This window comes from Alistipes sp. Marseille-P2263, from assembly GCF_018101075.1.
Lineage (GTDB): Bacteria > Bacteroidota > Bacteroidia > Bacteroidales > Rikenellaceae > Alistipes > Alistipes dispar.
In genome coordinates, this window is the sequence record NZ_JAGQEJ010000001.1 from 173,015 (window position 1) to 403,700 (window position 230,686).

Genomic DNA, 230,686 nt, shown 5'->3' on the forward strand with positions numbered 1-230,686 from the left:
GGGCATCCGAACCGGCGACCAGCGGGGAGGGCTACGACCTTACCAATCTGCGTCTGCCGGGCGTGCAGGAGGAACTCGTCGAAGAACTCGCCCGGACGGGCAAACCGATGATAGTCGTGCTCGTGACGGGCAAACCGTTCGAACTGGCCCGCATCCGGGAACTGGCGGATGCCGTGCTCGTGCAGTGGTATGCCGGCGAGGAGGCCGGAGCCTCCGTCGCAGGAATACTTTTCGGGAAAACGAACCCTTCGGGCAGGCTCCCCGTCTCGTTTCCGCAGAGCGCCGGACACCTGCCGTGCTACTACAATCACCTGCCCACGGACAAAGGCTACTACAACAAGAAAGGCTCCCCCGACAGTCCGGGGCGCGATTACGTCTTCTCGGACCCCGAACCGCTCTATCCGTTCGGATACGGATCGAGCTATACGCGGTTCGAATATTCCGGAATGGAGACTGTTTCCCGGGAGCTCACCGCGACCGACACCCTGAAGGTGAACGTCCGCGTGAAAAACACGGGCAGCCGGACGGGCCGCGAAGTCGTGCAACTGTATGTCCGGGATCCGATAAGTTCCGTTGTGACCCCCGTCAGACAACTCCAGGCATTCGACAAGGTGGAGCTGGCCCCGGGCGAAGAGCGGCAGGTTCGTTTCTCGATACCCGTCCAACAGCTCGCCCTGTACGATGCCGGCATGCGGAGGGTCGTCGAACCGGGCGATTTCGAGTTGCAGGTCGGGGCCTCCTCCCGGGACATCCGGCTCCGCGACACGGTAACCGTGGCCGGTCGCACAGACATCCCGGCCCCCAAGGCGACCGGTGCGGAAGCAGGCGCCGTCCGGGAGCCGGGAGCGGAGGTCGAGATTTCTGGAACGGTGCGCAACGTGCAGGCGGCGGTCATGCCGAACGTCAGGGTCTGCGCCGCATCGGCCCCCGCACGTGCCGTCGTGACAGACAGACACGGAAGATACGTCCTCCGCATCCGGACCAACGACCGGGCCGTCTTCGAACTGGAAGGCTACGAACGCCGGGAGATAGACGTCACGGAGGGCGGCAGCCTCGACATCGAGTTGGAACCGATCATGAACTGACCCAAAACCAGTAAGACAGGCTATGAAACCGTACCTTTCTTCGTTGTTATTGTCCGCAGGGCTCTCCCTGTCGCTCGTCTCGTGCGACAGCGGGACCGCCCGGAAAATCTCATCGTTCGACGAACTGCCCGACCCCACGGCCGACACGCTCTCCGACTGGTCGGACGTTCCCCGAGGGCTCCACGCCTCGTTCGTGAGCACGGACGCCGTTTTCAGACGTTCGGTCGCCCCGGACGCAGCGCCCGCGACATCCGCCCGGCTGGAGGGATGGCGCGGCGAACGGGTGTCCGCCCAACTGCTGCTCTGGACCGCCTCCGGTGCGGAAGGCGTAGAGGTCGAGGTGGAGCCGTTCCGATCGGACGGGCACACGCTTCCCGAAGACGCCGCCCGCGCCCGATTCGTCCGCTATGTCCTGAGCGACGAGTTCGGCAACAAATGCGGCTATCACGATCCGGCGATCTACCCGCCGCACCTGGTTCCGGACATGCTCGACGACATCGAGGTTTTCGACATAAAGGCCCGAAGCGTCCGTCCGGTGTGGATAACGGTATCCATCCCGGCCGACGCCCCCGCCGGAGAGTACGCTTCGACGGTAAAAGTGTATGCAAAAGGGCGGCAGCTCCGAACATTCGACATCGGACTCACGGTCATCGGCCGGGAACTCCCGCCCCCTGCCGAATGGAACTACTACCTCGACCTCTGGCAGCATCCTGCGGCCGTCGCCCGCGTCGAAGGGCTCGACCTGTGGAGCGACGCCCACTTCGAGGCCCTTGTCCCGTACATGCGGCTGCTGGCCGACGCCGGCCAAAAGGTCGTCACCACGACGCTGAACAAGGACCCGTGGAACAACCAGTGCTTCGACGCCTATGCCGACATGATCGTCTGGACAAAGAATGCAGACGGATCGTGGAGCTACGACTACACGGTCTTCGACCGGTGGGTCGAACTGATGACGGGTCTGGGAATCGACCGTACCATCAACTGCTACTCGATGCTGCCGTGGAACAACGAACTCCACTACCGGGACGGTTCCACGGGCCGTTTCGTCGATGTGACGGCCGATCCGGGCACTCCGGCCTTCGAAGCGCTGTGGGAGCCGTTCCTCACCGACTTCACCGGACACCTCCGCGAAAAGGGGTGGCTCGGACGGACGAATATCGCCATGGACGAACGTTCGCCGGAGGAGATGACCGATGCGCTCGGCCTCCTGCGGAAGACGGCGCCCGAACTGGGGATCGCCATGGCCGACAACAAGAACAGCTACCTGAACTATCCTTTCATAAACAGCATGTGCGTCAAAGTCCGCGACCGGGTTCCGCCGCAGCATATCGCCGAGCGACGCGCCCAAGGCTTCATAACGACCTACTATGTCTGCTGTTCGGACCGCTTCCCCAACATGTTCACCTTCTCCGCCCCCGCCGAAGCGGTCTATGCCGGATGGTATATGGCCGCCTGCGGTTACGACGGATTTCTGCGCTGGGCCTACAATTCGTGGGTCGGGGAGCCGCTGACCGACTCGCGTTTCAGGACCTTCCCCGCCGGCGATACATACATCATTTACCCCGGGGCCCGCTCTTCGGTCCGGTTCGAACGGCTGGTCGAAGGAATACAGGATGCCGAGAAGATTTCGATTCTGAAAAAGGAGTTCGCGGCCAAAGGAACGCCGGAGGCCGCGTCACGGCTCGAACGGCTCGAAACGCTGCTCTCCGGATTCGCCACCATCACTCCGGAAAAGGGATGGCCCGACAGACTATCCCGGGCCAAACGGAAACTCAACGAACTGTCTCGATGACACCGACGGAACAAGCCACTCGCAACGAGCGGCTTGTTTTCGGCGTGAATAAGCGGTCCTGACGGATTTCATCGCATCGGAGTCCTGCCGGAAAACCACGATGCCGGGAAAGGCGGCCGAAAAACAGGCCGAACAGCGGCAGAAGAACCGAAAAGTACGACGTGAAGTCCGGCGGAAAGACAACCGGGAAAGGCAGACGGATGACCGGAACGGAAGCGCAGAAACGGCATGCCGACCGTAAGCAGGACGAGCGGCGGAAAAGACTGACGAACCGTAGCCGAAAGACAATCACGAAAGAAGTTCGATACGGACAACCGGGCCGGGCGGGCGGAGGGACCGGACTATCGCCGGAATCCGGAAAACCTTTTCCCCGCCGCGAAAGGCGGCAGGGAAAAGGTTAGAAAAGAGGTCCGGACGGACCGAGAGGGGCTGTTACGGCAGCGTCTCCTCGTCCTTGACGGGACGGATATATCCGTCATCCAAATCCTCTCCCCGGGAAGGAATCGCACCCAGGGTCAGGTCCCGAGGATTCATGCGGAAACCTCCGCCCTTGCCCAATTCGCTTATTCCTTTCCGGCTGAAATCGGTGATGGTCATATAATACAAATCCAAGTGCATGTTTGTCGGCACAAGATTGTCGCTCTTATCTTCCGCCCGCTTCACCCATGCCTCCTCCGGCAGACGGGTGGCCATGATAAGCAATTCGCGAAAATTGGGTATCCTGTAACCTCTCTGTACGACAGTCTGCGCCGTCTGATAATAAGTCCAGTTTTGGGAGTTCCAACTTCCGAAAAGACGATCTCCGGAATAATCCGGCTTCGGAGAGATACCGTCATTATTCGCAGCCGTCACCCGAAAGTATTTGTAAGGACGGTTCTGCGGCGACAGGTCGTCATGGGTTCCCAAAGAGGGTCCCGCTTCGTAACTGTTGCGACGCGCCTTCTGGCTCAGATTGGAACAATCGACCAGATACGTGCCGTCGTCCTCCGCAGCCGTCACTTTGGGAATCAGGGGGCTCGGCTCCTTTTCGGGATTCTCCAGGTCGATGCCGAGATTACGCACGCAACGGTAGGCGAACTGTCCGTCCATATAACCGGAAGAGGAGCTGTAACTGCCCAGAGCCGCACACTCCTCGGACCAAAGTATCCACGGTCCCCCGTCGTTCGCGTTGTACGAGCTGGAGGTGTAGTGCCAGCGCGTCATGTTGCCGCGATCGGCGGGGTTCTCCGGATAAAGGCGCGAATCTTCGTCCAGCGCAGATTCGCCGATATAGAGATCGACCAACTGGTCCTTGGCGGCCAGATACCACCGGATTTCATTCGCATCCACTTCGTTGTCCCCGTCCAGATCCCGATTGCGGATCAGCACGGCGTGCAGCGCATCGCGGTAAGGATCCTTCAGGTTGTAACGTTCGTCGGGATCGTTGATATTCACATCCAGCACCGCCGTCCAATAGAGCTTCTCATCGCCGCCCAGCAGACAGTCGATGGTGTTCTTGCGGCCGTTGCTCGCGGACGTACCGCGCCCGACATCGCCCGGCGCCCAACGGTAACCGCCGTTCATCATCGTCTCCACGCCCCATGCGGTAGGCAGCTCCTCGGCGCTCTTCTCTCCGAGGTCGGTGTTGTACACCGTGCGGATGGAGTGCTGGCGGAAGGTCTGCACGGCCTCCATCACGCTGGAGTTGCCGTCCGGGCTGTACCGCGAATTATCGCCGTTGACGAAATACATCTGCCGGTCCTCCGCCTCGACGTAAGTCCGCCACTGGTCCAGCATGTTCTCTCCGGTCACCGGATGCGTGACATACACGTATTCGTCCACGAAGGCCGTGACCGCCACAGTGCCCTCAGTCTTATTCTCCGTGTAATACTCCTCTCTGAGCCTCTTCAGCAGTCCGTGAATGTCGTACATACGGGCATCGGGATAAAAGCCGCCCTCGCCGCTGGTATAGTAAGGCGACGACTGGCCGCCGTTCCCGTCGTAAAACTCGTAATTCTGGTCGCCGGGATACTTCACGTAACGGTCCGGCTCCGTCACCCCGTAGTCCCCGTTTATGGCGAACTTCACCCATTTGTAGTCGTAGATGCCGCTTTCTTCCGGGGCGGGAACGGCGGACGCCAGGAAATCGTCGTCGTCACCGAACAGACCGACACCGTATATGCCCTGGCTGAAAGGGGTCTGCACGCCCCACGTCAGCTTCGGCACGAGGCTGCGGTCGATAAGGATGAGCTGACGGTCGTAATGGGCGTCCAGCTCATAGACGTCGGCCGAACTGAAGATCACGTCGCCCTCGTAACCGGGACGCTCCTCCTTTCGGTCGGTCACCTCCACCACGATCTTATCGACACCCTTCAGCGTGACGTTGTATGTGTAGTGGGTGTTGCGCAGCGTGCGGTAATCGTTGGGATCGCCGTCGGCATAGCCCAGATGGACGGTGAACGTCACGTCGGCATTGACCGTATGGCCGGAGGGATACGCCTCCGACGACGGGATTCTGTAGGAGAGCGTGCCCGTCATCTCCACGTAGGCGGCATAGTCGGCGGCGTATTCGAATGCGCCGTTCTCCTCGGACTGTCCGGGCTTGTCGGGAAATGTTCCCTCTATTTTCTCGCACTTCTCGCGCAGGGCGTAGGCATCCTCCGGACCGAGGGCCGCCGCATCAATGGACTTCTTGGGCGCATGACGGCTTTCGGGCATGTAGAAAGTGAAGCCTCCTTCCTCGAAAAGATAGTTTCCGTCGCGCTTGTCCCACTCGAAGGCGGTCGGCCGGGTATCGAAATAATACGACTCTCCGACATCGGGAGACTCCTCGTCGCCTCCGTCGTCGTCGGGCAGCAGGGGCGACCGGACGGGGACGTTCACCACCCGCCAACTGCGCGGACGGAAATCGAAATCCGTCCACGTATCCCGAAGCGGCTCGGTCTTCACGTTGAACGTCACCTTGGCATCCATCCGTCTGGGGCTGAGAATACAATCGACCTCCACCTCTTCGGTGAGGTTGTCGGGAATCGTTATGGAGGTCTGCGTCTTGTCGGGGTTGCCGTCGCTGTCCTTCCGGTAACCGTACCCTGTCATGAAGAACTGGGTAGAATGTTCCACGGTACGGTTGCTCAGCGGCGCCCGGAAAGCCTCCAACTGACCGAACGTCCGGATTTCATTCATCTGCGCCGGCGTCACATCGTAATCGGTGTGCACGGCGGAAGTGGTGAGGTTGGCGATGCAGACCACCCGGGCGTCATTGAGCGAAGTGGTCGTTATCGTAACGGTTCCCGATTGATTCCAGGGTTCCGTCGATTGATCGAAGAAAAGACCGCCTTCGTCATGACGGTTTCCGTCTTTGTCGAAGATCAGGACATAGAGGTTGTACACGCGACCCTCGTTCGCCGCATTCTGTGCGGCGCGGGTCTCCACGCGGTTGTCCTCGGTGCGGAAATTCAGATTGACGGTCACCGGCACGCCTTCGCGCACGGTGTCGCGGCTGCCGTCCGCGAAAAGGTCGTCGTCGGTGCACGAGACCGCGGCGGCCGCCACGGCGGCGGACAGCAGCGCCGGGGCGAATCGTTTCAATAGCGTTGGCATACTATACGGCATATTTTCGGAACAAAACACGATCAACTGAACGGAGGAACGGTAATATCTCCAGGCTCCGCCCAATCCTCCACCCGGAAATCCAGCACAAGGTTGGCGTCGGTGTGCAGCACGGCACGGATACGGACCTGCGTGTTGCGGGCGATGGAATTGCGGGAGGCTCCTCCGCCGATGAACGCCTTCAGCGGATACAAAGCGTTGGGCGTGCGGAATCCGATGGTGTAGGGCGAATCTTCCGACTCATCCTTCCACGCATAGGAGGGATAGATATAGAGCACGAGCGTGCGCGACTCCCCTCCGCCGATGACGATATTCAGCCGCTCGGCCTCGTTTTCCTGACTGCCATACGACCGACCGCTATACTCGGCATCGCCGGGCACGTCGAGGTTTCCGTCCTGGAAAAGATAGAACCGGTCGGCCATGAACGCGCCGAAAGACATCTCGTTCACGGTGATCGGCCGCGTAAGCTCGTTCACCATCTCGATCTTCAGTTTGGCGACGGCGCGGACCAGCGCGATCTCCACCGCATTCGTTCCGGTCCCGACGGTCAGGTCGCGGTCGTACGCGCTCATGGGCAGGGCGGCGCCTGGCTCAGCGGTCATCTCGGAATAGCGTTTGGGGAAAATTTCGCGTCCCGGGTCCTTCACGAGGAGCTTTTTGAAAGCAATGCCTTCATCGTCCGGAACATCCACCAGACTGGGTTCGCCGAGATAGTCTTCGTTGGCTATGACATAAAGCTGCGCACTGCCCGCGGGCAGGCCCTCCACCGTGAAGGCATAGCCGTCGGCCACGGCGGCCCCGGTCAGGTCGTCGCCGGAAAAAAGCCGGTTGTACAACTCCTCGTTCTCCGGCGAGAGCAGCACGATACGCAGTTGTTCGATGCGGTTCTCCAATGCGGCATAATCCTCCTCGGAGACGTCGGCACGCGTCGCGGGAACCGCCACATGCAGGGCGAGCGAAGCTCCGCCCGTCCCGGCGGGCGACGTGCCCGCCGCATCGCCGGTGCATGCGGCCGCCGCCACGGCGAGCGCACCGGCCGCCCACGGACGGAACATGCGGCGCAAGAAATTCATATTCGGGAATCGGTTCATATCGCCATGAATTGATTACGGTCAGCAGTGCCGGCCGGGGTGCTCGGTTTCCAGTCCACTTCGGCATCCTCCTCGATCCACGGCCGTATCGTCACGGTCAGCACGAGCGTACCGGTGCGCAGATCGAGGGTGTAGGCATAGCTCTGTCCGGCCTGCCACTGCGTGACGGAGGAAGTGCGCAGCGAGGCGGAAACGGTGTGCGAGGTCGCTTCCGGCTCGCCTGCCAACCTGTAAACCAGCGTCAGTTCCGGCGCGCCGGTCTCCTCCAGCGTCTGGGGAGGAACGAGCACGTCGCCCAGTAGATCGGCCACGTCGGAGGCCCCGACGGACAGGTCGGATACGGCGAAAATGCCGTCGTCCGCCACGGTCCTTTCGCGAAGGGTCCACGTCGCCGTCTCCTCCGTCCGCACAAAGTCGCCCGCATAGCCTGCGCCGTTCACCTTGAAGGAGACGATTTCGACCTCCCGGCCCTGCGTCCGGACCCTGAAGGCGAGGCGCGCCAGCTCGTGAGCGAACTTCAGCGAGACCGAAGAGGGTCCTTCGGCCGCATCATACGTCACCGTCCGCCGGGCCGTCATCAGGTCCACGGCCCCTTCGCCCGTCTGCCGCGCATCGAATCCGGAAACCGTCAGCCGCACACCGTTCTCACCGGGCACGCACGAAACGGCCCCGGCCGCCGCCTCCAATGCCTCACGATCGGGGAAAAGCGCATGGAAGGCATAGGTCCGGCCGTCGGCCCAATACTCCGTATGCTCATAGGTCCACGCCGAGCCGTCGCCGGTGTACACTCTCTCGGCGTCGAATACCGGAACCGGCGCGTCCTGCGCGTCCTGCGCCGAACGGCACCAGGCCCATACGGAAAAGGCGTCGCCGGCAGCGAATCCGTTCACGGCGGCACGGGTTTCGGGAGCGCCGCGGAAGCCGATGGCGTCGCGGTCCCCGCCGCCGGGACCTCCCGGAAGCGTGTCGGAACATGCGGCGAGCGACACGGCCGCGACCGGCACGCACAACGTCTTGAGGATGTTCGTTCTTCGTATCATAGTACCTCGTGTTTATAAATTCCGCCCGGGGGAATGTGTCCGGCGGAGAAGTGCGGAAAAGCCGTCTTCCGCGTTTGGACCCGGGAGGGGGACATTCAACCCCGCCCGGGTGGTCGTCGCGTCTCAGCCGCCGCGCAAAGCCGGGGCAGACGGAGCGGAGAGAGGGTTATGCACCGGGAACTACTTCGATTTCTTCGTCCATGTCATCTTCGCCGCCATTACCCCACTCGGAATCTACGTCGATCCCATCGAACTGGATGGGTTTCAAACCGAACGTGGAACCGGAGATCGTCAGCTTGTAGTTGTAGGCATAGCCCGGCTTCCACTCAGTTACCACATCCTTCGGAATAACAACCTCCTTTACGACCGGACTGCCCGCACCGGTTCCGAGATCGGGACCCGTACCCTGGCTGTTGGTCACCTGAACGGTGAATGTCAGTTTCATCTGAGAGTCACTCAGCCCTGTGGGGAGTAAGAAATTCTCGAACTCATAAGATTCTCCATATATACTCGTATTCATTACGTCGTCCGGTTTGTTCTCATAATCGGCCGTACCCGTTTGACCGCTCCATGCAGACGGCTGTATTTTATCACTCCCCTGCGCCATGGTTCCGGACGTCGTCAGCGAACCCGTATCCTTGACATTCGACAATTTGATATTCGTGATTTTCAAGGTCACGGCATTGCGCCATCCGTTGATGAAAGTGAACTTCACTTTCGACAGGGCATGATAGAATTTGAAACCGACAGGCTCCATTTGCACCGGTTCTGCCGAAACAAGATATCCCTGCGATTTGCCCTCCGCTACGACGAGGTCGGTCTCGCCGTCGGCGGTGAAAGTCCCGCCGTCTTTCATCTTCAGGTTATTGTCTGCATAATCAATATCGAACAGATCACCCTCCTGCAATTTGGCGGGGGCATAGGCGACAAACTTGTACGTCTTGCCCTCCAACCAATAGTTGATGGGGCTATATTCCCACGAACTCTTGTTCCATGTTATGTGGGACCCGGTCTCACTCGTTCCGTCGAACACGGGGACATAAGTCTGACCATCCTCATATCCGCCCAATACGATGAACCCTGCGCCCTCGTCCTGCAGAGCAGACAAATCGGTGTCTTTGGCTGCGGCCCGGGTGGTGTTGCCCACATACGGGTCGAAGCCGATGGCCCGCGTCTGCGGGATGTCGATTACCTCGTTCTGCGCACAGCCGGCCAGAGCCGCGACCGCCGCTGCAAGTAAAAACATTCTGGTTTTCATTGTGATTAACAGTTAATAGTGAAACATTGAGTAAATTTGTCTTTTCCGTTCGTACCGGGGACGAGCGTCACAAAGGGATCTCGACGTCCTCGTAGTCGCCCCAGCCGTCCACGTCGGGATCGAATGCCGAGCCGCCCTCCGCGGCGTCCTCGTCGGAAATCCGGATGCCGTCCACCTCGATCACACCGCCGCGGGGCTGCCGCTCCATCTGCGAAGTGATATCGAAATCGAAGGTCACCAGCTTGCCGTTGTTCAGCATGACCTCGAGATTCAGCCCGTAGCGACGGCCGCCCTCCTCCGCCTTGGTCGGCTCGTAATGGCTGTCGGGGAAGGAGGGTACGCCGAACGACAGCACGCAGGCTTCCGCACCGTCGGCCGTCAGCGTACAGTCGTAAAGCAGCGTCGCCGCCTCGTCGCCCGTGCGGCCGTCCTGCAGATAGACGCTCTCGGCCATGCCCGCCAAAGCGCCGCGCGCCAGAGCGATATGCTGCCGGCCGTATTCCACCCTGTAACGCACGAGGTAGGTGTACACCAACGGCTGCATCTTCACCGGAAGCTCCTCCCAGCCCAGATGCATCTCGGCCCCGTAACGCTCCACGAAATGCCCGTAGAGCATGTCGGGAGTGTTCACCGTCCGCTCCTCCGCGTGGTGTTCGCTGTACGAGCCGCGGGTCCGCGTGCGGGTCGTGGCGCTGGCCGACGGCAGCGACGCCATGTCGTTGAAGACGATGAACTCCGTGTCGTCGTTGTAGAACAGCAGCGAGTAGCTGCCCTCTTTCAGACTGACCTTGCCGCCCCCGGCGGACAGGTGGAACTCGTCGCTCACGGCGGTTCGACTCTCCGGATCGCCGTACACCACCATGGCGATGCCCTCCGCCGCATCGGGTCGCAGATCGTCGTAGGCGCGGCCATAGGCTGCGGCATTCCACCCCGCGAGCCATCCCAGGCCGTAGTCGCGCTCCCACTCCCGCTCCCACACGGCGGTCACCAGCGCACGGCAGCCCGGCGAATGGGCGTCGTGGTCGTAGCACAAATCCTTGCGGCAGCCCGCGGCGGAAACCGCAAGACCCAACAGAGCGAGCCCCACGCCCGCATAGCGGAATTTCGCATTCATCGCACGCCTCCTTTCTTTCCGTCGGTATTCCACAAACGCCACACGAGGGCGAATTTCAGCTTCAGCGGGCCGAAGTAGTTCATGCGGCTCGTCTGCTGGTAAACGTAATGCCCGTCGATGGGGAGATACTCCTCGTATTCGCTGTGCATGTAACCGATGCCGATGCCGGCCTCGAAGGAGAGGCTCCGGCCGACGGGAAACATGTAGCCGTAGCTGAGCCCCACCGTCTCCGCTTCGCCCCGATAGCCCCGGGCTCCGTTCTCCAGATCGTACCACGAGAATCCGCCGAACACTCCGACGTAATGCCCGTGCCAGGGTTTCCGGGTCCCGAACCAGTAGCGGCCTTCGGGACTGACGGTCGCGAGCTGGTAATACCGGTGTCGGCCGTCGTTCTTCCACCAGGCGACGTCGCCCTCCAGATTGACCGACCAGCGGTCGTCGATACGGTATTCCACCTCCAGCGAGGGCATCAGCACCGCATCGTATAGCAGATTGGTCTTGACGGCGAGGCGGTGCAGCGGTTCGCGCTCCGCAACCGTCGTCTCCTTCCGGACTGCCGGATCGGTCCGGGAGGTCTCCATCTCGGACGAAGGGCTTTCCGCCGCACCGGACCGCGACGCATCCGACGGTCCCCCGGGCGAGGAGGTATCCGGTATCTCCCGCGACGGCACGGCCGCCGCTTCGGACCGCGACGCGCACCCGGTCCCGGCCGCCGGATCGGCCTCCCGTCCGTCCGCACACGCGGCAGCCGTCGGAACGGCGGCGGAAAGGGACTCCGCCGGAACGTCCGGCCCGGACTCCAGCCGGATCACGGCGGAAAAACCGGTGCGCAGCCCGGGAAAGAAATGTTCGGCCATATAATTATAAGGTACGCCGCCCCGCAGATCCATCAGACGCTTCTTGCGGCCGTCCACGATGCGGCCCGCCCCGTCGAAAATCCACAACGGGGTATTGTCGAGAATGTCGAGCACCTCGTCGCGGCAGTGCATGTCCGACGACGCCACCATCCCGCGGAGCAACTCCCAGGCGACACCCTCGCCGCGCGCCCGTATCAGTTCGCCGGGAATCCCGGCACGGCGCGCGATGTAGGACGCGAGCGAATCGGCACGCCGCCGGGAGAGCGTTTCGTTCAGACGGTCCGTCCCGTCCGGCGAGGCGTAGGAACGGATTTCGACGCCCTCGAGCCGGCCGGTTTCGTACACTTCGCGGACGCAACCGATGAAGCGTTCCAGTTCGCTTCCGTTCTCCCGGAAACGGATATCCACTTCACGGTGTCCCCGCCGGTAATAGATTCTCGCCGAGTCGGCGGCCGTCTGTCCATGCAGTTCCCCGGCCGCAAATGCTCCGAACAAACCAGCCAGCAGCAGTTTCCTCAGGGACGAACCAGATAATATAAACCTCATTATCAAGCAATAAACAATTAAGCCACAACACATAACACATCCGACCGACATAAAAAAGAGACCGGATATCGGTATTTATCGTTGGTTAAAATCCGTATCGGTTTAAAATCCAGATATAAAGCCTCAAAACCGGTATCCGACGAAAATATATGTAATTGACACTAAAAATTTTATATTCCGGGAGACGGGCGTATTTTCTTTTTTTGTATCTTTACCGCAGAAAACCAACGATTTAACCAACGATTTTTTAGCAAAATTCCGGAGCCGCCGGGCGAATTATTCAAAACGGCCCCCTTTTCCCCGTTTTTCCGCTTCCGAAACGGTTCCGCACGGCTCATGTCGCTCCCCTCCCGGAAGGCGGAATCCGCCCGGTCGCACCTGGACGGATATGTAACCGACACTGCACCAAACGGATAAAACACGAAAAAACGCCGTTCCTTCCCGAATTCGGATTCGGAAAGAAACGGCGCATCCGTCTCGTGAACGGTCTTATGCCCGAAAGAAAAACCGGTATGCCCGGCGCCGGAAACGGAAGGTCAGATCAGGTCGGCCGGATAGACCACCCCCAACTGCCGGCGTACCTCGTCGATGATCCCGATGGTGGCCAGCGAATTTTCGTAACTATTGACGGACGACTCCCGGCGGCCCTGTTCGACGAGGTCCAGGAACTCGGCCACTTCGTAGTAATACTCGTCCCGCTCCGTCGGACGGGACAGGTCCTGCGGTTCCGCAGGACGCTCCAGTCCGGAGGCCGCAGCCGGCCGCGGCTGCCACACGACACGGCCGATGCGGTTGATGCGGTCCAGCGTCAGATTACCTGCCTCGCCCTGAATCTCGGTCGGCAGCGAGGAGTTGGCGATCTTGGAGTAGAGCACCGTGGCGTTCATCTCCCCGTAATCGAAATCGACCGTACCCTGCGCATCGACACCGCTGCTCAGCAGGATGCCCGACGCCGAAATCCGCCGCGGGCGGCCGAACAGCACCACCATCGGATAGATCGTATAGATACCTATATCCATCATGGCGCCGTTGGAAAGCTCCGGACGGAAGGCATTCAGCACGATTCCCTCCTTGAACTTGTCGTAACGCGAAGAGTATTGGCAGAAGGCGGAGAAATAACGCCGGAGCGTCCCGGCCTTCGGCAGCGCCTCGCGCAAGGCCATGAAATTGGGCGTCAGCGTCGTCTTCACGGCCTCCATCAGCGCCACGCCGTTCCGGCGCGACGCCTCGATCATCGCCCGCACCTCCCGGGCATTGGAGGCCATCGGCTTTTCGCACAGCACGTGTTTGCCGCGCTCCATGCAGCAGACGGCCTGCGCGGCGTGCATGCAGTTCGGCGTGGCGATATAGACCGCGTCGATCGCATCGCTCGCAGCCATCTCCTCCAATGAAACGAACGTGCGGGCGATCCCGTGCCGGGCCGCGAACTCCGCAGCGCGCTCCCGGGTGCGGGAACAGACCGCCGCCAACTCGAAACGGGGGTCCTGACGGGCCCCGGCAATCACCCAGTCGGTCACGAAATTGGTCCCGACGACTCCGAAACGGATTTTTCGCATCGTATCTCTGTTTTTTATCATTCCGCCCGGATTTTCCGGCCGGCCGCCCTCCGGGCCGGTGCGGCCAGAGGCCTCCGGCCGCACCGGCGTTCTTCCGGACGAGAATCGGCCGCTCAAAATTAGCAAGATATTCCGAATGATCCAACTCCCCGGCATCCCGGACTTCCCGCAGCGCTCCGGATTCACTCCGGAGACCCGGGACGCCGGAGGGCGGCGGATTGCCCTGCGTCGGGACGCCGGAAGCGTTTCAGGCCGCACTACCCTGACGCAGATTCCGATCTGCACGGGAACCGCCCTCCCGCAACTCCGGCAGGGAACGAGACGAAAGCCGGAGGCCGTCCGAATTTTCGGACCGTTATACAATGCGCATCCGGCGCCGGAGTGCGGGCGCCGGGCGAAGGGATAAAAAAACCGACGGAAATATTTGCAGTTTTCGGGAAATGTGGTATCTTTGCACTCGCAATACCGAAAAACGGTGCGTTAGTTCAGCCGGTTAGAATACGTGCCTGTCACGCACGGGGTCAGGGGTTCGAGTCCCCTACGCACCGCAGACGAAGAAACGAGATGGTTACCACAACCGTCTCATTTTCTTTTGTTTATGCCCTATCGCACGATGCGTCAAAGCGTTAGAAATCCGTTTCAGGTTACATATGGCTTACGCGAAACCGCCCCGAATCCGTTCCTGCGGACACTTCGGGACGCCCGAACGTAACCCATTCGTAACCGGCGCAACGCAATCGCGTAACCTTGCCTCGGCTTGTCTTCGCGGCGACCTTCATTGACTTTACCTATTTGTCAATCAAATAGTTGTGTTGGATTATTTTTGTCACACCAATAAGTAAAGTATCGTTATGAAGAAAGACACGAACCAGCGGTTGCACGAAAACGCCGCGAGACCGTCCCGAAGGTTACGGGCACAGAAAAGTACCTTCGCCGTAATTTTTATCATTCAGAAAGGCAAGATTCGCGAGGACGGCACCGTCCCTATCGTGGCGCGCATCACCGTCAACGGCGAAATGGTGCATTTCGCTACGAGGATGTACATCCACCCCGACCGCTGGCTGCCGAAAGATTACCGCACGGCGGGCAAGACCAAAGAGGAGAAACAGATCAACGAGATGCTCGAAGAGTTGCGCGTACTGATACGGCGCAAATACGACGAGATGCTTCGGCGCGAAGAGGTCATCACGGCCGGCAAACTCAAAAACGCCATCACGGGACTCGACCGGAACGCCACTACGTTATTGCAGGTTTGCGACCGTTTCATCGAGGATTATACCGACCTGCTCAAAACCGAGCAATGTTGCCGCGAAACGTACCTGCGTTACAAACTGACCCGCAACCGACTTGCTGAGTTCATGCAGGCGCGCTACCGCTTGCCCGACATGGCGGTCAAGGAGCTGCATCCCCGCTTCGCTACCGATTTCGACCGGTGGCTGCGCATAAACTATCGGCTGACGAATAATTCGACGATGAAGTTGATGCGGCAGCTGAAGACCATGTTGCATGTAGGCTATTTGAACGGCTGGTCGAAGAACGATCCGCTGGCGGGCTACAAACTCCATTTCGAGAAAGTGGATAGAGGCTATCTGACCGACGAAGAACTGGACCGCCTCGCGAACAAGGTATTCGCCATGAAACGGCTCGAAGTTATCCGCGATCTCTTTCTGTTCAGCTGCTATACCGGCTTGGCCTATATCGACCTCAAACATCTATCCGCCGATATGCTCCGCCGATGGCCCGACGGCAATCTCTGGATCGACACCAAACGGCAGAAGACCGATGTCCCCGTGCATGTGCGCCTGCTCGACGTTCCCATACGATTGATCGAGAAATACGGCGGTACGACCGAAGGCGGCTTGCTTTTCCCCGTCCCGTCGAATCAGAAGGTCAACTCCTACCTGAAAGAGATTGCAAGCGTGTGCGGCATCGACAAGGATTTGACATTCCACATGGCCCGCCACACCTTCGCTACGACCGTGACGCTGGCCAACGGAGTACCGATCGAAACCGTATCGAAGATGCTCGGACATACGAATATTCAGACGACGCAGATTTATGCGCGGGTCATCGACACGAAGATCAACAACGACATGGAGGTCCTCGCCGGCAAGCTGAACGCCAAGGCGATGATTCGCCCTACAACGGCTGCGGTCGGTTTATAAACGGATTCTTATGGAATTGCAAATCATACAGAACAAGATTCACGAGGTACGCGGCGTGCGGGTGATGCTGGACAAAGACCTCGCGGAGTTGTACGGCGTCGAAACCAAGGCTCTCAACCGTGCCGTCAAACGAAATATCGAGCGCTTCCCGGAGCGGTTCATGTTTCAGCTGACCAAAGAGGAGGCTTTAAGGTGCCGAATTGGCACCTTAAACGATATGCCGCTCGAACGAGGCAAACACCTGAAATATCTTCCCTATGCCTTTACGGAGCAAGGCGTTTCGATGTTGTCTGCCGTATTGCGAAGCCCGACGGCGATTCAGGTCAGCATCTCGATTATGGATGCGTTCGTCGCCATGCGCAACTGCATCCTGACCCGAACCGCCGAATCGGTCGAGATCGCACGACTCCGGGAACGGGTTCTCGAACTCGAACAAGCGACCGAAGAGATATTGGGCGGAGTCAACGATCTTTCGGAAGATGTGCGCAAGGATATCGAAACGATTTACGAAGCGATCGGAGCATTATCGGTCGAACTGCCGAAACGGAATGCAGCCCGAAGACCGATCGGATTTCGGGTTACCCCTGAAAAGGAACAGTAGCGCAACGGAGACAAAGTATCTCTTCCGTACTCGCCGCCCCGTCTACCTTTACGCCAAAGGTGAGACGAGGTGGCGATTTTTGGTCTGAAATATTACGCTGAACTTCGCTCGAAGTACAAGGGCATCTTGTGGCGCGTGGAGATTTCGGAGCGGGGGTACACCGGTCCGTCGGAGGAGATGACCTTCGACGGCGGTACGCCGTTGCAGATCACGTGGGAGAAGCGGGACGACGAGTTCTACGTGCCGGTCAAGGCTTCGGAGGCGACCATCAATATCCTCTGCAAGGAGAATTTCCATTATCTGGCTCTGTTCACCTCCGATCCTCGTTATTTTCGCGTCTCGATCTTCCGCAATCGGCAACTCTATTGGCGGGGCTACGTCACCTCCGACCTCTACTCCGAGAACTTCACGGCTCCGCCCTATACCGTCACGATCAAGGCCGTGGACGGCTTCAACCTCTTGTTGAGCATTCCGTTCCGCGACCTCGTACATATCGGCATCGCGGGCAGACGGTCGCTGTGGGAACTCCTCTCCTCCTGCATCGACCTGTTGGAGTTGGACCTCGATACGGCGGACTGGATGGACCTGTATGCCGAAGGGATGGACGAGAACGCCTCTCCGCTCCGTCAAACCTATATCGACCTCGAACGGCTCTACTACGTCTACGAGGAGCCTACCTATCGCGACATCCTCGAACTGTGCCTGCGTCCGTTCGCCGGACAAATCTTCCAGTCGAACGGCGCCCTGCATATCCGCCGCGCCGTGTCGCTCTATCGAACTGCCCGTCCCGTGAACTTCTATCGCATCGGCACGGAGCATCCCGTCGGGCGGATCGTTACGGGCAGCGGACTGCGGCTCGTGATCCACACCGGTGCGCAGGTCGTCGCGTCGGCTGCCCGCGAGCGCATCGACGGTATGTGGACGGGCGATCTGCACATCGAGGGAAGTTCGACGCTCGACATCGTCCCTGCGCTGCGCAAGGTCTCGGTCGATGTAAAGAACAAGAGCCTCGACAACCTGATCGCCCGCATCGGGTTCTACGATCCCGACGCTTGGACGGATCCGCACGGCTTCGTCTCCGTGAAAAGCGGGGAGGAACTCTATTTCAGCGGCGAGGATGCCTATCGGGGTGCGGAGGTCGTAACTCGCGGCTTTCCCGTCGAGCAGTGCAATTTCCCGCTCGTATGGGAGTTCGGGTTGCAGACCTACCATCGGGAGTGGGGACTGGGCGTTTACCGCCCGAACGAGAGCGTCGATGTCGCGGTGCATTACGGTGTCCGTATCGTCGGCGAAAAGGCGACATACAGCTTGACCGAGAGCGGCTCGTGGGTGCAGTCCTCCGACAGGGAGATCGCGAGTACGGTCAAGACCGGCAACGAGCAGAATATGAAGATCGAGATCGACGGCATCCCCTGCGACGGCGAGTGGCAATTCTTCATCCGGCAGACGCTCATCGGCAAGATCACGACCTATACCGACCGCTTCGGCAACCCGGGCGGCCGCACCTCGGGCTATCAGGAGAGCGCCTCATTCCGCAAGATGACGCTCTCGATCGACGCGGGCGACAGCTACGACAAGGGATTGCGCTACGAATCGCTCGTCGATCCCGCGAACAACATCGATATGTCTGTAACGTTGCCTTTGAGCGATATTCCCGCCATTCCGAACGACCGGCTGCTCTATGCGCTCTACTACCTCGATGTCGGCGGCAATCCCACGCGCATCTGGCATACGAAAGGTCGGAACGATTACGACACGCTCGTCGGACATATCGTGCAGGGAGCATTGCGGTATAAGCAGCTGCCGAGCCGGCGCATCACGGGCGAGATCTTCACGGGACAGCATATCGATATGAATACAGTGGTTCGGGACGACAAGTTCCTGAACGCCGCTTATTACCTGAACTCCATCGAACTGAATGCCCTCGACGACTCCTACAACAGCGAACTCACGGAGATGCCGCATCTGCTCACGGCGGAGAAGCCGCCGGAGGGCGACGATTGCATAACGGTCGTGGCGCTGCCCTTCACGGTCGGCAAGGCGATCCCTGCCTGAACCGCCTGCTGCTCCAGTCCGCCGATAAAAAGACGGTCTATGCCTTCGACACCGCTACGCGGCAGGTGCGGGAGATCTACCGCAGCACGACATCCTTCGAGATGTACGAGGCGGACGAGGGGTTCGTCGCAGTGGACGGGAAAGAGGTGCGCTATCTCGACTATCGCGGTACGATCCGAAATATATACACCCCGCCGGAGGAGTACCGCAACGTCGCGACCTATCTGGACGGGTATATCCATATCCTGAAATCCTACCGGCAGTATATCGGTCCGCGCGGCGGCAATGCCGGCGGACGCAGCGCCACCACGGTGGAGGACGAGGACCCGAACTACCGCACCTATCGCTACCTCTCGCGCCCGGAGTGCAAATACGTTTCGCCCAACGCCTCGACCGGCTATCGCGGACGGGGATATGCCTACGAGGGTACGCCGATGTCGGGTGCGATCCTCGCCCTGCGGCGCACGGAAAATACGATCGTCGTGAACACATCGCATGGCGCCTATCTGCACGACAAACGGTTTCATCAGCCCTGCAAGATGCTGCAATTCGCTGCGGGCGAGCAGGTCGTCACCGTCTCCGACAACTATATCGGCATCAACGCCGACGATATGTTGTGGTTCTACCGGCGGGATTCGATTACCGAGCGGACGCTGCTCCGGCGGTTGGGACGCTGGGCGGATCACGCCGACCATACGATGAGCGAGGTCGTACACTCCTACGACAACGGCATCTTCATCCGGAACTTCCGCGACGACACGACGACCGACGTTCGGAACGCCGCCGGCTGGGGCGAGAACATCATGGGGTTGTTCTTCATCTACGGCGACCTCTATATCGTGCGCGAACGGGCGATTTACAAATTCATTCCTGAATAAGTGCGAAACTATGGAAACACTATCCATCATTCTGAACTTCATTCTCGCCAGCGGTCTGGCGGGAACGATCCTCTTTTTCAACGCGAAGAAGCGCAAGGAGAACGCGGCCGCCGACTCCGCCGAATTAGCAAACACGGAGAAGGTCGTGGCGATCCAGTCCGAGCAGATCACGCGGCTGGACGGGCGTGTGGAGAAACTCGAAGAGAAGGTCGGCAAACTCGAAATCATCATCGAGCACAAGGACGTGGAGATCGACCGCAGCCGCATCGTCATCCGGCAGGCCTACAAGTGCGAAACGCCGCCCGAACATTGCCCGGTCTTGCTCAAAAGAGCCGAGTTGGAACGCAAGCGCAAAGAGAACGACGAGAATAACCGAAAATCATAAAGCAATGAGCAGAGGATTAAACAATCGTAATCCCGGCAATATCCGCCGATCGACAACGAAGTATCTGGGCGAAGTTGCGCCCTCGCGCGATGCCGTATTCAAGCAATTCGAGACGATGGCATGGGGTTACCGCGCGATGTTCGTGCTGCTGGACTCCTATCGTCGCAACGGCTACCGAACCATTAGACAGATGATCTCGCGCTACGCTCCGCCCATCGAGAACCATACCGAAAACTATATCCGTTGCGTGGCCGAATGGTCGGGCATCGGCGCCGACGAACCGTTGGATACGCAGGCGGGCAAGACGATGATCCCTATCGTGGCGGCTATGTCGCGCGTGGAAAACGGCCGGCCGGCGGTATTATCGGACGTCGAGGCAGGCTGGACGCTCTATCTGCAACACAAACCCTAAACAGCCATGTCCCGGAGAATCGCCGATTTGCTTATAAAGATCGGAGCTGACTCGCATGAGTTCCAGCAGAAGGCGCAGCAGGTCGAGAAAGGGCTCGGCTCGCTCCAAAAGAAGCTGACCTCCGTCGGCAGGTCGCTCTCGCTGAAGCTCACCGCACCCCTTGCTGCCTTGGGCGGCGTATCGCTGCACCTGGCCGACGTGCAGGCCAAAGCCGAGGCGAAGGTGCAGCAGGCGCTCAAGGTTACGAATCAGGCCGTCGGTTATAACTTCCGACAGTTGGCCGACTACGCTTCGGAGTTGCAGGGCAAAACGATTTTCGGCGACGAAACGATTCTCGACAAATCCACCGCCCGTCTGTTGGCTTTTACCAATATCACGGGCGAGAACTTCAAACGCACGCAGGCGTTGGCATTGGACCTCGCCACAGCGTTGGAGATGGATTTGGGTTCGGCGTCGTTGCAGTTGGGCAAGGCGCTCTCCGATCCCGCGACGAAACTCTCGTCGCTGTCGCGTGCCGGCATCACCTTTTCCAAGGAGCAGACGAAGGTAATCAAGAAACTCGCCGAGACGGGCGACATAGCCAAAGCGCAGGCGATGATCCTCGACGAGTTGGAGCGCAAGTTCGGCGGGCAGGCCGAAGCCGCCGCACGGACGGGACTCGGAGCCGTGCAGCAGCTCAAGAATGCGTGGGGCGACTTCCTCGAACGGATCGGTGCGGCCATCATGCCTTTCGCGACGAAGATAGCGAGTGCGCTCTCGACGGTCGTACAGATGTTGCAATCGATGTCGCCGGCGATGATGCAGACGATCGTCGTCGTGGCGGGGCTGGTCGCAGCGGTCGGTCCCCTTTCGCTCGGAATCGGCGCCGTGATCAAGGTACTGCCGATGCTGGCGGCAGGATTTACGGCATTGCTGTCGCCCGTCGGATTGATTATGGCGGCGGTCCTTGCGCTCGGTGCGGCATTCGCCTACGCCCGCATCCAAAAGCAGAAGATGATCGACGAGATGGCCGAGACCGAATCGCTCGACGAGCTCGAACGCAAGTTGCAGGAGAATATCGCCGAGCAGAAAGAGATCATCGCCACGACGACCAAGACGCGGATGGTTCCGAATTTCGGTGGATTGGTCGCCGGATTTACCTTGCAGAAAGTCCCCGACGAATCGAAACTCGCACCCCTGCGCAAGGAGTACGATCTGCTGACGGCAGCGATCGAAAAGAAACGCGAAACGGAGAAGAAGGCGGCCGAGGCGCAGGCCGAACTGGACAAGGTAACGGACGAGGCTCGCAAGCAAACCGAGGAGTTGATGAAGTCCATCGCCGGAACCAACGCGCAGACGGAGCAGAGCACGGGCATCATCGGTAAATTGCAGGCGCGGATCGAGGCCCTCGAAAAGAAGAAACTGCTGCCCGAATCGACTGTCGAAGATATCGCCGCGGCGAACGCCGAGATCGAGAAGCTACAAAAAGAGCTGGAGCGCATCAGGAATATCAAGCCCGAAGACCTGAAGCCCGTCGTCAAGATGGACGGTATTCTGCCCGCGGGCTTCGAGTTGGAACTGCCGGCGCCGAAACTCGAAATGGGCGATCTGAAACCCGTAACATCGCAATATGCGCAGCAGATGCAGGCGATATTCGGTGCGGTGCGCGAAGGGCTTTACGGCTGGGCGGACGACAATAGCGCATACTTGCAGGAGCACGTCGCCGATACAGTCTCGATGGTCGAGAATTACACGACGGCACTGACGGCAAAAGGCTGGTCGTTCTCGGCGGCATTGGAGCATGTCCACGCCACGATTGCGGAGGTGATGACGCGCTTCGATCAGCAGGTGTCGAAGTTTATGGCCGACAGCATCGTCGCAGCAGCGGAGGCTATCGGGCAGATCATCGCCGGCGATTTGGGATTCGGAGGGCTGATGAAAGCGATCCTGACGCAGTTCGCCAATTTTCTGAAAAATATCGGCTCGCAACTCATCGAGTTCGGCGTGATGATCATTGCCTTCAAGTCGGCGTTGAAATCCGTCCTCGCCAATCCGTGGGCGGCGATCGCCATCGGTGCAGCGATGGTCGCGGCAGCGGCCGTGATGACGGCACTCATCAATAAGAATGCGGAGAAGAGCGTGCCGGCATTGGCCAACGGCGGTCTGGCATACGGTCCTACCTATGCGATGGTCGGCGACAACCCCAATGCCGGCACGGATCCCGAGGTCATCGCACCGCTGTCGAAGTTGCAGGCGATGCTCCCGACGGGCGGCAGTATGCAGAACCTACGAATAACCCTCGGCGGTCAATTGACTGCCAAGGGCCGGGATTTGGTGTATGTTCTCGGAAAAGAGAACTTCAAGTCAGAGGTGTTGGGTGGGTAATCTCTAAATTAGGTCTATCTGAATAGGATTAAATCGATATAATACAGATTTGTTTATAGAATCTTTCGGATATGAGTATTTCTTTTGCAAATATTCCTTATAAGCCGTGAAATAAGACTCTTCACATCTCGGATCAAACGATATTTCTTCTATAAAATCAATTGGATCTATATCATATTGCTTAATATTATTACCTCCAGATGAAGAAACTGCTTCCATATAAATAAGCCTCAGTTCTTGCTCATGGCTGAAATTATTACGCTTAAAAAATAATGATTCTTTACCTATTTTGTCAATATCAGATAGCGATATGGGGGTATTCGCTTCAATCCATGTTATTAGATCTTTTTTAGTTTTATAACTTACTGCTCCCATAGTTGTTGTTGCCATACAACTATCATCTGTATAGGCAGAATTATATAATTTAGATAGGGTCGTTTTTATTCTCACACTTTGTTTGTCAGGTGAATAAATTCTCCATAATGCGTCTGAATCTTTAAAGAAACTCCAACACTGACCAAAAATTCGAGATGCGACCTCATCGGCAGATACAAATCCTTTGGATGATTTAAAATTACTTTTGAAAAAGAAATTTTCATAAGGATCTTCCCATAAATTAATTTTAACAAGAGTGTTTGTGCGTGTTTGCAACATCTGCTCAAGCCTACTCATAGGCATAATACGATAAATAGCCGTATCATCTTTTTTATCAGACAAATAAACTTTATTTCTTTCTTTGTATTCAGGATAGGTTAGCATAGGTGATTATATTTTTTATAAAGATATATAATTCTCTTTATTTTTAAACAAAAAAGAACATATTTTTGTCCTATTTATTTCCGAACGCAATCCAACATTTTGAGTTCGTCGTATTGCTGCTGGAGTTTCCGACGGATCATTTCGTTCAGGACATCGAGGTGTTCGCCGACAAGGACGGCGTCCGCTTCGGTCAAGCCGTATCGTCGTATCGATTCCGGAGTCAAACGGAGCGGAGCGTTGCGGCGCAATCCCATTTCGCAATGGTGATAAAGGAACGATTCGTAAATACGTTCGATGTATTCAGCGGTCAATTCTTCCACGGTTTCGATATGCACCTCGTGGAAGATAACGACGAGCGGATCGTCGAGTGCAACCGCATCGCCCCTACCGAAAAACTCCCGCAAAGACAAATATTCGCCGTCTGCATTTTTTATCGAAAATGACAGGACCGATGCGTGTTCCCACAGCGCATAAATAGGATGATGCGAGCGTTCCAACGCTGCAAGAAACGACCGCAATATCCGTGCGGTCAACGGTCGCACGACACGGCGATCCGGTATTCGATTCGTTGCTTTCATAATCATCGAAATGGCAGATAGGATCGCGTCTGTCCGCCGGGCAAAAAAGAACGTGGGCCTACTGCCGCTTATACTGGAGAGGTACTGGTATACCCACAAAGGATAAGCACATATAGCCCACGCCGTAAAGCAGGGATATGACCATATCCCGAACCTTACGGCGAGAGCCGTTCGATGCGAGAATACGGTGTGCTCAACCCTTTGTTAAAAATTACCAGTTTTCTCCAGAGTCAAGTCGGATAATATGTCACACTCCGGCTGTGCGGAATGCAACTACAAAGATAAGGCATTCTTCGGAATTAGGGACTTTGTATCCCGAAAAAGGTTCGGCGAAGCGTTATTTTCACGTCGTTATGGACGAAGTTCGCATCAAAGACCTCGCGAGCGCTTCGGGACAGTTGGCGGAGTTCGACGCATTCGAGTTCATCGTCGACGTCCCGACAGCCGCCGCATCGATGAAGGTTTCCGGCAAGGAGATCAAGGGTGTGATGGCTCCGAAGAGGCATACGCACGCCGTCTCCGACATCACGGGGCTGTCCGGCGAACTCGACAAGAAGTTGGACAAGAAAGGCGGTACGATCTCGGGCGACTTGTCGGTTATGGGTGATACGTACCTGCGACGGCTTCATTTGGAGGAGTTCCTGGAAGTTCCCGAATACCGCTACAACCGCATCGAAACGGTCGTCGGCGACAAATGGTCCGCTCCGGGCGGCGGCATCGTCGAACTCGTCTCGCCGGAAAACCGGACGTTGGTCGTCAAGTTGGAGGAGGGCGAAACAAGCACCCTACGCGAGAACGACCTCTGTATGGGTATCTTCCTGAACTCCGCAATGGACGCATCGAGCAGCAATACCGTCGATTCGGATGACTCGTTCGGCAACCGCACCTATGCCGGTTTCACGACCTGCTACTTCCGGCTTACCGAGTGCCTCGACCGCGACACTTACGCCGAATGGCGGTACGAACTGCGCGAGGGTTACCCCTACCATCCGCAGGCGGCGATGCAGTTCGTGGCATTCGGCAATACGACCGACAAGGAGCGCCGGACCTCCCGCTACGAAACCCGCACCTACTTACGCTTCCTCACGGGTATGGACGACTGGACGATCCGCACGGAGAATATCGCGGCGCAGTTCGGCGACTTGTCGAATCTCAAGGCGCACGGTCTGGATATGAGCGGTTATTCGGCCTACCTGAAGAACATTTACCTCACGGGGTTCCTCTCGGACAAGTCGGGCGACTCATGGTTCGACTCCGCGACGGGCGATATGCAGCTTTTCAATCGTTCGACAGGTTATGGCATAAGTTTCCGCAACGGCATCCTGCGCTTCGGTCGCATCGACCCCGCGAAACCCGATGCCGGAACGGATTTCGACGAGTTGATGCAGACGATCTCTTCGACGCTGGAGACGCTCGGCCGTATCAACTCCGACGAATATGTTTCGCCCGTCGAGAAATCGTTCCTGAAAGAGCGCTTGCAGGATATCCGAACCGAATACGAGCAACTCCGCGCCAATGCCCTGCGGCTGCTCTCTGTGTTTCGTTATCGCAGCACGAATGGGAAATTTCTTATGGTGCACGGTAAGCGGCGCGCCGTCCGGTTGCTCGCCGACGAGTGGACGCCCTACGAAGATGCCTATCAACGAGCCGTCGCCGCTATCGGGAAATATACGCAGCCGGAACCGGAGTTCATTCCGATCGGGGATGATTTCGCCGACATAGAGGCTTACTATACGGCCCGCCGGACGATCGGAGCGCTCTTGGACGAAGCGGCGAAAAGCGACAACAGCGATCTGGAGTATCTGCGCGAGAACTTTCAGGATATCTCGACGGAGATCGAAGCCGGAAGCGGAGTGGTGCTGTCGGGGTTCGTCGGCGTAAAAGACGATACGGACAAGAAGGTCGTGGCGGGTATGGCGGGCTGCGCATTGAAAGGCGCTCCGGCGTCGAAACACGGCAAATTGATGTTCTTCGCTGGTGCTGACGGCATCGAGAATGCCGCGACGGCTGCCACACGCATCTACGAAGACGGACACGTCGAAATGGCGAGCGGCATCTTCAGCGGATATTCGAAGGTACAGTTCAAATACTTCACGGACGAAGGTACGGACTACAACGCCTCGACCCGCAAATATACGCTAAACCGCAACTTCAACCTGATCGCCAACGGCGCGGATTTCGGCAGTTACATCGTTTGGCTGAACCTGCCCGTATCGTCCGAGTATATCGGCAGCGTGGTGAACCTCTACGATTGTCCGATCCGCACCCGTTCCTCGCCCAGTCTGGTACTTGCGGCGGACGACACGCAGTCGGGCATCGTGACGACACTGAAGAAAGATGCCTACGGGATGGGCTATCTGCCGGTTCCTCGTATCGAAACCTACGGAGGACTGCTGCAACTGTTGGCTGTGCCGTCGCCCTATTCCTCCGCAAAATGCATGTGGCACGTAACTTATCAGATGATGTCCGAATTCAGGATTTACGAAGAATAAAATTATGGCAATAGAACAAACAGAGTCGATTATAAGACGGCCTGCAACCGGATCGGATACCGATACGATCACGCTCTCGCAACTTCCGAAGGTAACAACCTTGGCTACGACCGACCTTATCGAAATCGACCGCAACGGTACGGGGGCTGCCGTGACTTATGCGACGTTGGTCGATGCGATGACCGCCGCGCTCGGACTGACCGGTATCGAGGAGGCGCTGAACCATATTATCGGATAGCGTATGGCAGACTTTACTTCACTCGTTTTGCGGCTCGATGCACTGCGGCAGCACCTTGCCGGGACGCTCCGCGACAAAGGCGTGGCGACAACCGACGAAGAGACGTTGGCATCGCTCGTCGATAAAGTCGCATTGGTGGACAGCACCAGCGGAATGAATCAGATCCGCAATGGTTACCAGCTCTTTCGGGGCAATACGACGATGTCGGTATTTCCGGAACTCGACACGGCGTCGTTCGATTCGATGTATCAGATGTGCTACGGCTGTACGGCGCTGGAGCGCGTGCCGACGCTCGACACCTCGAACGTCGCGAATATGATGTATGCCTTCTACGGTTGTACGAACTTGCAGGAGATCGGCGGACTGGACACCTCGCGCATTACCTCCGCCTCGGAGTTGTTCCACGGCTGCAAGAGCCTGCGCATAATCGGCGGAAGACTCGATTTCAGCAAGGTAACATCGAAGATAGACACGACGTTCATCTCCTGCTCCGCACTCGAAACGGTAATCATCGACGGCCCCGTCGATGTAGACATCGCCGTGAACGGTTGTCCGAAACTCACGGTCGAAAGTTTGGTATTCCTGTTGAACGCGCTATCCGATACCGGTAATGGCAAGACCTGCAATATCGGAGCGAAGAACCTTGCGAAACTGAATGCTATCCAAAAAGCGATCGCGACAGACAAAGGGTGGACGCTGACATAATTATGGTTCGAGTTTGAGGGTAATCACCCCGTCTTTAGCCTCTTTTTGGAAATCTTCAGCAAATTGCAACCATTTTTCCCAATGTTCTTTTAGAATGGCTTTACGTTGGGTGTCCGTCATTTTGGATTCGTTCATAAACGTGGTATAACATATATACAAGGCTTCGACTTTATCCTTATGGCTATCTCCATCTTCGCTTTCTATTCCATCGACTGCCGAATAAGAAAAACAGATCCCATCTCTAACACGAAAGGCGTATTGTCCCTTTTCGCCATACTTCTCGTGATTACGGTTGATTCCCTCGTTCTGTTTGAGAGGCATTGCAATTGTATTCCTTGATAGATATCTTGCGGCTATTTCATTTGCTGTTAGCGAGTCGTCTTTCAAAAAGCGTTCATTGTAACGTTGTATAAAATGGCTCGTATAAGCATGAATTTGTCTGATGGCCATCATTTCGCCATCTGGGGTATGTTTATAACCACCGGCACCCTATTTGACAATGAATCGATGTTTCCCATTATGAACGATGGTAAACGATCCTATTTCAGGATTTTCTATTCTTGCCCTACTTTCAGCATAAAAGTAAATGACGTATTTATTATTGGTTGAAGGGATCGTATAATCGTAAAGTTCCCATGCCGGAAACCTCATCGTTTTTTTGAAGGACTTGATCGCTTTCGGCAAAAGATAGTCTATCTTAATATCGACCTTTTTCTTATCTGCTGCGAGATGATCGTACATCTCTTTATAAGTCATTGTCGGAAGAATCATTATTTGTTATTTTACAAAATTCATTCAATTGTTATCGCTACCTTAATCACTCCGTCGCGGCGGTTTTCGAAGAGGTCGTATGCCTCAGCGATGCGGCCGAGCGGATAGCGGTGCGTGATGAGCGGCGTGGTGTCGATCTCGCCCGCCTCGATCAGCCGGAGTATCTCGGCGCAGTCGCAGCCGTCCACGCCACCCATCTTGAAGGTGAGGTTTTTGCCGTACATGTCGGGCAGCGGCAACACCTGCGGCCGGTCGTAGAGCGCAACAATGACAACCGTCGCGTTGGGGCGGGCGCACTCCCACGCCAGGCGGAACGTATCCTCGGCTCCGGCCACCTCCAGCACGACGTCGGCGCCGCCGTGATCGCTGTTCGCAAGAACCGCCTCGCGACACGCCTCCGGTGCGATAGTCAGCACCTTGGGATAGTGCTCCCGCACGAATCGCCGCCGTTCGGACGACTGTTCGCAGACGATGATTCGCTTCGGATGTTTCAACCTCGCGCAAAGCAGCGTGCAGATACCCGTCGGTCCGGCACCGATAATCAGGACCGTGTCGTCGGGCGCAATCTCCGAAATCTTCGCCGCCCAATAGCCCGTGGCCAGAATATCGCCGACGAACAATGCCTGCTCATCGCTCACCGTATCGGGAATGCGGTTCAACCCTTGATCGGCATGCGGCACGCGGACATACTCCGCCTGCCCGCCGTCGATGCGGCAGCCTAAGGCCCAACCTCCGTCGGGATCGGTGCAGTTGTTCACGTAGCCGCGCTTGCAGAAGAAGCATTCGCCGCAGAAGGTCTCGACGTTGACCGTCACGCGGTCGCCGGCCTTTACGCTACGCACCTCCGACCCGACCTCCTCGACGATGCCGACCATCTCGTGTCCGACGGTGATACCCTCGACGGCGCGCGGCACGCTGCCGTGCTTGATATGCAGGTCGCTGGTGCAGATGCTCGCGAGCGTCACGCGCACGATGGCGTCGCGAGAGTCCTGTAAGGTAGGTTTCGGCTTGTCGAGCAGCCCGAACCGGCCGTGTTCGATATAGGTATAGGCTTTCATGAAATTTTTTTACAAATTTAACTTTTCCCGAACAAAATAATATATGATTTATAGATAAATAGTATCTTTATAGAACCAAATATAACTATTGCCACTATGAAAGATCTATCTATCACATATGCACAGGATGTAGACAACAATCTTATTTCAGTAAAAAATGCTTGTAAGGGACAGCGGTATTTTTGCATCGAATGTGGAGAAGAGTTGATGCTTAAGGTTAGCAAAATTCCGCCGGGACAGAAATATTATCGCAGGTCTCATTTTTCCCACCGGAAAGATAGTAATTGTCATCCGGAGACAGTACTTCATAATCAGTTCAAAAGAATGGCCGCTGCTTTTTTGGAGCGCAAAATAGAAACCGGTCAATCATTCGATATTTCATGGGGATGTGACGAATGCGACGAGATACATCAATATAATTTATTAACCGGCGTCGCATCCGTAAAGGTCGAATATCGATTGCCTGATTGCCAGCCGGATATCGCTTTGCTTACGGCAGATAATATGGTAAAAGCCGTTATCGAAATCGTTGTAAAGCACAAGCCGGAAGATTATGCCGTGAAATACTATAAAGATAACGAGATAATTCTTATTCAGATTGATCTGCAATCTTTTGATGATATAGATCATTTGGAAGAGCGGCTCCAGCATCCGACAAAAGTTGCATTCTGTCTGTCTCCCGTTTGTGAGATATGCGGCAAACGCAAGAATACGGCGCGTATGCGGATCGTCGATACCCATTGTTGGAAATGCGGAAATAAGATGAAAATGGCACTTATCGATGGATGCGCATATTCCTATCTTGGCCCGACTGATTTTAATAAAAACGAGTTGCGATTAGCCGCCAAGCATGGTGTAACCATCAAAGAGCGATATAGTCAAACCGTGGAAGATTCCTACTTGGCAAATGTTTGTAACACCTGCAATGCGTTTATAGGAGACTTTTACCTACACGAATATGTAGAATCTCCATATACACCCATAGACCTCGGATATAAATGTTTCCACTGTATAGAGGATGCGAAATATCGCAAGGCGGAAGAGGATCACGAAAAAGAGCAAAAACGGGGAAAGGAACGAATCGCGCGGGAGATGAAGATAAGGGAGTTGAGAGAACGCAACGAAATAAAACCATGTCCAGAGTGCGGTGGAATTTTGGAAATCAAAAACGGACCATATGATGCGTTTTACGGATGTTGCAATTATCCGCAATGTACGTATACCGAAAAAATCGATTGATAAAGATTGCCGGAGCCGCACATGATGCGGCTCCGGCTGCAATAAACAACTGATGGAGCACAATAGATTTCCTATCGAAAGAGATGCGTGCAACCCTGCTCCGGGGTTAGGACGGATGCTCCCCGCTGCTCGAACGGGGAGCATCCGTGCGTCGGTCTATTCCTCTTCGCCTTCGAACCACTCGCGGAAGTAGTCGTAGAAGCGCTCTTTGGTCCTATCCGCCATGCGATCGAAATTCGTCAGGACGAACTTGCGACCTTCGGTATTCCACTCGGCCGGGGTCTCGATAGCCCGGAAATTTACCGGTTCGACGATTACGCCTTCGTACTCTTCCATCAATTCGCGAGCTTTGCGAGCCATATCGCGCACCTCGTCCGTCGCCTGCGCCCAATTCGTGGCATTCTTCGGGAATCTCTCTAAAAATCGTTCGATGTTCGTTCTCATAATTCGCTCTTTTTTAGTTGTTTATCGTACTGCAAACATAACATCGTTATTCGGAACACGCAAGTTGTTCGGCGACTATTATCATATTTATTTTCAACAGATTAGATATTACAAAAAGATGGCGGAACCGAGCATTATCATTGCAGGCGATTATTCCGCTTTCTCGATAATTACGAACCGATCGACTTCGGGAATGACTGCCAAGCCTCCCCACGTGCCGTGCAGTTGTCCGAGCGAGTCGATGAACTCGATCGTACCCTCCTTGCCGTCGTAACGGCTGTCCTCGTCGCGAAGATGGATAATGCGAATCTTGTCGCCTACCGTTGCATTTGCATTCATCGTTTTCATCTCTTTATGTGTTTCCCGGTTTCGGGTCTTAACCCCGCCGAGGAAGATTTCTCGGCGGGGTCGTCTCTCGTTTCGTCAATCAGCCGTCTCTTCCGATTCCCAACGCTCAGCGAGCAATGTGAGGATCCGGTTGTTGATGTCGTGATTCGCATTCGATAATTCGCCGTAGCGGTTACCGGCACGTCTGTTCTCGTCGGCAAGGCGTTGCATCTCCTTACGGTTCTTTTCGAATTCGACCTCCAACCGGTCGAGTTCGGCATCGATTTCCGTTCTTTTTCGATTCGCTGTATTCATAATCGAATCGTTTAATAGATTGTAGTTCAATTGTTTATTGCACTGCAAACATAACATCATCTTTCGGAACATGCAAGCCATTTTGCAATTATTATCTCATTTAAGTTCAGATGATTACTCTCCTTTCTGTTGCCTAAAAAATGTCGGGAACGGCATCGTTTCGATGAAACATCGTCTCACGATAAAAGAATCCCGGAGCCATGTCATACGGCAAGACCCCGGGCACAATAAACGACTGAATGGATAACCGAGAAGCGGACGACCGCTTACAACACTTTGCAGACTTCTGCCAACGCCTCCCGCTCCTCGGCATCGAGCATACAGACGAAATCGTCGTTGCTATAATAGCTGCCGTCTTCATTCTGTACCTCGAAGCAGCGATCATCGGCCGATTGGAGCACCGAACGCAGGGCATTGTACTGGGTTATCGTGATACCGGTAATCGTATAGGTTCCGGCTTGAGTGTAATCGACTTTCATACCTATTCGTTTTATCCGCACCCCGTCGCAAGGCGGGGTGCGGCGTTCGACTTAGTCAATCGGGAATACCTCTTGCCATCCGACTCTCGATACGGTGCGGGACCGATCTGTCCGTCGAATGATATAAGGAATATTGCTACGGTCCTTTACGTCGTCCACGAATTCATAAACTATGCAGTCGCCTTGCAGCCGGAAGCGCTGACCCGCCGAAAGTTTATCGATCCGAGTAGCCGGCTTCAGATATTCGGATAGGCGTCCCGTGTTGCAGATCTTCTTCCAACGGATCTCATTCGACTGCGGGTCTATCTCGACCTCGACGATCAATTCGTCGCCATACTTGTCTTCGGTTTTCAACCATACTTTGATCGACCCGTCGGCAGGCTCTATACTCTTCACCGTTACCTCCGAGAATTCGTAATCGCTCTGCTGCTGCATGTAGGTCATCGCAATCTGTTTTGCTTGTTCTCGTGTCATTTTTTTGGGGTTTTAATTGTTTATTATTCAGTTGTTTATCGTACTGCAAACATAACATCGTTATTCGGAACACGCAAGTTAATTCGGGTTTATTATCGCGTTTATATTCAGGCATTTAGAATAGCATTGGAGTATTTTCGAGAAGCTCCATTCTGCGCTCGACCTCCTCGAAAGTCTGCCCGTATTTGAAACCTTCGGATGACTTATTTTCGACCTTCGAGAGTAGTTGCAGTTCGCGCCACAATTCAGGATGACGGCGGCGCAGGTCGGCGAAAACCGGAATGCGGCAATTCGGGCAGAACCAACAACCGCCACGATGCGAGGTTCGGTAGAGAGGTGACAGCAGATCGTACTCTTCGCATTTGCGTCGGGCGTCCGCCTCGGTATACCCGTACTTGGCGAGCAGACTCGTTTTGCGGATATACCCTTTATCCTGCATCCGCGCGAGGCGTCTCGGTTCGTCGGCCGCGATGCCGACGTACTGCACGACGCCACGCTCTCGGTAACGGGCGTAATAGCGATGTATGGGCTGGATTTTGAGATCGCGGTTGGCGCTGCACTTGCCGCCGATGAGCCAGCCGCGCAGCATACCCTTGTGCGCACCGCTCCCAATGACCGTATGGAATAACGCAAGATAGTCTTTCTCCGAACGGACGACATCGACTCGAACGCCCAATGCGGCAAGATGCGGAATCGCCGTCGAGTAGATCCACTCGATGTGTTCGGGAATCTCACCGCTGATGTTGCGCCGGTGGTCGAACATCACCTCCGAGAAGACGGCGGCATCGAGCGGCTCGCCATGCTCGAGGGCAAGAAGGATCGTAGCGATCGAATCCTTGCCGAACGAACACGAAGCGATATAGGCGGGGTTATCGTAAGCGAATGTACCCACGTCGGTATCAGTAATTCGTCGTAATCCACTCTTCCTGCCGGCGGCGGGAGACCTTCGAGGCGGTGATGGTGCGGTCGAGCCGATGAATCGTCCAGCCATGTTCGGCGGCGAGGCGTTCGATCTTCTCATGCGGGAACATCGTCAGCATGAACTTGCCCTTGATTGTCGCGAGTGTGTTGAGCAACCTCGAAAAATCCTCCTCGTCGAACGTGCCGTTGTAGTGTCCGCAATCGCTGCCGACATAGGGAGGATCGACGAAGTGGAACGCTTCGGGACAGTCGTAGCGGCGGATGACATTGATGCCGTCTTCGCACTCGACCGTAACGCGGCCGAGGCGGCTGCACAACTCCTCTGTGAAGGCTTCTTTCGCATTGCGGAGTTTCAGCGTCGTCGTGCCGCTGCGGTCGTAGCCGAACGTTCCGTCGATCATCGAGGCGAAGCCCAACTTCGTGCATACCCACACCGCCCAAGCCCGCTCAACGGGCGTAAAAAACGACGGATGCTCGTTGATATGCCGAGCGTGCGCGTGTATCTCGCGGCTGTGGAGCGTCGCGTCGATCATCGCCTTGAGTGCCGCATACTGCGTCTGCGCCACGCGGTAGAAGTTCACCAATTCGGTGTTCGTGTCGTTGATGACCTCGCACGGCGCGGGCGGCTTGGCGAACAGTACGGCGCAGCCGCCGCAGAAGGCTTCCGTGTAAAGCGTATGTTCGGGAATCAGCGGCAGGATATGCTTCAGGAGCATCTGCTTGCCGCCATAGTATGAAATCGGAGTTTTCAATCTGGCCATAAGGGTTCGGTTATCGGAGTTTTAAGAATAAGAGCAGCAGAAGCGTCAGAACGACGAGCGCTGTCGCCCATTTGAGCCACGCGGCACCGGAGGAGGGTTGTTCGTCGATCTGCTCCTGCACGTCGTTGCGGGCTGCCGTGTTGATGCGGCTATGCGAAATACTGTCGGTAAGGATCGTGCGGTCGTTCTGCATCGACACCTCGGTATAGACGACGTGTTTGACCGGCTGTCGGGAAACACTCGTCGCCGGAATCTTCGGAGGCGGAAGAACGGCGCGGAGCGTGTCGGTCGGATTCGGGAGCCGGTCGTCGCTCGGTTCCGGATATTCCGCCGGCGGATAAAACTCCACAACGGTCCGGCAGAGCGTTCCGATCTGCCGCTCGAACTCCTGCCGGAACAGCGTCGTAAAAGTCGAGTCGGTGATAGCGAGCGTTTCGTGCCGCTCGGATCGCGTGCTTCGAAGCGGAGAGCAGCCATTGGCGGCGATCGTCAGGATAATCAGGGTTATTTTCGGATACATCGTTTCATTGCTTCGATTCGTTCCATGCGTTCCTGCATGGTCGGTTCTTGCTTTGCGGGAACCGGCGGCTCCTCCCACGGCAGCGGGAACATCTCGGTCATCGGGCGGCGGTCTTTGCGGTCGAGTCGGATGCAGGTCGCAACCCATACCGCCCACCGTTCGCGTTCCCACGCCTGCCGCTGCCTGTCGCCCTCGCACTTCGCCCAGCCGAGCCACACATAGATGAACTCTGCGGGCGTCAGCCGTTCGAAGGCTTCGGGCGCCAGTCCCATCTGCCCGACGGCGATGGCGAACCATCGCTCGTAGGTTACCGCTTGCGGCTCCCCGTCGTCGGGCGTTTCCCGTTTTTTGAGAGGTCACCCAACTTATCCGTCAGCGGCGCGATGCTCTCGACGAAGAGTTCCGAGACGGCGAGAATGAGCGACGGCTCCTCGTCGAAGATGTCCCACACCTCGTCTTCGGTGTAGCGACAGTCGCTGCCGGCACGCCGTGCACCCTCGTTGAGTCCCGTGGCGGTCAGCGCGACGATGCTGTCCAACGATCCGAGGGCATCGGTCGAAGCGACCGTTTGCCCGAACTCCGCACCGCGCTGCTTGACGAACTCGTCGATGGCGCGCAATCCGAAATGGATCGGACGCGGAGAGCCTTGAATGATGATCTCTTTCATAGCGGTCAGGATTCAGGTTTCTTTACCGGCGTCAGGTTGCCGCTACCGGTAAGCGAATAACTGTAAGAGGCGTTGTCGCCCGCAGGCGTCGAGAGCGAAAAGGTCGTGATGTAGGCTTTGCCTGTGTACATCTTCGCGAGTCCCGTGAGCGGCGACTTGATGACCACCTCGACGAGTTTTTTCCGAAGTACCAGGTCGAGGACCTCCTCGGCGGTATGGCTGTTCTCGATCGAATCGTCGACGACCACCAGTCCGTCGCCGTCCACCGACCACGATACATCGCCCGGCCACTTCTCCTTGCCGTCGGTATCCTTCGTGCGCAGCTCCTTCATCTCCAAGTCCACCTTCAGCGTGTGCGTCGTGGCGTGAAGCGTCGTCTTATCGTCCACCAAGAGGATGATGTCCTCGCCTTGGACGACCTGTTTGTTTCCGTAAGTTTCAGGCATAAAAAATGTCAATGTATGATTTACTATGCAAACCTACACTCGGATATCTCGATTTCGGGAAAACATTGTCCCAACTGGTGTTTGCAAGAAATACTGCTCACACAACCTGCTATTTTCTGCTCGAAACAGTTGGTTTGCGAGCAGAATCCACATATTCTTGCGAGCAGAACAACTGTACGGTTTCGCTTCTTCAGACGATGCGGAACGAAAGCGTCGCACCATGCAAATCGTAATCGGCGTAATACTCTGTCGAGGATGATTTGAAGCGACATCGTTTGCCGTCGAACTCTGCGCCCTCCAAGGCAGCGATCACGCGATGCTTGAGACGTTCCGCGCCGGAGAACCTGTTGTCGTAAACCGCGACCTCGAATATCGTCCGATAGCCGGCGATGCCGTGCAGCGTCCTTACGAGCGTCTCCTCCGGAACGGAGAAGGCAGCGAAAGGCGCAGGCGTCCGGGCATCGACCGCCCCGGCTTGGATCCTATCCGCCAATTCGGGAATCTCACGCTCCAAAAGCGCGATCAGCTGTTTCTTGAAATCCATCATTTCGATACCGGTGCGAAGTTTTTATTCACGAACTTTTCGACTGCAGCAGCCAACTCGTCGCCGAAGATCGCCACCGTGCGTTCGGAGTTCTCCGTGTAAGCCTGCTCCAAATAAGGCGTCGGCCGGATACCCTTTACGCTGCGGACGAAGACCTTTTTGCCCTGCGCATCGTCGAATACTAACAGCTTGCCCTTTTTCGAGGTGCGAGGATCGGCAGTCCCCTCGTGGATGAACTTGCCGTAGTATTCGTTCACGGCGCCTTTCTTCTTCGTGCGTTCGAAGACCGGCTTCACGGCGATGGCCACCTCCGACTTCGAAGCGTTGCGGTCCTTGTAACGAACCGTGCGCAGCTGCTTCTTCAGTTTGCCCGTGCGGACGGGAACTTTGCTCCGTGCCGATTGCAACATCGGCTTGGCCGAGGCGCGCAGAGCCGCAAGCAGCATCCGCTTCTGCATCGTGTTCGGCAGTTCGTCCAGAATCCGCTTGGCTGCGGCATAACCGTCAACTTCGATCGTCAGCATCGCTCTTCCGGCATTTGAGGTGCAGGCGCCAGCGGCGTCCCTCCTCGTGGATCGAAGTTATCTTCCGCAGATACCCCTCGTCGCGAACGACCATATCGGGACGCAGGCCGGGTTGCCAACGAATCGTATAGACCGTTTCGTTCTCGTGGACGATGCGGCCGGCGTAGAGGTTCTCCCGACCGCCGTTCTCGGTACGCTGGGCGTAGCAGACGGCGACGTGCCGGAGCGATTTCGTGAGGTCGTTGTACTCGTCCCGCTCCTCGGTGTATTCGAGGATTTCGATTCGCGTGTCAAACATCGCCGTAAGGGGTTACCCGCCACGGAAGCAGGAGTTTTTCGGCCGTGAGCGACAGCTCCGAGACGGAGCGTCCGACGAGGTTGTCCGATTCGTTGTCGTAGAGCGTACCCAAGATCAGCAGAATAGCCGCCTTGATTGCCGGAGGTATATTATCGCGATCGTAGCCGACGACAGCCGTAACCGTTGCGGTTTGTCCATTGTACTGCTGTTCGGCAATCAACATCGGGTCGTAGTCGTCCTTCAAAAGCGTGTAATCGGATTCGGGAATGATGGTTCGAGAGACAGAGAGCCGCTCGATGCACGTCGTAGGGACGGGCAGACGGACGATGGGAGCATCGGAAGGGATCGATACGTCGAACCGTACCCTCTTCTCCCGGATGATCCGTCCCGTCATATCCTCCGCCACGGCAACGGCCATGTCGAGTTTCGCAGCAATCAAAGTATCGTCATGAGTGGCGCTGCCTACCCGCAGGTGCTGCTTGGCGAGTTCCAGCGCGATCGGCGGCTCCCGCATCTCGATTACTGTCATACCTTATGCCGATTTATGCACCAACTTGTGGACGGGGTGCGTGCCGGCGTCCAGCAGGATGCCGTCCACGCGGGCGAAGCCGAACAGCCCGATCGAAAGGTACTCGGCGAGCAACTCGTTCAGGCGGATCACGCGGAATGACTTGACCATACGGATCTTGAACTTCGAGAAGTCGCCGAACAGCACCGAAGTCTTGCCCGCTGCGGCATCGTCGAGGTCGTCGTTCAGGATATACGCCTTGCCGAACAAGGTCGGCGGCGTGCCGTCCTTTGCCCCCTCCTGCCAGATGTAGCGTCCCGTCGTATCCTTGATCTTGACGAGCGAGTAGAGCGTATTGCGGTTGAACATGAACCGCCCGTGCCGGGCATAGGAGGAATCCACGCCCTTGATAAGCTCGATCAATGCGTCGAGCGAGATGCCGTTGCCCGAAGGGCTGACGGCACAGGCGTGCGCCCACTCGACGATGCCCTTGGGTTTGCCCTTGCCGTCGCCGCGCGTGAGGTCGTAGTTGATGCCCCGCCCGAACGACTCTGCCAACAGACCCGAAAGCAGCGATTCGAGGTCGAATGCCGAGTCCTGCAATAGTTCCAACGACACGGGGACGATGGGCGTGCGATAGGTGTAGGCTTTGAGCGTTTCGGAGCCGAACGACGGTGCGGACTTGGTCGACTGTTGGTACTCGGCAACGACCGTAGCCTTCGCATCGGTATCGTTCACCGTCGGCATAATCAGGTCGCCGCCCTTGCTCGTGGTGAGAATGGAACCCGCCTCGAACATCCCGCCGTAGGCTTTCAGCGCGACCTCGATGCTGTCGGCAAGCGACGAAGGAACGACCACGCCGCCCGACAAACCCGTGATGCCGGCGCGCTGCTCGAAAAGAGTCCGATGTTCGGGCGAAATATCCGCAGCCCCGCGCAGCAGGTAGTCGCGGAAAGCGGTGCGATACTCCTCGGCACGGCATTCGTCGGGCTGCTCGCCGGAAGTTTGACGAATATACTCCTGCTCGGCCTGCCGACGTTCGATGTCGACATAGCGCTCCTCGGCTTCGACGGCGCGGTCGGCCTGCTCGTACTCCGCAAGCAGCGTATTCCACCGCTCCTGCTCCTCGGAGGTCATCTCGCGCCCGTCGGTCGCGGTACGCAACTCGTCGATCTTTGCGAACACGGCAGCGCGGCTCTCTTTAAGGGTTTTCAGTTTGCTCATAAATCTCGTTATCGATTCGTTCGGGAGCAAACTTAATCCACGTATCAGCCGTAATAGGGAAACTTTGTCGCAGTTCGGAAAACCGATTTTCGATGCCGAAAATAAAAAAGGCAACAATTTTGCAAACAAATTCGTTTACATTGCGTATATTTGCAACGAGAATCATGAAGAGCAGAATCGACATACTGAAAGGCATCCATCCGGGAAAGCTCATCGATCGGGATTTGAAAAAACGCAATCTCAGTCAGCGATCGTTCGCAGCGTCCATCGGAGAACACAGCCAAACGCTCAATGCCATCATTACGGGACGTCGCAATCTGACAGTCGAGATGGCACTGAAAATCGAACAGGCATTCGGATACGATGAAGGATTCCTGTTGACGCTTCAGGCGTTTTATGAAATCGCCGAGTATAAGATTCGCATGAAGAGCCGGTCGATCGACGGCGTACCGGCTATTCGCCGGTCGCTCTTTTGGGATGCCGACTTCGATTCGATAGATTGGGGACGATACAAAGATGCCGTAATCGCACGCGTTGCGGAGCGCGGCAACGATGCCGAAAAAGCGGAAATCGCAAGATTCTACGGGATGCCGTTATCGGCGCTCGATACCGTCCGGCCGAGCAATGCTTACCGCATAAATACGACGCAACGATATGACCAGCGAAAATAAACTGCATTACGAAACGGTAACGCCGCTTCTGAAGGAGACGCTCGGCATGCTGATGGCGGACAAGCTGTTCGCCCCGTTCCGACTGGTCGGAGGCACGAACTTGAGTTTGCGCTACGGGCATCGCAAATCGGTCGATATCGACCTGTTCACCGATGCCGAATATCGAAGTCTCGATTTTCGAGCATTCGAACGGTTTTTGCGTTCGCATTTTCCATACTACGATTGCAGCGATACGACCTCCATCGTAGGCTTCGGACGAGGATATTATATCGGACGATCGGAGGGGGACGCAGTCAAACTCGACTTGATGTACACCGACCCGTTTCTCGAAACGGCGGAAGTTCTCGATGGGATCCGCATGGCGAGCGTTCGGGATATCATCGCCATGAAGATGAATGTCGTCTCGCGCGGCGGTCGCAAAAAGGATTTCTGGGACCTGCACATGCTTCTCAATGAATATCCGCTTGCCGAGATGTGCGCGCTGCATGCCCGCAGACACGAATGGGAGCACGACACAGAAGAGTTGCTGGATAAATTTACGGATTTCGCACTTGCAGATGCCGACCTCGATCCGGTATGTCTGCGAGGTCTTGATTGGGACGAAATCAAACTCGACTTGATAGAAACCGCAGAAGAGTTTGCGAGAAATCGATAATCATTTCTTCAACTTCAACATATCCGTCAATCGCTCTCTCGACCGACTTGCAGCAACAGCACGGTCATTTCGTTCCGGCTGCGGTGCGTGTTCGCGCAGATACTCGGCTTTCCGCTCTTCGAGATGCCGCACCGAGGCTTCGGTTTCGGGATAGGCGGGAAATACCACGAGCGACACATCCACCACACGCGAGAACCGGAGTATCGTCCGCTCGTCCATCGCGAGACCGTTCTTTTCGTCGGCATACTGCCACTCGTCCTGCTCGACGCCGAAGCGGAACGAACATTTCGAGACGTCGCCCCGGCGTACCAGTTCCAGCATATCGCTCCCTAAAGTCGTATTCGGAGCCTCGAACGCGAAGCGCAGACCTACGTCGTCTACCTCCAATCGCAGCGTACCGCTCGTCGTGCGTGCGAGAATCGAATCGGTGTTGTGGTTGAAACACATGATGACGTCAGACAGGTCGCACCCGTCGAACGCGCCCCGCGCGATCTTCTCCCGGAACCACCCCATAATAAGGTCGCTCCAACTCTCGAACTTCGCGGCATAGCCGACGATCGTCCGGCTGACGGTTCCCTCCTCGCGGCTCTCGATATGCAGATCGCCGACAAGGCTCCGGATCTCTATTTCATTATTCGGTTCCATTCGTTTCAGGTTTTACGGCAGTCGTTACCGGCTGCATGTTCATTTGTACGAAATATTCGTCGCCGCCATCGTAGGAGTTCATATCTTCGAGGGAGCGGATCTCGTTGGCAGACATCGCGCCGACGATATTCATATTCTTGTAGTATTCCGAGCGGGTCTTGGCATCGCCGCGCAGCAGTCCGTTCAGACCGAAGAGGAAGTAATACTCCCCGAACTCGTCCTCGCGTAGCAGTTTGCGGTTGAACTCCTCCTCGATGCGGACGAGGTACGGCATCAGGCAATACTGCACGAACTCCATACCCTGATGCTCGATGTTGTTGTTCGTGGCACGCTCCAAGTCGGCGATCATATGCGGAGGAATTCCGTAGATGGTGGCGATCTCGGTCTTTTGGAACTTGCGCGTGGCGATGAACTGCGCATCTTCAGGAGGAATGGAGATGCGTTCGTAGGTCATACCGCCCTCCAACAGCAGCGGGACGTGAGCGTTGTGCAAACCGACCGATTGGGCGATGAGGTCTTTCTTGAGCCGCTGGTAGGCTTCGGGCTTGAGCGTCGAGGGATATTTGAAGACGCCCGACATATTGCCGCCCTGATCGAAGAAGCGTTTACCGTAGAGTTGCGCAGAGACGGAGAGTGCGAGGTTGTCGCGATGGACGGCGATCGGACTTTTGCCCTTATAGCCATTGGTCGAGAGTCCGCGCAAGTGGATGACGTCTTCGTTCGGGAGCAGTTCGCCCGTGTCCGATCGGTAGAAGAGTTCGTCGTTGTCGGTAAGGAGCGGCTCGATACGGGCAGGATGGATGAACTTCAGCCGAACGGGACGATAGCGTTTGTCCCGAAAAATGCGGACATAGCCGTTGCCCCACAGAGCGCATGAGACCATCAGATGGTGCATCAGGTCGAAACGTGTGGAATAGGAGTTGGGAGCCTGCACGAGTCGGTGGCAAAGATGGTCGTACTGTCGCTCTCGACCGCGAGCAGTACGGCGATAGAGATGCAAAGGAAGCGTTCCGACCGTTTCGGAGAGTATTCGCACGCAAGCCCAAACCGCCGTGAGGTTCAATGCGCCCTCCTCAGTGATATACGGCTGACGCGTAGCATCGGCGACCGTGTCGGCGGTAATGACTTTATTCACCGCAGCCTCGAACTCGGCCGATGAAATATCGCGCCGCTCGCCTCTATGCAAAAATGGGAACCACTTCATCAAACTTGCTTTGCGGCAAACTTAATGAAGTGGAAAGAATATTAAATGGATATTGTCCCTACTATAATTGTATTCTGGTCTTGGATCTCAATAAAATCATATTAGGTCTTTTATTAATCATTAAAGGCAAACTATTAAGATTTACACTAATAGCTTGCGTAAGGTCATCTTGAGTATAACCTAAATCATCGTAAAAAACATCTATTATTTTTTTTAATAATTTAGGATCAGGGAAATCAACAATTATGCGTTCGCATTTTCTTTCCCCATTCATACTCATTTGTACCATCAAAGATTGGTATTTCTGTGCAGAAATAATTTGATCTTGGTATGCCTTTCGAATAATCGCCTGTTTCGATGCTCTCCAATATGCCTTCAACATATCCAAATGGTTGTATGATAAATATTGAGAGACATCTTTACGAAAATCCTTATAAGGCATTAAAAATTCGCCTGCAAAAACATTCGCTTCATTCTCCAAATCTCTATCTTCAGATATTGCAATGAAAGGAATATGCATGACAATATGTCCTAATTCGTGAGCAATGGTAAATCGCTTACGATCATTGGACATATTTCCGTTTAAGAAAATTATTTTTGCCCCATTCTGAGTTTGGGCAGACATTCCTGAAAATTTTACCATATCAGTATTTATTTCAATAATGATAATACCATTTTTTTCAAGAATATCCGAAATATCTGTTATTGGTCCATCCGGAATGCCCAATATAAAACGAACTCTTCGAGCAATATCTTCAACTCGCTGGGTTGTCTTGTTTGTATTCGTTTTTGCAAATTCATTCTCAACATCCAACTCTGGGATGGTATATTCTGGGATATCAATAGACTCCAACAAGTTGTCTACAACAAACATAGTTGTTTTAAAAATAGCCTCCAGTTGAGACATCTTTTTGACAGAAGCCGTAATGAGTTTTCGGTAATATACATTGCTAAATGGTGGGAATGTATATTCTTCATAAAAGAACGAAACGGGAAAATTGAGGGCAGAGGCTATTTTCTCAATAATTTCCTCCGTAACCCCAATAATCCCTTTTTCCATTTTTGAGAGATTTCCTTGAGATAGTTTAGGTATAGACGCAGATAATTGCATCTGAGTCATTCCTCGCACTTCTCGTGCGATAGTGATCATTTTGTTATTAACATTCATATATCATTTAAGCTCTCACAAATTGTCCGCATCAAATAGCCTCTACTGTCACCTTCTTTCGAGCATTGGCTTTTGGCTTGGCAAAAACCTCCTTAGAATCATTATATGTTTGCGTCAATGAAATAGTCTGTTCCGCTGTAGAGTTTTGGATGTACAAAATATCACTGAAAGAACAACTCCACACGCATTGTCCTGCATCATATAACATTAAGGTTACACTTGTATGACCATATTGATGATCATGACCGATATGCAAAATTGGGCAACCTTTGAATGGTAGGTTCTGTTGATATACCTCATTTTGAGCTTGTCGAGTACGTCTGGGAGGCAATTTGCCCCTATTCGTTTTCACAATGTGAAATTGAGCGAATCCCGGTACATAAAGCATAAATTTACCACTCGAAACTTCTCTGAAATATTCGGGGTAGATTTCAGCACATTTCTGGGCTATCTTTTCATTTACTCGAACAGGTCGGCTATTCCGCCTTCTTGCGTGAGGTGGAAGAATCCCCAATTCGTCATTAGTTTCAGAATAAGCATCCCCAATCATTTGAGGAAGCAAATAAAGTTCTTTACTTACGAATCGAGTCATCGACTCATAGATTTTTTGTTCCTCGGAATTTGTAGAATCCGAAAATAAACTTACTTTTGTAAAGTTTTTCATTAGAAAAACGTATTTATATGTTTTTACATTGCCCACGACTCGCACTCGTGGGTTTCTTTTGCAAAGGTAAGTAAATTTTTGTTCTCTACATAATTTTTTACATATTTTTTAATAGAAAGTTAATCGCACTCCGTTTTCATATTGATAACCAATGTAATATATCAACGTATATTTCTCGTTCTATTCAACACCCTCCTGAATGAACTGAATTCGGAGTATCTGCGCTTGCCGGTGATGGTGATGTAGAAATCCTCCAACCGCTCGTAAGCCTCCAACTGCGTCGGATAGAGGTCACGCATACGGAGATATAGTTCCGCGAAGCCCTCGAACGAGAGGAAATGCCGCACTTCGGGTTCGAGCGGATTCATCGCCGACAGTTCCGCTTCGACTTTCTCGCGCTCGGCGGCGATGACCGGCGAGTGATAACGCTTGTATTGTTTTCGGTTCATTTTTCTGCTGCTCATAATCGTATCGTGTTATAAAGTCAATAATCCTCTGTTTTCATACGGGTTGCTCTCGTCGTCGGCCTGTGCGGTCATCCACTCCCCGAGTGCCATAATCGCCGCGACGATGCCGTCGATCTTCTGCGTCGATTTCTCCTTGTCGGGTTTGATGTTGCCCGCAGGATCGGTCTTGACGAGCGTCGACGCGAGCATCCACCGCAGCACGGGATTGCCGAAGTGTTCGATCTTCCCGGTCAGCACCAGTTTCTCGAACTCCTTGGTCGGTGCCGACATCGAGCCGTAGCCCTGTCCGAAGGGGTTGCACTCCATCCCCTCGTTCTGCAAGTCGATGATCGTCTGCGAAGCGTTCCAACGGTCGTAGGCCGATGTCCGTAGGTCGTAGTCGGCTACGATACGCAGGATATCCGCCTTGACGAAGTCATAATCGATGACATTGCCCGGCGTAACGGTTACATAACCCTCTGCCACCCACTTGTCGTAGTTGATATTCTCCTTGCGGACCTTTTCCAGCATCTTCTCTTCGGGAATCCAAAAGTGCGGCAGCAACTGGAAACGGTCGTTCTCGTGGAAGAGCAGCACGTAAGCCGTGATGTCCGACACGTTCGAGAGATCCAATCCGCCCCAGCAGGCGCAGCTTTTCAGATCGGCAGAGTCGGTCGTACCGATGCACTTTTGCCAAACGTCGTCGAGTATCCATGTCCGTTCGGCATCGACCCACAGATCGACGTTCTTCGTCATTACGTTGCGGACGGCTTCGGGACGGTTCTTGGCGTCTTTCACTTGGTCGGCGAGGTAGTCGGCGCTCAAACTCACGCCGAGGTTGGGATTGGCCTTGATCCACATTTTCGGGTCGTCCCACTCCGATTTATCGTCGAGCGTGTAGATGATGCCGAACAATGAATCGTCCTCGTTCACGCCGCGCAGCACTTTGATGACGTTCTCCCGATAGGCATAGCAGACTCCCGACTTGTCGAAGCCCGCCGTCGTGATGATGAACATCAGCGGTTGCCGCCGTGCACCGAAAGCCGACTTGATGACGTCGAACATTCCGCTGTCCTTGTGGGCGTGAAACTCGTCAATGATGCCGCAACTCGGGTTCAGACCGTCGTGCGTGCCGTAATCGGACGAGAGAGGCTTCATCGTACCGCCTTTGAGTTCATAGACGATCGAGTTGCGATATGGCGTAAGGTAGTTTTTCAGGTCGGTCGCCTTGACGATCTCCACAGCATCCGAGAAGCATATCTTCGCCTGATCCTTGACCGTCGCGGCCGAATAAACCTCCGGGCGGCTCTCGCCGTCGGCGAAGAGCATATACAACCCGATGCCGGCAGACAGTGCGGTTTTGCCGTTCTTGCGGGCGATCTCGATATAAGCGTATCGGAACCGGCGCGTGCCGTCGGCATTCTTCCACCCGAAGATATTCCACAGCACGAACTGCTGCCACGGCTCCAGCCGGAACCGCTGGCCCGCCCACTCGCCTTTGGTATGTTTGAGTTTTTCGATGAAGTGGATAGCTCGCATTGCGGCTTTTTTATCGAAGTAGCGACCCATGTCGAGCGCACGGTCGAGATCGGCGTAGTAACGCTCGACGGCGAGGCGGACATACTCGCAGACGAGAATCTCGCCGGAGCGCACCTGCTCGGCATAAAGTTCGGCGGGATTTTTCTTGACAGCAGCCATATTGCGATAATCTACTTTATCTCCTCGAACTCCGCGAAGTCGTCTTTCGCGGTATTATCCGAAAGCAAAGTCGCTACGCGGCTGCGACTGGCAGGCGTCAACCCGAACTCGGCAGCCAGCGCTTTGGCATTGACGAGCGCCGCTTCCGCGACCTTGCGCTTGGGGTTGACGACCGTCGCCGTACCGTGTTTCATCATTACTTCGATGGTGTATCCCTCCTTTTCGGTTTCGCGCATCATATCGTGGTACAGCCCCATCTCGCGAGCGTAGGCGACGACCAAGTCTACGCCGACGACGTCCAACAGGCATTTGTGGATCAACTCCGTCGCCACGACCTCGAACACCTTCTTCGCCGTACCTTTCAGTCCGGAGCGCGGCAACGCCGCCACGGCGGTTCCGGCAGAAACAGCACCGCCGGTCATCCGGCACGGCTGGTCCGTACCCCGTAAGGATTTCAATTCATCAGGTATTTTCTTGCGACCTTTCATAAATAATTTTAACTTTGTAACGCCAATCGAAAAGCGGCAAAAGATAGTCTCGAAAGACTTTAAATCTCAAAAACTGATAATTATGGAAATTTTGTATTTCATTCTTATCACTTTTGCAAGCTGAGTATTGTGGCAGCTCTTTGATGCCGCGAAAGCTCAGTTCAAAGAGCGATTAAAAAAACATTAATGTTTTGCCGCCTTCGGGCGGTTTTCTTTTTCCTCTAATTCTGCACGCGCGTACAGAAGACTTGGGGCGCGATTGCTTTTCGCAGGGTCCGAAGGATTTTCGACCCCTCCCCGTCTTCGGTCGGGAGCGTACCTCGATCACGTAACTCTTTGATGTTCATGTATTGGATTCCAAAGAGTTGCGGAAATCGCCAAAGTTTTGCGTGTCAAATAGTTGGCGTAATTCATTAATTCACTGTACTTCAATCATCGGTGCGGTTTGCCGCCGCTGTTCAATATCGCATCGCCTATGGTCATCGACGGCGAGTGATGGAGCAGTCGTCGCTGCTGCGCCATTTCGATATAGATGCGCGTGGTCTTCGTATCGGAGTGTCCCATCATATCCTTGATCGTCTCGATATCTATGCCCTGTTCGACCATCAGCGCCCCGAACGTGTGCCGCAGCGAATGCGCCGAGATCTTCGGATGCGAGATGCCGATACGGGCAAGGCGTTGTTTGATGATCCGCCCGATCGTCTGCCGCACGAGCCGGTTGTCGCATTGCGCCTTGTGGGATACGAAGAGCGGAGTGTCGCTGTCGAAGTCCCTGCCGGCGATATACTCCTCCAGCCACGCGACCGTGTCGGGATGCAGCACGACGATCTCGTTCTTGTCCGTGCGTCCCTTGCGCTGAATGCGGAGGATCGGTTGCCCCTCGCGCTCGGCGAAGTCGCCGATGTCGATACGCTCCGCCTCGCAGGTGCGAAGCCCGTTGAAGAGCATCAGCGAAATCATCAGTCGGTCGCGGCGCCCGATGGCGGTCGAGGGATCGATGCTGTCCAACAGCCGGAACGCCTGCTCCGCCGTCAGCGGCAGTTTGCTGTACTCCGTATGGCGTTTGCTGCTGCGGATCCCGGCAGCGATATTGCCGTAGTAGCCCTGTCGCTCGCAGAAGTCGTAAAACAGCTTGAGGATCGTAACGAGGCTGTTCACGGTATAGACGCTCTTACCTTCGGCTTGCAGTTGCTGTTTGTACTCCAAAACGTGCCGACGCTCCGGTGAACGGGTATCGACATCGTGCGCCGACAGCCATCGGAACCACAGCGCGATTTTGCGTCGGTAGTCCCGTTTGGTGGCGGGGAGTATGTCGCACTCCGAAATCCATTCGGAGATGATTTCATTCAGGTTAAGGGTCGTTCGCATTTCGGTTCGTGCCTACTCGAAAAAGGGATGGAACGGGTGCCGACATTGCCCTTGGACTGATTGCAAACCACGCATCCGTTCCATCCGGTTCCGATTAAATCATAGGCATTCGTTTTAGAGGTTCGACATCGTGTTATCTTCGCTCCCGAGCGCTCTTACGGTTGTGGCAGGAGTTGCAGAGGGATTGCAGGTTCTGCAAGTCGAGCGGCGCCCCGCCCCGATTGATCGGGACGATGTGGTCGACCATCTGCGCCGGAGTATGCCGGTCGTGTTTCAGGCACTCCTCGCACAGCGGTTGCTGCTCCAACTTGACGAGGCGCAGTTTCCGCCATGCGGCGGATCGGTAGAACTCCGTGTTGGCGTGGCGGCGTCCCGACTGCGGCTTATGCTCCGGCAGCCACGGACGGCGGACAGTACGTTTGAGGTGCGGCATCGTCAGAAGATGATTTCGGGGTTCAACGGCAGGTCATGATCCTCGGTCTCGAAACCGACGATGCGAATGATCTTCGCATCGGGATAGCGTTCGCGTAGTTCGCGAGCGGAGATGCCGTACTTGGCGAAGTCGGCGGTATAGGCTGCCGGACCGTGCTGTTCTGTATTGCGGCGGAGGTTTTCGATTTCGACCTCCGTCCACTTTTCCATCTCGCCGTTATGGGTCACATACTTGCGGCGGCCGTCTTCCAAATGATGAATGATTCGTTGCAGTTTCATATCGTGTACTGTTTTTCGATTGTCAGCGCAGACTCTCGCCCTCGAACTTCACCGGACGGCACAAGCGCGTCAATCGGTCGAAAGTCCGCTCTCCGTAACGGCGAAGCAGCTGTTCGCGGGTCAGGTTCGTCGAGATGAATAACGGCCGCAGATAGCGTTCGGCAGCGTTGATGACGCGGTTGAAACCCTCGTACTTCTCGCCGTAGTCGTTCACGAGCGGCTCTACGCCCAACTCGTCGATAATAGGATAAGCCGTGCGGGTCAGGTAGTCGAGGTTCGTCGTATGCACATCGTATCCGGCTGTCCGCAGAGCGAGGTCGTAAGGCTTGGAGAGTTCGTCGGCGTGAATGGCTACCGTCATCCGCTCCTTCATCGCCAGCAGCACGGGAACGACGCCCGTAAGGATGATGCTCTTGCCGCGTCCGCAATCGCCGTAGAGTAGCAGTCCGCGCCCTTCGGTAGAGGTCATCCAGTCGATGATCCCGGCATACTCGGTCAGGTGGCGGTAGCGCACGATCGAAGTATCGACCCGCCGGAAGATTTCACAGAACAGGCCCTCGCAATAATCCCTGTCGCCCCACGAGAGGTCGTGCGGCGAACGAACGACGAGGCGTTTGTCTGCGACCATGCGGTCGATAAGCGATGCGATGCGATTCATGCGGTGTGTCGTTTTTGTAGTGTGAAAATAGGTTCGTCGGTATTTGCGCAAAGAGGTCATTGTCCCACATTTCATCTGCGGTCGAGTTTTTCCAACAATCGCCGGATCCGTTCGTCGGTCGCAGGATGGATGATCTGCCCGGGATGCTGTCCTCGCGCAGGCTGTGCCGGTTGCAACGAGAACAGTCCCGCCCAGTTGTTGGCGATGCTGCGGTCAATGATGGCAGCGGCAACCGCCGGGTCCTCGTCCGAAAGGCTGCGCAGCAGCGACAGACATTTCCTCGCTCCCGACTCGCTGCGATAACTCTCGCGACGAATACGCTTGTACTCCAACCATACGGTCATCGGCTCCCGCCACGCTGGTTCGAGCATCGAGAGGAACTGCGCATGGTTCAGACGCGGCATTTCTCTCTTTTTCGCGCAACTTTTTCTCTCTTCGCCCGCCGAACGCCCTTTTTCTTTTTTGCTTGTTTTTTCTTTTTCAGAAGAATCCCTGTTCAGTCTATGTACGGTTGCAGACAGCGTCGCACCTTGCAACGCTTCGGACGGATTCGTGTCGGATTGCGTTGCAGTCAGCGTAGTGCGTTGCGACGCAAACAGCCGCTCGAACGAATGCAGCCGATAAAGCGCGCTCCGATTGCCGCCCCGTTCCTCCACGGAGATAATACCTCTATCCGCCAAAACCTTACGCATCCGCCAGACGGTCGATCGGTCGAGTTTCGTGCGGCTCTGCAATACGGAGAACGATACTGCGAATTCGTCGCGCCAGCCGCAGCGGTTAGCCGTGAACATCAAGGCATACCACAATACGATAGCATTGGACGGCAGCTGTTCGGTTTCGAGCCACTCGTTGAAGAGTTTTATCTCCGTGAGGTAGTTCATTGTCGTCCGAATCTGCCCAATACCCGTTGCAATTCGCTTCGGCGCGGCTCCGCCGGTCGTGCGACCAGCCCCATATGCACGAGCAGGTCGATTTTAGGGATCCGAATCCCTCCGTTTGCATGGACCTTTCGGATGCCGTATCGGCGGCAATCCCGATCCAGTTGCCGCAGCGACTTGCCGATCATATCGGCAGCCTCCTGACGGGTCATCAGAATCGTTTCGGCCGACTTGTCGTCCATTGTCTTCAATTCTTCGACCCGCTGTTGCAGCGAGAAGATGCATCCCTGCATATCTTCGATGATAGCGTCTAATTTCATAATCTTTCTGTTTCGATTTCCGTGGACAAAGTTCCGAATAGTCGAAAAATAAAATGCGGGCAGTACCCGCATTACTACCCGCAAGAATATTTCTATTCGTCTGCTATTCAGCATGTCTATTTTGCGCTCTTTTCGATCAGAGCATCGATCAGCCGTTCCAAAAAATCCGTACTCTTCGTCTTGCGGTTCAACACCTCCTCGCGGATTTTATAGGCATTCGGCAAGGAAACATTGAGCGTCTTTTCGGCGAATGCCACCAACACCGAAAACGGAGCGTATTTACCCACGGCATTCAAAATCGGACCGAGATACTCCAAAGCGGAGAGCAGCTCTACCAAATCCCGCTTCGTGAACTCCGAACTCCAAAACAAATCCGGAATATCGTTTTTACGGGGCGGCTGGAACAACGACGGATGCACGACCCGTTCATTCAAAAGACTCAACTCCGATTCGACGATTCGTTTGGCTGCTACGATATAACGGGAGGCAGATACCTCGCCAACATTCGATTTAACCCGTGTCCACGAAGGATACAACATTTCCAGTCGTACTTGCGTATGTGTCAAAATCCGAAAAAGCAGTTTATAATCGGTCGTATTGTCGCAAACTTCGATGACCGTGCGGAGAAAATCGTCGTAGGCCAATTCCAATTCTTCTCGACGACAAGGACAAGATGCGGATAACAGGTTCATGAACGATGTGTCGTTCAGCGGATTCATGAAAGACAATTATCCTATTCGGAATTTAAATACGATCCTCTGTCAGATTATTGCTCTTCAGCCACAGGTCAAGCAGATCGGCCAGCTGTTCGTTGTTGAGATCCTGCATCAGAAAGTGGGTATTGCCGTAAATGCCGATTTTGGGCAGTTCGACCAACGTTGCATTACCTCCGTGGCGATTCACGGTCTCCACGAACTTGCGAGCCATTTGCAGGCGTACGCGCCAATTTTCGTCGCCGAGGTTCTCGGATGGTGTTTCGGGAATATAGTCGCCGAAATACAGAATGACAGGAATCTGCGTGAGCCGCTCGAACTGCTCCATCGGAACGGGCGTTCCGGCTGCGCCTCCCGTCAGTCCGTCGATACGTTCCGGCACTTTGCCCTCGGGAAACACGAAACCGCCCGGTTCATACGCAACGACAGCCTTGACCTCAGGGTTCTGCATGGCAGCTATCCAACCCGGAAATCCGCCGGCCGAATGGGTAACGAGGATATGGTCGCCGATACGGTCGGCTAATGCGCCGAGAGCGGAAACATCTTGTCTATGGTCGCTCAGATCGGGTGTCATTTCACGGAAAAACTGCGAAAGCGATACAGAATCTTTCGGGAACTGCACACCCTGGTTGTAGTTCGGCCAGATGCCGATACGCCAGATATCAAACCAGAACATCTCGTCGGCCACGGGTTTAACCGTTGCGGTTGCCGATGTTCTGCCTGCGCGTCCTCGCCCCGGCAGATCCATGACATAGTTGCTCCACCCGCGGCGCAGCATCAAGGTGGCGAATCCGTCGCGGCCGTCGGGTGTCATCTGCCAGCAGACGCCCGAACCGCCGTAGCCGTGTACATAGACCAGCGGTAGCCGATGAGTGTCGGCGGGTATCTGAAAATCCACGAAGGCATGGTCGGCACGGTAGCTTTGACCGGTCTCTTCCTGCTCCGCCCAACCGACGAATTTGCTGTTGTCGTACACACCCTCTCGCTGTATGGCCCGGCCGCCCACCGAGAAATGTCCTTGTTTGGCAATCGTTATATTTTGCGCCCCGGCTATAACTGTAACGGACAGCAGCAATGCCGATATAATCATCTTCTTCATCTCTTTTCTGTCAGTTGATTCAACACTCCTCGCAACGGATCCGAATAGGTTTTACCGAGGTTTGTCTCCATGATGTTCAATAATGCCGAAAGCTGTTCGGCAGTGATGCCCAGATGCAGGCAGATTGCCATGTGTCCGGATGCCATCGGCTCCACACCACCGACGCCAGCAAGAACGGATACCGTTGCAAGTTCCCGCTCCCGATAGGTCAGTAGGTCGCGCTCGAAAATATCCGCAAAAAGATGTTCTTTCAAAAAACGTTCGATGGTGGGTGCAAACACGGCGTATCCTGCTTTTGGGGCATCAGCCGATATGCCCGATATTTCGGCAAGAACGTCACGTCCGCGTTCGTAACGGCTGCGGCTGCCATCGATAGCCGTTGCTTCCCGACCTACTGGATCGTCAAAGCCTTTCGCTTTGCGCTCATTCACCACCTGCATAAAGGTTTGGATAGCCCGCAGGCTGCGCGGAAATCCGCAATAGGCGTAGGAGTGAACCAGCACCTCGTTTATTTCGTTGATGGTCATCCCGGCCTCCAATGCTCCGACGAGTGCCGGTTCCAAATGTTCCAAATCGCCTTTGCCGGTATAGGATGCCACCGCTACAATGGCTCGTTCACGAGCCGTCAGCACCTTGTTTGCTTCGGCATAACGGCTTTCCGCTTCGGTCGTGGCTTCATGGTACTGCTCATCGCTTACCGGAGAGAGCCATACCGCCGCATTGTTCTGCGGATTGGTGGTAATGGCGATATGCGCAAACCAACTGTCCGATGCTGCTCCATGCCAATGCTCCACATCGGGAGCGATTTCCACAATGTCGCCCGGAAACAACCGGTGGGCAGGCTGCCCTTTCTCCTGATAGTAGCCTATGCCTGCGGTAGCAATCAGTAACTGCCCGCCCTTGTGTGAATGCCAACTGTTGCGACAACCCGGAGCGAACGTAACGTTGAACATCGGAACGTTCAGTTCCCGATGTTCGCTCAACGGTGCGAGCCAAACTTCACCCGTAAAATTGGGATTGGGAGATATCTTCTCACCCAGCGGATAAGGCTGGCGGAATGCTTCTGCAGTCTGGGCATGTATGCCGGAAACCGACAATACGGATAACATAGCCATAAAAAATAAATTCCTGATTTTCATCGTATATAATTTATTTGATTATTCACCCAACGTTCGCGTAAAGGCAAGCACGGAGAGCTGCCATCGGCCGTTTTCCATGACATAGACTTCCGTCACGATAAAAGGGAAACGGACGGCATTGCCTCCGACCTCGGAGTTCAGATGAATACGGCTGTAAACCGTTGCCGTACCTGCGGCGAACTTGACCTGTACGTCATGTATCTCGGCTTTCTTGTACCAGATGGCTCCCGAACGAATCGTGTTCAGTTCCTGCTCCTTGCCCCAATAACCGCCCATGTGGACGAATTGTGCGCTCTCGTGAAACAGCTCTGCCAGTTTGTCGGCGTTCTTTTCCGACATCCAGTTCCATTTGCTGTTCGACAGTTCGACGATGGCTTGTTCTTCGGGTGTAAATGTTTTTGCGTTCTCCTGCGCCTTTGCTCCGACCGATAAAGTCAGAAAAAGCAATACCGTAATAACCAATGATTTCATATCGCTCTGATTTTTAATTGTTACCTTGCAAAGGTAGCGGGACGGCAGAGAAACGGCGATACAAAAAAATCGGTAAAAACTGCGATTTTTACCGATTATACAAGAATTGATAGATGATTATTTCCGGTAATCCGTCGGATTAAGCCCGAGGTTCTGTTGCACGTAACGGCTGAAATAGGCGGGTGACGAGAAACCGAACATATCGGAAATCTGGACGAACGTCAGCGACTTGTCCCGCAACAGCCGCGAAATATCGAGAATCGTGTAACGGTTAATCCAATAGTTGGCGGCATATCCGCTGACCTTTTTCGACACCTCCGACAGATATTTAGACGTGACGCACAAACAATCGGCGTAATAGGAAACCTCCCGGTGTTCACGATAGGTTCCCTCTTCTAGCATTTTCAGGAAACGGTTCATGATGGAGGCGTTCTGCGTCGAAATATCGCTCTGACCGTAGAGGGTGGCGTGAAAGTCGAAGAAATCGAGGATAGCTGCCTGCATGGAGTTGATGAGCGTTTCCTGATAAAAACGGTGTTCCTTATTCCGGATGCGCAGTTCCAACAAATCGAAATCCCGGCGGCAGACGATTTGCTGCTCCGGCGTAAGGTGCATCACGGGATTGAGGAACAGAGCCAGCGACCCTTTCATACCGTAATTGCTTTGCGGCGTGCACAACTCGATAAAGCCGGGCGTGGCATAAATTATCTTGCATCGGAAGTCATCCGAAGGCTCGACCTTCTCGACCATTTTCCGTTTGCGGATAATTGACAAATCCCCGGCGTGCAACTCAAAGTCCCGCTCGTTAAAACGGTAACGGCACGTTCCGCCCAAGCAGAGCAAATGAGCCAGATATTCCTTCTCGGAATCCGTTCTCACAACGCCCAACTTGTCAGCGACGATGATATCTTTGGGGTATTCCATGCCGTAACCGCTTGATTTCCGCTTGTAAAATTACAAATAAATTCACAATCAATGTCAATGCGATTGTGAGTTTTACTGTTTTTAACGATATTTTGGCTGTTTATCGTATAACCTGAATCGTTCTCAGCCAATTTTCCACTCCATTTGTATTTCTTCCGGTTGTTCCGAATCCTTGCAGATGGAGGGAATTGGGAGTGAGTTCTATGATTTTGGCAAGTGTTTCCTCCCGATAGGTCGAAGCATAGGTACAGAACGGTACGACCGTCTTCCCCTTGAAGTCGTAGTTTTCCGTAAAGGTGTTGATAATCATCGGGGCAGTCCACCACCATACGGGACAGCCGATGAAAATAGTATCGTACTCATCCCAGTTTTCGATCTTGTTTTTGATGGCCGGACGGGCATCCGATTCTTTTTCCTCTTTTGCCACTTCCGTGCAGGGCTTGTACTCGGTGGGGTACGGTTTTTCAGGTTCGATGCGGAAGAGCGTGCCGCCTGTCAGCGAGGCGATATGTTCTGCCACGTGCTGCGTGTTACCTCCCCAACTAAAGTAAGCGATAAGGATTTTCTTTCCGGATTGCTCCTTTACGGAATCTGTTTGTGCGCTCGCTGTCATACAGCATAGCAAGACGGCAAGCAAAGTTATCAGTCTTATTTTCATATCTTTCATCGTTAATTATTAGCCATTATTTCAGTCATCCAACTGTCAAAACTGACCATCCACGCTTCATGCGTATATCCGAAACCGTGCGGCATACCCTCGTATTCGTGTTCTTCCACTTCTACACCCGCTTCACGCACGGCATCGGCACACGCTTGGAACTGCCGGTAAAACGGATCGCGTGTACCGTAGGCGAAGAATGTAGGCGGAATCTTCGATGCACGGAATTTCTCCACATCGGTAGATGCTACACTTAACCGTCCATAGAAAGCGTAAATCATTCCGATGGTACAGACATTGGCAGATACCTCGTCGAGCGCATCGGGACGATAGTCGGAGGCGAGTACCGTACCGTTCACCTGTTCGTCGAAATTGAGCGCCTCGTCGCCGCAAAGAATACCTCCGGCAGAGAACCCCACCGAAGCGATGTCATTAGGACTTATCCCATAGTCGGCAGCGTGACGGCGGACGAAGCGGACGGCACGCGCCAGATCGAGACTTCCTTCCTCCATCCGATAGGGCTGCACGCGGTAATTCACCACAAAAGCCTGATAACCGTGCCGGGCGAACCACTGTGCGACCGGCGTTCCTTCCATACGGTCGCTGCGGAACTGAAACGCACCGCCGGCACAGACGAGAACAGCACCTTTTATAGTCATGCCATCGGCTGCCGGAAAGTAGTTCATATAAGGGCGGAACGACGGCGGATCTTGGTAAGAGCCTTGACTGCCCGTGTAGTTCGTTACTTTCGCCATATTGCCCTCCGGCCACAGATAGATGGTCGAAGCCAACGGATTCTGCTCGTCATCCCCATCGGCAGGAGGCGTATCGTCATCCGAACCGGCAAGCGTCGTAAATTGGCGGGACTGACCGTAAACCGTTCCGGCCGAAGTCGTGGCATACGCCCTGACATAATAAGTCGTACTCGCCGAAAGTCCCGTGACGTAACAAGCGAACGAGTTTGCATCGCCGGCTCCGGTATTATGACTATCGGACATAGTAGGATTGTCGGTCGTTGCCCAGCAGATACCGAACTCCGTGACTGTTTCCGTTTCGCCGATTACACGACCGCCCGAAAGGGCATTATCGGAAGTAATGGCCGTTACTTCTGCTGTTTCGACGCGGATACCGCTATTCGGTTCCGCACCGTCGCTATCGGTGCAGCCTGTGGCAGACGCACCGATGAAGAGCGATAAAGTAAGCGATATAATCATCTGTCTCATATCCTATTCTTTTACCGGACGCACCGAATAGCCCATATAACGGCGGCTGTTGCGGGTGGGCTGTTGGTTGCCCTCGTAGAAGTAGAAATAATAGGCGTAGCGGGCATCGTTGCCGGGATAGAGTGTACCGCTCCAGTAGCACCCGCGCTGTCCGACCTGATTCGAGACGGTTTCGCCGTCGCGCGATGCAGCAGCCGGGAAGAATATCGAATTGCCGTTGGTAGCGGTTGCACGCCGTTCACTTCGGTCCATTCCCACGTGCAGTTATCGACCAGTTCCTGAAATTCGGCCTGCGAGGGCAGCCGCCATCCGTCGCCCCATTGTGCACGGGCGATGTCGTACTCCGTACCGCAGATATCCGCGGGCGGCGTCGCGCTCGGATAGTCATCGAGTTCGGTCGTCTGCTTCTCTCCGGTCGGGTCAGCCCAACCGTAGCGGCCGCCGAACTCTTCGGGCGCTGATGCCCCGACATTCCAAGAAGCCCATTTCACGCTCAGCCCCAAATCGACGGGTTCCGCTGCGGCAGGTGCTACCGCTTCTTGCTCGAAACGTGCCTGTAACACGACGTTTCTCGCCGGCATGACGAATGAGTAAACGGGTTCCGTTGCAACAGCCTCCTCGTTTTCGTACCAGCCGGCAAAAAGATACCCTTCGGCCGCCGTAGCTGTTACGGTCACTTCCTCGCCCTCCGGGCAGGTGTTCTTGTTCGCTGCGGCAGTTCCGCCTTCGGTGGCCGATACCGTTACCGTATAGGTCGGCTGCGGGTCGGGGGCATTTCCGCCACTGTCCGAACAGGAGAAAGCAAAGCCGGCGAACAGTGCAATCGCCAGACTCTTAATAATTCCATGTCTCATATTCAATCGATTTTATAAGTTATTCCCGAAAAATTCCGTCAGTTTCTTAACTGCCATATCCACATACTCCGGCACATAATAGGTCTTGATATGCGTCGCACCGGGAATCAGGAACAGCTCCTTGTCCTGCGTGCCCGTGGCACGGCTGTAACACAGTTCCGTCATATAGAACGTGTCGGCGATGCTTCCGGCTATCATCAGAAGCGGTTGGTTAATAAGATACATTCCTTCGCTGGCATCGAATGCCATTAAGTCAACGAGGCTGCTCTTGGTGTAGCGGAACGTCGAGTTGGGATGTGCATGGCTTTGCAGGTAATAGCCGTAGCCGTCGCGGTAGAGGTCGAACGGCAGTGCGGCCGCCTGTTCGGGAGTCACGCCGCTCATATCGCCGACATACTCGATATCGCCGCCCTCGGCCTCTTTCTGACGGGCGGCGCAGGCATCGGCCAGACGCTCCTGCACACTGCCCGTCTGCGAATCGAGAAATCCGTTGCGGCGCACCAATCCCGTGTTGAACATACTCAACGTGGCAACCGCCTTGAACCGTTTGTCGGTCTGTGCGGCAGCCAGCGTGTAACCACCACCTCCGCAGATGCCGAGAATACCCATGCGATTTGCATCCACGCCCGGATATTGCAGCAGGATGTCGGCAGCCCGGTGAATATCCTCGATGCGGTTGGCAGGCTTGTCCGTATTGCGCGGCTCGCCCTCGCTGGCACCCTGATAAGCGGCATCGAACGCCAGGCAGATATAACCTTTTTCCGCCATGCGCTGACTGTAAAGTCCCGCCACCTGTTCCTTCACCCCTCCGTTCGGGTGGGCGACAACAAGAGCCGAATAACTTTTCGCAGGGTCGTAGCCCGCAGGAGTATAGACGTTGGCGGCGATTTTCAGCCCGCCGAGGTCATAGGTAATGGGGTGAATATTTACCTTGCCCTGAACAATTTCGGTAATGGCATCGGCATAAACCAATCCCCACGGATTGTTGTTGTGGCTCTTGAAACTCGACATATCCGCCACGGCGAATGCTTTGTTCTCTTTCATTGTCTCCTGTGCGTTTAATGTATTGCAGACGGCCAGTGCCGCGCACAATACGACTGTAAGTATCTTTTTCATTGCTAATTATTTATATACATTCTACGAATATGCAAATGTAAAAAGGGAGCATGAAACTCCCTTTACATTATTTTCCGTAAGAAATACCATTTTTACGGAAAATGTATTTCTCCCAAAACTTCACGGCATCTTTCTCCCAACCTTCCGCACTCGTTCCGATACCCAATCCGAAACCGTGGCGCAAATTCGGGAACAAATGGAATTCGGCATCGATGCCCGCCGCCCGAAGATTCTCCACCCGCTGCCGCATGACCGATGCACTGGCAATGCCGTCGTTATCGCCGATGACCACGTAGGTGGGCGGATCGTTGCGCGTATAATCGGTATGGCTGGTATAGCCCATGATGACTGCCGCCGGACGCGGGTTGTCGGCATCGATGAATCCCTGCGTTAAATAAGAGCCGAGATAGGCCGCCATGCGTGCGCCCGCCGAGCCTCCCCACAGCGAGTAGTCTTCGGTCGAGACCTGCAATTCACCGGCATGTCGCATAATGAAGTCGATGGCCGCTGCGAGGTCTTCGCACGCCACCTGCGCACCGCCCGTCCGATACTGGATGGAAAAGGCGTTGTAACCCATCCTGCTCAATGCGATGGCCAACGGAAATCCTTCGTGAATCGCTCCGACATACGACCAACCGCCGCCCGGACAGACAATGGCGAACGGCCGCCCCGGTTCTCCACGGAAGAAGAACAGTCCTGTATCGTTCTTTCGTGAATCCGCCCGCTTCTCCGCATCGGAATAGATGTCGTAGAACAATCGGTTACCATCGTGTACATAGTCTATCATCGTATTGATGGTCTCCACGGCCCGCTCTCCCGTCACATAGTTGTGATAGGGCAACATACTCGCCACGTTTCGAAGCGGTAAATTGTCATCATACCTCCGTTCGGCAGGCAGGATAAACTGCCCGAAGCCGGCGAACGCCTCATGTTCCACAACATCTTTGACTGTATTGGCAGTTGTCAGATGTCCGTAAGTATTCATATTTCCGTCTTGTCCGTTCGGGAAGAAGAACGGCAGCGCATTGTAAAGGTATTCCGCCATCGGTCTGTATTCATGCCGTGCGCCTTCTTTCTCGTGGAAAGTGAGATTGGAGAGCGGAAACACATCCGTAAGCCTTGCCATCGCTTCGACCTGAACCAGTGTCTCCCGATAGGCCGAATCGTCCGTTCCGCTCGCCGCCCAAATATAAAACCCATCGCCGGCGTAAGGCGACCGTTGGACGATATCCGCCAGATACCGTGCCGTTTCGTCGGGGCGGTTCATGCCGGCGAATCGTCCCAGCGACCAGCAATCGGCACTGACCGGCATGAAGTATTTGAAACAGGAGAGCGTATGTTCCAGCGCATACCAGGTCGTAACGGCTCCCATCGAAAAACCGCCGATGGCACGATGCCCGCGCGAAGCCTCCAAGCCTGCTGCATTCGTACTTTCAGCGTAGGTACGGTAGCGGCTCTCCACAATGGGAATCAAGTCGTTTACAAGCTCCTGTGGCAGGGCTTCGCAATACGGGTCGGCATCGGCATAATTAGCGGTCGGCTGCCCGTAGTTGTAGCTCGGCGACACTACGATGGTCGGAGCCATGTCCCCGTTCTCGGTCATGTGGTCGAGCAGTTTGCGTAACAGACCGTTTTCCGCCTCGAATGTCGTTGCCGCCGTACCGTAGTGTCCGTGTACGAAGTAAAGCACATAATAGCGCCGGTCGGTGTGCTCGTCGTAGCCGTAAGGCAGATAGACGTATGCCGTATTCGTGCGTGCCGCACCCGTACCTTCGGCATAATCGCGCGTCCGGTAGTCGATACGCACCACTTCGCCCCGATGCTCCGCCTCCTGCCCGTAAGAGGCCGGTACGGGATAGGTCTTGTTTATCAGCTCCGCATAATCCTGCGGACGGTCAGGCGTGACGGGTTCTTCCTGCTCTTGATCCGGTGGCAGTACCGGCTCGTTTCTTTCGCTGTCCGAGCAGGAAGCCATGCACAGACAACAAAACAATATGGTTTGCAACATTATCTTTTTCATTTGTGTAGTTTCTTATGAAATTTATACCGCAACCACATGACGCCGTGTTCCCGCTGCTCTGCGGAGAGCAGTTGCAAACTCTGCCCTCCTGCCGGATGATCGGTTGCGTCGCCGACATACTCGAAGATGGACGGGATGCCCGAAAGTCCGTCGATGCCGGGATAGATTACCAGACTCAGTTCATCGGCCAATCCGTCAGCAAGCAGCGCACCGTTCAATATGCCGCCTCCCTGTACCGAAACGGAGCGGATGCCGAACTCACGGCCGACGGCTTCGAGCCCTTGGCGAAGGTCGGTCGCATCATCGGTGATGACGTAAGAAATCCGTCTTTCCCGCAGATGGGCGAGGTACTCCTCCGTTGCGTTCCGTCCTACGATAACGAGAATGTTGTTGCCCCTCAAAACCGAAGAGGTAAAGTAAATGTCGGCCTCCGGGTCGGCAACGATAAACATCCGCTCCGAGTGACGGTCACCGACGGACACGGCAGGAGAATCCGACTCCACAGTATGTCCGTCGATTCCCCATTTATACGGAAATGCGGCACGGAGGGTGTTCTTTCCGAACATCCACGCATCCGTGCACAGCTCGCGTCCGATGGCGGCATAGACCTGAAACAAATCCGATGCGGGCGTACCGTCGAACGGCTCCGTCCATCGGTCGTTGAGCAACCGCCCATCGACGGAACTCATGATATGGCAGATTACTTTCGGTTTCATAATTTACTGCTTTATGGGTGATCCTCCGAACACTTCGCTCATCCGCATCGCACCGAGCGCCGCATCGATGTCTTCCACTTGTTCTGCGGTCAAATGAATATCGGCAGCCCCGATGTTCTCTTTCAACCGGCACAGATGTCGCGTGCCCGGAATAGGAACAATCCACGGCTTTTTGTTCATCATCCACGCCAAGGCAATCTGCGAGGGAGTGGCGTGATGCTCTTCCGCCAGTCCCCCGACCAGAGCGAACAGCGGACGGTTTCGCTCGAAACTTTCCGGGTGGAACTGCGGCATCGAAGCCCGGTAATCGGTTGCTGGATCAAATGTTGTGTCTGCCGTATAGCAGTCGGTCAGCAGTCCGTTCGCCAGCGGCGAGAAAGCCACGAAGCCTACGCCCAGCTCTTCGAGCACGGGAAACAACGCTTCGTGCCGACGTGCCATCATCGAATAACGGTTCTGCACGGCCGTGACGGGACAGACCTTGTGGGCACGGCGCAGATATTCTTCCGTAGCTTCCGAAATACCCCAGTGGAGGATTTTGCCTTCACGAATCAGGTCGGCCATCACACTTGCCACCTCTTCCGGCGCAACCTTCGGGTCGATACGGTGCTGGTAATAGAGGTCGATGCGGTCAGTACGCAGACGGCGGAGCGATTCCTCAACCGAACGGCGGATGGTCGCCGGACGTGAATCGGGAATTACCGCATGTGTGCCGCTCGCTTCGGGACTGTCGAACGATATTCCGAATTTGGTAGCGATGACGACACGGTCACGGAACCGTTGCAGGGCTTTCCCCAACAATTCCTCGTTATCGTGAGGCCGGTCGGAAGTCCCGTACATTTCGGCCGTATCGAAAAAGGTGTAACCCATCTCCACGGCATCGGCCAGCAACACCGTCATTTCTTCCTTGTCGGCCGGCGCGCCATAGGCATGGCTCATGCCCATACAGCCAAGCCCGACGGCGGAGACACGCAGACCGCTTAATCCCAATGTTCTGTATTTCATCTCCCTTATTTATTGGTCGGAATCTGCATCTTGCCAATGTAGGCGCGTTCCTTTTCTTCCAAAGACATATTGAAGAAACGCTCCTCCTTGTTCAGTCCTCGCATCTGCGCCATCTCCCCATCGGTCAGTTCAAAGTCGAAAATTTCGATATTCTCCTTGATGTAATCGGGATTCGAGGCTCCGGGAATGGCAGAAAATCCTTCCTGCATGTGCCAGCGGAGAATAACCTGTGCCGGTGACTTTCCGTGCGCTTCGGCAATCTGCCTGATAACGGGGTCTTTGAACAGTGCGCCGTTCGACATCGCGCCACCCAGCGGGAACCAGCAGGTGATATGGATGCCGTAAGGTTTTACTTTCTCGCGCATAGCCAGCCGTTGTGCATACGGATGACATTCGATTTGAAGCACGGCAGGTTTTACAGTGGATTCGTTCATAATTTTGTTGAACACTTCGTCGCTTGCATCGAAGTTGCTGATGCCCAGCGCACGCACTTTGCCCATTGCCACGGCTTTCTCCATATCTTTCCATGCACCCACGAAGTCGCCCACAGGCTGGTGGACATACAAAAGGTCTATGTATTCCAGTTGCATACGCTCCAACATCTCGTCGATGGCTTTCAGTGTCTTACCCTCACCGTATTCCGTAGGCCACAGTTTCGACGTAATCCATATTTCCTCGCGCGGAATACCGCTTTCTTTCACGGCTCGGCCTACACCGGCTTCATCGTTATAAGCATGGGCGGTGTCGATATGACGGTAACCTGCCTTCAAGGCCGTCAAGCACGACTGTTCGCACACTGCATCCGAGGGCTGAAGGAACGTTCCAAGTCCGAACTGCGGCATCAGGATGCCATTGTTGAGTTGCACCATCGGTACATCGGCGGCAGTCTTATAAATATCCTGCGCGAAAGAGGTACTGCCAATCATCGAAGCGAGCACCGCAAGTCCGGTTAAAATGTTCTTTTTCATATCCATTTATCTGTTTTTAGTTATATCGTCTTCGTTACGACAGGACAAAGGTAGAGAGAACCTTTCGGGCAGGCTTTACAAGAAATTCGGTTGAAACTACACTTATTTCGGTTTTTGCATCCGTCTGATACCGAAGCAGTCGAGCCTCGCTGTCATTTTCTGAAAAAATGGTAATTCGAGCCGTATTTTTTGTTCAGCCGGTATGAATGGACATATCTAACTTTGCATCCGGATAATTGCAAAAACAATCAATAAACAATAATGCAGATATGAAAAAGTACCTGATTTACCTGATGATGGCTGCGGCCATCGTAACATTCGGAGCCTGTTCGCCCGAAGACGAGAATGAACCTCAGACACCGGATATCGAAAATCCCGAAAAACCGGACGACGGAGGAGAAGATACACCCGATAACCCAAACAATCCGGAAAATCCCGATGACCCGAGTCAACCCGGCGACAATCCCGACACGCCGAATGGAGACAGCAAAATTCTGGTCGCCTATTTCAGCTGGGGCGGCACGACGCAGCGCATGGCGCAGGAAATCGTCCGTCAGACCGGAGCAGACCTGTTCCGCATCGAGCCGGTAGTGCCTTATCCGACCGAATATACTCCCTGCACCGAGGTAGCACTCGAAGAGAAAAACAACGATGCCCGTCCGGCGATTGCCGCAACGGTGGAAAACTGGGCGGACTACGATACGGTATTCATCGGCTGCCCCGTCTGGTGGTGGACGACTCCGATGATTATTTGTACCTTTGCCGAAAGCTACGGCTTTAAGGGCAAAACCGTCGTTCCGTTCTGCACCTATGCTTCTACCTACCGGGACGAAACGCTGGCGCGCATCGTGGAGCTTACGCCCGATGCCGCTCATCTGACCGGCGAAGGACTGACGAGCGGACGAATCAACGAACAGAACATTTCATCATGGCTCAAAGAGATTGGAGTAATCGAATAATATATAACCCTGATACTTATGAATATATTCAAATACATCTTTACTATGACCGTGGCATTAGCCATATCAGGCAGTACGGCACAGGCTCAGCCAAAAATTGATAGTAACATGAAATCGGTAATCGTATATTTCACACACTCCGGCAATACCGAACTTGCAGCCAAGCAGGTCGCGGAAGTGACAGGAGCCGAAATGATCCGGCTTTTGCCTGAACAACCCTATTCATCGGAAGATGTCGATTGGGTAAACGAACAGTCCCGCTGCACGCAGGAGCACCTCAATCAATCGCTTCGGCCGGCTATCAAATCGGTCGATATCGACTTTGCAAAAGTGGATACCGTGTTCATCGGTTTTCCTATCTGGTGGCACGAAGAACCGGCAGTAATCCGTACCTTTCTCGACAATTACGGCGAACAACTGAAAGGCAAGGTGATATTCCCTTTCTGCACCTCCTACGAAAGCCCGATGTCGGAAGCCGACGCCACATTGAAGAAAGGCTATCCTGATTTGAAAATCAGAAAAGGGCTTCGTTTGCCTGCTAAATCGGAAGAAATCAAAAAATGGATAGAACAATGAATAAAGTAACATTGAACAACGGCGTCGAAATGCCCCAGATGGGTTACGGCGTCTATCAGGTTTCACCCGCCGAGTGCGAACGTTGCGTTGCAGACGCCCTGAGCGTCGGCTACCGCATGATCGACACGGCGCAGGCCTACCACAACGAAGAGGGTGTGGGCAATGCCGTGCGCCGCAGCGGCATCGACCGCAAGGAAATTTTCCTTGTATCGAAAGTATGGATTTCCAACTACGGTTATGAAAAGACCAAAGCCTCCATCGACGAGAGTTTGCGTAAGTTGCAGACCGACTACATCGACCTGATGCTCCTGCACCAGCCTTTCTGTGACCGCTATGGCGCATACCGCGCATTGGAAGAGGCGTATAAAGAAGGAAAACTCCGCGCTATCGGCGTCTCGAATTTCTATCCCGACCATTTCATCGACATCGCCAGCAACATGGAAATTGTTCCGGCGGTCAATCAGGTCGAAACGCACGTCTTCGATCAGCAGGTAGAACCGCAGCAAATCATGGAGGAGTTCGGCACGCGCATCATGTCGTGGGGACCGCTTGCCGAGGGGCGCAACGGCTTCTTCACGAATCAGATGCTGGCCGAAATCGGCAGTAAATACGGCAAATCGGTGGCACAGGTCGCCCTGCGTTGGCTCATCCAGCGCGGCGTCATCATCATCCCCAAATCCACCCACATAGAACGGATGCAGCAGAATATCGACATATTCGACTTCTCGCTCTCCGACGAGGATATGGCCGCCATCGCCACGCTCGACACCGGCAAGAGTTTGTTCTTCGACCATCACGACGCGGAAACCGCCCGCATGTTCATGGGATGGAAATAAATGGAAAAGGAGCCTGAAGATGAAAGATTAAACTTGCATATTTCCCCAAAACAGGTTACATTTGAACCGTGAAAGTTCTTTGAAGGACGGGCATTCGCGGACGTCGATTTTCGAGCGTCGAAACGGCGTAACCACGTTGTGACCCGAAGCCGCAAAAGCAAGCGTAACCTACTGATAAACGGTGCGTTTCGTCGGAGGATTAAAATCCCCTACGCACCGCAAGATATCAAAGCAAAAAACCTTGTAAATAAAATATTTACAAGGTTTTTTGCTTTTTCCGGAAGTGCAGGAAAATGCGGTTCGGAGCATGTCGCATGCGGCCTATTCGGTGTACTTTTTACGGCGCCGAAAAAGTACACCGAATTAGAGTTCACTTCATTGATTTGCAGCGTATTTCATCTTGACAATGAGGACTTGTGGAATTAAATTTGCAACCTCAAAAAATGCGATGTATGGAAAGAACAACATTCGGTATGACGTTCTATATTCGTAGAACGAAACTCGACAAGACAGGAAAGGCACCGATCTTTTTGCGTGTCACAGTGAACGGTCTGCGTGCCGATACGAGTATCAAGTATCACATATCTCCACAACTCTGGAATACAGCCAAAGGTCGCGCACTCGAAAACAGCCGCGAAGGCAAAGAGGTGAATCGTATGCTCGATGCCATCGGTTTCAATATCATGCAGGTGCGTCGTCAACTGGAATCCGAAGGAGTAGCCGTTTCAGCCCAAAACATTCTGTCTCGTTATCTTGGGAAAGACGCTCCCCAACGCCATACGTTAATGGAAGTATTCCGGGAGCATAACGAAAAATGCCGGGCATTATCCGGTATCGATTTTGCTCCGACAACAGTTCAGCGGTATGAAAGTCTTTTCCGGATTACGGAGGAATTTCTTCGGTCCAAATACGGACAGGATGATTTTTATTTGGATGACCTGCCGGGGCAGTTAGTCGAAGATTACGAGTTCTATATGAAGACCGACCGCAAGTGCGCTCATAATACTGTGATGAAAAACCTAAAAAATTTCAAAAAGATCATCCGCATAGCGATGACGAACGGATGGTTGGAAAACGATCCATTCCGGGAGAAGCATATCCACATGGAACAAGTCGAGCGAGCCTTTCTGGAAAAGCATGAATTTCTGCATGTTCTGGAGAAGCAGATAGATATCCCTCGCATAAGACAAGTGCGTGATATTTTCTGCTTCTGCGGCCTGACCGGCCTCGCCTTCACGGATGTCCAGCAACTGAAACCGGAGCATATCGTCAAGGACATAAACGGCATGAACTGGATTCGCAAGGCACGTCAGAAAACCCGGAACATGTGCAACATCCCTTTATTGGATGCGGCAAGGAAGATTTTGAAACGTTACAAAGACAATCCATACTGTCAGACACACGGCGTTCTGCTTCCGGTATGCAGCAACCAGAAGATGAACGCATATTTGAAGGAACTGGCGGATATCTGCGGCATTCGGAAACACCTCTCGACACACTGCGCAAGGCATACCTTTGCCACTCTGACACTCGCAAGCGGTGCGACTATCGAGAATGTCGCCAAGATGCTCGGACATGCCAATACCAACATGACACGGCACTATGCACGCATTCTGGACTCTTCCATCATGCGGGATATGCAGTCTGTGGCGAAGAGTATGGCGATATAGCCGTTCGGTCATACGACCGGACTGCGGCGGACTGGAACGGACGGGGAGAACGGATACTGCCGGAAGATACTATCTTGCGCTTCGAACCAAATAACGAGTTTATGGATTGTATTCTGATCGAAACGAGAGCGTACGACGAACTGCACGCTCTTATCACCCGTTTGACCTCCCGAATTTCGGAGCTGGCCGCTCTGTCGAATGTATCGCCACTCCCCCAGCGGTGGATGACGTCCGAAGAGGTTTGCAAGGCATTGAGCATCACTCCGCGGGCATTGCAATATTACCGTCTGCGCGGAATCGTCCCTTTCACCTTTATCGGGAACAAAGTACTTTTCAAAGAAGCTGACATTCGGCATGTATTGGATAGCAACCTGATAAAGACCGTATAATCATGTCGGATCGGATCATCACCCGGGAGGGTTCCGAATATCAGGAACTGTACCGGAACCTCTGTCAGGCTATTCGTAACCTCGACATCCTGTTCGAGACACACCGCCCGTCCGTTTGTGGCGAAGTCTATCTGACTTCGGAGGAGATATGCTGTATTTTCAGTATCAGTAAGCGGTCATTGCAGAATTATCGGGACAACCGCCAGATACCCTATACCACCCTTGGAGAAAAGATTCTCTACCCGCAGTCGGCATTGTATAAATTGTTGGAATCGCACTTTGTCCGAGTGTTGCAATAAGTCCCAAACAACGGGGCTGTTTTGACAGCCCCGTTGTGCATTGTTAAGAATACGGCGAATAAAAGTGTTCGCATGCCAATATTTAATCAGGTCTCCAAACTTCGACATCTATTGTGATATCCCTTGTCGATGTACCGCCGTTTTTTCAGGTAAACGTCCTTACCTTAATTCCTCTGGCGGAAGGAAGTCCCGAACTGTATCTCCTCGAGTGTATAAATCCCGTTCGACGGTCATTCCGAACGGCAGGCGTAGAGATTTTAGCTCAAAGAGCATCAAATAATCCCACACCCTTTTGATGTACCTACTTTTTCAGATACCGCTGTAACCTAAAAAGTTACAGCGGTATTTTTGAGTGAGGCAATGATTTGGAAACGCGTCTCTGGATTTCCGAATATTGCCTATTTTCCAGTTAAACAACTCTTCTATACAAAAAGACGACTTTACCAAGGATCTCGATTACTGTGTATACTACTAGAAGATACACCTCACTATACATACGTAAGGTCGTCTCCCGACATCTCTTTTCGAACGGTTTGTCTGGGCGCTCGGTATCTTCTTTTATCGCCTGTTTATGGCGCAAGTTCTAAATTCTGAAATCGGCTATGAATTTACCGGGCGTCAAGCTCGGTCAAGTCCTGGGCTATTTGAATTTGAACGTTTGCTCTGTATTTAACGGGAAGGTGTAATTCCTCAATCTCGGAACGCAACTTTTGCAGTTTATCATGATATGCCGTTTTCGTTTCGGGTGCGGTGGCAAATGCGGTTTTCGCCGTCTCATACTCCCGCTCGATCGCTTCGAGCTTGCCCAACTTATCGATCTCGTCCCAGAGAGCGTTATCTATTTTTTCCTGTACGTTACCCATACCTTCATAGTGAATCTGTTCAAAACCGTTTCGTTTATAAAGCCTCCAAAAGTTCCTTACTAAATCTATTTTATCGCAGGTATCGCGTGCAGGATCGTTTATAAAACTCTCGAAATTATCGGCAGAGCCGAAAATCTGCTCCCAAAACGGTTCGCAGGCGATACTGTTGAAATCCGGGCTCGTGGATACTACACCCAAAAATACAAATCCGTCCAAATAGCTGCATGGGTATCTCTCTATCAGCTGCCTTACCTTCTCGCAAGCCCCGGCATCCAGCCTGATCTTCTGAGAAACTTCATCCACGTCGGCAATGCAGGAGTAGAGCAAATCTTTATATATCTTGAGTTCGGGGTTTCCTGTCGCAACATAGCGGTCAAGATATGATTTGCTCCACCCCAGCATTTCGTCCTTGGAGAAAATAAACTCGATGCTATGTTTTGCGCTAAGGCTGTCGAGTATAAGTTGTTGCGTTATGTAGGTATACTTGCCATCACGGAATTTCGAGTCTATGAATTGTTTGTATGCATCCACATTATCGTATCCGTAAGTCTGCAGCAGCTTATCGGTATGAGTTTTCGTTATCAACCTGGCAATATGGATATACGGATTTACATACGAGCTGATCCGAAACAGAATATCTACATATCTTTCGAAGCGCTCTTTCGAACCGAGGAGAAACAGCTCTTTGAAATCCAGGTAGTTCAACAGGTCTTGTATGACCCGGTCATGTTGCCAACCGGCAAGGATTCGCTCGACTTCGCCGCTGTCTGTCGCAGGGTCGAGCACCTCTTCCATCTGTTCCACACTCAGAATGCCGTGGACATAATTCTCGAAATATTTATGAAAAGAGAATTCATACCGGATCGACTTGTAATCTTCGGTGTCAAAAGAGGCAGAAGCAGGGAAAAGCATTTCGATTACAACCGACGATTGTGCTTTGCAGTCCTTGATTATTTGAAATACCGACGACGCCATATCGCGCCTCGTCAGATACTTTTTCTCATATAAGGCGTTCAGTTCCTGGGGGTACTTGTATTTGATCAGCGACACCAGAAAATACTCGTTGAAGATAACCTCGTTTTTAATTATAGAATAATCCCTGAGAAACAGATTCAAAAAGCGTTTCGTATCCCGCAGGGTGGGTATATATTGTTGAATCATATCCCGATTGCTCCGTAGCCATGCTTTACGGGATTCGCACGTCTGTTCGTCCCAAAAGAGGAAATCTTTAAGCTTTTGAGAAACATAATCCAGAATCTTTTCATAAGGCCTTCGGGGCAAATAGACTTCCAACGTAAAAAACTTGTCGGAGAATTTACCCCCTTCATTATCGTATTTATACCCAAGCAGTCCCTGCAGGTGTTCCTTATCATAAGCGGAGATGAAAATGATATTACCGAACGAAGCGTTTTCATCGATCAGCTTAAAAACTTCTACGATCTCGACATCCAGCAAACGGTCGAAGTCTTCGATGAAAACCACGATCCGGCTGTTCAAACGGCTTATGCCCGCTTGCAGCCGTTCTTTCCTGTCCGCCCGGTCTGTCAGTTTATCGTAAACTCTGAGCCATGATGCGAAACCTTTCTTGTCTATGATATTCAGGGCGTCGAGATAATCTTCGAAAAGCGTGGAGAATTCGCCGTTATAGGCCTTCAGCCGTGAGCAGAGTTCCTTGAAAAAATCTTCTTGTATAAGTTCGGCTTTCTTGGAGTGGCGCGGGTTGAAATCCACGACGATGAATCGGTCGTTTTTCATCTGCTCTTTGACCATATTCATATAAGAGGTCTTTCCGCTTCCCCAAGGCGATATGATGCCTATGCTGTGCGAAATATCCGCAGGAAGATTTTCGATTGTTTTACAGAGATTAATTGCATCACGATGATAGTCGAGCAGGTCATCCTTGTACGATGAGATCGGCACGTCGGGGATTATTGAAAAAAAAGTCCCGTCCGGGCAGGGATTTTCTTTAGGCTTACAGAATCGGCATGCGAGGCACATGAGTGCGAAAAGAGCTGCTAATCCAGCGAGTATATCGCTGTAACCCACAGATCCGAACCAATGCGACGCGGCGGTATAACCATCTGTGCACCTGGCTGAAAAATAAATAACGACCACCGATAATATCGAGAAAATATGGGCATACGACGTAGTGTATCTTCGTCGTATGCCCATAATGATCGCAACCAAGATAGATAAGCTGATAACAATAAACAGCGCATCAGTCAGGCTACTGGTCCGGATATCAAGATACCGGATGATATAATCGTTGAAGAAGGAGAGGAAATAAGGCTTCCAACAGAACCAGACAAGGAAGATGATAACAAAAAAGAGTAACAGCCTCTTTTCTGGCAATTCATTGCGTGAAATACGATTTCTCATAATATAATCGGACGTTTGGATTACTTTATCAAAGATAAGTAATCATTCTGATTTTTTCGAATCAGATGAAAAAATATAAATCTTGTCACTGACTGGAGTTCCTTCTTTTTTAGATAACGCTGTAACCTAAAAAGTTACAGCGTTATTTTTGAGTAAGGTAATGATTTGGAAACGTATTTCCGAATTTCCGAATATTACGCTGACATTCTGTCAAACAACTCTGCAATACAAAGATAGCGAAATTCGCAGAAAGCTGCAAATCGTTGTTTTTTCATCTCTGAGAGAATAATTACCGGCCATACGCGGCCCAGGCAGGACACCGAGAACATTTCGCTCCGGAATGCTGTTATTTTGCCGTCCGCCCGTTCATTCGGGTACGTCTCACCTAAACGCTTATTTTATGGAATGCAAAATGATTGAATCGGCAGTTTTCCGGGAATTGCAGTCGCTCATCATGCGCCTATGTGGCCGCATCGCGCATCTGGCCTCGTCGTCCGTATCTCCCGTACCGGACAGGTGGCTCACGCAGGAGGAGGTCTGCCGGGCCTTGCAGTACTACCGCCAGACCGGCATCGTTCCCTATACCTCCATCGGGAACAAGATTTTTTTCCGGGAGGCGGACATTCACCGCATTCTCGCCGATAACCTTATTCCCGCACAACGATGACGGAGGATTTGATTACGCGCACAACGGAGGATTTCCGGGATTTGCGCAAACGGCTTACCGAGGCGCTGCGGCTGACGGAACGCCTTATCGAAGAGCATCGGCCGTCGATTTTCAACGAAGTCTATCTGACAGGCGAGGAGGTCCGCTCGATGTTCGACATCTCGAAACGCACCTTGCAGACCTACCGCGACGAACGCATCATACCCTATACGATGCTCGGCGGGAAATTCCTCTATCCCCAGTCGGCCATCTTCGAGGTGCTGGAACGCCATTTCCGAAAGGCGCTGCGATGAAATTCAACCGAAAGCCCGGAGAACGATCACGTCTCCGGGCTCTGCTTTTCCCTGGCTTCGTATTCGATGAAGTTGCTGGAATGAATGATGTATATCCGGCCGTTCGCCGTTCCGAAATCGATTCGGATGGGATGCTTGTAAAGCGGTAGATAGTATTTTCGTCCAAACGATTTGCGAATGGCCTCCACAGCGAATATAATTCCCGACCGGGCGGTTACGGGCTGTTCGTATTCAGGATATTGCCGCATGATTTCCAGACGGCAGGCATTAATATCTTCGAGCGTGAAGACCTCGCCGTCTATGATCCGCTGAATGCGCAGACAGAGGTCGTATTCATGCCGTAGCCGGCAGATTTTCTCCGTGTGTCGGTTCAGATAGCTTTTAGCGCCCCGTGAGAGATTCCCGGCAGCGACGAACGACAGATTCCTGTAGCATTCGTCGTCGAGGGCTTCCTCCAACTCCTTCGCAAGCCGGAGGACCTTGTCTTTATATCGCATGACTGAAATGTTTTTCAAATGGAATTATTCGTAATCCGTCAGAAAATCCCGGACAATCTTTCCGGAAGTGTATAAATCCCGTTCGACGGTCATTCCGAACGGCAGGCGTAGAGATTCCAGTTCGGAGAGCATCAGATAGCCCCACTCCCATTCGAAGATATGGCAATATCCGAAAAGACGCCAGTCGTCGCCTTCGCGTTCGGCTTCGGTGATGAGCCATGTCCCGGCACCGCAGGGATTGAAATATTTGACGAGGACTTCGGCATCCAGTCCCTTTCCGTCCTGCGAACCGATGGGATGATTCTCGAATTTCGAGACGATTTCATTTGTGAGCAATTTCATGGAAAATGATATTTAAGCTGTCCGGAACGCCCGGACAGCAAAAGTCCGATAGCCGCTGCGGGACGACCGAAGACAAGACCCTTGCGGTCTTGGTGCGTCGTCCGCAGCGGCTATCTTGCTGGACGGGTGGACGGATAATATGAAAAACTGATAAATTATTGGCACAAAAAATAAACAAAAAAGTGGATTTATTTTGAAATAATATTATATATTTGCTATATATATACAAGAAATAAAAAAATGCAGAATAATATTCATCATAATATATAGGTACTATGAAAAATTGGATATTTTGCGGGTTAATCTTTGTTGCTATCGCCTGTGAGAAAACAGGCACCGATAAAAAATTATATATTAATCTGGAACCCAATACACTTGTTGTAGGCTATTCTGGAGGTCAATACCGGATTTCAGTGTCATCCAATTGTAATTGGGAAATCGTAAACGCTCCATCTGAGTGGTATTCAATACTTACTACCCAACAATATATTGACATTAACATTGATCCCAACACAGCGGCAGTAGCACGAGAAGCGACAATTCAATTACAATATAATGATATACAAGCTATTTTAACCATTTTTCAAGAAGGAATGGGAATCTCCCATGATCCTCTGCATTGGGAGCCTTTTCCTGTAAGTGGACTTACGAATTCTAAATATGCAACAGAAAAAGACAATTGCCGTATATACCAAATAACCGGGAATGAAATATTCATATCTCCTTCGTGCGCATCACAAATTTATCTCGGGCATTTGATTGATCCTAATTTAGATTATAATGCGTTAACCACATACGATGAATATTCATATAATCCGATTCATATTAGTGCATATGTGAATAGAAAATTATATGAAAAAGATTTATTACCCTCTTTTGCAGGAATGTATGATATCGTACAGCAGATCATAATGGATATTCCCCAACAGAATATCTCTTTTTCAAGTATTTCACCAATACAATATACTTCATATCGACATCTCCATTTATTAGGATGGAGTAATATGGGTTTAGCACTGGATAATCTAATAAACGATAAACCCTATTTCGAGGAAGAAATGGAAAAGGCAACAGGATTGATATATAATTATGCAATTAAGTTATTCAATATCACAATGGATATTCCCGAGCGATTGGTTAATGAAACTGTCAATAACGCCAACTCGGAAACAATATCGTACATAAATAGCATTGCGTACGGCAAAACAGCTCTTATGTTGATTGAAAGTAACTTTAATGCCTCAGAAGTTAAAAATACCGTTGCCAAAATCATGCAATCCGAACCTTTAACACCTAACGAACAAAATATTAAAAAAGATTTAGACATATGCTATATATATTTCGATAATAGTCATAACGTCCCGAATGCTATACACGGAGGAGATTACTTGATCAAACAATTCCTTGAAGATGTAAACAAACTGGAGATTACCCCTCTGAACTTTTCAATCAACAAATTAAAAAACAACACAGTAAGCAGCTTTCAAGTGACGTTTTCTCTAAAATAATCCACAACACACCTTAAAACCTCATTATTATGAAAACAAAAAGGTATCGCCTTCGAGTTGCGAAACAATCAATCTCGTTTCCATCATTCGACTTTACATCATGTACGACAATCATCGAACGGCATACTCCGGACGGACGTAATAGCAGACCGTGGTATGCCGCTCGCGGTCTTTGACGAGTTTCACAGGCCGGGGTGCATTGTAAAGGCGCCGTTCGGAAACCGGAGCGTCGAGCGCATCCCACTCCTTCTGTGATACGGCCCGCTCTTCGTCCCGGTAGCACCAGACGATGACGGACTTCGGGTCAAGAGCCGGAAAGACTGTTCCTTCGTAATCAGAAAGAAACATTTGAAATTCCTCCTCCGTCCGGAACGAAATGCAATCGCCCCGGTAAAGGTCGCCGTCCCGACGTTCCGGGTCTTTATGAAGGCGGATTTTCCGCCACCTCTCGGTCGTGAAATCGTCGTACAACGGTTCCGGCTCCCGGTACTCCCACAGCGGCACCTCGGCACAGAACCGGACGATTCCGTTGCCGCAGGCGCCGCAATGGCCCCAAGCACAAAAATCCCCCAGCACGCTTCCGGTCGGGTGCAACGCGTGCGGCGCCACGACCGTAAAAGGCCCTCCGCTCACCGCGCAGCCGATGCCGCCGGCTGTCGCCCGCACGAAGGGAACGTACGGGCACAGGCAGATCGAGCGCGTTCCATCTTCACGGACAGTCTCGATCAGGGCATTGCCGTAGAAGTCGCCGTGGCGCGTGGTATAGCGCACCCGGTCGCCGACCTTCGGAATATGCGGATTACGGGTACGTTCGATATGGCAGACCAAAGCATTGGTAGCATCTACATCCGCCTGCGTCAGATGGTGTATATGGTCGTAAAGCGTATTTATCGGCAGCAGCGTTTCGCGGCTGTACCGTTCTTTGGTTTTGGCTTGTTGCATATTGCTGATAATGAAAGCGCCGCGGCCCAAAAGTCGCGGCGCGAGTTAAACAAAAAGTTTTATAAGGGTTCAGGCGGCTTCGGCCGGCAGCGCTTCGGACGTTTCGGTCTCCCGTCCGATGTCCAGCCGTCCGGAGATCATCCGCGCGGCGCGGTTCACGTCCGTGAGGATGTCGAACAGGTAGGTCGGTTCTTTACGGAACTCCGCCAGCCAGTCCTTGATATAGGCGGCGCTCTCCTCGCGGGGCGTCGTGGCGAAGCCCAGCAGGACGCCGCACAAGGCCGCCGTAAGTTCGGCGACCAGCTCCTCACGGATATAACCGGCATCTCCGTAGCAAGCGCCCGAAGGACGGTTCAGGCGCTCCTGATGCCCCGTGCTGTGCGTGACTTCGTGGAGAAGCGTCGTATAGAAGGCCGCGCCTTCCGGGAACTGCCGCTTTTCGGGGCAGACGATCCGGTCGAGCGTCGGCGAATAGAACGCCCTGTTGCCGGCTTTGAGCAAGATGGGACAGAGCCACGACCGTTCCGCCAGCATCCGGTCCAGCGGCTCGCACGTCATGCCGTCCGAGTAGTCTTTCGGTCCGGCCGGTGCCGTAAGCGCGGCGTAGCGCTCCGGCTGCCGCTCTTGCATATCCGTCTGGTCGATGTTGAAGACCGGGTAACAACGTATCACGGGCAGCACGTCGTATTGCCGCCGCTGCTCCTGCGGCAGACGGTAGTATTCCGCCAGTTCGATCTTTTTGCGGGTCTCCTTGTGGCGGATGTAGAGTTTCCAGAAGAAGACCGGGAACGAACCGGAGCCTTTGAGGATGTTCAGGCCCTCCTCCTTGGCCTGCCGGAAGGTCATGAAGAGCGGCGTGCTGTAGCCTGCGATCTCCGAGAGGAACAGCAGCATCAGGATATTCCCGCCCCGGTAGGGCGTGCCGCGCAGGTTGCGCGGAAGACCGTGCGCGAGGTCGGCGATCCACGGCTTGCGCCACTCTTCTGTGAGCGTCTCAATTTTCTTTATCATCAGCTCCGTCAGCTGCGGAGCGATCTTTTCAATAAGGTTCTTGTTCATGGCTTTTATCGTTCATGTTATTCTACCTCCGGAGCGGCAGCTTGCCGCCAGATGCGGATCTTCCCGTCATCCGTCTTGCCGCACCACCACATGTCGCAGGCGTCGCGGAAAGCCCTGCGATCATCCTTCGGGTGGAAATTCTCCCGTTTCAGTCCTGTAATAATTTCCCGATCCTCTTCCGTCGTGCCGTCCTTCCACCACGGCTCGACCGTATCGGACATCAATTCGCTCTCGCGCACCTGACGGGTATGTTCGGCACAGTCATCGCACCACAGGTCTTCCTTGTCTTCCGCCACGGATTCTACTTCGTGCGTGTTGCTGTCCACCCAGACCTGACAGGATACCTGTAGCGAACCGCATGCGGCGCAGCGCCACGGATCGGCGGGCATCTCGACTACCGATTTTTCCGCAACAGGCGTTTGCTGCGGAATCTCTGAAATCCTATCCATAATCATAGTAATGAAAAGACGGAGCAGGCACGACCTGCTCCGTCGGTTGGACACTCTCATTCGCATCGCTGTTATGCCGCCGCTTTCATCTCCTCCGGCATCCGGGTATCGGGTTCGATATCCGGATCCATCGGGATAATCAGCGGTTCCGGCGAGGGTTCTACGGCAGGCGTCTCCTCCGGCAGCAGTTCGGGCATCTCCGGTTCGGTATCCGGTGCATCCTGCACCGAAGCCGCTCTCTCGACGGCCTCGGCCTGCGCACGAAGATTGTCGATCTGCTCCTGGATGCGGGCCTTGCGGCGCTCGTAGACTTTCAGATACTCCTGCTGCACCTTCCGGCTCTGCTCCGTGAAATTCAGATCCGCGAAGCGGCACATCATCCCCGTCAGCAGCGTTTCGTCCGTGCAGTAGCATTCCGGCGCCGCCGAGCGGAAGTAGTCCACCAGATACGCGCGTGTCAGCGCCGCCTGCTGCTTGGCCGTGATGCGTCCCGCAGCGGCGAACTGCTCTTCGTCAGTCAAGAAAGAGCCCTCTTTGGGCCGGAAACCGCACTGACGGAGTTTCGAGTCGCTCATGATGCGCTGCATCATGGCATAGTAAAACATCTGCTGCTCCTCTTTCTGCAAGGGCTTGTTCGCAACCTTCACATCGAGAAACATCCGCTTCATATCCGTCGTGATATGTTCGTAGCAGATCTGCCGATTGCGCAGGTCCTGCTGTTCGAGGGCTTCCAGCGGCGAAGGAGGCACGACCGTGACGAGCACCTTGCGCTCATCGTCCTGCCCCTCGTTTACCGTAACTTCCCGCTCCTCGTCCTCGACTTCCTCGTAGCGGAATACGATATCGAGCGCGTCGAGGACGGCGTATTTGCGCACACGACCTTCCGAGACATTGAACTCCAGCTGCCGCGTCGCCTCCGTGAAGCGGGCCATCCGGATTTCATGCCGCTCCCGGGCCTCGGCGAAATCCTCCTCCGATATGTAATTTTCGGCTTTCGGAGCCTCGGGCATTTCAGGTGCTTTGTCGTAGCAATTGATATGGTACTCCAGTTCTTCGACGTGGTAGCCCTCCTCTTCGAGCGCGTCGAGCACCTCCGAAGGGGTCTCGTCCGTCGAGGCGAGCGTCGTGCGCGGGTCGTCCGTGAGGAGTTTCACGGCTTTCTGTACCAGAAACTCGTTGTTCTTGCGCATCATGCACTCCCTGTTCTGGCAACCGGCGCAGCCGTCCGAACATTCGTCGCGGAACAGCACCTGGTTGGCCGTGTTGTGGGCGCACGTCCGGCACTCGGTCTTGTCGAAACGATAGGTCTCCAGCTTGGTCATATACCGCTCGTAAAGCCGCCGTGCGATCTCCTTGATACGGGCGTTTTTCCACGAGGTGCGGCACTCGTCGGAGAAGTGCTCCTCGTAGACCTCCTGCTGGATGTCGGAAGGATATTTGGCAATCTCCATAGCGACACCCACCGAAATCTCCTCCCGGTCGAGTTGCTCGGCAAGGGCGTCGATGAGCTCGCAGAGCTTCAGACGCGAGCGGATGTAGGCTTCGCTCTTGCCGAACTTGCCCACGAGGCTCTCGATCGTATGCCGCCCCGACTGCAAGGCCCGCTTGTAAGCCGCGGCCTCTTCGCGCGGCTTCACGTCCTCGCGCTGGAGGTTCTCCGTGATGGCCGCGTCTTCGGCCTCGGCGTCGGTCATCTCACGCACGAGGGCCGGGATGAACTTCAGCTCCGCCATCGCGGCCGCCCAGTAGCGCCGCTCGCCGTAGACGATCTCGAAGCCTTCGCCCTGCGGACGCACGCAGATGGGTTGCAGCACGCCGACCTGACGAATACTCTCGGCAAGCTCCAGCAGCGTCTCCTCCCGGAAGTTCTTGCGCGGGTTGTACTCCGCGTTGACGATTTTGTTCAGGTCGAGCAGTCGAATCTGCGCATCGGGACGGGAATTCGGCTCCTCCGTGGAAGCGGATGCAGCAGTCGGAAGAGCTTTTTCCGCGGCCGGCGTCTGTGCCTCGGCCGGTATCGGTTCTGCGGATTGGCCGCAAGTCGCAGGTCGTGCTTCCTGTGCGGCGGATTCCATCGCCGGAACAGCCGGCAGTCGGTCGGCGGCCTTGCTGCGTTTTCCCGTCTTGGCACTCGTTTTCGTGGTCTGCATAACATCGGACAGTTTTTACCGTGTGTCTCACGTGTTTAGCTCGTATAATCCTTGCTATATGGATCATACAAGAGCAATGAATGATTATGTTATGAGGACTTATTCCCGAACGGGTCGGTTGCCTCGGGAAGATACACAAGGTACGCGACGGCGGCGGAGCGGCGGAAAAATACCGCAGAGCCAAAGGCCGAGGACGATTTTTCCGTCCGACGCCGACGAGGGCCGCCGCGCGGCCCGCTCGCGTGCCTATCTTCCCCGACGGCAACCGAGAGAGGTAATAAATAATTTATTGTTCGAATTTTTTTAGTACATTAGAGCCATTATCAATAATCTATATGAAAAGATACGAAGATCGCATAGTTGCATATATCGATGTACTTGGATTCAAAAACCGGATAAAATCTACTTTATCAAAAGATGATAAAGAAGTTGAAGAACAAACTCAATTGATATATGAAGCCTACAACTCGATACGAGATATTTGGGATTTGGACTCAAAAAAGAATTTTTCCAATAAAATCCGGCAATCAAAACGGGTTACAATCTTCTCGGATTGTATCATCGTATCTGTAAAATCTACAGAACAGTCTGCCTTGTTTTACATGTTGCTTGAAATCATGTGGTTGACTATGCGCCTGATAGATAAAGGTATATTATGTCGGGGTGCGGTCGTTCACGGAAAATTATATCACACACAAAAAATGATATTCGGCCCTGCATTGGTTGAAGCATATATGACCGAATCGAAAGCAGCATTATATCCCCGTATCATTTTGGATGAATCTGTCATCAAAATAGGCGCAAAATATGGATTGAACGATTCGTCATACGAGCAAGAACATATCCGGGCACTGTTGGCAAAAGATACGGATGGATTATATTATGTCGAATATTTTTCCAAGATACAACCGGAATTAGATAATCCTCTATATGATTATCCGGATTACCTCCAAAAATTAAAAAAGATTATCGAAACAGGTATTCCCAAAACATTGCCTATAGACGTTCGTATCAAATATTTATGGATGGCCGAAAAATATAATGACATAGTTCGGCAAAGTAAAAGTCCTCAATTCATAAAAGCCCTGAACGATGGGGAAGAATACGAGTTACGTGAATTTTATCAGGCACTTACAGAAATTGTAATACCTTAGCAAAAGAATACGTAATAATCTATTTTTGAGCTCGTTCATATTGTGTGAATAAAGAAAAAAACGATATAATTTTTTACCGTCCCGACACGTCGACCTGCCGGGAGCTTCCCGTCGCGGGCGGGGAGGTCAAGGCCGGCTTCCCGTCGCCGGAGGACGATTTTCTCGATACGCCGCTCGACCTGAACCGCGAGCTGGTGCACAACCCCGCCTCGACGTTCTTCGTGCGCGTGGCGGGCGACAGCATGACGGGCGACGGCATCGACGACGGCGACCTGCTCATCGTCGACAAATCCATCGAAGCCTATGACAACTGCATCGCCATCTGCTATGTGAACGGAGAGTTCACGGTCAAGCGGGTGAAGCTGGAGAGGGACGGCGCCTGGCTTCTGCCGTCCAATCCGCACTACAAGCCGATTCGGGTCGGGCGTGGCGACGACTTCATGATTTGGGGCGTCGTGCGCCACGTCGTCAAAACCTTCCGGTAACGTCATGTACGGACTCTGCGACTGCAACAACTTCTTCGTCTCCTGCGAGCGGGTCTTCCGGCCCGACCTTGCAGACCGCCCCGTCGTGGTGCTCTCGAACAACGACGGCTGCATCATCGCCCACTCGAACGAGGCCAAGGCGCTCGGCATCGGCATGGGGCAGCCGTTCTATCAGGTGCAGCAGCTCATCGCCCGTGCGCAGGTCGCGGTGTTCTCGGCCAACCACACGCTCTACGGCGACATGTCGCGCCGCGTCATGGAGACGCTCCGCACGCTCGTGCCCGATACGGAGATCTACTCCATCGACGAAGCGTTCTTCGACCTGCACGGCGTCGCGGAGCCGCTCGACGAATACGGCCGTCGTATAGGCCGCACCATCCGCCGCAACACGGGCATCCCCGTCTCGATAGGCATCGCCCCGACGAAGACGCTGGCGAAAATCGCCTCGAAGCTCGCCAAACGCTATCCCCGCCTCGACGGATGCTGCTACATGCACCGCAGGCAGGACATCGAGAAGGTGCTCACGACCTTTCCGCTGCGCGACATCTGGGGCATCGGCCGCCGCTACGGCAAAATGTTCGACGGCATGGGCATCCGGACGGCCCTGCAATTCGTGCGACTGTCCCGGGAATGGGTGCATGCCCGGATGGGCGTCACGGGGCTCCGTATGTGGAACGAGTTGCAGGGCGTGGAGTGCATCGCCTTCGAGCAGATGCCGCCCCAGAAGCAGCAGATTACCGTATCGAGGAGCTTTCCCAAGGAGATTTACGAACAGGAGCCGCTGGAGCGTATCGTCGCGGAGTTCGCCTCCATGTGCGCCGAGAAGCTGCGCCGCCAGCGGTCGGTATGCCGCGAAGTCCGCAGCTACATCTACACCGACCGTCACCGCGACGACCGGCCGCAGCGTTATGAAACAGGTCTTATGACGCTGCCCGAACCGACGTCGAGCACGCTGGAGATCGTCCGCTGCGCGCGGGCGGCCCTGCGGCAGATTTACCGTCGCGGCTACGGCTACAAGAAGGCCGGGGTCATCCTCTCCGAAATATTCCCGGCCGCGGAGACGCAGGCTTCGCTCTTCGCTCCGGCCGATGCACAAAAGCATCAGCGTCTAATGAAGGTGCTCGATACGGTAAACCGGGAGTGCGGCAAGGGCAAGCTCGTCGTGGCGGCCCAGGGCACGGAACCGTTCCGCATGAACCGCGAGCACCTCAGCCGGCGCTATACAACCGACTGGCGTGAACTGCTCGTCGTAAAAGCGAAATAAGGGAATGACACGCCTCGAACGGGAGAAGGAGACGCTGCGGCGCATGATCGCACTCTACTGCCGGCACAAGGAGGGCAACAGGGAGCTATGCGACGACTGTCGGCATCTGCGGGAATATGCCTGCCGGCGGTTGGAACATTGCCGTTACGGAAATCGGAAAGGCGCCTGCAAGGATTGCCCGACGCACTGTTACGCCCCGGCCTTTCGGGAGAGGATCCGGGCCGTGATGCGCTATGCCGGGCCGCGGATGCCGCTCTATCATCCCGTTGCGGCTATCCGACATCTTTTTCTGACGGCCGCACGGAGCCGATTCGGGCAATAGGGATATTTCAACCTCCCGAAGCCAGCTTCAGCCGCTCCTTCAGCCGGGTGTTCCACTTCAGTACGGTCGTATTCCTTTGTTGCAAGCCAAAGTCGGTTCGTCGAGTTCCGTCGCGTCGTATCCGACCGCCAACCTCTCGAAAGCCACTGTCAACGTCCGGTTATTGATACGATGAGCTCGAAACCTTCACTTTCCGTCTGGAATGGCAAGCGGATATTGCCTGTTTGGGCGAATCGCACGGACATACAAAAAACGGAATAAAGGATATTATTGAAAAATAATAATATACGAGTTATTCCGGAGTTCATGAAAATTCACTATCTTTATGGCAAACCAACCCCGCCTGCCTTATGCTCCGCCATTTCGTTTGGACCGTATCCGTTCTGTTCCCGCTGCTCTCTTCCGCCCAGTCGAATTCCGCACTGCCATCCGCGGACAGCATGGCAGTCCGTTTGCGTCGCCAGCTTGCGCTCTATCCTCAAGAGAAGATCTACCTGCATACGGACAAACCCTACTACATGGCCGGGGACACGATCCGTTTCCGTGCGCATGTGGTCGATGCCGCAAGCCATGCTCCTGTCCATGCGAGCCGTTATGTCTATGTGGATTTCCACCACGTGGACAAGCCTCCTGTCGGCCAGGAGGCTCCAGCACCGCAGCGCTTCCGCATCCTCGAACGAAACGGGGTATATGCAGGCTATATTCCCCTTCCGATGACCTTCGAAAGCGGAAACTACGAAATCACGTGCTATACGCATTTCATGCGCAATACCGGCAATGCCTCGTTCTATCGCCAGTCGGTCTACGTCTCGGATTACGGGAGGCGCTACGAATACAGGAGCCGCAACCGCGGTGCGTCATCCGATTACGACGTTTCGTTCCATCCCGAAGGGGGCTATCTCACGACGGGCGTCCCGTGCACGGTGGGTTTCAAGGCACTGCGTGAGGACGGGACGTCGGTAGACGTGACGGGCGAGATCGTCGATAACGGGGGAAATACCGTCGCACGCTTCGCAAGTCTGCATGCCGGCATGGGCAAGTTCCTGTTCACGCCCGACGCCGCACAGCGCTATTACGCCGAATGCCGCACGTCGGACGGCATGCGCCGCCGGTTCCGCCTGCCGGACGTGCAGTCCCGGGTCTGCGTGCTCCGGGTCTTCCCGACCTCGGAGCGGTTCACGGTGCAGGCCTCCGCGACGCCCGGCTACGACCCGGGTGTACTGCATCTGCTGATCCACTGCCGCGGAGAACTTTGTTACTACGGCACGCTGAATCCCCGGATGCACAAGGCGTCGTTCCGCTGGAGGGACTTCCCGCAGGGAGTGTTGCAGATACTGCTGCTCGACAACCGGTTGCAGACATTGAGCGAACGGCTGCTGTTCCATTACGATCCCCGCGGAGAGGCCACGGCCCGGGTGCAGCCCGACCGGAAGGAGTACGGACGCCGGGAAAAGGTGAGGCTGGAACTCGACTTTCACGATGCGGAGGGGCGGCCTCTTGAAGGGAATGTCTCCGTGTCGGTGACCGACGACAGGATCGTGGCCCCGGACATCATGCACCGTGACATTCGCACGCAACTGTTGCTCGAATCCGAGCTGAAGGGATACATCGAGGAGCCTGACTACTACTTCGGGGAGAGAACGGCAGAGAGAATGGCCGCAGCCGATGCCCTGATGCTCACACAGGGATGGAGACGCTACGACATTCCGCAGGTCGTGCAGGGCCGGTATGAGGAGCCTGCGATTCCTCTCGAAATCGGGCAGGAGATTACGGGAAGGATCGAGAAAACGGGGATTTTCCGCAAACGGAATTTCAAAGGATATACGGTATCGGCTCTCGTGCCTCGATTCGGGCGATTCTTCCGCACGGACGTCGACCACGAGGGGCGCTTCGCACTCAACGGATTCGACTTTCCCGACAGCACGCACTTCGTGCTCCGGGCCGAAGGCCCCGGAGGAAAGACGGACGTGCTGCTGCTCGTAGACGGGCCCGCATACCCCGCAGCCGACGAACCCCGGCCCCTGTACGACAGATCCCGGGAGATGAAACGCTACGACCGGAACGTCGCCGCATTCACAGACAGCCTCAAACATATACTTATCGAAGAGATCGTGGTGGCCGCTTCGCAGGAATCGCTGAAACCCATCGAAAATCCGTACCAAGTCCTTGCCAGAAAATCCGTGGATTACAGGGAAATCGAAAAAGGATACTATGCCGACCTGAAGGAACTCCTCATGAGACAGCATGGCGTACATATCAGAAATAACGAAGTTTACGCCTACGGCAATCCGGCCAGATATATGATCGACGGAACGTTTTGGATGCCTTTCGGCGAAAAAGTGCCGTTCGTTCCGGTCGAAATGATAAAACGGGTCGATATTATTCCGGCGGTGAATACGACTTTGTTCGGTATCAACAGGATGAATCGCAGCTTACCCAAGAGAATTCAGATAAACAGTTGGTCGGTCATCGCAATCACGACTAAGGACGGGTCGGAACTGTTGCGGAGCGGATATCGGGATCCGGACCAACAGTACATGCAGGTCGTTCGACCTCAAGGTTATCAAACGCCTGCTGAATTCTATTCCCCAAAATACGAGACGGCAAGACAGAGAAATGCTCCCGAGCGGGATTTGAGAACCACGCTGTATTGGAACTCAGCACTTGAGATCTCTCCCGAGGGCAGGGCCGAAATCGAGTTTTACACGGCGGACGAACCCGCAGATTACTCCATCCGCATCGAGGGCATTCTGCATAATGAAAAATATTCGATCCTTCACCGGACGATAAAACTGGAGTAAAACAAATATTCAACATGCTTAAAACCAACACCTATGAGAAAACTAAAACTGAAAAAAGAAATCATCGTCTCTTTGGGCAATATCCAAAAGGCAGGAGGAGGCGACACAAATATTACAATACCGACTTGGGAAACCCTCGATGAAGAATGTATAACGGCGGCTGGTACTCAAGAAACCGATTGCGCTTGTCTTACACTGGCAGGCTGCCAGCAACCTCAATCCGTTCAATGCCCGTCCGAACCCATCTCCGGAGGTTGCGCTTCGCAAGCTTGCGGCGTAACCGGACATTGTTCATTTTCTTGTGCTACTGTCGAATATACTCAATGCGAGTAGTGCCTTCCAGTTATTAGGACAAGTGATTGAGTTATAAAGCACCCGTCCGGTGAAAGATCGGATGTCCAAAAAATATCAATTCAGCAGTCCGCCATAACTGCAAGAAAATACTTTTTAACCCATCCCAAATCGAATGCCCCTGAAAATCATCCGATAAAAATATCGTTTCCGATAAAATCAAAGTGTGAATGAGAAAAGGCAAATACGGAACTCTTATGCGGAACAATCAAAGAGACTTCCGTAACGAACACCTATCACCCGATGCAAAATATTTGTATTTTTTGTTCTATGTTATATTTATTGTATTTTTGAACAAACCTTAAACTAATTTTATGAGAAAATCTTTATTATTAGGCATTATTTCCTTTAGTATTACACTATGTGTATCTTGTAAAAAAGAATCTTAAAACTCAATGCCTGTTGAAGACGAAATATCCCAAACGGAGGTTGGTGTTTATCACAATTTAATATTGGAGAATTTTATTGAAATACATAAAACGCCATCTGTCTTGGCCTCTTCATCTAATGCAGACGAGTTTATTCGCTTGATGTCCGATTATGGTGCTGCCGTGCGTTTGGCATATAAAAATAATGCTCCGGCAGGCGATATTGACAGGTGGGTGTGCGATATTTTGGATGTATCTTTGAACAGTCGTCAGAGTCAATTAGTCGATCATATTATCAATGGGGGGGGCTGTCTGCAACAGATGCGATTAAAAAGGTATATGGTACGAATTCAATATCTCCGCTTATTTTTTCTTATGTAGATGAAATAGAAAAAACAATAGATCAACACGGTGGTACAACACCTTGTGAAAACAAACTCAATTTGTTGTATGTTAATTATATAAAAAGCGCCACTAATTCCGAAGAAAAACAGTTGATAAGTTGGATAGCAGGAGTAGCCGATGGTTCTTATGAGTATTGGGATACTCAGTATACGGTATGGAATCCTCGACTTCAAGGACGTTTCTGGAATAGTACATTGCGTATTGGCAAACGAATACTTATCTCTGATGTCGCCGGTGCCATTGGATATGTTGCCGGCTCAAAATTGGGATGGATAACAGGAGCATTAACGTGGAAAGCTGTGGCTACTACAGCTGGAGTGGCAAGTATTATCGGAGGTGTCGATCAGTTGTTGGAAGAAATAATGTCTGTTAAATCAACCGATACGAATACGGAGTATTCTGTTTCTCGGGAAGAGATACATAAAGCCTATTATGTAAGAGTAAAAGAATTAGGGTTATGAATCCAAGTCTATCGAAGTTTTTAAAAACAGTATTGAAATGTGTTGGAATGGCTGTTGTGTCGACAATTCTTTCGATGGCAGTATATCTTATTTTCAAAGATTGGACACTCGTAAAATCGACATTTATATCTGTATTTTCGGTATATGTTACCTTGATCATATACCAAAATTATATACAAAAGTAACAGTCGAAGAGTGTTAGACAGACCGTTCGTCCGAATGGAATTCGGATTTCAGCGATGCTGCCGGGAACGTTCGAAACGTTTCCGGCGATTTTCTGTATCCACATTGAGAGAATGGGTCAGTCTGGCATTTTCATTCGGTAAAGATATTTCAACCACCCGCAGTCATCTTCAGCCGCTCTTTCAGCCGGGTGTTCCGTTTCACACGGCCGTATTCCTTATAGCGCCTTCGGCAAGCCGATCAACGCACGACAGTCTCTTTCGCCGTATCGTTTCGATACGGCGAAAGAGATGAATTTACCAGCGAAATATTCCCGCAGATCTTTACAGCCGTTGCAGTACGACGATCTCGGCCCTTCAATTCGTCCTTGCGAACGATTCCTGCATGGGAGTCCGACAGAGAGTGCAGAACCTCCGCACGACGTTCTGCATCATCCTGGGTCGCTGCTTGTCGATGAACCCCACCGGCAGCAACAATACGGCCTTGTCGCCGGGATATTGTACGTCACCCAGCCACCGCAGGAACTCCGCGCATTCGGCCGTTTCGAACGGCGGGTTGGCGATGACGTTCTCGCAGCGGAAATCTATCTCCTGAAACAGACTCCGCATCACGGTCGCCTCGGGATAAAGCCGGCAGTAGATGTCCGCCATGTCCGTATCGGCATCGAACGCTACAATCGACGCAGGATGCACTCCTTCGGCAATCAGCGCCCTCGTGAGCTGCCCCGAGCCGCAGCAGGCGTCCACGATACGGCTCTCGTTGTCGAACGACCGCACGGCCAGCGCTGCCATCTGCCGTGCCGTAAGGTCGGGTGTCAGGAACTGCGAAATGGAAACGCCCTGACGGCGTTGCCGCTCGCACATCGCATCGTAAGGCCAGTTGTCGCCGCCGTACAGGAACGGCAGTTCGTCGTGCTGTCGCAGGTAATCGAAGATTTCCGGCAGCGTGTCGGGCCATTGGAAATGGCGATGCAGGTAATAGTTCGGAAGCGCCGGGCGCTTCATGATTTTCTCGAATGGTTTCATTACGATTTCTGTTTTTTGTTATTCCCGATATTCCTTCCAGACTGCGATTTTTTCGGTTTCGGAGTGGCTGTTCCACCATTGGATGCAGGCGACGATGAAATCTTCGCAATCCTTTTCCGTGCTGAAGTCGGAGCGTTGGAGTCCCGTTATCCGCTCCATATCCCCGGCGTCGAGCTCCGGCCACCACGCATCCCATGCCGAGCCCGAAACGTTGTTTGCGACATCCTCTCCGCTGTCGAGGAATATCTCGATGGTCGGCTGTTCATTGTTGTCCTCCAAGGGTAAATCCTCCAACGAATCATTCAGTATTTCCGATTCTCCGACCATGAATCCCGAAAGCTGCTCCTGCTCGACCCTCAAGTCGCTCTTTGCGATGCGGGCCGCACGGCATAGCGCCGCATTCTTGTTCGGCGCCGTAATCGTAAAATACGTGCGCTGCCAGATCGTGTGTTTCGTGTCCTGATAAAATTTATAACATGCCATGGTTTTTGTCGTTTGAGGTTAATACTTCATGACATACAATCCTTTCTCAATCATCGAAAGCGAATAGCCTTCGTCGTGGAGTTGTTTCAGCACGGTGGCGTTGCTCTCGTGAATGAGAATCGGATAGGTATTTGCATAGTTGTCGTCCACCGGCGTGTTGAACGACACGGTGATGCGGTTGTTCGTAGTGATGATTTCCAGCGCACGGCGGAAATCCTCGGGTTTCATGTCCATAGTGATTTTTTGTTTCGGATTTGCGGTTCACTTGCGGCGGAACCGATTGGCCGGACGTATCCCTGCCTTCGGGGTAAGCATGCATGCGGAGGTCAGAACTCCTCCCACTGTCCGCCGCAGTAAAGGTATGCCGCGAGGTATCCCAGTCCCGGCTCGAACGAGACGATCTCGAAATAAAAAACCGAGAGCAATCCTTGCTCATGGTAACGGCGAAGTTGACGATCGTATATTTTCAACAGGTCGCAAACTTCTCCGACCTCCAGGATCGGAACTCCGCAAAGCAAATTACGATGACGTTTCATATAGGAAATATCCGGCCGAATCTCCCGAACTATTTTCTAAAATCTCTTCCGTACGTTCCATCCTACCCTACTCTAAATAATAACTGACACGGCAAAATTGGGAACAATACAGCCGAACTTCATATGAGTCAATATTTACTTATATAAAAATCATTATAAGTAATTATATATCTATTAATTACGCATTATTATTAATGGAATACTCTCTTTGTAGATTTTAATTGCTCAATAAAATATTCCAATACCGTCATGAATCTGCCCTATATGTTATGACTGGATTCGAATTATTCTTTGAATTTTTGCACATTAAAAGAAATTTTCATTCTTCTGTCTCAGAAAAAAGCCCAAAAGGATTGTGAAATACGACGCAAACTGGTAGTGGCCAATTCGGTGTACCAAAATGCGCTTCGCAAAAAGGGCCTTGAAAGTCAAAGCAATGTGTGTAGGGGGAGAGTCAAGTCCCCTACGCACCGCAAGATATCAAAGCAAAAAGCCTTGTAAATATTTTATTTACAAGGCTTTTTGCTTTTTCCGGAAGTGCAGGAAAATGCGGTTCGGAGCATGTCGCATGCGGCCTATTCGGTGTACTTTTACGGCCCGAAAAAGTACACCGGACCCTCCGTCATGCGGGATATGCAGTCGATCGTAAGAAAACACGGCGATACGGCCGTTCGGTCATACGACCGGGCCGCGGCCTCCGCAACGGCCCATTTCTTTCTCCGAAACCGCCGATTCCGACCTCGTTGCAGACAAGCCGCACCGTTTTCACTGACGACCGGGACGCCGGAAAGGAAAATCCGGTGATTCCATATCGTAATCGGCCGGCACATTTGAAGAAAAAATCGCAATCCCTTTCATTCGTTTTTGATATAATGTATTTCCATCGGCCACATTATGCCACAAAAAGTTTGCGTATTAAATTATATTTTGTATTTTTGATACCGAAGCGCTTTACTTTTATAAACTATCAAAAACTAATGCTTATGAGTAAAAAAATTACGCTATCGTTGGTTTGCATACTCGCGGTAGTGGGTTGTGCTTTTGCTCAATCCGACCAGGTACGCGGGTCGGTCGTCGATGAAAACGGCGCTCCGATTATCGGCGCTACGGTCATCGTCAAGGATGATCCGACCATCGGCACTTCAACCGACCTGAAGGGCGAATTCCTCCTTCAGATCCCGGCCCGGAAGGGGGGGGGAAGTTGCAAATTTCCTATGTAGGTTATAAAACCCGGGAAACAGCCATCTCCCCCAACGTCCGCGTGCGCCTCGAACCCGACGCTCAGGCAGTGGAAGCAGTCGTGGTGACAGGTATGACCAAAACGGACAAGCGCCTCTTTACCGGTGCGGCCGATCAATTGGTGGCCGATGACGTGAAACTTTCCGGTATGGGCGATATCAGCCGCGGCCTCGAAGGCCGTTCGGCAGGCGTTTCGGTACAGAACGTGTCGGGTACGTTCGGTACGGCTCCAAAAATCCGCGTTCGCGGTGCGACCTCCATTTACGGCGACTCGAAGCCGTTGTGGGTCGTGGACGGAGTAATCATGGAAGACGTTCAGGACATCTCTGCCGAGGATCTCTCCTCGGGAGACGCCACGACCCTGATCGGTTCGGCCATCGCAGGTCTGAATCCCGAAGACATCGAAAGTTTCAATATTCTGAAAGACGGATCGGCCACGTCGATCTACGGAGCCCGCGCCATGGCCGGAGTGATCGTCGTAACGACCAAAAAGGGCCGTCCGGGTGTCAGCCGGGTCAACTATACGGGCGAATTCACGTACCGTATGATCCCTTCCTACAGCAACTTCAACCTGATGAACTCCCAGGACCAGATGTCGGTCTATCAGGAAATGGCCTACAAAGGCTGGCTGGGCAATTCGCGGGTCACGAACGCCTCGGCGAGCGGTATCTACGGCAAAATGTATGCGCTGATCAATTCGGGAGCGATGCAACAGGGCAGCGCCGAACAGGTCGCGTTCCTGCAGGCGGCAGAGCGGCGGAATACGGACTGGTTCAAAGAGTTGTTCCAGCCGACGGTGATGCACTCCCATTCGGTGAGCATCACGTCGGGAACCGAAAAATCGTCCTACTACGCCTCTGTCAGCGCCCTGTTCGATCCGGGCTGGACAAAGCAGAGCGAAGTCGCACGCTACACTGCCAATCTCAACGCTTCGTACAAAATCTCGGACGCCCTTTCATTCAATATGATCACCAACGGGTCGTACCGCAAGCAGAAAGCTCCCGGGACTCTCGGCTCCACGACCGACTACGTGACCGGCGAGGTGAAACGCGACTTCGACATCAATCCCTATTCGTATGCGCTGAACACTTCGCGCGTGCTCGATCCCAATGAATTCTATGTGCGCAATTATGCTCCGTTCAACATCCTGCACGAGCTGGAAAACAACTACATCGACCTGAACGTGGCTGACGTGAAGTTCCAGGGCGAGTTGAAATGGAAGGCTTTCAAGGGTTTCGAAGCCGCGGCTCTGGCTTCGGTGCGTTATTCGGGGACCTCGCAGGAACACAACGTCCGCGACAATGCGAATCAGGCCGAGGCATACCGGGCCATGGGCACGACGACGATCCGGGACAACAACTCGTTTCTCTACAAGGACCCGGACGACATCTATGCCGAACCCGTGAGCGTACTGCCCGCCGGCGGTATCTATCAGCGGACCGACAACCGGATGCTCTCCTACGACTTCCGCCTTTCGGCCACTTACAGCAAGACCATCGACAACACGCATATCATCAATGCATACGCGGGTATGGAGACCAACCAGATCGACCGCGAAACGACGTGGTTCCGCGGCTGGGGTCTGCAATACGACGCAGGAGAGATTCCGTTCTACGATTACCTCATCTTCAAAAAAGGCAAGGAGGACAACACCGATTACTATACGATGGAGAAGACCTATTACCGCAATGCCGCATTCTTCTTCAACGGGACCTATTCCTACAAAGGGCGTTACACGATCAACGGCACATTCCGCTACGAGGGCAACAACGCCGTGGGACTGACGACGCGTTCGCGCTGGCTGCCGACATGGAACATCTCGGGCGCATGGAACATGCACGAGGAAACATGGTTCCAGCGCGCGCAGCCTGCGCTGTCGCACCTTTCGCTGAAGGCTTCGTATTCGCTGACGGCCGACCGTCCGTCGGTGACGAACGCATTGGCGGTAATCAAGAGTACGACGCCGTGGCGTCCGACGGCCGGCGCTTCGGAGTCGGGACTGGCTCTCTCGGAACTGGAAAACAGCGAGCTGACCTACGAAAAGAAGCACGAACTGAACATCGGCGCCGACCTGGGTTTTCTGAACAACCGGATCAATCTGGCTGTCGATTGGTACAAACGCGACAACTACGACCTGATCGGACCGATCAATACGCAGGGCATCGGAGGTCAGATCGAAAAGCTGGGCAACGTCGCCACGATGCGGTCGCGCGGCATCGAGCTTTCGCTCTCCACGAAGAATATCCAGACGCAGGACTTCAGTTGGACGACCGACATCATCTACTCGCACATGAAGAACGAAGTCACGAAGTTCGAGACATCGACCCGCGCCTTCGATCTGGTTTCGGGCATCGGATTCTCACGCGAGGGCTATCCCGTGAATTCGATCTTCTCCTACGACTTCCGCGGGCTGAACGAAGAGGGTATTCCGACCTTCATCAACGAGGACGGCGAGCTGACGACGACGAATATCAATTTCCAGGAACAGGAGCGTTTCGACCATCTGGTTTATTCGGGGCCGTCGGAACCTACCGACGTCGGTAGTTTCGGCAACATTTTCCGCTACAAGGGACTCCGACTGAACATCTTCATCACCTACTCTTTCGGCAACGTGGTACGTCTCGATCCGGTCTTCTCCGATTCCTATACGGATCTCGACGCCATGCCGCGCGAATTCAAGAACCGCTGGATGGTTCCCGGCGACGAACGCTTCACGGACGTGCCGACCATTATTTCGACCCGGCAGAAGAAGAACGACAACTCGCTGTCGTACGCTTACAACGCCTACAACTATTCGACGGCACGCATCGCCAAAGGCGATTTCATCCGCATGAAGGAGATCTCGCTGACCTACGACTTCCCGAAACGCTGGATACAGAAACTCAAAATGTCGAGCCTCTCGCTCAAGTTCCAGGCTACGAACCTCTTTCTGATCTACGCGGACAAAAAGCTCAACGGCCAGGATCCCGAGTTCTTCAACACCGGAGGCGTCGCGGTTCCCGTTCCCAAGCAGTTCACGCTGACACTGCGTATCGGCCTGTAATCAAAAAAACGAAAACGATATGAAAAACTACATTGCATATATTCTGTTCGCCGGAGCTCTTGCCGCAGGCTTTTCTTCCTGCAATGACTTCCTCGACGAGAACCCGGACAACCGCACGACGGTCGATTCGGAGGAAAAGGCCATCGACATGCTGGTCTCGGCTTATGCCAGCAACCAGCCGTGGTTCGTATTGGAACTGGCTTCGGACAATGTCGATGACCACGGCGGAACCTACGGCGATTGGAGTCGTTTCTACGAAGAGAGTTTTTCCTGGAATCCGCCCGTGGAATCCAACAACGAATCGCTTATCAGGACGTGGAGTTCGCAGTATCTGGCCATTGCGAATGCCAATCAGGTGCTGGACGCTCTCGGGAAAATGGAAATGACCGACAAGTTGCGCGCGGCCAAGGGCGAAGCGTTGATCTGCCGGGCATACGCCCACTTCGTGCTGGTGAACATTTTCTGCCAGCAGTACGATCCCAACTATCCGGACGACATGGGAATCCCTTACATGGAGAAGGCCGAAACCGAACTCGACCCGAAATACGAACGCGGTACGGTAGCCGAAGTGTACGCCAAAATCGAAAAGGATATCGAGGAAGGACTGCCGCTTATCGACGACGCGATCTATTCGGTTCCCAAGTACCACTTCAACCGGAAAGCGGCTTATTCCTTCGCCGCACGGTTCTTCCTGTATTATCAGAAATGGGACAAAGCCGCGGAATATGCCTCGGAAGCGCTGACCAACGCCCCCGAATCCCAGCTCCGCGATTACGAGGCGCTGTTGGAATATCCGATGAACAACGGGTCCACCCAGAATACGGCAGCCACCTACTATATCAGTACGGACCTGCCGTGCAACTACCTGCTGGCGACGGCTTACTCCTCTTCGGGGACCTATTTCGGCGGATACTCCTCGGGACGCCGTTACAACCACGGATGGCTGATCGGCCAGACCGAGAGCATCTCCTGCACGAATACGCCCTTCGCGCCCTACGAATGGAAGGTGCGGCCGCTGGTATATAACAGCGGTCTGGACAAGACCCTGCTGCCCCATACGCCGTATCTGTTCGAATATACCGATCCCGTCGCAGGAACCGGTTATATCCACACCGTCTACACGCTCTTCACGGGCGACGAGACGCTGCTGACACGGGCCGAAGCCTACATCATGCAGAAAGATTATCCGAACGCGCTGAAGGATATGAACCTCTTCCTGTCGAACGCCTGCAAGTCGTACACGCCGCTGACGGAAGAGACCGTGACGGCGTGGGCCGCCGGCACCGAATATTACCGGCCGGAAACCGATCAGAACCAGTCGGATATGAACAAGAAAGGTCCTACGCCGAAAAAGGAGCTGCACCCTGCGTTCGATCTCGACGAAACCCAGGAGGCCATGGTCCATACGCTGCTGATGCTGCGTCGCTACGAAACGCTGCATTGCGGTCTGCGCTGGTTCGACATCAAGCGTTTCGGCATCGAAATTTATCGTCGCACGCTCGATTCCACCGACGGACATGTCAGCGCCGTGACCGACAAGCTCGCAGTGCGGGACAACCGTCGGGCCATCCAGCTACCGAACGATGTAATCACGAGCGGTCTGCCCGCCAATCCGAGGTAATCCGCCATTTGAGATTAAAAAATGCATATTATGAAAAGAACGATATTTGCACTGTCCGCACTGGTATTCGCACTTTCGAACACGGCGTGTTCGGAGGACGGACTCGACGACAAGAGCGTAATCACGGGTATCGGCTATGAGATCGAAACGCCTTTCGACGAGTGGCTCCTCGAGAACTTCATCGAACCGTATAATATCCGGGTCATGTACCGTTACGAGGACATGGAATCCGATATGACCTACAATCTGGTTCCGGCGCGTTACGAACGCTCGATCGAAATGGCGCAGTTGGTTTCCTATCTTTGTCTGCAAGCCTACGACGAAATCACCGGCAGCCGGGACTTCATCCGGGCCAACTTCCCGAAAGACCTCTTCTTCGTGGGCAGCCCGGCCTACAACAACAACGGCTCCATCGTACTGGGTACGGCCGAGGGCGGTACGAAAATCACCCTCTACAACCTTAATACGCTGGATCCGCGCAATGTCGATGCTCTCAACTCCTCCTACTTCAAAACGATACATCACGAGTTCGGGCATATCCTCAATCAGAAAAAGCCTTACACGTCCGATTTCGAACAGATCGTCGGCAAGTCGGACGGAGGTATCCGCTATGTCGGCAATTCCTGCTGGGAGGTATATCCCACCGAGACCAGCGCTCTGCAGGACGGGTTCATCAGCCGTTACGCCTCGACTTCCGACGGAGAGGAGTTCGTGGAGCTCGCCTCGATCTACGTCACCAACACGCCCGAAGCCTGGGAAACGAAACTGCGGACGGCAGGCGCGAGACGCTCGATGATCGAGCAGAAATTCGACATCGTCTATAAATACTATGAGAATGACTGGGGTATCGACCTGGAGAAGCTGCGCGAGATCGTCCTGCGACGTCAGCAGGACGTGCCGACACTCGACCTGGATATCTGATTCTGTTCCGTATTAAAAAAATGTGAAACCTATGAAACGATTATTGATATTGCTGGGGCTGCCCCTCGTACTGAGCTCCTGTCTTCTGAACGAGGAGGATAAATTCCCGAAATCCGCGACGGAACGCATGAACGAAGCCATCGAACGGGCCGAGAACGTTCTTCAGGGTGCTGTCAACGGGTGGCGCGTGGAGCTCTATCCGGAGAAATCGCGCATCTACGGAGGTTATACGATGTTCCTGAAATTCTCTTCCGACGGCAAGGTGACCGCCGCCAGCGAGAATTTCGATCCCGCGCAGACGGACGAGTCCTACTACTCCGTAGAGCCGGACAACGGGCCGATGCTCACGTTCAACACCTACAACGAGATCATTCATTTCTATTCGGATGCCGGGACCGGGGCCAATCAGGGAATCGGCACGGCGAACGGCGGTCTGGAGGGGGATTCCGACTTCATCGTTATGGAGGCCACTCCCGAATGCGTAAAACTCAAAGGACGCAAATCCGGCAATTACATCCGCATGTATCCGCTCGATGAGGGCGTGAACTGGGCCGATGAACTGCAAGCCTATGTAGATGCGGAAACGGATATGCTGCTGGGCTATACGAGCTGCATCGTAGGGGATGCGACCTATCCGCTGGAATTCCAATCGGCTCTGAATAATTTTACCTCGCGCGTATTCCGGATTACGCTCAAGGAGGCCACCGAAACCGAATCGGCAGAGGTCCTGTCCGCGCCCTTCATCTGGACGAAATCCGGTGCGAAATTCTACGAACCTCTGACCATCGACGGCGTGACCGTGGAAGAGTTGTCGTTCAGCGGAGAGTACCTGGAAAATGCCGAGAAAAACGTCCGGATCACTCCGAAATACTCGGACAACCAACTGACCGTAAACATTACGGAAACGACCTACAATTCGCTGAAATACGAAATTACCGCGACGGATCCGGACGACCCGTACATCGTCCGGGCGTTCAGGAAGAGCGAAATCGAAGGCATGTCGGACACGCAACTCCGGAAAAGTATCTGCGAGACGATCGCTTCCGCGAACGAACTGAAGAAGGGCGACATGACAGGGACTCTTTCCGACCTGTACGATGAAACGGAGTATGTCGTGGTGGGCCTGGGAATCGACCCCTCGACGCTGAATTACACCACGAAGGTCTTCAGCGCGGAGAAAACGACCTCCGCACTGCCGGCAGACATGCAGGATGCCTACAGGCAATGGATCGGGACATGGACCGTGACCTCGGCGTCGTCCGAAGTATCGGGTACGTCCTACGATTTCGTCATCGAAATCCGTCCGCGCGAGATCAACAGTACGTACCTGATCCGCGGATGGGGATACACCTACCTGAAGAACGACTACGAATGCGAAGCGAAGTTCAAGGCCGACGGCACGTTCGACATCCACCATCAGATATGCGGGACATTGAGTACCGGCGGCCAGCTCACGCTCTTCCCGAGATTTGTCTATACCAAAGGTGGCTCCGGGTACGGCGGTCTCATATCGCTCGGATACGGAGAGGCCCTTCAGGCATCCTCGTCCGAGGACGGGAAAGGCGCCATCTACGGATACAATTACGGTCTGTCCGGAGGCGGATCCTGCACGATCACGTCGCTCGACTATTGGGATGTCCGCAACGGCAGCAACTATTACATCCAGGCGATGAGCCCGTACGTATACAAGGATTTCTTCGCAGGTCCCTATACGATGGTCCGCACATCGACGGAATACGGCGTACTGGGAACCCGGACCTCACAGTCCGCACCGGCTGCCGTTCAAAGACTCTCTACCGGAAACAAAGCCGCAGCCGTTCGGGCCGAATAGGTTTCCGTCGTTCGAAAGAGCCGTTCAGAACATCTGAACGGCTCTTTTTCGATCGAGGCCGGGCGGTTCGTTCGTGCATGAGATGCCCGGCCGTGAAACAGGCCGCCGATGAAACGGCACGGCCGATCCGGCCCGGCCGGGCCACGCCCTGCCGACCTTGTCCCGGCGCATGATCTTACCGTCGCCGGCAATCGGAGCGCACGGCAGGCGTACCGTCCCGCTTTTCGCTCAAATGGATATTGACATGATAGATGCTGTTCCGGTTCAGATAATAGTCCCCTTCCATGGCATCTTCCGGCTTCGTATCCGGATTATTGCATAACAGGACGGTGGCGGAAACATTGTCGTCCGAAGGGACGGTTCCTTCGTCCACGTACCATATCTGCAACCGGGTGGCCTTGTCGGAAACATCGGTCGAATGCGGAGCGGCATAAAAGTAGAATTGGCAGGCCCCGGTCCTGATCACCTCGCTCCGCTCGGTCGGCTTCATATCCAACCAGGCATCCTCGGCATTGGGCGACTGCGCTCCCGGGAAGACATAGGCCTTCGTTTCCATGTTGGCCAGTCCGATGTAGAATTTCTTTTTCAGGTCTTCGGGATCGTCGATCGTGAAATTCACCTCGATACGTGCGATGATACGTCCCAGGTAGATGGACAATCCGCTTTCGGTGCCGGGCAGCACTCCTTCGTAATACCCGAACATGTAGATCTGTTTTACATGCCCGATATTCTCGTTCCTGTCGCCCGCTCCGTCCTCCTCGGTCAGAATATTCCCGATGTCCACCGTTTTCCGGCGGAAATCGGACAACTGCACCCGGGTCCGCCCGTCGTCCTTCAGGATCAGTTCCGCGATCTGGGCTTCGGTCATGTTGGCTATCAGGCAGATCGTCGTCCTCTGCCCGTCGCCGGACTGCAACCGCACGTTGTCCAGTTCGGGCGACGGGGTCCCGTTGGGCGTGTCCTCGTCCTCGGTCAGGTTTCTGAAATAGTAATAGGATTCGCTTCCGGGACGCTCCCCGTCGGCGACAAGCACGAGGTTGTCCTCGGAATCGAATTGGAGTACGGCGATCGTGCGTATCATGTTCTCCTCCTCGGGCGTCATCGGCAGCAGGGCCCTCGAACCGGGAGCGGCTTCCCCGCCCGCCATCGGCAGAACCCGGGCACTGATTCTGTAAGCGGCGCAAACCGGGCTGACGGCTCCGGGATCGGCCGGTACGGGATCGTTTTGCGTACACGCTCCGCACAGGGCGACGAGCGCAAAGAACGCGAAAAGGCATATCCGTTTCATGACGGGTCGTTTTTACAGGATGGGTAACTCTTCGTTCCAGCTCACATACTGCCAGGTGATGGTGGAGACGCCGTTCTCCATCTTCACCGTTCCTACGTAATGGTAGGTGTAGGCCGCTTCGAATACTTTCTGATTCAGCATCATTTCATATTGGGTGGGAATGCCGTTCACCGACAGGTTGAACAGCACGACGACCGTCCCGGAATACGCATCGGTCGGCAGAATGGGGCACTTGATATACAGCTCCGTAGCGTTCTTGTTCGTGATGAAGCTGTCGGCATAGGCCGCGCTGCGGCGAATGGTGAAACGTTCGTCGGCATCGCCCGTTTTGGCTTCCAGATACACCTGCGGGGACTTCGTCCAGCACCAGTTCCAACCGAGTTTCTCGTTCTCGATCCGGTAATACTTCTGTACGCCCGACACCTCCACCCCCTGCGGCATGACATCCAGCGAAAAGACGGCAGGGTCGTTCTTCTCCTTGCGAATGGTGAATTCAAGCCGGGAGGTCTGGTGCGCCAACGGATTCAGTTTCACATAGTGAACCGCGCCGTCGTCCCCGTCGAGGCGGACGACCGTTTTCGCCGAACTCGGATAACGGTCGTCGGTCGCCATCAGATACTCCTTGTGGTTCACGCTGACGGCCTGATGCCCGTCGTCCGTTTCCACCAGACGTTTGGCCGGCGACATGGCCCGGAATTCGTAGGTCTTGCCGATCGTCAGGTAGAGCGGAACGCCCGTCTCCGTCACCTGCGAGACGTTGCCCTCCTCGTCGTATTCCACCCGGCAGGGATAGAGCGCCTGCCGCGTTCCGTCCAGATCGCGCACGACATACGACTTCGTGTACTCCTCCCCCGCCCCTCCGGCTTCCTGCTCTTTCACATGGAGCCAAAGGGTACTGCCGTTGGGCAGGGGCTCCGCATCCTTTCCGAAGAAGATATCCTCCTGTCCGTCCGCACGGGCGGCAGCCGTCCGCACCGACGGGCCGTTTTCGGACACCGAACCGAGAAGCCCCGGCAACACGGGACACACCTCGACCTTTCCCCCGGGAACCGGAGCGGCGCTCTCCTCCCCGGACGAGCACCCCGGGAGCGGGGCCGCAGCCAGCAGAAGAGCATAAAGCGCGGTTTTCATACGCTGTTCGTTCCTCATCGTCGTCATCGTTTATCTGCATTCAGATCGCGCACGCAACGGACCTGCACGGCATCGCCCAGCGGGGATTTGTCCGAAAGGATGATGCTCTGGCTGGCGGTTTGCGACCCTGCGAATTTGAACCACATGATTTTCTTCCTATTGTCTTCCGCCGTTTCATTGGTCGCATACCAAGTTTCCGTACCCACATTGGCAATATTCCCGCCCGTCCAATTATTGACGATACCGCCGACGGGCAGGTAAAGCACTTCGGCGGGATGGTCCCAGTCGAACGACCTCAAACTTTCGCCGTAATCCCCGTCGGCGTCGGGTGTGAATTTGTCCTTCGGGCTCGTCCGATAGCGCGAAATGACCAGTACGCCCCGAAACGGCTCATTATAGACGACTACGCCGTCTTTCTTTTCGGGATTCGGATCGGCCGTAACCAGTTCGATTTCCCATTTCATGCGATAGGCCCTGGTCGTGCCCTGTCGTTTGATGCCGTACACCACGCCCCAGTTGTATATATGTTCCTTATCGTTGTTTCGCAACTCTCCGGACCGATCCTTGACGCGGACCCGATCATCGTCTCCCATACTCAGGATATATTCGCACGTTTCGGTATCCGCTCCGCCGAAATCCTCCATCTCTCTCCGGTAAATATAAGGGAATCGTCCGCTGTATGCCGACTCGTTTTTATCGTACAATCCGGACTTTTCCAGCACCTTTATCTTTTTTAGATTCTCTTCGCTGAAAGCCTTCTCGAAATCCGGTTCCTCAAGCGATTTATTGTCGATCGTCGCTTCCCACGATCCGGCATTATTCAGGTTCGTATATACTCTGAACGTGATGTTCCCCGAATAGGCCGATCCCGGAAGAATGCCTCTGAAGTCTTCCTCCGCGGGCAGCCGCCATCCGGGAGGACACGGAGTTTCGCTCTGGTCGGCCCATGTGCGGGGCGTCTCTCCCCCGTTGCTTTTCCTCTCCAGTTTCCCGAGGGAATACGCCCCATCGTAGCTGAAACTAAACGTATGGCCTCCACCCGCATCGCCCAGATTCCAGATACATTCGTCATTGGTCGTCGTCCGAGCCGGTTGGTAATAGTACGTTCCGTTTCCGAGATTCCACGAAGCGGGATCGACCACCGGGAAGAGCGGATTTTTTCCCGTGAGTTCCCCTCCGCTGACCAGCGATTCCTTCAAAATCCCGATATCCGACAGATCTTCATAAATCCACCTCCCCTTCTGATCGTTCTTCTTGGCGAGAGGCATCGGGAAATAGGGAATGTTCCGCCCGTACTGGTAGAAATACCCCACGCTTTTGAGCCAGTCTTCGTAACTGCGTGTCGGATGGGCGCTGGTCGCTCCCAGATTGCGGTCGGCCCACATGACGCCGTTGAACGTCACGGGCTGCCCCAGATCCTGCTCCTGATAACCGGGCGTATCGACCGTCCCTTCGCCTTCCAGCCAGTCGAATACCTGCGGCACGAGGGTTACCACGCGCTTGTCGCGGTCGCGCAGAAAATTGAAGACCAGCATATACCGATAGTTCGGCAGAAATTCCAACGGAGCTTCGGGGTTCCCGGCGTTCCAACTGTCGCAGACCGGAATCGAAAGGGTCGTCTCGCCGACCGTTCCGAATATTCCGCCAGGGTCATCGAAAGTTATGTCAGCCACGTATTGCGGGATGCCGTCGGCACGCTCCGCGCCGGAGGGGAAGATCAGAACGGGTCCGCCCACCTGGACGGCCTCCGCGTCGAACTGCCCCGAAGTGCGGACCGGAACCGTTACGGGCTTCTCCGGCTCGACGAGCCGCGGTCCCCGCTTCGATACGGAAAACTCACCGGTCAGCACATCGTATGTTCCGCTCAGGGGAATACCCGCTTCATCGTCTTTTTTCCGAAGGGAGACGGAAATCACCTTCAGCCGATTCTCCCCGGCGATCTCCTCATCGCTCTGCTGCACCGCCTTGAAAATCACTTTCGACATGATATGACGGAAATTCAACGTCAGCATGTTGCCCGGAAGCGCTTCTCCGTTATACGGCAGTTCGGCCCGCAGATAGTCTGGATACCCGCAGACGGACTGCTCGTCCAACTCGATACGATAGGAAACGTCACCCTCGTCGGGCGGCAGGAAACCGTCGCCGTCCTCCGCCCGCACGTTATCGGTCAGGCCGTAGAAATCCTTCGGCCCGTGCAGCTTCCCGTTGTACTCTTCGCCCAGAGAGATATAGTGCAAGCCGCCTCTCAGCAGGGACTCCTTTCCGGGAACGCCCCCCGCGGGGAAACCTTCCGCGGAGTCCGTCGTGCCACTCCGGCAGGCCCAGATGCGGAACCGGACGCCCGCATCGAACATACGGCCTTCGCCCGCAGCCCGTGTGACGATCTCCTCTTTCCGCGCATCCAGCCGGAGCGCACCGCCGCCGGGTCCGAAGTCCGCCGCCGGGTCCTCCCGGCATGCGGCCGCCGCCAGGCACAGGGCCAATGCGCATGGAACGGCCGATCGGTATCTCTTTTCCATAATATCGCTTTTATTCGGTCCGTTATCGTTGTTCGTCGCCGGTCCCGGGGGGATATACCGGCAGATAGTGTTCGCCTCCGTCTTCCCAGTCGATATTCCTGCCTTCCAGCAGCAGTTCATCGCTGTCGAACGTGATGAGTACCTCGTAACGGTAGCCGGGATAGAACATCCCGCCGGTTTTCGTCGCTATTGAAACCGTCCGGTCCGCCCACTCGGCCCGCCGCAGAAACTGATATCCCAGCTCGCCCGCTTCGTTCACGACGATCAGCGAGTAATCGGCCGCGACATTGATCGTCAGCGACTTCTCTGCGGACGTTTCCGCCAATTCCTCGAACGGATCATAGACAAACCGGTTTTCCACCTTTTCCAGCCCGTGCACCACGTAACACGCGCCGATCTCCTTCCGCTCGTCCTGCCGGATATAGTTTTCGTCCGGCGAGGACAATTCTATGCCGCCCGACTGCGGCCCGGCCTCCGATATGCGGTAGGTGCTCCGGTCATCCTTCTCCTCCGTCCCCCGCTGCACGTACCGTTCGAAAGCGGTCGGGATTTCCAATCCGTTCGATTCGGCCACCGTAACCACCACATTGTTCACGGCCACCTTGTTCAGCATCCGCGCGCTGCGCCGGGCCTCGAACGAGATGCAGGCCGTGAGATGGCGGAATTTCAGCTCGTGCTCCTTCCGCGTGAACGGATTGCCGGTCCATCCCATATGCTCCGCATTGCCGTCGCACGAGAGGAAATCGGTTTTTCCGTCCCGCCGGCTCTCCTCCACCTTCAGCTTGACATAATTACCCTCCGCGACCGGGGCCAGGGCGTAGCCGGGGGCGTAGCCCGTGACATGGTAAGGGGCGTTGGCCCCCAGATACCGGACACCTGTGGAGAAGACGCGCCCGCCGTCGTAATTGTAGTTGTCGATGGCTTCGGGCAATACGGCTTCGGCGTCCGGTCGGGCGTCCGCCGTACTCTCTTTCATCCAAAGGTTGTGAAACGTCGCTTCGGTCCAAAACAGCAAACGCGCGACGTTCCCGGCCGCTTCCACGCCGCTTCCCGCCGAACCGTTCCGCCCCTCCGTACGCGCGTTGAGCTCTATCGTCCGGGCGGTCTCCCCGTGCGGCGGCTCCGCGCTATCGTCCCCGCAGGACGACAGCGCGACGACAGCCAGGACAAGATGGTATAATTTCCGTTTCATAGGATTTCGCTCCGTCATTGCAACTCGATCTCCCCGGATCCTCCCTCTTTCCACTCCTCGACGAGCGTATGCACGTCGATATACCCGCCGTCGTGGATCGAAGAGCCCGGATGGCTGAACGAATTGACGATCAAAATATAGTAGGTATTCCGCCGGACCACCCCGCGGGAGTAAGGGGTCGCGCCGCCGGCCGGATCGCCGCCGGCCCCGTCGATATAGGTGTAATAGTATCCCCAACCCTGCGTATAGGGAAGGTAGTTGCCCAGCTTTTCGGGTTCCTCTGCGTCGAACGAATCGCCCAGCATCCGGATGACGGCGCCGTAGGTATAGTACCGGTCTTCCCGCGTATCGTCCTTCCGGTTGTCGTAATAAAAGTAAGTATGCCGGGGGAAACCGCCGCCATCGGGGTCGTAAGTTCCTTCGCTGTAATAGTTTTCCTTTTTCAGCGACTCTGTCAGGAGGGTCTGCGAAACATATTCGTCGGGGCACTCCACCTCCATCACGGGATCCCCGGCCGCCTCCGCTTGTTCGCTCCACTTCTCCAGCGCCGTTTTCAGACCGCGCTCGTCGGCCACCGCTCCTGCGTCGATCTGCCGGAGGACATGTGCGACCAGCTCCTTCTCGATCCACAGCCTGCCCGGAGTGTATTTGGCCGCCACGGAGACATGGGTAATCATCGGCCACACGTATTCGTATTCCTCAAGCACCTTTTTCTTCCCTTCGTCGGCGACCGCCCCGAAAAGGTTCTCGGGACAGTAGAGCGCCTCCTCCGGACGATAGCCGCCGCACCGATTTTCGTCCGGGAGCCGGTTTTCCTCGTACTTGGGCGCCCGTTTGAAAAAGCCGATCACCTCATACTGCAGGCCGGGTGCGGCATAAACGAAATCCTTCGACGTCTTGCTGCCGTCGTATCCGCCCTTCTCGTCCAGGTAGAACGTCAGGTCGTTGTTCGGATCTTCGTCCTCCTTTTCCATGATGAAAGAAGACTTGTTGAGCGAATTGACCAGAAAATAGACATCCTCCAGCCTTATCCACCCTCCGTTCGTCGCAAGGCTTCCGCCCTCCTTCAACGGCGCATAGCCCGAATGCCCGTCATCCTCCCTGCACGTGACCAGCACCTTGGCCACCAGCCGCCTGAGCTCGAACTCAGCTTCGACGACGACCCGCTCCCCGTCTTCGCCCACGACGGGCCGGGCCTTCCGCCCCTGCGTGCAGAACATGGCGATATCCGTGCGGAGAGACGATGCGCCCCCGTCCGTCGCCACTCCCGGAGCGAACGACTCCACGACATTGTAGTTGTAAGGCGTTTCGGTTCCGTCGAGCGTATAGGCTTTATTGCCGTCGCAGAAAGCCTCGGCCTGCCGGTCGTCGAGATTGGCGCCCAAGTACAGGAACATCTCCCCGACCTCCCGCACATCGACGGGCAACTCCAGCACCGCCGTTTTCCGGCCGGTCGTCCCGTCCTCGTCCAGAAGCACGTGCCGGAAAGGATAGGCGGTTCTCCGACCGGAGACCTCGGTGAACACATAAAGATTGCGGATGGCGTTTTCGGAGTCGAATCCGGGCGCCTCGCCGGTTCCGGACGCATCCGGACCGCTGCCGTCCACGGAGAACGCAAGGCTCAGGGAGACCCCGCACGCAGCCGGGTTCCGCGGAGCGTCGTCGGCCGGCGATGCGTCCCGGTCCGCACATCCGGCCGCCAGACAACACAACAGCCAGCAGCATATCCGCGATTTTACCTCTTTCATACGCTAATTTCCTTTCGACCGTCAAAGTATCACGTTCTGTATCCGCCTGCTCCAGTTCAGCACGCTGATCTCCAGATCCACCGCTTCCCACGTATCGCCTTTCAGGAAAAACGTCATGCGATAGTCATAGCCCCGGTCGAGGAACTCCTGTTCGGAGCAGGCATGCAGCTCGTCGGCGCTGCGCAGTCGGGCGAGCATGTCCGCGAGATTGACACGGATCACCTCCCGGCCGGTTTCCCGATGCGTCACCGTCAGCACGGCATCCTCTTCGGCGCGGTCGTGGTAGAGGATGCGCGAGGTCATGAAACCGACATGCGCCATGCGTCCGACGCCCTCCGCAGCTTCGCGCCCGGTACGGTCCTCGGTGTTCCACGCGACGTAGGGCGTATAGACTGCCGGCCCGCTCTCGTCCACGCTGTTGTCGTAGCGCAGACGCAGGTTGCGGTCCGTGATGCGGAAGTCGTAGTCCGCCACGTCCACGCCCGCCGGGTCGTCTATCTCCCGCAGTACGACGTCGATATGCTTCGTGTCGCGCACGAGCGACAGCGTTTCGCTGACGGCGTACAGATCGGACGTCACGACGCTGCGCGGACTCATGGCGTGCCAGAGCGTATCGAGCGGCAGCCCTCCGTGTTCCACCCGGCCGTCGGGAGCATGGTCGAGCGTGACGCTCAGCCCCTCCATCTTCCCTCCGTCGGGTCCGGCAATCCGGAACTTCGCCCCGGGCCCCCGCTGCGTCTCCGCCACCTCCTTCTGCATGGCCAGCGCCACGAAGCGGTACTCGCCCGCAGGGAGATCGAGATGCATACGGTAGTCCTTCGCCCGGAGCGGTGCGGAACCGGCGGTGTTCGCCTCGCTCCGGGAGGTCACGAAGTCGCCGTCGGCGTCGAAGACATAGACCGTAACGCCGCCCACGTGATCGGAGAACATATCGGCACGCTGAAGATTGTAGTCGTAACGGAAATTCAGATACACGCCGCGGTCGCATCCGCTACGATCCTCGTAAATCCAGTCGGTGCACGACATGCAGCACACGAGCAGGCTGCCGCTCAGCAGCGACCTGCCGTATGACCGCATTCCGCGTCGGATGGCTTGACCTGTCTTCATGGTTTCGTCTGTTTTTCATATTCGGACCGAGCGGTTCACAAATCCACCTCCTGCGTGCGCAGCGCCCACGAAAGGACATCCACGGAGACCTTTATATAGCCTTCCGTCGTATCGTCCGGCTCGTCGGGGACATCGGGGATCTCCGGTTCGCCCGGACCCGAAACGCTGTTGACGGTCAATTGATACCATGTGTTGCGCACTACGCCGTAACGGCCCAGATGCTTCTCATCAGTATATGATTCGCTGTTATCCCAGGGCGTCTCGCCGTTGTCGAAATGGCGGACAAGCGCGGTGCAGTAATAGGTCTCGCCGTCCTTGTAGTACTTCACCGTACCCAGCTCCGGCACGACCTTCGTCAGCGCATCGGCATTCGCTCCCGTAACCGTCAGCAGGTCGCTCAACTTCCTGCCGTCCGTGTTGTAATATCCTCCCGCCGCCTCGGAATTCACTCGGATTTCCGCATCCTCCAGCCCGGCGACCGCCGCTTTCACCGTTTCGACGAACTCCTCCTCGGAGAGCAGCACACCGTTGTTCTTCACGATAAAGAAGCTTTTTACCACGGCATCTTTCGAACGGTTGTACCGTCCCTTTATCAGCACGGACGTGGTTTCGTTCTTGTTCTGGTGTTTCGTGTCGAACGTATTTTCCAGACAGTACGCTACGTTCGTCTTCTCTTCCCAGGAGGTGTTCCAGTCGATGTCCGACGGGTCCGTCGCATTGTCGTATATGTCGAAATCGCTCTCCCCATGCCCGTCGGAATCGGAGTAGTTGCAGTCCACCGCCCAGAAGATGCGATAGCGACCGACGTCCTGCTTCACCGCGCTGCCCGCGAGGAAACGCGAATCGCCGCTGTCGTACCGCACCCACTCGCTCAGGCCGCCGACATCGCGCACCAGTCTGGTACTCTTATTGGTGACATTCAGCACCCAGCCTTCCAGGACGACCCGATCGCCGTTGTAGATGCTGCCGGGATTCTCCACCTCCACGGTATTCCCGGAATCCCCCGCCGTTATGCCCTTGGCTATCGACACGGAGACCTTGCCCACGAGGCGCTCCACGAAAATCGGATCGGCTTCCTCGGCGCCGGCAGCCTCTTTGGTGTCGTACACCTTGACCTTCACCAGCGTGGAAGCCGCAGCGGAGGAGCGTTGGCTGTCCGAACCGGACTTGTCCGACAGCGGGGCGTTCGTCATGAAGAAACTGCTGTTATCGTTCCCGGAAGCCGAAATGAAAGCGTCCGCGGTTTTCTCCACCCGGGCCCGCAAAGCCTCAATCGTACCGGCCCCTTCGCCGAAAACCGGACTGCCGTCCCGCATCAGCATGCCATCGTCACCGACCGTGAGAATACCGTTCGCATTGACGACAGCCAACGCATACAGACTGACGCCGTTCGGGACGGCAGGAGCCTCCATGACATAGCTCGCGGTCTGCGTGATCTGCTCGTCGCCATTATCGACCGTCCAGCCCGACACATCCAACTGATAAGCCTTCAGGAATGTGGCATTCGCCTCTTCGGTTCCTCCGAAAAAGGCGATCAGCGCCTCGTTTACCTTGTATTCGTTGGACTCTCCGTCGTCGTAACGATCATCCGCCCGGGTGAGTCCCGAGGAGGTCGGCATGTTGATCGCCACTTTCACGTATCCGTCCACGACCTGCTGCCCCGGTTTTTCCGCCGGGTCGCCGGGATTTCCGTCGTCGCCGGCGCAGGCGGCGAAGAACAATGCCATCGCCAGCATCGTCCCTCCGATTTTCGTACCGTTTGTTTTCATAAATGCAAATATTGAAATGAATGTTCTGTCTTATTTCCGTCCGGAATTCCCGTCTCCCGCGATCGCACGCAGGTTCTCCGCAGCCTCCCGCAGGCCCGCCTCCGCCGCACGGCGCAAGTGCCGTTCCGCCTCGTCGTAGCGTTCGAGCAATGCGGCGGCCACGCCCCGGGCGTTCTCCGCTTCCGCGCCGTCCCCCGCTTTCTCCAGATACGGCAGAGCCGCCTCCGGCTTTTTCCCGGCCAGCAGGACATTCGCCAGATTCAGGTTCACCACCGGATCGTCCGGATAGAGCCTCGCGGCCGTCTCGAACACTTCGGCGAATTCGGCGCCGCCCGCCGGACAGGTCTGCGCGACGGCGAACATCTCGTGCAGGCTCAGCTTCTCCGGCCGGGTGCGCAGGAGTTCCCGCGCTTCGTCCGCATCGAATCCCCGGATGCGGTAGTCTATTCTGTAATCCGTGCGGCGCAGCCCTGGATAACACTCCTTCAGCAGGATGCGGTACGACTCGGGATGACGCATACGCAGGGTGCGTTCCTTGCGGTCCAGCTCCATGCCGCCGTCTATAAGCTCGAGAAGGGACTTCTTGTCGGGCAGCGAACTTTCGGCCACATACCTGCGCAGGTTACCCCAGTCCTCCGGCACGAAGGAGGTGACGAACAGCGAGTCGGCGAATCCGTACCTCGCCTTGAGATACTCCTTCAGGGCGCGGGTGCGTCCTTTCGCGAGACCGGTGTTGTGCTCGTAGGTGTCCTCCGGCGAGGCATAGCCTTCGATGAAGATCCGGGTGATGCCGAAATCCCGGTCGTTGTACACCGTATCGACGGTGGCGTGTATCCGGGCCAGCTCCTCCGGATTGCGGCGGTATGTCGGGTCGATCTCGGTCCGGTCCACCACGAAGTCCAGATAGGCCCTGCCCCGAAGCTCCCGGCTTTTCGGCATCTCCACCCGCGGCGTGACATAGGCCAGGCAGGGTGAGAACTCAACGTCCGCCTCGCACAGGGAAACCCAACTCCCGGGATCGGTCCTGCCGCATCCGCAGAGGTCTTCCGTCACTCCCAGCCGAAGACGATCCATCCATTCCGCACGGGGGAGCGCCACGCGGTAATCCACCGTCTGCGCTGCCTTCCGGTCCTTCCGCACTACCCGATAGGGCTGTCGGGCGTAAGTCCGCGATCCGTTCCGCTCGTAGTAGAGGGCACGCCGGCGCCCCATCACCTCCACGGCGGGCAGAGCGATCGTCCGCTCGCCGTCGCAAAGCGACGGAATCAGTACGACGGAACGGTCGGACCGCACCTCCATTCCAGCAAGGTCGATCCGCATCTCCACCACGACGCTGTCGCGCAGCCTGAACACGCGGGAATCCCCGACGGCGGCTCCGCTCCGCAGCGTATGCCGGGCCGCGAGCGGCGACGAGACCAGAAGAGCGCCCAGCAGGCAGCCGTATGTCAGCATAGTACGTTTCATCTCTCAGCTATTTAGAATACATAGATCAGGTTGACGGCCGCTTTCGTCGGGCCGAAGTAATCGTGCGGTCTGTCGTTCTCCAGCCGTCGGCTGCAACGGGGACAGTTGTACTTGTCCGCCCGCGTATATACGTAGCCGATTCCGAGCGAACCTTCCAGACTCCAATGCCGCGAAAGCATCCAATGATACCCGTAGGCGATTCCGACACCCGCCATCCAGCCCTCGTAACGGTGGTCCTTCAACCGGCTGAAATCCGTACCGAACAGCTTGAAATCCAGATTCAGATTGCTGAAGTTGTACAACCCGCCGATCAGATGCGCACCGAAAAAGTGTCCGTTGAACCGCTCGCACAGCCAGTAACGCACCTCCGGCTGGATCGCCAACTGTTTCCATTTGCGGTTGTCCGAGAAAGTCCAGGGATTCCAGTTTCCCGAAATGTCGAGCGTCCACTTCGGAGCCAGCGAAAACTCCGCGCCGAGGTTCAGGGTCGTCGTGGCATCGTACAGCAGGTTGGTTTTGACTGCGACTTTCTGGGCACTCGCGGCCGTGCAGATTCCGGCGAACAACAACAGCAATAATAATCGTTTATTCATGGGCCTCGTTTTTAATATCTCTTGCAAAGAGATATTCACAATAAACAACATGCTGACAATCAGCGAAATCCCCCCCCCCCCTCGCCGATCGACCGGTCGATCGGCGGGAAAAATCGGCACGCATTTTTTCACAAGAAAATATTGTTTTTCCGGAAAGAAACCATTACTTTTGGACAAGTAAATCTCTTTGCAAGAGAGTCGTTTTCACACCTCCGGGTCTTCGAATAATGAATTTATAACCACCCGGTTCGCCCGATCCACCGCAGCGGAATCCAGCGACGCGAGATAAATCCGGGTCGTCGTCTCCGAATCGTGGCCCATGCTCTCGCTGATGACCGCCAGAGGAACATTCTTGCTGCGGGCGATATTCGCCCACGTATGTCGGGCGACATACATGGTGAGCGGAACGGAAAATCCCATCTCCCGGCCTATTTTTTTCAAATACCGGTTAATCAACTGCCCGCGGTTCTTATACTGGCGCCGTTCGTCTCCGCCGTCCTTCCGGATGATGGGCAGCAAATAGGCCGGATGGCGATCGGGGTATTTGGCGACGATCTCCTGCATGCATCCCTCCCAACGGATCGAAAGCCGCTGGCCGGTCTTTTTCCGGCAGTAGGTAAGCGTTCCGGACGACAGGTCGTCCTTTTTCAGGTATGCCATGTCCACGAACGACATGCCACGGGTATAGAAACTCAGCAGGAACATATCTCTGGCGTAGTCCAGCCGGGGAAACGATCGCAGGTCCGCATTTTTCAGCCGCCGAAGCGCATCCAGAGGCATGGCCCGCTTGACGGTTTTATCGACGCCGGTGTACACGTGCCTGAAAGGCTGCTTCTGGGAGACGATTCCTCGCTCCACGGCCCGGTTGTAAGCCGCCCGCAGGATACGCATGTAGAACGACGACGTATTCCTGCTCGCGCCCGTCCGCCTGAGATAGGCTTCGTAGGCGGTCATGGTGTCGGAGTCGATCTCCTCCAGCCGGATGTCCCGCCGGTTCCGGAACCGGGCGAAACTGCGCAGCGCGGCCGCATAGGTTTCGCTGGTGCGCATCCGCCCCTGCCGCTTGAAACGGTCGATCATCTCCTCCATGAAATCGAACAGGGAATCACCCTTCGAAGCCCGCCAGGCGGCCAGGATGTCCTCATACGTATAGCTGCGGCGCTCCCGCTCGAAAGAGGCGATGATCCGGTTCAGCCGCCTCGCATCCGCACCGATCCGGCTCTGCAGGACCGTCAGGTAGTTTTTCCGTTCGTCATCCGACTGCGGACGGATGACGACGCTTTGCTGGCATTCGTCCCACTCCGAAAGGAAAAGCCGGTATCCGGTTCCGATCCGGCGGATACGGCGGCCGAGAACGAGGCGGAAGCATAACGTACCCTCTTCTTCCTTGAAGGCAGACGGGCGGAATGTGATTTTCACTGATGTCATAAACTATAATCGTGTTGGTTGCGTGCCGGTAAAAACAAGCCGCGGACGGGCTTTCCGTGTCGTTCCTTCCCGCGGAAACGGCCGATGCAGCGGACATTGCCGGAAAAAGCCGGAAATCCGCTGTCGGGCGCAGACCGGAATGCCCTTGTCCCCGCACGACGGAGGCATCGTACCCTGCCGGTTCCCGGTCGGCCGCTCCGCTCGGCCGACCGTCGTAGGTGTAGCCGTCGGCGAATTTTACCCCGGAGCCCCGTTACCGTCGGGACCCGTGATCTCCGACAGCGCCGCAGAACGCACATCGCAGGGAGTAGTAGATATTGCGCTCGCCGCTTTCCCTGAGCCGCCGGCAGTGTTCGGCAAGGGCCGCGTTGGGCCGGCGGACGGACGCGGCGGCCTGCACGTCGAAGAACGTATGGGGAAAGACTGGGTCCTCGACGAAGACGATCGGCGTGTCCGGACGGCGGTCTCGGAGAATGCGATAGAACGGAAGCAGCTTCGTCTCGGTCTGTTCGACCGTCACGTTGGGAACGAAGTCGAGAACGAAGACTCCCGCATCCACTTCGGCCGTCAGGTGCGCGATCCCGCAGTCCAGCTACCCGTTGCCGCCGAAACCCAGATTGATCGCCTCGCGGTTCAGACGCCGGGAGAGGATATTCGTATGAGCCATCCCCGGACGGGATGAACAGCCGCCCTGCAAAATGCTCGTTCCGTAAAAAACAATGGGATGCCCGCGAACGGGATACGAAAGACAATGTGCAAAAAGCGCGCCCGTATTTCCGGGGATCGAACCGGGTCAGGACAGCCGCACGGCGGAGGTTTCCCGCCCGGCCACCGGACCGGACAGAGGCATCCGGCGGGTGGAATCCGCCCGAAAAGCGGCCCGCACCGGGAAAAATCCGGAAAATTCGCTACCTTTGTCAAAAGTCACTTTCAACCGGAAACAACCATGAAAAAGTACCTGCTTCTGCTCCTTGCAGCGTGTCTCTCGCTCCCGGCTCCGGCCGCAGAGGAGGCCCGCCCCCTGAAACTCATCTCCTACAATATGCGCAACAGCGGCGGAGGGGACGGCCCGAACGACTGGGAACACCGCCGCCACGCCACACGGCAGATGATCCGCCAGGAAGCGCCGGACGTGTTCGGCGTGCAGGAGGCGCTCGCCGACCAGTTGCAATACCTCGACGAGGAGTGCCCGCAGTACGCCCGCGTGGGCGTGGGGCGCGACGACGGCGACAAGGCCGGCGAGACCATGGCGATCTACTACCTCCGCGACCGTTTCGACCTGCTCGACAGCGGCACGCTGTGGCTCAGCGAGACGCCCGACCGCCCCTCGCGCGGATGGGACGGAGCCTGCAACCGCACGATGACCTGGGCGGAACTGCGCGACAGGACGTCGGGCAAGACCTTCTTCTACTTCAACACCCACCTCGACCACAAGGGCAAAACGGCGCGCGCGGAAGGAGTGAAACTCGTCGTCGCGCAGATCGCCGCCATCGCGGGCAAGGCTCCGGCCATCCTCGGCGGAGACTTCAACACCCCGACCGACAGTCCGATCTTCCGGCCGCTCACGAAAACCATGAAGTCTGCGCGCGACAAGGCGCCCGAAACGGACCGCGAAGGGACCTTCAACGGGTTCGGTTCGGCGCCCGACACCATCGTGATCGACCACCTCTATTTCCGGGGGAAGCTCAAATGCCTGCGCTTCGCCACCCTCACGGGCGACTACGGCGCGCCCTACATTTCGGACCACTACCCGATCTCGATGACATTCAGTCTGTGACGCACGCCGGGATCGCGGCATCACGCCCCGCCGCGGTCCCGGCGCAGCACGACGAGCAGCACGGCCGCCACGATGAGCAGAATACCCGCGGCCCCTTTCGCCGTGAAAGGCTCCGCGAAGACCGCGACGCCGATCACCACGGCCGTCAACGGCTCCATCGCGCCGAACACGGAGGTCAGCGTCGGACCGATCCTGCGGATCGCCTGCACGAGCGCCATGTTCGAGACGGCCGTGGCCGGGAGCGCCAGCCCGAGAATGCAGAGCCATGCACGGAGGTCCGTCTCGATCCGGACGCCGCCCGTCAGCGACCCGCCGACGAGGAAAAACAGCGCTCCGAAAGCCATCACATAGCATGTGAGCGCCGTGGAGTCGATCCGTGCGGCGCGGCTCCGGCGCACGCCGACGATATAACCGGCATAGGAGAAGACCGACACCGCGGCGGCGATCATGCCCGCGAGGGTGTCGCCCTGCGTGAAATCCACATTGCCCGAGGAGAGGAGCACCGCCCCCGCGATCGACAGGCCGATCGCGGCGAAAGTACGCACCGATCCCCGCTCGCGGAAAAAGCAGATCATCGCCAGCGCCACGGCCAGCGGATACATGAAATGGATGGTCGAAGCCACGCCGCTGGCGATATTGCGGTAGGCTATGACGAGCGAAAACGACGTGGCGGCGCGGAAAAGGCTCAACAGGAAGACCGCCCGCAGTTCCTTCCGCCCGAGGCGGAAATCGCATCCGGCCGCGACACCGCAGACTCCCAGACACAGCGACGCCACGCCCCAGCGGTAGGTCAGCACCTCGAACGAGGAGTACCCCGCTCCCAGCAGCAAGAGGGTGAACAGCGGCGCCAGCCCGAAAGTCGAGGAGGAGAGAGCCGCCCAGAAAATGCCTTTCGCACGTTCCATCGGCTTGCGGTTTTGCGTGCAAAGGTAGCGAATAAATTCCGTATCGGCCACCTTCCGGGCGGAGAAAAACAGGCGCAGCCGCAGGTACGGAGACCGGCTTCGCCGGGAAAAACGACACGCACCGTAGCGTACGCCCCCAAAAAATCGCCGGACGAAGGGAGGTCATATATGCAATCCCCGGACGACCGGACACGCGCAGGTACGAAAAACGGATCCGCCGGAAAAAACAGGCGCAGACCCGGCGGTCAGAACCGCTTGGTGTAAACGTGGCAGTAAGGCTGCGTGCCCCGGCGCTCGTAGTAGTCCTGGTGGTACGCCTCGGCAGGCCAGAACGATCCGGCAGGAGTCACGCGCGTCACCACGCGATACCCCCTCGCACGCAGTTCGGCGATCAGCCGGACAGCCGTCTTGCGCTGCTCGGGCGAGGTATAGAAAATCTCGGAACGGTACTGGGGACCGACGTCAGGCCCCTGCCGTCCCGCCTGCGTCGGGTCGTGAATCTCGAAGAAAAGGCGCGCCAGTTCCTCGTAGGAGACCTGTGCGGGATCGAACGTCACACGCACCGCCTCGGCATGTCCCGTGCGGTGGCCGCACACCTCTTCGTAAGTCGGGTGTTCGGTACGGCCGCCCGTATAGCCCGCCTCCGCATCCAGCACCCCCGGCTGCGACGCGAGCATGTACTCCACGCCCCAGAAACACCCTCCGGCAAAGATCGCCGTTTCGGTTTTCACCGCGGCATCCGGCTCGCCAGCACGGACCGAATCCGCAGAGCGGTCCGAAACATCCCCCGCCCGGTCCGGTTCACCGGAGATCGCAGAGCCGTCGGACGGCACGGAACTGTCGGAGCGGTCTGAAAGAATCGCCGGTCCGCCGGCCGCAGCATTCCGTTCCGAGGCAATTCCCGTTCCGGCCGCCGCGCCGCACTCCCCCGCCGCGACCTCCGGCTCCGCCCCCGCAGCCGGGACGAACCCCAGCGAAAGCGAATTGACGCAGTGGCGCGTATTTTTGGGCGTGAACCCCTCGCCCGTGAAAACGTGGCCCAAATGGGCGTCGCAGCGGCGGCAGACGATCTCGGTCCGGAGGCCGTCCGCATCCGGTGTGCGGCGCACGGCTCCGGGAATCTCGTCATCGAAACTCGGCCAGCCGCATCCTGCATCGAACTTGTCCTCCGAACGGTAAAGCGGCGCCCCGCAGCGGCGGCAGACATAGGTCCCCGCCTCGCGGTGAAGGTAATAACGTCCCGTGTAGGGCGCTTCCGTACCCTTCTCTTCGATAACCCGCCTCTCACGGGGTGTCAATGGTTCCATCTGCTGCGCATTTACGGTTCCGCCGAACGCAAGGCCCGGCAGGAGCCAAAACCAACGATCGTATCCCGCAACGCTCCGGCTTACGCATTTCGGACCGGCCGATCCGGCCGTCCGCAGACCGCCGATCGGGAGCTTTCGGGAATCCCCTCCGGAGAGAGGCTCCCGGCCGCACTTCCCGCCGGAACCGGAGCGCGACGGGTCCGAGAAAAAACAAAATCCCATACCCGGACCCAAGCAAAAATCATGCCGCGCCGCCGAACTCCTCGCCGCGCAGGAAGACGCGTTCGATGAGCGGCGTGCGGTAGGCATAGGTAAAGAACTCCACGGAGGGCATCGGCCGCGTGAGGAAGAAGCTGGCGACCTTGCCCACCGACACCGAACCGAAGTCGCGGCTCACCCCCATGGCATAGGCGCCGTTGAGCGTCGCGGCGCAGAGCGCCTCCGCAGGGGTCATCCGCATCCGGATCGAAGCCAGCGAAGCCACCATGCGCATGTCGCCCGAAGGCGACGACCCGGGATTGTAGTCCGAAGCGAGCGCCACGCCCAGCCCCGCGCGGATCATCTCGCGCGCCGGGGGATAGTCCATGCCCAGGAAGAACGCGGCCCCGGGCAGCAGCGTGGGCATGGTCTCCGCCCCGCGCAACGCTCCGATCTCCTCGGCGCCGATGCGTTCGAGGTGGTCCACCGACAGCGCACCGCAACGCACGCCCGCCTGCACGCCGCCCGAGACGGCCAGCTCGTTGGCATGGATCTTCGCCCGCAGTCCGTAGCGGGCGCCCTCCGCGATGATCCGCTCGGTTTCCGCCACCGTGAAGAAGCCCTCGTCGCAGAAGACGTCCACGAAGTCGGCCAGCCCCTCGCGCGCCACGGCCGGCAGCATCTCGCGGCACACCAGATCGACGTACTCGCCCTGCCGCCCGCGGTAGGCGCGCGCCACGGCGTGCGCCCCGAGGAAGGTGGCGCGCACCTCCAGCGGCGTCTCCTGCCGGATGCGGCGCACGACGCGCAGCATCTTCAGCTCGTCCTCGGTCGAGAGTCCGTAGCCGCTCTTGATCTCCACGGCGCCCGTTCCCATCGCCGCGATCTCCCTCACGCGCTCCATCGCCTGCCGGAACAACTCCTCCTCGGAGGTTTCGTGCAGCCGGTCGGCCGAGTTGAGAATCCCCCCGCCCCGGCGGGCGATCTCCTCGTACGAGAGGCCGTTGATCTTGTCCAGAAACTCCTGCTCGCGGCTTCCGGCATAGACCAGGTGCGTATGCGAATCGCAGAACGAGGGAAAGAGCATGCCGCCCCCGGCGTCCACGACACGGTCGGCGGCGATCCCCTCCTCCCCGCCGCTGCGGCCGAAGGCGGCGATGCGGCCTCCGTCGGCGAGCAGCCACGCGTCGCCGAGCGTCTCCATGCGGTCCATCTCCGCACCGCACAGCCGCAGCCGCCCTTCGCGCTCGATGCCGACGATGCGGCCGATATTCCTCACTAACAGTCTCATCGTGCGCGCAGAAATTCCACCGAAGCTCCGATGTGGGGATACATGACGCAATCGTTATCGACGAACGGCACGCGGCGGCGGTAGTCGGCCACCATCCGCTCCAGCTCGGGAGACGTGCGCGCCGGACGCCGGAATTCGAGGGCCTGCGCGGCGTTCATCAGTTCGATGGCCAGCACGCGCTCGGTGTTCAGCACCACGCGGTAGAGTTTCGTGGCGGCGTTCGAGCCCATGCTCACGTGGTCCTCCTGTCCCTGCGACGAGGGTATCGAATCGACCGACGCAGGCATGCACAACCCCTTCGACTGGCTGACGATCGACGCGGCGGTGTACTGCGGGATCATGAAGCCGCTGTTCAGCCCGGGATTGGCCACGAGGAACTTCGGCAGTCCCCGCGCACCCGAAATGAGCTTGTAGATGCGCCGCTCGGAGATATTGCCCAGCTCGGCCAGCGCGATGGCCAGGAAATCCATCGCCAGGGCGATCGGCTGCCCGTGGAAATTGCCCGCCGAGACGACCATATCCTCCTCGGGGAAGATCGTCGGATTGTCCGTCGGCGAGTTGATCTCCGTCTCCAGCACGCTCTCCGCATAGTCGATCGTGTCCTTCGTCGCCCCGTGCACCTGCGGGATGCAGCGGAACGAATAGGGGTCCTGCACGTGCTGTTTCGGACGCGCGATCAGTTCGCTGCCCTCCAGCAGGCGGCGGAAGGCGCGTGCCGTGGCGAGCTGGCCCCGATGGGCGCGGATGCGGTGCACCTCGTCGCAGAACGGCTCGATGCGGCCGTCGAAGGCGTCGAGCGACAACGCCCCGATACGGTCGGCCCAGCCGCTCAGACGGCGCGCGGCCAGAAGCGCCCAGACGCCGTAGGCCGCCATGAACTGCGTGCCGTTGAGCAGCGCCAGCCCCTCCTTCGACTGTAACTCGAGGGGGTTCCACCCCAGCTCGCCGAGTACCTCCGAGGCCGGGCGCACCCGCCCCTCGCACTCCACTTCGCCCAGTCCCAGCAGCGGCAGGCTCATGTGGGCCAGCGGCGCCAGGTCGCCCGAAGCGCCGAGCGACCCCTGCTGGTAAACGACGGGGAGAATCCCCCGGTTGTAGAACTCCGCGAGCCGCTCCACGGTGGCCAACTGCACGCCCGAATGGCCGTACGAAAGCGACTGGATCTTCAGCAGCAGGATCAGCCGCACGATCTCCGACGGTACGCGCTCGCCCGTACCGCAGGCGTGCGACATGACGAGGTTCCTCTGCAACTGCGCCAGCTCGTCGCGTCCCACCGAAATGTCGCACAACGACCCGAAGCCCGTGGTGATGCCGTAGATCGGCCGCTCGGGATGCTCCATCTTGCGGTCGAGGTATTCGCGGCAACGCACGATACGCGCCCGGGCGTCGTCGCTCAGGGCCACCGGCAGCCGCCGTTCGAGAATTTCGCCGAGGCGGGCGACGGTCAGCCGCTCCGCCGAAATATGATGATGTTCCATGACAGATAATCTTTATGATTCGGTTTCGTTCAGTGCATTGCGTATCACATTGTCGTCCGCTGAATTGGGCAGTGTCACCTGCAAGCCCGGCGTGCGGGCCATCTCGCGGCGGATGGCCTCCACGGCTCCGTCGTTGCGTGCCCAACTGCGGCGCGCGATGCCGTTATTGACGTCCCAGAAGAGCATTTCGCGGATGCGGCGGCCGGACTCCTCCGAGCCGTCGATCACCATGCCGAAGCCGCCGTTCACGACCTCGCCCCAGCCCACTCCGCCGCCGTTGTGGATCGAAACCCACGTCGCGCCGCGGAAAGCGTCGCCGATGACGTTCTGCACGGCCATGTCGGCCGTGAAGCACGATCCGTCGTAGATGTTCGACGTCTCGCGGTAGGGCGAATCGGTTCCCGAGACGTCGTGGTGGTCGCGCCCCAGCACCACGGGGGCCGAAATGCGGCCGTCGGCGATGGCGCGGTTGAAAGCCTGCGCGATCCGCGTGCGGCCCTCGCAGTCGGCATAGAGGATCCGGGCCTGCGAACCGACGACCAGCCGGTTGCGTCCGGCCTCGCGGATCCAGTGGAGGTTGTCTTCGAGCTGTCCGCGGATGTCGTCCGGCGCCGTGCGCAGCATCTCCTCCAGCACTTCGGCCGCGAGACGGTCCGTCGTGTCGAGGTCCTCCGCGCGGCCCGAAGTGCAGACCCAGCGGAAGGGTCCGAAGCCGTAGTCGAAGAACATGGGCCCCATGATGTCCTGCACGTAGGAGGGATAGCGGAAACGCCCGCCCTCGCCCATGACGGCGGCTCCGGCCCGCGACGCCTCCAGCAGGAAGGCGTTGCCGTAGTCGAAGAAGTACATGCCGCGCGCCGTCAGGCGGTTGATGGCATCGACCTGCCGCCGCAGCGACTCCTGCACGCACTCGCGGAAACGCGCCGGCTCCTCGGCCATCATCTTGTTCGACGCCTCGTAGCTCAGCCCCACGGGGTAATAACCGCCTGCCCAGGGGTTGTGCAACGAGGTCTGGTCGGAACCGAGATCCACGTCGATCCCTTCGTCGGCCAGCCGCTCCCAAAGATCCACCACGTTGCCCACATAGGCCAGCGATACGACCTCTTTCGATTTGACAGCCTGACGGATACGCGGGATCAGCTCATCCAGCGATTCATGCAGTTCGTCCACCCATCCCTGCTCGAAACGCTTCCGCGCGGCTTTGGGGTTGATCTCGGCGACGACCGACACCACGCCCGATATGTTGCCCGCCTTGGGCTGCGCGCCGGACATGCCGCCCAGCCCCGACGAGACGAACAGCATGCCGCGCGCCGAGGTGCGGTCCCCGGTGAAGCGCTTGCGCGCGGCGTTCATCACCGTGATCGTCGTACCGTGGACGATGCCCTGCGGCCCGATGTACATGTACGATCCGGCGGTCATCTGCCCGTACTGCGAGACGCCGAGGGCGTTCATCCGCTCCCAGTCGTCGGGTTTCGAGTAGTTGGGGATCACCATGCCATTGGTCACCACGACGCGCGGCGCGTCGGGATGCGACGGGAAAAGCCCGAGCGGATGGCCCGAATACATCACCAGCGTCTGACGGTCGGTCATCTCCGAGAGGTACTTCATCGTCAGGCGGTACTGCGCCCAGTTCTGGAACACCGCGCCGTTGCCGCCGTAGGTAATCAGTTCGTGGGGATGCTGCGCCACGGCCTTGTCCAGGTTGTTCTGGATCATCAGCATGATGGCCGCGGCCTGCCGGCACTTCGCAGGGTATTCGTCGATCGGCCGCGCGTGCATCTCGTAGTCGGGACGCAGGCGGTACATGTAGATCCGGCCGTACTTGCGCAGCTCGGCGGCGAACTCCCGGGCCAGCACGGCGTGGTGCCTGGCGGGGAAGTAGCGCAGGGCGTTGCGCAGGGCCAGCTCCTTCTCGGCCGGCGTGAGAATGTCCTTGCGCTTGGGCGCATGGTTGATCTGTCTGTCGTAAGGCTTCGCGGCGGGCAGCCGGTCGGGAATGCCCGCGCGGATATCGGCTTGAAATTCGGCTAAAGTCATCGTTCCGCTATTTTATCTTCTCTTCCACGATTCGCAGCACTTCGGCCTCGGCCTCCACGGCTTCGGCGGCCAGCGCCTCAGCTTCGGCCACGAGGGCGTCGGCCTTCGCACGGTCCTTCAGACCGGCGGCGTTGATTTTCACGTTGAGACAGGCCCCGAGCACCGCGCTGCGCGCCGCAAGTGCGCCCACGCCGGCATCCGAGACCGAATTGGGATTGCCCTCCGAGGCCATCGCCCGGACGACGGGGAAGACCTTCGCGGCAGCCTTCATCGTCCGCAGCGGGACCTCCGTGGCATAGAGCGTCGCCTCCTGCAGGGCCGCACTGCGCGCCGCCCGCTCCTCGTCGGTCGATTTGGGCATCGAGAAGACGGCCATGATGCGGTTGAAAGCCGCCGTGTCCTCGTCCACCAGATGCAGCAGCTCCCGCAGCAACGCCTGTCCCCGGTCGGCCCAGTCGGAGAACTCTTCCCAGCGGTCGTCCCACCCCGCCTTGTGCGACGAGAGGTTGGCGACCATCGTGCCGAGCGCAGCGCCCAGCGCTCCCATATAGGCCGCGATCGAGCCGCCTCCGGGAGCCGGGGATTCGCTCGCCGTTTCATCGGCGAATCCATTACAGGTCATGTCGATAAGCCGCTTCTGCTTATCCTCCGCTTCAAGCAGGTATTCGATCACCTTCTCCTCGGGGCGGAAGGGCTTCAGATCGTCCAGTCCCATCGACTTGACGGCGATGCGGACGATCTCCTCCTCGGCGATACCCGTCGAACGGCGCTGTTTGCGCAGGAAGTGGCGTCCCGCCTCGACAAGCGCCCGCTTGGGCACGAGACCCACGATCTCCGTGCCGGTGACGCGCACCCCGCGGGCGTCGGCCTTGCGGCACACCTCGTCGAAGGCGACATGCAGGGGCGTCACGGCGATATCGGTCAGATTCATCGAGACCTGCGCGATGCCGTACTCCTCGATATACCACCCGATGGCCTTCGTGGCGCGGAGCGTGCCGGGCCGCATGACGGGGTTGCCGTCGGCATCCTTCACGATTTCACCCGTGACGGGATTTCCCTCGCGCACCGGCCGCCCCTTCTCGCGCACGTCGAAAGCGATGGCGTTGGCGCGCCGTGTGGAGGTGGTGTTGAGATTGAAATTGACGGCAATCAGGAAATCGCGGGCCCCGACCGTCGTGGCTCCCGTACGGGCCACCCCTTCGTCGAAGGGACGCGCCCCGAAATCGGGGGCCGTCTCCGCGTGCGCCAGCTTCTCGGGCAGCGCCTCGTACTCCCCGGCGCGGCAGACGGCCAGGTTCCGCCGCTCGGGCCGCAGAGCCGAAGCCTCGTAGCAATAGGTCGGAATCCGCAGCTCGCAGGCGATGCGTTCGGCCAGCCGGCGCGCCAGCGCGGCGCACTCCTCGAGCGTGATGCCCGAAACGGGAATGAGCGGCAGGACGTCGGTGGCCCCCATGCGGGGGTGCGCCCCTTTGTGGCGGCGCATGTCGATCAGTTCGGACGCCCGTTTCACCCCGGAGAAAGCCGCCTCGACGACCTCCTCGGGCGCGCCGACGAAGGTGACGACCGTGCGGTTCGTCGCTTCGCCCGGATCGACGTCCAGGACCTTCACGCCGCCCGCCCCCTCGATCGCTTCGACGATCCGGCGGATCACCTCCTTGTCGCGTCCCTCGCTGAAATTGGGGACGCACTCCACGATTCGCTTTTCCATATCGTATGCAGTTTTCGGATTCTCTGCTTCAAATATAACGAATTTCCGGAACAATTCCGATAAAATCGTAACGAAAAAAGCGTCCGGGGCAAAAAAACAGAAAGTCCGGACCCGAAGGTCCGGACCGGGAAACGCAGCCGGAAGCTCCGGATCAGCGGCGCCGGAGAGGCCGCCTTCCGGAGCGGACGGAGACGCCTACCGTCCGAAGGTCAGCACCACGCCCGCCGTACACCAGAAGCCCGGCAGCGGGATACCTCCCAGATCGCAGTAGCGCGTGTCGGTGAGGTTCGTCGCATCGACATAGAGGCGGCAGACCCCCTTCTCCCATTGCAGACGTCCGTCGAGCAGGAAATAGGGTTCGTAACCGCGCGTCTCCGTCCGGGAGGAGTCTCCTGCGACGGGATAGGCCGTATAGTCGCCGTTGCGGTCGAAGAGCGAACCCGTGAGCGCGAACGACATGCGCCGCAGGAAGCGGAATTCGACCCCGAGCGCCGCCTTGTGGCGCATGAAGTCCATGGCGCTCCTGGCCACGATGTCGGCATTACGGTCGGTGGTGACGTATCCGTAGGAGACCCTCACGCGGCGCAGAAATCCTTCCTGCACCGTGTAGCTTCCCGAGAACTCGATCCCGAAGGTGTTCAGACGGCTCGTCTGCTCCGAATGCCACTTGCCGCGCCATGCCTCGGGATTTTCGGGCACATCGTCGTACCACACCCAGTCGATGATGTCGCGGCCGGCCCGGTAGTAGGCATCGGCCGAAGCGCTCCAGCAGCCCCGGGAATACCCCGCCCCGAGGCGGACGGTGACGGCCCGTTCGGGCCGCAGGCCGAGGTTATTGACCTGTGCCGGGGAGGTATAGTAGAGATCCGTGAAGGTCGGCAGGCGCATCGACTGCGCCGCACCGGCCTCCACGCGCCACGCCTCGGAGGGACGCCAGCCGCCCGAGAGGCTCCAGAGAGCCGCCCTGCCGTAGGGCGTGAAACTCGCCCCGGCCGACGCCGCGGCGTCGAAACGCCGCCAGTGTTTCTCGTGCCGCAGCCAAAGGTTGCCCGTATGGCGCGCGTCGGCATGGGTGTAACGGCCGTGCGGCGTGTCGAGCTTCTCGCCGAGGTTCGTGCTGAAGATATGGTTGTAGGCGTAGTCACCGCCCAGCGACGTCGTGCCTGCCGCCCAACCGAAATCGCTCCAGACTCGCGCACCGACATTGTCCGTATTGTGCCGGTTCATCGCCGTCCCGCGTGTCCAGTCGTAGCGGTCGAAATTCTTCCGGTAGCTCGCCGAGGCGCCGAACGAGAAGCGGCCCGCGCTCCTGAGCCACCGGAGCGACGCGAGCGCCGTCGCGGTGTGTTCCCACTGGTCGGGATTGTAGGCCGCATAGAATCCGTTGGACCCGAAATCCCGGTCCTGGTATCCGGCCTGGAAATCGAACAGTCCGGCACGGGGAGCCTCGCAGACGGCCCGCACGTAGGCATTGCAATTGGAAAAGTCCGTATTGTGCCGGTAACCGTCGCTGCGGCGGAAGGAAGCCGCGCCGAGCACCGAGAGGCGTCCCTCGGTGACGGCTCCCGAAAGGTTGGCATAGGCATAGCCGTACTGTCCGCCCGCACCCTCGAAGCGCAGGTAGGTCGGCCGCAGCGGCGCCGTGCGGACGTTCACCGCCCCGGCGAAGGCCCCGACGCCCGGCAGGCCGTCGAGCAGCTCCACCGACGAGATGCAGTCGAGATCGACCGGCAGCGCGTGGGACTGGTGCCCCGTGCGGGCATCCGTGAAATCAATACCGTTGAGAAGGACCATCGTCTGGTCGAAAGAGCCTCCGCGGACGGAGATGTCGGCCTGCGCTCCCTTGCCTCCGCGTTCGCGGATATCGACCGAAGGCGCGAGGCGCAGAGCGGCCTCCAGCGTCTGGACGGGCTCCGCGGCGAAAGCTTTCCGGTCGAAAAGCGGGGTGTGCGACCGGGCGTTCCGCACGGGAGCCGTCTGGGTTCCCGTGACGCCGACTTCACGAATCCGCAACGTCCTGAGGACGGCGGTCGTGTCGGCGTTGTGCGCGGATGCGCCCCGTGTCGCGAGCAGCAGGATCGACATTCCGGCGGCGAGGACTCCGATCTTCACGTAGCGGTGCAGGCTCGCAAAGACCGACCAGCCCTTGCGGCTCCAACGCTTGAAGCAGGGAATCCGCTTCTGCAGAATGTGTTCCATGTTGTCGTTTTGTTTGGGTTGATAAAATAAAAATCCGGCGGTCCGGACCGGGCCGGCTGCACGCCCCCGGTTCGAACCGCCGCAAAGGTAAGCAATTTTTCGGATCAGAACAGCGCCTCGACCTTCGACACCACGTCGTCGGCATCGGGATCGAGCGGAAAGACCAGGCTCGGCTTGAGATACCACAGCTCCTTGCCCTCCTTGAAGTGTTCCTCGCCGCCGCCCGTGATGTTGAGCATGATCGTGGCGTCCCGCTCGACCCTGCCGGCGGCCACGGCGTTGATGAGCGACGCCGTGGCGACGCCCGCCGCCGAATAGATATCGACCCCTTCGGTCTCCCTGAAGAGCTTGCGGGCCTTGCGGGCCATGGCGTTCGTCGCCACGAAAATATCGCCGCCCGTGGCTTTCAGCGCGTCGTACAGACCGCCGGCCAGCCCGTAAGGCGGATGGCGGTTCGACAGCACCTTGGCGTCGATGATCTCCGCATCGCGGCGTGCCTTGTCCTCGTCATAGGGCAGCATCGCGCGCGAATCGGCCTGCCAGGCGTCGTACATGGGAACGAACGGCGCGTTCTGCGACACCATCAGCTTCATGGTGTTCTGCCCGAAACGGCCGTCCGCGACGAGGCGCTGATTGGCCTCCCACGCCGCGATGGCGCCCGTACCGCTGCCCACGGCCTGAAAATAGTAGTCGGGGATGCGGCCGATCGCCGTCACGGCCGACAGCACCGTGCAGGCCATGCCGTCGCGCCGGGCGATGTTTTTCGCGCCGCCCTCGGCATAGAACCCGGGACCTTTGAGCGCGAGATCGCTCAGGTAAATGGCATCGAAATAGTCGCCGCCCGCGGCGCAGCAGATCAGCTTGACACAGGGGTTCAGCGGCTCCTCGAACCAAAGCGCGCCGATATTGTCGTAGGGAACCGACAGCAGCAGGCGGATGCCGTTGTCCGAGCAGACCTTGGCGAAGGCACGGGCCGTATTTCCGGCCGACGCCACCACCAGCACGCGCTGTTCGTCCGCCGCGGCGCGGCCGCAGACCGAATAGGCTTCGGTCTCCTTGAACGAGCAGGTGGTCATCGTGGCGCCGATGGCCGGATAGTAGCCGTTGAACGTGATCCAGAGGTTCTCCAGCCCGAGCCGCTCGGCCAAACCCCGGCTCTTGTAGGTCACGGGAGCCGAGGAGCCCTTGAGCATCCGCCGCACGGGCATCCAGTCGGCGAAGCGGTAGAGCCCCCACTCGGCGGGTTTCACGTCGATCTGCCGCTTGGCATAGCGCGCCCGCACGAGCGACGGCGTCTTGCACTGCGGATCGGACAGGACCCAGCCCGTGTCTTCGAACTCGCGTCCCGTGGCGACACATTCGAGGGTGTAGGAAGTAGGTGTGAAATTTTCCATGTATGGGTTATTATGGCTTGTTTGCATTGGCTTGTTTTCCGGCGCGCTCCCGGGCGGAGCTCACGACATGCGGCTTTTGAAATCCTCGTAGCCGAACTCCCGGACGGTCTCCACGCTGCCGTCGCGCCGCGCGATGAGAATCGCGGGGTGCTGCACGCCGTTGAACATCGTCGTCTTGACCATCGTATAATGGATCATGTCCTCGAAAACGATGCGGTCGCCGACCTGCGGCGCACGGTCGAAGGCCCAGTCGCCGCAGTAGTCCCCCGCCAGGCAGCTCGTGCCACCCATGCGCCAGCGCGTCTCTCCCTCGGCGGGATCGTGCGCCCCGACGATGGCCGGCTTGTAGGGCATTTCGAGGCAGTCGGGCATGTGGCAGGCGAACGACACGTCGAGCATCGCCGTATGCACGCCGCCGTTCGTCACGATGTCCTCCACCGTGGAGACCAGATAGCCCGTGCGCCAGGTGAAGGCGCTGCCCGGTTCGAGAATCAGCCGCAGGTGCGGATGACGCGAACGGAATTCGCGGAGCAGGGCGATCAGCTCGTCGCAGTCGTATTCGGCATGGGTCATCAGGTGGCCGCCGCCCATGTTGAGCCACGCGACGCGGTCGAGCAGACGGCCGAAGCGCCGTTCGACGGCCTCGAGCGCCAGCCGCAGGTGCGCGGGACGCGATTCGCACAGGACATGGAAATGCAGTCCTTCGATGCCCGCGGGCAACTCGCGCAGCTCGCCGGCCGTGACGCCCAGCCGCGAACCGGGAACGCAGGGGTTGTAGAGGTCCGTCCCGACGGGCGAATACTCCGGGTTGATCCTCAGTCCGCACGAAATGCCGCGGATGAGCGCCCGCTGTCCGAAACGCTCGAACTGCGCCACGGAATTGAACGTGATGTGGTCGCTGCAACGCAGTATCTCGTCGATGTTGCGATCCGTATAGACGGGTGCGTAGGTATGGGCCGGACGGCCGAATTCTTCGAAAACCAGACGCGCTTCGGCGGCCGAAGAGGCCGTGGCGCCGTCGGAGTGCCGGGCCAGCTCGGGAAAGATGCTCCACATGGCGCAGGCCTTCAGCGCGACGATCACCTCGGCGCCCGACTCGCGGCGCACGCGGTCGATCACGGCCAGGTTCGCGTCCAGCAGCCGCTCGTCGAGAACATAGCACGGCGAAGGCATTGTCAGAAAGTCGATCATCGAAAGGCGTTTCTCTAAAAAACGGACAAAATTAGCAAATTCCCGGGGAACAGTCCATGCCGTCCCCCGGGAATTTCCGATAAATAGGTATTTATACTTACCTGCCCGGCGTACCGGAACGGATCACTGCGCCACGCAGACGCTCACGCGGTTTTCGGCCGCCGTGGCGAACGGCTGCTCCGAATCGCCCTTGTAATCGACCCGGATACGGTCCGCCGCGATTCCGGCCTGTTGCAGAGCCTCCGACACACCCGCGGCGCGCAGCATCGACAGTTGCAGGTTGCGGGCCTTGCCGCCCGTGGCCGCATCCGCATAGCCCGTCACGGAGACCGTCGTCTCCGGATGCGCCCTGAGATAATCGGCCAGCGCCTCCACCTTCGGCCGCTCCGCCGCCCGAATCTCGGACGATCCGATCCGGAAGAAGATATCCTCGCGCAGCGGAACGGGTTTCTCCGCGACGGGAACCGGAGCCGGAGCGGGAGCTGGTTCGGGCCGGGGCTCCGGAGCGGGCTGCTCGGGGGCGGGCTCCGCCGGAGCGGCGGGAGCCACGGGTGCGGGCGGAACCGCGGCGGCCTTTTTCCGATAGGTCTTTCCGAAGCGGAAGGTCAGTCCCGCCAGCGCGTTGAACTGCCAATCCACATTTCCCGCTTTCTTCGAGTTGAACTTATCGGAGAGCATGTCGGCATTCACCTCCACGCCCAGCAGCACGCAGTCCGAAAGCCGGAAATTCAATCCCGCACCCAGGCGTCCCGCCACGAAAACCTTGCCGCCGGACCAGACGTTCTCCATCGCGTATCCCTTGTCGCAGATCGCGTTGGCCTCGTCGTTGTCGAACGCCCCGCTGACCCCGACACCCGCGAACAGGTAGGGATTGACCGTCCGGACGGGGTTGAAACGCCCGAACAGATTCGCCAGATCGAGCATGGCCTCGACATTCCCCTGCAAGTAATTGAACTTGTAGTGCATTTCGGGCGAAACCCAGGCCCCTTTGGCCTGCCATCCGCCGAGGCCGAAACGCAGCCCCCACACGGGCGAGAACCGATAGCCGGCCGAAAGAGCCGCCGCGGGCGACAGCAGATCGCCGAATCCCGTCTCGCCGAGCGTGTAGGCAGCACCCGCCTGCACCTGCATAAACCAATGCCTGTTGAATTCGGTCTTTTCTTTGTCCTTCGCCCCGACGGCGAAGAGCGGCGTCGCACACATCATCAGCGCACCGACCGCACATAGGATACGTTTCATCGTCTTGTCGTTTAATTACCCCCGCCTGTCCGGGAGCGGTTACACGATTCAAAGATACGAAAAATGTATCATATATGATAATAATACAGGCGAATTATCGCTCTTTCGCCCGGAAAAGGTCCCCACAGCGGGAGGCCTGCCCGAAGAAACGGCTTCGGTCCCCCGCACGCAGGAGCCCCTGCCCTACCCGAAGAAGGCCCGGGAGGTCCGAAAACCGGAAATACGGTGCGGAGCACCCCGCCCTGTCGCTCAGCCGCCCCTCAAAACGCGCGGAGCGGGCGGCTGCTTCCGCAACCGTCCACTCCGTACCGCGGCGAAGGCCGGAAAGCCCCGCCGTCAGACTTCGATATCCACGTCGAACAGTTCGTGCCACGGCAGTCCCTGCGGACCGAGTTCGGCCAGGAACGGATCGGGATCGAACTCCTCGACGTTGAACACGCCGGCTCCTCGCCACAGGCCCTTGGCCCACATCGAAGCGCCGAGCGCCGCCGGGACGCCCGTCGTGAAGCTCACGGCCTGCGTACCGGTCTCGCGGAAAGCCTGCTCGTGGTCGCAGTTGTTGTAAATGTAATAGGTACGCTCCTTACCGTCCTTCACACCCCGGATGCGGCAGCCGATCGAGGTTTGGCCGTGGTAGTTGGCGCCCAGCGACTTGGGGTCCGGAAGCACGGCCTTGAGGAACTGGATCGGAACGATCTCCACGCCGTTGTAGATGATCGGGTCGATACGCGCCATGCCGATATTCTGGATCACGCGCAAGTGCGTGAGGTACTCCTGCCCGAAGGTCATCCAGAACCGGGCGCGCCGGATCGTCGGATAATTCTTCACGAGCGACTCCAGCTCCTCGTGGTAGATGACGTACGACTCGCGTTCGCCGATGCCGGGATAGTGCAGCGGCCGGTGGATTTCGTGCGGCTCGGTCACCACCCACTGCCCGTTCTCGTAGTAGCGGCCCTTCTGCGTCACCTCGCGGATATTGATTTCGGGGTTGAAGTTCGTGGCGAACGCCATGCCGTGATTGCCGGCGTTGCAGTCCACGATGTCGAGGTAATGGATCTCGTCGAAATGGTGCTTGGCGGCATAGGCCGTGAAGACGGCCGTCACGCCCGGATCGAAGCCGCAGCCGAGGATCGCCGTGAGACCCGCGGCCTTGAAGCGGTCCTGATAGGCCCATTGCCACGAATATTCGAAATGCGCCTCGTCGCGCGGCTCGTAGTTGGCCGTATCGAGGTAATTGCAGCCGCATTCGAGGCAGGCGTCCATGATCGTGAGGTCCTGATACGGCAGGGCCACATTGACCACGATGTCGGGTTTGAACGCCCGGAACAGCTCGCACAGCTGGGCGACGTTGTCGGCATCGACCTCGGCGGTCTTCACCCGGTCACCGCCGATGGCGGCCGCCACGGCGTCGCATTTGGACTTGGTACGGCTGGCCAGCATGACGTCCGTGAAGACGGGATCGGCGGCGATTTTCTGCGTCACCACCGTACCGACGCCTCCGGCTCCGATAATTAGCGCTTTACACATAGGAATATTCGTTTTTACAGAGTTAAAAATTCATTTTAGCGAATACAAAAATACCGTTTTATTTTGGTAAAACAAAAATAATCCATACATTTGCACCACCAAAACGGAAAGCATTTTCCTTTGGCCGACGGAGAATCCGTAGCTCAGCAGGTAGAGCACAACACTTTTAATGTTGGGGTCCTGGGTTCGAGCCCCAGCGGGATCACTGAAAGTCAGGCGACTGACTTTGATCCTGCGAATATCGAACCTACGAAAACGATCTCCTAGCTCAGCTGGTAGAGCACAACACTTTTAATGTTGGGGTCGTGGGTTCGAGCCCCACGGGGATCACAAGACAAGGCTAACAGCCTAATGAAGAAGCGGTTGAAAGACCGCTTCTTTCGTATTCGCACCTCTGCATATCGGCCTCCGGCGACATTCGAAGCCCGAATCAGCATCCCTCCTTTTTCTTTCTTCTCCCCCGCTATCCGTACCCTCCGACTACGACAAAACAGATCACCGAAAGACGGCCTGCGACAGCCCCAGCGTAACCTAATTGTAACCGCCCTACGACACCCTGCGACAATAGGTTACGAATTGGAACGCATTTCTTTGTATTTCAAATCATTACATTTTGTAAACGGCTAAATTATTGGCAATCTTCCGGTTACACAGTCTCTATTTTCTGCCGCAAAAATCCGGATCCCGATAAATCTCGCATAAACCTTTGATTTACTGCTCGAAAGACTTGCGTGTTCCAAAGAGTAAGGTTATGTTTGTCGTGTAAACAACACATTCAGAGTGTGTTATAACAATCCACCGAAGCGATGTCGCGGTTTTACGCACGGAGTGTCGCAGTTTGCCGCAGGGCAACAGGCGGTCGGCAGCACGAAAGCCGGTAGATTTGCAGAAAAGAGCGAAACATACATATTTATTTAACACATACGGTTATGACAAACAAAAGCACATTTTCGATCCTTTTCGTCGCGCAGAAAGGGAAGCTGAAGGCCAACGGCAAAGCGCCGATTCTGGCAAGGGTTACGGTAAACGGCGAGATGGTGCATCTGGCCACCCGCGTTGACGTCGATCCCGACCGCTGGCTCGGCAAGGAGTGCCGGACACCGGGCAGAAGCGCCGAGGACAAGTACATCAACGAGATGCTCGACAACTACCGGAACGTGATCAAGAACAAGTACAACGAACTCTTTTTCCGCGGCGAAGCGATTACGGCCATGCGCCTGAAGAGCATCCTTACCTCCCGCAGCGATGAGGCCAAGCGGCTGCTGGTACTCTTCGACGAGTTCAACGAGGATTACAGGGCACTCGTAGGCAAGGAGACCACCCACAAGACCTACACCCGTTATCTGCTCACCCGGCGCCGGCTGGCCGAGTTCATGGCGGCGAAATACAAAATCAGGGATATTCTTCTCTCGGACATCAACACGAAATTCATCAACGATTTCTACATCTACCTGCGCACGGTAGACGGCAAGAACGGACACAACTACCACATGAAGATGATCCAGCGCTTGAGGACGGTTTTCAAAACGGCGAAGGACAACGGCTGGGTTACTGCGGATCCGTTCGGCGGATTCAAAATCTCGATGGAGGAGACGCACCGCGAGCATCTGACCATAGACGAGCTTGGGGTGCTCGTGTCGAAAGAGATGACCTCGGAGCGGTTGCAGCGGGTAAAGGATATCTTCGTTTTCAGTTGTTTTACGGGTCTTGCCTACACCGACGTGCGGGGACTGAAAAAGTCGGAAGTGGTTATGGGCAACGACGGCCGGCTGTGGATCGACACCCGACGTGACAAGACGAAAGTCGCGGTCTATGTTCCCCTGCTCGATATTCCGCGAGCGATACTGGAGAAGTATGCCGACCAAACCTCTCACGACCGGCTACTTTCGATTCCGGCCAATCAAAAGGTCAACGACTACCTCAAAGAGATCGCGGCCATTTGCGGAATCGACAAGAATTTGACCTTTCACATCGCGCGGCACACCTTCGCCACGACCGTGACGCTCGAAAACGGCGTGGCCCTCGAAACCGTACAGAAGATGCTCGGCCATAAAAATATCCGCACCACACAGGTTTACGCGAAGATGACCAAACGCAGAATCGGTATGGAGATGGAAAGTTTGGCCGGCGTTCTCGACAAAGGTCTGCAACCGGCCATCGAATAAGCTCACTCAGACAATTTAAAGCAAAGCCGCAATCTTGTTCGATTGCGGCTTTGCTATCCGTCAATCTACCGTGCCTCCGGAGTGCCACGGCGGAGTCGGCGTAGGATCGACGGGTTCTTCCAGCGAGAGCAGTGTCTCCAGCTCCCGGATTCGGATTCGCTGCTGTTCGCGTGAGGTATGCAGCTCTTCGATATCATAGACTGCTGGCACACCGGCAAGAGCGTATTCGTAAGACTTGATGATCTGGTAATCCGTAGCCGTCAGCTCCGCTTTCAGCCGCTCGATCTCGGCCTCGACTTTTTCGGGGCTGTTCTCTTCAACTTTCCATTCGAGCACAATCCTCTCTCCCGTATCGCGGTAAACGGGGACGGCAGCTTGAAATTCCTCGGCTTGCGGCTGCGAAGCACTTTCGTCGTAAGGCTTGAAACCATCGGACAAAAGCTGGGCGATCAGGTCGGCATTCTCTTCCGAAGCGCAGGTGGTAACGAGTACCCCATTTTCTAACTTCGCATAAAGGGTCGTCATATCAGTTCGCAAAATATTTGTTCATGATAACCACGATGAAAGTAAATCCACAGTCGTTGGTCGAAGCATCGTCCGCAGTCCATACATCGAAATAGGAGGATGTACGTGCCATCGTACAGGCATACGCTCCATGACTGCCGCTCGAATGCGGGCCGTCCGGCATAATAAGGACGCTGTAATCGTAGGCTCCGAGCAGATAGGACGTTTTGGAGAAACTGATGCGATAGCGCCCTTCTCCTGTCCTGCTTGAGGTGAGATAACCACCCATGTGGGAGATAACCCAACTGCGAAGCAAGGAGCCCGTAGCACTGACTTTGCCGGCGCAGGTTACGCCGCACAGCACGTTGTTCGATCGCAGCTCGGTATAGTCTCCGCCGATGAACATGCCGCCCGACTGGATGAAGATACCGTGCAGGCGGTCGGAGTTCGCAGCAGTTCCCTGCGTGCCGCTGACGTCGATATACAGCCCGCACTTGTACTTGGTCGTACTGGTGTTCGTGTAGGTCTGCAAAATGCAGTTCTGCGCGATGGTCTCCGGCTGTCCGATGGGCAGGACAGGAACGGAGATGCCGCTTCCCTCGCTGCTATTCTGAAGAATTCCCTTGAAGATGGAGATGTCGGTGGCCGGCTGCTTGATCTGAAATCCCGCTCCTTGTCCCATATATACCGCATCGTTCGTGGTCTTGATCTCCAGCACGGGCGTCGATTGCGACGGCATATAAAACGCCATAGAATTCTTTGCCTGCGTGATCTCCACCCGCTGTCCGGAGGTCGCCGTGCGGAGATTCTTCACACCGAGATTGTCGATATAGGCAAGCTGGGCCAGCAGCAAGTCGGTAGCGACCGAAGTGAACTGCGCCCCGAACGATTCCCAGTTGGCGCTGTTCCATGCAGCGGAAACGCCGTTCGACCCTTTGTAAATGTAGTAGGTAGAACCGTATTTGACCACATCGCGCCGGAGCGTATTGTTGTAATAGAGGGTCGAGGCGCTGAACGCACCGCGGTAGACGATTCCCGGCCCGGCGGTTCCCGCCGAGCCCGTATCCCCTTTATCACCCTTGTCTCCTTTGTCCCCCTTGTCGCCTTTATCTCCGGGATCGCCCTTGTCGCCCGTCCATTTAGCCCATGTATAGGAGGCATATCCTATCGGAGCCGTAGTCGAAGTCGTAACGGCGATGCCGATGAAGGTATTGGGCGTGGTGGTCATCGGGTTGCCATTGGAGTTGGCCGAATAGCGGATATGGATATAGGACGACGTGCCGGGTACACCATTGCTGCCCGCTGCACCCGTCAGCCGCGACCACGCATAGTCGGCATAGCTCGTCGGAGCCGTGGCCGAGGTGGTAACGGCAATGCCGATATAGGTGTTCGGAGTCGTCGTCATCGGATTGCCGTTCGCGTTGGTCGAATAGCGGATGTGCAGGAACGACGACGTGCCGGGAGTACCGGGTTTCCCCGGCTCGCCCTGCTCCGCGATATGGATGGTGATTTGTCCCCGTCCGATTAGTGCCATACGATGTGTCTCTATTTTTCGATTTCTACGGTAAAGGTTGCCGCCACGGATACTTCACCTCGCGTGACGGTGATCGACCGGCCGGTCTTGATGCCTGCCGATCCCCACGTCGTATCCAGCACGCCGTTTTTGTCGAACTTGCGCCAGCGGCAGGTAGCTCCCGTAAAGAAGGTGTCGGAGAGCAACGCTCCGTTCTGCCACACCTGCGCCGTAAGGGTCGTCTGCGTCAGGCCGGAGGTGAGTGTCGTACCCTGCGGCGTGGTAATCTCCACCTGATACGGATCGGACATATCGGCGAAGGAGATGATGTCGGAGACGGTCGTATTGTACGTTCCGCTCGACGGATCGGTATCCTTGATCTCGCACTTGAACGACTCGAAGTTCAGCACGGCCGACTCGGGAATCGTGATTTCGTTGGTCGTATAGCCTGTGACACCTCCGGCATTGGCCGAGGTGATCTCCGTCCACACTCCGCTGCCGAGCTTATACCACTTGTAGCTCACGTTCGTAGAGTCGATGGTCGAACCGCGCCACATATCGCAATGGGCCGTCAGCTTGGCCGCAGCGCCGTTCTTGAAGACCGTCCCGTTCGGAGCATAGGCGATGGCGCAGACGAGCTGTCCTGCATTCTCGGTCTTGGCATACGAGATAGATGTTTTCGCCTTCGTTTCGGCCGTGGTATCCGGATCGACATACGTTACCTCGCACTCGACGTGCATCTGTGCATAGGAGGCCATGTTGTTTTTGATCGTCAATGCATAGGGCGCAGCGGTCGCTGCCGTAGCTCCATAGGTGGCAAGGTTGGCCGAGCCGTTGATCTTCCATGTCGGAGGCCCTTTCAGGCGGGAGACCTGATTGGTCGGGACTCCCGTAACGTAGACCTCCGGCGTGATGACCAAAAAGGGACTCGCGCTCCAGTTCGGCGAGTAGGTGCTGTTCTTCTTGTTGTAGATCTGCGTGAGCGCGACATTCGAACCCAAATACAGGTTGATCGACTTGCCGTCCGACAAATCGACGATCGTAATCTGACCTCGTGAAATGACTGCCATGAGTTTATTTCTTATTTTTGTAAAAATTAAATCTTTATAGTATGACTTTACACGATGCTATTACCTACGTCATTGAGCGGGAAGGCCGAAGCCTCACCGTTCAGGAGATCACGGAGCGGATCAATGCAGATAAATTATACCGTCGAAAAAAGGATGACAAACCTCTCGAACCGAAGCAGGTGATGCTCCGTTTAGGAAACAACCTCGATAAATTCACAGTTTCCATCTCGTTGAACAATTAAGAAATATTCACTTCGCAATTGAACACCGCACGGCGGTAAACGTCGGCGCTGGTGACGGTGATTTGATTGCCGACAGCCGTATGCATTTCGTTCCACACCTTGTCGCCGTCGGGATTGTCCGACAGGCGCGTCCAGTTGAACGCATTATAGGGAACCTGTGCGGTGATATCGTGCGAACCTTTGAAGACGGTGGCCGTGAGGATCGTCACCATCTCGCCGTTTAGAAACTGATTGCCGTTGGAGGATTCGACGGTCACGATGTAAGCGGCGTCACCGTTACGGACTTTTGCGACCGTAATCAGGTCATAATAGACGCCCGCCACGATGTAACGCAGCGTAAGCGTCGAGCGGCCGCGCCATATCTCGGCATCGGGCGTCAGCGTATAGGTCAGCGCATGCTGCGTGTCGATGGTCACCCACTCCGAACCGTCCTTGTATTGCCACAGCCGGTTGCCCGGTGCCGAGGTGAAGCCCTGCTCTTTGGCGGTGATGACGATCATATCGGGCGAGACCTTGTCCGTCTCGTCGTAGTGGAAAACCTGTTCGCCGGAAACCGAAACGGCTCCGACCACCCAATCCTCGCCCGTCTGCGGATCGTGCTGCACGAGCCGTCCGCAGACGTAGGCATTTTCCAGCAATGCTCCGTAACCCTCCAACTGTCCGAAAACGGGATGAGCGATCTCCGAGAGGTCGCCAAGCTGCACCTTGATATTCCGCACATCGATTCGCTCGTCCGTAACACCGTCGCTCACACGGATAAACTTCCGCAGGCCGTCCATATAGACCGAGCCTTGCCGATGCGCATCCGACTTGTTGCCCTGACGGGCGAGGGTCATAAAACGCTGCGGCGGGATATTGTTCAGGGGAATGCAATAAAAGTGCGTCCGGTCGATAACGCCTGTTACCTCGAAAAAGGCCGTGCGAAAGCTGGAAGGATTGTCCTCGTCGTTCTCCGTATAGAAGATGCCGCGTAGGATATCCTTGAATTGGAAGTTGATCGTCGCCTCGTCCTCGTCGGACTTGAGTGTTACGAGATAGATGCCGTCGTCGCCCTCGGCTACGTCGTCCACCGTGCCTCCGTCGGTCACCCAAAATTCGTTGCCGGTGGCTGTGATACGATTGTATTTGAGTTCCGGCACTTCGAGGTATTCGTCCACACGCAGGTTGCGGACATGCGTATCGCCCTCGACGCGCAGATCGCCCGTCATCGTGCCGCCCGTTTTGTCGAGTTTCTTCTCCAGCTCACCCGGAAGTCCCGTGACCTCTTCGATACTGTGGGTGTGCTTGGGAGTGCCAATGGCCGCTTTCATCTCCCGGCCCGACAGCCGGAGCGTCGTATCGGGGTTCGTGCTATCCACCGCAAACTGGAAATCGTCGAACCGCTCGATGATACCTTGGGCATCCTGCAAATCCTTGATCCGTACTCCTGCCATAAAATTCCATCTCTTATGGCTGTGAAAGTAGCGGAGAATTTTATATCTTTATGGAGACAAAGTCCCCAACTTATGCAAAAACAAGGATTTCATCATGTAGCAGCAATCGCATTTACGATTTTAGGAATTGCTATTTTTTTATGGTTCTGTTATCGAGGTTTTTTCTGCGAGAAATTCATTGACCCTCATGGATTTGTTTCATTAGAAAAATCCGCTTGGTTCGGCGATTTTATAGGGGGTTGTACGGGAGCTATTTTTGCTTTAGTAGGTGCTTTTTTACTATTTGAGACATTGCGACTACAACGGATGGAATCATATAGGCAACAATTTGACAATACATTTTTTGGACAACTATCATTACATCGGGATATTGTTGCTGATATGCCACAAAATAATCCAGTAACAGATTTTTTTGCCCACGAGAAATATCGTCTATTGCAAGATTTTCATTCTACTTTACCGTCTATTCATAAAAGGAAAAAAGAAGCAGATGCGAGTTATATTTCATTTTATATCTCGCATAAAGATAAGACCGCCCATTATTATCGAATACTGTATAGATTATTTTGTTTTATTGACGAGTCAAAATTAAACGAAAAAGAGAAAGTAAAATATGCCAAAATGATGCGTGCACAACTTTCTGAGGGTGAATTATTCTTTCTTTACTATAATGCATTTACGGCATATGGCGAAAATTTCCAAAAATTTATTAATAAATACAATCTAATAAAACATCTACCTAAATTAGAAAAGTTAGAATTTCAAAGATACACCTCTCTTTTAGAAGGGAATGAACGGCACTCTGTCGAGTTAGTTTTATATGATATTAGAAAATTAATGAATATATCTATTCAGCATATTGGAGTAGATAATAATGAATTAAATATAAAGCGATATTTAAAGGGGAAATATTCATTTAAAGTGGTTTTCCCTTCATCAAAAGAAATGGAGCTAACCATTTATATTAAGCACGAAGTTGAACACTCTGATTATTTTCAACAAGGACTTGGTTTAGAAAGGTTTGACGATAATATGCTTATATTTTTATTTAGAGACTATTTAATAGATACATTTTGCTATTCTTCTTTTTGTAAAATCAACAAGACTACAGACCTAAAAATGACATGGGATAAAAACTATTCCCTCGACGAAAATAAGACAACAATATCTTTTAGTGTACACCGTAAAGATAATAAAAACATAGAATTTAGAGCTAATAAATCATCTTCCTAAAATATTCGTCTTAAAATTCTCCTTCCCGATGGCATAGACAAGGTCTCGGCCTTTGGCCGTAAGCTCTCCCGAGAGGGTTATGTTTACGTTGGTCGTACCACCTCCGACCATCATCTCCTTGAGCTTGGATAGCGGTGCTATGACTTCCGGATCAACTCCAGCATTAGGGTTATCGCCTACCATCGCATAGGTCGGGCCGAAGGCGAGACCGCCTTTGGCCAGCTTCGGCGCATTCTCTTTCGCCTGCTTGTTGATGAGCGCCGTCATCACGGCAGCAGCAGCCACCATCGCCGCGCCGATGGCGATTGCCGCCCACGGATTGGCCAGCACCGATTTGAGTGCCGACTTGAAGGCGATGATCATCACACCGAATTGGATCATCTGCGAGCCGATCTGTTTGAGAAAATTGGCGAACTGCAACAGGATGGCTTTCATCAACCCTCCGAATCCGAGGTCGCCGGCCATGATCTGCCCGATAGCCTCGGCCGCCGCGACGATGCTGTTGGCAAGGAATGTCGAGAGCGACTGATCGAAACTCTGTATCGTCTCCCTGACCGCTCCGCCTACCTGCTCCAATGCGGCACCGAACTCCCAGCCTTTGGATACGAGCGCTTCGGTATAGGTCGCCACCACCTGCTCGATATCCCGAATGTCGCCCTCCAACTTGCCGCCGACCTCATCCGCCCAGCCGAATACTTCGCCCCAAACTAACTCACGGATGGCTTTCATCTGCTCCATCGCCCGCGTCACAATGGGTTTCAGATCGGGTGGTTTGATCTCGATCTGCGGCATGACCAGCGTCATACCGTCCGGCAGAATGGGTGCGAGCGGCTCGCGCGGCAAAAGGTCTTGCGGAAGCACCTTGTTCAGCTCGTCGATCTCCTTCTTCAACTCCTCGATACGGGCGTTGCAGGCAGCGATCTCCTCCACGTCGAACGCCGCTTGCTTCTGCGTCTCCAACTTCTTAATCTCGGCTTGAAGCGCCGTAATCTTACCCATCGCCTGCGTCGCCGATGTTCCCAATCCGTTCAGGCGGTCGACTTCACGGCGCAGCTCTGCAATCTGTCGGTTGAAACCGGCAATCTCCGTCGGGTCGAACGATTTTTGCTTTTGGGCTTCGAGGCTCTTGATCTCTTCATTGAGTTCCTCTATGCTCTTCTGTGTCCGCATCGAAGCGCCGTCCGCAGCACCGCTTAATCCATCGACAGAGGTGGAAGCATCCTCCACGGCCGAAGTCAGCGACAGCGAGAACGCCTCGGCGAAGTTCCGCACCTCGGCTTCGGCCTGCGAAACCAGATCGCCCGCCTCGGTCACCTCCTCCCCCAACTCACGGACATCGCTACGCATCCGGTTGATCTTCCGCATACTCACGTCATCCATACGGATCTTGTCCCCATAACGCACCTGTGGCTGGAACATCTGCTGCACACGGCGGGCCTTCTCCGCAAGGGAATCGCCGCCGGCCATGATCTCGTTGAAGTGGTTGACAAGGCTGCTCTGCAACTGCTCCGACGCCTGCTTCCACTCGTAGAATCCCTTATTCTGGTTGTGCCTGCCAAACTCGAAGTCGCCGCTTGCCAGCTTCGCCCCGATATCGGAGAGATAGGCATAGAGTTCCGCCTCCTTCTCCGCCTGCCGGACTCCCGCCTCGGTCTGCCGCTCGATAGCCGCAGTTACCTGGTCCTGCTTCCGCGCAAGGGCGATGTGCAGTACCAACTGCTGATTATATTCTGCCGCACGCTTCCTGAGCGTTTCGAGTTCGAGGGCTTCGGCACTCAGTCCCTCGACAATTTGGGGCTGCACGCCTTTGAGTTCTTCGAGGGCTGCCTTGCGCTCCTGCTCCGAGGTGTTGGCCGAGGAGAGCTTGCCTACGAGGGCATTGACCTGCCGGGCCTCCTCGATGATTTTGTTGGTCAGCTCGCCGTTCTTCTCGGCGGCATCTTCGGCGCTGTCGCCGAACGCTATGAAAAGACTGATGCCCGTAGTGATGAGCGTCAGCAGCAGACCGATGGGATTGGCGGCGATGGCAGCCGTAAGCGCATGAATCCCCGTCTTGACCAGTCCGATGGGCGCGACGAGCATCGCAAAGCCCGTCTTAAGCAGCGGCAACGCCTTCGAAAGCGAACCCAACAACAAGCACAACGGCCCGATGGCCGCAGCAACGGCCGCTACCGAAACGAGCAGTTTTTGCCAGCGTGGATCCATTGCCTGAAGCACGGCGACAACCGAAGACAATGCACCTGCGACTTTTGCGGCTATGGGCATGATGATCGCTCCGATCTGCTCCAGAAAATCACCCCAAGTATTCTTCAATTGCTTGATCGGCCCGATACCCGTCTCGGCCGCAGCTTCGGCGAACCCCTTGTAATTTTCGAGAATGAAATCGACCGCCTCGCCGTTTTTGAGTTGCTCGGTTGTGAGTTCCTTCAACTTCGGGATGCTTTCGCCCAATTCGCCCGTCAGACCGCCGTAGGTCTTGGCCAGATTCTTCACGGCGCTGTCGAGTGTCATTCCCGTCGCATAGGAGAGTTGGGCGGAGGCTTCGATGACGCGTCCGATCTGCTCCTCGGTCATCCCCAACGATGCCAAGTACGCTTGCTGTCCGATGATCGCCTCGTCGCCCAGCGTCGAACGAGCCTGCAACTCGCCCGCTTCGGCGAGCAGCCGCTGCTGGATGTCGCTGCGCCCTTTGAGGGCCGTCAGGAGCCGTTGTTCGGCCTGTTGCTGGATATCGGCATTGTTCAGAGCCACGACGCCCAATGCCGTAAGAGGAGCTGTCAGTTTCAGTGACAGCTCTTTGCCGACTTTATCCAGTTTCTTGGACAGCGAGTCGAAATCTCGTTCTACCTGCTGTGTCTTCTGCTTGAATTCGTAGGAGTCGGCTCCGATTTTAATCAGCAGGTCGGCGATGCGGCGTCCGGCCATATCGAACGATGTTTAACGTGTTCAGGGTTTATGCTGCATGAAAAGTCGCCAGCCTTCGCGGACATCCGAATCGACGGCCGGCACACCATTTTCCATACGCGACATAGCTCCGACGACCGAAATCATTACTGCCGGGTCGAGCGTGTCGAGCGAAGCATCGGGAAATACCTCGGCCCAGCGGCTCACATGGGCGATGTAGTTCTCGGTGTGGTTCTCCACGGGCGGCGCGTAGCGCGTGATCATCTGCCGCAGCGTCCTGTAGCCGTTGCGGGAATAGGTATGCAGCAGTACGAACATCGCGCGGTAGCCCCACGCCATCGTTTCGAACTGCTTGAAGGCTGCGTCGCGCGAGGGTCGCACCTCGCCCAGATACTTTGTCTTCGAATTTCGGATATTGCCCGGATTACAGTTGCGGATTCCTCTTGTCGTCATATTAGGATAGTTTTAAGTAGCGGTTAGTATTCGACGTCCTTTCGTTCGGCCTCAATCACTGCGGCCCGCGCCGCCTGCTCCTGCTCGATAAACTGCTGCCGCCGGATGAGCACAGGACATCGTTCGGGCGGCGTGTCGCATTTGTAGGCTTGGCGGATGACGATGCGGCTGCGGTCGATCTCCACATCCTTATGCTCGATGATGATTTCGAGCTTGTCGACCTTCTCTTCGAGCTTTTCCACGCGGCCATCCAGCCGCGTGATCTGCTCCGACTGGATCGCCACGACCTTCTCCGTGTTCTCCAGCTCGGCCGAGTCCGCAGCGGCGCGTTCCCGGCGGCGTTTGCTGTTGAAGAAGACGAGCGTTCCGGCAAGGCCGCTGGCCAAAAGAAAGTTCAGGAGGATGCTTACGAGTTCCATGTCGTGTTCGTTTAAGGGAGGTACTTATAGATTGCGTTGTCGCGGACGATATGCAGCTGGCCGCCTACATAGAAGAGTCCCCGCAGCGGGTGCGACGCTCCGGCCGTATTACGCACCTGTCGGATGGTATTGTTGGCATATGTCCAGATGTAGAGTCGGCCGCCGGAATGGTAAGCCACTTCGCCCATCGTGTGGTCGGCGAAGTCGGCCGCACCGGAGATCGTCTTGATAAGCGTCCGCTCATCGATGGTATCGCGCCGGTAGATCCGCAGCGTCGGGCCGAGCGTTTCGGCCATGAAGTAGTCCGAGAGAGTCAGTATCCGCGTACCTGCGGGATAGGCCATTGCCAACAGCTCCCCGTTGACCCGTTTGTCGTGCAGCCACGCCCCTTTGGTCGTATTGACCACAATGGCCGAGTAGGATTTCAAAATTCCCGTGACCGTTCCACTGAAGGTCGTACGGTCATAGCCGTATCCCCGTCGGTAACCCGTAGAGGAGTTGACATAGACGTAATCGGGACGATTGAGGTAATATCCCGTAATCGTGCCGCCGTCCGAGGCGCGGCTGACGCTGCGCGGCCCGCGTGGATAGGTAATGTAAGGAAGCAACAGGTAGATGTAACCGCCCATGTAGGTCGCCGGGGTATCGTAGTCTTTCCGATCGTGGCGTTTGAGTACCACACCTCGGTAATCCACGATGCTGACACCCGCGCCATCCACCACAGCAAAGCTGTTGTCTGCGGGATGAATACTCACTTCACGGGTATAGGACAAGAGCTGACGCACGCTTCGCGAGGCCGGGTCGTAGGTGTAGATGCGGTTGTCGGTCGAGAGCAGGACGAGGATACCTCCGCACAGCAGAGCCGTCCTGACCGTAAAGGAGAGCCGTGCGCCGAGGATGCAATCGTCGCCCTGCGGCGGAGTCTCGCAGCGGACGAGTCCCGGCATCTCGACAAGCTCCGTGTCGTAGCTGTCCTCGACGGCCTTCAGCTCGATGGAGTTTACATAGAAACCGCAGCGCAGGAACTTGGAGTCCTGAACCACCGTGTTCATGTCAATATGTCGGCCGGAAAACATCTCGCCGGTGATGCGGCGGCCGGGAAGCTGTTTGTAGCGCAGGGCGCATCCGACGAGGTTGCCCAGCAGCGTGTTGTAGTCGTTGCCGCCCCGCGTGTGCCACATCCGCGTCGGCCGGCCCGACGCATCGGTGAAGTAGAGCGAATAGATCAGCCGGTCGTTGGGAATGTTCGGAATGTCGGCAATGGGGAGCTGGATCGACAGATCCGCATTGTTGGCGTGGTTGACCATCACTTCATACCGAAGCGAGTTCTCGTAGTCGTCGCCCGTGTCGATGGTGAGCCTCATATTATAGAACGAAACAGCTTCCCATTCGCCGTAGACACGGCCACTGCCGCTATTGCCGCGCACATCGTATTTGAGCGTCTGTTTCATGTAGAAGACCAAATGACCGTTTGCGGGAATGCCGTCGATCTCGATCTTCTTGTTGGTCTCGGTCGAAGTCCTTGCGATCCGAAGGGCTTGTCCTTTTTTCATGGCTTTGCTTTTAAGTTGTTCGTGTTCAGTGCTTTATTGTAAGTCTAAGGTAACACAATCGTTCGGGACACGCAAGTCTTTCGGCAGATTTATTTAATTTATTATCAATGTTTTATATCGAATTCAGACAACCGGTTTTCGGGGGTATTTTCATTTATCAGCCGGTTCCCCGAATTCATAATTTCCTCATTTCAAAGGAGTAGGAGGTCGGCTATGCGCCGATCTCCCAATAGCTCCATGCTCCGTCGCGGTAGATGTACTTGTAACGGATGTCGTACTCCCGCTCCCGCAGGTAGGCGGCGAACGTCCTGTGGAGCCGCGGGCTGTTGTCGTAACCCTCCTCCGGACGTTCGAACGTGCAGCGGCGTAAGCTCTGTTCGACATCTATCAGGTTACCGTGCTCGACCAATGCGGCCGCTTTCTCCGGCGTGGCGTAATATTCGTTCAGGGTCGTGCCCAACGTATCGGGATTACCGTCCCGCCATACGTAAACGCTCTTGATTTCACCTGTTGCCAATTGCACTCCGACTCTTGCTCTCGTACTCATAATACACTATATTTTAGTTGTTTATCGCATGACAAACATAACATCACAATTCGGAACACGCAAGTCAATCAGCAACTTAATTCAAAGATATTCAGGCATTTATTACTCGAATTCAGAATAGCTTTACGGTTTTCTCGTAGGCATCCATCCGTTGCTCGACCTCCTCGAAAGTCTGTCCGTATTTGAAGCCTTCGGATGACTTATTCCCGACCTTCGAGAGCCGTTGCAGTTCGCGCCACAATTCGGGATGGCGGCGGCGCAGGTCGGCGAAGATCGGAATGCGGCAGTTGGGGCAGAACCAGCACCCGCCCCGATGCGCAGTTCGGTAGAGAGGCGACAGCAGACCGTATTCTTCGCACTTGTGTCGGGCGTCCGCCTCTGTATAGCCGTACTTGGCGAGCAAGCTCGTTTTGTGGATGTACCCTTTGTTCTGCATCCGCGCGAGGCGTCTCGGTTCGTCGGCCGCGATGCCGACGTACTGTACGACGCCCTGCTTGCGGAAGCGACCGTAATAACGATGTATGGGCTGGATCTTGAGGTCGCGGTTGGCGCAGCACTTGCCGCCGATGAGCCAGCCGCGCAGCATACCCTTATGTGCACCGCTCCCAATGACCGTATGGAATAACGTAAGATAGTCTTTCTCCGAACGGACGACATCGACCCGAACGCCTAATGTGGCAAGACGCGGAATCGCCGTCGAGTAGATCCACTCGATGTGTTCGGGAATCTCGCCGCTGATATTGCGTCGGTGGTCGAACATCACCTCCGAAAAGACGGCGGCATCGAGCGGTTCGCCGTGTTCGAGGGCAAGGAGGATCGTAGCGATCGAATCCTTGCCGAACGAACACGAAGCGATGTAGGCGGGATTGTCGTAGGTATGCGAAGACATATCAGAGGGAGAGGGATTGCTGGTTCAATCGCTTTTCACAGATCGCCGCATACTCCTCATTGGGTTCGAAGCCGATGTAATGGCGTCCTAATCGTCGGGCGACGACGGCCGTCGTTCCGCTGCCCATAAAGGGATCGAGAACGAGACCACTTTCGGGGCATCCGGCCTTGATCGGCGTCTCGACCAATCGCGAAGGATACATGGCATAGTGCGCCTCGTGGCTCGGTTCATAAGGGATACGCCACACGCACCGCATATTGCGACCGCGAGGATCGGTCGTCCGCTGCATTCCGATACCGTTCAGTCTCCGATAGCCGGCGCTCTTTCCGTTGAGCGTCCGGGCACGACGATACCTTCCGAAGGTCGATTCGGCATACGGCTCGAACTGCTGCTCGAAGTAGTATCGCTGCGACTTGGTAAAGAAGAACACCTTTTCGAAGTCCACCGTGAAGCGGTCGCGGACGGAGGAAGGTATGCAGGCGGGCTTGTACCAGATGATCTCGTTGCGAAGCACCCACCCACGAAGGATCATCTCGTCGGCGAACTTATTCGGAATATTGCACAGCGACTTGGAGGGGATACGGTGACGCGCCGTATCGACCTTGATGTCTATAAGGCAATCGCTGTTCTTCGAATTTTCGCTCCACTTCGGATTTTGTCGGCGGTTGTATTTGTAGGGTTTGCTGTACGAATCGCCCAAGTTCACCCACAGCGTGCCGGAGGGTTTCAGCACGCGGCGGCATTCGTCGAAGATCATGCACAAATGCGCGATAAACTCCACGCGTGTAGGCTCCAGCCCCAACTGTCCCGACCAGCCGTCCGGCCACACGATCGAACCGATGCCGTAGTCGCGCATCTGCCAATAGGGAGGCGAAGTGACGATACAGTCCACCGACTCGTCGGGCAGCAGTCGTAGGCCGGTAAGGGCATCGGTGTTGTAGATGAGATTCTGTTCCATCTGCTGAATAAGCTATTATCGGTTATCTTTTTCATACCTTTGCAGGTATGGATATCATGGATGTTCGAGAATATCTCGTTTCTTTGCCTGCGGTCGAGGAGTGCCAGCCTTTCGGCGAGGAGTGGCTCGTCTACAAAGTCGGCGGCAGGATGTTCGCGGCCTATGGGTTCGAACGTCCGCAATACCTACCCGTCAAGTGCGACCCCGACCGGGCCATTCTTCTGCGGGATGAATTTCCGGCCATCACTCCTGCGTGGCATTTCAATAAGAGGCATTGGAACGACCTTCGTTTCGAAGCGCTCCCCGACGAAGTCGTCATGCGTGAAATCCGCCATTCGTTTCTTACTGTTATCCGGCAGAACGTCACACCCAAAGCTCTCTGCGAAGAGCTGCTGAAGATGGTTGCGGAGGCAGGCGTCGCGGATGCGCCACTCGACCTTTAGTAGTTGGTTACCATCCACTCCTCCTGCCGGCGGCGGGACTCCTTGGAGGCCGTGATTTGCCGCTCGATGGGATGTATCGTCCAGCCGAAGCGCGAAACGTATTCACGGATCCGATCGTGCGGGAACATCGTCAGCATGAACTTGCCCGCCACCTCCGAGAGAATAGCCAGCAGCTCTTCCAAGTCCTGCTCGTTGAAGGTATCCGAGTAGTGACCGCAGTCGGAGCCCACATAGGGCGGATCGACGAAGTGGAACGCCTCCGGACAGTCGTACCGACGGATAACATTCTTGCCGTCCTCGCTCTCCACGGTGACGTGCGCAAGGCGTTGACAGACCGCTTCCGTAAACTGATCCTTGCCGTTGAAGAGCTTAAGCGTCGTCGTGCCGCTGCGGTCATAGCCGAACGTCCCGTCGAGCATCGAGGCGAAGCCTAACTTCGAGCCGATCCAGATCGCCCATGCCCGCTGTACCGGGGTGAAAAACTGCGGGTGCGTCATGATATGCTTGGCGTGAGTATGCTGGTCGCGCGAGTGCAGGCTGGCGTCGATCTCCCGCTTGAGAGCCGGATAGTCGCTCTGCGCTACGCGGTAGAAGTTGATCAGCTCCTTGTTCATGTCGTTGATGACCTCGCACGATACGGGTTGCTTGCCGAAGAGTACGGCGCATCCGCCGCAGTAGGCTTCCGTATAGACCCGGTGGTCGGGAATGAGCGGCAGGATGTATTTGAGCATCGTCTGCTTGCCGCCGTAGTAGCTGATCGGGGTTTTGAGTCTTGCTTTTGCCATGATTAGAAACGCAGAATTTTGATTTTCAGGATAAGGAGCAGCAGGAATAGGGCGATGAGCCCCACGGCGATCCATTTGACCGCCATAACGGACGGAGGCGGCTTCTCAACCGCTTTCTCTTTCTGTTCGCCTTGTCGTCGGACATGGATGTCGTTTCGTACCGTGCTGTCCGTGGTGGTAAGGCGTTCGGCATCGGCCGCAATCTCCGTACGGACGATACGACGCACGGCCGGAGCGGTTGCAGGCGGCGCTTCTCGCTGTCGAGGCGTATCCGCGAAGATGCTGTCCGGAATTGCCGACTGCGGTTCGGGAAGTTCGGCCGGCGGCGTAATCGTCGGAGGATAGAACTCTACGACGGTCTGTGAGAGCGTGCCCCACTCGTGCAGCACGTCGGTAATGGCCTTGCGGATTTCACTCCGGTCGAGCGAGGTGCTGTCCGTGATGCTACGACGTTGCATCTTGCGCAAGGGGCTGCACGCTGCGGCAAGCAGCATCAGGGCGAGCAGGAGGATAGTTTTACGGTTTCTCATCGTCTTTCGGGTCATTAAGGATTTGTCGGATACGATCTCGGCGTTCCTGCATGGTCAGCGGCGTCGATGTCTGTGCGCTCTCCGCTTCCCACGGTAACGGGAACATCTCGGTCATCGCTCGCCGCTCCTTGCGGTCGAGTTGGATGGAGGTAAGCACCCACACAGCCCAGCGTTCGCGTTCCCATGCCTGACGCTGGAGGTTCTGCTCCCGTTCCGACCATCCGAGCCATGCGTAGATGAACTCCGCAGGCGTGAGGGCTTCGAAGTCCTCCGGACGCATGGACATCTGACCGACGGCGATGGAGAACCACAGCTCGTAGGTAATGCGGCGGTCGCCTACCTCCTTTTCGCCGCCGCACGACCGTTTTTTACCATACCTCCCAACTTTTCAGTCAGCGGCGAGATGCTCTCGACGAAGAGTTGCGAGACCTCCAGCACCAGATGCGGTTCGTCGTCGAAGAGGTCCCACACGTCGTCCTCCGCGTAGCGGCGCTCGCTGCCGGAGCGTCGTGCGCCCTCGTTGAGTCCGACCTCCGTGAGCGCGACGATGCTGTCGATGCTCCCGACGGCGGCCGTCGTGGTGATGTTCTCTGCGAAATCCGACTCCTGACGTTTGGTGAACTCCGCCACGGCCCTCATACCGAAGTGGATCGGCGTGGCCTTTCCGTTGATCGTGATCTCTTTCATTGCTGAGAGGTTGCATCTTGGGGCGACAGGTTGCCGCTCCCGGTGAGTGAATAGTTGTAGGTGGCATTATCGCCGGCCGGAGCGCCGAGCGAGAACGAGGTGATGTACGCCTTACCGTGGTAGGTCTTCGTAAGACCCGACAGCGGCGATTTGATCACTACGTCGACGAGTTTTTTCGAGAGGATGATGCCCAGCACGTCTTCCGAGGTGTGGCTGTTCTCGATGGAGTCGTCCACCACGACGAGGCCGTCCCCGTCCACCGACCACGAGATGTCGCCGGGCGACTGCTCCTTGCCATTGGTATCCTTCGTGCGAAGTTCCTTGAGTTCCAAGTCCACCTTCAGGTTGTGTGTGGTGGCGTGGAGCGTCGTTTTGCTGTCGACCAGAACGATGATGTCCTCGCCCTGAATCACTTTTTTCTCTGCCATATTAAGCTATTCTAAATGTTATCGTATATCCATGCAAATCGAAGTCAGCGTAGTAGCTATATTCGGAAGACTTCCAGATGCAGCGGCCTCCGGCGAAGCTCATCCCGTCGAGTGCCCGGATTGCTTTATGCTTGAGCGCCTCGACCGAAGCCATGCGGTCGTGGATGAGCGCCACCTCGAAGAGCGTCTGCACCCCGGCGATACCGTGTTTCGTGCGCAGGGGTGCCTCTTCAGGTGTCGTGAAAGCGGCATAGGGAACAGGCGTCTCGGCATCCACGGCCCCGGCCTGCACCTTGCCCCGAAGCTCCGGAGCGGCCGCTTCGAGTGCGGCGATAAATGCAGTCTTGAAATCCTCGATCATCCCTTGACGGGTTTAAAGTGTTTCTGAATGTAGCGTCCGACGGCAGCAGCCAGCTCGTTGCCGAAGATCGCCACCGTGCGCTCGTTGGTCTCGCCATAGGCCTTTTCGAGAAAGGGCGTGGAGCGGATACCCTTGACGCTGCGGACAAAAACCTTCTCGCCTTGTTTATTCTCGAAGACGAGCAGCTTGCCCTTACGCGAAAGGCGCGGATCCTTCGTGCCCTCGTGGATGAACTTGCCGTAGTATTGATTCACCGCGCCGATCTTCTTCGATCTGTCGAATACGGGCTTCACGGCCACTGCCACCTCGCTCTTCGGAGCGCTGCGATCCTGGAAGCGGACGATACGCAGTTGGCGTTTGAGCTTGCCGCTCCTGACCGGAACCTTGCCCCGCGCCGAGGTGAGCATCGGCCGTGCCGACTGGCGGAGTGCCGCCAGCAGGATGCTTTTCTGCATCCCGTTGGGCAGACCGTCGAGAATCTCCTTCGCCTGCCGGTAGCCGTTTACTTTAATTGTCAGCATCGCTCTTTTTGACCTTTATGTGGAGATATTTGCGCCGGCCCTCTTCATGCACCGAAACGATCCGGTACGCCATGTCGCCCTCGCGCACCTGGTACGAAGGGCGGATACCCGGCCGCCAGCGGATCGTATAGGCGATTTCGTTCTCGTGGAGAATACGTCCGGCGAAGAGGTTTTCCCTGCCGCCGGCTTCGGTGCGCTGCGCATAACAGACGGCTACGCACGTCAGCTCCTCGCGACGTTCATTATAGGCGTCCCGCTCCTCGGTGGGTGCCATGATCTCGATGCGGGTATCAAACACGGTCGTCACGATAAGGAGGTACGCGCCACGGAGCGAGCAGCTTCTCCGCCGTAAGGGAGAGCTCCGAAACGGAGCGCCCGACGATATTGTCCGACTCGTTGTCGTAGAGCGTTCCCAGCAAAAGCAGGATGGCCGCCTTGATCGCCGGCGGAATCGTCTCCGCATTGTACCCCTCGGTCGCTTTTACATGGAGCTTCCTTCCGGAGAAGCGCCCAGCATCGATCAGCAACAGGTGAGCATTGTAGTCGTCCGCCAGCAGGAGGTAGTCTTCGTCCGGCGTGAGGATACCGTCAGGCGAGGAGACCTCCGCGATGGCGGCGGTATGGACAGGAAGCCGGAGGGCATCCTCCGCTGCGCCCAAAAGCACATCGAACTCGACATAGCGGTCGCGGATGCGGCGTCCGGTCATGTCCTCGGCGATGCCGACGACCATCTCCAGCTTGGCGTCGATAAGCGCATGGTCGTGCATATCATCGCCGATGCGCAGATGGGCGCGGGCCAGTTCCGCCGACACCGGGAGATTTCTCGCTCTGATCTTGGTATAGCGCATGGCATTAGGAAGCGGCGTGCACGAGTTTCTTGATCGGGTGCGTACCGGCGTTCAGCAGCAGGCCGTCCAGCCGTGCGAAGCCGAAGATGCCGATGGAGAGGTATTCGGCCAGCAGTTCGTTCAGGCGGATAACCCGAAAGTCCTTCACCATGCGGATCTTGAACTTCGAGAAGTCCCCGAAGAGCACTGAGGCTTTACCCGCGCCGATGTCCGGCATATCGTCGTTGAGCGTATAGGGCTTGGCGAAAAGCGTCGGCGGCGTGCCGTCCCGTGCTCCCTCCTGCCAGATATACCGATTCGTAGTATCCTTGATCTTGACCAGCGAGTAGAGCGTATTGCGGTTGAACATGAAGCGGCCGTTACGGGCATAGGCCGAGTCGACCGAGCGGATGAGGTCGACCAGATCGTCCAGCTTGACGGCCGAAGCCGAGGGCGCGGCGTCGCTGGCCGTAGCCCACTCGATGATCCCTTTCGGCTTGCCCTTACCGTCGCCGACAGTGAGGTCTTCGTTCATGCCGCGCCCGAACGATTCGGCCAAGAGGTCGGCAAGCAGCGACTCCAGATCGAAGCTGTTGTCCTGCAACAGTTCGAGCGACACGGGAACGATGGGCGTGCGGTAGGTATAAGCCTTGAGCGTCTCCGAGCCGAACGACGGAGCCTTCTGCGTCGACTTCTGATACTCGGCAACAACGGTCGCCTTGCTCGTGGTATCGTTCACCGTCGGCATAATCAGGTCGCCGCCCGTAGAGGTGGAGAAGACCGAACCGGCCTCCAACATGCCGCCGTAGGTCTTGAGCGCCTTTTCGATGGAGTTGGCCAGCGTCGAGGGAACAAGTACGCCGCCCGCCAATCCTGTGATGCCGGCACGCTGCTCGAAGCGGTGGCGATTCTCGGCCGAGACGCCGTTTTCGCCTTTAAGAAGATACTCGACGAAAGCGCCGCGGTACTCCGCAGGATCGTCGCTACTCTCAGCCGCGTGACGGCGTTCGTACTGCTCTTCGGCCTGACGGCGTTCCAGCTCCTCGAAGCGCTCCTCCTGCTCGACCTTGCGGTCGGCCTTGTCGTAATCGGCAAGCAGCGCATCCCACCGCTGCTGCTCCTCGGCAGTCATCTCGCGGCCGTCCGTCGCCTTGCGAAGCTCGTCGATGGCAGCGAAAACCGTCGCTCGCGCCTCGCGTAATTCTTTCAGTTTGCCCATAATGTTCAGATTTATATCTGTGGCAAACTTATACTCCGAGCGACGACCGATTATGAGACTTTGTCCCGATTAAGGGCAGCAATTACTATCTATGCTATGGGTGGAATATGAAAAAAGTCGTACCAACAAAATTGTTGGTACGACTAATAATAAAGAGCAACTGAGGTCCAGTTGCTCTTTGTAATGTAATCTATTATTTTGTTGAGAGAATGATTCTGCTAAATGCTTCGAACGATTTTAACGCGAATTCATACTTTCGTTTTTCTCCTCCTCTGAATCATTATCTTCCGAACATCTATTGGGCCATTGACTGATTCGCCAGTTCAGTTCATCGAAAAAAGCGTCGACAGAAATGCCATCACAAGCCTCAAAAGCATTTTCGCTCATTGCAAGGAAACATTTACTCGTGCAAAACAGCCGTATTGGACATATCTCGCACAATGATACCATCCTCGAAGATTTCGTAAGCAAATACCCAATCTTTCTCAAAAACGGCACAATGATATCCCATCACCCGCCATTTTTTGAATCGGCACAGAGGGTAATCAGCCAGATTACCCAAATGCATCAAAAAGCGGTCGATCCTTTCCGTACGTTTCTCTGCTGCTTCACGGGAAAGTTTCAACTCATCAAGAAGATAATCTCGCAGTTCTGAAACTTTACCCAATACGACCTCCGAAATCAACACCTCACGCATCCTGCTCAAAACGCTCGTTAATCTGATTTCTCAGTTCAGTCGTAAAAACACTTACGGGAACAGCATTACAAGCCTTAGCAGCCTCTTTGAAACTCGGCTTCGCTCCGTTCACTACAGTAACGCATTTGTGGTTTCTGATTAATTCCAAAAGCCACTTTCCTTCAGGGGACGTATCCTCAATCATTATATGCGTCATAATTGTCGAATATTAAATTCTCTTTCTGCAAATATAACGATTTTTATGCCAAGAACAATATATCTGCAATATAAAAACCGCCTCCTTACCATATTGCAGGCTCCGGAGGCGGGTGGGATCTTGAGGTGTGTTCCGTGAGGCGTCAGCGTTTGAGCCTCAGGACTCTCATAAGTCGATCCCGCGACAGGCATCGTGCCGTCGTATCGTTGTTGTCAGGTTGTGGAGCAGTCGGCTCCGCAGATGTTTCCTCTTCTGGAGTTTTATCCCGTAGCGAGCGCAGGTAGTCGGCCTTGCGCTCTTCGAGGTGGCGGACAGAGGCTTCGGTATCCCTGTAGGCCGGATAGACCACCAGCGCCACATCGTAGAGTTTCGACACCTTGATAATCGTTCTTCGGTCGTATTCCAAACCGTTCTGCTCGTCGGCGTACAGCCATTCGTCCTGCCTCACGATGAAGCGGAACGAACATTTGTTCACATCCCCGCGCCGGAGCAGTTCTACCATGTCGTTGCCGCGGGTCGTGGCAGGTGCCTCAAACGTGAAGCGCAGGCCGACCTCATCGACCGCAAGGGTCAGCGTGCCGCTCGATGTTCGGGCAAGGATATCGTCCACGTTGTGGTTGAAGCACATGATCGCGTCGCTCGTATCGCACTCGTCGAATGCGCCGCGGCGAATCTGCTCGACGAACCAGCCGCAGATCGGCTCCGACCATGTGTCGAATTTGGCCGCATACCCCGTGACCGTCCGTCCGCTCGTATCGCCTTCGCGCTGTTCGATGCGGATGTCGGAGAGCAGGCACCGCAGCTCTACCGTTCCGTTATTGCTTTTTCTTTCCTCCATCGATTGCCTGTTTTACGGGCTGCATATTCATCTGCACGAAGTATTCATCGCCGCCTTCGTAAGAGTTCATATCTTCGAGGTTGCGGATTTCGTTCGCGCACAATGCACCCACGATGTTCATATTCTTGTAAAATTCACTCCGCGTCTTGGCATCGCCTCGCAGCAGCCCGTTCAGGGAGAAGAGGTAGTAATACTCGCCGAACTCGTCCTCGCGGAGCAGCTTGCGGTTGAACTCCTCTTCCAGTCGCACGAGGTACGGCATGAGGCAGTAGCGTACAAACTCCATCGCCTGATGCTCGATGTTGTTGTTCGTCGAACGCTCCAAGTCGGCGATCATATGCGGCGGCACGCCATAGATCGTGGCGATCTCGGTCTTCTGAAATTTGCGCGTGGCGATGAACTGCGCATCTTCAGGCGGAATGGATACCCGCTCGTAGGTCATGCCGCCCTCGAGCAAGAGCGGCAGGTGGGCCTTATGCAGACCGACCGACTGCGCGAGAAGGTCTCGTTTCAATCGCTCGTATGCCTCCGGCTTGAGTGTCGAGGGGTATTTGAAAACACCCGACATATTTCCTCCCTGATTGAAGAACATCTCGCCGTACTGCTGTGCCGAGACCGAGAGTGCGAGGTTGTCACGGTGAACGGCAATCGGACTCTTGCCCACGATGCCGTCGGTCGAAAGCCCCTTGAGGTGGATCATATCCGAGCCCGCAAGCATCTCTCCGTTATCCAGCCGGTAGAACAGCTCCTCGTTGTAGGGGTTGGTTTCGTCTTTGGCCTGCGCGGTCATCCATTCGCCCAGCGCCATGATCGAGGCGACGATACCGTCGATCTTCTGCACGGATTTCCGTTTGTCGGGTTTGATGTTGCCCGCCGGATCGGTCTGCACGACGGTCGAGGCGAGCATCCACCGCAGCACGGGATTGCCGAAATGTTCCACCTCGCCCGTCAGCACCAGCGCCTCGAACTGCTTTGTCGGAGCAGACATCGAACCGAAGCCCTGTCCGAAAGGAGAAAACCCCATCCCCTCGTTCTGAAGGTCGATAATCGTCTGCGACGCGTTCCAGCGATCGTAGGCTGTCGATTTAAGATTATAGTCGGCAGTGATACGCAGGATGTCGGCCTTGACAAAATCATAGTCCACCACATTGCCCGGCGTGACGGTCACATACCTTTCGGCCACCCAACGGTCGTAGTTAATGTTCTCCTTCTTGATCTTCTCCAGCATCTTTTCCTCCGGGATCCAAAAGTGCGGCAGAAGCTGGAACTTGTCGTTCTCATGGAAAAGTAACACGAATGCCGTGATGTCGCCAACGTTCGACAGGTCGAGACCGCCCCAGCAGTCACAACCTTTCAAGTCGGCAGGAGCAGTCGTACCGACACACTTCATCCACGCTTCGTCGAGAATCCAAGTCAGCTCGGCATCCACCCACAGATTGACATTTTTGGTCATCACGTTACGAACGGCTTCCGGACGGTTCTTGGCATCCATGACCTGCGAGGCGAGATAATCCACCGAAAGCGATACGCCGAGGTTGGGATTGGCCTTGATCCACATCTTCGGGTTGTCCCACTCCTCTTTGTTGTCGAGCGTGTAGATGATACCAAAGAGCGAGTCGTCCCAGTTCACACCCCGCAGCACCTTGATTACGTTGTCGCGGTAAGCGAAGCAAGCTCCGGTCTTATTGAACCCCGCCGTCGTGATAATGAACATCAGCGGTTGCCGACGCGCTCCGAAGGCCGACTTGATGACGTCGAACATCCCGCTGTCCTTATGGGCATGAAACTCATCAATGATGCCGCACGAAGGGTTCAGACCGTCGTGCGTACCATAGTCCGAGGAGAGCGGCTTGAGCATCCCGCCCTTCGCCTCGTAGGTAATCGAATTGCGGAAGACCGAGAGATACTTTTTCAGGTCGGTGGCCTTGACGATTTCGGCGGCGTCCGAAAAGCAGATTTTCGCCTGATCCTTAACCGTCGCAGCCGAGTAGACCTCCGGGCGGCTTTCGCCGTCGGCAAAGAGCATATAGAGTCCGATGCCGGCAGACAATGCCGTCTTGCCGTTTTTGCGAGCGATTTCGATATAGGCATAGCGGAAGCGGCGCGTACCGTCGGAAAGCATCCAGCCGAAAATGTTCCAGACGATGAACTGCTGCCACGGTTCGAGCAGGAACTTGCGGCCGGCCCATTCGCCTTTGGTATGCTTGAGGCTTTCGATGAAGCGAATTGCTCGCGCGGCAGCCTTACGATCAAAATACCAGCCACGGTCGAGGGCATTCTCCAGATCGGAGAAATACCGCCCGATGGCGAGGTACACATATTCGCAGACCGTGAGTTTGCCGTCGCGGACGTCATGGGCGTATTGTTCGGCGGTATGCAGTTTCATAACGACAGATAAGCAATAATTTATTTAACCTCTTCAAACTCGGCAAAATCATCTTTCGGAACATCGTCCGACAGGAGCGCAGCGACACGGTGACGGCTCGATGGTGTCAGGCCGAACTCGGAAGCCAACGACTTGGCATTGGCAAGAGCCGATTCGGCGACTTTGCGTTTGGGATTGACGACGGTCGTAGTGCCGGACTTAGTCGCTGCCTCTATCGTATAACCTTCTTTTTCGACAGCTCGCATCATATCGTGGTACAAGCCCATTTCGCGGGCGTAGGCCGCGACGAGATCCACGCCGACCAAATCCAACAGACGGTTATGGATCAACTCCGTCGCCACGACTTCGAACACCTTTTTTGCCGTGCCTTTCAGTCCGGAGCGAGGAAGCGACACGACAGCCATTCCCGCAGGAGCGGCATTGCCGGCCATGCGGCATGGTTGGTCCGTCCCGCGCAAGGATTTCAATTCATCAGGTATTTTCTTACGACCTTTAGTCATTTCATCTTTACAGTTTTTGTATTCACATTTTATGTTATCGAATAGAATATCTGTATGTAATTTGCCGTTATCGGCAAATTACACTATCTTTGCTCTCAAATTCAGGGGTTGAACTTGCCGATAATAGTGTATGGAGTATATATCAGTAATCGCATTCGCCGAGAAATACGGCATTTCAGAGCGCACGGCACGGAACTATTGTGCCGAAGGGAAAATCGAGGGTGCTTTCCTTACAGGCAAGACATGGAACATTCCCGCAGATGCCGCATTGCCCATGCGCAAGCGTCGTCGCTCAAAAGAATCGCCCTTACTCACTGCGTTGCGCGAACAAAAGGAAATGAAGCTCAAAGGCGGCATCTATCATCGCACGCAGATCGACCTGACCTACAACTCTAACCACATCGAGGGCAGCCGCCTGTCGCATGACCAGACGCGTTACATTTTCGAGACGAATACCGTCGGTATCGAGGGCGAGAGCGTGCGTATAGACGACATCATCGAGACGACGAATCATTTCCGTTGCATCGACCTCATTATCGATCGTGCCGAAGAGAGGATTACCGAATCGCTTATTAAAGAGTTGCACGCAATACTCAAATCAGGGACATCGGACAGCCGCAAGGAGTGGTTCGCCGTTGGAGAATACAAACGCCTACCAAATGAGGTAGGCGGTACCGAAACCACCGCACCGGAAAATGTGCGACGCGAAATGAAAGCCCTGCTTGCCGAATACAACGCCAAATCGAAAAAGTCGTTCGCCGATCTGCTCGACCTGCATCAACGCTTCGAGTCCATCCACCCGTTTCAGGACGGCAACGGTCGTGTCGGCCGGCTACTCCTCTTCAAGGAGTGCCTCGCAAACGGCATCGTGCCTTTCATTATCACCGACGACCTGAAAATGTTTTATTACCGGGGCCTGCAACGCTGGCCCGAAGTGAAAGAGTATCTAACAGACACCTGCCTGACAGCACAAGACAACTATAAAGCGATACTCGATTATTTCAAGATCAAGTATTGATTCTATTCGATATTTCAAAGAACTTGCTCGGAAAGTCTTAATTACAGTACCTTAGTTACGATAACACCGTAGCGCGATTATTCGATCCCTCCAATTTTGCACGCGCGTACAGAAAAGGGGGGCTGCGATTGGGTTTCGTGACCTCGGAAGGAAATTCATCCCCCTACCTATCGGAGTGCAGGTCATAATTTTTGCAGCCTTTTATGCCCCAAATCGTTGCATCTGTCCGCACATCTACTCGCGGGTGGAACTCTTTATGTCCTTGTCCGTTGCTTTAAATCGTGTGGCTTAATTAATTGTGTGTTAATTAAACCTAACTCTTCTTTCAGCGTGTTTTCGTCGGTTTTGCAATCAATCCGGCAATCAGATTCGAGGGACTGCGTTCGAGCAGCCGTCGTTGCTGGGCCATCTCGATGTAGATGCGAGTGGTTTGTGTATCGCTGTGGCCGAGCATATCCTTGATCGTCTCGACATCCACACCGCTGTCCACCATCAGGCTGCCGCAGGTATGGCGTAGAGAGTGTGCCGTGATGTCCGGACGGTCGATGCCGATCTCCCGAAGCCGTCGTTTGACGATGGCGCTGATGGTCACTTTCGCCAGCCGTTGCCGGCGATTTCCGTGCGCGTGGCTGATGACCAGCGGTTCATCCTCGTCGAAGTCGCGGCAAGCTATGTAATCTTCGAAGAGTTCCGTAATCATCTCCGGCACGGCGACCGTATCGCGTTTGTCCACTTTACCCTTACGCTGGATATGAATGACGGTGCGTCCATTGTAGGTGTCGAAGTCCCGGATGTCTATGCGGGCCACCTCGCAGGCACGGAGTCCGTTGGTCAGCATCAGCGCCACGATCAGCTTATCCCGTTTGCCCACTACGGTCGTGGTGTCGATGGAATCCATAAGCCGTGCGGCTTCTTCGCGTGTCAGTGCAGATTTGTAGTATTCCTTGTGCTTGATGCTGCTCTTGATGCCCGTACCGATATTGTCGCAGTAGCGCTGTCCGGCACAATAGGCGTAGAAGAGCTTGACGACCGTCACATAACTGCAAACCGTCAGTACGCTCTTGCCGCTCTGCTGGAGAAAACGTTTGTAGTCGATGATGTGGCGACGCTCTGCATAGCGGGGATCGTAACCTTCGGCCGATAGCCAGCGGAACCACAGTCCGATTTTACGGCGGTAGTCGGCTTTCGTTGCAGGAAGAATGTCCGTCTCGGCGAGCCAGTCGTCGATGATTTGTGTTAATTTTAAGGTCGTTCTCATGTAAATCACAAAGCATAAAAAACGTGCAAGCCATATCGGTTTGCACGTTCTGCCTGTGGAGAGAACCACTATGTAGTTATTTTATATCCCGCATCTTTTCAGGATTCTGACGACAATCGAAAACAAGAGAAATGACGACCTTTTCCGGTAGTGTATAATAGAGGATTTTATAGTTTCCCTCGACAAAATACCTGAATTCGACCGATAAGTCTTTCAGTAGTTCTTCCCGCTGTCCGGCAAGGGGATTGTCCGAAAGAATTCGTGTGCGTTGCGTGATTTTCGTTGCGATCTTTCGCGCAACCCTTAACCCTGCTACCTCTTTGTGGTAGCCAAAGATCTCTTCCAGACTCGAAGCCGCCTGCTCCGACCATTCGACGATTACCGCCACGATGCAACGCGTTTTTCCATTTCGGACTGCGATATCGTACGGCCTGCCTCCGCATCAGCAATAGCTCTCTCTGCCATCGCACGATACTCTTCAATCGTCATACGGCGCAAAGGCTTCTCCTCTATGGACGTGGCCTTGATCTTCATCCGTTTGAGCATCTCCATTACAAACGAATGCTCCTGTTCGGATTTTGGGGTTATGATAATCTGGTTCATAGCTTCCTCCATTTCTCTTGTTACAAAGATAACGCAAAATTTATGCAAACCAATATGTCAAAGAACAGTTTTTTCAATTTAAATGGGCGCAGGCGGCTCCATTTTTTCGCTTGCAAACCACAGCCGCGTGCGCCCATTTTCATCGGTTTATATCATAGGCAATCAGGTATTGGTTATCTCGTGTGCGATTCGATGCCCGATTTGCGGTTATGGCACGGGTGGCAGAGGCTCTGGAGGTTGGCCATATCGAGCTTCGCGCCGCCTCGATTGATCGGAACGATGTGATCGACGACCTGTGCGAGCGTCGTAATGCCACGCCGCTGGCACTCCTCGCAGAGCGGGCACTGCTCCAGCTTCAGGTTACGGAGCTTCCGCCATGCGGTCGATTGATAAAACTTCGTGTTCGGATATAGGCGTCCCTCCTGCACCCCACGCTCCGGTTGCCACGGGCGCTGGACGGTTTTCTTGAGTGTTGGCATAATTGTCAATACATTTCAGCGTTAGTTTTCGGTTAAGTTTCACAGTTTACCATCGGAGCAATCCGACGGTGTCGTACTATCCGGTGTCGCCGCAGCGACTCAGAATATTACATCGGTTCGTAAAGGCAGGTCGTGGTCTTCGGTCTCGAAGTCTACGACCGCAATGATTTTCGCGTTGGGATACCTCTGACGCAGTTCGGCAGCCACGACGCCGTAGCGGGAGAAGTCGGCAAGGTAGGCCGAGTCGCCGTAGCATTCCCGACAGCGACGCATCGCCTCGATGTCGCTCTCCTCCCATTTCTCGATCTCCCCGTGATAGGTCGAATACTTCTTCCGGCCGTCCTTGAGGTGGTGGATAATTCGTTGCAATTTCATATTGTAGCATTTAATCGGTTAGCGTAAAGAGTCGCCGCGAAACTCTACCACACGGCACAGGTGTCGCAGCCGATCGAACGTCCGTTCCCCGTAGCGGTTCAGCAAGTCACCTTTGGTAAGGTTCGTCGAGAGGAAGAGCGAGCGGCCATAGCGTTCGGCCGCGTTGATGATCCGGTTGAAACCCTCGTACCGCTCGCCATAGTCGTTGATCATCGGTTCGACGCCCAGTTCGTCGATAATCGGACACGGGCATCGGGTGAGGTAATCGAGACAGGTGGTCTTCGGATCCATGCCCATTGTCGAGGCTGCAAACGGATACGGTTTGTTCAACTCGTCGGCGTGTACGGCGTAGGCGGAGATCTCTTTCATACCGAGCAGTACCGGAATGAGTCCCGTCGTGATAATGCTTTTACCGCGTCCGCAGTCGCCGATGAGCAACAGCCCCACACCGCGCGTATCGTACATCCAGTCGATCACCTCGTCGTATTCCGGCAGGTGGTGATAAGTGGCAATCGTCGCATCCAGCCGGCGAAAGAGCGTCCGAAAGAGTGCATCGCACATCTCGCGGTCGCCCCACGAGAGGCGTGTGGGATTACGGACGATCAGTTTACGGTCGGTGACCATCCGGTCGATAAGGATAGCAATATTCTTCTCCATAGCGTTTATCTGTTTTTCGATTCATCATTCATTACTTCCGCGCGGCCGAAGTTTTCGAGCAGGCGTCGGCGTCGCTCCTCATCCACCGGTTGTTTGATCTGTCCGATCCGCTGCCCGGAAGCCGGATGGCTGCGGCCACTCCGAGATAGAGGGTTTGTCATTTCTCTTCCGAAAGTCGCAGCGGCGGATTCTGGAAGTTCGAAAATGCCCGCCCAGTTGTTGGCGATGCTCTTGTCGATGATTCGGGCCGCGAGGTCGGGATCGCCGCGCGAGAGGTTACGGAGCATCGTATAAAATTTTTTGACCGAAAGTTCGCTCTTATAGTTTTCGCCCCGGCTCCGCTTATAGTCGAGCCATATCTTGACCAGCTCCAGCCAGCGAGGTTCGGCGATGAACGTAAGGTCGAAAGCATCCCGATGTTTTACAGAGGTTCTCTTCTTTCCCCCATACCCCCTTTTATCTCTGTATTTATTTTTAATAGATATATAAGTCGAATCTTCGGTTTGTGTACACGGTTGTGTCCATGTGGTGGACGTTTCGGCGGTTTTTATGCGTTCATCGCCCGTTTGTGTCCGCGTGGTGGACACAAGTGCGGACATTTCCGAAGGAGCGTCGCTCTCGGTGAGAATTTGTGTCCACGTTTGTGTCTTTATCGTGGACATTTCCTCTTCCGCATCGGGCGGTTTTCCGCTTTGTGTCCGTGACGTGGATACAACCGTAGACATTTCAGAGGTATCCTCTGCCGGAATGATGGCTCCAGTCTCCGTTTGTGTCCGTGTGGCGGACATTTCCGTAGCGACAAGACGTGCTTCGAGGCTGCGAATTCGATAGCGGGTACTCCGACGTCCGGAAGTCGTATCGAAGTCGATAAGGCCGTAATCACGCAGCATATTCCGTTCCTTGTAAACGGCCGACCGGGACAGTTTGCTTCGCAGGCAGAGAGCCGAAACGGGTATGGCCACCTCCGTCGGCCAGCCTGAGCGATAAGCCATGAACATGAACGCATACCAGATGGCGATGCCCGATGCGGTAAGTTCGTGTGTTTCCAACCACTCGTTGAACATCCTTATCTCAGTCTGATAATTCATCGACGAAAATGGAAGCCTTGAGCCTGTTCGAACATGACATCCTGAAGCGTCCGATTCAGCGGTTGCGGGATAGACGGTTCTTCGGCACTCACCTCGGCGACAAACCGATCCCGGATACGATACACTTCGGTATAGGGAAAGAAGATACGGCCGCCGATACGGATGCGTTTGATGTAGCCGCTGTTGTACCACCGCTCGACCGTCCGGTACGAAATGCCGAGTTCGGCGGCCATCTCTTTTTTGGTCAGCAGCTTCACGGTGTTGTTCACCATGCCGAGGTCGTTGATGCAGGTATCCATGATTTCAGTATTTTTCTTGGTGCAAGGATACGACGACAACGAAAATAAAAAAGCAGACGTCTTATTCGACGTCTGCTGATTTTGTCTGTAACACGCTGATTCAGCGATGCAATTTTTCGGCCTCTTCCCGAAACACGACGCGCATTTTGTCGAGAAAGGGTGTGTCGTTTTTCTTGCGAGAAAGCAACTTGGTCTTGCGGTCGTAAGGTGAGGAAATCGTGATGCCGAAGATTTGTTCGACGAGCTTCACGGCATCCGTATAACTCAACGGCTCACCGGAATTCGCCGACAACCGTCCTGCAATTTGAAGCGGGATGGTGTATTCAAGCAGTTCGGCAATCGTTCCGTTCCAACGAGCCAATGGTCCGCTGCCGTCTGAAAATGAGATGAAGCGCTCCGGATGCTCCAATTCCATAGTGATAATGCGCATCTCGCATTCGATAAAATAAACCGCACTACGAATAGTCTTCAAAATAAGCTTTGTAGGATCTGACTCTGCGATACCGAGTTCTGCAACCAACAGCTCGCTTCGGGCATAATCCAATGAGCGAGTTCGTTCCGCGATGTTCTTTTCAGTACGACAGTAATTATGTAATTCAACGATAAACTCATCGAGATACTCGTCCAATTCTTTGGATGTACAAGGCATGTCATCGGACGATTTTAACACTTCCCATAATCTCGTATCATTAAATCGCTTCATTTCTCCCTATAAACTTTACACGCAAGAAGAGGGGTATCGGTAGTGGACGGATCGATCCTACAATTGTGCTGTTCGCTAAATAATGATTATCACTGAACATTTATCGAATGCTTGACTATTCCAATGCTCACCTCATACAACAACCACATCGGCAACGCCACGAGCGACAGCGTGAATACATCCGATGTCGGCGTAATGATGGCTGCCACCACGAGAATAACCACGATGGCGTGCTTCCGGTAACGGCGCATGAAATCGGCCGAGAGGAATCCCAACTTGGCGAACAGCCACGAGAGGATCGGAATCTCGAAAACCAGCCCCATCGCCAGCGACATGGTCATCAGCGTAGAAATATAGGATTGCAGGGCGATCATGTTCTCCACCTCGCCGCTGACCTGATAGGTCCCCAAGAACCGGAATGTCAGCGGAAAGATCAGAAAGTAGCTGACCGTCACACCCAGCAAGAACATCGCATAGCCGCCTCCGACCACCCGCACGACATACTTCCGCTCATTGACGTACAAGGCGGGCGATACGAACCGGAACAACTGGTAGAGGATGTAAGGCGACGCGCACAGCACACCGCAGCATAACGCCGCTTTCATGTGGATAATGAACTGTTCGGCCAGTCCCGTGTTGATAAGTTTCACATAAAAATCCGGCGACTCGACCTGCGTTGCCAGACCGCCGAGCCAGTACAGCAGCCGGTAGGTGATGAAGTCGGCGTCCTTGGGCGCGAGGATAACGGCGAAGAGTCCCTTCTTGAAACAGAACGCCGCCACACCGAACACGACGGCCACGAGCAGGCTCTTCACGATGGCTGCCCGCAGCACGTCGAGATGGTCCCAAAAGGATTGTCTGTCCGTTTCTGCCGCCATCGGTTATTCCTTTTTCGTTGGCTCTTCCTCGATTTCTTTCTCTATGTTGTTCATTCCGTCCTTGAACGAGCGTACCCCCTTGCCGATACCTTTCATCAGTTCGGGAATCTTCTTGCCGCCGAAGAACAGCAGTACGACCAACGCGATCAGCAGCACTTCCTGCATACCGATACCGCCAATAAATAATGGTGTCATAATGAAAATGATTAAAGATTATTGAATTAGGTCGACGGTTCGCAGCCAACGTTCCACTTCACCGCGTGAATTTGCCGCCCGGCTGCCCGATACCGCCAACGATTGCAGGATTTCGGAATCCGGACAGACGGAACGGATATTGTCGACGCTCTGTGCCATACCGCTCCCTCCGTGCGTGCAGAACGGCACTATCTTTTTTCCCGCGAGGTCATACATGGCCAGAAAACTCTTTACGGGCGGGGCAAGCCGGCTGCTCCAGATCGGTGTCCCGACAATCAGAGTATCGTATTCATCCATATTCTCCACCCGTGTAACCAATGCCGGACGAATATCTTTGTCCAGTTCCTGCCGAGCACGTGCCGTTACCTCGTTATACACGCTGGAATAGGGTTCTTCCACTTCTATCTCCACGATGTCGCTGCCCGTCAGTTCATGGATGATGTTTGCCACCGTGCGGGTATGTCCGCTCCATGAGAAATAGACAATAAGCGTTTTGCCTGCTTCCGTTGTTGGGTAGTCAGGTGTCGGTATTTCTTCTGCCGATGTTCCGCTACTGCATGATACTATACTGAATAATAGTGTCGCCAATAAAAATTTCATTGTATTCATATTTTTTGAGATTAGTCTAATTTCTTTTCATGCAACCATTCCGAGAGATGGTCTGCTATTTCGATATTGTTCAGGTCCGACATCGGAAAGTGGGTGTTGCCGTGCAACCCGATTTCGGGCAGGTGAATCACCGTCACATCACCACCCAGATCGTTAAGCATCTCCGCCCACCGGCGCATCAAATGCAGGCGGCGCGTCCACTCGTAAATTTCGGGACGTTCATCCGTTTCGGGAAGGTTATCGCCGTAATAGACGATAATCGGAATTTTCGTGTATTTCATAAAATCGGACATCGGGACTTCGATACCCTCCGTTTTTTTCGACAGGGTCAATATCTTTCCCTCTTCGGGAACCTGCCCTTCGGGAAACGGAATGCCGCCGCCCGGCTCGTAGGAAACGATTGCCCGGATATTGTCCGTCTTCAGCAGTGTCTGCCAGCCGACAGGACCGCCCTGCGAATGGGTAACGAATATCGCCGGTCCTATTTTGTCGAACAATGCGGCATAGGCGTCGGAATAGACCTCGAAATCGACCGAACCGACATTGGGGGTCATTTGTCGGAAATATTGGTTCAGCGCCTCCCTGTCGCGGCTGAACTGCACGCCCTCGAAATAGTCGGGCCAAATCCCCACCCGGAAACGGTTGAACCATATTTCTTCATCGAAAGCGGGGGTGATGGTAACGGACTCTGTGCCGCGTCCGGCATTGCCCCGACGCGGTTGATCCACGAGATAGGTGGAGAATCCCCGGCGCAAGAAGATGTTCTGAAATCCTTCGCGTCCGTCGGGAGTGGTCTCCCACGTTTTGGAGAACTGTCCCACGCCGTGGGCGAATACGAGCGGATATTTCCGCGCATCGACAGGTTTTTGATAGAACACATAGGCGTGGTCGCCGTGATAAGTGCGCCCCAGCGAATCGGTCAGCACCGTGCCGCCTACGGCGAAGCTGCCTTGCTCTTCGATACGCAGGATACGGTCGTTTCGCATTTCGCATCCCGTCAGCAAAGCCGCCATAATCATACAGCAAAGAATCTGTCTGTTCATACCGGTCTCTATTTTTGTATCTTCGATTCCTGCAAAGCGTCGTAGCGGTTGCCCACGACCGGAATTGCAACTACCGCCTTTTCCAATTCCGTCATTTCTTCTGCCGAGAACACAATATCGCAAGCCCGCAGGTTTTCTTCCAAATGCGAGAGTTTTGTTGTGCCGGGAATGGGAACGATAAACGGTCGCTTGTTCATCAGCCAGCCCAACGCCACCTGCGCCGGGGTAATTCCTCTCGTCCGTCCGAAAGCGTTCAGTACCTCCACGATGCGAGTATTGGCACGGATGGCGTCGGGCTGGAAACGGGGCAGGGTCTGGCGGTTGTCGTTGGTGGTGTCGAATTGCGTGTATTCGTTAATCATACCACCGAGGAAACCTCTGTTCAGCGGACTGTAAGGTACGAAACCGATGCCCAGCTCCTCGCAAAGCGTCAGTACGCCGTTTTCTTCGACCGTGCGGTGCATGAAGTGGTATTCGCTTTGAATGGCCGTAACCGGGCAGATCTTGTGCGCACGGCGGATGGTTTCAGTATTCACCTCGCACATGCCCCAGTGCAGGATCTTACCTTCCTTGATAAGCTCGCCACACGTCTCCGCCACAACCTCGATAGGCGTATTCGGATCGACACGGTGCTGATAGAACATACCGAGCGTCTCCACGCCGAGATTGCGCAGGGAGTTTTCGCACACGCGGCGGATGTTTGCCGGAGTGCTGTCCTCTTCCGTCTTCACCTGCACGCCGTTCACGAATTTATGCCCGAACTTCGATGAGACGAATACACGGTCGGTATAGCCTTTCAGGGCTTCGCCGACCAACTTTTCATTGATGTGGTAACCGTAGCTTTCTGCCGTATCGAAAAGCGTCACGCCGCGTTCGACGGCTTCGCGCACCAACGCTATTTCCTTTTCCTTGCTCGGATATTGGCTGCGGTTGTGGTTCAGTCCCATGCAGCCGAAGCCTATCGCCGAAACGGTAAACGCCGCATTGCCGCTCCCCAATGTCCTTTGCGTGCGTACGGCCGCCATACTTGCCGGAATAGTTGCACCGGATGCTATGGATTTACCCGCAATGGCTTTTTCCGCTGCCGTTACTTTTTCCAATGTCGGTGCGATGCAGATTGCCGCACTTGCCAATACCGTCCGTTTCAAGAAACCACGGCGGCTCATTTCGTTTTCATTGTTCATATTCTTTGTTTCTAATTTATATTACAGACTATCTCATAACTATTTTGGGGTCACAGGAACATTACAAAGGCCGGCCTGTCTATCTTGATGTTTTTTCCAGTATCTTTCAGCAAACCGGTGTCTTGATTCCTCTCGAATATTTGTATGCGACCGCCATCCCTGCAAACCACCAACAGGTAACGATTATTGGGACTGAGGGCGAAATTGCGGGGATAGAGGTCTGTCGGTTGATAACCTATTTGCTTCAATGTTCCTTTCTCTGGCTCAATGGAGTAGATGACGATACCGTCTTCCTTCAGACGCTTGGAAGCATAGAGGAACTTCCCGTCGGAAGAAACGTGAATGTCCGCGCTTCCATCAATGACGAACGGGTCGCAGACGATGGTCTGCAAGCGTTCCAACTTTCCTCCTTGATAAGAGAATACGGTGATTTTGCCGGACAGCTCGCTGATGAGATAGACGAACCTGCCGTTCGGGTGGAAACAGATATGCCGGGGACCACTACCTGCTTCCATTTGTATGTCAATCCTTCCCGCCTCGTCCAACAGAGATTTTGGCTCACCTTTCTTTACCTGTTTGCTGACGGGGACCAAATAGATATGGTCTGTCCCCAAGTCGGTGGCAAGAAGGTATTGCCCGTCCGGGGTAAACTTCACGCAATGCAGATGCGGCATCTTCTGCCGTTTCTCATTGGAGCCTTTTCCGCTGAAAGGTATCAGATGACTGTCGGGAAGAATCCTGCCGTCTTTATCTAAAGCGAACACCGTAATGCTTCCGCCCATATAGTTTGCGGTCAGGACAAAATTCCCGTCCGGGCTGAGTGTGGCATAAATGGGCAGACCTCCCTCCGTAGACTGTGTGTTGAGTAAGGTTAGTTCTCCTTGCTGTCTATCAAACCGGATGGCATTGGCTGCAGGTTTCTTGCCGTCTTCCTCACTCACGGCATAAACCAGTTTGCTATCGGCTGAGAAAGTGAGGAAAGCAGAGTTCGGGATTCCTGCCAGTCCGCTGACATACTCGGCATTGCCGAACTGTTCGTCGATGCGATACACCTTGATTGCTTCCTCGTTGGAAGCGGCATAACTTCCCACTAACAGGAACATCCCGTCAAGCCCTTCCGTTGGAACGTTTTTGTCCTGCCGTGCCTGCACCGCCATTGTCATACCCATACTACACAGCAGGACGATTATTTTCTTTGCTTTCATTAGGTGGCGTATTTATAGGTTCTTCGTGAAGAACTCCACGAGTTTATCAAACGGAATCTTGTCCCGTTGGTCATACAAGTCTACGTGGTTGGCGTCGGGAACGATATACAATTCTTTCGGCTCGTTTGCCTGCTTGTAGGCATCTTCGCTGAAATAGCGCGAGTGCGCATTCTCTCCTGCTACAAACAGCAGAGGTCGAGGCGATATTTCCTTAATTTGAGCAAACGGATAGAAATTGGTCAATGCCGCCATACTCGTATAGCGCGTGCCTTGGTAGCGGGGATGCTGTCCACGTTCGGAATTGCGGTAATAGCCGAAAAATTCTTTCTGTACGGCATTGGCATTTTCCGGAAGCTGTTCGGGCGTGCCGAAACGGATACGGGACTCCGCACCCTCCGCCTCGCGCCAACGCTGGGCTGCAACCTCTGCAAACATGGCTTTTCGCTGTTCATCGGTCATGGCGTCGCCCAGACCATTACGGGTGGCACGTCCCATATCATACATACTGACCGTAGCCAATGCACGGATACGCGGGTCTATCGAAGCGGCGCAGACCGAGAAGCCGCCGCTTCCGCAAATACCGATTACACCGATACGTTCCCGATCGACAAACGGCTGTATGCCCAGCCAATCCACCGAGGCACTGAAATCTTCAACCAAGACATCGGGCGATACCGTATGGCGAGGCGTGCCGCCGCTCTCTCCCTGATAGGACGCATCGAAAGCCAGCGCCACGAACCCCCGTTTCGCCATCTCCTGCGCATAGAGTCCGCTGCACTGTTCTTTGACCGCTCCGAACGGATGACCGACGATAAGGGCGGCATATTGACGTGTGGAATCCATATCTTTCGGAAGATACACATCGGCGCAAAGCGTAATATCATAACGGTTTTTGTAGAAGACCTTGCGGACAGTTATCGCCAGGTCCGCTTGAAAGGTTTTAGACGGCTCCGGCATCCATTCGGCAGCACGGACAAGCGTAACGATTTCATTGACCTGTGCATCGGTCAACCCGTTGTATTTCCCGTGAGCGATATGGACTTTCAGTTCGTTTTCCGTGCCCTCCATCGCAGCGAGCATAGCAATGGTCGCAAGTTCCCTGATCTTCCAATCAAGGTTGTCACGTCCGAATATATCCCCGAAAAGATGCGCTTTGAGGTATTGGTCGAGAGCCGGGGCAAACGAAAGGGCCGCACCCTGCGCGTCACGCCCGAACAGTTTGCGCTGGTTGGCCGCCCCGTATTCTACGCCTCTGCCTGCCTCTTGCGAGGTCGGCAATGCGCCTTCGGCATCATGGATACCCTGTGCCTCGCGCTCTTGCAGAACGCTCATAAAAGTATTCAGTGCACCCATGCTGCAGGGAAAACCGCAATAAGCATAAAGTTGTACAAGTACTTCCTTGATTTCATTTACGGTCAGTCCGGCGTCCAGTCCGGCTGTCAGTGCCGTAGTAAGTCCCTGTTTATCTCCTTTTGCCGCACTGCCGCTGATAGCGGCGATCTGTCTTTCTTTCAGATTTAACATACTTTCATTGTTTTGGGCCTGCACGACACCCGCACAGAGTACCATACAGACAAAGGCTGCAAATAACTTTCTCATAGTTTCTTTTTTATTGAATTTCTTTGTTGCAAAAGTAATGGGCATGAAAGAGTTGCCCGGTATCAATTTTACGGGTAGAAAGACCAATTTCATCGGTTGGCGAACGGGGCGGCTTCGTGTCTGTAAAATTGGTCATACATCAGATGATTCTGATACATATAATGCGATCGAAATCGTTTACTTTTGCTGGAAATAATTAATTTTGTGTTCGTTAAATGACAACTTATGAATAAGATAACGAAACTCGACACCGTACAGCACTATTGCGACCTTTTCGGCATCGCGGCGCTACATCCGCTGATAAGCATAGTGGATTGCGACAAGATGCCGCCGATCCACCATGGACGCAGGCTGTACAATCTGTATGCGGTTCTGCTGAAAGATACCGACTGTGGAACCATGAGTTACGGAAGGAGTATATACGACTATGAAAAGGGAACCGTCCTCTTTGCCGCCCCGGGACAAGTGATGGGAGCCGACGATGACGGCAAGCTTCATCAGCCCGCAGGCTGGGCATTGGTATTCCACCCTGAACTGTTACGGGGAACTCCGTTGGCAAGCATGATGAAAGATTATACCTACTTCTCATACAATGCCAACGAAGCCCTGCACCTGTCGGAACACGAACGTCGGACGATTACGGAATGTATGGAGAAGATACAGGCTGAATTACAATACCCGATCGACAAACACAGCCGGTCGCTCATCGTGGATAATGTCAAACTGCTGCTCGACTACTGTATCCGTTTCTACGACCGTCAGTTCATCACCCGAGAGAATGCCAACCACGATATTCTGACCCGCTTCGAGAACCTGCTGGACGACTATTTCGTATCGGGTACGGCTGCCAAATACGGGATGCCCTCGGTGCAATACTGCGCCGATGCGCTTTGCCTTTCAGCCAACTATTTCAGCGATCTCGTGAAAAAAGAGACCGGAATGTCCGCCCTGAAACACATCCAGCAGAAGATGCTCGACGTGGCGAAAGAACGGGTGTTCGACACTTCGAAATCCATCAGCGAAATATCTTATGAATTGGGATTTCCCTACCCGCAGCATTTCAGCCGCTGGTTCAAGAAGATGGCGGGATGCACGCCGAATGAATACAGAACCGCCAACTGACATTATTTTTCAGATAGGTGCAGAATTTGGACGATAAGCCAGCTTCTCATTACGAGATTCGTCCGGCTCTATTTCCCGACCTGTTTTCTCTGATATAATCGGACGAAAGTCACGACAAATGCCGTTACGATAAAGATTGTTGCGATAATCATCCCGATACGGCATCGCGCCGCCATATCTGAAGCGTCCGCTCCTGCCGCGACCATTACGGATAGGCCGATCGCCCCGCCTATCTGATGGGCGGCGTTCACCAGTCCAGAAGCCGCTCCCGCATCGTTCGGTTCTACATGCTCGATACCCAAATTCGTGAGTGGACTCAATGTCAGTCCATTCCCGATGCCGAGCACGATCATGGGCAGGGCAATCCCTGTAAGATAGGGACTTCCGGCATTGAGCAGGGACAGCCATGCAAAACCGATGAGCATGCACATCAATCCGACTGCCAATACGTGTCTATTCCCGTGTTTGCCGACCAAACGCGGGACCTCGATCGCGGTAAGAAACGTAAATACCGTCATAGGCAGGAAGCCGACACCTGCCAGCAACGGTGTAAAGCCATATACCTCCTGCATGTATTCCGAAATCGTGAAATTGAACCCCATCATCGCACCGACGAACATGGCTCTTGCCGCATATGCCCTCCAACGTGTCGCGCTGCGGAACAACCGCAACGGCATGATCGGTACGGCCGTTCTCGCTTCGACCCGGACAAAGGCGGCCAATGCCGACAGAGCGGCACACGACCATAGCCATACGTTCCGTGCTCCGTTGATGGCATAGACGAAAGCGAAAATTCCGATAACCGACAGCAACGTGCCCCATATATCGAACGGCTCTTTTTTCGTTTCGCCCCGCTGCAACACTCTGGCGGAAACGACCAACATGAAAACGATGAACGGGATATTGACCAGAAAACCGTCGCGCCACGAAAGAAAACTCGTAATCGCCCCGCCGAAGACAAGACCGAAACAAAGGCCCAATCCCGAAATGGAACTGTACCACGCAACGGCCTTGACCCGTTCCGCCCCCTCGAAATAATCCATGATCAAAGCCAGCGAAGTCGGGGCCAATATAGCCGAACCGACGCCTTGAATGAAGCGTGCGGCGATCATTACAGCTGCCGTCCATGCAATACCTGCCAACAGGGAACCGATACCGAACAACATGAGCGAAAGGTTCAGAATCCGTTTACGACCGAACGTGTCGCTCAATCGTCCGCCCAGTAGCATAAAACCTCCCCAAGCCAACACATAGGCGTTCTGCACCCATGAAAGCAAAGAGGGCGACAGGCGCAGATCAGCGGCGATTTTCGTCACCCCCGTGATTACAATCGAACCGTCGATGGCCGTAATGAAGTAGCTCAATAGAATAATTGTCAGTATCAGTTTTTTCTTTGTCTTCATGCTCGTCCGATTTCTTGAACGGGTGCAAAATTACGGGACTTCGCATCCCGGAGCGTTGCGAATACCACGGAAAGAATTGCAATTTTCATCGGTCGGTTCAAGAAAACCATTCGTTATCATAGCAGGTTGAAACCGAATGATTAACTTTGCACGAAGTTGCAGATTATGAGTGAAACGGTAGAGGTAAACGATATTCAGCGCTATTGCGACATGATCGGGGCGCGGACGCAGCATCCGCTTGTCGGTGTCGTGGACTTTTCCGAACTGCCGCCGATCCGTTATACCATTCCCCGCCGCCTGTTCGGTTATTATGCCGTTTATCTGAAGGGGAACAGGCATACCGCCTTGTATTACGGTCGCAGCGAGTACGACTACGAAGAAGGGACGCTCGTGTTCATCGCTCCGGGGCAGGTGGCCGGGGCGGAAGAGGACGGACAGTTACGACAAGTAAAAGGTTATGTGTTGATGTTTCACCCTGATTTCCTACGAGGAACATCGCTTGAACAAATCATAAAGCGATACTCCTATTTCTCATACGATACTCGTGAGGCTTTGCACTTGACGGAACGAGAACGGGTGGTTTTCGTGGAATGCCTGATGCGGATTCGGGACGAGTTGCTGCATTTCGATGAACAGAGCAAGGAGCTTATCATAGATTACATCAAACTGACCCTCGATTACTGTGTCCGGTTCTACGACCGTCAGTTCCAGACCCGTACGGAAGCGAACCACGATATTCTCGCCCGGTTGGAAAAATTGCTCGACGACTATTTCCTGTCTTCCGCACCTATGGAACAAGGATTGCCGAATGTGCAGTACTGCGCCGACCAGTTGTGTCTCTCGACGAATTATTTGAGCGATCTTGTCCGCAAGGAGACCGGAATATCGGCCTTGAAGCATATTCACTGCAAAACGCTGGATGCAGCAAAAGAGCGGCTCGCGGACCGCTCGAAATCGGTCAGTCGTATCGCCGAAGAACTGGGATTCTCTTCATCCTCGCATTTTACCAACTGGTTCAAGAGAATGACCGGCCGCACTCCGCATGAATACCGGACACCGATCTGATCATCGGCGGACGGCATCCCGGATCATCCCGACAGCCCCGTCTATCCCCGTTTTGGAACTGTTCAGCACCAGATCGTAGTTGTCTGCGTCAGCCCACTTCCGTCCCGTATACCGCCAGTAGTGGTTGGAACGTTCCTTATTGATCTTTTCGATCTCCGCTTCGGCATCTTCAGGCGCAATACCGTACTCTTCCACAACCCTTTTCCGTGCCTGCTCCATATCGGCCCGGACGAACACGCGGAAACACTCGGCCCGATTACGCAATACGAAATCGGCGCATCTTCCGATAATGATACAGGAACCTTTTGCCGCCGAATCACGGATAATACGGCTCTCGGTAACGAATATGGCATCGTCTTCGGAAAGTTCCATGTCGGGGAGAACACCGCCGCCTTCCGCGAAAACCATTTCGAGCAGCTGGATCGGGGTCGTGGATTGTTCCCGTTCCATAACGACTTTCGGCGAAAAGCCCAACTCTTCGGCTGTCTTGTCGATGATATTCTTGTCGTAGAGAGGGATTCCGAGTGTCTCTGCAAGTCTTTCGCCGATTTCATGCCCGCCGCTTCCGTACTGGCGGGAAATGGTAATGACCAAAGACGTATTTCCATCAGGGACAGCAGATTTTCCGGTGATCCTTTCGCCCGTCAGCCAACAGTCTAACCAGTGCATGTGTGGGGAGACGCATCTGACGACGATTCCTACATAAAACATGGAAAATAGCGTACCTGCGCCGACCAGGTCCCAACGCCAACGGCCGAACACGATATAGCAGCATATGGCAGCGACGGCAACAAGGAATACATCGAAAGCGATTTTCACTTTACCGAAGTCGATATGAAAAACCCTTGAGATGGTAATGGGCAGTCCCTCGCCGGGAATCAACAGTATGTCGCTGCGTACCTCCCAAACCACGCCTATGCCCAGTATCGCACCGGCCACCGCCAACTGAACCCACCGTGCGGAGTACCCCAACAGCGTATCGCTCCATTGCAACGATTCGGTTAGCCACATACCCAAATCCGAGAAAAAACCGAACAGCAGGCATACGCCGAGTTGCAGTATTTGTATTTTCTGAAAGTCCTTGCGGAGCAGCAGCCATTGTAACAGTACGAAAAAGAACTGCATACAAAAAATCCAACCACCGACGGTAAGAGGCGATGCTGGAATCATACTCAACACGTAAGGCGGACAAGTAATCGGCGAAGAGCCTAAATTAGCCCGGATAGTGAGGGCTACGCCTATACCCAACACAAATAAGGAAAAGACAAACGACAACGTCCGTCTTCCCCATTCGGCGATACTTCTTTGCTCTTTCATCGTATGCTGAATTTTCAATCCAGTTTGTAGTGCAGCAGGAAATCGACCAGTTCCGGATCGTAATGGGAAAAGAAGAGGCTCTCTTCCCGGTCCAGCGTAGCGATGACGGACATATCGTCATCCGAGAGATGAAAATCGAACACCTCTATATTTGCCTTCATGCGTTCGATATGGGTCGATTTCGGAATGACGACCACATTGCGTTGAATCAGGTAACGCAGGGCTGCCTGCGCGGCGGTCTTCCCGTATTTGTGACCGATCGTGAGCAGGGTTTCGTTCGTGAAAAAATTATTGCGGCCCTCTGCAAACGGCCCCCATGACATCAGTTGCGTACCGTAACGGCGCATAAGCTTCTGCGCTTTGATTTGTTGGTTGAACACATGGGTCTCGACCTGATTGACGGCAGGCTTTATTGCCACATGTTCCGCAAGGTCAATAAAACGGTCTGGATAGAAGTTCGACACTCCGATGGCCCGTACTTTTCCGGCTCGATAAGCCCATTCCATCGCCCGCCATGTTCCGTAATAATCGCCGAAGGGCTGATGGATCAGCAGCAGATCAACATAATCGGTCTGCAACTTACGCAACGATTCATCGATAGATGCAGCAGCACGTTCTTCCCCGGCATTGGTGATCCATACTTTGGTCGTGATGAACAGCTCTTCACGCGGCACGCCGCTTTTACGGACGGCATTACCTACTTGTTCTTCGTTGAAATAAGCCTGTGCTGTATCGATCGAACGATAACCGACAGCAATAGCATCCGCGACACAACGTTCGCACTCTTCGGGAGCTACCTGATAAACACCGTAACCCAAAATCGGCATCTCGACGCCATTATTCAATTTTACTGTTTCCATATGCTGTAATTTGCCGCAAAATTACAGCGCCGAAATTAGAACAACGGTACGAATATTACGGATAAAATTGCAAATTTCATCGGTCGCTGTATTTTTGTATTTCGACGCAGAATTTCTATAACATACAGATGCCAAACATTTCTCTGCCTTGAATAGTCTCGTATTCAATCACATTATTGCTAAAAAATCCCTATATTTGAAATTAAAAGGTGACAGAAAGCTCCTAATTTATTTAAGTAAAATACTATTATGGCAAGACGAAGAAGCTCAGAACGGAACTACAAAGTCCAAATGATCAATATTAAGTTGCTATCAAATAATCGTAGCGGGGATAATGCTTATACAGACATTATTACTCAAATTAAAAATCACAAAGTATCTATTTCTGTATATGGAGACACTCATATGATCTTGAGAACTCAGTTCCCTGATATTGTAAAAATCGGAGATAATAATTACAACATACTATACGGCAAAATTGCCAAATACACAGTAATCGATGGCAATGATTGGCTGAATATGAACAACATGGAGGTTGAAGCTGTGGAACTGCCAGAAGGGAGGTTCCCAAATCTCAAAGAGGCTGAATATGTATTTGTACCAGCCGCTCATAGGCTTGCTATACTTCAAACTTCCGATCAAAATATTGGCAGTATCAGTCTCGTCTACAAATTTCTATTGGATGCAGTTAAGACTGTGATTGGCCAAGATGAAGATTTTGAAATATGTATAGAACAATCAGAAGATGTATTTGAAAGAATAATCAATGCTGAAGCAATAAAAAAACTTTTCATCGATATATCTTATAGTAATGCCGATACAGGCGAAGAAGCATTTGCTTTTATGGATGCACAAATTCGTGAAAGTGAAATGAAAAGGCTTAAATTAGAAGCAACCCCCAATCATACCGGTAATATTAAAACGGATTCCACTTTGGTTAAAGGAGCACTAAAAGTTGCTCAAAGTAACGGTTATGCTCGGGCAACAATTGTAGAGAACGGCAGAAGGCAAATAGTCGTGACCAAAGATCATCCTAAAGAGTTACTTTTTAGATGTGAAGAAACAGCCATCAGATTAAATGTTGTCACTCGTATAATAGAGTTATTTAGGCGTTAGTTTAATGGAAACAAATGACGATATAAAAAGGCAGCATCCATTCAGCAGAATCGGCATCTTCAATAAATACACAAAAAAGAAGATGCTAAAATCTCATGCAACTATATATAGCCTAATCTTTTCTTTAATTTTGTGTATCACAATATGGATTACTGGAGACTATGCCACATATTACAATACCTTAATCAAACTAACTGATGTTGCACTATCTCTATTCCCTAATTTTTTAGGGTTTTGCATTGGTGGATATGCATTGATAATAGGCGCAAGCAATATTGAGGTACTAAAAAAGATGTCAAAACCGCTCCCTAATGGTAGCCATCTTAGTTTTTTCCAAGTCTTGAGTAGCATTTTTGCCGCGTCATTAATAATACAATGTGTTACGTTATTCTTTGCATACATATTACAAATATTAGTAAATATGCAATTAGATGCCGTAAGCGATGATATAGGAGTAGTTACCAATTTATTCTTAATATTTATTCTTGTGTTCCTTACATCTATGTCAATATTACTACTGTACTACACTGTCATAAACATTTTTAACTTCGGCCAAGCAGTACATCTAACAATAAGAATAGAAGATAGGGATAATCAAACTATCGAAGAAAAAGCACAAAATCATGATACAGAACGCAATAATTAAGAACATATATTGTCATTATGTTGGCAATAGAGCCACAGAAGAAGGAATTGTACTTTCTTCGAAAGAATTAAATCCAAGTGACAAGATAATGGAAAAATTACTTACATTTTTCCTTATACCATTAAAAATGGATTATCTTAATGTCTTTTATCATGAAGCAGATTTGAACTTGAATGAGGTTTATGCTTATGCTTCAAAGATATTCGAAAATCCTAAAAAGTTAGGAGAACAATCAGTAAATCTCGCAAAACATCTTTACGAGCACAGCAACCATCCTAAGATCAAAGGTGGAGAATTTTATGTAGTCTATTTTGACGAGTGTACTATCAATGGAGAGACCGTTGATGCTGTTGGCTTGTTCAAATCAGAAAATAAAGATACATTTTTGAAAATATATCCATCCGAAGATGGTTTTGAAATTGAGAGTCAACAGGGTGTTGATATCAACAAACTCGATAAAGGATGTCTTATCTTCAACACAGAAAAAGAAAACGGCTATGTCGTTGCTGTTGTCGATAATACGAATAAAGGAGCAGAGGCACACTATTGGATAGATGATTTTCTGCATATTCGGCAACGTAAAGACGAGTATTATAATACTCAGAATATCATAGCAATGACGAAAAATTTTGTAACAAAAGCTCTCCCTCAAGAATTTGAAATATCCAAAGCTGACCAAGCAGACTTAACAAATAGAACTCTAAATTTTTTCAAAGAAAAAGACACCTTTAATATAGATGAGTTCACTAATGAAGTAATTGGGCAGCCAGAAGTAATCGATAGTTTTAATAAATATAGAAATGAGTATCAAAAGGAACAAGATATAGAAATTGCAGATAGTTTTACAATTTCAGATACGGCTGTAAAAAAGCAAGCGCGTGTATTGAAAAGCATTATCAAGCTGGATAAAAATTTTCACATTTACATCCACGGCAACAACCAATACATCAAGAAAGGTTATGACGAAACGACAGGAATGTATTTTTATCAATTATTTTTTAAGGAAGAACTATAGTATTATTCTGTTTTTTTGAATAAATTAGGGGAGTACGACACAACACGACAAAGTTGTATAACCACGTTGTGACCTACGTTAGAAACAAGCAGTAAGTTGAAGCCGAATCAAAAGGAACTAACCACTCGAAAATGCCGCTTATAGCAGCATATAAGCGGCATTTTCAGGAAAACCCCAGACGGATCACAGGGTGATTCCGGCTGGTTCACTTTAGATCCCAGCGGGTTCACGAAACAAGGCTGACAGCCTAATCAAAAGCGATCGCAAGATCGCTTCTTTCGTATATATCCCTCTGCATATCGGCCTGCGGCGACATTTGCTTCCCGAACAGGCATTTCGCCATTCCCCCGCTATCCGTATCCTCCGACTACGGCACAACTGGTCACCGAGAGCCGGCCTGCGACAGCCGCCAGCGTAACCGAATCGGAACCGTCCCGCGACACACTGCGGCAACAGGCTTCGAACCGGATCGTATTTCAAGTATTTGAATTTGCCCCATCCGCTTTATCAGATCGGTATCGGATTCTCCCACCCGTTCGGCCGTCGGTCATTCATTTCTCTTCGGCACTCAATAGAATGAAGAATCCAGCACAAATTCCGGATCTTCTGAACGGAATCCGTGCCTCGCATTTTGATATTTCGAAGATATCGGTTATTTTTGTCCCGACTAATAATAAATGTTTATACATTTATATTCTCTCACGAACCGAAAACTGCAATACGATGAAGATGAAAAGCCTTATGCGGCCGGCGTTCGTCCTGAGCTGCGCCCTGGCCGTACGGACTGCGGCGGCGTCCGATGCGACGATCTGGACGGTGGGCGAACCGGACGGCCGTCCCGACGGGTTCGCCCTTGCGCCCGACGGATTCCGGGACTTCCTGGCCCGGGACTTCGGCTACGAGGACAAATTCTATCTGGTCGGGCACTCCGATCCTTCGACCGATTTTCCCTATGTGCTGCCGGGGCCGGCCGACACGTGGGGCGGAACCTGGCCCACGTCGGGATGGCGCACCCACGAGGTCAATATCCTTTTCGGCCTCGACGAACAGCCCGATGACGACTGCCTGCTGGCGGTCGATCTGGCGGATTACGCCAAGCGGTTCCCGCCACTGGTCAAGGTGAGCGTAAACGGACAGGATGCCTGGTTCCGACTCAACGACCCCGACGATCCGACCGCTGCCGGCCGCCGTTACGGCCAGCAGGAGCCGACTGTCGATACGCTTTCGCTGACCGGACGCTTCGAGCGTGCGACGCCGCGCCGGCTCGAGATGCCGCTCCGGCGCGGCACGCTGCGCAAGGGCGGCAACACGGTGCATGTGACCGTGCTCGAAGGGTCGTGGATACTCTTCGACCGGGTGGCGCTCGAGGGCCCATCGTCCGTACGTCCGACGCAGTCCGAAGGGTTGTTCGTGCGCGACGTGGCGGCGGCTCCGTATGAATCGGACCATGACGGCAAGCGTGTGCAGCCGTTGCTGGTCGATGTCGAGTGGCTCGGAGCGACACCGACGCTGAGCGTCGAGATAGACGGCCGCGAACTCTTCAACCGACGCGTCGAGGCGGGCCGTTCGCGCTTCGAGGTGCCGATGCCTGCCGTGCGCCGCGCCCGGACGAGCTGCTACCGGGTGCTGTGCGACGGACGCGAAGTGGCCTCCGGATGTATCGAACGGGCTCCCCGACCCGAGCAAACCCTGGCCGACTACGTCGATACGCGCATCGGTACGGCCCACTCGCGATGGATGATCGCTCCCGGACCGTGGATGCCTTTCGGCATGGTCAAGCTCTCGCCCGACAACCAGAATGCAGGCTGGCAGGCCGGCTACCAGCCTTCGTTCGAGACGATCGGCTGTTTCAGCCACATTCACGAGTGGACGCTCGGCGGACTGGGTCTCATGGCGACCAACGGCGAGCTGAAGGTCCGGGTCGGAGACGAGCGCAACCCCGACGAGGGCTACCGCTCGCGCATCGACAAACGGACGGAGCAAGCCGGAATCGGCTGCTATGCGGCCGACCTGACCGATTACGGGATCCATGCCGAGGTGACCGCCACGACGCGTTGCGGATTCAGCCGTTTCACCTTCCCGACGGACCGGGGCGAGGGCCGTATCCTCATCGAACTGCACCCGCAGGCCGAATACGACTTCGAGTTGCGCGACGTCTCGGTCCGGCAGGCGGGCGACCGGCGGATCGAGGGCTCGTGCCGCCAATATTCGCGGGGAGTCTGGAGCAACGATGCCGACCAGGACTATACGCTGCATTTCGTCATCGAATTCGACCGGCCGATCAAGCGGCTGGGCAGCTGGTGCGACGATGAACTCCAACAGCAGACAGACGGCCTGTCGTGCGGACCGTGCCGCGAGGCCGGACTCTTCGCCGTCTTCGATCCTGCGGAGGATTCCGTCGTTCAGGTGCGCTCGGGCATCTCGCTCGTGAGCGTCGGGAACGCCTCCGAGAACCTATCCACGGAGATTTCGGTCCCCTTCGGCTGGAACTTCGAGGCCGTGTGCGCCAACCAGCGGGCGACGTGGAACGATCTTTTCTCCCGCGTTCGGGTCCGCTCGGACGACTACCTCGAAAAGCAGCGTTTCTACAACAACATGTACCGCGCGCTTTGCAGTCGCAATACGTGGAGCGACGTCAATGGCGAGTGGGTCTCGACCGACGGCCGGGTACGCTGCGTGGCCGATCCGGCAAACGATGCGATGCTCGGATGCGATGCCTTCTGGAACACCTTCTGGAACCTCAATCCCTTCTGGAACCTCGTGACGCCCGAGTGGTCGGGCCGCTGGGTGCGCTCGCAACTGGCGATGTACGATGCCAACGGATGGCTGGCCAAGGGCCCTGCGGGCCTGAACTACGTCCCGGTGATGGTCGCCGAACACGAGATTCCGCTGATCGTCTCGGCCTGGCAGATGGGCATCCGCGACTTCGACGGACAGAAAGCCCTCGAGGCGGCCGTGAAGATGCAGACGACGCCCGCACGGAAGGTTTTCAACGGCTTTGCCGGCAACCGCGATCTGGCGGCCTACATGCAATACCACTACGTGCCGAGCGACAAGGGCCGCTTCTCGAACACGATGGAGTACTCCTACGACGACTGGACGGTCGGCCAACTGGCCCGCGCCCTCGGCGACGACGAGACGTGGCGGACCTTCAACGACCGCGGCTATTGGTGGCGGAACGTCATCAGCGATGCCGGCTACTGCCATCTGCGCGACAGCGAGGGCCGCTGGGCTGCCCCCTTCGACCCCTTCCGCAGCGGGGCCAACCACCACTATGTCGAGGGCAACGCCTGGCAGCTTACCTTTTTCGTGCCGCAGGATATTCCGGCTTTGGTGCGGAAAATCGGACGCGAGCGCTTCCTCGAGCGTCTGGAATGGGGCTTCGCGCAGGACGAGGCGTGGCGCTACAACGCTCCCAACGATCAGTATTGGGACCACCCCGTCGTGCAGGGCAACCAACAGTCGATGCACTTCGCCTTTCTGTTCAACTACGCCGGCGCCCCGTGGCTGACGCAGCGCTGGAGCCGCTCGATCCTGGACCGCTATTACGGTCGCGGCATCGCCAACGCCTACCTCGGCGACGAGGATCAGGGACAGATGAGCGCCTGGGCCGTTTTGGCCTCGCTCGGACTCTTCCAGACCGACGGAGGCTGCCGCGTGGATCCGGTCTTCGAGATCGCCAGTCCGATTTTCGAAGAGGTGACGATCGACCTCGGCGGACGCTACGGCCGCGGCGAGACCTTCACCATCCGAGCGAAAAACGCTTCGCGCCGCAACATCTACGTGCAGCGTGCAGCGCTCGACGGTAAGCCGCTCCGGAGTTTCCGCTTCCCGGCCGCCGCTCTGCTCGACGGCGGAGAACTGGAGCTGGAAATGGGCCCCGAACCCAACCGGGCATGGGGCGTGGAGTGATTCTTCCCCGGTCCGGACACGAAAGAGCGGCGGCGAAACCCTGCGAGGTTCGCCGCCGCTCCCTTGCTCGGCCCGGGAACGTTGCGTCCGTTTATTTTCCCGTCTCGAAACGGCGCAGCAGGAGGGCGCAGACGGCCAGGTAGGCCATACAGCAACCGATGACGACGAGCGATCCGATCTGACTGCCGGCGAAATCGGCCGAGGCGCCCATCAGCGGCGGGATCACTGCACCGCCGCAGACACCCGTAATCATCAGCCCCGAGATCTCGTTGGCCTTGTCCGGATGGCTCTTGAGCGCCGCCGAATAGATCACCGAGAAGATACTCGAACAGGCGAAGCCGATCAGTCCGACCAGCACCAGCATGCCGGCCGTTGCATGGGTGAACCAGAGTGCGATCATGGCGGCGATGGCGGCGAAAATGTGAATCCGGAAGTAGCGGACATCGCTCATGCGCACGAGCAGGAGCGAACCGAGCAGTGCGCCGACCGTACGGCAGACAAAGTAGACGCTCGATCCGATTCCGGCCTGCTCGACGGCGTATCCGCTGCGCTCGATGAGCAGCTTGGGTGCGACCGTATTCATGCCCACATCGACGCCCACGACGAAGACGATGCCGAGGAAAAGGATCAGCACCGTGCGGTCCTTCAGCAGCGAGAAGGCCGCTCCGACCGACGAAGCAGGCTGCGTTTCGCGCGACTCGCGGATCGGGGTGCAGAGAAGCCAGAGGGCCGACAGCAGCGTGATGGCGGCATAGATCGGGAAGAGGTACTGCCAGTCGCCCAGCTCTCCGGCGGCGAATGCGGCGATGAACGGTCCGCAGAACGACGACACGGCTTTGACCACCTGTCCGGCCGTGAGCGAACTGGTCAGCGTCTCGGGGCGCACGACATTCGTCAGCAGCGGGTTGAGCGACACCTGCAGCAGCGTGTTGCCGATGCCCAGCAGGGCGAAGGCCGCCATGCAGGTGACCAGATTGTAATCGATGAAGGGGATGAGCATGCCGGCGACGGTGACGAGGTTGCTCGCCTGCACCATCTTCTTGCGCCCGATGCGGTTCATGACCAGTGCCGCGGGGATCGAGAGCAGCAGGAACCAGATGAAGACCATCGAGGGAATGAATCCGGCGAGGGTCTCGTTGAGTGCGAAATCTTTCTGCACGTAGCTGGTCGAGATACCCACCACGTCGCAGAATCCCATCACGAAGAAACCGAAGAGGACGGGCAGCAGTTTGCTTACGGAGCGGTTGTCGTTTTTATTCATCGGATCGTTCGGGTTATTTCTCGGCTTCGATACGGTAGGTGAACGAATCGGCACGGTAATAGCCGACGTTGAACTCGACGGGGAATCCCGTGGCATCGAGCACCAGCCGCTTGCGCCTGAGAATCGGATCGCCGACCCTGATGCCGAGTTTGGCGGCCAGCTCCTCGTCGGCCAGCATGGCGCTCACCTCCTCGACCGACTTGTGGACGATGACGCCGTAGCGCTGTTCGAGCATCGTGTAGAGAGGCTGTGTGAAGTCCTCCTCGCCGGTCATCCCGATGGCGGGGTTGAAATAGGAATAGAAATAGACGATCGGCGCCTGCTCGCTGCCGCGCACGCGCGACATGCGCAACATGCGCATGTCGGAAGCCACCCGGAAGAACCGGGTCACCTCGGGAGCGGCCTGTTCCCAACATATATGCAGTTCGTAATTTTTGATCGTGATGCCCAGCGCCTTCATCTCCTGCGAGAAACTCATCCAGTTGCGGGCGTTGCTGCTGGCCCTGCCCAGCGTATTGACCGTGGTGCCCACCCCCTTCTTGCGGATCAGCAGGCCTTCGTTCACCAACCGGTTGATGGCCTGTCTGAGGGTGTTGCGCGATATCTTGAGCTCCTGTGCGAGTTCCACTTCGTTGGGCAGGATGGCTCCCGAACGGTATTTCTCGGTATTGATCATCTGGCGCAGGATATGTTCCGCCTGCACGTGATAGGGCGTCTTGCTCGAAAAATCAATCTGTGCGTTCATCTTCTGTCGGTAGTTGGATTCGCCAGTACAAAGATAATCGTTTTGCACTAATTTTCACGGTTTCTCTGAACATTCCGTCTCTCCGATCCACTCCGTCCGGAACCGGCAGCGCATATCGCCGCCCCGCCGCATGGAAAAGTTCGTGCCCCAGAGGTCGTCGTCGAGGCAAAAATGTACGTCCTGGCGCAGGTCGGGCCGTTCGGTCGAACGGTTCAGGGCGTTGCGTTCTCCCACGACTGCGGGCAGGGCGTCGGGCGAGGCGGTACGCAGCGTGCCGCGGTGAGTGACGAGGTCCACGCAGCGGTCGGCCGATGCCGGGCATAATTGCTGCCGGGTCCTATTGCCTCCGGTCGAGCTCCGCGATGGCGAAGGCGTAGGCCCCCAGTGCGATGGCCCGGCTGGCGCCGAGTTTCGAACGGACGACGGGGGTTTGGCGAACGTGGTGGTAGCGGACGCGCTTTTCGGAGCGGGGAACGGCTACCGGCACCGATTTCTCACGCAAGAATTCCGCGGCCTCCTCCGGTGTGTCGAGGTCGAAGGTCCGCATCTGTAGCCGCGGGAAGCGGTCGCCGGCAAAGGAGCCGATCTCGCCGCGCATCTCCGCGAGCAGAGCGGGCATGAAGTATTCGGCCGCTCCGGTCAGGCCGCCCCCCAACACGACGATGCCGTCGATGATCGTGAGGGCCTGCGAGATGACGTCGCCGGCCACCTCGCCGAACCGGCGGAAGCTCTCTCGTGCGGCATCGCGGTCGCCCTCGCGCCTTCCTTCGGCGATGTCGAAGATGTCGCGCGGGGTGAGCGGAACGGTGTCCGCGCCGGTCAGCTCGCCGTAAACACGGCGGATGGCGCGGATGCTGACGCTCTCCTCGCAGATCATGCCTTCGTGGTGCTTGTTGCGGAATACCCAGACGTCGCCGCCGCATCCGTTGTCGCCGGTCAGCAGCCGGCCGTCGATCACGGCGCCGGCGCCGAATCCCGTACCGAACGTCACGCCGAGCAGATTGCGGTAGCGTTTGGTCGATCCGGAACGTTCGAGCAGGGCGTTCACCTCGGGCAGGGCGCCCGAAATGGCCTCGCCGTAGGCAAACAGGTTGCCGTCGTTGTTGATGAACACCGGGATGCCGAACTTCTGTTCGAGGAAGGGTCCCAGCGCCACACCGCCGCGGAACGACGGGAAGTTGGGCAGGTCGCCGATGATCCCGTGGGCGTAGTCGGCCGGTCCGGGAAAGGCGAAACTGATGGCGACGGGTGCTCCGGGAAGCTGCCGCCGCACGGCTTCGAATCCCTCGACGAGAGTCGAGAGCATGCGGTCGAGATCTTCCGGCTCCGAGTGAAAATGGATCGGGCCGACGATCTCGCGGTTACCGGCGATCGCCGAGAAGACGAGGTTCGTGCCTCCGGCGTCGAGCGTGAGGACGATACGTGGGTCGGTTTCGTACATGGTCGATCGTATATTAGTTGTTGTCAGTGTCGTACATAAGCCTTGACCGTACCGCAGAACGTACCCGGAACGAGCGGCCGGATCGTGTAGCTGCCGATCGAAGCGGGAATGATGAAGGTCTCGGCGTAGTGCACCGTGAAGGGTTCGAACGCTCCCGCAGGGCTCTCGATGACGGCGGCGTCGCCTTCGACCAGGTTGAGCACCTCGACGCCGCCCTGCATCGTGTGGGGCGTGATACCGGTGAACCAGTGGCGGCGGGTTTCGATGAATTCGGCTTCGTGCAGTCCGGTGCGCTCCTCGCGCCAGCCCTCGCCCTCGGCGATCGGTTCGAAGCGGTTGCAGTGGCGGCGGAGTATCTCGTCCGTGTCGCGCGTCCAGTCGATGACGCGGGCTGCGTGGCCGATATTGATCGGGCGGGGTTTGCCGTCGAGCCCCATGCGGCCCCAGTCCCACATTTTGAAAGTGAAGATATTGGGCGTGGCACTGATCTCAAGGACCATGGCGCCGGCTCCCGAGCAGTGGACCGTACCGCCCGGAATCAGGTAGTGGTCGTGCTTGCGGGCCGGGAAGCGGTTCACGAAACGCTCGGCATCGAACGCCGAGTCTCCCCGCCGGGCCGTGCGGAGCGCCGCGAGCATCTCTTCGGGATCGACGCCCCGTTTCACGCCGAGATAGACGCAGGCGCCGGGCTCGGCATCGAGCAGGTAGTAGCTCTCGTCCTGCGTGTAGCGCATGCCGAACGTACGGCGGATGTATTCGTCGGTGGGATGGACCTGGAGGCTGAGGTTGCCTCCGCCGATGGTGTCCAGGAAGTCGAAACGGATCGGGAAGCTCTCGCCGAAACGCCGGCGGTCGGCGGCGCCCAGCAGCTCCTGCGCACGAAGGTAAATGAGGTTCTGAGCCGGCATCTCGAACAATTCGCCATCGACGCGCAGCAGCAGGCTGTTCTCCTCCGGAACGCAGTCGAAGCACCAGCCGAAATTGGCCTGCCTGCGGTCGAGGTCGCAGACCTCCTTCATCCACTGGCCTCCCCACGGCGCAGGGTCGAAGAACGGCACGACCCGGAACGGACGACGCACCGTACGCCCGATACCCTGCATGAAGGTCTCGGCCGCGATCATCAGCGGACGCCCCGGACGGTGCGTGTCGATCCAGTAATCGACGCGGTTGTAGAGGCTCTTCTTGTGGTTGTCCAGCACAGGCCAGTCGTTGAAGTAGCCGCGCTTGTACTGCCGGGCGGGGCTTTCTGCCGAGTTGTCCACACCCAGTCCGTGAATGGCACGGGCGCGGAAACGCCGCTGAATCTCCCAGCGGGCCATGTCGGCGTAGAGCGTCAGGTCGGCATTCGGTGCGACGTAGCCCGCACCGCTGCCATAGACGATCGTCCGGCGTTCACGATGCCGGATCCGTTCCCGGGCCTCGTTCAGGCGTTCGGGGTCGAAGAAGTCGGCCAGGCCGAGCGGCGTGAGATAGCCGAACAACTCGTCGTCGGTCACATAGGGGTCGGTCATGGAGCGGATCTGCCGTTCGTCGCGGAAAAGTTCCTCGGTGCGGATCAGCTCGGCCTCGGGCCATATACGGGCAAGCGCCCCTGTCAACTCCTCGTCGCATACGCCGTGGTAGGTGTCGAACACCACCAGCGGACGCTCGATATCGGTGCATCGTACGAGCTCAGCGCCGATCTCCTCCCAGCCGCGCCAGATGCGGCCTTCCGTTTCCGTCGCCGGAAACTTGTCGTAGTTCGAACGTGTGTGCAGCGATGTATTCATGAATATATGTATGTTTATTTTTTATATGTACAAACATAATGAATCTTTTTTAATTATGCAATTGTTCGCGCGATTTTTCCGGCCTTCGGGCGCTCTTTTCGGAACTTCGGTCGTCGGAGACAAGGCCCGCCGGGCATCCGACAGACCTTGGACAGGGCGTGCACATAGATCAACCGGCCGATGTTCGGCGGTTACCGTCCCGAAGCGCCCCATGCCGACCGGATCGATCGCATCGCCGAACGGCTGGCGTTCCGCGTGCCGAGAAATGCGACGCCTCGGGGCGCGGCTCCCGTCCTGTGCGATCCGCTCTTCGGACCGTTCCAGTACCCTTCGGATCACGGCCGACCGGACCGCGCTGTCGAAGGAGCGCGCCACGGCCCACCCGGACCGTCGAGGTGGCCGATGGGCGGGCATCCCGGCAAAGCCGGGCGACAGCGAGATCATCCGCCCGCTCGACGGGCCGGCCGGGCAGCTCGGCCTCGAGGGTTCGGACAATGCCGACATGAGCGACCACCCGGACAACCGGCATCGGGCTTATCGCAGGTCCTGCCCGTTTATGTACGTACAACAGGTGAAACAGATGATATTTGCATCCGCTTCTCTCCACCGCTTCTCCGCGAGGCGGAAATTATGCCGGAAGCGGGGCTACGGACCTTGCGCCGAACGGCGGAATGCTCCGGACGCGGGCGTCGGGCGGGTCGTACCCGTCGGAGCCCGCTCTCTTTTTAAACGGATCGGCAGAGTTTCCTGCGTCGGTTTTCACTCATACCAAGTCGTCCGGAACCGGAAAACGATGAAAAAATATCCGAAGTATTGCATTTTTGAAAATCTATCTCTATATTTGCGTTGTTCATATATGTATGAACAAATATATATGATTCAAACATAAAAAATCTAACCTAAATGAACTTGTTATGAAGAATCTGTACCAGAATTACGCACGGACCCGTTGGGACGGATCGGGCGGAATCTTCAGAAAGTGCGCGGTCCTTTTGTTGGCGGTCTCGCTGCTGCCCGGAACGTCGGCAGCCGGATCGGAACCGGTCTGGGCCATGCCGCAGACCGAAGTTCCCCCCCCCGCACGGGAACGCACCGTCGGCGGAACGGTCCGCGACGGCAAGGGCGATCCGATTCCCGGAGCGGCCGTGACCGTCGTGGGCGGTTCGCTCGGCGTATCGACCGACGCCTCGGGCGCCTACCGCATCGAAGGGGTCGGAAGCGACGACGAACTGGAATTCAGCTTCCTCGGAATGATGTCGCAGAAGGAAAAGGTCGGGACGCGCACACGAATCGACGTGACGCTGCGCGAGGACATGATCGGTCTGGAAGATGTCGTGGTGACGGGCTATACGGCCATGAAGCGTAAGGACATCACCGGATCGGTGGCTTCGGTATCGGCCGAACAGATCGCCCGCATTCCGGCATACGACCTGACCACCAGCCTGGTCGGTGTGGCCGGCATCCGCATCGACGGAGGTTCGATCCGCATCCGCGGCACGCGTTCGACCAACGCGGGCAACGACCCGCTGATCGTGCTCGACGGTATTCCCTACGACGAGACGCTCACCTCGATCAACCCGGGCGACATCGAGTCGATCGACATTCTGAAGGATGCCTCCTCGACGGCCATCTACGGAGCGAAGGGCGCCAACGGCGTGATCCTCATCACTACGAAACAGGCCAGGAAAGGCGAGACGAAGGTTATCTACGACGGTTTCGTGGGCGTGGGCGTCAATAACCGGGGCACGCTCGACGTGATGGATGCCGACGAGTACATCGCCTTCCAGCGTGAAGCCAGCCGCGCCGCCGGCGCGTGGAACTCGCCCGAGGACGACAGCAAGGCCTTCTTCGGGGCCGAGATCGCCAACATGGGCAAGATGGACACCGACTGGATGGGCCGTTATTTCAACCAGAAACGCCTGTGGCACAGCCACTCGCTGACCATCGCCTCGGGCAACGAGAAGACCCAGTACAAGGTTTCGTTCAATTACAAGAACAACGAGGGCCGCTACGAGGGCGACCGCCGCGACTACTTCTATCTGACCACCGACCTGACGCATCAGGTGCTGCCGTTCCTGAAGGTGGGTATCTCGAACCGTGCTTTCTACAACGTGAGCCACGACAAGCCCGACATGTTCGACACGTTCCTCCACATGTCGCCGCTGACGCCGATCTACAACGAGGACGGCTCCTACAACGAGTATCCGTTCGGCGACCCGTTCGTGAAGAATCCCTACATGAACGAAACGGACGGAGCCTACGAGGACAAGACCGAGGAGTGGAAGATCTACATGCGTTTCTTCGCACAGGTGGACCTCTGCAAGGGACTCACCTTCAACACCAACTTCGCCTACACGCCGGCCTTCTCGTCGCGCGGCTACTACTACGACAACCGCAGCGTGGGCTACACCGACGAGCGCAACGTCGCCGGCATGCACAACAACCGCAAGGCCGACTGGGTATGGAACAACATCCTCAACTACAAGAAGGCCTTCGGCAGGCACGCCATCGACGTGTCGGCCGTCTTCGAGATGCAGAACCGTCAGACGGTGAACTCCTCGATGTCGGGAAAGGACCAGGAATCGCCCGCCTATCTGTGGTATAACATGAACCGTCTGACCGATTCGAAGACGATCGGTTCAGGATTCATCCGCAACCAGATGGTTTCGGTCATCGGCCGCCTGCAATACACCTTCGACGACCGCTACATCGTGACGGCTTCGTTCCGCGAGGACGGCGCCTCGCAGCTCTCGCCGGGCAGCAAGTGGGCCTTCTTCCCCTCGGCCGCCGTGGCATGGCGCATTTCGGAGGAGCGTTTCGTCAAGGACAACGCGGACTGGATCACCAACCTCAAACTGCGCGCCAGCTACGGTATGACGGGCAACTACTCGATCGCGGCCTACGCCACGCTCGGTTCGCTCTACGGCTGCTACGCCAATTTCGGATTCGGCGGCGAGACCCACCTTCCGGGTCTGGAGCCCTCGACGCGCCCGGCGCCCGATCTGGGCTGGGAACGCAACAAAATGCTCGACATCGGTCTGGACTTCGGGTTCCTGAACGGCCGCATCTTCGGTACGGTCGAGTACTACGACTCGAAGAGCTACGACCTGCTCTACCTGAAGGTGCTGCCCTACACCACGGGCTTCAACCAGGCCTGGACGAACATCGGCGACACGCGCAACCGCGGTTGGGAGATTTCGCTCTCGACGGTTCCCATCCAGAAGAAGGACTTCACCCTCAACGTCAATCTCTCCTACTACCGTAACAAGGAGGAGCTGGTGCGTCTGCAGGATCCCGGCATGAAGCAGGACCTGAACAACAACCTTTTCGTGGGCTATCCGGTGAACGGCGTACACTACAACTACAAGCAGGTGGGCATCTGGCAACTCGACGAGGCCGATCTGGCCGCCCTCTACGGGCAGAAGCCCGGCGAAGTAAAGGTGGCCGACCTCGACGGCAACGGCGTGATCGACGGCAACGACCGCACCATTCTCGGCACGACGCGCCCCGACTGGGTCGGCGGACTGTCGATCAGCGGCCAGTGGAAGAACCTCGACTTCTCGGTCGATGTTTACGGTGAGTTCGGCGCCCTGGCCTACGACAGCCGCAGTACGGGCGGCTGGGCCAACCAACTGGGCCGCTGGAACACCTACAAGATCGACTACTGGACGCCCGAGCATCCGACCGACCGCTATCCCCGTCCGGTCGAGGGACAGTCGATCAAGTACCTCGACGCTGCGGGCTACTACGACAACGACTACGTGAACATCCGCAACATCACGGTGGGCTACACGCTGCCGCAGCGGTGGATGGGCCGTATCGTCAAGAAGACGCGCTTCTACTTCACGATGAACGATCCGTGGGGATACAGCCGGTTCCGCGACCAGGGCGGTATTTCGTGGTGGGAATCCTATTACATTTTCGGAGCCAGCGTCCAGTTCTAAACCTAAAACACAACGACCATGAAAAAGACAGCAACGATCCTCGCCTCCGCCGCGCTGCTTGCGGGCGTCACCGGCTGCGAAAGTTTTCTGGAGGAGGAGTCCTACGGATCGACCACCGACATTTTCAACGAGGAGAACGGACTCAAGGCATTCGTGAACCTCTCCTATACGAAGATCAACAACCTCTACGGCGGCGACGGACAGTGGCCGCTGATGACCGAATTGGGCACGGACCTCTTCCTGCGCGGCAAGAATCAGGGCGATACGGGTCTTACGGACTACTACGGTCTGGATGCCAACAACGGCAATGTCTCGTGGCTGTGGAACCACTGCTACAAGGCGCTGGCCAACATCAACATGTTCATGGAGACCATCGACACGACGCCTTTTGCCGACGAGTCCGAGAAACTGCAATGCAAGGCCGAAATGCTTGTGATGCGGTCGATGTTCCTGTGGATCATCACCGAGACATGGGGCGACTCGTACCTGCCCCGCACGACGGACAAGACCGAGGGCATGGAGGCCCGCCGTTCCACGCGCGAGGATTTCTACGAGGAGATCATCGGCGGTCTGGAGCAGGTCGTCAACGAGGGGATGCTGCCCGACGAGCGCACCTCCGAGGCGGGCCGCATCGACATGCCGACGGCCAAGGCATTCCTGGCGCGCATGTACCTCTACCACGAGCAGTTCGAGGACGCCGAACGGCTGGCCTCCGAGGTGATCGACGGGCCTTACGGCTTCGAGCTGACGCCATCGCTCAAGGACCTCTGGGCCGACGACAAGACCAACGACGAGTTCATCTGGACGACGAATTTCACCAACGACGAGTCCTATGCGCAGAGCAACGGCTACTGGCAATGGTACGCCATGTACATCGACCGCTTCCCCGGTGTGCAGACGATGCTCGGGTGGACCGGCTACGGCGGTTGCCAGGCCATCCCGTCGCTCTACTACATCGACAACTTCAACCGCGATGCCGACCTGCGCTGGATTGATCTGCACCAGTGGGTATGGTACTACAACGACCCGGCCGACGACCGTTCGGAGTTCCCCGACAATCGGTGGCGCGAGTACATCGACACGGCGCTCTACTGCTGTCCCGACGTGCTGCCCGAATTCGAGCGCCAACGCATGAAGACCTGCTACACGTTCTTCGACCGCAACGACATGTACGATGCCAAGGGTATTCCGCAGGACCGCTGGACCTTCATCGGCATGACCAAATTCTACGACCACACCCGTCCGGGCAACATGTCCACGCTCTCGGACCGTTCGTACCCGGTGATCCGTCTGGGCGAACTCTACCTGATCCGCGCCGAGGCCAACATCCGCCGCACCGACCCCGATCTGCAAGCCGCCGCCCGGGACATCATGACGCTGCGCGAGCGGGCCATCCGCAAGGATTCGGAGGACCCCGCACAGAATGAGGCGTGGCGCGATGCGATGACCGTCACCGAGAACGACATGAACGTGGACTTCATCCTCGAGGAGCGGGCCCGCGAGCTGGCCGGCGAGTGGCAGCGCCGACTGGACCTGAAGCGTCTGGGCAAACTCGTCGAACGTGTGACACTCTACAACCCCGACGCCGCGGACAACATACGGGATTATCATGCGGTCCGCCCGATTCCGCAGTCGCAGTTCGACGGCATGCCCGACTGGACGACGCTGGGACAGAACGAAGGCTACAATTAACCGAATACATTCCGACCGAAGATAAAACGAGACAATTATGAAAACGATAGTCAAAAGATTGGCGCTGATGCTCTGCTGTGCCGGCCTGTTCCTCGCGTCGTGCAGCGACGATGAGGCGTCGGACGCGCAGCGGACGCTCATGGAGGTGATCCGCGAGGCGGAGACGCTCGTCGCCGAAGTCGAGGAGGGAACCTCCGAGGGCGATATCGCCCCGGGGTCGAAGAAGATCCTGCAGGCATGGATCGACCAGGCCTACTTCATCATGAACAACACCTCGCGCGAGGAGGGTTACGCCAATGCGGCGAAACGGCTCGAAGAGGCCATCGCGGCCTTCAACGCGAATATCGTCAAACCGGGTATCCCGCATTTCGCTCTGGGATCGAAGATGAACCTGGGAGCTTCGTCCGGCTGGGGACTGGAGGATGCCTTCACCGTGGAGATGCGTGTCCGCTTCTCGGAGTTCGCTCCGGGCGACCAGTGCATCGTCTCCAACGAATCGGGCGCCGGCGGCTTCATGGTCCGCAACAACGCCGATCAACTGCAATTCTACATCTACGATGCCGACATCAACAACTGGAACGGCGGCGGATGCTGCACGATCGAACTCGGCACGTGGTACCACATCGCGGCGACCTATGCGGCGGGAGACAAGATGGTCTTCTACCTCGACGGCAAACAGGTGAGCTCCGTAAGTTGCGGCACGCTGGCCGCGTCGGCCTCCGACCTGCAACTGGGAACCTCGCCCTATTACAGCGACCGCTACATGCGCGGCGATATCCAGCATGTCTCGATCTGGGAAGATGCCCGCACGGCCGACGAGGTGGCTTCCGACGTGGAGTGCTCGTTCACCGGCACGGAAGAGGGGCTGACGGCCTATTGGCCGCTGACGCTCAACGTCGGTACGGAAATCACCGACGAGACAGGGTCGTACGTGGCCGCAATGACCGACGTCGCATGGCTCGACGCCGAATAGAACAGGAGAACATTCACGCATAAAAACACACAACGCATGACAAACCGCAGATTTATGTTGCTTTCCGTACTGCTGACACTGATATGGTCGGGTCTCTGGGCCCGCCCGTATCCGGTGCTGCTGTGGCAGATCGGCAAGACCGACGGTTCGTCGTCCGAGTTCGCGCTCGACGGCGACAGCTATTCCGACATTTCGAAACGTTTCCCCGGGTGCACGGCGCTCTACACGGTCGGGCGCAGTTCGGCTTCGGACGTTCCGTTCGTCATCCCGGGGCCCTCCGATGCCTGGGCAGGCAACCCGCAGGGCGGACTGCTGGTCCGCTTCGGCGTCCGTGAGGCCGATCCCGGAGCCGCATTGAGGCTGAGGTTCGACTTCGTCGAGGTGCACAGCGGCTCGGCCCCGCGGCTCGAGATCGCCCTCAACGACTTCCGCACGGAGGTCCAGACCCCCGCAGGCGCCGACCAGAACTACCTCGACACGCGCAAAACCTCGTCGAAGGGCCTTTGCGCCGAGGTCGAAATTCCGGCCGGGACGCTCCGCCCGGGCGACAACATCCTCTCGGTCCGCTCGGTTTCGGGCAGTTGGATGGTGCTTGACGCCGTGACACTCGAGGCTTCGACTCCGGTGGAGAGTGCCCCGGCGAGTACCGGCATTTCGCTCTTCGCGGCCGAGTCCGAACCGGCGCTGATCTACGGCCGGACCCGGGACGAACTGCTCCATCCCGTAACGCTCGACATCGCCAACTGGGACGCGAAGCCCCGCAAGACGGCGTGGAGCTACGACGGAAAAGCGGGCGGCGAATTGAAGCTCGCCCCGGGCCTGAACCGCATGCAGGTCGGTATCCCCGAGGGGTATGACGGCCGCCGGGTGCGCTTCGCGCTCAGGACGCCGGACGGCGACCGTTCGGTCGAGACGGAGATCCTTCCGGCCGAGCGCTGGACGGTTTACCTCGTGCAGCACACCCATACCGACATCGGCTATACGAAGCCGCAGACCGAGATCCTCACCGAACACCTGCGATACATCGACTACGCCATCGAGTACTGCGAGGCGACGGCCGACTATCCCGACGATGCGAAATTCCGCTGGACGTGCGAGGCCTCGTGGGCCGTGCGCGAATGGCTGCGCATCCGCCCCGCCGAGCAGGTCGATCGGTTCCTGCGCTTCGTGAAGAACGGTCAGATCGAAGTGACGGCCATGTTCTTCAACATGTCGGAACTCTCGGGCGAGAACGCCTACAAGACTTTCCTGGCACCGATCGCCCGCTTTCACGAACTGGGCATTCCGGTCGAGACGGCCATGCAGGACGACGTGAACGGCGTGGCGTGGTGCCTGGCCGACTACCTGCCCGATGTCGGGGTCAAGTACCTGTCGATGGGGTCGAACGGCCACCGCGCCCTGATCCCCTTCGACCGTCCGACGCTCTACCGCTGGGAGTCGCCCTCAGGCAAAAGTCTGCTCTCGTTCCGCGCCGACCACTACATGACGGCCAACTTCTGGGGCATCGACCGCGGCGACATGGAGGGAGTCCGCAACGGCGTCTTTTCCTACATCCGCTCACTGCGCCGCAGCGGCTACGACTTCCCGCTCGTCGCGGCGCAGTACTCGGGATACTCCACCGACAATTCGCCTCCGTCGATGCAGGAGTGCGCGCTGATCCGCGACTGGAACGAGCACTATGCATGGCCCAGACTGCGCAGTGCGACCGTGCATGAATTCCTCGAGCAAATCAATACGAAATACGGCGACCGCCTTCCCGTTTACCGTGCGGCCTATCCCGACTGGTGGACCGACGGTTTCGGCTCGGCCGCCCGTGAAACGGCGGCTTCGCGCAAAACGCAGTCCGACATGATCGCCATCGGCGGCATGCTCTCGATGGCCGGCATGGCGGGCGACCGGGGCGTCGAAGGGACGCACGACGAGCTGCGCCGCATCCACGAGAACCTGCTCTTCTACGACGAGCACACGTTCGGAGCTGCGGAGAGCATCAGCGATCCGCAGTGCGAGAACTCGCAGGTGCAGTGGGCCGAGAAGGGCTCCTACGTCTGGGAGGCGCTCAAAAGCGCGCAGATGCTCTACGAAACCTCGATCGGCCGGCTTCAGGGCGACCTGCACCGTTCGGAGCGTCCTACGCTGACCTTCTTCAATCCGCTGGGCTGGGAGCGCTCGGCGCTGACGACCGTCTATATCGACTTCGAGGTGATCCCGCGCGACCGAGCCTTCCGTCTGCTCGACGAACAGGGCCGCGCACTCTCCGTCGAACCGATCCGTTCGCGCAGCGAGGGGCGTTACTACGCCGTCTGGGCCGACCGGATTCCGGCGATGGGTTACAAGACCTACGAGGTGGTGCTCGACGAGGGCCGAGCCGCCGAACCCGAGGCCTTCGAGCCGGCGGATCGTGTGGTCGAGAACGACTTCTACCGGCTGGAATTCGATCCCCTGACGGGCGGCATCCGCTCGCTCGTGGACAAGGAACTGGAGTTGGAGCTGGTCGATGGCGATGCCGAATGGAAACTGGGCGACTTCATCTACGAGTCGCTCGAGGGTGACCGCCACCAGATGGAGCGCAAGGTCTTCGAACGCTACCGCCGTTCGGGGTTGCGCGACGTGCGGTTCACGGGCGCGGCCGCCGGAGACATCTATACGACGGTTTCGTTCCGCGGTACGGCCGAAGGATGCGACCCCGATTTCGGCGTGCGCGTCGAGATGCGCCTCTACAACGACGTCAAGCGCATCGACCTCCACTATACGGCGCGCCGTCTTCCCGAGACCGATCCGTCGGCTCTTTACGTGGCCTTCCCGTTCGCCCTGGACGGCGGCCGGCTGGCATTCGACGTGCCGGGCGGCGTGGTCTATGCCGGCGAGAACCAGATTCCCGGAACCACGGCATCGTGGAATACGGTTCAGAACTTCGTCTCGGTGCGCAACGACCGGGCACAAATCCTCGTGAGCTGCGACGCCATGCCGCTCTTCATGATGGGCGAACTGCTGAACGATCCCTACCGCCAGCCGCGGACCTATGAAAAGCCGCACCTCTTCTCGTGGGTGACGAACAACTACTGGACGACGAATTTCCGCGCCTCGCAGGAGGGCGAGCTCAACTGGAGCTACACGCTCACCTCGTGTGCCGATACGTCGAACGCCGCGGCTTCGGCCTTCGGCTGGAGCAACCGCATTCCGCTCTATGCCCGCGTGATGCCGGCGGCGGGAGCCGACAACGGCAAAGCCCGGTCGAAGTCGTTCTTCCGCACGGGGTGCGACCACGTGCTGATGACCTCGTGCTCGCCGTCGCGGACCGGGCAGGGCGCCGTGCTGGTGAACCTCCGCGAGACCGACGGCCGCCAGGCCGAACTCACGCTGCTCGACGCCGCAGGGAATCCGCTGACGTTCGAGGTGGTGAATGTCCTCGACGAACCGCTGGGCATACGAACCTCATCGCTCACGCTCAAACCCTATGAAAACGTGTTCGTGCGCCTCAGCCGCTGATCCGCACCATATCTAAACACCGATGAACGGCCGGGAAAGGGATGGTCAGACCCTTTCCCGGCCGTTCGCATGGCCAAACCGGGCCCCTCGACCAACGACAGCCATACCAGTCCGGACCTTCCTTGTCATTCGGCGTGACGGCGCGCCGGCCCGGTCCCGGAAAAGACTCCGCCTACCGCCACCGCTTGGTCCGGAAAACGAAGTAGGCCGCAACCCCCACCGCCAGCATCACGCCCCACGCCACGGCATAACCGTGCCGCCACTCCAATTCGGGCATGTGGCGGAAATTCATCCCCCAGACGCCGACCAGAAAGGTCAGCGGAATGAAGATCGTCGAAACGATCGTCAGCCGCTTCATGATGTCGTTCATCCGCATGTCGTTGTTGGCCGTGTAGAGGTCCATGAGCGACGAAAGGGTTTCCCGGCAGCCGTCGATGAGCTGCGAAGCGTTCTGCAAGTGGTCGTTCACGTCATTGAAAAAGGGACGGTTGGCCGCATGGATCAGTCCGGCGTCCGAACGCAGCAGTTTGGTGTACTGGTCCCGGAGCGGCAGCACGACGCGCTTGAGGTCCATATACCGGCGGCGGTGTATCTGCAACCGGCCTCCGATACCGCGGCCGTCGGCCGCCGCGATCAGCTCGGACTCCAGATCCTCCAGATCGTCGCCGATCGACATGGCCACCGAAATATAGTTCGCCGTCAGCTCGTTTATCATCACCGAAAAGAGATAGTCCGACGAACGGGAACGTATCTTCAGCACGTTCCGCCGCAGAGCCTCCGCTACGTCGTCGTAGAACGACGACTCCCCCTCGGTGAAGCTCAGCACGACATTCGGCCCCTGCACGAGCCGGACGCGCACGACCCGTTCGCCGACGAAGACGCTCGAAACCACGAAATTGAAATCGTCGTAAACCTCGACCTTGCTCGGATGCTCCACGTTGAGAATGTCCTGCACGACCAGAAAATCGACCCCGAAACGGGTGCAGACCTCCTGGATGCAGGCGGCGTCTTCCAGCCCGTGAACCCGGACCCAGAGTTTGTCGGAAGGGGCCGCAGCCGTCACGGCGGCCGCGAAGTCGTCGCAGAGGCTCTCCTCGAACCCCGAAGGCGAATAGCGGATCAGGTGGATGTGCGTCTTCGTGCGGCTCTCGCCGTTATAGACGAGCTGTTCGGTCAGCAGGTTGTTTTTCATGACGTGTCGTATTGCGGAATCAGAAGGGATAGCCGATGGCCAGATGGAAACCCAGCCCGTCGCGGAAGCTGGACAGGTTGTAATACCCCCGCTTGTCGGGATCCGGACAGGGCGTATGCAACCCGATCCCCAGATCGGCGCGGATGACCAGATAGCTGATGTCGTACCGCAGGCCGAAGCCGGTTCCCAGGGCGATCTCGTCGAGCAGCCCCTTCCATTTCAGTTCGGCTCCCGGACGCTTGGGGTCCTTTTTCAGCAGCCAGACGTTTCCGGCGTCGAGGAACACGGCCCCGCCCAGCTTGCCCAGAATGGCGAAACGGTATTCTACGTTGGCCTCCAGCTTGAAATCACCCGTCTGGTCCAGATAGCCGTTGCGGTCGCCGGCGGGCGGACGGTAACTTCCCGGGCCGATCGAACGGATCGTGAAGGCCCGGATGCTGTTGGCGCCTCCGATGTAGAATTGCTCGCTGTAAGGCATCACCTCGGAATTGCCGTAGGCATACCCCACCCCGATCAACAGCCGTGCGGCCAGCCAGTTGTTCCGCCGTCCGATGCGGTGGTAGAATTTCAACTCGCTGACCTCCTTGACGAACTGCGAGAAGCGGTTGCCGAACAACTCCTGCGGCTGCTTCTCGCCGAAGGCCCGCAGCACGCCCGCGAGCAGGTTGCCCGCCGACGTGAAGCTGTTCTGCCAGACGAGGCGGCGATTGCCCGCGGCGCCGTAGGTCCGGTCGAAAGTGTAGGTATAGCCGATCGAAGGCACGAACTGGTTGCGGAAACTCATGGCGATGGCCGGATTCTCATCCATCGTGCGGTCGAACTCCTCGGTCGTGTGCAGCAGCTTGTTGTAGGTCAGCTTGAAGAGCGTCAGCGCATGGCGGCTGTACGGCGAGGTCCGGAAGTTGTAGCCCATCGACCCGCTGAACGCCACGAGCCGGAAAAAGTCGGGCCGGTTCATCAGGTCCGCCCCGAGCTGGAAGGAGGTGCTCCCGGGATAGCGCTGCCGGCGCAGCATCGACTGCGGCACGAGCAGCCGCGGGACGTTGAGCGTCGCATTGAGCCCCAGCTCGTAGGAGTTGAGCTGCGAAGAACGGCCGCCCGAACGTTTGTTGCCCGTCTGCCATTCGTACGAACCGTTGAGCGCCACCGACAGCACCTCGCCGCCCCGGAACAGATTGTTGTTGCTGACTTTGAAGGCGATGCCGGGGCCGAGGAAGCTGTTCGACTTGGAGGTGACGTCCGTTTCAAGGGCCGCTTCGAGCGGATAGTCGAAGCGGGCGTCGATTCCGACATCGAGCGTGTCGGAGCCCCGCAGCGAATCGACCGGCGCGACATTCAGCGAGACCGACCGGAAAACGCCCAGCTTGTTCAGATTGGTCAGCGTGCGGTCCTGAGCCCCGACGGTGAACAGCTCTCCGCGTTCGAGCGTCAGCGCCCGGGAGAGCAGCCGGGGCCGGATCCGCATCGGCCGCTGCGCGATGACCTCCGCTCCCCGCAGACGAAGCGTATCGGGTCTGCCGGGTTTCGGGTCGGTCAGCCGGACCGTCACCTTGCCCACACGGTAGGGTTTGAGCGCCACGGCCGGCGCATCGGATTTGAGGTTCAGGCGCAGCGCGACCCCGCGCGGCGAAAGGGTCGTGTCAGCCTGGTATTCGAGGTACTCGGGCCGGAAATAGTAATACCCCCGTTCGCGGAGCGACTGCGCCATCCGCCGGCGTTCGAGCGTCAGCGTATCCAGGTTGTACTGCGCCCCTTCGCGCAACAGCGAAGTGGAGCGAAGGCTGTCGAGGAGCGGTTGCAGCGCACCGCCCGCCGTCGGATAGGCGATCCCCTCGTAATGCCACGGCGGCGCCACGCGGAGACGGTAGCTCACCCGGGCCTTCCGCCCCCGCTTGCGGTAGAGCAGCGTATCCGCGGCCCGGGAGCCGAAATAGCCGTGGTTTTCGAGCGCCTGCTCCGCGACCTTCGCCCGCAGCGAAGGCTGCACCTTCGAAATCAGCACCGGCTCCTTGGCCAACCGCTTGTAGAACCAGTATTTGAAACCCTTCTCCCGAGGCGTGTAGAGGTAATTGTAGGCCCACAGTCCGATCGGCAGCGGCGTCCGCACATAAGGGCTGTAAAGCGGATTGTTCGGAGCTACCGAAAGCGGCTCCCGGGCCGCCGAAGCGGCCGCCGGAGAGACCGTAACGCCCGAGTCGGGTTCGATGCGGATTTTTCCGACGCCCGTGTAGAGCACCTCGTCCGACGCCAGCCGCCGCGTCGTGGAGCAGGCGGCCGCAAACGCGAGGGCCAGCGCCACGGCGGCCGTGCGGAGTATCGGGCGGTCATTCATGCACTGCGGTCTCATCTCGTTTCTCCTCCTTCTTTTTCTCCTTCCGGTTCGCCGGACGGAACAGATCGGTCAGCCGGAGCAGCTTCTTGCGGATGACGAAGCCCACGCCGGTCTCGGTGATCTCCCCTTCGAGAATGCTCTCGTAGCCCGTATGGCGGAACAGGCGGATGAACATGTTGTCACGCCTGGTGAGCATGTATTCGAGCGAAATGTCGTCGATCAGGTTTTCCCGGAGATTCTCCGACGGGTCGTTGCCGGTGCTGAACCGCCCGCCGATGACCGCCCGCACGCGGTCGCTGAACAGACTCTTCGACAGACGGTAGGAGTAGTCCGTGCGCTGTCCGTTGGGATCGTCCTCGCCGTAGGAGTCGATGCCGAACGAAAGGTCCACACCTTTCAGGCTGTTCTGCGCCCACTGATTCAGTTCCTTCTGTATGAACGAGTTGAGCGGATTCTCGGAAGCGACCGTCGCCGACGACCCCGGACCCGAATAAGTGTTGTATATCAACAGGTTCATCGCCTGGCTGGCCCGCTGTTCGGCCGTCAGCGAGTTGAGCTCGTTCTGCATGGCGAGGTCCTCGGGAGCCGCCAGGTCGAAGCTCACCGAAAGGTCCGCGAGCGTGTTGCGTATGCGGATCGAGATGTCGAAATTCACCGGTCGGTTGTTCTGCCCGTCCGACGAGACGCTGGCCCGGACGGTCTCCACGGCCGTCAGGCTGAACGTCGGATCGGCGATGTTCCCCATCCACTCCACATAGCCGCCGGGACGTATTTTGAAGGTTTTCTGCGAAATGACGGGCGGATTGTAGCGCACCATGCCGCCCGAAAGGACATAACGGCCCGCAAGACGCGTATCGCCCAGCGGGTTCATCGTATAGGTCAGACTCCCGCCGCCCTGCAGGTCGATCCGGTTGCTGCCGTCCGCCGAAAGGTCCACGCCGGCCCGCACGTCGTCGTTGATGTCCACGTCCAGATGCACGTCCATCCCGCCGACCGACATCTCCCGCGGCGGCGCCTGCTCCGCCGGCTCCTCGTCCAGTTCGCGGAACGAGACGAACGTAACGACGTTCTGCGGCCGCTCCCTGACCTCCATCGGCGAGTCCTGCATGACATACGAAATGTCCGTGCCTCCCAGCAGGGCGGCGCGGCCGCGGACGACGAGCGCATCGACCGGTCCCTTGGCCGTCACGTCCAGATCGAGAAAGGCCTTGCCATAGACCGCCGTGCGCTCCCGCCGCGCGACATCGACGAACTGGAAGTCGGAAGCCCGGAGCGCGAGGTCGGCCGCGACACGGCCGAAATCCGACAGATCGACCGTTCCGGCGACCGTAAGCGGCTTCCGGTTCGGGCCGGTCAGCGCATAGTCGTCGAACAGCATGCGGCCGTCGCGCAGCCGGATCGTGTCGGAGGCAAGGCGGAACGAAGTCCCGATCATCGGCACGCGCACGTCGGTCGCGGCGAAACGCACCCCGCCGTCGAGTTTCGGCCGTTCCGGAGCGCCTCCCACATGGATTGCGGCCTGCACCTCGCCCGACAGCCGCAACAGATCCGCGGGCAGGAAGACGTCGAGGCGCTGCAACGGGAATCCGGGAACCGTCAGCGTGAGGTCCAGCGGTTCGTCGCGGTCGGGGCGCAGGTCGCCGTGCGCGGCGAACACCTCGCTGCCGTCGAGCGTCACCCGCGCATCGGCCCGCCGGCCCCGGCCCTGCCCGTAGCGCACGCCGAGGGCGACGTCGCCGAACCGCTGCTTCCCGTACGACAGCTCCGTCACCGAGACGTCGCCCCGGACGGCAAGGCTGTCGGAGCGCATCTCCAGCACGACGCCCGCACCCAGCACGCCGTCCACGGGCGGAGGCGCCGGGAGCATCCCGAGCGCCGCTCCGATCCCGACGCCCGCGACATCGAGCCGCAGGGACTCCGCCTCACCGTCGTCGGACGGAACCGAACGAAGAGCGAAGCGCCCCCCGCCGCACCGCATGTCGAGGTCGGCGGCTATGCGGCGGTCGTACCACCCGTATTCGACGTAATTCCCCGCATTGACCTCCCAGGGTTCGGAGCCGAAAAGCGGACGCAGCGGCGTCATGCCCGCACGCACCAGCGAATCGGTCCACTCCACGTCGAACCCGAAGCGGAAACCCTCGCGCCCCGCGCGGTCCCGCTGCCGGAAATTCACCTGCCCCGTATTCCGCACGACATGCCCGTAGAGCGCCGCCTGCGCCACATGGTCCAGGTGCCCCGGGGCGTTCGACACCCCGAGCCGGTACGCGAGCCGCCGCTCCTCTCGCGCGATCCCCAGCGCCACGGTGTCCAGCACGACGCCCCCGGCGTCCAGTCCGTCCACACGCATCCGAAGCGACAAAGGCTCCGCGCCGTCGTTCGCTCCGGCGACATGCAGTCCCCGGAACGAAGCGCCCTTCGTCCGCAAAAAATTGTTGAGTATGTTGTTCCGTCCGGCCTCGGCCTGCAACCGGAAGCGCGGAAGCACGTCCTGCAGCTCCTCCATGTCGAACGCCTGTTCCCGCAACTGCCGCCGCAACGTCTCCGAGGCGCGCGCTGCGGCCGCGAGGAGCGAATCGGGCGACGCGGGGGCCGAGAGCGTCAGTACGAAATCCCCGGACCGGACCGACGCCCGGACCGACGCCGTGTCGGCCCCGACGGCCACGCTCGTGGGACGGATGCGGTCGGTACGGTATCCGTTGCGTATCCCGATACTGTCCAGCGCCAGCGAGGCGGCATAGGTCCCCTCCTGCGAGGCCGAGGCGCGGAAGTCGAGGCCGAAAGCCCCGCCGATCCGGTCCGGCGTCACGCCCAGCGCCGCCAGATCGAACTCCGCGACACGCCCCGCCAGCCGTACCGACTGTCGCTCGCGGGTCACCTCTCCCGAGAGGTCCAGCGCCAGACGCAGCGCCTCGTCGCGATCGGCGATCCGGCCCGAAAGGCGGCCGCCCTCCAGCACGGCGTCGATCCCGATGCCGCCGAAATCGCGTCCGGCATACTCCAGACGCTCCGCTCCGGCGCTCACCGAGACGGTCGTCTGCGGCGCGAAGGGATCGAAACCCGCGCCGCGGGCCTCCGCCGCGAAATCGACCGTCCCGAGCGAATCGGCCGGCAGGAACGCCCCGAGCGGGAAGCCGTCGCACCGCACCCGCGCTTCGTAGGTCTCAGCCGCCGGATCGAGCCGTCCCGCGGCCGAAAGGCTGCCTCCGCCGACCTCAAGCGCCGCATCCGCCGCCACCGCACCGCGGTCCAGCTCCGCCGCGCCGCGCAGAGTCATCCGCGCGGGAATCGCCACGCGGCGGCGCAACGCCGTGTCGGGCAGCAACGCTTCGAGAAACTCCAGTTCGCGGAAATCCCCCTCGAAACGGACCGAAACGGCCGCCGCCCGCCCTTCCGGCAGGTTCTTCGCCCTGCCTTCCGCCCGCAGGCCGCCATGCCCGGGCACGGAGAGCTCCAGCCCGATCCGGCGCAGGTCGGCCAATGTCCCGGCGGCCGTCAGCGACAGGCTCACCTCGCGGTCGCCCAGCGCCTCCGGAACAGGGAACAGCAGCCGCATGTCCCGTGTCGAGAGATCGGCGCGGAGCGCAGCCCCGATCTCCGCTGCGGGAGCCAGTCCGAGCGCCCCGGGGCCCGCCTGCACGTCGGCGTCGATCCGCGACGAAGCCGTGGCGAGACGGAAGCCCTCCAGCGACACGGCCCCGCCGTCCTTCACGAACCGTCCCGAGGCCGAACGCACGGCCAGCCCGCTGCGCTCGGCGAAGTCCAGCCGTTCGATCCGCAGGGCGATGTCGCCTCCCCGGTTATACACCGAATCGAGCGTGAGATTGAGCGCCGAGAGAGAGACCGCCTCCGGATCGAATCCCGCCGCAGGCGCATGCCCCATCGTGCCGTAGGCCGCGCGGTTGTCCGCCAGTTCGACGCGCCCCACGCGGACGGTCCAGGGTTGCGGCGCGCCGGCAGCACCCTCTGCGGCATCTTCCGCAGCATGTCCCGGGCCGGATTTCGCCGCAAATTCCGCGGAGCGCTCCGAAGCGCTCCCCTCTTCCGGTGCAACCTCCCGGGACGGCGCTGCAACGTAGGAGTACACGCCGCGCGTCAGCCGCACGCCGGCCACCTCGACCCGCGCACTGTCCAGTCCGACGCGGCAGTCGTTCACCTCGCCCTCGGCCAGCCGCACGGAAAGCTCCGAGGGGTCGGGCGAGGTCCGCATCCGAAAGGCCGTATTGGCCACCGAAATCCGCCCTACGGCGATCTTCCACGGCAGGGCCGCCGCGCTGTCGGGCCGCTCCTCCGCGGTCTCCCGGACCTCCAGGCCGATCGCCGCATCCCCGTCCGCCAGCGCGACCCGGAAGACATCGGCCGTCCCGGCCTTCAGATCGACCCGGGCGAGATACACCCCGAGCCTTCCGGCCGCAAGACGCATGTCCGTTCCCGCGACGGAATCGCGGTAACGGGCCGCGAAATCCCCGAGTTCGAAATTGCGGATCACCGCCCGGCTGCGAAGCAGCGGCAGCAGGGCGACGTCGAGCGACAGCCGTCCGCAGCGGACAAGCGTGTCCCCGCGCTGTCTCAGCAGCACGTCGTCCGCCGACAGGCGGAGCGGAAAAGCGAGCCGGATGCGGCCGATCGAAAGTTCCATGCCGAGCGACCGGGCGACGGACCGTTCCGCCCGGACGCGCACGAAGTCCTGCACCGCAGGGATATAGAGCGATGCGGGAATCAGGACCAGCGCCGCGACGAGGCCCAGCAGCGTGCGGAGCGTATATTTGACGATTTTTCTCCTGTGCATTTTTCGCGGCGGCGTCCGGAAGCCTCGACGTTCCGAGACCGCCCGTCTAAAACGACTGCAAGTTACGAAAATTCCGGTTCCTGCCCAAAGGCTTTCCGGCACATTCGGCCCGATTCGAGGCATTTATCGTTTTTTCTTCCCGCCGGATGCCCCGGAACGGCGGAAACCGCCCGTTTTTTCCCTCGCAGTCCGGCCGTTCCGAAAAGGCCCCCGCCATGACAGGAACGCCCGCATCGCCGCCGCCAGTCCGCAACGCCGGCAGTCCGCCCCGCCGCGTCACGCAAAAAAATTAGGCCCGGAAGACGGAAATATCCCGGAAAAAGCGTACCTTCGAACAGAAATTCAGCCCTTTCTACGACAATATGCTCTCCCTGCGCGACAAACGCGACTGCTGCGGCTGCGGAGCCTGTGCGCAACGGTGTCCCGCGAAGTGCATCCGCATGACGGAAGACGCCGAAGGGTTCCGCTACCCCGTGGCGGATGCGGACGCCTGCACCGGATGCGGCCTGTGCGAACGCATCTGCCCCGGACTGCATCCCTCCGCACCGCACGACCCGCTGCGGCTCTTCGCGGCACGCAACCGGGACGAGGCGGCACGGGCGGCCGGCTCCTCGGGCGGCGTCTTTTCGCTGCTCGCCCGGCGGACGCTGCGCGAAGGAGGCGTCGTATTCGGCGCGGCCTTCGTCCCGACGTGGGGAGGGGTATCTCACCGCAGGGCAGAAAAAGAGGAGGAGTTGCAGCCGCTGCTCAAATCCAAATACGTGCAGAGCGATACGGGAGGCTGTTACACCGAAGCCGCCGCGCTGCTGCGCGAAGGACGGCGGGTGCTCTTTTCGGGCACGCCCTGCCAGATCGCGGGCCTTCACGCCTTCCTCCGGGGAGAGCGTCCGGAACGACTGCTCACGGTCGAATGCCTCTGCCACGGGGTTCCCTCCCCGGCCGTCTGGCGCCGCTACACGGAAGAAACGGCGGGCGGAAGGCGGATTCTCGGCGTCGATTTCCGCGACAAGAGCCGTTCGGGCTGGCGGCGTTACGACTTCACCGTCCGCACCGACGGCGGCGAACGTCGCGTCCCGGCCCGGGAGGACCTTTACATGCGCGCATTCCTCGCGGAGCTGACGCTGCGCCCGAGCTGTTACGCCTGCCCGTTCAAGTCGGGCCGCAGCGGGAGCGACATCACGCTGGCCGACTTCTGGAACATCCGCGACGTGCTGCCCGCATTCGACGACGACCGCGGCGCGAGCCTCGTGTTGCTCAACACGCCGCAGGGCGTCCGGCATTTCGAAGAGGCCGACGCCGAGTGCCGCCCGCTTCCCTGGGACGACCGGGTGCGCGGCCGCAACGGCGGATTCCTCGAACGCGTCGAACCCCACCCGCGCCGCGAAGAGTTCTTCCGCGAGCTGCCCCGTGCGGCGAGCGTCACGGAATTGCTGAAACGAACCGTAAAACCCACACCCGGGCAACGTCTCGTGCGGAAATTCCGCCGGCTGATCGCCCGCTAACCCGAACCGCCCCATGAAAATCGCCCTGCTGACCCTCCCCCTGCACGCCAACTACGGCGGCGTGCTCCAGGCATTCGCCCTGAAGACCGTCCTCGAACGGCTCGGCCACGAGGTTTGGCTCGTGGACAACCGCCGCCGCGAAAAACCCGTCAGCAACCTCTTCCTGAAGACCGTACTGCGCCGCGCGGTCGAGTCGCTCTTCCACCGCAAGGAGATTTTCGCCGAACTGAACACGGCCCTCACGCAGGATTACAAGAAATCGGAGATCGAGAAATTCATCTACCGCCGCCTCTCGCCGCGCACGGCGCCCGTTTACGATGCCGACGACTACGCCTCGGTCGCCGCCGACGGGGGGGGGTACGACCTCTACATCGTGGGCAGCGACCAGGTGTGGCGGCCGCGTTACGCCAAGGAGCTGGGCCCCTATTTCTTCTCGTTTCTGGAGGGAACAGCGGCCCGGCGGATCGCCTACGCCGCCTCGTTCGGGGCCGCCGAGTGCGAATACACCCGCGAGGAGCGGGAGCGCTGCGCACGGCTGCTGGCCGAGTTCGAGGGCGTCTCCGTGCGGGAACGCACGGGCATCGGACAATGCCGCGACTACTTCGGCCGCGACGATGCACGGCAGGTGCTGGACCCCACCCTGCTGCTCACGGCGGAAGACTATCGCCCGCTGTTCATTCCGGGCATCGCCCCGGCGGAGACGATCCATTGCTACCTGTTCCGGGCCGGTTCCGCCGTCCGGCGGGAGATCGGCCGCACGGCCGCGGCGTGCGGACTGAAGATCGTCCGCATGACCGACCGGACGAACGAATCGGAAGGCAAGATGCCGGGAATCGGGCAATGGCTCTCCGCGCTGCACGACGCCCGCTACGTGGTCACCGATTCGTTCCACGCCTGCGCCTTCTGCATTCTCTTCCACAAGCCCTTCGCCGTCTATATCAACCGCCGCCGCGGCTCGGCGCGCATCCGCTCGCTTCTCGAACAGTTCGGACTCGAAGGACGGATCGCGTCTCCCGGGAAACCGCTCGCGCAGACGCTCGACGCCCCGATCGACTGGGAGGCGGTGGAACGCACGCTGGAAGAGCGCCGCGCCGACTCGCGCGGCTTCCTCGCCCTGCACCTGCAGGAGGCGCCGCCGCTGAGTGCCGCCGCGGGGGAATGAACCGCCCGGCGGCTCACTCCTCCGCCCGGCGGCTGATTTCAGCCACCGTGGCCCCCACGTAGCCGACCAGCGCCCCGGGCGCGAGCCTGAGCTGCAATCCGCGCACCCCGGCGCTGACATAGATGAAGGGCAACCCCTCGGCCGAAGCGTGGACATAGGTCGGAAAAGCCTTCTTCATCCCTATGGGCGAACACCCGCCGCGGACATATCCCGTCACGGGCAGCAGCTCCTTCATCGGAATGAGGTCCGCTTTCTTGTTGCCCGACACCCGGGCCGCCGCCTTGAGATCCACCTCGTGGTCCCCCGGCACGACGCAGACGAAATACCCCGTGCGGTCGCCCCGCAGGACGAGGGTCTTGAACACGGTCGCAATGTCCTCGCCCAGTTGTTCGGCCACATGCGTCGCCGCGAGGTGCTCCCCATCGACACGGTAGGGAACCAGCTCGTAGGCGATCTTCGCCCGGTCGAGCAGCCGCGCGGCGTTCGTCTTTTCAATTTTGGAATGGCTCATATTGTCCTGTTTGTCGTCGTATCTGCCGCAAAAGTAATTTATTTTCGCCGAATGCCGGCGGATTCGCTACTTTTGTTCGTATGACATGCAGGCGAATCATCCTTCTTGCAGCGGCCGCTCTCTGGACGGCCGGAGCCGTCGCGCAGAGCACCCGCGTGCGCGGACGCGTCACCGACGCCTCCACGGGCCTGCCCCTGCAATTCGCCAGCGTCGTCTTCTCGGGCACGACCGTCGGCATCACCACCGACGAACAGGGCATCTACGCCCTCGAGACCCGCGACACGACCGCCCGCATCGAAGTCTCGATCGTGGGCTACGCTCCCCAGTCGCGGCGCGTGGAGCGCGGGACATTCAGCCAGGTAGACTTCGCCCTCGACCCCGTGCGCTTCGACATCGGACAGGTCGTCATCACCCCGGGCGACAACCCGGCCCACCCGATTCTCGAAGAGGTCGTCCGCCGCAGGCCGCAGAACGATCCCGAGCACTACGACACCTACAGTTGCTCGACCTATACCAAGATGGAGCTCGACCTGACGAACCTCCGCCCCTCGTTCCGCAGCAAGCGGTTGCAGCGCAACTTCGGATTCATATTCAGCTACATGGACACCTCGGCGCTCACCGGCGCCGCCTACCTTCCGGCCATGATCTCCGAATCGTCCGCAGAGCTTTACCACAGCCGCTCGCCGCAGTTCACGCGCGAGGTGATCCGCGCCAGCCGCATCTCGGGCGTGGAGAACAGCGAAGCCGTGGCGCAGTTCACGGGCGGCATGCACGGCGACGTGAACTTCTACGACAACTTCATCGACCTGTTCGACGTGCGCTTCGCCAGCCCGCTCGCCTCGGGCGGCAGGACCTACTACGACTATTTCCTGGTGGACAGCCTCGACGTGAAGGGACGCAAAACCTACAAGATACGCTTCCACCCCAAACGGCTCACCACGCCCGTACTCGACGGCGAGATACACATCGACTCGGCCACCTACGCCCTGCAGTCGGCGTCGGTGCGCATGCCGCGGGGCGTCAATGTGAACTGGATCCGCCACCTGCGCATCGACAACGAGAACCGCCTGACAGAAAACGGACGCTGGTTCCGCCTCCGCGACCGCGTATCGGCCGAATTCTCCCTGACGACGGCCGACTCGTCGAAACTCGTGTCGTTCATCGGCACGCGCGAGATCGCCTATTCCGACGTACGGATCGACGAACCGATCCCCGACGAGGTGCTGCGCATGGACAACCGCGTGCAGATCGCCGGCGGAAATCCCAACCGCCGAGACGAAGCCTATTGGGAAGCCGTGCGCCCCTATACGCTCAGCGAACGCGAACGGGGCATCTACGCAATGGTAGATTCCGTGCAGCGGGTCCCCCTCTACCGCAATATCTACACGCTCGTCAATACGATCCTCGTCGGCCACTGGAACACGAAGTACATCGGCATCGGGCCCTACTACAAGATCGCCAGCTTCAACAAACTCGAGGGATTCCGCATGCAACTGGGCGGCCGCACGACCACCGAAGTGAGCCGCCGCGTGCGCCTTTCGGGATACGCCGCCTACGGCACGCGCGACGGACGCTTCAAGGGCGGCGGCAGCATCGAGGCGGTTTTCGGCCGCACGCTGACCCGCAAACTCACCCTCTCGGGGCGTCACGACGTCCTCCAGCTCGGCGCAGGGGACAACGCCCTGACAGAAAGCAACATCCTCTCGTCGATCCTCTCGCGCGGCGACCAGCGCCTCTCGATGGTGAACCGGGGCGAGGCGGACTACGAGCACGAATGGCGACACGGCGTCACGGCCCGCCTCGGCGCCCGCCTGCAACGGGTCTATTCCAACCGTTACGTCCCGATGATCCGCCCGGACGGCACGCCCGCCAACTCCATCTCCGATGCGGCGCTACGCGCCGAACTGCGCTTCGCCAAGGACGAGACCGTTTACCGGATGCCCTTCGACAAACAGTCGCTCGGTTCGAAATACCCCGTCGTGACGCTTTCCGCCGCGATCGGGATTCCCGGACTGCTTCCCGGCGCCAGCGAGTACTACCGCTTCGAGGGCGGCATCCGCTACCGGCCCGAACTGCCGCCGATCGGCTACTCGACGATCACCGTGCGGGGCGGCCACATCGTCGGCACGGTCCCCTACCCGCTGCTCAAGCTCCACGAAGGCAACGGAACCTATTTCTACGACCCCTACGCCTTCTCGTGCATGGACTACTACGAATTCGCCTCCGACAGTTGGGTGGCGTGGTTCTACGAACACCATTTCAACGGTCTGCTGCTGGGCCGCCTGCCGCTCATCAAAAAACTCCGCTGGCGCGAAGTGCTCGTCTTCAAGGGCGTCTGGGGCACGCTCTCGCACCGCAACGACGGGTCACGGCCCGGAAGCGGCGCACCGCTCCTCTTCCCCGCAGGCATGTCCTCGGTCTCGACGCCCTACCTCGAGGCGGGCTTCGGCGTGGAGAACATCTTCCGCCTGCTGCGCATCGACTGCATCTGGCGGCTGACCCACCGGGAACCCGTCGCCGGAGAGGAGGTGCAGCGTTTCGCGGTCAATCTGGGCGTGCAGCTCAAATTCTGATCCGGCGGACGTCCGCGGCGATTTTCGGCGTCCGGAAATTTGGCATTGCGCACGCCTTGCGCTATCTTTGCCGCACGAAAACACCGGAGACAGACTCCGCCGCGAGCCGGTCCCGGGAAAACGAACCGACGATGAAGAAAGCAGCACTGTTCGACATGGACGGAACGCTGGTGGACAACACCCCGGCGCACATCAGGGCCTTCTCGATCTTCTGCGACCGCTACGGCGTCACGGACTGGGCCGAAAAGCTCAGCGGGGTTTACGGCATGGGCAACGACGACATCATGGGCCGCATCCTGCCCGAAGAGGTGATCCGCGAAAAGGGACTCGCCGCGCTCGCCGCCGAAAAGGAGGCGATCTACCGCGAAATCTACGCCCCGGAGATCCGTCCCGTCGAGGGGCTTCGCGAACTGCTCGGACGGCTCCGCACCGCGGGCGTCCGCTGCGCCGTCGGCTCGTCGGGCTGCCGGGCCAACGTCGATTTCGTGCTGGAGAGATGCGGCATCGGCGACTTCTTCGACGCCCGCATTTCGGGCGACACGGTGACACGCTGCAAACCCGATCCGGAGATCTACCTCCGCGCGGCCGCCGCGCTGGGCGCGGACCCGGCCGACTGCGTGGTTTTCGAAGACGCCTTGGCGGGTATCGAATCCGCCCGGCGCGCCGGGGCGGGACGCATCGTCGCACTGGCCACCACCCTGACGCGCGAACAACTGCTGGCCGAAGGGGGCGCCGACGCGGTCGTCGGCTCCTTCGCCGAAGTCACCGACGCCGATCTGAACTGACAAATCCGTTTACGCCATGCTCCGTGGTCTCGCCACCGTATTGCTGCTCGTCGTCTCCAACGCCTTCATGACGCTGGCCTGGTACGGGCATATCGCCTTCAAATCCAAACTCGAACGCTTCGGACTGATGGTCATCGTGCTCTTCAGCTGGTGCATCGCCCTGTTCGAATACTGCTTCCAGGTCCCGGCCAACCGCATCGGATCGGCCGAGTTCGGAGGCCCGTTCTCGATCTGGGAACTGAAAGTGATCCAGGAAGTCGTCTCGCTCTCGGTCTTCACGCTCTTCGCGCTGGTGTTCATGAAATCCGACACGCTGCGCTGGAACCATTTCGCCGGATTCCTCTGCCTCGTACTGGCCGTCTATTTCATCTTCCGCAAGTAGCCGCGCATCCGCCCGAAAAAGCGCAAGTTTCGGATTGTTCCGACGGCGCACGGCGCTTATCTTTGCCGTATCGAACCCGACATTACGACCATGAAAGACACATCACCGGACAACACGGCGGCGAAGTCCGCGGGCACCGTCGTCATTTTCGAAGTCACCCCCCGCAGAGAGGGAGTGAACGAGTATCTCGAGCTGGGGCCGCCCTGCAATCCGAGCTGAGGAAAACACCCGGATTCATCCGCGCGGAGCGGTTCTCCAGCCTGAGCGAAGAGGGCAAACTGCTGAGTGTCTCGTTCTGGGAGAACGAGAAAGCCGCCGCCGCATGGCGCAACCGCCCCGCCCACCGGAACTGCCAGAAAAAGGGCGGCGAAACGCTTTTCGAACGTTATTCGATCACGGTGGCCTCCGTCGTGCGGGGATATACCCGCGACGAACGTGCGCAGGCTCCGCAGGATTCCGAAAAGGCCTTGCGCCGAAAATAAGATGCGATGGAGGAGTATTTCCGCTACGGGGAGACGGAGCTCTCCCACCTCAGAAGACAGGACGAACGGCTGGCCGAAGTGATCGACCGTGTGGGTATGGTGAAACGGCGGGTCATTCCCGACCTTTTCGCCGCACTCGTCCATACCATCGTCGGACAGCAGATTTCGACCCGGGCACACGAAACGATCTGGCAGCGGATACAGGCTGCCATCGGTCCGGTCACCCCGGCCGTCATCGACGCGCTGCCGCCCGAAACGCTGCGAAACCTCGGACTGTCGCTCCGCAAAGTCGGTTACATCCGCTCGGCCGCCCGGAAGATCATCGACGGTGAATTCGATATCGACGCGCTGCGCGACCTGCCCGACGAAGAGGTTTGCGCCCGGCTTTCGGCACTGGAAGGCATCGGCGTATGGAGCGCCGAAATGCTGATGCTTCACTCCCTGCAACGGCCCGACATTCTGAGCTACGGCGATCTGGCGGTCCGGCGGGGATTGCGGATGCTGCACGGCCATCGGGAGATAGACCGCGCACTGTTCGAAAAATACCGGCGCCGCTACTCGCCCTGCGGAAGCGTGGCATGTATCTATCTGTGGGCCGTATCCTCCGGAGCGATCGCGGAACTGAAAGATCACGGACTCAAAAGACAACCGCATGGAAACCCGAAGAAAAGCTGACGCGCGGCGTCCCGCCCTACCCGAAAAGACCGAAACGACGATTCGGGTGCAGACTTACGGCTCGCCCTGCGGCGAACTGCTGCTCGGATCGTTCGGGGAAAGCCTCTGCCTTTGCGACTGGCGGAACGAACGACACCGGGGATTCGTGGACCGGCGCGTACGACGTCTCCTGCGGGCCCGCTTCATCGAAGCCCCGTCGCCTCTGCTCGACGAGGCAGCCCGTCAGTTGGACGAGTACTTCGCCGGATACCGCCGGACATTCGACATTCCCCTGTCGTTCGCCGGTACGGAGTTCCAGAAGACCGTCTGGCGCGCGCTGCTGGCGATCCCGTTCGGTGCGACCGTCTCATACGGGGAGCTGGCCCGCCGCATCGGCCAGCCGAAAGCCGTGCGGGCCGTGGCCAATGCGAACGGCGCGAACCCGCTCTCGATCTTCGTTCCCTGCCACCGCGTCATCGGCAGCGACCGTTCGCTGACGGGCTACGGCGGCGGACTGGCAGCGAAACGATGGCTTCTCGAACTGGAATCGGAACCGCTCCTGCCGTTCCGGGACACTTTCGTGAAATGAATCCGAACGAAAAACGCAACGATACGCCCCATGAAAACCCAGCAGGAACTCGACAGCGAACGGATCGCGGCGGCCATCGAATTTCTGATTCTGCACCGCACCTCGCACACCAGACTCGGCGACGTGGCGGACCACGTGCACCTGAGCCCCTGCCACTTCCAGCGCATGTTCCAACGACGGGTGGGCGTCTCCCCCAAACAGTTCGCCCGCTTCCTGAGTGTCGAATACGCGAAAAAAATCCTGACGGAGACACGCGCCTCGCTGTTCGATGCGGCGAGCGAAGCGGGCCTCTCGACCACGAGCCGCCTGCACGACCTTTTCGTCACGATCGAGGGCATGACGCCCGGCGAATACAAACGCGGCGGAGCCAGCCTCGAAATCGGCTACTCGTTCGCTCCGACACCTTTCGGTGAAGTCATCGTCGCCTCGACCCCCAAGGGCATCTGCCACCTGACCTTCGCCGACGAAGGCCGGGACGAAGCCTTCGAACGGCTGAGAAGCCTCTTTCCGAACGCCTCGTACCACCGGGGAACCGATCCGAACCAGCAACGGGCCCTCTCGATCTTCGGCCGGGACTGGAGCGACACCGAGGCGGTCCGCCTGCATCTGAAGGGAACCGCATTTCAGCTCAAGATATGGAACGCGCTGCTCCAGATTCCGAGCGGCGGACTGACCGCCTACTCCGACCTGGCGCAGAAGGCGGGATACGAAGGGGCGCAGCGTGCGGTCGGCACGGCGCTCGGAAACAATCCCGTCGTGCTTCTCATTCCCTGCCACCGGGTCATCCAGGCCTCGGGCATCATCGGCAACTACCGCTACGGACCGACGCGCAAAAACGCCCTCATCGGCTGGGAGGCGGCCCGGAGGGAACAGGACGGGCGGCGCTGAAAGCCGGCTGCCGATGCAATCCGGACACCGATATCGGACAGACATTTGACCGATTTGAACAAAATTCGTATCTTTGCCCCCGCAATCGGACGGGGACTCCTCCCGCTCCCGGACAAGGCCCTTCGGGCCCGGACGTCCCCACGCCCGGACTTTACCCAAACAATTCACGATGAGCTGGAACAACTGCAAACGGTTCGGTCTTTTTCTGATCTGCCTGCCCGCCGCACTGCCCGCCGCGGCCCAGAGCGACACGCTCTTCCTTCCCGTGGAGCGGCTTTTCGAACTGGGCGTCCGACACAACCTGGCATTGCAAGCCGATGCGCTGGAGGAGCGGAGCGCCCTCGAACGGGAACGGGGCGCCCGGGCCGAACGGCTGCCCGACCTGCAGGTCGGCCTGCGGGGAGGCTACGCCGGCCGGCCGACCGTCTTCCGGCAGGGGCTCGCCGGCGCCTATCATCCCGACGCACCCGACTGGTCGCAGAATTACGCCGTGGACCTCTCGCAGCCGATCTACCGGGGAGGGAAACTGCGCTACGCCGTCCGCAAGGCGGGCATGGAGCGTTCGCTCGCCGCGCTGCGCACCGAAGCGGATGCCGCGGACATCCGTCTGGCCCTTCTGGAGCAATACATGCAGCTTTTCGAACTCTACCGCCGGCAGGAGGTCTTCTCCCGCAACATCGAGGAGTCGGAACGCCGCCTGCACGACATCCGCCGGATGAAGGAGGAAGGGCTCATCACGAACAACGACGTGCTGCGCAGCGAAATGCAACTGACCGACGACCGGCTCTCGCTGCAACGGACGCAGAACGACCTCGTGCTGGCGTCCCAGCACCTGGACATCCTGCTGGGACTGCGGGAAACGCTGCTCATCCGCCCCGACACGGCCATCCTGCACCGCCCGATCGAACTGGAATCCTACGAGACGTATGTCGGAGAGGCCTATGCCGGCGACCCGGACCTGAAACGCCTGCGGATGCAGACCGAACTGGCACGGAACGACGTCGCACTGGCGCGCTCCGCCATCCGGCCCGACGTCTCGCTCTACGCCTCGAACACGCTGGCCCGCCCCGTCGCCCGGACGATGGAGGACCTCTACAACAACAACTGGAACGTCGGACTATCGGTCTCCGTGCCCCTTTTCGCGCTCTACAAGAGCCGCCACAAGGTGCGCGAAAGCCGGCTGGCGGTCGCCCTGAACCGGAACGCCGAAGAGCAGGAGATGCAGCGTCTCCGCCTGCGCGTGCACACGGCCTACCTGCGCCACCGGGAGGCCGTGCAGGAGGTCAAGGCCCTGCGGCTCTCGGCCCGGCAGGCGCAGGAGAACTACCGCATCATGCAGAACCGCTACATGAACCAACTGGCCATCCTGACCGATCTGCTGGACGCGAACAGCGTGCGGCTCGACGTCGAACTGCAACTGACGGCGGCACGCACGCGCGTCGTCTACACCTATTACCAACTGCTGAGAGCCTGCGGGCGTCTCTGACGAATCGTCCGATATGGGAAACTGGAACAGAAAACGACAGGAGCTGCGCAAACACCGCCTGCGCAACATCCTTCTGAACGCGGTATGCGTCCTGCTGGCGGGATCGGGGCTCTGGGCGACGGCCGACTACTTCTGGCGGCACGTCAATTACGTGGTGACCAACGATGCCTTCGTCGATCAGTACGTCGCCCCGCTGAACATCCGCGTCGCGGGATACGTCCGCGAAGTGCGGTTCACCGAACACCGGTTCGTCCGCGAAGGAGACACGCTGCTGATCCTCGACGACCGCGAATACCGGATCCGGGTGAAGGAGGCCGAAGCCGCGCTGCTCGACGCCCGCGGCACGCAGGGAGTGATCCATTCGGGCATCGAGACCTCGCGCACGAACGTCGCGGTGCAGGAGGCCAACATCGCCGAAGCCCGGGCGAAACTCTGGCAGACGGAGCAGGATTTCCGTCGTTTCGAACGGCTGCTGCGCGACGAATCGGTTCCGGGACAGCAGTACGAGCAGGCCAAAGCCGCCTACGAAGCCGCGGAGGCCCGCTACCGGGCGCTCGTGGCGCAGAAGGAGGCAGCCCGGTCGCAGTACGCCGAAGCCAGCAGACGGACGGTAGGCGCCGAAGCCAACATACTCCGCCGCGAGGCCGATCTGGACATGGCGCGCCTGAACCTCTCCTACACGGTGCTGACAGCCCCCTACGACGGCTACATCGGCCGCCGTACGCTGGAACCGGGACAGTTCGTGCAGGCCGGACAGACCGTCTCCTACCTGGTGCGCAACCGGGACAAGTACATCACGGCCAACTACAAGGAGACGCAGATCGCGCACATCCACATCGGTCAAGAGGTCGTCGTCAAGGTGGACGCCTTCCCCGGCCGCCGGTTCCGGGGCCGCGTGACGGCCATTTCGGAGGCGACCGGCTCGAAATACGCACTGGTCCCGACCGACAATTCGGCCGGAAACTTCGTGAAGGTGCAGCAGCGCATTCCTGTCCGCATCGACCTCGAAGGCATTTCGGACGAGGAGATGGACCTGCTGCGGGCCGGCATGATGGTCGAAACCGAAGCCCGCCGCCGATGATTACGGCCGCCGCACTGGAACTGCCCGTCCGCCGATGGGTTCCCGACCGGCTGGCCGTGGCGGGGCTGTTCTCCGTCCTGCTGCCCGTCACCATGCTCAACGGCTCCTACACAGGGAGCATGCTCGAAGTGTCGAACACGCTGGGTTCCAATGCGGAAGACATCACGATGGGCTACTATGCCGCTTCGGCCGGCATGGCCATCGCCTACCCCATCGTGCCGAAGGTCCTCGGCGCGGTCTCCTCCAAAGTGCTGCTGCTGGCGGACCTGACGCTGCAATTCCTCCTCAGTTGGTTCTGCGCCCGTTCCCAAAGCGCCGACACGCTCATCGTGTGCAGCTTCTTCATCGGTTTTCTCAAGGGATTCCTCATGCTGTGGTGCATCCGGCGGATCAAGACCATCTTCAGCCCGAAGGATGTCCGCAGCGAGTTTTACGCCTACTTCTACCCACTGGTCTTCGGCTGCGGCCAGCTCTCCATGATCATCACGGCCGAGCTGGCCTACCACTACGACTGGAAGTACATGTACTACTTCATGATGATCCTCCTGCTCGCGGCCCTGCTCATGGTGGCGATCTGCTTCCGTCACGACCGTCCGCTGCGCCGGATACCGCTGCGCGAGCTGCATGTCCGCGAAATGTTCGTCGCCTCGGCCGGACTGCTGATGCTCATGTACGTACTCTGCTACGGCAAGGTGCTCGACTGGCTGTCATCGCCCCGCATCTGCCTCTACGTCGTGCTCGGCCCCGCGCTGCTCGTCTTTTTCCTCCGCACGCAGCACCGTTCCCGGAACCCCTACGTCGATCTGGCGCCGCTACGCCAGCCCAAGGCGCTCGTGGGTTATCTCTATATGATGATCGTCATGTTCTTCAGCACCTCCACGACGTTGCTGACCAACTACATGACCTCCATCCTGCAGGTGGACGCCACGCACTCCTACACGCTCTACGTCTGGCTGCTGCCCGGCTACGCCCTCGGAGCGTTCGTCTGCTTCTGGTGGTTCCGCTGGCAGCGGTGGCGGTTCCGTTTTCTCATAGCCGGAGGCATGGCCTGCTTCGCACTCTTCTTCGGCCTGCTCTATTTCGGCATCTCGCCCGGGAGCACCTACCAGAGCCTCTTTTTCCCGGTTTTCGTCCGCGGAGCGGGGATGCTGACGCTCATCATCGCCTTCGCACTGTTCGCCGTCGAGGAGTTGAACCCCAAATACCTGATCTGCAACGCCTTTTTCCTAATCGCCTGCCGCTCGGTGCTGGCTCCTGTCATGGCCGCCTCGTTCTACGGCAACGCACTCTACCGCTTGCAGCAGAAATATCTCTGCTCGCTCTCGGAGCACTTCACGCTGACGGACCCGGCCGCCGCAGCGAAATACGCCGCAGCGCTGGACTCCTCGCTGGCACGGGGACACGGATACGCCGAAGCGGCGCAACTGGCGACCGGAGAGCTCTATTCGACCCTCCAACAGCAAAGTCTGCTGCTGGCCCTCAAGGATATTCTGGGGTGGCTGTTCGCCGTTTCGCTGCTCCTCGCCGTCGTTTCGCGGTTCATCCCGTTCCACAAAACCATCCGCGTAAGATACGCCAAGGCCGGCGACGACATGGTGTAATCCTCACCGGCCGAAGGGTCAGCGGCATCCGACCGGTTCGGCGGTCTTTCCGGCGGTCTCTTCCGCGGACCGCTCCCCTTCGCCCTCCTCCCCGGGGTCGCCGAGACTGAACTCCCGGTCGGCGAAGAGCTCGGCGAGTCCCGTGATCTGCTTGAGTCGCAGCAGCTCGTCGCGCCCCATGCCGATATGCCGCATGATCCAGCGGTCGGACATGTTCGCCCGCGTCAGCTCGGCGACGATCTCGCTCATCAGTTCGACGTTGTGCGTGCCGCGCGCCCGGTTGTGACGGATGGTCGAGGCCATGCGGTGCGAGAGGTCCTTCTCGATCACGGCGACGGGCAGCAGCCCCCGCTCGCGCTCGTAGATTCGTTTCGAGGTCTTGAGCACCATGTAACGGTGGTATCCGTCCACCAGCTCATAGACGTCGCGCACCGCATCGTAGTAGCAGACGCACGGCATCGTGTAGCCGTCCTCCCAGATCGACAGCTCCAGCAGTTTCATCTCGGGCGGCGCGACGACGTTGGGATTGTAGCTGTTCGCCACGACCTTCTCCACCGGCACGGCCCGGACGTTGTAAACGGGACTCCGGAAGGTCGCCTCAGTCGGGTATTCGTAAGAGCGATTCATATTTCTCCATGATTTTCTTGCGCCGCTGCCGCTCGCTCTTGTTCGGCGAGAAGCCCATGTACTTGCAGGCGTGGTCGTTTTTGAGGATGCAGATGCAGATGCGCTTGAAGGTCGGCAGGCGGCTGAACTCCGGCAGGTCGATATCGTCCAGGTAATCCATGCGAACCGGACGTTTGTCCGTGCGGTAGGAGCTGCGGTCGCCCACTTCGATCCTGATCCCCGCCTGCCGCAGCTTTCCGATGGTCTCGTCGGAGAGGCAGCCGCCCTTGTCGCGCCAGAAACGGATGCTCACGGAGAGCTTCTCGAGGTAGTTCCGGCGGGTCCGCTCCGGAAGGGTCGCGAGCAGGAAGCGCATGTACCGTTCCCAGGTCATTCCCTTCGGCAGGCGGACCGACTGCCACCCCACGGCGGCCGTCCGACCGTACAGCGCGGCGAAATCGGCACCGTTCACCCGGCCGATCATACGGCCCCACGTGTCGGGGTCGATGGCCTTGTAGAGGTGCAGGCTCGAAATGGCGGGCGAAATGAACGGGCTGGCCACGCGCTGACTGTCCAGCGGCACGCCGGCCCGGTAGAAGAGATCGTAAAGGCGGTTGTAGGGCCAGCCGAACCTCCCGTTCGCCGTCCATACGTCGGTGGTCAGCCAGTCGTAGAGCGGATAGGCATTGCAGATCCCGCCCTCGGCCCACTGGCGGATCCACCGCATGCCGGCGAAACGGTGCAGGTTGCGGTCGCTGTAAATCGTGCGCCAGCGGTTGAAACTCTCCTGCGTGCGGATGCCGATCAGGCAGCAGGTGCGTGCGGCGCCGCACCGGGCATGGAGCCACTCCGCGAAACGGGTCTGGAACTCGTAGTCCCACATCTCGTCGGTAAAGAACGGAAAATCGCTCCGGACAAGGCTTCCCGCGGGCATTTCCCGCACCCAAAGGCTTCGTTTGGATTCCTCCCACGGGCGCCAGTAACGCTGGAACATCGAGGTACAGGTCTGCACCTTGAACGGCACGCAGACCCGATAGACGTCGAGTATGTCGGCATTCGCTGCAAGCGTCCGATTCACGTAATCGACCGTATCGCGGTACTGTATCTCGTAATCCATGTGGAAGACCCCGATCCGGCGGTTCAGCCCGTGCCGCCGGACATAATCAATGCAGAGGTTCAGCAGCACGCCGCTGTCCTTGCCGCCGGAGAAGGAGACATAAATGTTGTCGAAGCACTCGAAGAGTATCTTCAACCGCTGCTGGGTCCGTTCATAGACATTCATGGCCGCCGGCTTTTCCCGTATTCCATCGCCACGTACTCCTTCCACTCCCGGACGGGCGCGAAGCCCTCGGCGCGGAATACCTCCGCGTGGCGGATCAGCGTCACGGAACGGATCGCGTAATCGCGGCCGTAATAGCGGACGATCTCCCGCAGGAACCGCGCGAGCAGTTGCGGATCGTCCCCCGAAACGTAGTAGTTGTTGATCTTGGCGGCCCCGCCGTCGGTGATCTCCACCGGCACGAATCCGAACACGACATCGCCCTCCCACGCCACGAACCACGTGTGCGAACGCGAGGTCCAGAACGGGTAGTTGTTGTTCTGGCGCAACACGCTGCGCCGCATGACCAGCGGGGCGACGAGCGCATAAAGGCGGGGCGAAGTGCCGTCCAGTTTCTCGATTGTCATACTTCCTTCAGGCCGGGCGCGTCCGAATGTTGCATACGTGAATCCAAACGCATCATACAGACGGTATTCCATTACAAATATACGAAATTCCGGCTGTTTTCTCAAATTTTCCGGCCGGAAGCCCCGCCGATTTTCCGTCCTTCGCCCGCGGCGTCTCCGTTCTCCCTCCGCCGTTTCCGCCGCTCGCACCTCCGTCGAGATCCGTCTCTCCGTCCGTCTCCCGCTTTTCCGGCCCCGGACCTTTCCCTTGCGCACGACCTGCCCCGCCGCAGCGCCTCCCGGAACACACCGCAAGCCCTCTGAACGGACCTGTTCCGCTCTCCGCATCCGCACGGAACGGGCGGTTCACACCCGGTTTTCCGTCCGTTCCCGGTCCTTTCGCCAAATCTGGTACGAGTTCACGAAGTTCTGAAAGACGATATACGCCGTCGGGGCCACCGAGGAGATCGGGTCGAGAAACGACTGTGCCATCCACACGGCCAGCACCGTGTTCTTCTGCCCCAGGGACTGTCCTCCGGCCGCAGGATCGCCGTAGCGCCGGCCGATGGCGCGGCCGGTCTTGAACTGCACGAGACAGATCGCGAGCGCCGCAGCGGCCAGCCACAGCTCCGTGGCTGCCGACGCATCGTGCAGGTCGATGAGGAAGGCCGTCGTGCGGCCGATGACGACCGCCAGCGACACGAGCCAGAGGTAGAACGAAATCCGGCTATGGGCGGCGACCCATCCCGCGACGCCGGGCAGCACGGCTCGGCAGCACTGCGCAGCCGCGAAGGGCAGTACGAGCAGCGGCACGATACGGGCCAGCATCCCGGCGAACGAACACGCCCCCGTTCCGGCAAAGGAGAGCACGGCGGGCGCCAGCAGCGCCACGGCCATATTGCACAGGAGGCTGTACGTGGCCATCGTGGCGACATTGGCGCCGAGCATGCCCCCGATCACCACGGCGGCCATCGCCACGGGCGCCAGCACGCAGATCATCGCCCCCTGCGCCACCGTCCGGTCGAGGGGCAGCAGCAGGAAATAGACGCCGACGCAGGCTATGGTCTGAAAGAGCAGAAGCCAGCCGTGCAGCATCGAGAGCCGCATTTCGGAGGGCCGCACGCGGCAGAAGGTGACGAACAGCATGAGGAAGATCAGAACGGGCGTGACCATCCGCCCCGACCAGGTCTCCAGCGCCGTGACCGGGCGGCACAACACCGCCCCCACGAGCATCGCCGACGGCATGGCCACGGTTTTCACATTGCGGTGCAACGATTCGAGTACGTGCATATATCAATTTCGTTAGCGGCATTCCGGATACGACACGGCCGCTTCCCGGACGGATAACGGACGACGGACGACCGCCCTCCGACGGAAAACCGGACCGGCAATCCTCCGCCCCGACACATCCGCTGTCGCAGCGAATCCCTGCGGGCAACCGCGGATCAGGCCAGCAGCTCGCGGACCTTGGCCGAAATGTCCTTGCCGTCGGCACGGCTCGCGAGGCGTTTCGAAGCCAGCCCCATCACCTTGCCCATCTCCCTGAGCGACGAGGCTCCCGTCTCGGCGATAAGCGCCCGTACCTCGGCCGTCAGCTCCTCGGGCGTGAGCTGCCGGGGCAGAAACTCCTGATAGACGGCCACCTGAGCCAGTTCCTCCTGCGCCAGATCGGGGCGGTTCTGCTCCGTGAAGATCGCCGCCGAATCCGTCCCCTGCTTGGCGAGCTTCGAAACGATCTTCAGCACGTCGGCGTCGGGGAGTTCGGCGATCTCCGGTCCCGAGGTCTTGGCCTCGATGATATACTTCTTCGCATTGCGCAGTGCACTCAGGCGCACTGTGTCCTTGGCCTTCATGGCCTCCATGATTCCTTTGGAAATCCGTTGTTCGAGCGACATGGCAGATAAATTTTATAAAATACTATTCAATAATCACATATACGATTCTATCGAAACTCCGGTACGCCGGAATGCCGATCCGTCACCGCCCGGCCCCGGCGTCCGGTCCCGAACGGGATCCGCCGGTCAGAAACCGCAGCGCATCGCGCATCAGCCGGTCGCGCTGCACCTCCGAGACGATCGTCTCGAAGGGGAATCCCACGACGAATCCCCGCCCTCCGGCGGCGAGCCGACCGCCGTCCGCAGCGTCTCCGGCGTTCCCCGCACCGTCGGCAGGTCCGGCGCTCCCGGCGGCTTCCGCGGCCGGACACGGCATCCCGAAAGCCACCCCCGCAACGCCGCCTCCGGCATAGCGCATCACCGGGAACGCTCCGTCGCCCGCAGGCCGCAGCCGGTCGGCCGTCTCGACCCGGTAGCAATCCGGGCCGTAAGCGTCATTGAACCGGTACTCGCCGCGCGAGAAGGCCGCCTCCGGTGTCATCACGCGCACCCGGCCGCGCCGGGCCTCGGGCTGGTCGGCGGAGACCTCCATCCCCGCCGCGACACAGTGCAGCACCTCGCGGGCGAAACGCCGGTCGGCCTCCGAAGCCGTCTCCGCCTCCAGGTCCGAAGCGACATAGCTGCCCGAAACGAACAGGTTGCCGCCCTGCATGAGGTAATCGCTTATCGTATGCTGCAAATCAGCCGGAAACGCCTCGAACTCCTCCCCGCGCACCCCGCGGCCTACCATCGTCCGGCGCTGCTTGCCGAGGATGAGGTCCACGACGGGATACTCCGCCGCATCCCATCCGTCCGTCGCACGCCGCGCCGTCATCGAGCAGAACGAATACCCTGCCGCGGCGACCGAACGCCCGTGCAGGGCGGCATAGTCGAACGTATTGCCGCCGATGACGTCCGCGGCATAATCGCAGCCGCAGGCCCCGAGCGCCAGGCTGTCCACCTCGCAGCGCGCCTGCGCCGGGTCGAAGACCTCCTGCGGCCCGATGAAGGTGATGTCCCGCCGGTCGGGAACCCCGCCGTCGAGGTCCGTGCGGAAACCCGCCAGCGAGTCGCAACGCTGGCTGACGGGACCGCTTACACGGTCGAATCCATTGACGATCAGCACGCACCCCCGTTCATCGAGCACGCGGCACGCCGCGACGATCTCGCTCGGAAAGCTCTCGCCTCCGGCATTGACCGCCGCGATGCGGTAGCTGTAAATCCGCCCCGGCTCCTGCCGTTCGACGAAAAAAGGCTCCGCGGTATAGCGGCCGTTGTCGAACCCGCCGTCGTCGATGCGCGTATAGACGACATAGCCGTCGGGCGCGGCCGTCGCTTCGAGCGAATCCGCGACAGGCGTCCACGACACGCGCACCTCGTCGCCGCCGGCGAACTCCGCCGCGACCTCCCCGACGGGCAGCGGCTGCACGACGTACGGCACGCCGTACTGCGAGGCGAGGTAGCGCAGGATGCCCTTATAGACGGCACGCGCCACGGAGAACCGGAAGCGCGGGTCGCTGCCGTAGCGCATGTCGGCGAAATTCTGGTGCGAGAGCAGTTCGAGCAGCATCGTCGGCACGCCGGGGACGCGGGCTTCGTAGTAGGCCCGGTTCCAAAGTCCGCGGCGGTTCCACTCCGGCTCCCATGCGCGGCGGATGTCCGAGACGATCTGGGTCATCACCAGATCAGTCAGGTCGCGCGAACGGTAGCGGTCGGCGCCGCCCCCGAAGCGGCCCTTATTCTCGCGCGTGAAGAAGATGCCCAGCGTGCCGATCGTCTCGTCGCCGTCGCGAACGCCCGCGTCGGAATGGAACGCCAGCGCCATATCGACCGGAATGCGCAGTCCCGCGGAGTCGGGCATCCGCTCCGAACCGCCCGCAAGAGCATTGACCCAATGCGCACGCGACATGTAGTCGTCCTTGTAGTCGTCCGTCCCGCCTTTCGGAGTATAGACCTCCTCGCCGAACCCGGCCCACTGGAGCCAGTAGCGCGCCCCCTCGCAGAAACGGGGATAGCCGCTCGTCTCCTCGGCATAGGTCCCGCCTCCGATACGCAGCGAGTCGCACACCGTGCGGGCCACGTTGCCGTAGCCGCCGCCGATCTTCACGGCATCGGCCGACACGACGCGCCCCGCCTCGCGCGAACGGTTCGAAAGAGTGACGACGGCCTGTTCGCCGGCGTCGAAGAGGAACCCTCCGAGATAGATCCACGTGCCGCCGCCCATCGTCTGATTCACGGCGAACTTCGTGTCGCCCCCGAGGTGATGCACCGTATATTCCGCATCATCGGCGCTTTCCGGAAGCGACTCATAACTCACATACACGGCGTATTCGCCCCGCTCGGGAATATCGGCGCGCCACACGGCGCTGCCCGTCGCCTCGCCCCGCACGCTCCGCGTCCGGCGCGTCGTGCCGTCGCGGAAGGGGTTCTCGCCCGCCCGATAAACCTGCCGCAGGTGGGCGAAACCCGCGCCGCCCGGCTCCCAGACGCCCGATTCGGCGTACTGTCCAGGGGCATCGTTGTCGGCGAGCACCTCGTGCAACTGCACGTCGCGCTCGCGCGGCAGCACGACGCACGCCCCGGCGTTTTCGAGCATCGGCACGAGGTACGGCAGAACGTATCCCTGCGTATAAAGGTCCTCGCAGGTCTGCCACAACTGCGAACGCTGCCATTTCCAGCGGTTCTTCGGCTGGTCGAAATAGCGTCCGTGGCTCTGCCACAAGGCGATATGCCTGCCCGCAAGCCCCTTCCCGGCCCGCACGGGGGCCGAAAGCCGCTCGACCAGCGGCCGCGCGGAACGGTTGGTGAAGGGAACGAGCCGCCGCCGGGCGACGAGCCTGCGCACCTGATCGGGGTCGCGGTAAGCCATCGGAATCAGTTCGGCGATCTCGCGGCCGTCGGTGTAGAGTTCGATCCGCGCCCTGCGGTATTCGCGGGGCAGCAGCGCCCGGACCGAATCGCGCATGGCCCCGGCGTTCCCTTCGCGAAAGGGGTAATAGGAAAGTCCGACCGAGGCATAGACACGCACCCTGCCGCGGGAGGCATCCACGCCCTGCACCTTCACGTAGCCGCCCGACACTTCGCGGGCGACGATGCGCGAAAGCGTGCGGCCGATGGCCCGCCGCACGGGCATGCCGATCCGCTCGGCGGCAGCGGTCGGGACACAGCTTAAAGCGAAAACCGAAATAAGCAGGTATAAGATTCTATTTTTCATGACGTTTAACCAGCAACAGCATACCGATCACGGTAAACAGCGCATTGTAGATCAACAGTTCGAACCCGATGCGGTAGTCCCATGCCTCGAGCGCCCACCATTGCAGGAAGCCGCTCAGCACGGGAGCCGCGACGGCCACCAGCGGCATCCAGCGGTCGCGGACCCGGAGGCGTGTGAACATGCCGAAGACGAACATACCCAAAATCGGGCCATACGTGTAACTGGCGACCTTATAGACCAGGTTGATCACGCTGTCGTCGGCCAGATAGCCGAAGGCGAGGATCACGAGCGCCATACCCAGCGCCATGGCGACGTGCACCCCCCGGCGGATGCGCGTCAGGCGAGCTTCGCCGTAGCGTTTCGTACCCTCCAGAATATCGACCGTGAAGGAGGTCGTGAGGGCCGTGAGGGCCGACCCGGCGGCCGAATAAGTGCTCGAAATAAGCCCTATGACGAACAGCACGCCGACGACGAGCGGCAATCCGCCCCCGACGGCCACGAGCGAAAAGACCTGGTCCGTCTTTTCGGGCATCGCCAGTCCGCGGTGCTCCATGTAAAGGTAGAGCAGCACGCCCAGCACCAGAAAGAGGAAGATGACGACGATCTGGCTCACGGCCGTCAGCACGATGTTCTTCTGCGAATCGCGCGGGGTGGCGCAGCTCATGTTGCGCTGCATGAGGTCCTGGTCCAGTCCGGTCATGCAGACCAGCAGGACGATGCCCGCGGCGAACATCTTCCAGAAATAACGGTCCGAGGCGGGATCGTCGAAGAAGAAGATCCGCGACATGGGCGACGAGGAGACTTCGCGCACCGTATCCGAAAAGGAGAAATCCAGCCCCCGCATGATGAAGACGATCGACAGGACGAGGCTCGCCACGAGACAGAAGGTCTTGAGCGAATCGGTCCAGATCAGCGACTTGACACCCCCCTGCTGCGTATAGAGCCAGACGAAGGCCATCGTAATCAGCGCATTGAACCAGAAAGGCAGTCCGTAACGGTCGAAAACGAGCAACTGCAGCACGGCACAGACGACATAGACCCGCAGCGCGGCGCCGAGAATTTTCGAGATGAAGAAGAACCATGCGCCGGTGCGGTGCGAGGCGACGCCGAAGCGGTCGTCCAGATACTCGTAGAGCGAGACCACGCGCAGGCGGTAGAAGAGCGGAATGAGCACGAAGGCCACGACGAACTGCCCGACGGTAAAGCCCGCGACCATCTGCATGTAGGAAAAGGAATCGACGGCCACCGATCCGGGCACCGAGATGAAGGTCACGCCCGAAATGGCGGCGCCGATCATGGCGAAGGCGGCCATGTACCACGGCGTGCGGCGGTTGCCGGTGAAGAATCCGGCATTGTCGGCACGGCGGCCCGAAATCCAGGCGACGGCGAAAAGAACGGCGATATAGCCCAAAACGGTGGCGAGTACGGCAGCAGGAGTCATCGAGAGAGTTTTTGTCGGTTCGGGTTAAAAAATTTCAAACATACAAAGGTATAAAAAAACGCGATACGAACCCTTCGCGGCACGCATTTTATACGAAAGTCCGTCCCGGGAGGCGTTCGTAACCGAAAACGGATTAAATTTGTATCGTACAAACCCTTAAAAACACAACGTATCATGGCATTTTTCAAAGAATTCAAGGAGTTCGCGCTCAAAGGCAACGTGATGGACATGGCCGTGGGCGTAATCATCGGCGGAGCGTTCGGCAAGATCGTCTCGTCGCTGGTGAACGACATCCTCATGCCGCCGATCGGCGCGCTGCTCGGCAACACCGACTTCTCGCAACTGCGGCTCGACATTTCGAAAATGCGCGACGTGACGTCGAGCGCCGTGCATTCGGTGGGCAACATCGTCGGAGACGTCACGCCGGAGGCCGTCCAGGCCGCCGAACCGATCTGGTGGAACTACGGCGCATTCATCCAGCAGTGCGTGGACTTCACGATCCTGGCGCTCTGCGTCTTCCTGATGGTCAAGCTGATGAACCGGCTGATGAGGAAAAAGGAGGAGGCGCCCGCCCCGGCGCCGGCACCCGCGCCTTCGAAGGAGGAGCAACTGCTCGCCGAAATCCGCGACCTGCTCAGGGAGCAGCGGAAAGAGTAGCCGCACGCCGACGGCGCAACGGCGGGCCGAAAACGGACAAGGGGTTGCGATTCGATCGCAACCCCTTGTCCGTAGCGGGAGAGAGACTTGAACTCTCGACCTCATGATTATGAATCATGCGCTCTAACCAGCTGAGCTATCCCGCCATTGCTGAAAGCGAGTGCAAAGGTAATAGAAATTTTCGTTCGTGCAAAATCTTTGACCCAAAAAACGCAAAAACACCGCCGGATTTTTTTCGGTCCGGAGCGTGGCACTGATTTTGAACCGGATGCGCGAAAAACGAAACGTCATGCCGCAAACCCTTTTTTCGCAGGACCGGCTCTCCCGGACGCTCGGAGCGGTCAAGGCGCTCGCCGGACTGGCGCTTCTCGCCGCCGTGTCGTGGGAGGTGATCGGCGGCGACCGGCTCCGCTTCTCGCCCCTGTTCCTCGGCGTGCAGTTCATCGTCTGCCTGATCTTCCTCTGCGACTTTTTCGTGCGTTGGGCAGCTGCGGAGCGCAAAGGGCGCTTCTTCTTCCGCAACCTGCCCTTCCTGCTGCTCTCGGTCCCCTACCTGAACCTCATGCTCTGGAGCGGTGCGGAGCCGTCCCGCAGCGTCGGGATGCTCATCGGACTGATGCCGCTTCTGAGGGCCTTCCTGGCCATGGTGATCGTCACGGGATGGCTCGTAGGCAACAAGGTCCGCCGGCTGCTGACGGCCTATGTCTTCACGGTGGTCGTCTTCACCTATATCTCCGCGCTGGTCTTCTACGACTACGAGCTGCCGGTCAATCCCAAACTGCACGGTTTCGGAAACGCCCTCTGGTGGGCCTGGATGAACGTCACGACCGTCGGCGCGGAGATCTTCCCCGTCACGGCCGTCGGCAAGGTCTTCTGCGTGCTGCTGCCGTCGCTGGGAATGATGTTCTTCCCGATCTTCACGACCTACGTCCTGCAGGAATACGCCCCGTCGAAGACGAAAGACGAATAGAGAAGGCCCCTGAAAAAAATTCCGCCCGCAGTACGGCGACTGCGGACGGAACCGAATAATCAAAGGGATGCGGCCCGCGCTATTCGATCTCCATCAGCACGGCGTCCGTGGCGACATTCTCGCCCACTTCGACAAGAATCTGCTTCACCTTGCCGGCGTAGTCGGTCGCAATGGAGTTCTCCATCTTCATGGCTTCGAGCACCAGCACCTCCTGCCCCGCTTTCACCGTGTCGCCCGCCTTCACGTCGATCGACAGGATGCGGCCGGGCAGCGGAGCCGTCACGACATGGCCCGTGATGGCGGCCTGCGGCTTCGCGGCGGCGGGCTGCGGCGCCGCGGCCTTCGGCTCGGCGGGTTTCGACGCCTCGTAGGCTTTCTTCTTCTGTTCGGTAAGGAAAGTCTTGGCCACCATCGGGAAGAGTTCGAGCAGCAGCACCTCCTTCTCGTCGGCGGCGAGCTTCACGCCCCCGGCCTCCGGCAGTTCGGGATTGGGCTGCATCTTGTACTTGGAGGTATCGTAGGGCGTCTCCTCGCGCACGCCGCAGATCTTGAACCGGAACTCGGGGTCGATC

General features: G+C 57.0%; 211 protein-coding genes, 4 tRNA genes and 2 pseudogenes (2 of these 217 cut by a window edge). 69 read left to right on the forward strand and 148 right to left on the reverse strand.

The features are described 5' to 3' along the window. Both KB554_RS00675 and KB554_RS00680 read left to right on the forward strand, forming a co-directional pair. On the forward strand, positions 1-1,085 hold the end of the coding sequence (locus KB554_RS00675; protein WP_211034627.1) for an alpha-N-acetylglucosaminidase TIM-barrel domain-containing protein. The gene continues 3,607 nt to the left of window position 1, outside the view; only the last 1,085 of its 4,692 coding nucleotides appear in the window; its start codon lies beyond the left edge, outside the window; the stop codon is at positions 1,083-1,085. A gap of 22 nt (positions 1,086-1,107) precedes the next feature. Further along, positions 1,108-2,877 (forward strand): glycoside hydrolase domain-containing protein, encoded by a 1,770-nt coding sequence (locus KB554_RS00680; RefSeq protein ID WP_242116200.1) that lies wholly within the window; start codon positions 1,108-1,110, stop codon positions 2,875-2,877. A gap of 432 nt (positions 2,878-3,309) precedes the next feature. On the opposite strand, the gene KB554_RS00685 is transcribed toward KB554_RS00680, so the two are convergent. The 7 genes from KB554_RS00685 to KB554_RS00715 all read right to left on the reverse strand — a co-directional run bounded on the left by KB554_RS00685 (position 3,310) and on the right by KB554_RS00715 (position 13,927). Next, positions 3,310-6,456, reverse strand: coding sequence for a DUF4906 domain-containing protein (locus tag KB554_RS00685; RefSeq protein ID WP_211034628.1), 3,147 nt, complete (start codon positions 6,454-6,456; stop codon positions 3,310-3,312). A 32-nt stretch (positions 6,457-6,488) separates the two neighbouring features. Continuing rightward, positions 6,489-7,538 carry a FimB/Mfa2 family fimbrial subunit gene (locus KB554_RS00690; RefSeq protein WP_162502080.1) on the reverse strand — a complete coding sequence of 350 codons (1,050 nt, stop codon included), beginning with the start codon at positions 7,536-7,538 and terminating at the stop codon, positions 6,489-6,491. 14 nt (positions 7,539-7,552) lie between these two features. Further along, positions 7,553-8,596, reverse strand: coding sequence for a fimbrillin family protein (locus KB554_RS00695; protein WP_211034629.1), 1,044 nt, complete (start codon positions 8,594-8,596; stop codon positions 7,553-7,555). 166 nt (positions 8,597-8,762) lie between these two features. Beyond that, a complete protein-coding gene (locus KB554_RS00700) occupies positions 8,763-9,854 on the reverse strand; it encodes a fimbrillin family protein (protein ID WP_211034630.1) in 1,092 nt (363 codons plus the stop codon). Positions 9,855-9,921: 67 nt separating this feature from the next. Beyond that, positions 9,922-10,968 (reverse strand): DUF5119 domain-containing protein, encoded by a 1,047-nt coding sequence (locus tag KB554_RS00705; protein ID WP_211034631.1) that lies wholly within the window; start codon positions 10,966-10,968, stop codon positions 9,922-9,924. Continuing rightward, entirely contained in the window at positions 10,965-12,371 is a 1,407-nt protein-coding gene (locus tag KB554_RS13225) for a DUF3575 domain-containing protein (protein ID WP_242116202.1), read from the reverse strand. Before KB554_RS13225 ends, KB554_RS00705 begins: the two co-directional genes overlap by 4 nt. Before the next feature lie 536 nt (positions 12,372-12,907). After that, on the reverse strand, positions 12,908-13,927 hold the full coding sequence (locus tag KB554_RS00715) for a Gfo/Idh/MocA family oxidoreductase (RefSeq protein ID WP_211034632.1): 1,020 nt from the start codon (positions 13,925-13,927) through the stop codon (positions 12,908-12,910). A gap of 474 nt (positions 13,928-14,401) precedes the next feature. On the opposite strand from KB554_RS00715, the gene KB554_RS00720 reads away from it, so the two are divergent. The 8 genes from KB554_RS00720 (at position 14,402) to KB554_RS00760 (ending at position 22,787) form a co-directional block, all read left to right on the forward strand. After that, a tRNA-Asp gene (locus tag KB554_RS00720) sits at positions 14,402-14,475 on the forward strand. A gap of 303 nt (positions 14,476-14,778) precedes the next feature. Next, positions 14,779-16,092 carry a site-specific integrase gene (locus tag KB554_RS00725; RefSeq protein WP_211034633.1) on the forward strand — a complete coding sequence of 438 codons (1,314 nt, stop codon included), beginning with the start codon at positions 14,779-14,781 and terminating at the stop codon, positions 16,090-16,092. Between the two features lie 10 nt (positions 16,093-16,102). Beyond that, positions 16,103-16,693, forward strand: coding sequence for an ORF6N domain-containing protein (locus tag KB554_RS00730; protein WP_211034634.1), 591 nt, complete (start codon positions 16,103-16,105; stop codon positions 16,691-16,693). 69 nt (positions 16,694-16,762) lie between these two features. Beyond that, positions 16,763-18,748 (forward strand): hypothetical protein, encoded by a 1,986-nt coding sequence (locus KB554_RS13230; protein WP_242116203.1) that lies wholly within the window; start codon positions 16,763-16,765, stop codon positions 18,746-18,748. Continuing rightward, the gene (locus KB554_RS00745) at positions 18,694-19,626 is read left to right on the forward strand and encodes a hypothetical protein (RefSeq protein WP_211034635.1); all 933 of its coding nucleotides are present in this window, start codon (positions 18,694-18,696) and stop codon (positions 19,624-19,626) included. Before KB554_RS13230 ends, KB554_RS00745 begins: the two co-directional genes overlap by 55 nt. Positions 19,627-19,636: 10 nt before the next feature. Next, positions 19,637-20,011 (forward strand): hypothetical protein, encoded by a 375-nt coding sequence (locus tag KB554_RS00750; RefSeq protein WP_211034636.1) that lies wholly within the window; start codon positions 19,637-19,639, stop codon positions 20,009-20,011. 4 nt (positions 20,012-20,015) lie between these two features. Then, entirely contained in the window at positions 20,016-20,423 is a 408-nt protein-coding gene (locus KB554_RS00755; RefSeq protein ID WP_211034637.1) for a structural protein P5, read from the forward strand. A 6-nt stretch (positions 20,424-20,429) separates the two neighbouring features. Then, on the forward strand, positions 20,430-22,787 hold the full coding sequence (locus tag KB554_RS00760) for a hypothetical protein (protein WP_211034638.1): 2,358 nt from the start codon (positions 20,430-20,432) through the stop codon (positions 22,785-22,787). Between the two features lie 3 nt (positions 22,788-22,790). Here the strand turns inward: KB554_RS00760 and KB554_RS00765 are convergent, their stop codons facing one another. Next, positions 22,791-23,546 (reverse strand): DUF2971 domain-containing protein, encoded by a 756-nt coding sequence (locus KB554_RS00765; protein WP_211034639.1) that lies wholly within the window; start codon positions 23,544-23,546, stop codon positions 22,791-22,793. Positions 23,547-23,620: 74 nt separating this feature from the next. Then, complete coding sequence (locus KB554_RS00770; RefSeq protein ID WP_211034640.1) at positions 23,621-24,124, reverse strand: hypothetical protein; 504 nt, start codon at positions 24,122-24,124, stop codon at positions 23,621-23,623. A gap of 353 nt (positions 24,125-24,477) precedes the next feature. On the opposite strand from KB554_RS00770, the gene KB554_RS00775 reads away from it, so the two are divergent. The 3 genes from KB554_RS00775 to KB554_RS00785 are packed head-to-tail and all read left to right on the forward strand — an operon-like array spanning position 24,478 to position 27,559. Next, a complete protein-coding gene (locus KB554_RS00775) occupies positions 24,478-26,616 on the forward strand; it encodes a hypothetical protein (protein ID WP_211034641.1) in 2,139 nt (712 codons plus the stop codon). 4 nt (positions 26,617-26,620) lie between these two features. Beyond that, on the forward strand, positions 26,621-26,854 hold the full coding sequence (locus tag KB554_RS00780) for a hypothetical protein (RefSeq protein ID WP_211034642.1): 234 nt from the start codon (positions 26,621-26,623) through the stop codon (positions 26,852-26,854). A gap of 3 nt (positions 26,855-26,857) precedes the next feature. Continuing rightward, the gene (locus KB554_RS00785) at positions 26,858-27,559 is read left to right on the forward strand and encodes a BspA family leucine-rich repeat surface protein (RefSeq protein WP_211034643.1); all 702 of its coding nucleotides are present in this window, start codon (positions 26,858-26,860) and stop codon (positions 27,557-27,559) included. Here KB554_RS00785 and KB554_RS00790 read toward each other — a convergent pair whose 3' ends face one another. The 3 genes from KB554_RS00790 to KB554_RS00800 are packed head-to-tail and all read right to left on the reverse strand — an operon-like array spanning position 27,560 to position 29,388. After that, the gene (locus KB554_RS00790; RefSeq protein ID WP_211034644.1) at positions 27,560-28,012 is read right to left on the reverse strand and encodes a hypothetical protein; all 453 of its coding nucleotides are present in this window, start codon (positions 28,010-28,012) and stop codon (positions 27,560-27,562) included. Between the two features lie 36 nt (positions 28,013-28,048). Then, positions 28,049-28,315: a hypothetical protein gene (locus tag KB554_RS00795; protein WP_211034645.1), complete on the reverse strand. Its 267-nt coding sequence runs from the start codon at positions 28,313-28,315 to the stop codon at positions 28,049-28,051. Positions 28,316-28,350: 35 nt separating this feature from the next. Next, the gene (locus tag KB554_RS00800) at positions 28,351-29,388 is read right to left on the reverse strand and encodes an alcohol dehydrogenase (protein WP_211034646.1); all 1,038 of its coding nucleotides are present in this window, start codon (positions 29,386-29,388) and stop codon (positions 28,351-28,353) included. A gap of 96 nt (positions 29,389-29,484) precedes the next feature. On the opposite strand from KB554_RS00800, the gene KB554_RS00805 reads away from it, so the two are divergent. Further along, the gene (locus KB554_RS00805; RefSeq protein ID WP_211034945.1) at positions 29,485-30,627 is read left to right on the forward strand and encodes a competence protein CoiA family protein; all 1,143 of its coding nucleotides are present in this window, start codon (positions 29,485-29,487) and stop codon (positions 30,625-30,627) included. Between the two features lie 156 nt (positions 30,628-30,783). Here KB554_RS00805 and KB554_RS00810 read toward each other — a convergent pair whose 3' ends face one another. The 16 genes from KB554_RS00810 to KB554_RS00885 form a co-directional block, all read right to left on the reverse strand. Then, the gene (locus KB554_RS00810; protein ID WP_211034647.1) at positions 30,784-31,071 is read right to left on the reverse strand and encodes a hypothetical protein; all 288 of its coding nucleotides are present in this window, start codon (positions 31,069-31,071) and stop codon (positions 30,784-30,786) included. A 150-nt stretch (positions 31,072-31,221) separates the two neighbouring features. Continuing rightward, positions 31,222-31,419, reverse strand: a complete 198-nt coding sequence (locus KB554_RS00815) for a DUF4314 domain-containing protein (protein WP_277927707.1) — start codon at positions 31,417-31,419, stop codon at positions 31,222-31,224. Between the two features lie 75 nt (positions 31,420-31,494). Next, the gene (locus tag KB554_RS00820) at positions 31,495-31,713 is read right to left on the reverse strand and encodes a hypothetical protein (protein WP_195579402.1); all 219 of its coding nucleotides are present in this window, start codon (positions 31,711-31,713) and stop codon (positions 31,495-31,497) included. 266 nt (positions 31,714-31,979) lie between these two features. Continuing rightward, positions 31,980-32,192, reverse strand: a complete 213-nt coding sequence (locus KB554_RS00825; protein ID WP_211034649.1) for a hypothetical protein — start codon at positions 32,190-32,192, stop codon at positions 31,980-31,982. A 51-nt stretch (positions 32,193-32,243) separates the two neighbouring features. Then, the gene (locus KB554_RS00830; RefSeq protein ID WP_211034650.1) at positions 32,244-32,666 is read right to left on the reverse strand and encodes a hypothetical protein; all 423 of its coding nucleotides are present in this window, start codon (positions 32,664-32,666) and stop codon (positions 32,244-32,246) included. Between the two features lie 115 nt (positions 32,667-32,781). After that, complete coding sequence (locus tag KB554_RS00835) at positions 32,782-33,558, reverse strand: hypothetical protein (RefSeq protein WP_211034651.1); 777 nt, start codon at positions 33,556-33,558, stop codon at positions 32,782-32,784. A gap of 7 nt (positions 33,559-33,565) precedes the next feature. Beyond that, positions 33,566-34,348 carry a DNA adenine methylase gene (locus KB554_RS00840; RefSeq protein WP_242116205.1) on the reverse strand — a complete coding sequence of 261 codons (783 nt, stop codon included), beginning with the start codon at positions 34,346-34,348 and terminating at the stop codon, positions 33,566-33,568. Positions 34,349-34,358: 10 nt separating this feature from the next. After that, the gene (locus tag KB554_RS00845; RefSeq protein WP_211034652.1) at positions 34,359-34,868 is read right to left on the reverse strand and encodes a hypothetical protein; all 510 of its coding nucleotides are present in this window, start codon (positions 34,866-34,868) and stop codon (positions 34,359-34,361) included. Further along, the gene (locus tag KB554_RS00850) at positions 34,853-35,140 is read right to left on the reverse strand and encodes a hypothetical protein (RefSeq protein ID WP_211034653.1); all 288 of its coding nucleotides are present in this window, start codon (positions 35,138-35,140) and stop codon (positions 34,853-34,855) included. The genes KB554_RS00845 and KB554_RS00850 overlap by 16 nt, the downstream gene beginning before the upstream one ends. A gap of 35 nt (positions 35,141-35,175) precedes the next feature. Continuing rightward, the gene (locus tag KB554_RS00855) at positions 35,176-35,535 is read right to left on the reverse strand and encodes a hypothetical protein (RefSeq protein WP_211034654.1); all 360 of its coding nucleotides are present in this window, start codon (positions 35,533-35,535) and stop codon (positions 35,176-35,178) included. Positions 35,536-35,540: 5 nt separating this feature from the next. After that, positions 35,541-35,981, reverse strand: a complete 441-nt coding sequence (locus tag KB554_RS00860) for a phage tail tube protein (RefSeq protein WP_211034655.1) — start codon at positions 35,979-35,981, stop codon at positions 35,541-35,543. A gap of 190 nt (positions 35,982-36,171) precedes the next feature. Then, entirely contained in the window at positions 36,172-36,525 is a 354-nt protein-coding gene (locus tag KB554_RS00865) for a hypothetical protein (RefSeq protein WP_211034656.1), read from the reverse strand. Beyond that, a complete protein-coding gene (locus tag KB554_RS00870) occupies positions 36,525-37,049 on the reverse strand; it encodes an HK97-gp10 family putative phage morphogenesis protein (protein WP_211034657.1) in 525 nt (174 codons plus the stop codon). Before KB554_RS00870 ends, KB554_RS00865 begins: the two co-directional genes overlap by 1 nt. Beyond that, on the reverse strand, positions 37,030-37,347 hold the full coding sequence (locus tag KB554_RS00875; protein WP_211034658.1) for a phage head closure protein: 318 nt from the start codon (positions 37,345-37,347) through the stop codon (positions 37,030-37,032). Before KB554_RS00875 ends, KB554_RS00870 begins: the two co-directional genes overlap by 20 nt. Continuing rightward, complete coding sequence (locus tag KB554_RS00880; RefSeq protein WP_211034659.1) at positions 37,340-37,876, reverse strand: head-tail connector protein; 537 nt, start codon at positions 37,874-37,876, stop codon at positions 37,340-37,342. Before KB554_RS00880 ends, KB554_RS00875 begins: the two co-directional genes overlap by 8 nt. A 3-nt stretch (positions 37,877-37,879) precedes the next feature. Further along, a complete protein-coding gene (locus KB554_RS00885; RefSeq protein ID WP_211034660.1) occupies positions 37,880-39,079 on the reverse strand; it encodes a phage major capsid protein in 1,200 nt (399 codons plus the stop codon). Between the two features lie 92 nt (positions 39,080-39,171). Between KB554_RS00885 and KB554_RS00890 the strand changes: the two genes are divergently transcribed. Next, on the forward strand, positions 39,172-39,750 hold the full coding sequence (locus KB554_RS00890; RefSeq protein WP_247652201.1) for a HigA family addiction module antitoxin: 579 nt from the start codon (positions 39,172-39,174) through the stop codon (positions 39,748-39,750). Next, positions 39,734-40,405 (forward strand): nucleotidyl transferase AbiEii/AbiGii toxin family protein, encoded by a 672-nt coding sequence (locus tag KB554_RS00895; protein WP_211034661.1) that lies wholly within the window; start codon positions 39,734-39,736, stop codon positions 40,403-40,405. The genes KB554_RS00890 and KB554_RS00895 overlap by 17 nt, the downstream gene beginning before the upstream one ends. Here the strand turns inward: KB554_RS00895 and KB554_RS00900 are convergent, their stop codons facing one another. From KB554_RS00900 to KB554_RS01025, 26 genes are all read right to left on the reverse strand, one after another. Further along, on the reverse strand, positions 40,406-41,050 hold the full coding sequence (locus KB554_RS00900; RefSeq protein ID WP_211034662.1) for an HK97 family phage prohead protease: 645 nt from the start codon (positions 41,048-41,050) through the stop codon (positions 40,406-40,408). It lies immediately after the preceding gene. Continuing rightward, positions 41,037-42,185 carry a phage portal protein gene (locus KB554_RS00905; protein WP_348771867.1) on the reverse strand — a complete coding sequence of 383 codons (1,149 nt, stop codon included), beginning with the start codon at positions 42,183-42,185 and terminating at the stop codon, positions 41,037-41,039. Before KB554_RS00905 ends, KB554_RS00900 begins: the two co-directional genes overlap by 14 nt. Positions 42,186-42,315: 130 nt before the next feature. Further along, positions 42,316-43,404 (reverse strand): XRE family transcriptional regulator, encoded by a 1,089-nt coding sequence (locus KB554_RS00910; RefSeq protein WP_211034663.1) that lies wholly within the window; start codon positions 43,402-43,404, stop codon positions 42,316-42,318. Between the two features lie 49 nt (positions 43,405-43,453). Then, on the reverse strand, positions 43,454-44,086 hold the full coding sequence (locus KB554_RS00915; RefSeq protein WP_211034664.1) for a hypothetical protein: 633 nt from the start codon (positions 44,084-44,086) through the stop codon (positions 43,454-43,456). A 161-nt stretch (positions 44,087-44,247) separates the two neighbouring features. Beyond that, the gene (locus KB554_RS00920) at positions 44,248-44,550 is read right to left on the reverse strand and encodes a hypothetical protein (protein ID WP_211034665.1); all 303 of its coding nucleotides are present in this window, start codon (positions 44,548-44,550) and stop codon (positions 44,248-44,250) included. Positions 44,551-44,562: 12 nt separating this feature from the next. Next, positions 44,563-46,230, reverse strand: coding sequence for a terminase TerL endonuclease subunit (locus tag KB554_RS00925; protein ID WP_211034666.1), 1,668 nt, complete (start codon positions 46,228-46,230; stop codon positions 44,563-44,565). Positions 46,231-46,241: 11 nt separating this feature from the next. Further along, the gene (locus KB554_RS00930; RefSeq protein WP_211034667.1) at positions 46,242-46,688 is read right to left on the reverse strand and encodes a phage terminase small subunit P27 family; all 447 of its coding nucleotides are present in this window, start codon (positions 46,686-46,688) and stop codon (positions 46,242-46,244) included. A 462-nt stretch (positions 46,689-47,150) separates the two neighbouring features. Beyond that, on the reverse strand, positions 47,151-48,086 hold the full coding sequence (locus KB554_RS00935; RefSeq protein ID WP_211034668.1) for a tyrosine-type recombinase/integrase: 936 nt from the start codon (positions 48,084-48,086) through the stop codon (positions 47,151-47,153). 133 nt (positions 48,087-48,219) lie between these two features. Continuing rightward, entirely contained in the window at positions 48,220-48,519 is a 300-nt protein-coding gene (locus KB554_RS00940) for an HNH endonuclease signature motif containing protein (protein ID WP_195579428.1), read from the reverse strand. Positions 48,520-48,521: 2 nt separating this feature from the next. Beyond that, positions 48,522-48,797 (reverse strand): hypothetical protein, encoded by a 276-nt coding sequence (locus tag KB554_RS00945; RefSeq protein ID WP_211034669.1) that lies wholly within the window; start codon positions 48,795-48,797, stop codon positions 48,522-48,524. A 22-nt stretch (positions 48,798-48,819) separates the two neighbouring features. Next, positions 48,820-49,455, reverse strand: a complete 636-nt coding sequence (locus tag KB554_RS00950; protein ID WP_211034670.1) for a hypothetical protein — start codon at positions 49,453-49,455, stop codon at positions 48,820-48,822. A 71-nt stretch (positions 49,456-49,526) separates the two neighbouring features. Next, positions 49,527-50,336: a hypothetical protein gene (locus KB554_RS00955; protein WP_211034671.1), complete on the reverse strand. Its 810-nt coding sequence runs from the start codon at positions 50,334-50,336 to the stop codon at positions 49,527-49,529. Beyond that, positions 50,333-50,653, reverse strand: coding sequence for a hypothetical protein (locus tag KB554_RS00960; protein WP_211034672.1), 321 nt, complete (start codon positions 50,651-50,653; stop codon positions 50,333-50,335). Before KB554_RS00960 ends, KB554_RS00955 begins: the two co-directional genes overlap by 4 nt. Positions 50,654-50,769: 116 nt before the next feature. Continuing rightward, positions 50,770-51,372, reverse strand: coding sequence for an RteC domain-containing protein (locus KB554_RS00965; protein WP_211034673.1), 603 nt, complete (start codon positions 51,370-51,372; stop codon positions 50,770-50,772). A gap of 25 nt (positions 51,373-51,397) precedes the next feature. Beyond that, on the reverse strand, positions 51,398-52,465 hold the full coding sequence (locus tag KB554_RS00970) for an alpha/beta fold hydrolase (RefSeq protein ID WP_211034674.1): 1,068 nt from the start codon (positions 52,463-52,465) through the stop codon (positions 51,398-51,400). Continuing rightward, positions 52,462-53,604 (reverse strand): carboxymuconolactone decarboxylase family protein, encoded by a 1,143-nt coding sequence (locus KB554_RS00975; protein ID WP_211034675.1) that lies wholly within the window; start codon positions 53,602-53,604, stop codon positions 52,462-52,464. Before KB554_RS00975 ends, KB554_RS00970 begins: the two co-directional genes overlap by 4 nt. Before the next feature lie 18 nt (positions 53,605-53,622). After that, positions 53,623-54,075 (reverse strand): nuclear transport factor 2 family protein, encoded by a 453-nt coding sequence (locus tag KB554_RS00980; protein ID WP_211034676.1) that lies wholly within the window; start codon positions 54,073-54,075, stop codon positions 53,623-53,625. A 117-nt stretch (positions 54,076-54,192) separates the two neighbouring features. Continuing rightward, positions 54,193-54,999, reverse strand: a complete 807-nt coding sequence (locus tag KB554_RS00985; protein WP_211034677.1) for a helix-turn-helix transcriptional regulator — start codon at positions 54,997-54,999, stop codon at positions 54,193-54,195. Positions 55,000-55,099: 100 nt separating this feature from the next. Then, positions 55,100-55,657: a flavodoxin gene (locus KB554_RS00990; protein WP_242116206.1), complete on the reverse strand. Its 558-nt coding sequence runs from the start codon at positions 55,655-55,657 to the stop codon at positions 55,100-55,102. Between the two features lie 11 nt (positions 55,658-55,668). Further along, positions 55,669-56,880 (reverse strand): alpha/beta hydrolase, encoded by a 1,212-nt coding sequence (locus KB554_RS00995; protein WP_211034679.1) that lies wholly within the window; start codon positions 56,878-56,880, stop codon positions 55,669-55,671. Positions 56,881-56,891: 11 nt separating this feature from the next. Then, a complete protein-coding gene (locus KB554_RS01000; protein WP_211034680.1) occupies positions 56,892-57,734 on the reverse strand; it encodes an InlB B-repeat-containing protein in 843 nt (280 codons plus the stop codon). A 12-nt stretch (positions 57,735-57,746) separates the two neighbouring features. Continuing rightward, positions 57,747-58,778, reverse strand: coding sequence for an alpha/beta hydrolase (locus KB554_RS01005; protein ID WP_242116208.1), 1,032 nt, complete (start codon positions 58,776-58,778; stop codon positions 57,747-57,749). Positions 58,779-58,917: 139 nt separating this feature from the next. Next, on the reverse strand, positions 58,918-60,870 hold the full coding sequence (locus KB554_RS01010) for an alpha/beta hydrolase-fold protein (RefSeq protein WP_211034682.1): 1,953 nt from the start codon (positions 60,868-60,870) through the stop codon (positions 58,918-58,920). Further along, positions 60,867-61,586 carry a dihydrofolate reductase family protein gene (locus KB554_RS01015; protein WP_211034683.1) on the reverse strand — a complete coding sequence of 240 codons (720 nt, stop codon included), beginning with the start codon at positions 61,584-61,586 and terminating at the stop codon, positions 60,867-60,869. Before KB554_RS01015 ends, KB554_RS01010 begins: the two co-directional genes overlap by 4 nt. A gap of 3 nt (positions 61,587-61,589) precedes the next feature. Further along, on the reverse strand, positions 61,590-62,591 hold the full coding sequence (locus tag KB554_RS01020) for an aldo/keto reductase (protein ID WP_211034684.1): 1,002 nt from the start codon (positions 62,589-62,591) through the stop codon (positions 61,590-61,592). Between the two features lie 5 nt (positions 62,592-62,596). Next, positions 62,597-63,559 (reverse strand): aldo/keto reductase, encoded by a 963-nt coding sequence (locus tag KB554_RS01025; RefSeq protein WP_211034685.1) that lies wholly within the window; start codon positions 63,557-63,559, stop codon positions 62,597-62,599. A 269-nt stretch (positions 63,560-63,828) separates the two neighbouring features. Between KB554_RS01025 and KB554_RS01030 the strand changes: the two genes are divergently transcribed. From KB554_RS01030 to KB554_RS01055, 6 genes are all read left to right on the forward strand, one after another. Then, the gene (locus tag KB554_RS01030; RefSeq protein WP_211034686.1) at positions 63,829-64,518 is read left to right on the forward strand and encodes a flavodoxin; all 690 of its coding nucleotides are present in this window, start codon (positions 63,829-63,831) and stop codon (positions 64,516-64,518) included. Positions 64,519-64,563: 45 nt separating this feature from the next. Further along, positions 64,564-65,094, forward strand: coding sequence for a flavodoxin (locus KB554_RS01035; RefSeq protein WP_242116209.1), 531 nt, complete (start codon positions 64,564-64,566; stop codon positions 65,092-65,094). After that, positions 65,091-65,930: an aldo/keto reductase gene (locus KB554_RS01040; RefSeq protein ID WP_211034688.1), complete on the forward strand. Its 840-nt coding sequence runs from the start codon at positions 65,091-65,093 to the stop codon at positions 65,928-65,930. The genes KB554_RS01035 and KB554_RS01040 overlap by 4 nt, the downstream gene beginning before the upstream one ends. Before the next feature lie 452 nt (positions 65,931-66,382). Further along, positions 66,383-67,600: a site-specific integrase gene (locus tag KB554_RS01045; RefSeq protein WP_211034689.1), complete on the forward strand. Its 1,218-nt coding sequence runs from the start codon at positions 66,383-66,385 to the stop codon at positions 67,598-67,600. A 101-nt stretch (positions 67,601-67,701) separates the two neighbouring features. After that, complete coding sequence (locus KB554_RS01050) at positions 67,702-67,989, forward strand: helix-turn-helix domain-containing protein (RefSeq protein WP_211034690.1); 288 nt, start codon at positions 67,702-67,704, stop codon at positions 67,987-67,989. Positions 67,990-67,991: 2 nt separating this feature from the next. Further along, positions 67,992-68,288, forward strand: coding sequence for a helix-turn-helix domain-containing protein (locus tag KB554_RS01055; protein ID WP_211034691.1), 297 nt, complete (start codon positions 67,992-67,994; stop codon positions 68,286-68,288). 608 nt (positions 68,289-68,896) lie between these two features. Here KB554_RS01055 and KB554_RS01060 read toward each other — a convergent pair. Next, entirely contained in the window at positions 68,897-71,530 is a 2,634-nt protein-coding gene (locus KB554_RS01060) for a P-loop NTPase fold protein (protein ID WP_211034692.1), read from the reverse strand. 400 nt (positions 71,531-71,930) lie between these two features. Here KB554_RS01060 and KB554_RS01065 point away from each other — a divergent pair, with 400 nt between their 5' ends. After that, complete coding sequence (locus tag KB554_RS01065; protein WP_211034693.1) at positions 71,931-72,197, forward strand: DNA-binding protein; 267 nt, start codon at positions 71,931-71,933, stop codon at positions 72,195-72,197. Positions 72,198-72,205: 8 nt separating this feature from the next. Beyond that, positions 72,206-72,490, forward strand: coding sequence for a helix-turn-helix domain-containing protein (locus KB554_RS01070; RefSeq protein ID WP_242116210.1), 285 nt, complete (start codon positions 72,206-72,208; stop codon positions 72,488-72,490). A gap of 26 nt (positions 72,491-72,516) precedes the next feature. Here KB554_RS01070 and KB554_RS01075 read toward each other — a convergent pair whose 3' ends face one another. Both KB554_RS01075 and KB554_RS01080 read right to left on the reverse strand, forming a co-directional pair. Continuing rightward, the gene (locus KB554_RS01075) at positions 72,517-72,987 is read right to left on the reverse strand and encodes a hypothetical protein (protein ID WP_211034695.1); all 471 of its coding nucleotides are present in this window, start codon (positions 72,985-72,987) and stop codon (positions 72,517-72,519) included. 24 nt (positions 72,988-73,011) lie between these two features. After that, the gene (locus KB554_RS01080; protein ID WP_211034696.1) at positions 73,012-73,329 is read right to left on the reverse strand and encodes a DUF2958 domain-containing protein; all 318 of its coding nucleotides are present in this window, start codon (positions 73,327-73,329) and stop codon (positions 73,012-73,014) included. 275 nt (positions 73,330-73,604) lie between these two features. Here KB554_RS01080 and KB554_RS01085 point away from each other — a divergent pair, with 275 nt between their 5' ends. Further along, the gene (locus KB554_RS01085) at positions 73,605-74,837 is read left to right on the forward strand and encodes a BACON domain-containing protein (RefSeq protein ID WP_211034697.1); all 1,233 of its coding nucleotides are present in this window, start codon (positions 73,605-73,607) and stop codon (positions 74,835-74,837) included. A gap of 111 nt (positions 74,838-74,948) precedes the next feature. Here KB554_RS01085 and KB554_RS01090 read toward each other — a convergent pair whose 3' ends face one another. From KB554_RS01090 to KB554_RS01105, 4 genes are all read right to left on the reverse strand, one after another. After that, positions 74,949-75,779 carry a DUF4121 family protein gene (locus KB554_RS01090; protein WP_211034698.1) on the reverse strand — a complete coding sequence of 277 codons (831 nt, stop codon included), beginning with the start codon at positions 75,777-75,779 and terminating at the stop codon, positions 74,949-74,951. A 69-nt stretch (positions 75,780-75,848) separates the two neighbouring features. Then, positions 75,849-76,838 carry a zincin-like metallopeptidase domain-containing protein gene (locus KB554_RS01095; RefSeq protein ID WP_211034699.1) on the reverse strand — a complete coding sequence of 330 codons (990 nt, stop codon included), beginning with the start codon at positions 76,836-76,838 and terminating at the stop codon, positions 75,849-75,851. A 17-nt stretch (positions 76,839-76,855) separates the two neighbouring features. Further along, positions 76,856-77,287, reverse strand: coding sequence for a hypothetical protein (locus KB554_RS01100; RefSeq protein WP_211034700.1), 432 nt, complete (start codon positions 77,285-77,287; stop codon positions 76,856-76,858). Between the two features lie 71 nt (positions 77,288-77,358). Next, on the reverse strand, positions 77,359-79,437 hold the full coding sequence (locus KB554_RS01105; RefSeq protein ID WP_211034701.1) for a ParB/RepB/Spo0J family partition protein: 2,079 nt from the start codon (positions 79,435-79,437) through the stop codon (positions 77,359-77,361). A 335-nt stretch (positions 79,438-79,772) separates the two neighbouring features. Here KB554_RS01105 and KB554_RS01110 point away from each other — a divergent pair, with 335 nt between their 5' ends. The 7 genes from KB554_RS01110 to KB554_RS01140 all read left to right on the forward strand — a co-directional run bounded on the left by KB554_RS01110 (position 79,773) and on the right by KB554_RS01140 (position 87,048). Beyond that, a complete protein-coding gene (locus KB554_RS01110; RefSeq protein WP_211034702.1) occupies positions 79,773-80,591 on the forward strand; it encodes a hypothetical protein in 819 nt (272 codons plus the stop codon). A 44-nt stretch (positions 80,592-80,635) separates the two neighbouring features. Further along, positions 80,636-81,076, forward strand: coding sequence for a translesion error-prone DNA polymerase V autoproteolytic subunit (umuD, locus tag KB554_RS01115; RefSeq protein WP_211034703.1), 441 nt, complete (start codon positions 80,636-80,638; stop codon positions 81,074-81,076). A gap of 4 nt (positions 81,077-81,080) precedes the next feature. Beyond that, complete coding sequence (locus tag KB554_RS01120; RefSeq protein WP_211034704.1) at positions 81,081-82,340, forward strand: Y-family DNA polymerase; 1,260 nt, start codon at positions 81,081-81,083, stop codon at positions 82,338-82,340. Between the two features lie 4 nt (positions 82,341-82,344). Then, complete coding sequence (locus tag KB554_RS01125; protein WP_211034705.1) at positions 82,345-82,662, forward strand: nitrous oxide-stimulated promoter family protein; 318 nt, start codon at positions 82,345-82,347, stop codon at positions 82,660-82,662. 440 nt (positions 82,663-83,102) lie between these two features. Further along, positions 83,103-85,463 (forward strand): hypothetical protein, encoded by a 2,361-nt coding sequence (locus tag KB554_RS01130; protein WP_211034706.1) that lies wholly within the window; start codon positions 83,103-83,105, stop codon positions 85,461-85,463. Between the two features lie 33 nt (positions 85,464-85,496). Continuing rightward, entirely contained in the window at positions 85,497-85,796 is a 300-nt protein-coding gene (locus KB554_RS01135; protein ID WP_211034707.1) for a hypothetical protein, read from the forward strand. A gap of 622 nt (positions 85,797-86,418) precedes the next feature. Beyond that, the gene (locus tag KB554_RS01140) at positions 86,419-87,048 is read left to right on the forward strand and encodes a hypothetical protein (RefSeq protein WP_211034708.1); all 630 of its coding nucleotides are present in this window, start codon (positions 86,419-86,421) and stop codon (positions 87,046-87,048) included. 539 nt (positions 87,049-87,587) lie between these two features. Here the strand turns inward: KB554_RS01140 and KB554_RS13235 are convergent. The 3 genes from KB554_RS13235 to KB554_RS01155 are packed head-to-tail and all read right to left on the reverse strand — an operon-like array spanning position 87,588 to position 88,973. Beyond that, positions 87,588-88,256 carry a hypothetical protein gene (locus KB554_RS13235; protein WP_242116211.1) on the reverse strand — a complete coding sequence of 223 codons (669 nt, stop codon included), beginning with the start codon at positions 88,254-88,256 and terminating at the stop codon, positions 87,588-87,590. Positions 88,257-88,274: 18 nt separating this feature from the next. After that, positions 88,275-88,739 (reverse strand): hypothetical protein, encoded by a 465-nt coding sequence (locus KB554_RS01150; RefSeq protein WP_211034709.1) that lies wholly within the window; start codon positions 88,737-88,739, stop codon positions 88,275-88,277. Positions 88,740-88,757: 18 nt separating this feature from the next. Then, positions 88,758-88,973 (reverse strand): hypothetical protein, encoded by a 216-nt coding sequence (locus tag KB554_RS01155; RefSeq protein ID WP_211034710.1) that lies wholly within the window; start codon positions 88,971-88,973, stop codon positions 88,758-88,760. Positions 88,974-90,258: 1,285 nt separating this feature from the next. On the opposite strand from KB554_RS01155, the pseudogene KB554_RS01165 reads away from it, so the two are divergent. The 4 genes and pseudogenes from KB554_RS01165 (at position 90,259) to KB554_RS01180 (ending at position 97,930) form a co-directional block, all read left to right on the forward strand. Continuing rightward, a pseudogene (locus tag KB554_RS01165) lies at positions 90,259-93,557 on the forward strand (SusC/RagA family TonB-linked outer membrane protein). Between the two features lie 19 nt (positions 93,558-93,576). Continuing rightward, a complete protein-coding gene (locus KB554_RS01170) occupies positions 93,577-95,178 on the forward strand; it encodes a RagB/SusD family nutrient uptake outer membrane protein (protein ID WP_141429658.1) in 1,602 nt (533 codons plus the stop codon). Between the two features lie 30 nt (positions 95,179-95,208). Next, a complete protein-coding gene (locus KB554_RS01175; RefSeq protein ID WP_141429657.1) occupies positions 95,209-96,099 on the forward strand; it encodes a putative zinc-binding metallopeptidase in 891 nt (296 codons plus the stop codon). A gap of 31 nt (positions 96,100-96,130) precedes the next feature. Beyond that, positions 96,131-97,930, forward strand: a complete 1,800-nt coding sequence (locus KB554_RS01180) for a DUF4302 domain-containing protein (RefSeq protein WP_211034711.1) — start codon at positions 96,131-96,133, stop codon at positions 97,928-97,930. Between the two features lie 175 nt (positions 97,931-98,105). Here KB554_RS01180 and KB554_RS01185 read toward each other — a convergent pair whose 3' ends face one another. From KB554_RS01185 to KB554_RS01235, 11 genes and pseudogenes are all read right to left on the reverse strand, one after another. Then, complete coding sequence (locus KB554_RS01185) at positions 98,106-99,218, reverse strand: hypothetical protein (RefSeq protein WP_211034712.1); 1,113 nt, start codon at positions 99,216-99,218, stop codon at positions 98,106-98,108. Positions 99,219-99,230: 12 nt separating this feature from the next. Beyond that, positions 99,231-100,349, reverse strand: coding sequence for a BF2992 family fimbrillin-A clan protein (locus KB554_RS01190; protein WP_211034713.1), 1,119 nt, complete (start codon positions 100,347-100,349; stop codon positions 99,231-99,233). A gap of 23 nt (positions 100,350-100,372) precedes the next feature. Further along, entirely contained in the window at positions 100,373-102,868 is a 2,496-nt protein-coding gene (locus KB554_RS01195; RefSeq protein WP_211034714.1) for a fimbrillin family protein, read from the reverse strand. Between the two features lie 22 nt (positions 102,869-102,890). Next, positions 102,891-104,060 carry a fimbrillin family protein gene (locus KB554_RS01200; RefSeq protein ID WP_211034715.1) on the reverse strand — a complete coding sequence of 390 codons (1,170 nt, stop codon included), beginning with the start codon at positions 104,058-104,060 and terminating at the stop codon, positions 102,891-102,893. Between the two features lie 14 nt (positions 104,061-104,074). Next, positions 104,075-105,808 carry a hypothetical protein gene (locus tag KB554_RS01205; RefSeq protein ID WP_211034716.1) on the reverse strand — a complete coding sequence of 578 codons (1,734 nt, stop codon included), beginning with the start codon at positions 105,806-105,808 and terminating at the stop codon, positions 104,075-104,077. Positions 105,809-105,829: 21 nt separating this feature from the next. Then, positions 105,830-106,915 carry a FimB/Mfa2 family fimbrial subunit gene (locus tag KB554_RS01210; protein ID WP_232522878.1) on the reverse strand — a complete coding sequence of 362 codons (1,086 nt, stop codon included), beginning with the start codon at positions 106,913-106,915 and terminating at the stop codon, positions 105,830-105,832. A gap of 35 nt (positions 106,916-106,950) precedes the next feature. Beyond that, the gene (locus KB554_RS01215) at positions 106,951-108,684 is read right to left on the reverse strand and encodes an Mfa1 family fimbria major subunit (protein ID WP_211034717.1); all 1,734 of its coding nucleotides are present in this window, start codon (positions 108,682-108,684) and stop codon (positions 106,951-106,953) included. A 30-nt stretch (positions 108,685-108,714) separates the two neighbouring features. After that, positions 108,715-110,148 (reverse strand): DUF3868 domain-containing protein, encoded by a 1,434-nt coding sequence (locus tag KB554_RS01220; RefSeq protein WP_211034718.1) that lies wholly within the window; start codon positions 110,146-110,148, stop codon positions 108,715-108,717. An 11-nt stretch (positions 110,149-110,159) separates the two neighbouring features. Continuing rightward, the gene (locus KB554_RS01225; protein WP_141429648.1) at positions 110,160-110,741 is read right to left on the reverse strand and encodes a DUF3575 domain-containing protein; all 582 of its coding nucleotides are present in this window, start codon (positions 110,739-110,741) and stop codon (positions 110,160-110,162) included. Between the two features lie 204 nt (positions 110,742-110,945). Continuing rightward, complete coding sequence (locus tag KB554_RS01230) at positions 110,946-112,169, reverse strand: site-specific integrase (RefSeq protein ID WP_211034719.1); 1,224 nt, start codon at positions 112,167-112,169, stop codon at positions 110,946-110,948. Positions 112,170-112,422: 253 nt separating this feature from the next. Next, a pseudogene (locus tag KB554_RS01235) lies at positions 112,423-112,911 on the reverse strand (SGNH/GDSL hydrolase family protein); the annotation flags it as partial. A 204-nt stretch (positions 112,912-113,115) separates the two neighbouring features. On the opposite strand from KB554_RS01235, the gene KB554_RS01240 reads away from it, so the two are divergent. Further along, complete coding sequence (locus tag KB554_RS01240) at positions 113,116-113,946, forward strand: endonuclease/exonuclease/phosphatase family protein (RefSeq protein WP_141429645.1); 831 nt, start codon at positions 113,116-113,118, stop codon at positions 113,944-113,946. A gap of 20 nt (positions 113,947-113,966) precedes the next feature. Here KB554_RS01240 and KB554_RS01245 read toward each other — a convergent pair whose 3' ends face one another. From KB554_RS01245 to KB554_RS01295, 11 genes are all read right to left on the reverse strand, one after another. Then, a complete protein-coding gene (locus tag KB554_RS01245; RefSeq protein WP_211034720.1) occupies positions 113,967-114,851 on the reverse strand; it encodes a DMT family transporter in 885 nt (294 codons plus the stop codon). 245 nt (positions 114,852-115,096) lie between these two features. Further along, on the reverse strand, positions 115,097-116,158 hold the full coding sequence (locus KB554_RS01250) for a bifunctional methionine sulfoxide reductase B/A protein (protein ID WP_211034721.1): 1,062 nt from the start codon (positions 116,156-116,158) through the stop codon (positions 115,097-115,099). A gap of 241 nt (positions 116,159-116,399) precedes the next feature. Further along, positions 116,400-117,647: an imidazolonepropionase gene (gene hutI, locus KB554_RS01255; RefSeq protein ID WP_211034722.1), complete on the reverse strand. Its 1,248-nt coding sequence runs from the start codon at positions 117,645-117,647 to the stop codon at positions 116,400-116,402. Further along, positions 117,644-119,125: a histidine ammonia-lyase gene (gene hutH, locus KB554_RS01260; protein ID WP_211034723.1), complete on the reverse strand. Its 1,482-nt coding sequence runs from the start codon at positions 119,123-119,125 to the stop codon at positions 117,644-117,646. The genes hutI and hutH overlap by 4 nt, the downstream gene beginning before the upstream one ends. Before the next feature lie 12 nt (positions 119,126-119,137). Further along, the gene (locus tag KB554_RS01265) at positions 119,138-121,162 is read right to left on the reverse strand and encodes a urocanate hydratase (RefSeq protein WP_141429640.1); all 2,025 of its coding nucleotides are present in this window, start codon (positions 121,160-121,162) and stop codon (positions 119,138-119,140) included. A gap of 7 nt (positions 121,163-121,169) precedes the next feature. Next, the gene (gene ftcD, locus KB554_RS01270; RefSeq protein WP_211034724.1) at positions 121,170-122,870 is read right to left on the reverse strand and encodes a glutamate formimidoyltransferase; all 1,701 of its coding nucleotides are present in this window, start codon (positions 122,868-122,870) and stop codon (positions 121,170-121,172) included. Positions 122,871-123,065: 195 nt separating this feature from the next. After that, positions 123,066-125,069: a TonB-dependent receptor gene (locus KB554_RS01275; RefSeq protein WP_211034725.1), complete on the reverse strand. Its 2,004-nt coding sequence runs from the start codon at positions 125,067-125,069 to the stop codon at positions 123,066-123,068. A 104-nt stretch (positions 125,070-125,173) separates the two neighbouring features. Continuing rightward, a complete protein-coding gene (locus KB554_RS01280; RefSeq protein WP_141429637.1) occupies positions 125,174-126,463 on the reverse strand; it encodes a cysteate synthase in 1,290 nt (429 codons plus the stop codon). A gap of 60 nt (positions 126,464-126,523) precedes the next feature. Further along, positions 126,524-127,654, reverse strand: coding sequence for a carboxynorspermidine decarboxylase (nspC, locus tag KB554_RS01285; RefSeq protein WP_211034726.1), 1,131 nt, complete (start codon positions 127,652-127,654; stop codon positions 126,524-126,526). Positions 127,655-127,777: 123 nt separating this feature from the next. Beyond that, complete coding sequence (locus KB554_RS01290) at positions 127,778-128,893, reverse strand: OmpA family protein (protein ID WP_242116213.1); 1,116 nt, start codon at positions 128,891-128,893, stop codon at positions 127,778-127,780. Positions 128,894-129,229: 336 nt separating this feature from the next. Beyond that, positions 129,230-130,420, reverse strand: a complete 1,191-nt coding sequence (locus tag KB554_RS01295) for a saccharopine dehydrogenase family protein (RefSeq protein WP_141429635.1) — start codon at positions 130,418-130,420, stop codon at positions 129,230-129,232. Between the two features lie 132 nt (positions 130,421-130,552). Here KB554_RS01295 and KB554_RS01300 point away from each other — a divergent pair. The 3 genes from KB554_RS01300 to KB554_RS01310 all read left to right on the forward strand — a co-directional run bounded on the left by KB554_RS01300 (position 130,553) and on the right by KB554_RS01310 (position 132,585). Beyond that, a tRNA-Lys gene (locus KB554_RS01300) sits at positions 130,553-130,625 on the forward strand. A gap of 52 nt (positions 130,626-130,677) precedes the next feature. Then, a tRNA-Lys gene (locus KB554_RS01305) sits at positions 130,678-130,750 on the forward strand. A gap of 599 nt (positions 130,751-131,349) precedes the next feature. Next, positions 131,350-132,585 carry a site-specific integrase gene (locus tag KB554_RS01310; protein WP_211034727.1) on the forward strand — a complete coding sequence of 412 codons (1,236 nt, stop codon included), beginning with the start codon at positions 131,350-131,352 and terminating at the stop codon, positions 132,583-132,585. 60 nt (positions 132,586-132,645) lie between these two features. Here the strand turns inward: KB554_RS01310 and KB554_RS01315 are convergent, their stop codons facing one another. From KB554_RS01315 to KB554_RS01325, 3 genes are read right to left on the reverse strand one after another with little or no spacing between them, the layout of a single operon-like run. Continuing rightward, a complete protein-coding gene (locus KB554_RS01315; RefSeq protein WP_211034728.1) occupies positions 132,646-133,110 on the reverse strand; it encodes a hypothetical protein in 465 nt (154 codons plus the stop codon). A gap of 1 nt (position 133,111) precedes the next feature. After that, the gene (locus KB554_RS01320) at positions 133,112-134,623 is read right to left on the reverse strand and encodes a hypothetical protein (RefSeq protein WP_211034729.1); all 1,512 of its coding nucleotides are present in this window, start codon (positions 134,621-134,623) and stop codon (positions 133,112-133,114) included. An 11-nt stretch (positions 134,624-134,634) separates the two neighbouring features. Continuing rightward, positions 134,635-135,672, reverse strand: a complete 1,038-nt coding sequence (locus KB554_RS01325; protein ID WP_211034730.1) for a hypothetical protein — start codon at positions 135,670-135,672, stop codon at positions 134,635-134,637. Positions 135,673-135,713: 41 nt separating this feature from the next. On the opposite strand from KB554_RS01325, the gene KB554_RS01330 reads away from it, so the two are divergent. Beyond that, positions 135,714-135,914 (forward strand): hypothetical protein, encoded by a 201-nt coding sequence (locus tag KB554_RS01330; RefSeq protein ID WP_211034731.1) that lies wholly within the window; start codon positions 135,714-135,716, stop codon positions 135,912-135,914. On the opposite strand, the gene KB554_RS01335 is transcribed toward KB554_RS01330, so the two are convergent. Beyond that, on the reverse strand, positions 135,911-137,347 hold the full coding sequence (locus tag KB554_RS01335; protein ID WP_211034732.1) for a hypothetical protein: 1,437 nt from the start codon (positions 137,345-137,347) through the stop codon (positions 135,911-135,913). The genes KB554_RS01330 and KB554_RS01335 overlap by 4 nt on opposite strands. A 15-nt stretch (positions 137,348-137,362) precedes the next feature. Here KB554_RS01335 and KB554_RS01340 point away from each other — a divergent pair, with 15 nt between their 5' ends. Then, positions 137,363-138,580, forward strand: a complete 1,218-nt coding sequence (locus tag KB554_RS01340; RefSeq protein WP_211034733.1) for a putative phage abortive infection protein — start codon at positions 137,363-137,365, stop codon at positions 138,578-138,580. On the opposite strand, the gene KB554_RS01345 is transcribed toward KB554_RS01340, so the two are convergent. The 7 genes from KB554_RS01345 to KB554_RS01375 all read right to left on the reverse strand — a co-directional run bounded on the left by KB554_RS01345 (position 138,569) and on the right by KB554_RS01375 (position 146,303). Beyond that, positions 138,569-141,505, reverse strand: coding sequence for a hypothetical protein (locus KB554_RS01345; protein WP_211034734.1), 2,937 nt, complete (start codon positions 141,503-141,505; stop codon positions 138,569-138,571). The genes KB554_RS01340 and KB554_RS01345 overlap by 12 nt on opposite strands. A 21-nt stretch (positions 141,506-141,526) precedes the next feature. Further along, on the reverse strand, positions 141,527-141,937 hold the full coding sequence (locus tag KB554_RS01350) for a structural protein P5 (RefSeq protein WP_211034735.1): 411 nt from the start codon (positions 141,935-141,937) through the stop codon (positions 141,527-141,529). 23 nt (positions 141,938-141,960) lie between these two features. Then, positions 141,961-142,356 carry a hypothetical protein gene (locus KB554_RS01355; RefSeq protein ID WP_242116214.1) on the reverse strand — a complete coding sequence of 132 codons (396 nt, stop codon included), beginning with the start codon at positions 142,354-142,356 and terminating at the stop codon, positions 141,961-141,963. 11 nt (positions 142,357-142,367) lie between these two features. Beyond that, positions 142,368-143,909 (reverse strand): hypothetical protein, encoded by a 1,542-nt coding sequence (locus tag KB554_RS01360; RefSeq protein ID WP_211034736.1) that lies wholly within the window; start codon positions 143,907-143,909, stop codon positions 142,368-142,370. Between the two features lie 211 nt (positions 143,910-144,120). Beyond that, a complete protein-coding gene (locus KB554_RS01365) occupies positions 144,121-144,456 on the reverse strand; it encodes a hypothetical protein (RefSeq protein ID WP_211034737.1) in 336 nt (111 codons plus the stop codon). 112 nt (positions 144,457-144,568) lie between these two features. Then, a complete protein-coding gene (locus tag KB554_RS01370; RefSeq protein WP_211034738.1) occupies positions 144,569-145,345 on the reverse strand; it encodes a hypothetical protein in 777 nt (258 codons plus the stop codon). Between the two features lies 1 nt (position 145,346). Then, a complete protein-coding gene (locus tag KB554_RS01375) occupies positions 145,347-146,303 on the reverse strand; it encodes a site-specific DNA-methyltransferase (RefSeq protein ID WP_211034739.1) in 957 nt (318 codons plus the stop codon). Between the two features lie 47 nt (positions 146,304-146,350). On the opposite strand from KB554_RS01375, the gene KB554_RS01380 reads away from it, so the two are divergent. Beyond that, positions 146,351-146,746 (forward strand): MmcQ/YjbR family DNA-binding protein, encoded by a 396-nt coding sequence (locus tag KB554_RS01380; RefSeq protein WP_211034740.1) that lies wholly within the window; start codon positions 146,351-146,353, stop codon positions 146,744-146,746. On the opposite strand, the gene KB554_RS01385 is transcribed toward KB554_RS01380, so the two are convergent. The 14 genes from KB554_RS01385 to KB554_RS01450 all read right to left on the reverse strand — a co-directional run bounded on the left by KB554_RS01385 (position 146,743) and on the right by KB554_RS01450 (position 156,721). Further along, positions 146,743-147,531, reverse strand: coding sequence for a DNA adenine methylase (locus tag KB554_RS01385; RefSeq protein WP_211034741.1), 789 nt, complete (start codon positions 147,529-147,531; stop codon positions 146,743-146,745). The genes KB554_RS01380 and KB554_RS01385 overlap by 4 nt on opposite strands. 2 nt (positions 147,532-147,533) lie before the next feature. Further along, complete coding sequence (locus KB554_RS01390) at positions 147,534-148,061, reverse strand: hypothetical protein (RefSeq protein ID WP_211034742.1); 528 nt, start codon at positions 148,059-148,061, stop codon at positions 147,534-147,536. Then, on the reverse strand, positions 148,048-148,347 hold the full coding sequence (locus tag KB554_RS01395) for a hypothetical protein (RefSeq protein WP_211034743.1): 300 nt from the start codon (positions 148,345-148,347) through the stop codon (positions 148,048-148,050). The genes KB554_RS01390 and KB554_RS01395 overlap by 14 nt, the downstream gene beginning before the upstream one ends. Positions 148,348-148,397: 50 nt before the next feature. After that, positions 148,398-148,748 (reverse strand): hypothetical protein, encoded by a 351-nt coding sequence (locus KB554_RS01400; RefSeq protein WP_211034744.1) that lies wholly within the window; start codon positions 148,746-148,748, stop codon positions 148,398-148,400. Further along, on the reverse strand, positions 148,745-149,176 hold the full coding sequence (locus tag KB554_RS01405) for a phage tail tube protein (protein WP_211034745.1): 432 nt from the start codon (positions 149,174-149,176) through the stop codon (positions 148,745-148,747). Before KB554_RS01405 ends, KB554_RS01400 begins: the two co-directional genes overlap by 4 nt. 1 nt (position 149,177) lies before the next feature. Next, a complete protein-coding gene (locus tag KB554_RS01410) occupies positions 149,178-149,537 on the reverse strand; it encodes a hypothetical protein (protein WP_211034746.1) in 360 nt (119 codons plus the stop codon). Then, positions 149,534-150,058: a hypothetical protein gene (locus KB554_RS01415; protein WP_211034747.1), complete on the reverse strand. Its 525-nt coding sequence runs from the start codon at positions 150,056-150,058 to the stop codon at positions 149,534-149,536. Before KB554_RS01415 ends, KB554_RS01410 begins: the two co-directional genes overlap by 4 nt. Further along, complete coding sequence (locus tag KB554_RS01420) at positions 150,045-150,365, reverse strand: head-tail adaptor protein (RefSeq protein WP_211034748.1); 321 nt, start codon at positions 150,363-150,365, stop codon at positions 150,045-150,047. The genes KB554_RS01415 and KB554_RS01420 overlap by 14 nt, the downstream gene beginning before the upstream one ends. Next, positions 150,349-150,906: a head-tail connector protein gene (locus KB554_RS01425; protein ID WP_211034749.1), complete on the reverse strand. Its 558-nt coding sequence runs from the start codon at positions 150,904-150,906 to the stop codon at positions 150,349-150,351. The genes KB554_RS01420 and KB554_RS01425 overlap by 17 nt, the downstream gene beginning before the upstream one ends. A gap of 4 nt (positions 150,907-150,910) precedes the next feature. Continuing rightward, a complete protein-coding gene (locus KB554_RS01430) occupies positions 150,911-152,104 on the reverse strand; it encodes a phage major capsid protein (RefSeq protein WP_211034750.1) in 1,194 nt (397 codons plus the stop codon). Between the two features lie 400 nt (positions 152,105-152,504). Next, entirely contained in the window at positions 152,505-152,801 is a 297-nt protein-coding gene (locus KB554_RS01435) for a hypothetical protein (protein WP_211034950.1), read from the reverse strand. 338 nt (positions 152,802-153,139) lie between these two features. Next, positions 153,140-153,835: an HK97 family phage prohead protease gene (locus KB554_RS01440; protein ID WP_211034751.1), complete on the reverse strand. Its 696-nt coding sequence runs from the start codon at positions 153,833-153,835 to the stop codon at positions 153,140-153,142. Continuing rightward, positions 153,813-156,221, reverse strand: coding sequence for a phage portal protein (locus KB554_RS01445; protein WP_211034752.1), 2,409 nt, complete (start codon positions 156,219-156,221; stop codon positions 153,813-153,815). The genes KB554_RS01440 and KB554_RS01445 overlap by 23 nt, the downstream gene beginning before the upstream one ends. Before the next feature lie 20 nt (positions 156,222-156,241). Beyond that, complete coding sequence (locus KB554_RS01450) at positions 156,242-156,721, reverse strand: phage terminase small subunit P27 family (RefSeq protein ID WP_211034753.1); 480 nt, start codon at positions 156,719-156,721, stop codon at positions 156,242-156,244. Between the two features lie 130 nt (positions 156,722-156,851). Here KB554_RS01450 and KB554_RS01455 point away from each other — a divergent pair, with 130 nt between their 5' ends. Continuing rightward, entirely contained in the window at positions 156,852-157,739 is an 888-nt protein-coding gene (locus tag KB554_RS01455; RefSeq protein WP_211034754.1) for a Fic family protein, read from the forward strand. A 325-nt stretch (positions 157,740-158,064) separates the two neighbouring features. Here the strand turns inward: KB554_RS01455 and KB554_RS01460 are convergent, their stop codons facing one another. The 16 genes from KB554_RS01460 to KB554_RS01535 all read right to left on the reverse strand — a co-directional run bounded on the left by KB554_RS01460 (position 158,065) and on the right by KB554_RS01535 (position 169,884). Beyond that, positions 158,065-158,997: a tyrosine-type recombinase/integrase gene (locus KB554_RS01460; protein ID WP_211034755.1), complete on the reverse strand. Its 933-nt coding sequence runs from the start codon at positions 158,995-158,997 to the stop codon at positions 158,065-158,067. A gap of 76 nt (positions 158,998-159,073) precedes the next feature. After that, positions 159,074-159,385: a type II toxin-antitoxin system RelE/ParE family toxin gene (locus KB554_RS01465; RefSeq protein WP_211034756.1), complete on the reverse strand. Its 312-nt coding sequence runs from the start codon at positions 159,383-159,385 to the stop codon at positions 159,074-159,076. Continuing rightward, on the reverse strand, positions 159,376-159,600 hold the full coding sequence (locus KB554_RS01470; protein ID WP_211034757.1) for a hypothetical protein: 225 nt from the start codon (positions 159,598-159,600) through the stop codon (positions 159,376-159,378). The genes KB554_RS01465 and KB554_RS01470 overlap by 10 nt, the downstream gene beginning before the upstream one ends. A gap of 173 nt (positions 159,601-159,773) precedes the next feature. Beyond that, the gene (locus KB554_RS01475; RefSeq protein ID WP_211034758.1) at positions 159,774-160,079 is read right to left on the reverse strand and encodes an HNH endonuclease signature motif containing protein; all 306 of its coding nucleotides are present in this window, start codon (positions 160,077-160,079) and stop codon (positions 159,774-159,776) included. A gap of 99 nt (positions 160,080-160,178) precedes the next feature. Next, positions 160,179-160,454 carry a hypothetical protein gene (locus KB554_RS01480; protein WP_211034759.1) on the reverse strand — a complete coding sequence of 92 codons (276 nt, stop codon included), beginning with the start codon at positions 160,452-160,454 and terminating at the stop codon, positions 160,179-160,181. An 18-nt stretch (positions 160,455-160,472) separates the two neighbouring features. Further along, positions 160,473-161,111 (reverse strand): ATP-binding protein, encoded by a 639-nt coding sequence (locus tag KB554_RS01485; RefSeq protein WP_211034760.1) that lies wholly within the window; start codon positions 161,109-161,111, stop codon positions 160,473-160,475. A gap of 5 nt (positions 161,112-161,116) precedes the next feature. Beyond that, positions 161,117-162,175: a hypothetical protein gene (locus KB554_RS01490; RefSeq protein WP_211034761.1), complete on the reverse strand. Its 1,059-nt coding sequence runs from the start codon at positions 162,173-162,175 to the stop codon at positions 161,117-161,119. A 20-nt stretch (positions 162,176-162,195) separates the two neighbouring features. Then, complete coding sequence (locus tag KB554_RS01495; protein WP_211034762.1) at positions 162,196-162,498, reverse strand: helix-turn-helix domain-containing protein; 303 nt, start codon at positions 162,496-162,498, stop codon at positions 162,196-162,198. Between the two features lie 100 nt (positions 162,499-162,598). Then, positions 162,599-163,147, reverse strand: a complete 549-nt coding sequence (locus KB554_RS01500) for a hypothetical protein (protein WP_211034763.1) — start codon at positions 163,145-163,147, stop codon at positions 162,599-162,601. Positions 163,148-163,290: 143 nt separating this feature from the next. Continuing rightward, the gene (gene tatC / locus KB554_RS01505; RefSeq protein ID WP_211034764.1) at positions 163,291-164,079 is read right to left on the reverse strand and encodes a twin-arginine translocase subunit TatC; all 789 of its coding nucleotides are present in this window, start codon (positions 164,077-164,079) and stop codon (positions 163,291-163,293) included. A 3-nt stretch (positions 164,080-164,082) separates the two neighbouring features. Further along, the gene (gene tatA, locus KB554_RS01510; RefSeq protein WP_008628719.1) at positions 164,083-164,277 is read right to left on the reverse strand and encodes a twin-arginine translocase TatA/TatE family subunit; all 195 of its coding nucleotides are present in this window, start codon (positions 164,275-164,277) and stop codon (positions 164,083-164,085) included. 15 nt (positions 164,278-164,292) lie between these two features. Continuing rightward, entirely contained in the window at positions 164,293-164,883 is a 591-nt protein-coding gene (locus KB554_RS01515) for a flavodoxin (protein ID WP_242116218.1), read from the reverse strand. Between the two features lie 11 nt (positions 164,884-164,894). Further along, positions 164,895-165,902, reverse strand: coding sequence for an alpha/beta fold hydrolase (locus KB554_RS01520; protein WP_211034952.1), 1,008 nt, complete (start codon positions 165,900-165,902; stop codon positions 164,895-164,897). A 32-nt stretch (positions 165,903-165,934) separates the two neighbouring features. Next, the gene (locus tag KB554_RS01525; protein ID WP_211034765.1) at positions 165,935-167,110 is read right to left on the reverse strand and encodes an aldo/keto reductase; all 1,176 of its coding nucleotides are present in this window, start codon (positions 167,108-167,110) and stop codon (positions 165,935-165,937) included. Positions 167,111-167,160: 50 nt separating this feature from the next. Then, positions 167,161-168,315 (reverse strand): lactonase family protein, encoded by a 1,155-nt coding sequence (locus tag KB554_RS01530; RefSeq protein ID WP_211034766.1) that lies wholly within the window; start codon positions 168,313-168,315, stop codon positions 167,161-167,163. 12 nt (positions 168,316-168,327) lie between these two features. Further along, positions 168,328-169,884, reverse strand: a complete 1,557-nt coding sequence (locus KB554_RS01535; RefSeq protein ID WP_339328764.1) for a carboxymuconolactone decarboxylase family protein — start codon at positions 169,882-169,884, stop codon at positions 168,328-168,330. Positions 169,885-170,139: 255 nt separating this feature from the next. On the opposite strand from KB554_RS01535, the gene KB554_RS01540 reads away from it, so the two are divergent. After that, a complete protein-coding gene (locus tag KB554_RS01540) occupies positions 170,140-171,036 on the forward strand; it encodes a helix-turn-helix domain-containing protein (protein WP_211034767.1) in 897 nt (298 codons plus the stop codon). A 68-nt stretch (positions 171,037-171,104) separates the two neighbouring features. Here the strand turns inward: KB554_RS01540 and KB554_RS01545 are convergent, their stop codons facing one another. Next, entirely contained in the window at positions 171,105-172,439 is a 1,335-nt protein-coding gene (locus tag KB554_RS01545) for an MFS transporter (RefSeq protein WP_211034768.1), read from the reverse strand. Positions 172,440-172,604: 165 nt separating this feature from the next. Between KB554_RS01545 and KB554_RS01550 the strand changes: the two genes are divergently transcribed. Further along, complete coding sequence (locus KB554_RS01550) at positions 172,605-173,504, forward strand: helix-turn-helix domain-containing protein (RefSeq protein ID WP_211034769.1); 900 nt, start codon at positions 172,605-172,607, stop codon at positions 173,502-173,504. Here KB554_RS01550 and KB554_RS01555 read toward each other — a convergent pair whose 3' ends face one another. After that, positions 173,505-174,821: a cytidylate kinase family protein gene (locus KB554_RS01555; protein WP_211034770.1), complete on the reverse strand. Its 1,317-nt coding sequence runs from the start codon at positions 174,819-174,821 to the stop codon at positions 173,505-173,507. Between the two features lie 14 nt (positions 174,822-174,835). Then, positions 174,836-175,681, reverse strand: a complete 846-nt coding sequence (locus KB554_RS01560) for an aldo/keto reductase (protein ID WP_211034771.1) — start codon at positions 175,679-175,681, stop codon at positions 174,836-174,838. A gap of 249 nt (positions 175,682-175,930) precedes the next feature. On the opposite strand from KB554_RS01560, the gene KB554_RS01565 reads away from it, so the two are divergent. The 4 genes from KB554_RS01565 to KB554_RS01580 all read left to right on the forward strand — a co-directional run bounded on the left by KB554_RS01565 (position 175,931) and on the right by KB554_RS01580 (position 182,370). Then, a complete protein-coding gene (locus KB554_RS01565) occupies positions 175,931-176,797 on the forward strand; it encodes a DUF4747 family protein (RefSeq protein ID WP_211034772.1) in 867 nt (288 codons plus the stop codon). A gap of 4 nt (positions 176,798-176,801) precedes the next feature. After that, the gene (locus KB554_RS01570; protein WP_211034773.1) at positions 176,802-177,443 is read left to right on the forward strand and encodes a hypothetical protein; all 642 of its coding nucleotides are present in this window, start codon (positions 176,802-176,804) and stop codon (positions 177,441-177,443) included. Next, entirely contained in the window at positions 177,421-178,458 is a 1,038-nt protein-coding gene (locus tag KB554_RS01575) for a nucleoid-associated protein (RefSeq protein WP_211034774.1), read from the forward strand. Before KB554_RS01570 ends, KB554_RS01575 begins: the two co-directional genes overlap by 23 nt. Positions 178,459-179,181: 723 nt before the next feature. Continuing rightward, a complete protein-coding gene (locus KB554_RS01580; protein ID WP_242116222.1) occupies positions 179,182-182,370 on the forward strand; it encodes a GH92 family glycosyl hydrolase in 3,189 nt (1,062 codons plus the stop codon). A gap of 91 nt (positions 182,371-182,461) precedes the next feature. Here the strand turns inward: KB554_RS01580 and KB554_RS01585 are convergent, their stop codons facing one another. From KB554_RS01585 to KB554_RS01605, 5 genes are read right to left on the reverse strand one after another with little or no spacing between them, the layout of a single operon-like run. Next, on the reverse strand, positions 182,462-183,631 hold the full coding sequence (locus KB554_RS01585) for an MFS transporter (protein ID WP_141429634.1): 1,170 nt from the start codon (positions 183,629-183,631) through the stop codon (positions 182,462-182,464). Between the two features lie 13 nt (positions 183,632-183,644). Next, positions 183,645-184,376, reverse strand: a complete 732-nt coding sequence (locus tag KB554_RS01590; protein ID WP_141429633.1) for a GntR family transcriptional regulator — start codon at positions 184,374-184,376, stop codon at positions 183,645-183,647. Positions 184,377-184,430: 54 nt separating this feature from the next. Further along, positions 184,431-184,673, reverse strand: a complete 243-nt coding sequence (locus tag KB554_RS01595; RefSeq protein WP_211034775.1) for a hypothetical protein — start codon at positions 184,671-184,673, stop codon at positions 184,431-184,433. A 40-nt stretch (positions 184,674-184,713) separates the two neighbouring features. Next, a complete protein-coding gene (locus KB554_RS01600) occupies positions 184,714-185,817 on the reverse strand; it encodes an ROK family protein (RefSeq protein WP_211034776.1) in 1,104 nt (367 codons plus the stop codon). Between the two features lie 23 nt (positions 185,818-185,840). Further along, entirely contained in the window at positions 185,841-187,586 is a 1,746-nt protein-coding gene (locus KB554_RS01605; RefSeq protein ID WP_211034777.1) for a class I mannose-6-phosphate isomerase, read from the reverse strand. Between the two features lie 914 nt (positions 187,587-188,500). On the opposite strand from KB554_RS01605, the gene KB554_RS01610 reads away from it, so the two are divergent. From KB554_RS01610 to KB554_RS01625, 4 genes are read left to right on the forward strand one after another with little or no spacing between them, the layout of a single operon-like run. Continuing rightward, positions 188,501-191,530: a TonB-dependent receptor gene (locus KB554_RS01610; RefSeq protein WP_242116224.1), complete on the forward strand. Its 3,030-nt coding sequence runs from the start codon at positions 188,501-188,503 to the stop codon at positions 191,528-191,530. 18 nt (positions 191,531-191,548) lie between these two features. Next, entirely contained in the window at positions 191,549-193,222 is a 1,674-nt protein-coding gene (locus tag KB554_RS01615) for a RagB/SusD family nutrient uptake outer membrane protein (RefSeq protein ID WP_141429628.1), read from the forward strand. Positions 193,223-193,259: 37 nt separating this feature from the next. Further along, positions 193,260-194,195, forward strand: a complete 936-nt coding sequence (locus KB554_RS01620; protein ID WP_141429627.1) for a LamG domain-containing protein — start codon at positions 193,260-193,262, stop codon at positions 194,193-194,195. A 54-nt stretch (positions 194,196-194,249) separates the two neighbouring features. Next, positions 194,250-197,681, forward strand: coding sequence for a polysaccharide lyase family protein (locus tag KB554_RS01625; RefSeq protein ID WP_211034778.1), 3,432 nt, complete (start codon positions 194,250-194,252; stop codon positions 197,679-197,681). A gap of 172 nt (positions 197,682-197,853) precedes the next feature. Here KB554_RS01625 and corA read toward each other — a convergent pair whose 3' ends face one another. From corA to KB554_RS01640, 3 genes are read right to left on the reverse strand one after another with little or no spacing between them, the layout of a single operon-like run. Then, positions 197,854-198,873, reverse strand: a complete 1,020-nt coding sequence (corA, locus tag KB554_RS01630) for a magnesium/cobalt transporter CorA (RefSeq protein WP_211034779.1) — start codon at positions 198,871-198,873, stop codon at positions 197,854-197,856. Positions 198,874-198,892: 19 nt separating this feature from the next. Further along, a complete protein-coding gene (locus KB554_RS01635; protein ID WP_211034956.1) occupies positions 198,893-201,205 on the reverse strand; it encodes a BamA/TamA family outer membrane protein in 2,313 nt (770 codons plus the stop codon). Continuing rightward, positions 201,198-205,991, reverse strand: coding sequence for a translocation/assembly module TamB domain-containing protein (locus KB554_RS01640; protein WP_211034780.1), 4,794 nt, complete (start codon positions 205,989-205,991; stop codon positions 201,198-201,200). The genes KB554_RS01635 and KB554_RS01640 overlap by 8 nt, the downstream gene beginning before the upstream one ends. A gap of 362 nt (positions 205,992-206,353) precedes the next feature. On the opposite strand from KB554_RS01640, the gene KB554_RS01645 reads away from it, so the two are divergent. Both KB554_RS01645 and KB554_RS01650 read left to right on the forward strand, forming a co-directional pair. After that, positions 206,354-207,493: a Coenzyme F420 hydrogenase/dehydrogenase, beta subunit C-terminal domain gene (locus tag KB554_RS01645; protein ID WP_211034781.1), complete on the forward strand. Its 1,140-nt coding sequence runs from the start codon at positions 206,354-206,356 to the stop codon at positions 207,491-207,493. Positions 207,494-207,506: 13 nt separating this feature from the next. Further along, on the forward strand, positions 207,507-208,655 hold the full coding sequence (locus tag KB554_RS01650; protein WP_211034782.1) for a polysaccharide pyruvyl transferase family protein: 1,149 nt from the start codon (positions 207,507-207,509) through the stop codon (positions 208,653-208,655). Positions 208,656-208,668: 13 nt separating this feature from the next. On the opposite strand, the gene ybaK is transcribed toward KB554_RS01650, so the two are convergent. Continuing rightward, entirely contained in the window at positions 208,669-209,166 is a 498-nt protein-coding gene (ybaK, locus tag KB554_RS01655) for a Cys-tRNA(Pro) deacylase (protein WP_211034783.1), read from the reverse strand. A gap of 80 nt (positions 209,167-209,246) precedes the next feature. Between ybaK and KB554_RS01660 the strand changes: the two genes are divergently transcribed. The 11 genes from KB554_RS01660 (at position 209,247) to KB554_RS01705 (ending at position 219,687) form a co-directional block, all read left to right on the forward strand. Then, complete coding sequence (locus KB554_RS01660; protein WP_141429620.1) at positions 209,247-211,739, forward strand: DUF5686 and carboxypeptidase-like regulatory domain-containing protein; 2,493 nt, start codon at positions 209,247-209,249, stop codon at positions 211,737-211,739. 131 nt (positions 211,740-211,870) lie between these two features. Beyond that, complete coding sequence (locus KB554_RS01665) at positions 211,871-212,524, forward strand: HAD family phosphatase (RefSeq protein WP_141429619.1); 654 nt, start codon at positions 211,871-211,873, stop codon at positions 212,522-212,524. A gap of 16 nt (positions 212,525-212,540) precedes the next feature. Beyond that, on the forward strand, positions 212,541-212,906 hold the full coding sequence (locus tag KB554_RS01670) for a DMT family protein (protein WP_141429618.1): 366 nt from the start codon (positions 212,541-212,543) through the stop codon (positions 212,904-212,906). A 90-nt stretch (positions 212,907-212,996) separates the two neighbouring features. Beyond that, positions 212,997-213,125 (forward strand): hypothetical protein, encoded by a 129-nt coding sequence (locus KB554_RS13375; protein WP_277927710.1) that lies wholly within the window; start codon positions 212,997-212,999, stop codon positions 213,123-213,125. A gap of 17 nt (positions 213,126-213,142) precedes the next feature. After that, the gene (locus KB554_RS01675) at positions 213,143-213,388 is read left to right on the forward strand and encodes an antibiotic biosynthesis monooxygenase (RefSeq protein WP_242116253.1); all 246 of its coding nucleotides are present in this window, start codon (positions 213,143-213,145) and stop codon (positions 213,386-213,388) included. A 6-nt stretch (positions 213,389-213,394) separates the two neighbouring features. Next, on the forward strand, positions 213,395-214,063 hold the full coding sequence (locus tag KB554_RS01680; protein ID WP_141429616.1) for a DNA-3-methyladenine glycosylase: 669 nt from the start codon (positions 213,395-213,397) through the stop codon (positions 214,061-214,063). Then, a complete protein-coding gene (locus KB554_RS01685; RefSeq protein WP_141429615.1) occupies positions 214,041-214,631 on the forward strand; it encodes a methylated-DNA--[protein]-cysteine S-methyltransferase in 591 nt (196 codons plus the stop codon). Before KB554_RS01680 ends, KB554_RS01685 begins: the two co-directional genes overlap by 23 nt. 30 nt (positions 214,632-214,661) lie before the next feature. After that, positions 214,662-215,519, forward strand: a complete 858-nt coding sequence (locus KB554_RS01690; RefSeq protein WP_211034784.1) for a methylated-DNA--[protein]-cysteine S-methyltransferase — start codon at positions 214,662-214,664, stop codon at positions 215,517-215,519. 169 nt (positions 215,520-215,688) lie between these two features. Beyond that, positions 215,689-217,005, forward strand: coding sequence for a TolC family protein (locus KB554_RS01695; protein ID WP_211034785.1), 1,317 nt, complete (start codon positions 215,689-215,691; stop codon positions 217,003-217,005). A 13-nt stretch (positions 217,006-217,018) separates the two neighbouring features. Then, on the forward strand, positions 217,019-218,086 hold the full coding sequence (locus KB554_RS01700) for an HlyD family secretion protein (protein ID WP_141429612.1): 1,068 nt from the start codon (positions 217,019-217,021) through the stop codon (positions 218,084-218,086). Continuing rightward, entirely contained in the window at positions 218,083-219,687 is a 1,605-nt protein-coding gene (locus tag KB554_RS01705; RefSeq protein WP_141429611.1) for an MFS transporter, read from the forward strand. The genes KB554_RS01700 and KB554_RS01705 overlap by 4 nt, the downstream gene beginning before the upstream one ends. 18 nt (positions 219,688-219,705) lie before the next feature. On the opposite strand, the gene KB554_RS01710 is transcribed toward KB554_RS01705, so the two are convergent. The 7 genes from KB554_RS01710 to KB554_RS01740 all read right to left on the reverse strand — a co-directional run bounded on the left by KB554_RS01710 (position 219,706) and on the right by KB554_RS01740 (position 228,487). After that, positions 219,706-220,314: a ParB/RepB/Spo0J family partition protein gene (locus KB554_RS01710; RefSeq protein ID WP_242116225.1), complete on the reverse strand. Its 609-nt coding sequence runs from the start codon at positions 220,312-220,314 to the stop codon at positions 219,706-219,708. Further along, complete coding sequence (locus tag KB554_RS01715; RefSeq protein ID WP_141429610.1) at positions 220,286-221,575, reverse strand: DUF3440 domain-containing protein; 1,290 nt, start codon at positions 221,573-221,575, stop codon at positions 220,286-220,288. The genes KB554_RS01710 and KB554_RS01715 overlap by 29 nt, the downstream gene beginning before the upstream one ends. Next, complete coding sequence (locus tag KB554_RS01720; protein ID WP_141429609.1) at positions 221,572-221,979, reverse strand: hypothetical protein; 408 nt, start codon at positions 221,977-221,979, stop codon at positions 221,572-221,574. The genes KB554_RS01715 and KB554_RS01720 overlap by 4 nt, the downstream gene beginning before the upstream one ends. A 345-nt stretch (positions 221,980-222,324) precedes the next feature. Beyond that, positions 222,325-223,248, reverse strand: a complete 924-nt coding sequence (locus tag KB554_RS01725) for a transporter (protein WP_211034786.1) — start codon at positions 223,246-223,248, stop codon at positions 222,325-222,327. 155 nt (positions 223,249-223,403) lie between these two features. Then, the gene (locus tag KB554_RS01730; RefSeq protein WP_211034787.1) at positions 223,404-223,853 is read right to left on the reverse strand and encodes a GatB/YqeY domain-containing protein; all 450 of its coding nucleotides are present in this window, start codon (positions 223,851-223,853) and stop codon (positions 223,404-223,406) included. An 82-nt stretch (positions 223,854-223,935) separates the two neighbouring features. Continuing rightward, a complete protein-coding gene (locus KB554_RS01735; RefSeq protein WP_211034788.1) occupies positions 223,936-227,046 on the reverse strand; it encodes a xanthan lyase in 3,111 nt (1,036 codons plus the stop codon). Beyond that, positions 227,036-228,487 (reverse strand): sodium:solute symporter, encoded by a 1,452-nt coding sequence (locus KB554_RS01740; RefSeq protein ID WP_211034789.1) that lies wholly within the window; start codon positions 228,485-228,487, stop codon positions 227,036-227,038. Before KB554_RS01740 ends, KB554_RS01735 begins: the two co-directional genes overlap by 11 nt. Before the next feature lie 174 nt (positions 228,488-228,661). Here KB554_RS01740 and mscL point away from each other — a divergent pair, with 174 nt between their 5' ends. Continuing rightward, on the forward strand, positions 228,662-229,144 hold the full coding sequence (mscL, locus tag KB554_RS01745; RefSeq protein ID WP_141429604.1) for a large-conductance mechanosensitive channel protein MscL: 483 nt from the start codon (positions 228,662-228,664) through the stop codon (positions 229,142-229,144). Between the two features lie 72 nt (positions 229,145-229,216). Here mscL and KB554_RS01750 read toward each other — a convergent pair. Continuing rightward, a tRNA-Met gene (locus tag KB554_RS01750) sits at positions 229,217-229,290 on the reverse strand. Positions 229,291-229,433: 143 nt separating this feature from the next. On the opposite strand from KB554_RS01750, the gene KB554_RS01755 reads away from it, so the two are divergent. After that, positions 229,434-230,114 (forward strand): potassium channel family protein, encoded by a 681-nt coding sequence (locus tag KB554_RS01755; protein WP_211034790.1) that lies wholly within the window; start codon positions 229,434-229,436, stop codon positions 230,112-230,114. 79 nt (positions 230,115-230,193) lie between these two features. Here KB554_RS01755 and KB554_RS01760 read toward each other — a convergent pair whose 3' ends face one another. Then, on the reverse strand, positions 230,194-230,686 hold the final stretch of the coding sequence (locus tag KB554_RS01760) for a biotin/lipoyl-containing protein (RefSeq protein ID WP_141429602.1). It continues 1,364 nt past the right edge of the window; only the last 493 of its 1,857 coding nucleotides appear in the window; its start codon lies beyond the right edge, outside the window; its stop codon occupies positions 230,194-230,196.

Bases quoted from the DNA above. Each gene is read 5' to 3' on its own strand.
- KB554_RS01515 (WP_242116218.1), bottom strand. From the start codon at position 164,883: ATGAATACAATGAAATTTTTATTGGCGACACTATTATTCAGTATAGTA.
- KB554_RS01730 (WP_211034787.1), bottom strand. From the start codon at position 223,853: ATGTCGCTCGAACAACGGATTTCCAAAGGAATCATGGAGGCCATGAAG.
- KB554_RS01000 (WP_211034680.1), bottom strand. From the start codon at position 57,734: ATGAGACATGGAATTATTAAGAGTCTGGCGATTGCACTGTTCGCCGGC.
- KB554_RS01670 (WP_141429618.1), top strand. From the start codon at position 212,541: ATGCTCCGTGGTCTCGCCACCGTATTGCTGCTCGTCGTCTCCAACGCC.
- KB554_RS00825 (WP_211034649.1), bottom strand. From the start codon at position 32,192: ATGAAAGTCGATTACACTCAAGCCGGAACCTATACGATTACCGGTATC.
- KB554_RS01310 (WP_211034727.1), top strand. From the start codon at position 131,350: ATGACAAACAAAAGCACATTTTCGATCCTTTTCGTCGCGCAGAAAGGG.
- KB554_RS00765 (WP_211034639.1), bottom strand. From the start codon at position 23,546: ATGCTAACCTATCCTGAATACAAAGAAAGAAATAAAGTTTATTTGTCT.
- KB554_RS01035 (WP_242116209.1), top strand. From the start codon at position 64,564: ATGACCGTGGCATTAGCCATATCAGGCAGTACGGCACAGGCTCAGCCA.
- KB554_RS00775 (WP_211034641.1), top strand. From the start codon at position 24,478: ATGGACGAAGTTCGCATCAAAGACCTCGCGAGCGCTTCGGGACAGTTG.
- KB554_RS00840 (WP_242116205.1), bottom strand. From the start codon at position 34,348: ATGGCCAGATTGAAAACTCCGATTTCATACTATGGCGGCAAGCAGATG.
- KB554_RS00990 (WP_242116206.1), bottom strand. From the start codon at position 55,657: ATGAAAATAAGACTGATAACTTTGCTTGCCGTCTTGCTATGCTGTATG.
- KB554_RS00680 (WP_242116200.1), top strand. From the start codon at position 1,108: ATGAAACCGTACCTTTCTTCGTTGTTATTGTCCGCAGGGCTCTCCCTG.
- mscL (WP_141429604.1), top strand. From the start codon at position 228,662: ATGGCATTTTTCAAAGAATTCAAGGAGTTCGCGCTCAAAGGCAACGTG.
- KB554_RS01450 (WP_211034753.1), bottom strand. From the start codon at position 156,721: ATGACTAAAGGTCGTAAGAAAATACCTGATGAATTGAAATCCTTGCGC.
- KB554_RS01425 (WP_211034749.1), bottom strand. From the start codon at position 150,906: ATGCGCTATACCAAGATCAGAGCGAGAAATCTCCCGGTGTCGGCGGAA.
- KB554_RS00760 (WP_211034638.1), top strand. From the start codon at position 20,430: ATGTCCCGGAGAATCGCCGATTTGCTTATAAAGATCGGAGCTGACTCG.
- KB554_RS01215 (WP_211034717.1), bottom strand. From the start codon at position 108,684: ATGAAAACAAACGGTACGAAAATCGGAGGGACGATGCTGGCGATGGCA.
- KB554_RS01650 (WP_211034782.1), top strand. From the start codon at position 207,507: ATGAAAATCGCCCTGCTGACCCTCCCCCTGCACGCCAACTACGGCGGC.
- KB554_RS01485 (WP_211034760.1), bottom strand. From the start codon at position 161,111: ATGGAGAAGAATATTGCTATCCTTATCGACCGGATGGTCACCGACCGT.
- hutH (WP_211034723.1), bottom strand. From the start codon at position 119,125: ATGGAACATCATCATATTTCGGCGGAGCGGCTGACCGTCGCCCGCCTC.
- KB554_RS01705 (WP_141429611.1), top strand. From the start codon at position 218,083: ATGATTACGGCCGCCGCACTGGAACTGCCCGTCCGCCGATGGGTTCCC.
- KB554_RS01125 (WP_211034705.1), top strand. From the start codon at position 82,345: ATGACACGCCTCGAACGGGAGAAGGAGACGCTGCGGCGCATGATCGCA.
- KB554_RS01460 (WP_211034755.1), bottom strand. From the start codon at position 158,997: ATGAGAACGACCTTAAAATTAACACAAATCATCGACGACTGGCTCGCC.
- KB554_RS00785 (WP_211034643.1), top strand. From the start codon at position 26,858: ATGGCAGACTTTACTTCACTCGTTTTGCGGCTCGATGCACTGCGGCAG.
- nspC (WP_211034726.1), bottom strand. From the start codon at position 127,654: ATGATCGACTTTCTGACAATGCCTTCGCCGTGCTATGTTCTCGACGAG.
- KB554_RS00915 (WP_211034664.1), bottom strand. From the start codon at position 44,086: ATGAAAAACTTTACAAAAGTAAGTTTATTTTCGGATTCTACAAATTCC.
- KB554_RS00940 (WP_195579428.1), bottom strand. From the start codon at position 48,519: ATGCCGCACCTCAAACGTACTGTCCGCCGTCCGTGGCTGCCGGAGCAT.
- KB554_RS00980 (WP_211034676.1), bottom strand. From the start codon at position 54,075: ATGAAATCATTGGTTATTACGGTATTGCTTTTTCTGACTTTATCGGTC.
- KB554_RS13235 (WP_242116211.1), bottom strand. From the start codon at position 88,256: ATGAAACCATTCGAGAAAATCATGAAGCGCCCGGCGCTTCCGAACTAT.
- KB554_RS01635 (WP_211034956.1), bottom strand. From the start codon at position 201,205: ATGAATGACCGCCCGATACTCCGCACGGCCGCCGTGGCGCTGGCCCTC.
- KB554_RS01060 (WP_211034692.1), bottom strand. From the start codon at position 71,530: ATGAGAAATCGTATTTCACGCAATGAATTGCCAGAAAAGAGGCTGTTA.
- KB554_RS01180 (WP_211034711.1), top strand. From the start codon at position 96,131: ATGAAACGATTATTGATATTGCTGGGGCTGCCCCTCGTACTGAGCTCC.
- KB554_RS01350 (WP_211034735.1), bottom strand. From the start codon at position 141,937: ATGACGACAAGAGGAATCCGCAACTGTAATCCGGGCAATATCCGAAAT.
- KB554_RS01720 (WP_141429609.1), bottom strand. From the start codon at position 221,979: ATGACAATCGAGAAACTGGACGGCACTTCGCCCCGCCTTTATGCGCTC.
- KB554_RS00725 (WP_211034633.1), top strand. From the start codon at position 14,779: ATGAAGAAAGACACGAACCAGCGGTTGCACGAAAACGCCGCGAGACCG.
- KB554_RS01665 (WP_141429619.1), top strand. From the start codon at position 211,871: ATGAAGAAAGCAGCACTGTTCGACATGGACGGAACGCTGGTGGACAAC.
- KB554_RS00705 (WP_211034631.1), bottom strand. From the start codon at position 10,968: ATGAATGCGAAATTCCGCTATGCGGGCGTGGGGCTCGCTCTGTTGGGT.
- KB554_RS01280 (WP_141429637.1), bottom strand. From the start codon at position 126,463: ATGGAAAATTTCACACCTACTTCCTACACCCTCGAATGTGTCGCCACG.
- KB554_RS00755 (WP_211034637.1), top strand. From the start codon at position 20,016: ATGAGCAGAGGATTAAACAATCGTAATCCCGGCAATATCCGCCGATCG.
- KB554_RS01015 (WP_211034683.1), bottom strand. From the start codon at position 61,586: ATGAAACCGAAAGTAATCTGCCATATCATGAGTTCCGTCGATGGGCGG.
- KB554_RS01590 (WP_141429633.1), bottom strand. From the start codon at position 184,376: ATGAACGCACAGATTGATTTTTCGAGCAAGACGCCCTATCACGTGCAG.
- KB554_RS01585 (WP_141429634.1), bottom strand. From the start codon at position 183,631: ATGAATAAAAACGACAACCGCTCCGTAAGCAAACTGCTGCCCGTCCTC.
- KB554_RS01625 (WP_211034778.1), top strand. From the start codon at position 194,250: ATGTTGCTTTCCGTACTGCTGACACTGATATGGTCGGGTCTCTGGGCC.
- KB554_RS01170 (WP_141429658.1), top strand. From the start codon at position 93,577: ATGAAAAACTACATTGCATATATTCTGTTCGCCGGAGCTCTTGCCGCA.
- KB554_RS00800 (WP_211034646.1), bottom strand. From the start codon at position 29,388: ATGAAAGCCTATACCTATATCGAACACGGCCGGTTCGGGCTGCTCGAC.
- KB554_RS00810 (WP_211034647.1), bottom strand. From the start codon at position 31,071: ATGAGAACGAACATCGAACGATTTTTAGAGAGATTCCCGAAGAATGCC.
- KB554_RS01435 (WP_211034950.1), bottom strand. From the start codon at position 152,801: ATGCGTGAGGTGTTGATTTCGGAGGTCGTATTGGGTAAAGTTTCAGAA.
- KB554_RS00920 (WP_211034665.1), bottom strand. From the start codon at position 44,550: ATGAGCAGCAGAAAAATGAACCGAAAACAATACAAGCGTTATCACTCG.
- KB554_RS00970 (WP_211034674.1), bottom strand. From the start codon at position 52,465: ATGAAGAAGATGATTATATCGGCATTGCTGCTGTCCGTTACAGTTATA.
- KB554_RS01135 (WP_211034707.1), top strand. From the start codon at position 85,497: ATGAGAAAACTAAAACTGAAAAAAGAAATCATCGTCTCTTTGGGCAAT.
- KB554_RS01610 (WP_242116224.1), top strand. From the start codon at position 188,501: ATGAAGAATCTGTACCAGAATTACGCACGGACCCGTTGGGACGGATCG.
- KB554_RS00890 (WP_247652201.1), top strand. From the start codon at position 39,172: ATGCCGAAAATAAAAAAGGCAACAATTTTGCAAACAAATTCGTTTACA.
- KB554_RS01250 (WP_211034721.1), bottom strand. From the start codon at position 116,158: ATGGAACCATTGACACCCCGTGAGAGGCGGGTTATCGAAGAGAAGGGT.
- KB554_RS01390 (WP_211034742.1), bottom strand. From the start codon at position 148,061: ATGAGAAACCGTAAAACTATCCTCCTGCTCGCCCTGATGCTGCTTGCC.
- KB554_RS00805 (WP_211034945.1), top strand. From the start codon at position 29,485: ATGAAAGATCTATCTATCACATATGCACAGGATGTAGACAACAATCTT.
- KB554_RS00850 (WP_211034653.1), bottom strand. From the start codon at position 35,140: ATGGGACTGGCGCCCGAAGCCTTCGAACGGCTGACGCCCGCAGAGTTC.
- KB554_RS01445 (WP_211034752.1), bottom strand. From the start codon at position 156,221: ATGAAACTGCATACCGCCGAACAATACGCCCATGACGTCCGCGACGGC.
- KB554_RS01565 (WP_211034772.1), top strand. From the start codon at position 175,931: ATGGCAAGACGAAGAAGCTCAGAACGGAACTACAAAGTCCAAATGATC.
- KB554_RS01030 (WP_211034686.1), top strand. From the start codon at position 63,829: ATGAAAAAGTACCTGATTTACCTGATGATGGCTGCGGCCATCGTAACA.
- KB554_RS00685 (WP_211034628.1), bottom strand. From the start codon at position 6,456: ATGCCAACGCTATTGAAACGATTCGCCCCGGCGCTGCTGTCCGCCGCC.
- KB554_RS01430 (WP_211034750.1), bottom strand. From the start codon at position 152,104: ATGGGCAAACTGAAAGAATTACGCGAGGCGCGAGCGACGGTTTTCGCT.
- ybaK (WP_211034783.1), bottom strand. From the start codon at position 209,166: ATGAGCCATTCCAAAATTGAAAAGACGAACGCCGCGCGGCTGCTCGAC.
- KB554_RS01040 (WP_211034688.1), top strand. From the start codon at position 65,091: ATGAATAAAGTAACATTGAACAACGGCGTCGAAATGCCCCAGATGGGT.
- KB554_RS00780 (WP_211034642.1), top strand. From the start codon at position 26,621: ATGGCAATAGAACAAACAGAGTCGATTATAAGACGGCCTGCAACCGGA.
- KB554_RS01680 (WP_141429616.1), top strand. From the start codon at position 213,395: ATGGAGGAGTATTTCCGCTACGGGGAGACGGAGCTCTCCCACCTCAGA.
- KB554_RS00770 (WP_211034640.1), bottom strand. From the start codon at position 24,124: ATGAAAGCAACGAATCGAATACCGGATCGCCGTGTCGTGCGACCGTTG.
- KB554_RS01440 (WP_211034751.1), bottom strand. From the start codon at position 153,835: ATGGAGGAAAGAAAAAGCAATAACGGAACGGTAGAGCTGCGGTGCCTG.
- KB554_RS00715 (WP_211034632.1), bottom strand. From the start codon at position 13,927: ATGCGAAAAATCCGTTTCGGAGTCGTCGGGACCAATTTCGTGACCGAC.
- KB554_RS01065 (WP_211034693.1), top strand. From the start codon at position 71,931: ATGGAATGCAAAATGATTGAATCGGCAGTTTTCCGGGAATTGCAGTCG.
- KB554_RS00960 (WP_211034672.1), bottom strand. From the start codon at position 50,653: ATGAAATTAGACGCTATCATCGAAGATATGCAGGGATGCATCTTCTCG.
- KB554_RS01025 (WP_211034685.1), bottom strand. From the start codon at position 63,559: ATGAAAAAGAACATTTTAACCGGACTTGCGGTGCTCGCTTCGATGATT.
- tatC (WP_211034764.1), bottom strand. From the start codon at position 164,079: ATGGCGGCAGAAACGGACAGACAATCCTTTTGGGACCATCTCGACGTG.
- KB554_RS01400 (WP_211034744.1), bottom strand. From the start codon at position 148,748: ATGAAAGAGATCACGATCAACGGAAAGGCCACGCCGATCCACTTCGGT.
- KB554_RS01185 (WP_211034712.1), bottom strand. From the start codon at position 99,218: ATGAAACGGATATGCCTTTTCGCGTTCTTTGCGCTCGTCGCCCTGTGC.
- KB554_RS01020 (WP_211034684.1), bottom strand. From the start codon at position 62,591: ATGAAATACAGAACATTGGGATTAAGCGGTCTGCGTGTCTCCGCCGTC.
- KB554_RS01120 (WP_211034704.1), top strand. From the start codon at position 81,081: ATGTACGGACTCTGCGACTGCAACAACTTCTTCGTCTCCTGCGAGCGG.
- KB554_RS01470 (WP_211034757.1), bottom strand. From the start codon at position 159,600: ATGAACCAGATTATCATAACCCCAAAATCCGAACAGGAGCATTCGTTT.
- KB554_RS01045 (WP_211034689.1), top strand. From the start codon at position 66,383: ATGGAAAGAACAACATTCGGTATGACGTTCTATATTCGTAGAACGAAA.
- KB554_RS01455 (WP_211034754.1), top strand. From the start codon at position 156,852: ATGGAGTATATATCAGTAATCGCATTCGCCGAGAAATACGGCATTTCA.
- KB554_RS01335 (WP_211034732.1), bottom strand. From the start codon at position 137,347: ATGGCAGGAGTACGGATCAAGGATTTGCAGGATGCCCAAGGTATCATC.
- KB554_RS00975 (WP_211034675.1), bottom strand. From the start codon at position 53,604: ATGAAAATCAGGAATTTATTTTTTATGGCTATGTTATCCGTATTGTCG.
- KB554_RS01575 (WP_211034774.1), top strand. From the start codon at position 177,421: ATGATACAGAACGCAATAATTAAGAACATATATTGTCATTATGTTGGC.
- KB554_RS00875 (WP_211034658.1), bottom strand. From the start codon at position 37,347: ATGTTTGACACGCGAATCGAAATCCTCGAATACACCGAGGAGCGGGAC.
- KB554_RS00700 (WP_211034630.1), bottom strand. From the start codon at position 9,854: ATGAAAACCAGAATGTTTTTACTTGCAGCGGCGGTCGCGGCTCTGGCC.
- KB554_RS01110 (WP_211034702.1), top strand. From the start codon at position 79,773: ATGAAAAGATACGAAGATCGCATAGTTGCATATATCGATGTACTTGGA.
- KB554_RS01100 (WP_211034700.1), bottom strand. From the start codon at position 77,287: ATGGATAGGATTTCAGAGATTCCGCAGCAAACGCCTGTTGCGGAAAAA.
- KB554_RS00795 (WP_211034645.1), bottom strand. From the start codon at position 28,315: ATGACTTATAAAGAGATGTACGATCATCTCGCAGCAGATAAGAAAAAG.
- KB554_RS01230 (WP_211034719.1), bottom strand. From the start codon at position 112,169: ATGACATCAGTGAAAATCACATTCCGCCCGTCTGCCTTCAAGGAAGAA.
- KB554_RS13225 (WP_242116202.1), bottom strand. From the start codon at position 12,371: ATGAGGTTTATATTATCTGGTTCGTCCCTGAGGAAACTGCTGCTGGCT.
- KB554_RS01480 (WP_211034759.1), bottom strand. From the start codon at position 160,454: ATGAAATTGCAACGAATTATCCACCACCTCAAGGACGGCCGGAAGAAG.
- KB554_RS01715 (WP_141429610.1), bottom strand. From the start codon at position 221,575: ATGAATGTCTATGAACGGACCCAGCAGCGGTTGAAGATACTCTTCGAG.
- KB554_RS01495 (WP_211034762.1), bottom strand. From the start codon at position 162,498: ATGGATACCTGCATCAACGACCTCGGCATGGTGAACAACACCGTGAAG.
- KB554_RS01325 (WP_211034730.1), bottom strand. From the start codon at position 135,672: ATGGCAGTCATTTCACGAGGTCAGATTACGATCGTCGATTTGTCGGAC.
- KB554_RS01360 (WP_211034736.1), bottom strand. From the start codon at position 143,909: ATGAAAAAAGGACAAGCCCTTCGGATCGCAAGGACTTCGACCGAGACC.
- KB554_RS01620 (WP_141429627.1), top strand. From the start codon at position 193,260: ATGAAAACGATAGTCAAAAGATTGGCGCTGATGCTCTGCTGTGCCGGC.
- KB554_RS01055 (WP_211034691.1), top strand. From the start codon at position 67,992: ATGTCGGATCGGATCATCACCCGGGAGGGTTCCGAATATCAGGAACTG.
- KB554_RS01275 (WP_211034725.1), bottom strand. From the start codon at position 125,069: ATGGAACACATTCTGCAGAAGCGGATTCCCTGCTTCAAGCGTTGGAGC.
- hutI (WP_211034722.1), bottom strand. From the start codon at position 117,647: ATGAGACTGTTAGTGAGGAATATCGGCCGCATCGTCGGCATCGAGCGC.
- KB554_RS01395 (WP_211034743.1), bottom strand. From the start codon at position 148,347: ATGTCCATGCGTCCGGAGGACTTCGAAGCCCTCACGCCTGCGGAGTTC.
- KB554_RS00695 (WP_211034629.1), bottom strand. From the start codon at position 8,596: ATGATACGAAGAACGAACATCCTCAAGACGTTGTGCGTGCCGGTCGCG.
- KB554_RS01695 (WP_211034785.1), top strand. From the start codon at position 215,689: ATGAGCTGGAACAACTGCAAACGGTTCGGTCTTTTTCTGATCTGCCTG.
- KB554_RS01010 (WP_211034682.1), bottom strand. From the start codon at position 60,870: ATGAAAAAGATAATGTTGCAAACCATATTGTTTTGTTGTCTGTGCATG.
- KB554_RS01535 (WP_339328764.1), bottom strand. From the start codon at position 169,884: ATGGTACTCTGTGCGGGTGTCGTGCAGGCCCAAAACAATGAAAGTATG.
- KB554_RS01660 (WP_141429620.1), top strand. From the start codon at position 209,247: ATGACATGCAGGCGAATCATCCTTCTTGCAGCGGCCGCTCTCTGGACG.
- KB554_RS01365 (WP_211034737.1), bottom strand. From the start codon at position 144,456: ATGAGTACGAGAGCAAGAGTCGGAGTGCAATTGGCAACAGGTGAAATC.
- KB554_RS01740 (WP_211034789.1), bottom strand. From the start codon at position 228,487: ATGACTCCTGCTGCCGTACTCGCCACCGTTTTGGGCTATATCGCCGTT.
- KB554_RS01410 (WP_211034746.1), bottom strand. From the start codon at position 149,537: ATGATCGAGGATTTCAAGACTGCATTTATCGCCGCACTCGAAGCGGCC.
- KB554_RS01475 (WP_211034758.1), bottom strand. From the start codon at position 160,079: ATGCCAACACTCAAGAAAACCGTCCAGCGCCCGTGGCAACCGGAGCGT.
- KB554_RS01095 (WP_211034699.1), bottom strand. From the start codon at position 76,838: ATGAACAAGAACCTTATTGAAAAGATCGCTCCGCAGCTGACGGAGCTG.
- KB554_RS00985 (WP_211034677.1), bottom strand. From the start codon at position 54,999: ATGGAATACCCCAAAGATATCATCGTCGCTGACAAGTTGGGCGTTGTG.
- KB554_RS00950 (WP_211034670.1), bottom strand. From the start codon at position 49,455: ATGAATCGCATCGCATCGCTTATCGACCGCATGGTCGCAGACAAACGC.
- KB554_RS00925 (WP_211034666.1), bottom strand. From the start codon at position 46,230: ATGGCTGCTGTCAAGAAAAATCCCGCCGAACTTTATGCCGAGCAGGTG.
- KB554_RS01370 (WP_211034738.1), bottom strand. From the start codon at position 145,345: ATGTCTTCGCATACCTACGACAATCCCGCCTACATCGCTTCGTGTTCG.
- KB554_RS01130 (WP_211034706.1), top strand. From the start codon at position 83,103: ATGGCAGTCCGTTTGCGTCGCCAGCTTGCGCTCTATCCTCAAGAGAAG.
- KB554_RS00900 (WP_211034662.1), bottom strand. From the start codon at position 41,050: ATGGAACCGAATAATGAAATAGAGATCCGGAGCCTTGTCGGCGATCTG.
- KB554_RS01570 (WP_211034773.1), top strand. From the start codon at position 176,802: ATGGAAACAAATGACGATATAAAAAGGCAGCATCCATTCAGCAGAATC.
- KB554_RS01175 (WP_141429657.1), top strand. From the start codon at position 95,209: ATGAAAAGAACGATATTTGCACTGTCCGCACTGGTATTCGCACTTTCG.
- KB554_RS00965 (WP_211034673.1), bottom strand. From the start codon at position 51,372: ATGAATCCGCTGAACGACACATCGTTCATGAACCTGTTATCCGCATCT.
- KB554_RS01380 (WP_211034740.1), top strand. From the start codon at position 146,351: ATGGATATCATGGATGTTCGAGAATATCTCGTTTCTTTGCCTGCGGTC.
- KB554_RS01375 (WP_211034739.1), bottom strand. From the start codon at position 146,303: ATGGAACAGAATCTCATCTACAACACCGATGCCCTTACCGGCCTACGA.
- KB554_RS01205 (WP_211034716.1), bottom strand. From the start codon at position 105,808: ATGAAAGAGGTAAAATCGCGGATATGCTGCTGGCTGTTGTGTTGTCTG.
- KB554_RS01265 (WP_141429640.1), bottom strand. From the start codon at position 121,162: ATGACTTTAGCCGAATTTCAAGCCGATATCCGCGCGGGCATTCCCGAC.
- KB554_RS01295 (WP_141429635.1), bottom strand. From the start codon at position 130,420: ATGTGTAAAGCGCTAATTATCGGAGCCGGAGGCGTCGGTACGGTGGTG.
- KB554_RS00865 (WP_211034656.1), bottom strand. From the start codon at position 36,525: ATGGATTTCAAGAAACAGCTGATCGCGCTTTTGGAGCGTGAGATTCCC.
- KB554_RS00750 (WP_211034636.1), top strand. From the start codon at position 19,637: ATGGAAACACTATCCATCATTCTGAACTTCATTCTCGCCAGCGGTCTG.
- KB554_RS00885 (WP_211034660.1), bottom strand. From the start codon at position 39,079: ATGAGCAAACTGAAAACCCTTAAAGAGAGCCGCGCTGCCGTGTTCGCA.
- KB554_RS00955 (WP_211034671.1), bottom strand. From the start codon at position 50,336: ATGAACTACCTCACGGAGATAAAACTCTTCAACGAGTGGCTCGAAACC.
- KB554_RS01735 (WP_211034788.1), bottom strand. From the start codon at position 227,046: ATGAAAAATAGAATCTTATACCTGCTTATTTCGGTTTTCGCTTTAAGC.
- KB554_RS01640 (WP_211034780.1), bottom strand. From the start codon at position 205,991: ATGCACAGGAGAAAAATCGTCAAATATACGCTCCGCACGCTGCTGGGC.
- KB554_RS01490 (WP_211034761.1), bottom strand. From the start codon at position 162,175: ATGTTCAACGAGTGGTTGGAAACACACGAACTTACCGCATCGGGCATC.
- KB554_RS00815 (WP_277927707.1), bottom strand. From the start codon at position 31,419: ATGAAAACGATGAATGCAAATGCAACGGTAGGCGACAAGATTCGCATT.
- KB554_RS01500 (WP_211034763.1), bottom strand. From the start codon at position 163,147: ATGCCTTGTACATCCAAAGAATTGGACGAGTATCTCGATGAGTTTATC.
- KB554_RS01090 (WP_211034698.1), bottom strand. From the start codon at position 75,779: ATGCAACAAGCCAAAACCAAAGAACGGTACAGCCGCGAAACGCTGCTG.
- KB554_RS01345 (WP_211034734.1), bottom strand. From the start codon at position 141,505: ATGGCCGGACGCCGCATCGCCGACCTGCTGATTAAAATCGGAGCCGAC.
- KB554_RS01580 (WP_242116222.1), top strand. From the start codon at position 179,182: ATGAAGATGAAAAGCCTTATGCGGCCGGCGTTCGTCCTGAGCTGCGCC.
- KB554_RS00995 (WP_211034679.1), bottom strand. From the start codon at position 56,880: ATGAGACAGATGATTATATCGCTTACTTTATCGCTCTTCATCGGTGCG.
- KB554_RS00845 (WP_211034652.1), bottom strand. From the start codon at position 34,868: ATGTATCCGAAAATAACCCTGATTATCCTGACGATCGCCGCCAATGGC.
- KB554_RS00860 (WP_211034655.1), bottom strand. From the start codon at position 35,981: ATGCCTGAAACTTACGGAAACAAACAGGTCGTCCAAGGCGAGGACATC.
- KB554_RS01315 (WP_211034728.1), bottom strand. From the start codon at position 133,110: ATGACGACCCTTTATGCGAAGTTAGAAAATGGGGTACTCGTTACCACC.
- KB554_RS01700 (WP_141429612.1), top strand. From the start codon at position 217,019: ATGGGAAACTGGAACAGAAAACGACAGGAGCTGCGCAAACACCGCCTG.
- KB554_RS01220 (WP_211034718.1), bottom strand. From the start codon at position 110,148: ATGAAACGTACTATGCTGACATACGGCTGCCTGCTGGGCGCTCTTCTG.
- KB554_RS01050 (WP_211034690.1), top strand. From the start codon at position 67,702: ATGGATTGTATTCTGATCGAAACGAGAGCGTACGACGAACTGCACGCT.
- KB554_RS01075 (WP_211034695.1), bottom strand. From the start codon at position 72,987: ATGCGATATAAAGACAAGGTCCTCCGGCTTGCGAAGGAGTTGGAGGAA.
- KB554_RS00945 (WP_211034669.1), bottom strand. From the start codon at position 48,797: ATGAAACTGCAACGAATCATTCATCATTTGGAAGACGGCCGCCGCAAG.
- KB554_RS01290 (WP_242116213.1), bottom strand. From the start codon at position 128,893: ATGAAACGTATCCTATGTGCGGTCGGTGCGCTGATGATGTGTGCGACG.
- KB554_RS01210 (WP_232522878.1), bottom strand. From the start codon at position 106,915: ATGAAGACAGGTCAAGCCATCCGACGCGGAATGCGGTCATACGGCAGG.
- KB554_RS00730 (WP_211034634.1), top strand. From the start codon at position 16,103: ATGGAATTGCAAATCATACAGAACAAGATTCACGAGGTACGCGGCGTG.
- KB554_RS00895 (WP_211034661.1), top strand. From the start codon at position 39,734: ATGACCAGCGAAAATAAACTGCATTACGAAACGGTAACGCCGCTTCTG.
- KB554_RS13375 (WP_277927710.1), top strand. From the start codon at position 212,997: ATGAAAGACACATCACCGGACAACACGGCGGCGAAGTCCGCGGGCACC.
- KB554_RS01190 (WP_211034713.1), bottom strand. From the start codon at position 100,349: ATGAAAACCGCGCTTTATGCTCTTCTGCTGGCTGCGGCCCCGCTCCCG.
- KB554_RS00690 (WP_162502080.1), bottom strand. From the start codon at position 7,538: ATGAATTTCTTGCGCCGCATGTTCCGTCCGTGGGCGGCCGGTGCGCTC.
- KB554_RS01320 (WP_211034729.1), bottom strand. From the start codon at position 134,623: ATGGCACTAATCGGACGGGGACAAATCACCATCCATATCGCGGAGCAG.
- KB554_RS01200 (WP_211034715.1), bottom strand. From the start codon at position 104,060: ATGAAACGGAAATTATACCATCTTGTCCTGGCTGTCGTCGCGCTGTCG.
- KB554_RS01755 (WP_211034790.1), top strand. From the start codon at position 229,434: ATGCCGCAAACCCTTTTTTCGCAGGACCGGCTCTCCCGGACGCTCGGA.
- KB554_RS00880 (WP_211034659.1), bottom strand. From the start codon at position 37,876: ATGACAGTAATCGAGATGCGGGAGCCGCCGATCGCGCTGGAACTCGCC.
- KB554_RS01005 (WP_242116208.1), bottom strand. From the start codon at position 58,778: ATGAAAGAGAACAAAGCATTCGCCGTGGCGGATATGTCGAGTTTCAAG.
- KB554_RS01685 (WP_141429615.1), top strand. From the start codon at position 214,041: ATGGAAACCCGAAGAAAAGCTGACGCGCGGCGTCCCGCCCTACCCGAA.
- KB554_RS01690 (WP_211034784.1), top strand. From the start codon at position 214,662: ATGAAAACCCAGCAGGAACTCGACAGCGAACGGATCGCGGCGGCCATC.
- ftcD (WP_211034724.1), bottom strand. From the start codon at position 122,870: ATGGAAAAGCGAATCGTGGAGTGCGTCCCCAATTTCAGCGAGGGACGC.
- KB554_RS01520 (WP_211034952.1), bottom strand. From the start codon at position 165,902: ATGATTATGGCGGCTTTGCTGACGGGATGCGAAATGCGAAACGACCGT.
- KB554_RS01530 (WP_211034766.1), bottom strand. From the start codon at position 168,315: ATGAAAGCAAAGAAAATAATCGTCCTGCTGTGTAGTATGGGTATGACA.
- KB554_RS01225 (WP_141429648.1), bottom strand. From the start codon at position 110,741: ATGAATAAACGATTATTATTGCTGTTGTTGTTCGCCGGAATCTGCACG.
- KB554_RS01540 (WP_211034767.1), top strand. From the start codon at position 170,140: ATGAATAAGATAACGAAACTCGACACCGTACAGCACTATTGCGACCTT.
- KB554_RS01525 (WP_211034765.1), bottom strand. From the start codon at position 167,110: ATGAACAATGAAAACGAAATGAGCCGCCGTGGTTTCTTGAAACGGACG.
- KB554_RS00870 (WP_211034657.1), bottom strand. From the start codon at position 37,049: ATGCTGACGATCGAAGTTGACGGTTATGCCGCAGCCAAGCGGATTCTG.
- KB554_RS00855 (WP_211034654.1), bottom strand. From the start codon at position 35,535: ATGAAAGAGATCATCATTCAAGGCTCTCCGCGTCCGATCCATTTCGGA.
- KB554_RS01150 (WP_211034709.1), bottom strand. From the start codon at position 88,739: ATGGCATGTTATAAATTTTATCAGGACACGAAACACACGATCTGGCAG.
- KB554_RS00790 (WP_211034644.1), bottom strand. From the start codon at position 28,012: ATGATGGCCATCAGACAAATTCATGCTTATACGAGCCATTTTATACAA.
- KB554_RS01405 (WP_211034745.1), bottom strand. From the start codon at position 149,176: ATGGCAGAGAAAAAAGTGATTCAGGGCGAGGACATCATCGTTCTGGTC.
- KB554_RS01545 (WP_211034768.1), bottom strand. From the start codon at position 172,439: ATGAAGACAAAGAAAAAACTGATACTGACAATTATTCTATTGAGCTAC.
- KB554_RS01105 (WP_211034701.1), bottom strand. From the start codon at position 79,437: ATGCAGACCACGAAAACGAGTGCCAAGACGGGAAAACGCAGCAAGGCC.
- corA (WP_211034779.1), bottom strand. From the start codon at position 198,873: ATGAAAAACAACCTGCTGACCGAACAGCTCGTCTATAACGGCGAGAGC.
- KB554_RS00830 (WP_211034650.1), bottom strand. From the start codon at position 32,666: ATGACACGAGAACAAGCAAAACAGATTGCGATGACCTACATGCAGCAG.
- KB554_RS01600 (WP_211034776.1), bottom strand. From the start codon at position 185,817: ATGTACGAAACCGACCCACGTATCGTCCTCACGCTCGACGCCGGAGGC.
- KB554_RS01080 (WP_211034696.1), bottom strand. From the start codon at position 73,329: ATGAAATTGCTCACAAATGAAATCGTCTCGAAATTCGAGAATCATCCC.
- KB554_RS01195 (WP_211034714.1), bottom strand. From the start codon at position 102,868: ATGGAAAAGAGATACCGATCGGCCGTTCCATGCGCATTGGCCCTGTGC.
- KB554_RS01245 (WP_211034720.1), bottom strand. From the start codon at position 114,851: ATGGAACGTGCGAAAGGCATTTTCTGGGCGGCTCTCTCCTCCTCGACT.
- KB554_RS01555 (WP_211034770.1), bottom strand. From the start codon at position 174,821: ATGAAAGAGCAAAGAAGTATCGCCGAATGGGGAAGACGGACGTTGTCG.
- KB554_RS00910 (WP_211034663.1), bottom strand. From the start codon at position 43,404: ATGATCACTATCGCACGAGAAGTGCGAGGAATGACTCAGATGCAATTA.
- KB554_RS01725 (WP_211034786.1), bottom strand. From the start codon at position 223,248: ATGCACGTACTCGAATCGTTGCACCGCAATGTGAAAACCGTGGCCATG.
- KB554_RS01605 (WP_211034777.1), bottom strand. From the start codon at position 187,586: ATGAATACATCGCTGCACACACGTTCGAACTACGACAAGTTTCCGGCG.
- KB554_RS01560 (WP_211034771.1), bottom strand. From the start codon at position 175,681: ATGGAAACAGTAAAATTGAATAATGGCGTCGAGATGCCGATTTTGGGT.
- KB554_RS01240 (WP_141429645.1), top strand. From the start codon at position 113,116: ATGAAAAAGTACCTGCTTCTGCTCCTTGCAGCGTGTCTCTCGCTCCCG.
- KB554_RS00935 (WP_211034668.1), bottom strand. From the start codon at position 48,086: ATGCGAACGACCCTTAACCTGAATGAAATCATCTCCGAATGGATTTCG.
- KB554_RS01340 (WP_211034733.1), top strand. From the start codon at position 137,363: ATGGCTGTGAAAGTAGCGGAGAATTTTATATCTTTATGGAGACAAAGT.
- KB554_RS00820 (WP_195579402.1), bottom strand. From the start codon at position 31,713: ATGAATACAGCGAATCGAAAAAGAACGGAAATCGATGCCGAACTCGAC.
- KB554_RS01615 (WP_141429628.1), top strand. From the start codon at position 191,549: ATGAAAAAGACAGCAACGATCCTCGCCTCCGCCGCGCTGCTTGCGGGC.
- KB554_RS01355 (WP_242116214.1), bottom strand. From the start codon at position 142,356: ATGGAACTCGTAAGCATCCTCCTGAACTTTCTTTTGGCCAGCGGCCTT.
- KB554_RS01385 (WP_211034741.1), bottom strand. From the start codon at position 147,531: ATGGCAAAAGCAAGACTCAAAACCCCGATCAGCTACTACGGCGGCAAG.
- KB554_RS01550 (WP_211034769.1), top strand. From the start codon at position 172,605: ATGAGTGAAACGGTAGAGGTAAACGATATTCAGCGCTATTGCGACATG.
- KB554_RS01330 (WP_211034731.1), top strand. From the start codon at position 135,714: ATGACTTTACACGATGCTATTACCTACGTCATTGAGCGGGAAGGCCGA.
- KB554_RS01155 (WP_211034710.1), bottom strand. From the start codon at position 88,973: ATGGACATGAAACCCGAGGATTTCCGCCGTGCGCTGGAAATCATCACT.
- KB554_RS01710 (WP_242116225.1), bottom strand. From the start codon at position 220,314: ATGAATCGCTCTTACGAATACCCGACTGAGGCGACCTTCCGGAGTCCC.
- KB554_RS01085 (WP_211034697.1), top strand. From the start codon at position 73,605: ATGAAAAATTGGATATTTTGCGGGTTAATCTTTGTTGCTATCGCCTGT.
- KB554_RS01415 (WP_211034747.1), bottom strand. From the start codon at position 150,058: ATGCTGACAATTAAAGTAAACGGCTACCGGCAGGCGAAGGAGATTCTC.
- KB554_RS01645 (WP_211034781.1), top strand. From the start codon at position 206,354: ATGCTCTCCCTGCGCGACAAACGCGACTGCTGCGGCTGCGGAGCCTGT.